Source organism: Fibrisoma montanum (assembly GCF_003583365.1).
Classification (GTDB): Bacteria; Bacteroidota; Bacteroidia; order Cytophagales; family Spirosomataceae; genus Fibrisoma; species Fibrisoma montanum.
In genome coordinates this window covers 288,357-519,042 of record NZ_QXED01000004.1, presented here as the reverse complement: position 1 = coordinate 519,042, position 230,686 = coordinate 288,357, and the positions used below count along the sequence as shown (strand labels likewise).

Here is a 230,686-nt window from a genome sequence, read left to right as displayed (position 1 = left end):
CGCCGGTAGGCGCCGGGCAGCCGAAAAACAGTTCCCGTCTGTCAGCCGATAAGATAGCTGACCTGAACGCTGCTGGTAACCAATCACAGCCCCTTACGGCGACCGTTTCCACACGCCGGGGAAATACGTACCAGGCAGTCACTGAAAACAGGGCTCGCCGGACCAGCCGCCGGTCGGCGGATGCGCTTGCTGGCCGGACCGTTCGCCCACAAATGCCCGAAACTCCGGCGTTCGGCAGCGGAATCCCGGAAAGCCAGGCCGGTGGTACCTTATCGACACCCGCAGCACCATCTCCCAGTGAGCGGTTCGCTCTGCCAATGGTCAATGCCCTGGCAATGCGGCCGATGCAGTGGCCGCAGCTGAAACTATCAACTGACCAGGTGGCACCCGTGGCCCACCCCACCGACGTACCTGAGGTGGCAACGACTCCTCAACAAAAGGGCCTGAGCATTCGGGCGGTCGTATCGCCAGATCTAAGCGGCATCGGTTTACGTAACTTCTCTAAACCCGGCACCAATGTAGGCCTGATGCTGGAGTACCGGTTTGCCCGGCGGTGGAGTGGACAGATCGGCGTGTTGCACAGCACCAAAATCTACCGCGCTAAGGGTGATGAATACGAGTGGCCGCCTTACAACATCTTTGGCCCTGCACCAGCAACCGTTGATGGACGGTGTAACATGCTCGACGTCCCGATTAACCTGCGGTACGATTTCATCATCCGTTCGCGGCCAGATGGCTTAACGACCCGGTGGTTTGTCAGTGGTGGCGCTACGTCGTATGTCATGCTGCGGGAAGATTACAAGTACAATTATTCAAACCCAAATAACCCGCACATCAAGTACCGCGATTGGAGCACGAAGACCGGCCCTTATGGATTCAGCCAGCTCAACATGTCGGCTGGGTATGAGCATCCGTTCAGTCGGCGGCTTTCGGGTCAGCTCGAACCATTTATAAAAGCTCCGTTACGGGGCGTCGGCGCGTACAGATACAATCTGCTCAGTACCGGCGCTTTTGTGTCCATCCGCTATCGTCTGTAATGATTTTGATCACATTACGCTTTAAACGATTAACCAATGTATATACACTAAAATGCAACACGATGAAAACCAAAACACAACCTGCCGAAGCTATTAAACGTAGTGAATTTTTGCGCAGCCTGGGACTGAGTAGCGCAGCCCTGATGTCGCTCTACTGCATGGGCACCTTAACATCCTGCTCCAGCGATGACAACGCTGATCCAACTCCGGGAGGCACCGGGGGCACCGGCAACAACGCGAAAGTGGATTTTACGCTTGACCTGACCACAACGGCCAATCAGAAATTGAAAACCGACGGCGGTTTCTTGTACCAGGGTGATGTCATCGTCGCCCGTGTTAAGGGAGGGAACTACGTGGCGCTGTCTAAAATCTGCACCCACCAGGGAACAACCATTGAATACCGGCTTGGCGATGATGATTTCTATTGTCCTAATCACGGCTCACAATTCAGATCGAACGGAACCGTCGAGCAGGGGCCGGCCAGCCAGACGCTCAAGGTATTTAAAACCGAACTGAGTACGGATGGCAATAGACTGCGCGTAACCGAATAATGCCTGCTAACCTATGAAGTGGGGGCGGCTCCTGGGTCGCCCCCTATTATCCCATGACACATCGACTGCTTACACTGGTTTTCATCATATTTCTTGGCATCGGACCTGTTCGGGCGCAAAACCCGGTCGTTACTCCGGATTCTGTCCGCACGGTTGCCGACACCACAGCCCCGGCCGCTTCTGACGCCGATGCGTTGCTGGCTGGTCTGACCGACTCAACCGAAGCGCAGCCTCTGCTGCCCCGTAAAATGATTTTTACCCAGCGGGCCTTCTGGGGCCCCAAAGGCCTGCTGCGGATTACCAACCTGGCTCCTTTATCGGCAGAAGGCCGCGCTAAGGAACTCAAAATCCGGCGGACAATGCTCGTAACGCACCAGATCGGCGGTTTTGTTACGCTGGCCGGCTTCGTTGCCCAGGGGTTTCTGGGATCCAGGCTGTACAATGCCAAAGGGGAAGACTACGTTCGGGTGAAGCGCCAGCACGAAAACATGGCTACGTTCATCAACATCTCGTACGGCACCACCCTGGCGCTGTCGCTGACGCCACCTCCACCGGCGGTTGGCTCACGAAAAGGCTTCAGTTCCATTAAACTACACAAATACCTGGCCATCGTTCACCTGACGGGCATGGTCGCGACGAATGTACTGGCCCGGGCCATCCAGACCAATTTCGAACTGAAGCCGTATCACCGGGCAGCTGCCTACACCACCTTTGGCACCTACGCAGCATCAATCATCGCTTTAACGTTGTGACCGTTATGAAACGATTTATGATTTTTAGCGGCCTGCTGGCCCTGATCGGCCTATCGGCATTCGTAGCGCCGATGACCAAACGAAAACTGGTGGCCGATAAGGCGCTGTCGACCGTTACGTATGCGGCCAAGCACCCACTCCACGACTGGGAAGGTATCAGTCGGGATGTCAACTGCGCGGTTATGTACAACGATGACTCAAAGCAGATTGAGAGCGTTGCGGTTTCCATTAAAGTAGCTTCGTTTGACAGCAAGAACAGCAACCGCGATTCGCACGCCCTGGAAGTACTCGACGGGTTAAAATACCCGAACGTTACCTTTGTGAGCACCGAACTGAAGCCCAGCGAAGACGGCACCCTGACGGCCCGGGGCAACCTGACTTTTCACGGCGTGACGCGCCCCGTTACGTTTCAGGCTACCCGCAAAGAGGAGAACGGCCGGCTGACCATTGAAGGCGGTTTTCCGGTTACGCTGAGCAGCCACAGCATTGAACGCCCGTCGCTGATGGGCCTGAAAGTAGACGATCAGATGACGCTCCGTTTCAGCGCCGTATTCAAACTCTGATCGCCTTTCACTCAATTTATTACGCTGTTGCTCAGCAGGGACGTATTTTCGTAGCCGTCCGATTAACGTATCCGGCAACGCATGATTTATCCAACCTTACCAGCCTGGCTGCAACCGCACCGCTTCACCTATACGCCTGGAGCCGTATCGCCGGAGCGCCTTGACGACTTACGTACCCGACTGGCGCAGTTTCGGGTAAACGATCCGGAGGTGTCTATCATCATACCGGCCTACAATGAGGAGGAAAGCATCCTGAACATGCTCTCGTCGCTGGGGAGCCAGCAAACCCGCTACCGGACTGAGTTGATCATTTCCAACAACAACTCCAAAGACCGAACGCAGGAACTGCTCGATGCCTGTGGTGTCCGTTCGCTGTTTGTGACAGACCAGGGCGCAGCTTTTGCGCGGCAGGCGGCTCTGTCGGCGGCTCGTGGCAAATACATTGTCAATGCCGATTCGGACTGCCTGTATCCACCCGGCTGGGTCGATGCCCTGGTTGATCCGTTACGCAACCAGGAAATTGCCTGTACCTACACTACGTATTCGTTTGTCCCAAGCGATATCAACTCGCGGGCGGCCCTGATCGTCCACGAAACAGCGGCCCGGCTTATGTTCTGGGTCCGTCGCCTGCGGGGTTACGAATGCGTCAACGTGATGGGTTTCAGCAGTGCCTTCCGGCGGGACGATGCCCTCAGCGTAGGGGGCTTTAATACGTCGTTCAAACGGGGCGTCGACATCGAAAGCGACGACGGCTGGATGGCGATGACGCTGCTCAAGAAAGGCCGGATTCAGCGGGTTACGTCGCCGGCAGGCCACGTCTGGAGCAGCGACCGCCTGCTCGCCCGCGACGGTGGCGTGCTGAAGGCAATGTATAAACGGGCGATGTTCGAGGTTCGGCGAATCGGCTGGTACCTGCGTCCCGCTGATGTAGAGCCTGTCTCAAAATAATCAGAAATAATTATCTGACTGATAGCTGACTACAAACAAATAAGCTCCGGGGGTTCTCCGGAGCTTATTTGTTTGCCTGCTAAATCAATTACCTTTATCCGACCATGTTCTTCCTTGAAACTACCCGCCTGCGATTAATTCCGCTGACGAGTCAGCATTTATCTTTATGGTTGCGAAGCCGTACGTTGCTCGAACGAATACTTGGCCTGACGCCGGAGCCGTACGATCTCGAACCTGAATATTACACCGAAGTTGTTGACGCCCTACAGAATTACTGGCTCCCGAACACAGAGCGGTATCCGAGCCAGTATATGTGGTTCACAAACTGGGAGATCGTCCCCAAAGATCAAAATAGATCAGTAGGCGGTATTGGGCTGGCGGGTTTGCCGAACGACGCCGGCGAAACCATGGTTGGCTACAGCCTGCTGCGCAAGTATCGGCGGCAGGGCTACGCCACGGAGGCCATGCAGGGACTGCTCAACTGGGCATTTGAAAACCCGAATCTGCAAACCGTTATCGCCGATACCCACATCGATAACCAGGCATCGCAGGGCGTTCTGATAAAAAACGGCTTCATCAAGATCCGAGAAATTGACGAGATCGTGCGGTGGCATCACCAGCGAATCTGAAAGCTGAACCTAAATCGTAAAAACGATTACGTAATTGCCCGGCGGGCCAGCAACGCGCTGATCAGAATCAGTACTGCCCCCAGCAGGTAAGGCGCTCCCGGGAAGTAAACAGGGGTTGTACGGGCTGTAAAATACGAGAACAGGTTCGTCATCATGACCGGTCCCACGATCGACGTAACGCTGACCAGGCTTGTTAAAGCCCCCTGCAGTTCGCCCTGCTCGTTGGACGGTACCTGCCCTGTAATGATTGACTGCAACGACGGCCCCGCCAGACCACCCAGCGCGTAGGGTACCATGAACAGGAACATCATCCAGCTCTGCGTGGCGAAGGCAAAACAGGTCAATCCAAGCGAATAGAACAACAGGCCAATCAGCAGCGCTTTTCGCTGACCTACCTTCGGCACGATAACGCGGCTTAGCCCGCCCTGCACAATCGCAAACGACAGGCCAATGGCACCCAGCGATAAACCGACCATCTGCTCGTTCCACTTAAATTTTTCCATGACGTAGAACGTCCACGTACCCTGAATGGCAAAGCCGGCCAGATAGATCAGCACGAGCGAGGCAACCAGCCCAATGATAACCGGATACCGGCGAAGCTGACGAAGTGAACCAACGGGATTGGCCCGACGCCAGTCGAACGGCCGTCGGTTTTCGGGAGCGAGTGATTCGGGCAGGATGAAAAAGCCGTACAGTACGTTCAGCATAGCCAGCCCGGCCGCTACAAAGAACGGCGTCCGCGGGCCGAATCGAGCCAGCAGCCCCCCCAGAATCGGCCCCAGAATGAACCCAACCCCAAACGCAGCCCCCACGAGTCCGAAGTTCTGCGCCCGCTTCTCGGGTTCGCTGACATCGGCAATATAGGCATTGGCGGTTGTGAAACTGGCTCCGGTAATGCCCGCAATCAGCCGCCCGACAAACAACCAGCCGATGGTTGGGGCAAACCCCTGAAACAGATAATCGACACTGAAGCCTAGCAGGGAGAAAAGCAGCACCGGCCGGCGCCCGTAGCGATCGCTGAGCCCACCCAGCACCGGCGAAAAAATGAACTGCATGATGGCATAGGAGAACGTCAGCCAGCCGCCGTAGCTGGCGGCTTCGCTCAGATTACCGTCGATCAGCTGTTCGATCAGTTTCGGGAAAACCGGGATTATGATACCCAGCCCCGTCACGTCGATCAGTAGCGTAATGAAAATGAAAGTGAGGGCGTGGTTCTTTTTTTTCATCAGGAGGAAAGGAAAAAAGGCGGAAGGGAGGAAAGAAGCAGGGTACCGTCGCCCTTTCTCCTCTCCTCCCTTCCGCCTTTTTTCCTTTTTAGGCGTACGTATTCAACATCACTGGCATCACCAGCATCAGGATGTCTTCGTTCTCTTCCTTATCGGCCGGAATGAGCAGGCCGGCCCGGTTCGGTGCTGATAATTCGAGCGAAATCATTCGGGCGCTCAGGTTGCTCAGCATCTCGGACATCAGCTTGGCGTTGAATCCAATCTCCATCGCATCACCGTCGTAGTCGCAGAGCAGTTTCTCGTTGGCTTCGTTCGAGTAATCGAGGTCTTCGGCCGAAATGGTCAGCGAGTTCGTTTTGAGCGACAGCCGGATCTGGTGCGTGGTCCGGTTGGCATAGATCATAATCCGCTTCAGCGAGTTGAGCAGGTCAGTCCGGCCAATGGTCATCACGTTCGGGTTGTTGGTCGGGATGGCGTTTTCGTAGTCCGGGAAGCGCTCGTCGATCAGGCGGCAGATGAGCTGCGTCGGTCCGAACGAGAACGAAGCATTCGCCTGGCTGAACTCGGCTTTTACCGGTACGTTTTCGGGCAGCGACGACTTCAGCAGCTGCAGGGCTTTGCGCGGAATGATCATCGACGTATTGGCCGACGAATTCAGGTCGGTGCGCCGGTAGCGAATCAGGCGGTGTCCATCCGTAGCGACGAACGTAGCGTTGTCGTCGCTGAGCTGCAGGTACACACCCGTCATCGCCGGACGCAGATCGTCGGTGCTTGTTGCAAAAACGGTGTTGTTGATGGCTCCCAGCAGGGCATCCGACGTCAGCTCAACGGCCAGGTTCTTGTTCACCGTCGGTAGCTTCGGGAAGTCAATCGGGTTTTCGCCGGAGAGTTTGTACCGACCGTTATCGGTCAGAATTTCGGTACCAAACGTATCGGTGTCGATATTGAACGTAACGGGTTGCTCGGGCAGGCTCCGCAGCGTATCCAGCAGCAGTTTGGCCGGGATCGCGATGGCCCCGTTATCCGACGACTCCACCGGGATCTGCGTGGTCATGGTCGTCTGCAGGTCCGAGGCCGTTACGGTCAGGGTACCGTCTTCCAGACGAAACAGGAAATTTTCAAGGATCGGCACGATCGGGTTTGTTGCCACGACGCCGTTGATGTTCTGAAGGTTTTTGAGTAGTACGGACGAGGAAACGATGAATTTCATGGGCCAATCGTTTAGTGCGGTTCGCAAAATGATATAAGAACAAAAGTAGCAAAAAAAGCCCGAAACCTTTCGGTGTTTACCTGTTGTTTCACGTTCAGTGTTTCAGGGGTCAGGCGTCAGATCGGGCGAGTGCCGCACACACTCATTTTAACCCGTAGATGCTCAAACCCTGGACGTTTAGAACGTATAGCTATGGAAACTGAATTAGTTAACCGGGTGGCCGCAAGTGGCCTCGTTACGCTTGATCTTGAAGACTATTACCACCCTGGCGAACGGGTTGTCTACGACCTGAAGGAGAATCTGTACATGGGGTTAATGCTGAAAGAAAAGGACTTTCGGGCGTTCCTGAAAGAACACGACTGGAGCCAGTACGCCGGAAAGAACGTAGCCATTACGTGTTCGGAAGATGCTATTGTTCCAACCTGGGCGTATATGCTGCTGACCCTTCAGCTTCAGCCCCACGCAAACACCATCGTGTTCGGCAGCCTCACCGACCTGGAGGAGAAACTGTACTTCGACGCGATTGCCCGGATCAATCCCGCCGATTACCGCGACGCCCGGGTTGTGGTGAAGGGGTGCAGCAAAGTTCCCGTTCCTACGGCCGCCTACGTTGAGCTAACCCGCGTACTACGTCCGGTGGTGCAGAGCCTGCTGTTCGGGGAGCCATGCAGTACAGTACCGTTGTACAAACGCCCGAAGCAAGCCTGACAGCAGCTTGATTGATACGCTTTTCTACCGACGCCTTCGTTCGCAGGGTTTTGTCGTGCCTCCGCAGCCGGGTCGTCGGAGCGGAAGCATGACAAAAAATAAACTATAGTTATTTCTTCGATCTGCCTAAGTCACTTTATTCGAATATTAATTTCTTCAGTAAGGCGCATCTCTATATTTGCCGGACCGCTTTGATCCCATCTCCACACTTGGTTTCGGGCCGGCACCACCGTACTACATTATGAGCTATTCAGTATCGGCGGGGTTGGCGAATCGATTCGCCCCTCGCCTGCTGGTGCTGTCAGCTGATCTGACCGTCACCGTGTTTGCGTACGTCTGCGCCTGGACGTTACGTTTCAATTTTACCGTCGATGCTGCCAACTGGCACACCTCCCACCTTGTCACCTTACTGCTTTGTCGGCTTCTGCTGTTCGTTCAGATTCGGCCGTTTCAGGGAATCATCCGGCATACCGGCGTTGAAGATGCGCAACTGATCACCAAAGCCGCTACGTTCAGCAGTTTGCTGGCCGGCTTCGGGTCGTACGCACTGAGCCGCTTTCTACAGGTATCATGGCCCTACATTCCGGCTTCCATTCTGGCAATTGAATACTTTATCAGCATGGTTCTGCTGATTGGTATCCGATTCTGCATCAAGTACTTGTACTATAGATTACTCGATAGCCCGCGGGGCGACTACCAGGAGGTACTGATCTACGGCGCGGGCGACCTCGGCACGCGCACAAAAGATATGCTCCTACGCGACCGCCGACGCCGGTACCGGATTCTGGGGTTTATTGATGACAATCCGACTAAAACCGGAAAAACGGTGCGGGGTGTCAAAGTATACAGCCCGCTTGAGGTGGTAGCGGTGTTTCTGCACGCGCCCCGCAAACCCCAGGTTATTCTGGCGATGGCAATGCTGTCCGGGCATCGCCGTCAGGAAATTGCCCGTTTTCTGCAACAGTACCAGCTTAGTAGTATTGTGGTGCCATCGGCGCAGGACTGGATGAGCGGAAAAAGCGGCCAACGCCAGCAGCCGGAGATTTCGGTTGAAGACCTCCTTGGCCGACCGGCTATCCGGCTGGATAGTACAGCCGTTACGATGCTGCTTCGCGACCGGACGATCCTGGTTACGGGGGCTGCGGGTTCAATTGGGAGCGAACTGGTCCGGCAGTTGCTGAACCACGAGCCCGCCCGGATTATTCTGGCCGACCAGGCCGAATCGGCACTTTACGATTTACTTTTCAGCTTGCGCCGGCTTCCTGACTCCCCTGGTGCTGATGTTGTCCTGACGACCCAGGTTGCCGATGTTACGGATGCCGATCGAATGCAGCAATTGTTTCAGCAGTATCTTCCCGAATACGTGTTTCACGCAGCTGCCTACAAGCACGTGCCGCTCATGGAAGAACACCCCTACGAAGCCGTGAAGGTGAACGTGCTGGGAACCAAAATTGTAGCTGATCTGGCCCAGTTGTACAAGGTTAAAAAGTTTGTACTCGTGTCGACCGACAAAGCCGTTAACCCGACCAACGTAATGGGGGCAACCAAGCGACTGGCCGAACTGTATCTGCAAAGCCTGAATGACCTTCCGCAGGCCAATGCCACGGGATCGTCAACGCGCTTTATCACCACGCGCTTCGGTAACGTACTGGGGTCGAGCGGATCGGTCGTACCGATTTTTAAGCAGCAGATTGACGCAGGCGGCCCGGTAACGGTGACCCACCCCGACATTATCCGGTACTTCATGACCATCCCGGAAGCCTGCCAGCTCGTGCTCGAAGCGGCTGCCATGGGTCAGGGCAACGAGGTATTCGTGTTTGATATGGGGCAACCCGTTCGCATCGCCGATCTGGCCCGCCAGATGATTCACCTCTCAGGCTACCGGGTAAACCAGGACATAGCGCTGGAGTTTACGGGCCTGCGTCCGGGAGAAAAACTATACGAAGAACTGTTGAATACGACCGAGTCGACGCTGCCGACCCACCACCCGAAGATTATGATCGCTCGCTTACAGACGCCGGATGCCTGTCCATTGCAACAGACCATCGGGCACCTGGAGCAGGCCCTTCAGTATGGCGATAACACGTTGCTGGTTAGTTTATTGAAAAAGGCCGTACCAGAATACATCAGCCATAATTCGCCGTATGCCACCCTGGACCGGACCGTTCGGCAGTCGCTGGACTAAGCGGTTCTACACCGTATCGACAGGCTCCGGTTCGGGTAACGCTTTAGGCCTGTCTGGAATGTAGTGCTTGAAGAAACTGCTGATTTTCATCTGGATAACCCCAAAAACCGCTTCTTTGAAAATACGGGTCGACATCTTGGAAACACCTTTGGTCCGGTCGGTGAAGATGATCGGCACCTCAACGATTTTGAAGCCGTACTTCCAGCACGTAAACTTCATCTCAATCTGGAAAGCGTACCCCACAAATTTAATGGGTCGCTGCAGAATCACGTCGAGCACTTCGCTGCGGTAACAGACAAATCCGGCGGTGGGGTCCATAACCGACATACCCGTAATGAACCGGACGTAAACGCCCGCAAAATACGACATCAAGACCCGGCCCATAGGCCAGTTTACAACATTGACGCCCTTGATGTACCGCGACCCAACGGCTACATCGGCCCCTTCGTTAGCACAGGCCTCGTAGAGCCGCACCAAGTCATTGGGGTTATGCGAGAAGTCGGCGTCCATCTCAAAGAGGTACTGGTATCCCCGGGCCAGTGCCCACTTAAAGCCATCGATGTAGGCCGTTCCGAGGCCGAGTTTGCCGCGCCGTTCGAGCAGATGCAGTTGCGTCCCAAACTCCTCCTGCAGATCACGGACGCGCTGGGCCGTACCATCCGGCGAACCATCGTCGACGATCAGCACATCGAACGACTTCGGTAAGCTGAACACCTTCCGAATGATAGCCTCGATGTTTTCGATTTCATTGTAGGTCGGGATAACTACCAGGCGTTCTTTCACGGCAATAGAGGAGGTTAGTAAACTAATGGAATTATTTATAGAACAGCAAAAGAGCCACTATTTGTACAATTTAATTATTAAAAATTGTTAATCAATGACTTATCCACTAATTGTGTCGCCATACCACGGCTCTTCTGTATACAATCGGACAGTGACAGGCCACCATGCCAGTTAGCACAGACAAGTAAGCCCTCCGGCGCGTATCGATTAACCTGCTGATTGACAGGAAGTATAGCCGCATCGTACTGCGGTATAGCCCGTTCCCAGCGGAAGATTGCCCGCCAACGTGGTTCTTCTAACCGGATACCGAAGCTTTCGGCCAGTTCCTGATGCACACGTTGAAAAATGATCTTGTCGGGCTGGCGGGCATTGTCGGGATTCTGTAGCCCACCCACAAACGTAGTGATCAGCACTTCATCGCCGGGGCACCGACCATCGAATACCGAACTGCTCCAGATGTGACCAGCGGCAAAACGCCCTTCAACTTTAGGGTTGAGTCCGCCAAATCCGTCCAGCGGGTGCTGCACATCGGCCCGGCGGTATGCCGAATGCACGGCGGTCATCGGGGGATACACAACCTGCTTCAGGTTCGCAGCAAAACCCGCATCAATCGGTTCGATAAGCCGCGCAGCCGCATTGGTATCAACCGCCAGCACGAGTTGATCGACGGTCGTTGAACCCGAAGCGCTCTCCACCTGCCAGCCCCTACCGGTGCGGCTGATGCTACTGACGGGATCATTGAGTAATAGATTGGTCAGTCTGTCGGCCAGCGCCCGGGGCAGCATCTGCATCCCCTCCCGAAAGCTGAACGACTGTCGGCGACCGGCAGCCCCCTGGTTTTTGATGAACCCGCGCAGCACCGAGCCATACTCCCGTTCGTATTGCAGCAGCATGGGGAAGGTTTCGGACACCAGCAGCCGTTCGGGATCGCCGGCGTAGATGCCAGCCACAAACGGCCCCAGTGCGTAGTCAACGATTTCGGCCGAAAACCGACGCCGGAAAAACTGCGCCAGGGTTTCGTCAGGTGGCGAGACCGTCCGGTTATTACGTTCACGCAGAACGGCCAGCTTCGTATGCAAGCTAAAAAAACCACCGAACAACAACGATAGCGGCCCGGTTGGCAGCTTACGGTACTGCCCAGCGCGAAAAATGTAACGGGCTTTGCTGACCGGCTTGCTGAACGTAATATCGGGGGTTAGGCCAAGTTCGTCAAGCCAGCGCAGCAGGTCATCATCACCCAGCAGGGAATTAGGACCGTACTCACGCAGGTAGTTGCCCTCCCGGCGCGACCGGATGTAGCCACCGGGCTCGGCCGAGGCTTCCCAGAGTTGATAGGCAATGCCGCGCCGTTGCAGCTCGTAGGCCAGGGTTAAGCCTGAAATACCGGCGCCAATAATACCGATAGTCATAGCCGGGTTTTAGATGTGGAATCAATCTTTTCCTTCAGATTGTCGACCACCTGTTTGTAGATAGCTTCCATCTTGTCCGGATGCGACGAGTAATAGACGTAGCTCCGGGTATAGGCCGATGTATCAACCTGGTATTTTTTCAGAATGCCCTTTTCGAGCCGGCGGTACACAATATTGGACGAATCGGTCGTAGTAATTCCCAGCCGGCCTACGCGGGCTTCGGCCAGGTGCACCTCGGTCAGGATTTCGGCCATGCGCTCCTGCGGAATCAGGTTTTTCGGCCGGGTATCCTCGGTGGTGCTGCATGCCTGCCCGATCCAAACGGCCAGCAAAAACACCCAAAAAAATCGGATGCGGGTCAACATAATCTGATGCATGGGTTTCTACGTTATTTTTGTACAAAATCCCGATCTGCAAAGTTCGGGATTGATTCGCACAATCTGACCGCTACGGCGCAACTTTGCCCTATGGATGAATTTCTGGCCCGTCTGCGTAACTTCGACATCCGCATCCGCAAGGCGGTCAATTCGCAGATGCGCGGTAGTTTTCGGTCGGTGTTTAAAGGAACGGGACTTGAATTTGCCGACCTGCGCACCTACCAGTACGGCGACGACGTGCGGGCTATCGACTGGAACGTATCGTCGAAAGGGCACGGTACGTTTGTGAAGGTGTTCCGCGAGGAAAAAGACCAGACCGTGTTTTTTGTCGTTGACGTCAGCGCATCGCAGCAGGTAGGGCCGTCGCACCGGGCCAAGCTGGACACCACCAAGGAGGTATGTGGTGTGCTGGCCATGTCGGCCATCCGCGAAGCCAGCCACGTTGGTATTTACTGTTTCTCCGATCAGAAAGAGCGGTATATCAAGCCGTCGAACAGCATGAAAACCGGCTATCAGCTCATCATGAGTCTGTTCAAGCTGCAACCGGAGTCGATCCGAACCAACCTGGCGGATGCAATCCTGTTTACGCTGAACGTACTGAAACGCCGGAGTGTCGTTATTCTGCTGTCGGATTTTATTGACCAGAGCTACGAGCACAACCTCAAAGCGCTGGCCAAAAAACACGATCTGGTTGTCATCCACCTGTATGATCAGCGCGAAGTGAACCTCCCGGAACTGGGTATCATTCCGGTGCATGACGTTGAAACCGGCCGGACAACCTGGATCAATACGTCGTCCCGGTCGTTCCGTGCTACCCTGCGCGACTCGTTTCGGCAGACGCAGAGCCGGCTCGAACGGCTGTGTAAGCAGTACAACGCCAACTACCTCGCGCTGGAATCGCAGGAGGATTTTGTGCCGAAGCTGATTGAGTTATTCCGTATTCGCCGGTATTGAGCCGGCTGTTTCGATGGTCTGTTGCCTAACCCTGAAACCGCGTTACGTATTGATTAGTATCCTTCGTATCCTGGCGCTGATTTGTCTGCTGACGCTCCCACTACGGGCGCAGGTAGCGCCTGCGGGGCGTTTTCTGTCGGACAGCATCCAGATCGGGCGACCGTTTCAGTACGCGCTGGTGTATCGCCATCAGCCGACGGAAGAAGTATTGTTTCCGGATACGGCCCTGCATTTCGCCCCCTACCAGGTTCGGCAGGTTACGATTTTCCCGACCACCACAACCGGGACAATCCCGGACATTGTCAGCCGCGACAGTGCCGTATACACGCTGATTTCGTTTGAGACTTCGCCCATCCAGCTCCTTCAGGTACCGATCCGGATTGTCAATGAAGCCGACTGTACGCTGATTATGACCCAGCCCGACACGGTTTTTCTCCGGACGTCGATCACGGCCAGTGCCGCCGATACGACCAGGGCCGTTTCAACAACGCTGGCGACGAACACCGACCTGATCCAGCTTCGACAGCAGTTCAATTACCCTGTTCTGATTGCTGTCGTAACGGGCCTGAGCATGCTGCTGGGGCTGCTATACCTACTATTTGGCCGCTGGATTTCGCGGAAAGTCCGGCTTTATCAACTTTACCTGAAGCAGGTACGTTTTCAGCGGGACTACAATCAGTTGATTCGCAACCTCAATGCCGAAACGGCAACTACGACCACCAGCCAGGCGGTATCGGTCTGGAAAGAATACCTTGGCCAATTGGAGGGCCAGTCGTTTGCTTCACTGACAACGACAGAGATTGCCGAGCGCATGGCCGACGAACGCGTTGTCGACGCTCTGCGCGAAGCGGATCGGGTGATTTACGGAGGTGCCTTTTCTGTTCAATCTCAACCCGCCCTCCGGCTGCTGCGCGACGTAGCCACGCAGACGTATCGTCGTAAGCGGGCGGCTCTGCTGGCCAACGCAGTCGACCAGCCCACGGATCGGCCAACGGATTCGTCGCCCCCCACCACATCAACGCAGCTCCCTGTCCCGTCGTAATATGGAACCCTGGTATTCACTCCACTGGTTCAGCCCGGAGCAGTGGCAACAATTTCGATTCGCTTATCCGCTTGCGCTCTACGCAATACCCTCGGTAGTGCTGCTGTTTGTGCTCCGGTATTATATCAACCGGCAGGCGCGGCAACGGCTAAATCTATCGCTGGGCAGTACGCGCACCAGCCAGCGGCCTACGTCAGGACTACCTGTAAGCCGCGAAGTGGCCGGCCGGTCGCTGACGGCCATGCTACGCTACCTGCTTCCTCTCAGCGTTTTTTTGGGGATCAGCCTAACCCTGATCGCTCTGGCCCGGCCCCAGATCGTGCGGCAGCAACGCGAAGAGCAGTCGAATGGGATTGACATCATGCTGGCCATCGACGTATCATCGTCCATGACCGAACGCGATCTGTTGCCCAACCGGCTGGCAGCCGCCCGGCAGGTTGCCCAGACCTTCGTAAACGGGCGGAAGAATGACCGGATCGGGCTGGTAGTTTTTGCCGGTGAAGCCTTTTCACTTTGCCCGCTTACAACCGACTACGCCCTGATCAAACAATACCTGAGTGAGTTGAACAGCAACATGATCACGACATCGGGAACGGCCATTGGCGACGCCCTGGCCCGCTGCATTAACCGGATGCGTGAGCCGCTCACCGTATCGGCCGATACAACCAGGTCCCAGACCGATTCAACGGATGCCAAACGAAGCAAGATTGTCATTCTGATCAGCGATGGCGACAATACGGCCGGGAATCTGGACCCCGTTACGGCCGCCCGGCTGGCCAAAGCGTTTGATATCCGACTGTATACCATTGCGGTAGGTCGGGCCGTACGTTCTAACAAAACGGCCGCTGCTACGATCGACGAAGGTATTTTGAAAACCATCGCTGATATTGGTGACGGTGGTTTTTATCGGGCTACAGATGTTGGGCGGCTCCGGGCTGTATTTACCCGCATCAACCGCCTGGAGAAAGCGCCTGTCCGGACGTACGTGTACGAGGATGTTCAGGATTATTACCGTATCTACCTGTACTGGGCCATTGCGTTTCTACTGGTTGCGTTGCTGCTGAAAAACACCATTTACGGCAATATTCTGGAAGATTGACACGTAGGGCCAACCCAAGGGAAACGTATTAACTACATGCTGAAGTCACATTACAATGCCGACGCCATCGAAGCGGGTTTAGACGAGGTCGGCCGGGGGTGTCTGGCCGGGCCGGTGGTAGCGGCTGCCGTAATACTTCCCCGCGACTACGTCCACCCAATCCTGAACGACTCCAAGCAGCTTAGTCGCAGTCAGCGGGAGACCCTGCGCCATGACATCGAGCGCGACGCCATCGCCTGGGCCGTGGCTGAGGTCTCGCACGAGGAAATCGACCGGATCAACATTTTAAAAGCCAGCTTCCTGGCCATGCACCGGGCCGTTGATGAGCTCACCGTACGTCCCGACCATCTGCTGGTCGACGGTAACCGCTTCGTACCGTATCCGATGATTCCGCATACCTGCATCATCAAAGGCGACGCACATTACCTCTCCATTGCCGCGGCTTCCGTACTGGCCAAGACGTACCGGGACGACCTGATGGAGCGGCTTGGGGTCGAGTTCCCGGCTTACGGCTGGGCGCAGAATGTCGGCTACCCAACCCCTCATCACAGGGACGCCATCCGCCAACACGGCCCGACAAAGTACCACCGCATGAGCTTTCGGCTGGTGTGAATTCGTTTGCGGTTTACGGAGGGCTGGCGCAGTCTGAAATTCTGGCGTCAGCCCTCCGTAAACCGCAAACCGTACTAAACCACCGTCGGTTGTCCAACCCGCTCCCTGAGCATACTTGTTGGCCGGAAACGCTCACCATACGTATCAGCCAGTCGGTCGCAGGTTTGCACGAACGTATCGATACCCACGAAATCGACAAACGACAAACCGCCACCCGTATAGGCCGGGAAGCCCCAGGCTAGGATTGAGCCGAGGTCAGCGTCCAGCCGCGTCCGTACGACGCCTTCTTCAAAACACCGAACCGCTTCGAGTGCCTGCCGATACAACAACCGGGTCTTTACTTCATCGAGAGACGGCTGTTGTTCCGCTATCGGGAACAGCTCGCTTAGTCCCGGCCAGAGTTGTTTGCTGCCCTCGGCCGGATAGTCGTAAAAACCCGCGTTTGCTTTCTTACCCAGGCGGCCCAGTTCAACTAATTTTTTGGCGGTCTGATAGCTGGTATCATCCTCACGCACAGCGCCGTCCTTCACGCCCTGACCCGAAATCTTATACACCAGATCGAGTGCCACTTCGTCGGTTACAGCCAGCGGGCCAACGGGCATACCGGCGGCTTTACCCGCGTTTTCGATCAACACCGGGTTCACGCCGTCGCGTAGTAGCTCCATGCCCTCGGCGGTGTAAGTCCCAAAGCAACGCGACGTATAGAACCCGCGCGAGTCGTTGACAACGATAGGCGTTTTCTTGATCTTACGAGTGTAGTCCATCGCCACGGCCAGTGCGTAGTCAGACGTTTGTTTGCCCATTATGATTTCCACCAGCATCATCTTATCAACGGGCGAGAAGAAGTGTATACCAATGAAGTTCCCCGGTTTGGCCGAAGCTTCGGCCAGGCCGCTGATGGGCAACGTAGACGTGTTGGACCCAAACACACCGTTCTCAGCCAGCATCGGTTCGGCCTCCCGTGTTACCTGTGCTTTCAACTCACGGTTTTCAAATACCGCTTCGATAATCAGGTCACAGCCGCGCAGATCCTCCGCCTGATCCGTCGCTTTGATCAGATGTAGTATCCCGGCTACTTTCAGTGGGTCGACTTTACCCCGGTCGACACCCTTTTTGAGCAGACTTCGCGAGTATTCCTTACCCTTCTCGGCAGCCTCAATGGATACGTCTTTCAGAACCACTTCGATACCCGCCAGCGCCGATACGTAGGCAATCCCCGAACCCATCATACCGGCTCCCAGAATACCTACTTTCCTTACGTCTGTTTTTGGTACGTCTTTCGGCCGGCTGGCTCCTTTGTTGGCCTCGTTCATGCCGAGAAACATCGTACGGATGAGATTCTGGGCTACTTTCGACCGAGCCACTTTAACAAAGTGCCGCGCTTCGATCACCAGCGCCCGGTCCATATTCACCTGTAAGCCTTCGTACACGCAGGCCATGATTTCGAGCGGAGCCGGGTAATTACCTTTGGTTTTATCCATCAGCATGGCCGTTCCGGCACTGAACACCTGGGCCCCGGTTACGCTCTGTACGTTGCCGCCTGGTACTTTGAAATTGTCCTTACCGACAATCTTACCGGTTTTGCGATCGATCTCATCCCACGGTTTTAGTGGCTTTGGCCGGGCGGACGTTCCGTTTGCCGCAATGTACGCCCGGGCTTTTTCCATCATCTCCTCACGACTGGCGGCTACGTCGTCGATCATACCCAGGGTCTTAGCCTCCTGAACGCTTACCTTCCGGCCTTCTACCAACAATGGAAGAGCCGCCTGCAAGCCCAGCATACGGGGTAACCGCTGCGTACCGCCCGCACCCGGCAGCAGACCCAGCGTTACCTCAACCAGCCCAATCTGCGTTTTTGGGTTCTCCAGAGCCACGCGGTAGTGGCACGCCAGGCAGATTTCGTACCCGCCACCCAGCGCCGTACCGTTGATAGCCGCGACGGTTGGCTTACCCGATGTTTCAATACCGCGGAACACCCGGTTAAGCTCGGCCGACACCTTCAGCATCTCACTCGGGTCTTTGTCGGCATTGCGCAGAATCATCTTCAGATCGGCTCCAACCACAAATTCCGGCTTGTCGGACGTAATGATAATGCCCGTTACCGATTCATCTGCGTACGCCCGCTGCAAAGCAGCTTCAAACGCCGGGATTGATTCGTCGTTCAGTACGTTCATCGGCGCGCTGGTCATCTGCCAGCTAACGATGGCTACGTTTTGGTCTACGGTGTAGTTAATCATCTTAATCTAGGCTATTGGAATCCGAACGGTGACCTTTCGATTGGCATGGATCGAATGGCCACTATCCGGCACCTAACGTCTGGTCTCTAGTTCACTCGTTCAAAAATCGTTGCGATACCCATGCCCCCTCCAATGCAAAGCGTTGAAAGGCCAAATTGCTTGTTGGAGCGCTCCAGCTCGTCAATCAACGTTGCTGAAATAACGGCGCCGGTTGCGCCCAGTGGATGCCCTAAAGCAATGGCTCCTCCATTGACGTTTAGTTTACTGTGATCGACACCGAACTCGTCCATGAACAGCAGCGGAACGGCGGCAAAGGCTTCATTTACTTCGAAGAGGTCAATATCACTGATCTGCATGCCGGCCCGTTTCAGTACTTTTCTGGTAGCCGGCAGCGGGCCCGTCAGCATGATGGTCGGCTCGGAACCGACAATGGCAAACGCTTTGATCCGGGCGCGGGGTTTTAAACCGGCCTGTTCGCCAAACGTACGACTACCGATCAGCACTCCGGCCGCGCCATCGACAATCTGCGACGAGTTTCCGGCATGATGAACGTGATTGATGCGGTCGTACTGAGCGTATTTAAGCAAGGCCAGCGCGTCCAGTCCCATCTGTCCCATTGCTTCAAAAGCAGGTTTGAGCTTACTCAGGCTTTCGGCCGTCGTGTCGGGCCGAACCCCTTCGTCGCGATCCAGCACCGTTACGCCGATTTCATCCTTTATGGGTACAAGCGTTTTATAAAAACGACCTTCCTGTTGCGAAACCGTAGCCCGGCGGTAGGATTCGGCCGCGAACCGATCAACATCCTGGCGGCTGTACCCGTATTTAGTCGCGATCAGATCAGCCGAAATGCCCTGCGGCACAATGTTATGCCGGGCCACAATCTGGGGATTCATGAACAATGCGCCCCCATCGGAACCCATCGGCACCCGCGACATGGATTCAACGCCCCCCGCCACAATCGCATCAACCTGTCCGGACATAACGTAGGCCGCAGCCATGTTGATCGCTTCCAGGCCGGACGAACAGAACCGGTTGAGTTGAACCCCCGCCACCGACTCAGCATACCCGGCTTCGAGCGCGGCTGTACGGGCAATGTCGGCCCCCTGCTCACCAATGGGCGTTACGCACCCCATGATTACGTCATCGACCAGTGCCGTGTCCAGTTCGTTTCGGTCGCGGAGTTCGCGCAGAACGCTGGTCAGCAATTGAATAGGCTGCACATCATGCAGCGATCCGTCACTTTTCCCCCGGCCTCGCGGGGTTCGAACGGCATCAAAAACGAAGGCTTCGGCCATAGTACTTTCTTGAAATTAGTATGCATGCATACGGTTTTCGCAAAAACAAAGGTAAAGCAATTGCCCTTGAAAGCGGAAATCTTGCCTTTATTTGCTAAGAAACTTACTTAAAACAAGAACTACCGACGGGCCGGGACGCTTATCCGGCTAAGGTCTTGAGCTTCAAACGGACGCTTTCGTCATCAGCATCGATCGACAGGCGCTTGTGGGGATTTGTAAAACCAGCGACGAGCTGAACCTTCGATTTAGCCAGGCCGAGCTGTTTAGCCAGAAACTCAACCAGGTAAGCATTGGCCTTGCCGTCCTGCGCGGGGGCTTTTAGTTTGACAACAAGAAGCCCGGCGTCATTGTAGAACAGCTGATCCACTTTGCTGCCGGGCTTCACGGTCAGGTGCACGATCATGCCGGCTGCTGCAATTGACCAGCCAGCACAGCGATGCCTTCTTCAAACGAATGCGGATCATACCCCAGCACCGACCGGGCCTTGTCGAGGATGAAACCCGTACGCGGTGGCCGACGGGCCGGCTGGGTAAAGGTCGACGCATCAGCTTGCGCAATCAAGGATTTGTCGAGGCCAAAGTAATCGGCGGTACGGATGGCCATTTCGTAGGGCGTCAGGACTTCTTTACCAGAAATATTGAAAATGCCCTCAGCCTCCTGATCGGCGATCAGGTAACAGCCCATAGCTAGGTCTTCGGCCAGCGTCGGGCTGCGCCACTGGTCGGTTACGACCTTAATGTTTTTACCTTCCTCGAGTGATTTTTTTACCCACAGGATGATGTTGCTCCGGCTCATGTCGTGGGCGATGCCGTATACCAGAACGGTACGGGCAATGCCCCACCGCAGCCCGGAGTGAATAACCACTTTTTCGGCCGCGTACTTGCTCCAGCCATAGAAACTGATCGGATTTCCTTCTGCGTCTTCGTCGTAAGGCCCGGCCGTACCGTCGAAAATAAAGTCGGTCGATACGTGCAGGAGGAACGCATTGGTTGCCCGGCAGGCTTCGACCAGGTATTCAACCGCCTGTACGTTCTGCGCCCAGCAGGCATCCTTCTGGCTCTCGCACTTATCCACATCGGTCATGGCCGCCGTGTGAATAACGACCTGCGGCTGCGCTTCGGCAATGACATCGATCACCTGCTGCCGGTCCGTGATGTCCATTGGCTGGTAGGTGTAGCCTTCCGAATACGGCAGGCGGTTGGCACCTCGTGCCGTCGCAATCAGTTCTGTGTTGGCCTGTTGCGTGAGCAGCCCAACCAATTTCTGGCCCAGCAGTCCGTTGGCACCGGTAAGCAGCATGCGTTTTTTCATAAGCGAAGCGAGTTGGAAGCAGTCGGCTTGTAGTTACCTGTCCGAGCTGTCTTTTAATAGTGATAGTTGTACTGTTTGGTAATTTTTTTCTTTTTTACCCACTGACCATCCATCATCATCCGGATGTCCTGCCGCGGCCGGTCGGTATCGTTGCGGGGCTGTCTGGCAATGCTGTCCACTACGGCTAATCCGTCGATAACCTCGCCAAAAACGGTGTAGTTACCGTCCAGATGAGGAGTGCCGCCAAGGGTTTTATACACTTGTTTCTGCGCATCGTTGGGCACCCGGCCACCCCGGGCGGTTGCCCGCTCGATCTGTTTCTGCAATTCATCGTCGGTCCATACCCGCCCCTGCACAATGTAGAACTGACAGCCGCTCGACGCCTTTTCGGGGTTGTTGTCGCGGGCAGCGGCCAGCGCTCCTTTTTTATGGAACAACGCCGGCACAAATTCCGCCGGTACCTTGTAGCCAACATCACCGTTGCCAAGCGGTTCGTCTGTTCTGGCCCGGCGCGACGCCGGATCTCCACCCTGAATCATGAATTGCTGGATGATCCGGTGAAACATCAGGCTATCGTAGAACTTGCGCTCAACCAGCTTGATAAAGTTCTCTTTGTGCTTTGGCGTCTGGTCGTACAGCACCAGCCGCATTGTCCCGTAGTCGGTTTTCAGAGTAACCAGATAATCCTTTTTCTTACGCGGCCGGCCGTCGCGGTTACCCGCAGAAGCCAGCCCGGGCAGCAACAGAACAAAAAGCAACAGAATACGCATGAGTGGGAATATACGCGGATACGGCCGCATTACAGTTCAATTCGGTTTTGAAAGACATCTTTTAGCCGCTGGTCGTGCGTAACAACGATCAGGCTGGCACCAATCTGTTCGGATTGTTCACGCAACAAACGGACTACGCGGTCTGTGTTCTCGTCGTCGAGGCTGGACGTAGGCTCGTCGGCCAGAATCACCTGCGGCTGATTCATAACCGCCCGGGCGATGCTGACCCGCTGTTGTTCACCCTGACTAAGCTGGTGCGTCTTTTTGGCCAGATGGTCGCCAAAACCCAGTTGAGCGGCCAGCTGCCGGGCGCGCTCCCTGTTCTGCGGCTGACCAGCCAGGTAGTTTGCCAGCAACAGATTATCCAGGACGGACAACGAACTGACAAAATGGGGCTTCTGGTAAACGATGCCCACGTGCTTAGCCCGGAAGGCAGCCGTTTGAGCCGGGCTGAGCTGAGTCAGATCCGTCTGATTGATGGTGACCGAACCGCTATTGGGTTTCAGCAACAGGGCCAGCAAATGCAGGAAGGTCGTTTTGCCCGTTCCCGACCGCCCCAGAATTAGCAGGGCTTCCCGGTCAGCGCAGCGAACGTCGGGAAACGCAAACCGCTTGACAGATGAGTATTGAAACGTAAGTTGATTGGTTGCCAGCATCGGAGTCAGGACTACTACCGACAAAAATAGACAAAAGTTGTAATTTCGCCGGTCAGTCGATGGTCGTAAGTCAGTGTATCACCTCATCCTGACAATTATTCCTCGACCGCCAACCGCTGCTCAATGACCAGACGAATTGCCATTTTTGCCTCCGGCTCCGGTTCAAACGCTGAAAAAATCGCGGAGCACCTTACCAACAGCACGGATGTTGAGATTACACTGATTCTCTCAAACAGCCCAAAAGCCGGGGTTATCGACCGCGCCCGGCGGCTTCATATTCCGGTGCTCCTGTTCGATCGAACTACGTTTTACGAAAGCAGCCGGGTGATCCGTTTGTTGCAGGAGCAACAGATCGACCTGATCGTACTGGCTGGTTTCATGTGGCTTATGCCATCGGAACTGGTTCAGGCATTTCCAAACCGCATTATTAACATTCATCCGGCTTTATTACCTAAATTCGGGGGAAAAGGTATGTACGGGCATTTTGTTCACGAAGCGGTCGTTGCCGCCGGCGAAACGGAGTCCGGCATTACGATCCACTACGTCAACGAGCGATACGACGAAGGGCAGGTTATTTTCCAGGCCCGCTGTCCGGTTACGCCGACGGATTCGCCCGAGGATGTAGCACGCAACGTGCAGAAACTGGAACATGAGCACTACCCGCGGGTTATTGCCGACCTGGTAGCTGCCCTGTAACCATCAACCGAAACCCATCAGGTCGATCAAACCATGAAAACAAGTACGAAATTAATTGTTGGTTTGTTGCTGAGCAGCGCTCTGGCGGGCTGCTTCCGGCCGATTGTTTACCTGCAGAATCGGCCAAACTACCCCGTCGATATTTTCTACACCAACGAACGGCCCGAACGGCCTTTTGTTCCGCTGCGGGAACTGGAGATCAAGAACGAAACCCCCGTTGTGGCTCAGCAGATGGTAAACCGACGCATGGTGAAACGGGGAAACAACATGCAGGAGAAGGAACTGCTACTGGCCCGAATGTCGCTACAGGCCAAAAACCTCGGCGCTGATGCGCTGGTCGATGTGCAATATAGCTACTATACGTCAATGACCGCCAACGGCTACGTACTGAAAGGGGTAGCCGCGAAGTACCGGGTTGAATACGAGCAGCAGTAGTTACTTGACTTCTTCGTAATCAACGTATTCGCCCCCTTTGAACGTTGTTCCGTCCGATTTTGGGGTTTTACTATCCACGCGAACATCACCTTCCCGGCGCTTGCCAAACGGCTGCTGTCGCTTCTGTTCCTTTACCAATTGCCGCCCTACCAGCAGATAGAACACAAACCGACGCACGGGTGGAACAAATGCAATAATCAGGAAAGCGATAAAGAGATATTTGATAAGCATGTTGGTGTCTCGTTACAAAACGATAACGTTTCGGGTCAGTGATTAGTTTGATCGAAGGTGATACTGGCGTATGAAGCGTACGCCAGTATCACCGACTGTTATAAACCATACAAGGCTTTAGCCGCTGGTTCATACTTATCGCCGGGCGACCATTGTGGCCGGTTCGGACGGTTGGCAATCAGACGGGCCGCGTGCGCATACGCCTGGCAGAACTTAAGCACGTACCCGTAGTCGAGCGATTCAGGGTTATCGATGGCCTGGTGATAATACTTCGCGATAGCCTCGTCGAAGCTTTTGAAACCCGGTGAGAATGTGGGGGCCGGAATACCCTTAATCGCGAAATTTACGTTGTCCGACCGATCGAACAACCCCTGTTCGGGAGCCGGCTCGGCAAACACCTCCAGACCAAAGGCCTTGGCTGCCGTTTCGATTTCGGTCTTGGCGCCTGTACGCTCCAGGCCAATAACCGACACAATCGTTGTATCGTTGTAGCCGGCCCCGTCGGTATTCAGGTTAAACACCGTCTGCTTCAACGGCACCAGCGGGTGTTCGGCATAATACCGGCTTCCCAGCAAGCCCACTTCTTCACCCGTCAGGGCCACAACGAGTACCGACCGTTTGGGGCGCTGCTCACTAAGTGATTTGGCGGCCGTTAACAACGCCACTGTTCCGAACGCATTGTCGCGGGCACCGTTGAAAATACTATCGGAAGGCGAATAGGACTGCCCACCTTGTTTGCCGACGCCGACGTGATCGAAATGGGCCGTCAGCAATACATACTCATCTTTCAGTTTAGGATCCGTTCCCTCAATCAGGCCCGCTACGTTCGCGGAGGTTACGCTCGTTCGGGTTCGGCCCGAGCTGCGAAGCGTTATGCGCTGACCCGGATCCTTCAGTTGCTTGTACTGGTTGTTAGCGTTGTTCACCCAGACATGCGACAGTCCGGCCCCGGCCCCACCGGCCGTTACGGGTATTGCCACCTGTTCGCGGTTGAAATACTGATTTACGAATCCCCAGGGAATTGATTCACTATACAGCTCGAGCAGGGCTGCGGCTCCCTTTTCGCTCGCCAGCTTCCGTTTCGTGTTCGATGCGTTGAATAGTTCACGTGGCCCCTTGGCATCGGGTGAGCCCCCCTGCGCCACCACAATCTTGCCCTTTACGTCCTGCCCTTTGTAGCCATCTTCGCCATCGGTCAGACCGTAGCCGACATACACCACCTCACCGGTTGCGTCAATCGGTCCGCCGGCCATCACCACCAGGTCTTTACCCAGTTCCAGCGTAGTGCTGCCAATCTGCAGCGTAGCCGAGCGAGCGGGTACAACCCGTTCGAGCTCAATCGTCTGAAGGTAGTTGCTCTGACCCGGAGCCGGTTTCAGGCCCAGTTCTCGGAACTGCTCGGCAAGGTAGCGGGCCGCAATCCAGTTGCCCGGCTCACCGGTTCGGCGGCCCTGCAATTCGTCGGAAGCCAGAAAGCGGGTATGTGCCTCCACTTCGGCACGTGTAATTGATGATTCAGGCAATTTGGCAACGGGGGCCATGGGGCGGGGTGGAGCCAGCCGACCCGGCTGCTTACCCGTGGGTTTAGATGTTGACTGGGCTGATGCCGCTGTCAGTACGAAGCCAGACAACAGCGTAGCCAGAGCGTATTTGAACATGATGATTGAATTTGAGGCAAATTTACAAAATTCGTTTCGTTCGCGTGAGTCGGACTTGCTGGCCATTCCAGTCGGTCCCAAAACAAACCGCCCGCTACCTATCTCCCGGCAGCGGGCGGCTTTGGCAGGCATACGGACTAGAGCCGAACGCCGTCATAGCGACTACAACACGTCTACCTTCATGACGTTGTCGTCGGAGACGCGGTCGATCAGCTTGTTGTAGGGGTCGATTCCCGCTTTCAATGGCTGGCCTTTCACCGTAAACTCAAGCGTATGTTCACCGGGTGTCAGCCAGTGCTTCTGTAGGTATACCGGTACCTTCCGGGTCTGGCCATTTTTATTCTTGGTGTCGGCGGTGAAAATACCGATCTCGATCAGGTCGCGGCCTTTACCCTTGCCGGATTCGTTTCCTTTCTTGTCGTAGTATAACTTTTTAGCCTCGACGGTCAGCTTCACGCGGTATTCATCCCCCTTCAGCTTAGTAGCCTCGGCTTTTCGGATGCGGTTTTCATAGAGCGTGATCTTCTCAAACGCATCCTCTACATAGTATTGCAACGAATCGGGTACGGCGGCTTTTATGGCCCCGTACCACTTGCCGGACGTAGGGAACGGCGGTTTTTGCAGGAACGCATTTTTGTTGGCAAAATCGCTGAATGCTTTGTTCAGTCGATCTTCGCCCATCATGTCCTGAAGGGCATACAACACCAGCGATCCTTTGTCGTACCAGACGTACGCCCGCGTATCGTTCTCGATCAGCGTTTCTTCAAATTTGTCCTCGCTGGCGCGGCCCGACAGGTAGCGGTCCAGGCAGTATTTCAGCCGGCTCTGCATGACATCTTCGCCGTATTTATGCTTCAGCACCATCAACGATGCATACTCGGCCATCGACTCCGAAATCTGGTTGGCACCCCGCGTAAAGCTCGGGCATACCTGGTGGCCCCACCATTGGTGCGCTACCTCATGCGCCGTTACGTAGTAGGCATAGTCGGTTTTGTCGGGATTTGAGAAATCGGCTACCCAACCGAAGCTTTCGGTGTACGGAACCGTATTGGGAAACGACTGCGCAAAACCCGCGTAGCGCGGAAATTCCAGAATCCGGATCTGTTTGTACTGATACGGCCGGAAGTTTTTGCCGTTGTACGCCACCGCATCCTTCACCGATTGACTGTACCGATCAATATTCCGGCTATGCGTCGGGTGGTGAAAAATTTCGATGTTCACCGTTTGTCCGTCCGGCGCTTTATACGTTTCCTTTTTAACCGCGTAGCGGGCCGAACTCACGTTGAAGAAGTAATCCATGAATCCTTCCTGTTTGTAGGCGTAGTATTTCCGGGGCCGACCGTCGGGGCCATTCTTCACCCACTCTTTCTGCAGATAGCCGGGCAGGATGGCAATCTGGTCGGGCTCGGTCGACACGGTGCCTTCAAACGTAATGAGATCGGCATCGTCGTTGAACAGCAGGTTGCTCAGGCCAAACGCATCCGTCTGTTTTGGCGCACTGTAGTCCTTCGTGGGTAAGCCGTACTTTTTCCGATACTTGTCCGAGTCCAGTTCGCCCTGACCACTGTAGCCGAATTTCGGGAACAGATCGCCGTCGTTCAGGAAGCTCCCGTTGTAGACAATCTCACGACTGAAACCAGCATTCTCGAAGCCCTGGTTTTCGGCCCGGGTCGACATGACCATGCGTACCGTATCGCCCGGCTGCAACGTCTTCGGTAGCTGGTAGATGTAATAGCGGAAGACCGTATCGTTGTGCACCAGTTTCGGCGTTGCTCCGTCGATGGTGATTGATTTAAGCTTGAAATGCGCTACCGAGCTCCCCACATTCAGGTGCAGCGAATCGATTGGCCGGGGCGACTTGTTCACCATCGTAAACGTACCCTGCGCTTCGACATAGCGCTCCGTCGGGAACAGGTCCACGTCCACCTTGACGTCGGTCACCTTGGGCTGCCAGATCCGTTCGTACTTTTTATACGTCTTTTCGTACTCGGCCTGGCGCTTGCGGCTTTCTTCCGGGGTTCGGTACGTATTCAATACACTGACGTTGCGGTAAATGTAGGCTCCCATGCCCAGCCAGCCCACCGTCAGGATGGTCAGGATCATGGCCGCGGGGGTGTTGAAGCGTTGCCGGGCCAGTTTCAACCGGGTTTTCAGGCTGCTCTCGGCTCCCCGGTTCCAGAGCAGATTACCGAACACCAGCAGAACCCCGCCGAGCAGTAGCCAATACAGGTTGAACGATGTGAGCGGATGCCAGAAATGCCCAAAGCCGTTCAGGTCCGAAATGCGGTAGCCGGGCGTATAGCTGTAAAACAACAGGTTATAATCCTTCTCGGCAAAGTTGCGCACCCCAAACAACACCATCCAGACAGCGATCGAGACGATATGCCCGGTGAATTTATTATTGACCAGAATATGGATGAAGAACGTCAACATGGCCAGTTGAACGTACTCCCACAACTCAATGCCGTACAGATCGGCGAAGTACATGCCGAACTCGTAGTTGAAATACCCCTTGAGAGTCTGGTTCACTACGCCACTGATCCAGACCAGGTTGACCAGCAGCAGGCAGACGCCCAGCAGTGCGATGAACTTTGAGCCGTAGCTGAGCCAGTTGGGCACTGGCAAAGCATCGGCGATGCTGTCGTAGCGCACGGCCTTATCGCGGTGTACGGCTTCGCCGGTGTAGAAGATCAGGATGATGTAAACGAATATGATGTAGTTAAAGTCTTTGACTTCGAGCATGTAATACGTCAGCGGCAGCGAAGGCGTCCCGAACGTGGGGAAGCCAAACCAGCCGTCGAAGAACAGGAACAGGAAGCCACAGAGCAGAATAGCCAGGAAATAGGGGTCCTTCACGATGTTCATGAACTCAACCCGCGACAGACTGACCATGTGCCGCAGGTACGCACCGGTCGAATATACCTTTTGTGCCACCGGCAGCTCACTGAGCGGCCTGGACGCTTTGGGCACCATATCTTCCTTGCTCTTCTTGCCCAGTTTAACGGCCAGGAACCGCTGAAAGTCGAACCGGAACAGAGTAAACAGCAGCACAAGCAACCCCAGCCCCGACCACAGCAGCCGGTTCCAGAGCAACGTACCGGTCAGCGGAACGGTTAGGGTGTTTTGCTCCGGTGGCGTCCAGTAGCGGGTTGCCTCCACCACGGTTCGGTTGGCAAATGGATCGAGCAGAGACGCCAGCTCCCGCTGTTCAATGTCCTGCACCAGGGCACTGGCAACCAGATACCCGATGAACAGAATGATGCTGCCAACATACGTCACAAATACGTTGCGCGTCAGGGCTACTAATCCGAAGAAAATGGAACCCAGATAGAACAGCGTCGGTACCACGATGGTCAGAAACGGCTGAAGGTAATGCCAGAGCACAAAAGGTCCGTAACGATCCGGATTGTCGGATAAACCCGCCACCGGCCCCAGCGCCGAGCCGACCGCAATACCGACGCAGGCACCAGACATCACAAACAGTAGGGTTATGAACGACCCGAGGTACCGACCCATCAGATAGCCCTTTTCACTGATTGGGTAGCTGAAAAAGTACGTTTTGGTGTTATGTTCGATGTCGCGGTAAACGGGTACGCCCATGATGGCAGACCCCAGCAACGTACCGAAGATGGCGATTACCGACAGAAAGTTAACGATGGCATAAGGTGAGTTAACGTTTGTTTTCTCCGACGCCGGCCCGTTGCCATAGACCGTCACCAGAGCCATCAGCAGAAACAAAAGCAGGAAGTAGCCATACGTCGCCGGCCGGCGGAAACGGTACTTCAACTCAAATTTGAAGATTTCGAGGAACATGAGAAAAGGGGAAAAAGGGAGGAAAGGAGGAAGGGGAGGAAAGGAAGGGGACAGAGAACTCCTTTGCGCCCTCTCGTCCCTTTCCTCCGCTATCTTCCTTTTAGATTAGACCGTTACGACGTCCATCCGTTCTGTGATTGCCGTAAAGTACACGTCTTCCAGGTCAGCTTCAACCGGATCGAACCCAACTGGTTGGGTATCTGAATAGACGTGAATCTGCGTTTTACCGGTTTTAAGCTGCGTTGAAATCACGCGGTAGTTGGTCCGGTAGGCAGGCAGCTCCGATTTCTCAATGAACCGCTTCCAGATCTTGCCCTGTACGTCCTCGACCAGATTGTTCGGATTACCCGTCGCGACTACCTCACCCAGGCAGATAATCGCCATGTCGGAGCATAGATTCGTTACGTCCTCAACGATGTGTGTTGACAGAATTACGATGGTATTCTCGCCAATTTCGGCCAGCAGGTTATGGAATCGGTTTCGTTCGGCAGGGTCCAGGCCCGCGGTTGGCTCATCGACGATGATGAGCCGGGGGTTGCCAATCAGCGCCTGCGCAATACCGAAGCGCTGCTTCATACCGCCCGAGAATGTGCCCAGGTTTTTGTTACGTACCTGATGCAGATTAACCTTCTGTAACAGCCCGGACACGATCTCTTTCCGCTCGCGGGCGTTGGCTAAGCCCTTCAGCGTAGCGATATGGTCCAGCATGGTTTCGGCCGTTACGCGCGGATAAACGCCGAACTCCTGCGGCAGGTACCCCAGCACCCGCCGAACGGCATCTTTCTGACGCAGTACGTCAATATCGCCTTCGGGCAGGCCAGTCAGTTGAATACTACCCGAGTCGGCCTCCTGCAGGGTAGCGATGGTTCGCATTAATGACGATTTACCGGCTCCGTTAGGCCCCAGCAGGCCAAACATTCCCTGCGGAATCGTCAGCGACACACCTTTTAAGGCATGCACGCCATTAGAGTAGGTTTTGGAAAGGTTACGGATTTCGAGCTGCATAGAATAGAAAGTGAGTAAGGAATTACTAGTCAATATGCTTAGAAATACCCAAAACAACCAACCGACTTACGTAAGCGGCTATTTGGGCGCTTTAAAAGGCAAAAGCCCCAGCGTAGCCAGGGCTTTTGATTACGATGGCGGAGGTAACACCAGTTATTTATCCAATACCACCGTTTCGCCGATCAGGTACGATCCGCTCTGCGTCGACAAACTGTACACGGTATCGACCGTACGTACTGCCGGCTCAGTCCGAACCGCTTTGTAGGCCACTACGGTTCGGGTCGCCGGTTCATAGCGGTACAGCACATCGCCGGCTTTGATCTCGCCGAAAGGCTTTCTGCCCGCAGCGGTCAGTACGGGGTGGTTGGCGGTTGCTTCGAGCAGCGTGGGGCTTGCCAGACGGCTGTTATTACCGGCCGTAATTTCCTGAACGGGCATGAGCCACACACCCGCAATGGCAAAAGCCCCCTTATGTTTGTTTACCTTCGTTACCCCGGTAGCAATTATCGAGTTACTGTTCGCATCGTAGCTCATCACCTGATCCTCCATCATTACGTCACTGATTGGCTTGGTCGAACCGTCAGCCAGCGTAACGGGCGCATCGGCAGCAAAGCAGAAGTTGTACTCTTCTTTCTTCTTGCTACCACCCTCTTCCGACTTGGCTCCACCGCCGGCCATCAGCATAGCCATTTCCCGCGACAGTACGAAGCCCAGCGCCGACATAAGGCCCGGCTCTTTCTCCCCAACGTATTTCAGATCGTCGATGTAGGCGTCCCACGCCTTCCGGTCGGCCGACGCACCCGGTATCACGAAGGGTTTTACTTCGTTGGTTTTCCCGTTCTGATAAATGGCCAGTAGCCCGAGTTCTTTGGTATCTTCCGCGGCAAACACCTTATAGAGGTAAATTTTGCGGGGTATGCCATCGCTGTAATTAAATACGTAGGCCGGGCGTTCTTCGTAGCGATCGAGAATGAAGCCCCCCGATTTGAAGTACGTATCCTTATCCAGATTAGCGATCTTGATCGCCTTTATGGTTTTCAACTGGTCCAGCGTCATGCTCCCCGGCGTAGCCTGCGCCCAAACACGCTGACTCAGGAACTGGGTCGCCATAACACAACACAGAAAAAAGAAGAATGAAAGCAGGTTGTTTTTCATACTGATTAGTCTGAGCCAAGCTCCGGCTTGGCCATGTCGTAGTGTTGATTGACCAAGCCGGAGCTTGGCCCGGATGGTTACTTCTTCGTGTACTCGCCAACCCGCGCATGGATAGCTTCGACAGCCCGCCGGGCCGATGTAAAGGCTCCGGCCATCCAGGCGGTTAAATAGGTGGTGTGCTCACCGGCCAGGTAGATGTTCCCGTCGGGTTCCAGCAACGACGGATAAAACTTCTTACGAGTCGCGTCGTCATACGTTGCCCAGCCGCCTTCGCTGTACGGTATGCGGTGCCACGCCAGAGAAAACGAATTGTCGAACTCGGTTGGGTATTGCGGATGGATCTTGCTTCCCTGAGTCAGGGCGAGTTTCTCACGTTCGGCAATTGGCAAAGCACCCACGGCTTCGGCCCGGCTGTAGAAATTATAGTACCCGATCAATACACCTTTACGGCCCAGAAACCCAAACGACGGATACCAGATCTGGTTAATGTCCAGGTTAGTGCGCGAAATGCCCCCATAAATGTGGTCATCTTCTTCCCAGAAACGCCGTTTGAACTGAAGCCCAATTTTACCAGTTTTGATATACGGCACAAAATCGGCCGCCCGCTTTACCGTTCCCGACAAATCAGACTCGATGTTTTTCAGCACGGGCAGCGGCAGCGTACACACGCAAAATTCGGCCGTCAGTTCGGTGGGTTTGCCATCTTTCTGATACACTACCCGAACGCCGTTCTCCGTCTTACGCAATTCGGTTACGGGGGCATTGAAAACAATCTTTCCCGTCAGTTTTTTCTCCAGCGCTTTGGGAATGGCGTCCATCCCGCCAACCGGCTGAAGCAGGGTTGTCTGCTGCTCGTACACGTAGTCGCCGACGTTGTAGAAAACCGGCTGCATAAAACCCGAACGTAACAGATCGGTCAGGCCATAGGGATCGGTCATCTCGCCGGGCATGGGTCCGGCACCCGGCTCAGCTTTGGCTTTATAGCCACGCCGGTTTGTTCCTTTGTACAGATGGGTTGTATTGAGGTCGCCCTCGTTCTTCAGAAAGTCGATTAGTTTTTCGACGTCTTCTTTGGTCAACTGCTGGTCGAGCGCCGACTGGTCGAGTGCCTTGGCCAGCAGTTCGCTGGTGTAGCCGCGCATGTCGTTGTGGTATTCCTTGATGCGCATCCGGCGGTTTGCCAGTTCGCCCGTACCACCGTCATTATACAGATAAGCCGCTTCGTTGGCGCCGTTGAAAATTTCGAGCGGAACCCCCAGCTCCCGGCAGTACTGCAGCGTTAGCTGGTGGTGATGCGGAATTCGGGCGGCTCCACCATTAAAATAAAGGCCGTCCTCAAACCGGCAGGTCTGCGCGTCGCTGCCTTTTTCGGTTTCCTTTGTTCCGCCACGTACCGTCCAGACCCGCCCCCCCGACCGGGACCGGGCTTCGAGTACAGTGCAGTCGTAGCCGAGCTTACCAAGTTCGTAGGCCGTAGCCATACCGGCCAGCCCCGCTCCCAGCACAACTACCCGGCGGGCTTTACCATCATCGCGCCGACCATTAGCCGGTAAATTGAAGGCAGATGCTGGAGCAGGCTGAAGAAAGCCCCAGGCAAGTAACGAAGCATAGCTGGCTCCGGTCGAATTGATAAAGTCTCGTCGCGTCATAGAAAAAAAGAGGGAGGAAAGGAGGGAAACATACGCTCGGTCCTTCTTCTCTTTACCTCCCTTCCTCTGTTACTTACCCTACCACTTTCTTGAATGTCTCTACAAAAGCAAGCATCTCGTCCATTGTTCCCACGCTGACACGGCAGAACGGCTGCCCGCCGAACTCACGCGTCTGTATGCCAATACCCTGCGAAAACATCTGATTTTCAAAGGTCTTGGTTTTCATCCGAATCGGGAACAGGATGAAGTTGGCGTACGAGGGAATGACTTCATAGCCAAGGTCAGCCAGGGCTTTGGTCGTGTAGGCGCGGGCTTTGTGGTTTTCCGTTCGGCAATGATTCTGCCAGTCGACGTCCTTATAGCTGGCAATGCCCGCCATGAGGGTAGTAATGCTAACTGCAAACTCGCCGTTCGTATACTGACGTAGCGCTTTGAGCGTATCAGGCTGTCCGATAGCGTAGCCCAGCCGAAGGCCCGCAAAGCCATGAATTTTAGAGAACGTACGGGTCAGAATGACGTTCTGCCCGTCGGCGACGAGCTTTCCGAGCTTCGGGCGGTCGGCCGGCTCCAGAAAATCGATATACGCTTCATCCATAAATATAGGCACTTTCGGCGCTACCTCACGGCAGAATGCTTCCAGTTCGGCCGGTGGCACGATCGTACCCGTTGGATTGTTCGGATTCACGATGTATACCATTTTAACATCAGGTGTTAGCTTCGACTTAATCGTAGCCAGATCATACTGATAGTTTTTGGTCATCGGTACGCTGACAATTTTAGCCCCGAACGCTTCGGCTCGTTCCAGCAAATCGTCATACGTCATAGCACTGGTCAGGATGGTACCGCCCCCTTTGGCGTAGTGAGCCGCAGCCGCCATCAGCAAGTCCGACGACCCGGGCGACATCATAATATTCGATGGTTTTACCCCCTCATTTTCAGCAATCGCCTGCTTCAGTTGAGCGAACTCCATCCAGGCGTACCGGTTACCCAGGTCAGCGGCTTTTACCAGCGCTTCGCGGGCACTGGGGGCAATTCCATGTGGATTCTCATTCGCGAAAAGCCGGGCCCGCAGTTTGGGTAAGTCCGGCGGCATACTGGCAAACTCATTGACAAACGTCGACTGAACGAAGCCGGTCGGCGCAGCGGCTTTAGTGAATTTCAGACCAGTGCTCAAACCAGCGGTTAGTAGACCACTAGCGCGAAGCCAGTCCCGGCGCGTATAAGTAGACATAGCAATAGTTTTAGGATTAATTCTTGATAAAATAAAAGTAAAGTAAAATTAGATACTCTATCAAGCAATGAGCTGTGAATCTACGAATTAGAAGCAAAAAATATATAGATGACTTTACACTTTAGTGCTAAAAAATTGCGCCCTAACTAATTTCTACAAAATTTTCATTGTATAATGTAACACGACACCAACTATATACATTTACAGACCTACTTACGGAACGGTAGTGGCACCGCCCGGTTCTAAATCGTCCGTCTTACCTTTTCCACCCAAACAGCGATCAAATTGAACTACTACAGGCTAGCTGGTAAGCCGGTATTGTCTCGACACCAGACTTGAATGTCATTTAGCTACACATGTACACACGTTCGTAACCAGTGTAGCAGTCTCTGGTATGGTACAAAGATTTATTAATCGGTGTTAGCCCGACTGTGAGCCCCTTCCTTAAAATTTGCGGTGTTTTACGAGTTATAGAAAACTAAGTTTTTACGAAGTGTAACTATTCTAAAAATCTGTTTTCAAAATTGTAATTTTTTAAAATAAATACTTTTCTAACGCATTACTGCATAAACAAATTGAGAATATAATATTTTTTATAAAAAGTATTAAATATTTATACCTGAGGTGTCATTAAAAAATTTTAATTCATTATGCTCAATAACATATTAAGAAGTATTCGTCTTGAAATTATAGCTATAATTCAAAATAAAACCACTTTAATCAAACAAGATTGATACTCTTTCAATCACTTTATAAAATTAAAACAGAGAGATTTTTTCATTAGAGAACATGCGCAGGTCACATAAAAAACTTGCTTAGAAGCGCCCTTTCTACCGACACTTTACATAGATACAAATTCTGCTATACATTTTATGATGTAACTGCACTCAGTTGTTAACACCGGATAGTTAGCAAGAAACGAGCCAGTTTACCGTCAACATCATTTAAAAAGTTTTATAAAAAGTCAGAGGTGATGAAAAAACAAGTATCAACGTGCATTTATTCACTTACCCTTATTGTATTAACGGTATTAAACAGCTGTACTTCGTCAAAGCAACTAACTTATTTTCAGCAGGGAGCTAATGACAAAGAAGACACAATCAATTTTGTAGACTCGTATATACCAACCATTAAGAAAGGCGATATTTTATCGATTCAGATCAGTTCGCTAAACCCCGAAGCATCGGCCTTCTTCAATCCTTATGCCAAAACTGTAGTCGATCAGAATAGTCTTGCAAATACGTTTAACCCTCTACCTACTATTACGGGTTATTTGGTTGGGCAGGATGGTAACATAAAATTACCCTTAATAGGTACACTAAAAGCAGTTGATTTAACAAATACTCAGTTGAGTGAATTAATTCAAAGCAGATTAAAAGATTATTTGCGGGAACCTACCGTTAATGTCCGCAATCAAAGTTTTCGGGTATCTGTATTAGGTGAAGTTTCCCGACCGGCTCTGTTTACCATTCCAAATGAACAAATCACCCTGCCGGAAGCACTGGGGCTGGCTGGTGATCTCACAATTTATGGCCGTCGGGACAACGTATTAATCATACGGGAAGAAAAAGGAAAACGCGTTTTTGCACGGCTTGATTTAACCAAACGAAATGCATTTCGGTCCCCTTATTATTCGCTTCACCCTAATGATATAGTATACGTAGAACCTGGTAAATCACGGATTGCCAGTGCTGACCGCGCCTTTCAGGTAATGCCGACTGTAGTTGGCATACTATCCGTAATAGCCATCATTGCCACTCGTCGATAATAGTAAGTATTCAAACGTGTTATGAACAACCAATTTCAACACTCGTACGTACCATACAAAATGATGGAGCCGGAAGAGCTGCGCGTGAGTGATCTGTTACCAAAATTTACCAGAAACTGGCCCTGGATATTGTTTTCGGTTTGTGTCTTTCTGGTTGCGGCTTATACGTATCTGGCCTACAAACAACCCGTTTATAAAATACAGGCAAGCTTACTGATTCAGGATGAAAAGAAAGGGAATGAACGTGATCAACCGCTAAAAGAGCTGGATGCGTACGTTCCTAAAAAAGTGGTCGAAAACGAAACGGAAATCCTTCGTTCGTACACCCTGATGAATCGTGTCGTCGATAAACTACATCTCGACGTACGATATTTTGAAAAAACAGCATTCGGCAAGCGGGAAATCTACAAAGCATCGCCCGTTGATGTATTCGTTGAGTTTGGTAAACCGGAACTGTATGAAGAGCCAATGCTCCTTACCTTTATTGATAGTAGTTCGGTTGAAATCAATGAACAGGTTTATCCACTCAATCAACGGATTAAAACACCGCAGGGTCGTTTTCTGATCAAAACACGCCGGTCTGTCGGCGATACAACCAACCAGGTGCTGGTACAGGCTATGAAGCGCCCGGCTGCGGTGAACGGCTACCTTAGAACACTTCAGGCAGAACCGACCAGCAAAGCTTCGACGGTCGTTGTACTGACCCTCGAAGATGCCGTGCCGGAAAAAGGCGAAGCTGTGCTCAATCAATTGATCGACGAATACAACCAGGCGGCTATCATCGATAAGAATAAAGTTGCGGCCAATACGCTACGTTTTATAGAAGACCGGCTGGCTATTTTGTCAGGCGAATTAACAACGGTTGAAAAAGAAGTTGAACGATACAAAGCAACGCAGGGCATAACCGATTTAAGCACCCAGGCGGCTTCGTTTCTGCAGGCCATCCAACAGAACGACGGGCTGCTGAACCAGGTAAATATTCAACTATCTGCTTTAAGCGATCTGCAACGCTACATCAATAACCGTTCGCTGGATCGTGGCGCTACCCCTGCGCTCGTTGGTCTGAACGATCCTGTCCTGTTCAGTCTGATCGAAAAGCTGACGCAACTGGATTTACAACGGAGTCAGCTGGCCCGTACTACGTCCGATCAGAATCCGCTGCTTCAGACAATTGACACGCAGATTAATTCGCTGAAAGGGAACATGGAGGACAACATCAGAACCATGAAGACAATGCTGATGAGTTCTCAACAACAATACCGTACTAAAAACGCACAACTTGAAAGTTCAATCCGGACGATTCCGCAGAAAGAAAGAACGTTATTAACCATTTCGCGGCAGCAGGCCATAAAGAATAATCTATACACGTACCTGCTTCAAAAGCGGGAAGAAACTGCAGTTTCACACGCATCATCGATTTCAGATAGCCGAACCATTGACGTAGCTCAAAGCACTGATGCCCCCATCAAACCAGTGCCTTTGATGATCTATGGTTTGTTTGGTTTTCTCGGCTTTATAATTCCAATTGGTCTAATTGGCAGCCGTGAATTAATCAACACCCGCGTGACGCGCCGGGTAGACGTTGAAAAGATTACGCAGGCTCCGATCATTGGCGAATTAACCCGCAAACAGGAGCCCGATTACTTAGTTGTCACGATGACAAATCAATCGCTGATCGCTGAGCAATTCCGCACATTACGCGCTAGTTTACCCGATATTCAATCGGATCGAAGCCAGGTTCTGTTGCTTACGTCGAGTATAAGCGGAGAAGGCAAATCGTTTATTTCTCTGAATCTTGGTGCTAGTCTAGCCCTGGTTGGCAAACCAACCGTAATTCTGGATATGGACCTCCGACGGCCACGTTTGCACAAGGAATTTAACTGGAGCAACACCACCGGAATAAGCAGCTACCTGACCGGAAAATGCACTGTTTATGATATTCTGAAACCAGTTCCCGGCCACGATAATCTGTTTATCATTCCGAGTGGCCCGCCACCAACCAACCCGTCCGAACTGCTTAGCGGGCAACCTCTAAAGCAACTGGTTGAACAGCTCCGCGAGCATTTTGATAATATCATTATTGATACGGCGCCAATTGGTTTAGTTTCAGATGCCCGCCTGGTAGCTCCTCTGGCTGATATCTCATTTTTTGTCGTCCGTCATGACGTTACGCCCAAAAATTATTTAAGACAAGTTGAGGCTTTATACCGGGAACAGCGGTTCAAGAAGTTGAATATAATTCTAAACGCGATCGATAAAGACGAGTCATACTACTACGCTAAAATGTATAGCTATACCAGCAGCTTATTAGGTAAGAAAAAATGGCTATCCTTTTCCTGATTCCTAAAAACTTGCTTTACGACTTAACCAATGATCACTTCATTAAACGTTGATGCCGTTCAATTAGAAACCAAGCGAAGGTCGCTTAATGCAAATCATTTTTATAGTAATACGTTAAAACGCATTTTCGATCTGCTCGTTTCCTTACTGGTGACCATCTTCGTTCTTAGCTGGTTTGTTCCTATACTTGGCGCCATCATTAAACTGACTTCGCCCGGGCCAATCATTTACGTCCAGTGGCGAACGGGCCGGAAAGGCCGCCCTTTCAAGTGCTACAAGATGCGGACAATGTATAACTCCGCAAAGAACACCACGTTCAGGCAGGCAACGTATAATGATATTCGGGTAACGACCGTTGGCCGTTGGCTCCGCCGGACCAACCTGGACGAAGTGCCTCAATTTTTCAACGTGCTGCTCGGACAGATGAGTCTCGTTGGCCCTCGTCCTCACGCCATACAGCACGATGCCGAATTTTGGACGGTATTGCCGGATTATCCCAGACGCTATGAAGTAATTCCTGGCATCACAGGGTTAGCGCAGGTACGTGGAGCACGCGGTGTAACGGATGATACCCTCAAAATGCAGCATCGGCTCCGGTACGACTTGCATTACATTAGAAAACGCTCGCTCCTACTCGATATTAAAATTTGCTGGTGGACAATCAAGCCTATGTTTATGGGTAATACAAACGCCTGGTAGAACATTTTACTCAGCAGTTAAGCCAACTGCTTCTAAAAAACCAAAAATAAGTTGAGCGTTTAACAGATTCTGATTCACATTATTTTTTATCATGGCTTTGAATAAGTCTACATACTGGAATCTATTTTATCAATATTCATCGGTTATATTAAGTATAATCAGTGGAATATTGATGGCTCCACTTTACTTACATTACATTGAAAGCTCAACGTATGCGTACTGGTTAGCCAGCGGAAATATATTGATCTGGATAACAATCATTGAACCAGGCGTAGGCATCACATTAGAACAAAAAGTGGCTTTCACAGCAGGCCAGAATAACAAAACTGAGCTTTCCAAGCTGATTACTTCAGGGCTGATTTTATGTTCAATCATTCTAGTTGCTTCTTTTTCCATTAGTTTACTAATCCAGCAATCTATTCCCGTCATTTTAGATTTAAAAAAATGGCCGCACACTTCCTTACTTCAGGAAGCATTTTTCTGGGCGTCGATTGGTTCCTCCCTGTCTTTATGTACTTACTCCCTTGTAGGTGTTAACCAAGGTTTACAACATACAGCTTATACAGGTTTAGTTTATCTGGTATCACAACTCGTCGGGATAGTCATATCAATCTATGGCCTTATCCAGGGGTGGGGTTTATTGAGTATTGGGTATAGCCGGGCTGTAACTGGTGTTCTGTATTTTGTCGGGAATGGCCTGATTTTTCTTTACGCGCTGCAAAAAGACACAATTCGACTAGAATACGATAAACACTATTTCAAAAGTTTTTATAAAATATTTTCATACACGTTTGCTAATAAAATGGGGATTACCATTGCAAATAATATTGATTTGATTGTTGTTTCAAGGTTTCTGGAGCCAAGCATCATTACACAATTAGAATTAAGTAGACGTCCTCAGAATATTTTCAGTGGTTTTGTAAACCGTACAACCTACGCCCTTTTACCTTCTATGTCACATAGCTTTGGCAAGGGAGATAGTAATTCTGTTAAGACGATTTACATACAATTCCTTAAAGGATTTATTTTTATATCACTTATTATATCATTTGGTTTTATAATTTTTAATGAAGCCCTTTTGAACTTTTGGGTAGGAGCCGAAAACTACATTGGCGATTTAGAAAACGTACTTATTGTACTATCAATCATTATCTCTTCGTACACGTACAGCAATTCGAATTTTTCGTTTTCAGCAGGAAATATTAAAGGTAACAGTAAAGTGGGCATCTACCGATCAATACTTTATCTGGTCCTTATTTTTCCTCTGACAATGTACTTTGGCGTGGTTGGTCTGCTGGCAGCATTGATTATCAGCTATTTAGCCACAGAGTTCTGGTACTATCAGCTCGACCTGGCCAGGGTGATCGGCCTTAAGCCGTCAGAAGTATGGCAGGTTGTTAAGCCCAATCTGACTCCTCTGCTACTTATGTCCTGCATGGCTTTTTATCTGCACAACTTACGCTACGAATCGCTCTTACAGGTAGTTTTCGTTGCCTTCTTATTCACGGTATTTGCAGTAGCCTGTTTTTATTTAACTGTTCCGGAGATACGTCTTCAGGTTTCGATCGCAATTCAGAAGTTTAAACGAAAAGCGATACCAGACCAGACTCTAAATCAATAAGTTGATGACAATGGCAAACCAGTTTATCCATTCTTACAACCCAGGAACAATTGAGCGCTCCTACTGGTCTACTACCCTGTTGCGTCTTGTTAAATACGGGTACGAAGGGGTTACAAAGTTGGTAACCAATCACGAGCAGGCTACCGATATGCCAGCCGGCAGATCTTATGACTTCGTTGGCCAGCGTGCTAATCATGCCATTGCCGCTTTATTGGCGAGTGATTCACCTTGCATGATAACGCGGTTTGGCGCTACTGAATTGAATTGCGTAGCGGCCCATTATATGACACGTTACAAGCGCTTCGATCTGGAAACGTTCCGGCGCTATCTGATGGATGAGATTAACGTTATCGGCTGGCGTAAAAGCATCGTGAATAACATGAGCGTCTGGTCTGGTTTCTTTCCTACAGACCAAAAACTACTCGAACGGTTTGCCGACGAAACTTTACAAAATTTATCAAAAATTGACATTCTGGTATCCTGGCTGAAAGAAGAGAAACACCTGGAGTCGCATCTGTCAACCACTAAACGTATTTCAATCGACGATTTTGAACCCTTCTTTTTTGATGAACCCTGGACTAAAGCTCTTGAAGGTAAAACGGTTTTAGTTATTCATCCCTTTGAAAACAGTATTCAATCACAGTACGAAAGAAGAGAACTCCTGTTTGATAACCCTGCTATTCTACCAAAATTTACATTAAAAACAATAAAAGCGGTCCAATCATTAGCCAACTCACAAACCGGTTTTGCTACGTGGTTTGATGCGCTTCAAAGTATGTATAAGCAGATAGATGAAACCGAATTTGATATTGCCTTGATTGGTGCCGGTGCTTATGGTATGCATCTGGCTGCCTACGTCAAGTCGAAAGAAAAAAAGGCAGTTCATATGGGTGGCGTATTACAAGTTTTATTTGGAATAAAAGGAGCCCGCTGGGACAATAAGCCCAAATATGCTTCTCTGCAAAATGACTATTGGATACGGCCGGCAAAAACAGAAACACCGACACAAAGTAATTTAGTTGAAGGCGGGTGTTACTGGTAGTCTATTCTTCCGTCTAATGGAATGTACGTATCTGCTTAGTTAAGTTTATAAAGTCAACGTGTTATTGTAGGTTATCCTATTACATATATGAAACAAAAAATTGGGAAAGCCTTATTTTTTATAATTCTGTTCGCAACAGAAGCGATGTGTTATGGAGGAGACGTAGAAAGTGTAATCGCTTATCAGATGAACAATATCCTTGCTGTGTTTGGCATTCCCTTCCTGTTTATTCTGGCTTTATATCGCTTTCCTGCTATTTACAACTTTGTTTTATACGCATTAATTATTGGCACTATCGGGCTTATTTTTGAATCGTTATATACATACAATCAAATCCTTTATTCACCATTTGTAGTAAAGCGTTTTTTTTACTGTGGTGTGGCATTGATTGCCTATTTTATTGCCGTAAAACTTTCTCCATTTCCGATCAAAACGGCGGTTTGGTTGATCTTCCTGTTTTTCTTTATTAATCAGATTATACTAGGCAAAATTTTTACGTATCGTCTCACCCCTGAAACTCGTACGCAGGAAGCATCCGAAGCCTTGTTCATGATCATTCCTTTCACTTATTTTTTTGTTCAGTACCTGACAAAGTATAAGTGGTCCGATTTGTTGAAAACCATCGCCGTATTTACTTATACCGTGTTGCTGATGCACCGATCGGTGATTGCTTCCATCACATTTTCAGCACTGCTCATTATTGGATTATCCGTATTAGGTAGAATACCTAACAGCCGCTTACAGATCCGGCGTAGTATTGGCACTATGCTACTCCTTTTCTTCCTGGCGGCACCGATCATAACGGCTATATCGCCCACCCGGGTACAGGCTTTCGTCGAAAATATTGGCGGAATTTTTACGCCGACAGAAGATGAAACGGGCAGTTGGCGCTATGAACAAACCTTGTATTACTGGAAGAAAATTGCGGAACGGCCGGTTTTTGGATGGCGCTACGAAGGCTATGAAGAAGGCGAGGTTATGGAGAATGACGGCTTTTCGGAGAAAGGTACGGTCATTCATTCGCAGTACATTGACCTGCTCTATAACTACGGCTTATTTGGCCTGATGCTTAATCTGATCATCATAGTCGCCACGTTATGGGCATTGTATAAGCGCCACCGCTACATGACCATCGATCAGCTTGTACTATTCAGCTACATAGCCGGAGCGTTGGTATTTGGCATTTCGTATCAGTTTCCTGTGTGTTACTGGAGCTTCGTCGGCCTTGGTATGTATCATGCGTTTGTCGCTACGCCTGCGCCTGATCCGTACGCAGAGCAGTTGGCACCGATGGATTTCTCTTACCCTCAGTTCGGACAGCATTATGATCAACATAGTCATACCCGTATTTAATCGTATAAAATACACCAGGCAGTGTCTGGAATGCCTTATGGCTCAGACCTACCGGAACTTTCGGATCATCGTTGTCGACGATGGGTCAACTGATGGCACTTCGGAGATGATTGAGCAGGATTTTCCGTCGGTGGTGCTCCTTCGTGGAAATGGTAATCTCTGGTGGACAGAGGGCACAAACTGGGGCGTCCGATACGCGCTTATGCACGAGATGAAAGGCGAAGACAACTTCGTCCTGACTCTCAACGACGATACAAAAGTGGAATCTGATTACCTGCAGACCCTGATCGATGCCTACGCACTTCATAAGCCCTGCCTGATCGGATCAGTTTGCGTAGACAGCGAAAATCCGGACAAACTCGAATTTGCCGGCACCGCTTTTGAACTATACACAGCCGGCGGTAAAAATTTAGCGGCTGATTATCACTACAGTTATCCGGAACTAAAGGCGAAAGCCGCCTGGTTAAGCTCCGATTCGCTTTCTGGTCGCGGGGCGTTGATTCCCTTGATCGTATTCAAAAAAATCGGTTTGTATGATGCGACCAATTACATCCATTACATGTCCGATATCGACTTTTCGGTTCGGGCCCGCAAAGCGGGTTTTCCGCTAGTCGTCAATACCAGCAGCCTGGTGTACGAATACGTAAATGAAACAGGCATTCAGACCGAGCGTCGAATTAGCTGGAAAGAGTTCATCAGTGGCTTTTCGTCTATCAAGTCGCCAACGTATCTGAAAGCCCGTTATCATTTTGCGAAGGCCCATTCAAAGACTAAGATCCTCTATTTCATTGCCGATATCTCCCGAATCAGCATCGGTTTTTTGCTGCGCAAGGTTGGACTAGTAAAAACCGTTTGAGGGAATGATGAAAGTTCTTCTATCAGCCTATGCCTGCGTACCGTATCAAGGCTCTGAACAATTGACCGGCTGGACGTATGCTTCGACCTTAAGCTTGAATGAGGTAGAAGTGCATTGTCTTACTCAGGGTGATGGAGAGACCGTTATTGAGCCAATTCTTGCAAATGGGTTATTTCCGAACCTGCGCGTCCATTACGTACGGGTGCCCCAATGGGTAGACCGGCTTTACTACAAAGGCCTGTTCGGTCTGTATTTTCATTACCTGTACTGGCAATGGCAGGCATACCGTACGGCCAGGCAGTTGAATAGCCGTGAACGATTCGATCTCGTGCATCACGTAACCTACGGCAGCATTCAGCTTGGTAGCTTCATGTATAAGCTAAACATTCCGTTCATTTTCGGACCAGTTGGTGGCGGGCAGGAAGCACCGGCTATTCTGAAAGACTATTTCGGCAAATACTGGCGACGCGAACAGCTCAGAGGCTTGGTCAGCAGGCTTTTGCAACGCTTGAATCCGGGGTTCTACTCATCGTTACGGCGGGCCTCCCGGGTTATTGTCACCAATAAAGACACTTACAAACTGGCTCAGCAATTTCGGCCGAAGAAGCCGATTGACTGGGTGTGGGACGCCGGTCTGGCTTCGTCATTTCTGCCCGATGAACCAGTCCGACGAACAAGCGGTAACGAGTTGAACTTGCTGTGGGTGGGTCGCTTATTACCCCGGAAAGCCCTTGAACTTACCATTCACGCATTCAGTAAAGTTAATCCAGCCTACCCAATCACCTTGACCATAGTGGGTGGTAGTGGTGAAATGAGCGACCATCTGACCGATTATTTAACCCGCTATCAGGTAGCGGATCGGGTTAAGCTGGCAGGTCAGGTTACCTTTCAGGAGGTTAGAAATTTTTACCGGGAAGCTGATGTCTTCGTCTTTACCAGTCTTCGAGATTCATGCCCGCACCAACTTCTGGAAGCCATGGCCTTCTCCCTGCCAATAATTACTCTTTCACTACATGGTCAGGACGAATTGGTTAATGATTCAAATGGAATCAAGGTTTCGATTCAGACGAAGGATCAAGTCGTCGATGAATTAGCTAAAGCAATTGAACGAATGTATACGCATCCGGCGGAACGACTTAAAATGGGCGAAGCTGCGTATCAATTTGCAAAACAGGAGGTATGGGATTTAAAAATAAAACGATTTATTGATGAATTCTACCCCGCAGCTTTATCGGCTACAAATTCAAAAAAAATGTATGCTAATGAAGCAAAATAACTCAATCAGGCTTGTTTTTTATCAGCTATATATTTGACCAGTTTACGCAACAATATTTTTTTTACCCGTACAAGATACCTGCCGAAATAGCAGGTATCTTTTTTATTAGTATAGCAATACAAATTCTCTATGTTCCGGATTGTGCATTTCCTTTAACATATTATATCAACTTATTTGATTTTAACAATTGACTATCTTCCTAACAATGGGTGAAACGCAAATTAAAATTATCAACTTCAGACAGACCGCTCAAAAATTTTTCAGTGGCATTCCAGTGCTCATTCATGTATTAAATCAGTTACCAGTACACTTACTCATTACCTTATTTACCCTAAAAAACTTCAAACCTATTTCTTTTTTATAGATACCATAAACAGTTACATAAGCCAATTTACACGTGGTTTATTGCCCGTTGATAGCCAGCAATACATCTTTAATTTTGACCATCTGGTTATCACTTATAATCTATTACAATTTTGGTTTCGCAACGTACTGTTAGCTCATATCAGAACCTGGTTCGTAATCGTGTTGTCAGTTTGAATTTAACGAGCGCGTCACACGAAACGTTAATCGATGGCATCATGATGAATGCAGCGCACCGCCGGTCCAGAACCGTGTGTTTTGCAAACGTTCACATGGTCGTAGAAGCTCATTTGCAGACTGATGTAGCAGAGGCTGTGAACAAGGCCGACTGGGCAATAACCGATGGGATGCCCCTTGTCTGGGCCATAAAAAGCTTATATGGCCTCAGCCAGGACCGTGTGGCGGGAATGGACATGATCATGAGTTTATTAGCCCGGGCAGAAAAAGATAATGTTTCAATTTTTTTCTACGGCTGCACACCTGATGTACTCCAACGGGTACGGCAGTTTTGTCAACAGAATTTTCCGGCTGTTAACATTGCGGGCACAATTTCCCCCCCCTTCCGAACGCTTACGGACCAGGAGGAAAAGGATGTAATTGACACTATTAATAATTCAGGCGCAGGCTTGGTTTTTGTCGCGCTTGGCTGCCCGAAACAAGAGCTTTGGATGGAGCAGATGAAACACCGGATTCACGCAGTCATGCTGGGAATCGGGGGCGCTTTACCCATGCTGATTGGCGAGAAGAAACGCGCGCCTAAATGGATCCAACGAATCGGATTCGAGTGGTTATTCAGGCTTGTACAGGAGCCGCGCCGATTATTTAAACGATACGCCGTTACTAATACCTTATTCGTGTATTTCTTCCTGAAGCAATTGATTCGTCAGCGCTGGTAAAATCCCGTTCAAATAAATATTAAGTTATGCCTGCTCCTATTGTACTATTTGGCTATAAACGTCCGGCTGAGTTAGCGCAGACAATACAGGCGCTACAACGCAACTACCTGGCCCCCGAAAGTGATTTATATGTCTTTGTTGATGCGCCAAAAAAATTTATTGATGAACTGAAAGTGAATCAGGTTCGGCAATTGGTTCAGGAAATTACCGGATTCAAATCGGTAAGCTATAGGTTTGCTGAATCAAATATTGGCTGCGCGGATTCAATTATTGGAGGAGTTTCAAAAGTACTTTCGGAGCACTCATCGGCTATCATTGTCGAAGATGACATCGTAACGTCGCCTAATTTTTTGGATTACATGAACCAGTGTCTGGCGAAATACGCAGCCGAACCTGGCGTCTTTTCAATTTCCGGCTATACATTTCCATTCCAGCGACCCGCCGATTATCCGGCTGATACGTACTTCATGCCGCGTCATAGTCCGTGGGGATGGGCCACCTGGGCTGACCGCTGGCATAGTGTTGATTGGTCCATCGCCGATTTCAGCCAGTTCATTTCCGAGCGGGAACAGCAGAAAGCCTTCATGCAGGGAGGGACGGATCTGGTTCGAATGCTGCGCCGGCAGATGGAAGGCGAAATTGATGCCTGGGACATTCGTTTTTGCTACAATCGGTTCAAAGCCAACGCCCTTACGGTTTATCCGACTATCTCGAAAGTACAAAACATTGGTTTCGGCAAAGAAGCAACGCATACGAACGTGTATAACCGCTACCGTACTATTCTCGATTCCGGCGAACGCAGAACGTTCCGGTTCCTCGACAACGTAGCAGTTACGGACTACTACCAACGCCAGACGTTACAGCGCTATAGCCTGGCAACCCGCATCTACAATCGACTGAAGACGTATGCAGGCATGCATTAACCCCTGCAACGCTCATCTTATACAAGTAATACCATGGTTCAGGAATACACCAATTCTGCCGTTTCGACCCCGACCAGCAAGTTATCAGCGAGCTATGCGCTTCGGGTAGCCGGCAAAGTCTGCAAGCTGATTGCTACATCCATTCATGTCCGTTATTCCAAAATCTATACATACATACTCTTCAAGGTGAATGGCGTTGTTTTTCAACGTGATTTTATCGCACGCGGCATTCCGGTCATTAATAATAACCTGAACGGCTACATCCGGATTGGCAATCGGTTTGTGATGCACTCCGGCCGCTACACACTTATTGGACGGCAGCAGCCCTGCATTTTTATGGTTAGTGAGGGAGCAAGACTAACGATTGGTAACAACGTGGGGATGAGCTGCACATCGATCGTCTGCACAAAGCAGGTCACCATCCGCGACAACGTACGTATCGGCAACAATACGGCTATCTACGACACCGATTTTCATAGTCTGGACCCGGCCATCCGCACTGCAGCCATTGAAGACGATGCCTTTACGAAAACAGCTCCTGTCGTACTTGAGGATAATGTTTTCATCGGGGCACATACTACCATTCTAAAAGGCGTCAGTATTGGACGAAACTCGATTGTTGGCGCAGGATCTCTGGTTAGTAAAAGTATTCCCCCCAATCAGATCTGGGCAGGTAATCCCGCCCGGTTTATCCGGCACATTACTGATCATGGAGAGCCAGCCTGACGCTGGTAGTCACTACCGTACCGTAACATCTGAATGCTCTGGCCGAACAGGAGCCTCCAGCTTCTGTTCAGCTACTTATTCTAAACCTCACTTTAACGCAGTACCCGCCAGTCGCATGAATAAACAATTGACCGCCTATGATTTAGCAAACTACATATCTTGTAAGGTCAAGGTTACGACCGATGAATATGGACCCGTCACTGCTTATCTATCAGGCGTTTATATCGATCCGGCGGATGTAAAAAAGAGCACAATTTTTATTACATTTGAATCACCCGTCGACGGCATGTGGAGCGATTGGGTGGAGACTCATCAGGTAATTCCGATTTTGATGCCGTTGAGCGCCCTAAGCGTACCAGACGGTCTGGCGTTAGTAGAGATCGTCTGTAACCGTTCGTTCAATCCCTCTACTACTATTTGTCACATCAGCATTGAGCGAACCAAAACGGCATCGGGTTATTACGACACGGGCGTTTTGATAACAGTAATTGACGTGCTTGATTATACCATCCGGCTGTTCATAGGTTTTGACCAGAATATGAGATGCCAGCGTGAGACGGAGGATTTTCCTATCGCTAATATGTTTGCGGTTTGGAACTACCTGACTCACCGGTGCTACGACGTTCAGGGCTGGATTCCCCAGCGTCTGGCCTATAGTGGTACTTACGTCTCAGAACAGGGTAACGACTGACCAACCCATCCTTGCTACTCAACGGACCTAAACTAGTCCTGGAAATATAAAAATCATGTATTTAGCCATGGTAGCTTTTTTACGCTATTTCTGTGTTTTTGCAATCTGGCTTAGCCTGCAGTACTGCCGCTCGCGGGAGGGCACTGCCGATGACCTTATTTCACCAAAACCGGGTCTGACATCGCTGGACACCATGACCATTGCCCAGGTTCGAGCGTTAAACTCCGGGCAGTTGCCGGGCGGTGTCTACGTTACCGATCCGGATAAAACAGGAATATTTTACCTGAACGAAGCGGATCGCACATCCGCCGATAACCTCGGAACAATCCTCGTCACGGCCAACGGTAAGCGCTATAAACGTAGCTATTCCGGGGCCGCCAATGCCGCCTGGTTTGGTGTAACCTCTACCAGCGACGATAACGCGCCGGCCCTGCAAACGGCCATCAACAGCGTACCGGAACTGTTAGTCGGTCCCGGCGAATACCTGATCGCCAGTACCATAAACATCCCCTCCCGGCGCCGAATCACCTTTGCCAAGAATGCGATCATTCAGGCCGGGGTAGTCTGGGAAGGCATGCTCCACGACGGAGGGCTGCATTTTCTGATTAGTGGTCAGACCGATATTATCATTGATGGCCTCCGGATCGACAAACCCCTGAGCGCGTTTCACAGTGGTGAAATCTGGAACGCTTCGCTGATTGAAATCATCAATTCGACGCAGATACGCATTCAGAACTCCGAGTTTATTTCAACCCACCCAATGGAAGCTATTGTGGTGCGGGGAGCCAGGTCAAAAAACGTTTTGCTTGAGAACAACTACTGCGAGGGTGCGGGTATTACCTATTCGGAAAACGGGGCCTCCAATGTCACCGTCCGTAATTGCCGAATCATTAATACCGTCAACAACGGTTTGTCGGGCATCGGAAACGCTTCAGGCGCCCCAGCAACTGGTTGCGTTGTAGAAAACAATGTGCTGGATAACATTGGCCGGATGGGCATTGAAGACTGGCGTAACATCTCGGGTACCATCATTCGGAACAACCTGATTTCTACAACCGGCGTTACGCTCGCGTTCAGAACGATAGGATTTGGAATTTCGGCAGTGGGCACAAAAACCCTGATTAGCGGCAATACAATCAACGACCCCAAGGATACCGGCATTGAGATAAACGGCTATGCGGGTAGTTTGTGCGAACAGAACACGGTTAATTTTGCGTCCTTCTCACTCCGTAACGGAAAAGGAATTGTTGCCAATTTTGCCGACGACAAACCAATTTTCACCACCCGGGAAGCAGCCCTCATCACCAGGAATACCGTCACGAACGGCCTGTATGGAATCTGGAGTTTCGGCTCGGCCTTTCTGGGTGTGACTATTTCACAAAATCAGATAATCAATCCGGTGCTCAAGGGCATCGATGTCGACTGTCTGAGTGCCGTCGCCGGCACCGTCAAAATAGCGGATAACAGCATTAAAATTTCGGTTCCGTCAGTAGGCAGGCAGTACGGTCCCCGCGTCGGTTTTTACGTACATGGCACTCGCTCAGGGGTCCAGACTGACATCAGCCAAAATAAGATTGAGTACTCAGGAAGTGCCAGCAACGGTGTCGTTTATGAAATTGGCTTCACGGCAGCGCTCGACAACGTAGTGATCCAGAAAAATTCTGTCTGGGCATCGGGGGTGCAGGCCAATGGCGCACCCGTTTTTGGGTTTGCCTCAAATGGGGCCACAAACAAGGGCCTGCGCTTCATTGACAATACAGTCGATGGTGCCGTCGTCAGCCTGGAAACGTACTCAAATCCCTTCGTTCAACCAGAGGTATCCAAATGGCAGACAACCCGCTAATGAGCGATTGCCTGCAGCAACTCCGGCCTGAGATGATAAAACGTAACCCTGGTCTGGTCTGATAACCCGGCCCAGGCCAGGGTGGCTTCGTAATTTGCCTCCAGGTGAAAACTCAATACAGTCCAGCTACGTAGCAGTTCGCCGGTTTGTCCCTCAATGATGTGCTCCCCGTCAAGCGTTGGCTGGTTTACCAGATCGTGTATGAGCCCCGTACCAACGGCTTTAGCCAGCGCTTCTTTACGGGTCCATAGTTGAAAAAAAAGCAGCCGGGGATCAGCACTCTCATGAACGTAGCGCTGCTCTTTGTCAGAAAAGCTATGGGCAAGCACCGCTTCGTAGCGAAACGACGGCCGGATTTGTTCAACATCCACTCCAACGGCCACGGGTGCCAAACTGATCAGCACCCAGTTGCCGGCATGGGACAGGTTAAACTGTACCTGATTAGTCCCTGACACATGCGGCTTCCCGTTGCCATCGATCCTGAACTGGACGGAAGCCGGTGATTGGTTCAGTAACCTGCCGAGCAGAAACCGCGACAGTACTTTGCCCAGTACGTATCGCTGCCGGTCTTCGGGCTGGTGAAACCGATTGGCGCGCTGGCGTTCATCGGGCGACAGCACATCATCGAACCGAGGAATTTGCGGGGTAAACTCTGCCACGGATGCCCGAAACACAAGCGGCTCGTTGTTCCACGGCCAATGGGGTGCATCCAGCCACTGTGTCGTGGCCAAGGCCCCGCAACGTATGTGAATCATGGACATAGTGCAGCTAAACTACAACGCTCAGCCCGGCTGTCAGCATTTGTCCAGCGCATCCTGCAACGTACGGGCAAACTCCTTATCGTACGGTGGCAGCAGCATCGTCAGGTGATTGCCCGACACATGATATAATTCGACGCCCTTCGTGGCAAACTTCTCCCAGCCCAGGTATTCAAACGCTTTCCCGAAATAGGGGCCAATATCCGCTTTGAAGAGGTGAATCGTGCCTTCGTACGGCTTCATCACATAGTTTCGATAGGCAACCTCGTGCTTTTCGTTGATCCGCTTCAGATTTTGCGCCAGACGTTCCGACGGCACTTCGGCAATGGGCGACACCGGTTCTGACCAGGATTTCAACAACTGCTGAAAATACTGCCATTGGTACGTAAACGTCTGCCAGGGCTGCCCAAGTAAGGATTTGACGATTGACTTGCTTTTAACTACCTGACGCATCAGCTTCTGCTTCAGCGTACGGCTCTCGAACAATTGGTAAACGCTCGACTGCGCATCGGTATCCATCATCCCGAGCAGCTTCACTTCCTTACCCATCCGCTTTAGCTGCCTTGCCATTTCGACGGCAATGTAGCCACCAAAGGAGTAGCCAACTATGGCATAGGGACCCGTTGGGTTCTGTGCCGTTATCTCGCTGACGTAGAACGCGGCAATAGCCTCCATACTATCCAGCGGTTCGTCATCGTCGTGCAGCCCAAACGCCTGCAGGCCAAACACCGGCTGCTCCGGGTCCATGTGCATCGCAAACGAATTGAAATTCAGCACGTGCAGCCCTCCGCCGTGTATCAAATACACCGGCATTTTACTGCCGGTAGGCTTGATCGGCACCAGCGATTTCCAGGTGGTTGCTTTTTTGTCGCTTCCCACGATTGCAGCCAGTTGCCGGATCGTCGGATGTTCAAACAACGTCGAGAGGGGTAACCGTTTGCCCGTTACCTCCTCAAGCCTGGTCATTACGTGTACGGCGGTCAACGAGTGGCCACCCAATTCAAAAAAATCATCCGTAACCCCGATGTCTTTAATTCCAATTTCCTCAGCCCAGATGGCTGTCATAAGCTTTTCAAGCTCAGAAACCGGCGCTGTAGACGGGGTTTCATTGGTATGCGCATGGGCGTTGGGTCTGGGGAGTGCCTTGCGGTCAATTTTACCGTTGAGCGTCATGGGCAGGGCCGTCATCTGCACATAATCGACGGGAATCATAAAACTGGGCAACGCTGCCCGCAGCGCATATTTCCATTTAACCAGTTCCAGATTAAAAGCATTCTCCGGCAACGGATGCTGCATAATCGCGTAAGCCGTCAAACGCTGGTCGTTGGGCCGGTCTTCGCGGGCAATCACTACGGCCTCTTTCACGCCCGGTTGAGCCAGCAGTATCTGTTCTATTTCGCCGGCTTCGATGCGGTACCCCCTGATTTTGATCTGATGATCCGTACGGCCCAGGCACTGAACTTCGCCTTCGTTTGTGATAAAGCCTAAATCACCCGTGCGATACAAAATTCCTTTGTACGAATCGATTGGGCTGTTAATGAACTTTTCAGCGGTGAGTTCGGGCCGGTTCAGATAGCCTTTCGCCACACCGGGGCCTCCGATGTAGATCTCGCCTACAGCACCGTCTGGTACGGCCCGCTGGTTCTCATCCAGTATAAAAATCTGGTAGTTGACGACTGGTTTACCAATGGTGATAACCGAATCACTTTCCCGGATTTGTTTTACGGTAGCGTAAATTGTCGTTTCGGTCGGGCCGTACAGATTCCAGAGCGACTCACACTTTCGAAGCAGTTTTTGAGCGAAGTCTATTGACAGTGGCTCTCCCGCGCTGAGCACTTTGACGGGTACAGCGTCCTCCCAACCGGAAGCCAGCATCATCTTCCAGGTAGTTGGCGTGGCCTGCATGATGGTAACGCCGTACTGTTTGACGAACTGTAGCAGCGCCCGGCCATCTTTGGCAATTTCGGCCCCAGCCAAAACGACCGTTGCACCTGCCAGCAAAGGCAGAAACAACTCAGGCACCGACATGTCGAACGAAATTGTTGATACGGCCAGCCAGTGATCACCGGGGCGCACCCCAAGATCAGTCTGAATCCCTCTTAGTACGTTAATCAGGCCGGAATGCCGGATCAGAACGCCTTTTGGCTTTCCGGTTGAGCCCGACGTATAAATGATGTACGACAGATCGTTGCCCCCAACGGCCACGTCCGGCTCATCAGTGGTATACGACGCCGATGCGTCAATGGCCGATTCAATCAACACTTCGGTGGACTGGCTTCTGATCATCCCGCGGTATTTTTTCGACGTAATGAAATGCCGGGAAGCCGCGTCAGAAAGCATGAACGTAAGGCGGTCGTGCGGGTAGTCGGGGTCCAGCGGCAGGTAAGCGGCTCCTGCTTTCATAACAGCCAGCAACGTAACGAGCAAATTGACCGATCGGTCCAGCGCTACCCCAACGATATCACCGGGTTTTACCCCGTTCTGAATCAGGTAGTGCGCCACCCGATTAGCCGTTTCGTTCAGTTCGCGGTAACTGACGGCCTGCCCGTTAAACACCAACGCCGGTTTTTCGGGATGAGTAGCCCCTGTCTGGGCAATGAGCTGGTGTAAAGTCTCATCGGCAGGGGTAACAACCGACTTTACGACAGGCTGACTGATAACGGGCTGGGTGTGCTGCAGGCTATCGGTAGAAAGAACAGTGCTGAGGGGCGTCTGTGGCGTTGATACGACCGCTTGCAGAAGGCTGTTAAACTCGGCCATCATGCGGTCGATCGTTTCATTCCTGAACAATTGCGTGTTGAACGACCATTCGAGCGTCAGGGCCCGTTTAGTATCCGTAGCGTTGACAAATAGGTCAAACGTTTCGAAGGCGCGGGGGTTACTGATCAGCTGATACTCAAGCCCGTAAAACGCGACCGCATCATCAAGACCAAGGTCAATATTGAACGTAACAGGCACAAGCGGCACCCGGGAAGCATCGCGGGGTAATTTGAGTTTTCTGAGCAGACTGCCGAACGTCAGTTGCTGGTGCTCATAGGCATCGTAGAAAGCCTCCCGGCGTTGCTGGAGGTAGTCGTGAAAACTAAGCGACAGGCTCGGGCGGCTTCTCAGCGGCAGCAGATTCACGCAGTGGCCCACCAGCCCGTAGTTGTCAGTAACCGCTTGTCCGGCAGTTGGTAAGCCGATGATGATATCGTCCTGACCCGTCAGCCGATGCAGCAGCACTTCAAAGGCCGCCATCAGCGTTACGACAAAGCTACAGCCGGCTTTCTGCCCTGTCTTTTTAATGGCTGCTACCAGTTCGTTGTCCAGATCATAGTCCTGCCGATGCCCTTTGAAGCTGCGAAGTGCTGGTCTCGCAAAGTCAGTCGGCAGTTTCAGAACGGGTACGTTTCCTTTGAACTGATCGAGCCAGAATGTCTCGATCTCAGTATATTCCCTGCTTTCGGTAAAACGTAGCTGCTCCTCGGCGTACTGACTGAAGTCAGGCGCTTCGGTCAGGGCAGGCATCTGATGCTGGGCAAATGCGGAATAGAGTGCGCTGATGTCCTGTAAAATCACCCCGATCGACCAGCCGTCGCATACAATATGATGGGCCGTCAGCACAAGGCAGTGTTCGGTGGGGGTTAGCTGAAAGAGACCAGCCTTGATAAGCGGCCCCTGCTGTAGGTTGAACAGATGCAGCGCATCGGCCTTTACGTAGTCGGCCAGTAGCTGCTCCTGTTCGGGTGCCGGGTGTTGGCTGATATCCTGATAAATCAGCGGTACGGATAACGACTTGTACACGCAGATAAACCGGCCATCGGCACTAAACCCGGACCGTAAGGCTTCGTGCCGCTGGACAAGCGCCGAGAAGGCTTGTTCCATAGCCACCCGGTTGAAGCTTCCTTTGAGCCGCAACGTAATGGATTCATTAAACGCTCGGTTGGCATCGTCGCCACCAACCAGACAGGATGTCCAGATCTCTACCTGAGGCTGGGTGGATGGCGCTACCCGAACAATTTCAGGTCCTGCGAAAGGATCGAAATCAACAGCTATAAATTCTAAGGCAGTAGAGTTAGCAATCATTCCCAACTAGTTTAATTCGATCTGAAGATAGTGACCAGGTTGATCCGGGTTAGGAACGAACCAGGCCGGATTTCCCTTTTTATCCATCCCTAACCGGGCACCCAGCACCGGGGGTACCGAAAAGCTATGGTGCGAAGGCCGCCGATCGGCTGGCTCCCCGGCGGGCGGAGTAGCTTTAAAGAACCCGGCTTCCACTAATTCGTTGACGCTCTCAATCATGGTTTGCCCAATCAGGCTGACGTCTTCGGGGGTATGCGCTTCCGTTATAAAACACGGGAAGCCATCCAGTATGTGAATACCCTTCTGGCGCATCAGCGTGAACAGCAATTCGCTGTAGGGTATCTCTTCCGTAAATTTCAGCTTCCAGAGCGACCCGAACTGGGCGACAAACATCGGGAGTTGGTACCGGGTAAAATGTGCATTGAGCATCCCCGCCAGGAACGTAGCCTTATCGGTCAGTCCTTTCTGCAGGGCCGGCCCTTTGGCTTTCATGTATTGTAGCGATGCCTGAGCCGCGGCCAGCGCCAACGGGTGCCGGACAAACGTACCGGCAAAATACGTAACCCCAACTTCGGGAACCGATGCATCGCCAAACTGCCAGTAGCCCCCGTCCAACGCATCCATGAACTCTTTCTTGCCCGATATGACGCCAATGGATAAACCGCCACCGACAACTTTCCCGTAGGAGGCCAGGTCGGCTTTGACACCGAACAGGGCCTGCGCTCCGCCGGGATGCATCCTGAACCCGGAAATAACCTCGTCGAAGATCAGGGCGATACCGCTTTCGGCCGTTACCGACCGGACCTGTTTCAGAAAATCGATGGGTACGAATTCGGGTCGGCGGCTTTGTACGGGTTCTACCAGAACGGCCGCAATATCATCGGCCCGTTCCCTGATGATGGCCAGACTCTCGGGCGTACCGTAGTCCAGAATCAGCATGTTCTGCACCGACTCAGGCATGATCCCCGAAGCCGCCGGGAACGACTTCAACTGTTTGGTACCCCGAACGATTACTTCGTCGACGATGCCATGGTATGAGCCCGAAAAAGCAACGATCAGCGACCGGCCCGTTACGGTACGGGCAATCCGCATAGCCCCGAGCACAGCCTCGGAACCGGTATTGCAGAGGGCCGTGCGGTCGAAGCCCGTGAATTCGCAGACCAGCTTACATACCTCGCCCGCGAGTTGGTGCTGCGGGCCGACTTCGAAGCCATGTTCAATCTGTTGATGAAGTGCTTCCCTGATGACGTCGGCCTGGTAGCCAAGCATGTTGGAGCCAAAGCCATTCAGTGCATCAATGTATTCATTCCCGTCGACGTCCCACAGGCGACTGCCTCTGGATTTGTTGACAACGATCGGATAGACAATTTCTTTGGTCAGAGGTTTGAAGCCCGACACAACCCGCGGGTCTGCCATGTGCGCCCGGTGCGTCTGTGTAAACGTCTTACTGCCCGCCGTCTTCTGCGTATACGCATCAATGAGCTGCTGCAGGAATGCCTGTTGCCGGTTCGTCAGTTCGGTAGCCTGCCGCTCAATCCGGGCCGTGGCCCCGAATGGTTTCTTCAGTTCGGCCACCTCTTCCGGGGTTAACTCGCTGCCGGTTTTGGCCGTCGATAGCTCCTCCGGTTTTTTCGAAAACTGCGGTACCGAAGCGGGTGCATGAACCGGAGCGGCTGGCACCGGTATCGGCATCGCCGGTTGCCCGCCCTGCAGGAGCGCTACCTGCTTAGCCAGAATCTGAAGCTGCTGAGCAATCAGTCCCAGCGCCGAATCGGTACCGTCAGGCAGCAAAACGGGAGGGGTCGTGTGCATAACCGGTGCGTGCATGGGCGCACTGGCTGGTACGGGAGCCGGAACCGGCTGTACCGGCTGCGCAATAGGCTGGGGTGCATACGTATCAGCCGGTAGTTCACGATCCAGGAAATCGGTCAGGAGGTTCAGTGTCGCATACTCTCCGTTGAGCTGACGGAACGTAATGGGCAGCTTAAATTCCTTTTTTAACGTAATGGCGATCTGGGTTAGCAGCAGCGAATCGAAGCCGATTTCCAGAAAACTCATATCGGGCGTAACGCCGTCGAGTTCAATGCCCGACGCGTTTTCCAGAATCTCCTTGACTTTCGTGATGAGTACATGTTTTCTCATGGGTTGCTCGGGTGGATAGGTATAGCTTGGCTCAATTGAATGTGTTTCCTGTATTTTGACTGTAAGGACCGGTTCAGGTATCGCGGGCGAAGCAATAGGCAGTGGATCAACCCAGCAACGCTTCCGGTCAAACGCATAGGTCGGTAACCTTACTTTATCCCGTTTCTGATCGGCGTAAAACGCGTTCCAGTCCGGCTCTATACCCTGAAGCCATAACTGACCGAGGGCTTTCAGTATCGATTGGTATTCACTCGTATAGGTCCGGCGTGGTTCCAGACTGGTCAGTACGTAATCCTGCCGGGCGCCTGCCTGCTGCCGGGCCAGCACGGTCGTAACATGGCCTGGGCCTACTTCCAGCAGCAATGGTTTCCGCTGCATCAGCGTCTGCAAAGCATCCGAGAACCGAACCGTTACGCGCAGGTGGTTGGCCCAGTAAGCCGGATCCGTTGCCTGTTCGGGGGTTAACCACGTGCCCGTTACCGTCGAGACGATCGGAGTCTGGGGTTTACGCAACGGTATTTGCCCGACAATGCCGGCAAATTCACTCACAATTGGCTCCATCATATCGGAATGGAACGCGTGGCTGGTTTGCAGCACCTGATTGGGAATTTCCAGCTTATCAAGCTGCATCGCAAACGTGGCGACGTCTTCATCCCGGCCCGCCACCACGCACAACGTGGGGCTGTTGACAGCGGCCATGCTCAGAGTACCCGGCATGATGGCGCTCACCTGTTCGGCCTCCATCCGTACCGACAACATGCTGCCCCGGGGCAATTGACTCACCAACCGGCCCCGGGTTGCAATCAAACGGAGCGCGTCCGCCAGCGTAAAGACACCGGCCAGGTGAGCTGCAACAAATTCACCGATGCTGTGTCCACAGTATATCGACGGCCGAATCCCCCAGCTTTCCCAAAGACGCGCCAAAGCATACTCGGTCACAAACAAAGCCGGCTGTGTATAGCGGGTATTTTTCAGCCGCTCTTCAGCCGCCGGACTATTTTCTTTCGGAAATATGACCTCGCGAATGTCTGTTTCCAGATACTCCTGCAGTAATGCGGCACATTCATCCACCGCCTGGCGATACGTTCGTTCGTTCAGGTACAGTTCGCGGCCCATCATAAGGTACTGCGACCCCTGCCCGGGAAACATGAACACAACTTCGTCGGGGGCCTCTTCCAGACGTTTAGCCGGCGTATGATCAGCCAGCAGCGTATCGATCAGCTCGCTGGTGGTGGCCGCTACCACAAACCGACGATGGGTAAAATCGGGGCGGGTGGTCTGTAAGGTGTAAGCCACGTCGGCCAGTTTTTGCTGTGTTTGCCGCCCCAGGTGATCGGCCAGTACGTACGCATACGCATCCTGGCTCGCTGCTGACCGGGCCGACCAGGTAATCAGTTCAAACGGTCGGCCGGGGCCTGATTCGGGGTTCGTGTTTGCGGCTTCTTCCAGCACAACGTGTACGTTCGTGCCACCGACCCCAAACGAACTAACCCCCGCCCGACGTACCGTTGCCGACTCCCAATCGGTCAGTTCCGTGTTGACGTAGAAGGGGCTGTCGGAGAAGTCTATCGATGGGTTGGGCCGGTCGTAGCCCAGCGAGGGCGGGATTTGCCGGTAATACAACGCAAGGGTAGCCTTGATAAAACCAGCCACGCCTGCTGCCTGCGTCAGGTGCCCGATGTTGCTCTTGATCGACCCCAGGGCGCAGTATTGCGTTTCGGCCTGGGGACCAAACGCCAGTTTCAAGCCCTCAATTTCGATCGGATCGCCCAGCGGGGTAGCCGTTCCGTGGGCTTCAACGTATTGGATAGTGGCCGGAGCCACGGCTGCGTCGTCAATTGCTTTCCGGATCGCCCCAGCCTGCCCTTCGGCATTGGGGGCCAGAAAACTACCTTTACCCCCTCCATCGTTGTTGACGCCTACCCCCTTGATAACTGCGAAGATTCGGTCACCGTCGCGCCGGGCAGCGTCGGCACTTTTCAGCAGCACCACCCCGGCTCCATCGCTGAACACCGTACCGGTTCCGGCCGCATCAAACGAGCGGGTGTGCCCGTCGCGGCTCATCATAGCGCCCTCCTGATACAGATGCCCGCTGTTCACGGGCGACGTAACACTGGCCCCCCCGGCCAGCGCCAGATCGCAGTGCCCCAGGCGAATGCTGTCGACCGCCTGCGTAATGGCCAGCAGCGAGGTGGAGCAGGCCGAATAGACACTCACCGCCGGCCCGGTCAGGTTTAGCTGGTAGGCCGTGCGGGAGGCAATGTAATCCTTTTCGTTCAGCGCCATCACCTGAAAATCGCCCAGCCGACCGACGAGTTCTCGATTTGGTAGGACGTTATGGATGTAGTACGTATTGTTTCCACATCCGGCATAAACGCCAACGTTGCCGTCGTACTGGCCGGGTAGATAGCCGGTCTGCTCCAGCACCTCCCAGGCTACTTCCAGAAAAATGCGTTGCTGCGGGTCCATCAGTTCGGCCACCCGGGGCGGTATGCCAAAGAAAGCCGCATCGAACTGATCCGCCTGCTCCAAAACACCCCGGGCGCTTACGTAGCTGGGGTCATTCCGAAGCGCAGTTGGCAGGCTTGGGTCAATATCGGCATCGGTAAAGAAGCGAACGGTTTCTTTCCCCTGGCTCAGCACCGACCACAGTTCGTCGATGGAGTTTGCCCCCGGGAACCGTCCGGCCATACCAATCACGGCCACATCCCGGTTCACCTGTCGCGGGCTGGATTTACCTGACTTCTTCGCCTTTTTTCCTTCTTTTTCCTGATCAAGAAAGCGACTCAGTGCTTTTATGGTGGGATTCTGAAACAACCGGGTAGCCGATATATCGATCCGGCATTCCTGCTTGAGCAACGCCACACACTGCACACTCAACAGCGACGTACCGCCCAGTTCGAAAAAATTATCAGTCAGGCCAACTTTGTCGAAGCCCAGCACCGAAGCCCAGATAGTGGCGATCTTTTTCTCGATAGCCGAAACCGGCGCTACGTAAGGAGTATTGAATGCCGACCGCTTGGATTCTGGTTTTGGCAGCAACTGACGGTTGACTTTCCCGTTGACGGACAGCGGGAGGCTGTCGAGTTTTGTCCATAAAGCCGGCACCATGTAAGCGGGTAGCCGACTGGTTAAAAACTTGATCAGGTCACTACGTTCGAGATTGGCCGTGCGGCTCACGTAATAAGCAGCCAGCCGTTTTTCCAGCATCTCATTATCGACCACACTCACGGCGCACTGAACGACATCCGGATGCTGGAGCAGTACGTTTTCAATCTCACCGAGTTCAATCCGATACCCCTGAATCTTCACCTGTTCGTCGATCCGGCCCAGGTATTCGATGTTGCCATCAGGAAGTCGGCGGCCGGCATCGCCCGATTTATACATTCTCGCGCCCGGCTGCCCCAGAAACGGATCGGACAGAAACCGCTCCCGAGTCAGTTCATCGCGGTTCAGATATCCCCGGGCGACCTGCACACCGCCGATGTAAATTTCACCCCGTTCGCCGTCCGCAACCGGCTGTCGGTTTTCGTCCAGAATGTAAATGGATACATTCGGCATCGGCTTACCAATCAACAAACCGTTCTGATAAACCGGTACATCAGCCGACGCTGCAAACGTGTACGTAATGCAACCTACAGTCGCTTCGGTGGGACCATATTCATTGATTAATTCAACCTCCACTCCGCTGTCGGCCAGGAATTGATAATGCCGCGGGTAAAGCGCTTCACCACCCACGACAAGTTTACGGGCCGCGAATTTCGCCTGCTCATTTTTTGCTTTTTCGAGCAGAAACAACTGGGCGGGTGTCAGTTTCAGAAAGTCATAAGGAGCCTGTTTTACAAACGCTTCATTATCAAAAGCATCGAGTGCTTTTGCCCGGTTTATCACCATGGTTTTTCCGGTAACCAGAGGCACAAATAAGGCCGTCAATGAAGCGTCGAAGGATAAGGTCAGGTGCGCGTACGAACTAGGTGTAGTTTCATTGGAAGCATACGCCTGAATGCTGTTTCGGATGTAGCTGGCAATTGATTGGTGTTCGATTAAAACCCCTTTTGGCTTCCCGGTCGAACCAGATGTATAAATCACATAAGCCAGATTAGCAGGGCCGACCTCAACACTGGTTATTGATGAAGCATTAGTATAAACAGCTGGTTGCTGGTAGTCAATAGTTAGAATTGAAACCAATGAATTTTCGCGACAAGCGAATTGAATGGCGGGGGAATAAACCGTATTTGTTAACAGAATTTTCGTAGCCGTATCCTGTGTAATAAATACGATTCGCTCGGCCGGATGTTGCGGATCGATTGGAACGAACGCGCAGCCCGCTTTTAAGATCGCTAATACTGCCGTTACCATTTCAACCGATTGGTCAAGACAGATGCCGATAATATCTTCTTTCTTTACGCCTTTCTGAATTAATATACCAGCCAGCTGCGACGACCGCTGATTCAGTTCGCTGAATGAGACCGTTCGGTCGCCATCAATGACAGCAATTGCATCGGGTGAGGACGACGCTTGCAGATCGAAAAGTTGATGAACAAGCAATTTCGTGGATATCTGTCCGCCAGGCGTGAAGTTTTGTATAAAATCGCTCATCAAAATCTATATTATCCGTATGGCTGCTTTATAAAAGAACAACCCCATTTCTTTAGACGAAATAAGGTGTCGGTCGTTATCTTATTTCAGTATTTAATTTATAAATGCCTTACCAATCGTAAAGAGTATCGGATTTATACGAGTATTTTAGTTACCTAACCTACTAAAGTCATAAACAATTTTATGTCAACTATCACGAGCATTAACGCTAACTCTCTCACTTGCCTGGCTCTTAAGTCTGATTGTATATGCTTCTTTTTGACGTACGCGATTTTCTTCCGTTAATGTCAGGCTTCTATTTCTCTGTGTTTATGTCTACTGGTTTTTGCTAACCAGCAGGTGAGCTAACGTTGACTTGTATCACCTTTCTTACTTTACTTTCCATATAACAACTGTCCATTTAGTACGGTCAATATCTAACTCACTGTTGGTTTATGGATCAGTGGCAGTAACATGTCAATATTTATTAAATATTTTTTACGATGGAAATTTAAGCGTTTTCATTTTTAACAGATTTCGACAGTTTTACACGAGTCTTTTGTCTATTCATTACCTTATATAGCATCTAGTTACGTGTCAAATTTAATATTATAGAAACATAAAATTGATTATTAACAATAATTTTTATAAATTTTCCTGCGTATCTATTCAAAGCACCGTATTAAAAGATGATTAAAAAAAAGTTAAAAAATTTACTATTTAAAGTAAAAATCATACGAAGACTTATAAAAATACCAGTTTTATATTTTTTATAGAAAGCTCTTTCTTAACGAATTAAACTAATCATTTAGTAAGAACTGACGAACATTTGTAACTCATACAAACAAAAAATAAAATAAATCAAAACTATGTACCTTATTCAAAAAGTAGATAATACTTCATTTGCTATTTACAAACTTTATTTACTTTCAAATCAAAACACACACTGATTGGCTCAGACATTTACAAAACTGTTTAAAATATAGAAAATAAAAGATGAGCAGGACTTGAGTTGTCGTTCAACCCACAAGGGAAAGTTTGTGATTCAAAAGGCTTTCTGCTTAGTTCTAAGTCCTTAATTCAACAACTCAATTCATATAACGAAGACTGATAGAAACTCGATTATACGGTAACCTTAAGCAGTTTATAGGAGCGAATACGAACATGTATTTACCGTAATTTTTACTTCCAATTATTATTTACACACTTATTAATCTAAACTTTCATCAGGGCATTTCATAAAAAAAAAGTTTTTGTTGTTACCTCCCTTCGTTCCTTTAGTCTAAACTTTAGACTTGCAAAAGACTGACTTAATTTCAGAAGTTCCAGATTTTGTTCATCGTAACGTAACTATTTTTAGTATTATGGGAGCAACTCCATTTCCGCGTATTACAGTTGCTGGTGTTTCGGTACCATCTGACTTGGACGTCAATGGATTCAAAGCTGGCTTCAACAAACAACGTGATGACAGTTTTCGCACTGATCGTATCGAAGCGGTACGGGCTTTGGTTCGTGAACATCTCGTTCCGATTAAAACTATTCAGCTTAACACGAATAGTTACCGGCTTAAAACCTGGATTGAAGACGCTTTGGGGTATAAATTATGCCAGGGTGAAGTGATTGTAGCCATGATTGGTGAAGGGTTCATATACGAACGAGATGGGGTAAACTGCTACTTCAACGTTTCGCAAAAGTCGATAAAGCAACTGCGCGCCTGTCGCCGTCGATACATATTTGAACAGCCTAAATCCCCCATGGTCGACACAGTTTACTACCGGCCGGCCACTCATCGGTACCTTTAACAACGTTCACATTTATTCTAATTTTATAATTCCCTGTATTTACTAACTTATTAAGTTTAGAATAGAAATTTATACAAGTAGTTCATAGTATTAATCCTTACGGTTAAACATTTGATTAACTTACACGCAGCATAAAGCGCCACGGCATTTATCATCTCTGATAAACGTCGTGGCGCTTCTAATTTGGTTGTTTATTTTACTTTGCTACAGCCTTACTTCTCGGCAGAACAGGCGCAATTCGCACTTACCGAAGGTTCGGTACCGGTAAAACCGGCAGGCTTTCATTACCATCTTCGCTTACCGACTGCACGGCGAAATAATAGTTATCTTTTGAGTACGGGAGTGTCATACCCAGTTTAGTTGTAAAGAATTTCTTTTGCCAGAATGGCCAGTGTGTTTCGCGCATAAGCACGTAGTAACCACGTACTTTACGGCCCGTCGCTGTTTTAGGAGCCTGCCAGTACAACGCGGTTGAGTTGGTTAGATTCCGTACGTCGATGGTAACTTTTTCGGGTACGGACGGTGATTTGGCCAGGTTCGCCAGGCAGGCCAGGTTAAGCGCCGTATTTTTTCGCAGGTAATCGAAGTCCATAAATTTGGCATAATCACCGAATTCGGTTCCATTTTGGACCCGTAAATCCTGATGCTGGTGATCATAGTTCTCGTTCATTTCGGTGAAACGAACGGCCGCCATGCCCCGCTGCACAAAGGGCGTATGATCGCCCCCGCGCAGGTACCGATCATTCCGGTAAATCATTACTACCTCCAGATTCTCAATGTAGCGTTCGCCAACTTCTTTCACGTAGCGGGCCAGTGTGCGGGCTTTACCGTCGTTTTCGTTGCCAAACTGCCGGATCTGGCCAATCCGCCCGGTGCTGTCTCTCAGCAAACTGGCGGGCAATCCCTCGCTGAACACCCGCAGCCGGGTATTATCGATGATTCTGGTCTCGTTGCTGTGGTTAGACCCCATGATATCGTTGTTCAGGACGGCATCAACGTTCCATTTTTCATTGATGGCGCGTTCGGCCAGGTGCTCGGCACCCAGCAGGCCCTGCTCTTCGCCGGTCAGAGTGACGAAGATGACCGTTGCCGGAAACTGCGCCTTGCTCATAACCCGGCAAAGTTCAATGACAGCGGCCGTTCCCGACCCGTCGTCGTTGGCACCCGGCGCATCGGACTCGCGGTTCATGACGTTGGTTACGCGGCTATCCATGTGCCCCTGAACGATGAAAACACGGTTGTCGTTGGGGTCAGTACCTTTCAGCGTCGCCATTACGTTGCCCATATCAGCGGGCTTGTCGATACGTCGGCCATCGGGCTGGAGCGTCCACGTATCCAGGGTGGCCGTCAGTCGCCCACCCGACTGCTTTGCGTATTGCTGAAACTTACCCAGAATCCACTGCCGGGCTGCGCCGATCCCTTTTTTCTTGTCAGTTGTGGTGCTGAGCGTGTGACGCGTACCGAAACTGACCAGTCCGTTGACGTGGGCCCGCAGGCTATCGGCTGATACCTGAGCCACCAGTTCAGCGATTTGGGGATCTCGCTCAATACTTACAGTCTGTCCGAAGGAATACGAAGTAAAAAGAATAGAAAAGAGAAGAATAATCGGTTTTTTCATGCTGCACATTGGTTAGGCAGGGCGAAGCTACGAAAAAAGCACAAGCCGGAGCCTGTGCTTTTTAAGCAACAAAGACGGAAAGCGTGTTTTGAGATACGAAGCGGTTGAGTAGGCTATCGGCTTAGATAAGCCGCCCCTGCAAACGCCAGCACCGACAGCACAAAGCCGACCATAAACACGGTATACGACCAGCGCAGCAGCTTGTACTTCCGGCCCAGCACTTTGCCGAGGTAATAAATATCGCGGGTCATGCTGGAATAGAGAAAATCAGCGTCATTCATCATGTGACGCATGCCCCACTCATAATCGTCAAGCTCCATTCGGTGAAAATTACCGAAGAACAGTAGGTTGGCCGTTTTATTCTCAATATCGGCCCGTGAGAATCGCCCGGTCGTTACGTTCGGGCGGGTTGCCAGTACGGCCAGTACCGTTGCCAGCACGCAGGTGATGGTCAGCAGCGCCGTCGGCAGCGTCAGCATGGGCCACTCCTCCAGCTTCCGTAGCAGAATACTCAGTACCAACGACACGACGATGGTGTTGATGGAAATCATGATGTTCGCTTTGGTATCAGCCATGGCGCTGAGCTGGAAGTGGTTCTGCGACGTCAGCCGAAACATAGTTTCAACCCCCCGCTCCGGCCGACGGCTTTTGCCTTTCTCTGCTTTCGGATCAACATCCGCCCGCTCGTCGGGCCAACCTATTTCGTCTTTGTCATCGTCTTTCTGTTCGGCGATCTGGCGCTGGAGCCTGGCCAGGTTAGCAACCTTACGTGGTTCGAATGTCTGACGGGCATAGGCCGTAAAATACTCATGATGCTCAATGAGCTCGGCTGTTTTTTTAAGCCATTTTTTCTTCCCTATTTTAACGCCGGTCTGCTTTAATTCTTTTCGAAGCATCTCGCTTCGTTCGGCAAAGTCACTGGCCGCCAGATGCCCCATGTCGGCATCGCAGAGTACGGCAGCCAGCCGGTCGCCCCGGGGGTTCTGCGGCATCCGGGTGGCCTCAATACAACGAACAACCTGCTCAATCCGGTCGGTCGGTACGCTATGTTCAATCAGGAACGGACGAGCCATGTCAACCCCGATAGCTTCGTGGTTATCGCAGCTTTTGCGGTAGCCAACATCGTGGAGCCAGGCCGCAATCAATACCGTTTCGCGGTCGGTATCCAACAGTCCTTCCTGAACGGCAATCTCATCGGCAAACTCCACCACCGCCTGCGTATGCGACAGGTTGTGGTAGGTATAATCCGGAGATATCTGCCCCAGAACCGATTCAGCATAGGCTCGTGTCTGGGACAGTAACGATGTTTCTTCCGCTATCATGCTGATTGTTTCGCTATACTTGTCTGAAAGTTATTACTTAACGTGCAAAAAGTAACTGTCTATATGCGTTTCTTTCTCATTCAGACTATTCTTACCAGTCTGATCGTCAGTTTGTTCTCCGGATGTAAGCAATCCCGCAAATCGTCGGGCGAAGCAACCGAATCAGCCAAAACCAGTGCACCCATTCCGTACGATCTCACAAAACCCGCTGAACGATACGATCTGACCGGTGATTTGACGGAAGTTTCCGGTCTTAGTTACTACAAACCCGGTCGGCTGGCATTAATTCAGGACGAACTGGCGGTGGTATTTATTTTTGACCTCAACCGGAAGCGCGTAGTTGATGAACAGATTTTCGGCCGAAAAGGTGACTATGAAGGCGTAGAGTTTGTCAACGGCGAATTATATACCCTCCGCAGCGACGGCGAAATCTATCATTTCACCCCGTCTGACGGCAGCATCAAGACGCTCGGGGGCGGAGGAGCCCAGGTACGGCACATAAAAATTGGACTGCCTGGCAAAAATGACGTAGAAGGCCTGGGCTACGACCCCAAACTAAAAGCCCTGCTGCTGGCGACGAAAGACGCGGCCGGTGGCTCAGATCGCCCTATTTATTACTATGGTCTTGAATACGGAACCATGTACAAAGGCCCCGTTCTTAAACAGGCCGACCTCAGGGCATTTGCCGGTGAAGGCGGTTCTGCCGGCGACGTAAAACCGTCGGGTATTGCTGTGCATCCCAAAACAGGCGAATACTACATACTGGCATCGGTTGGGCATCGGTTGATTGTTACGAAACCCAACGGCACGATTTTGTCGTCTGTGGGGTTAAATAAGCAATTGTTCCGCCAGCCGGAGGGCATTTGTTTTGCACCGGACGGAACGCTGTTCATTGCCAGCGAAGGAGGAAAAAACGAAAATGGATATCTGCTCCGGTTTACCGCCAGGTAACGGCCCGATATGCTCAGGCTCCCGGTACTACAGACACGCCAGCTTAGTTTCTTCTACCTCTGGTATCTATCCGTGACCTACGTTCGGTAGCTATGATCCGCCATTTACGTTTAATTATCTTTTTTATTGGCTGTTGCTTCAAGCTCGTACAGGCGCAGTCGCCTACCTACACCGTCTTTCTGCTGGGTGATGCGGGCGCACCCAAAGCCGGTGGCGATCCGGTGCTGACTACGCTGCGCACCCAATTGGCGGCCACGGGGCCGAACAGTTCGCTGATTTTGCTGGGGGATAACGTCTACCAGTTTGGTTTACCCGATGCCGATCAGCCCGGCCGGGATGAAGCTGAACGGCGGCTCCGCGACCAGCTTGATCTGCAGAAAGCGTTTAAAGGCCGGATGTTCGCCATTCCCGGCAACCACGACTGGGACAAAGGTCGGCGCGACGGCTGGCAGCGCATTCGAAACCAGCAGGATTTTGTTCGGCAATATACCGGCCGTGAAGACGTCTTTTTTCCGCACGACGGTTGCCCCGGCCCCGTGGAAATCTCCCTCTCCGACTCACTGACCCTGATCTTGGTCGATACGCAGTATTGGCTGTTTCCGTGGAACAAGCCGGGCGAAGAGTCGGATTGTGGCGCTAAAACCCTGCCCGATTTTCTGACCCAGCTGGACGATATGCTATACCGCAACCGGCACCGGCGGGTTGTTGTAGCCGGCCATCACCCCATGTACAGCCGGGGTGAGCACGGTGGGTATTTCACGCTCAAAGATCATCTGTTTCCCCTGACGGCATCACGAAAATGGCTGTACCTGCCGCTGCCGGTGATCGGGTCTATCTATCCGGTCTATCGTTCGGTGTTTGGCAACCTTCAGGACATTCCGAACCCGGTGTATAAAGAGATGCAAAATGGCATGGTAGCGGTTTTCAGCAAGTACCGCCACCTGATTTACGTTAACGGACACGATCATAACCTGCAACTGATTGGCCATGACAGCCTGCACTACCTCACCAGCGGCAGTGGTTCCAAGCACTCACACGTCAGCATGGGACGCGAATCGTTGTTTGCCGTTGAAAAACAGGGGTTTGCCAGACTGGATTTTGTGGCGGGCGATTCCGTCAGAATTTCCTTTTTTGCCCCCGAAGCAGGCAACCCAACGGGGCAGCTTCTATACAAAACGGCCATTCACCTGCGGCCCGTACTGCCTTCGGCCGGGCAGACTTCGGCTGGCCAGCTCCGCGACAGCGTACGTATTGTGCCGGGCAGTCATTACGCAGCCGGTCCGGGTCGGCAATTCTGGCTTGGCCGCAATTACCGGGCGGTCTGGGCGCAGCCTTACACCCTGCCTGTCATCGACATAAACGCGCGCGGCCTTACCCCAACCAAACGCGGAGGGGGTATGCAAACGCTTTCGTTGCAGCTTGTTGACAGAAACGAGCGTGAGTTTGCGCTCCGGTCCATCGAGAAATACCCGGCCAAAGCCATTCCGGCCGCCATCCGTAGCGGGGTGGTAAATGACATTGTACAGGACCAGATTTCGGCAGAACACCCGTTCGGAGCCCTGGCGGTGGCTCCACTGGCCGAAGCCGCCGGGCTACTGCATACGCACCCGCAGGTGGTCGTGACACCCAACGATACGTCGCTGGGCGAGTACCAGCGGTTGTTCGCCAATACGTTGATGTTGTTCGAAGAACGGGCCGATGGCAATTATAAAGGAACGGGCCTGTTTGGTAATACAACGAAAACCTACAGCACCGCCAAGCTGCTCGACAAACTTCAGGACGACAACGACAACCGGGTCAACCAGCGATCGGTTGTGCGCGCCCGGCTGTTCGATATGTGGATAGGCGACTGGGACCGCCACGACGACCAATGGCGCTGGGCCAGTTTCAAATCCGGTAAGGGTAGTACGTTCGAACCGATTCCCCGGGATCGCGACCAGGCATTCTTCGTCAACCAGGGCATCATACCGGCCATTGCTACCCGGCGGTGGCTGTTGCCCAAATTCCAGGGATTCGACTTTACCATCCGCGACGTACCGGGTCTGAATACCAACGCCCGTTTCTTCGACCGTACGTTCATGACCGAGCCCAACCGCGCCGACTGGCTCACCATAGCCGACTCGCTAAAGCAGGCGCTGACTGATTCGGTTATTGACCTCGCTATGGGGCAGCTTCCAGAGCCCGCCCGCTCGTTAAGTGCCCACGATATGGTGGCTAAATTGCGCCAGCGCCGAATGGACCTGGCCCGCTACGCCGATCAGCAGTACCGATTTCTGGCCAAAGCCGTTGACGTAGTCGGCAGCGACAAAGACGAACTATTCAACGTAACCCGCCGACCCGACGGACGGACGGACGTCGTGATGTTCAAGCTCACCGACGAAGGGCAGGCCGGCAAACAACTCTACAGCCGTACGTTCGACCCAACCGAAACCCAGGAAGTGCGGCTCTACGGTCTGGGGGGCGCCGACCGGTTTGTCGTACATGGCAATGCGCCCGCTGGCAGTCTGGTCCGCATCGTCGGTGGTAAAGGCGACGATGCTATTCTCGACAGTTCGTCGGTACGAGGCATGGTCCGTAAAACCCGCGTGTATGACCTGCGCAAAAACACGACTTTGACCGGAGGGCCGGAAACCCGCAGCCTGCTCTCCGACGACAAAGCCGTCAATACGTACGACCGGCTGGCGTTTAAATACAACCTGACCATGCCGCTGCTGTCGGTTCAGCTCAACCCCGACGACGGGCTGTTTATCGGCGGGGGGATTTTGCGACGAACCCAGGGATTCCGAAAAGAACCGTTTGCGCAGCAGCACCGCTTTACGGGTAACTACGCCTTTGCCACGAATGCCTATAACTTCCGCTACGACGGTACGTTTACGGATCTGATCGGCCGTACGGATCTGGTCATCAACGGGACTATTCAGGCCCCCAACTTTGTACAGAATTTCTTTGGGCTGGGCAACGAAACCGTATTTAACAAAGAGGAGCGGGGCGTTAATTACTACCGCGTTCGGTTCGAGAACTGGGGCCTGTCGACGCTGCTGCAGCATCGGGTCGGCAAAGCACGGTTCTTCTACGGTCCGGCCATCGAACGGGTTGAGCTGGAGGACGATCAGCCTAAATTCATTCAGGACTACGCCCAGTCCATTCCGGATGGGCAGCGGCTGTTCAGCTCCTTTCTATACGGTGGTTTGAAGGCAGGCTTTACGGTCGATACCCGGAACAATTCATTGCTGACTACGCGAGGGGTATTCTGGCGAACCCAGTTTACCGGCTACCGGGGCCTCAACGATCAATCCAGGTCGTTCACGCAGCTTCAGTCAGAGATCGCTTTTTACGGCAGTATCCGCCTGCCGTCTATTTTAACCATCGCGACCCGCTTTGGAACGAGCCTGAACCTCAGCGACCGGTATGAATTCTTCCAGGCCAGTACGCTCGGTGGGCTAACGAACCTGCGGGGCTTTCGGCGGACCCGCTTTTCGGGCGATCAGGCGTTCTACCACAACCTTGATCTTCGACTGCAACTGTTTACCATCAAGACGTACCTGTTTCCGGCCTATGCGGGTCTGGTCGCGTTCAACGACGTAGGGCGGGTCTGGTATACAGACGAAACCTCGCGGGTCTGGCACCACGGCTACGGTGGGGGTATCTGGCTGGCGCCTTACAACACGGCGGTTATTTCCGTGCTGTACGCCCTGTCGCGCGAGGATCGGATTCCCATGCTGCGGGTAGGATTTTTCTTTTAAGTTTAAAACTGACGTTTTTAGCTATACTTATTTTCAATCTTCGATTCCATGTTGAAACCCGAAACGCTGTCGTTCCTCGCCGATCTCAAAAACAACAATAACAAACCGTGGTTCGACGCGACCCGGCCAGCCTACGAGGCCGCCCGCGCCAACTTTCTGCACCTGGTTACGGTTGTCCTTGCCGGGTTGGAGCGCCTGGACCCCGCCATTGCCGAATCGAACCTGCAACCCAAATCCTGCATGTTTCGCATCAACCGCGACGTTCGGTTCTCCAAGGACAAATCCCCCTACAAAACTAATTTCGGAGCGTGGTTTAATGCCGGCGGCAAGCAGTCGCCCTCGGCCGGGTATTACCTGAACATCGAACCGGGCGGCTCATTTGTGGCCGGGGGGATGTACATGCCCGACGCGAAGGTGCTGACCACCCTTCGACAGGAGATCGATTATAACCTGGCTGATTTTGAAGCCTTACTGGCGCAACCGACCTTCAAAGCGTACTACGATGGTCTCGATCAGGACGGTGCCCTTCAACGCCCGCCCAAAGGCTACGACGCCGATAACCCGGCCATCAGTTACCTCAAACTGAAAAGTTTTACGGCTGCTCACAACCTGCCGGATTCGGCACTGACCAAACCGGACTTCCCTCAAAAGGTGCTGGGCGCGTTTGAAGGCCTGCAGCCACTGGTGCATTTTTTCAACCGGGCGCTGACGTAGCGATCACGACAGAGCGTACAACTCAATTTCCTCGTCGACTCCTTTCACAAAGGTCGGGCCGAGCACCCGCGCCGTTTCGGGCGGCTTGCTCAGCGCATCGAATACTTCGCGCGAGACGAGAAATTGCGTGTGGCACTCCTTATTAAGCTGTTCGATTCGGGCGGCCAGGATCACCACACTACCCGTTACGGAGTATTGCTGCCGGGTTTCGGTACCAATGTTGCCCACGACCGCATCGCCGACGTGAATGCCGATCCCGAGCGTAGTGGGTACCATGAGTTTCTCGGCGTTGGCCTGCTCAATCGCGTCCAGAATGGCGAATCCAGCCTGAACGGCCATCTCGGCAGGGTTTTGGGTTTCGACAGGAGCCCCGAAGGTGATCATGCAGCCATCGCCCAGAAACTGGTACACTACACCATGGTACTGCTCAACGATACGGATAATGATTCCGAAAAAGGCATTCTGATAGTCCATTACCTCCTCGGCCGTATGGCGGCTGGCGTAGCGGGTAAAATCCCGGATATCCAGAAACATGACCGCGACCTGCATGTGGCGGCTTTTGTAATTTCCCTGCTGTTCGAGCACCGCCCTGGCAATTTCGGGCGATACCTGCTGGCCAAAGAGCGCTACCGCTTTCTGCTCAGTTTCGGTGGCGCGGATGGTGTCGGTAATGCTCGATCGAATCTGCCGGGACACGTAGCCGGCCGCAACGCCCCCCAGCGCCAGCAATACACCCTTGATTACGTACAGGAATGGTGATGCTATAATAACCGTAAAGTCAGTGAGCATCATCGGCGCAGGTTCGGCAATGAACCAGCAGAGCAGTATGAATTCGAGCCCCGCAATAAATCCGGTATAGATCGATAGCCAGAAATTCAGCCGGAGCGTCGATAAGATGATAAAGAACATGTAGATGTACACCAGCGGGCTATGGGTAATCAGCAAAGGTTCGCTGAGGTGCCGCGAAACGACGTACATGATGAGCGTAATGGACGTAATCTCAAACGTAGCGTTACCAAACTTGAAGATGGTCGGCACGCTGATGTGCGTCTGCAACTGCGTTTTCAAAAACTGCCTGACGCCCAGCTCGTACAGACTCATACCGACGAAGTACAGCGCAATGCTTAACAGCGGCCGGTCGGGAAAACTAATGAGGTGCATCCGGTGCAGCACCGGGAGAAAAATCACCTGCAGCAGCGTAACGACCAGAAAAATGGCCGATAGTGCGGTGGCTCGCTGAACCTCCCGTTTCAGGCTTTCATCGGCAAAATGTTCCTGAAAATACGGTTCAATGATTGTGCTTGGAGCAGATAGGAACGGAAAGGTCATTTCATGAGGAAGGCGCTGTTTACGTTGACGTAACAATCCTCTGCTCTGATTGATTCACACGTTTCCTTATCTCTTTATCCGCAGGCGATGTGTTCTTTTAGAAACCATAGGCCACCCCAACTCCCACGGCCACCTGGCCATTCGGCATGGGTGCGGTCGACAAGCCAACCCGGGGCTGACGGAGCAGCTGGTTATACCGCGTGACGGCCTTGTTGACCTGGCCGTTACCAATGATCGTAAACGTCAGCGCAGCCGCAATGGAACCGCCGTACACGGTCCAGTAAGCGCCCTTCCGCCCGTTGTTGTTAACCAGCACATAAGCCAGCGTAGCCAGCGAGGTCAGGCGGCTGAGCGTTGTCCAGGTGCGAAAATTCCGGAAATGCCGGCTGACGGCGGGGTCGTCGATTTCGTAAAAAGGGACTTCCAGCGAAAAGGGCGACGAAAGCTTCTTGCCGCCATAATAGTACACACTGCCCAGGGCCGACGAACCAAGCGCCCGTTCGATGGGCAGCAGATGGGCTGGAATAGGCTGCGATCGGTAGTGAGACGTATCGTCCCGACGGCGCTGCGCCTGGGTAGTGATGGCTATGAACAGGAGAATGGTGAGCAGTAAAGCGTTTCGCATACCGAGTAAACGAATAAGCGCGCCGTTTTAGCAAGTTAATTTTATGTAAAAAGAGATGACAACCTATCAAAAGGCGCCATCTCTTGCTTGGACTACCGTTCAAGTTGACTTACTTCAACCTACTTCACTACCTTCAGCGTACCCTGCATCAGCGACGAGTGGCCGGGGAAGGTACAGACGTACTGATAATCGCCGGGCTCGGTTGGGGCTACGAAATAGATGCTCTCGGCGCTCTCGGGCTGGAGGATGTTCGTGTGGTACAGCACGTCGGCCGAGTTCGGTACGTAGTTCATTTTCGGGCCGTTGAGGTTCAGCCGCAGGGCTGCGTTCCCGACGGCGTTGGCCGTTCCCGGTTTCACAATGACGCAGTTGTGCAGCATGTCGTCGTTGTTGTTGAACACCAGTTTCACGCGGCTGCCGGCTTTCACCTCCAGCTTTTCGGTATCGAACTTCAGGCCCGGCTTCGTCCCGACCGTGATCGTCTGGTCGGGGCCGTTGGTCCAGTCGGTGGGCAGGTCGGTGATGCGCTTGGCGTTTTTAACCGCTGCTACGGCCGCCTTGCCTACTTTATTTTTGTTAACGGGGGGTTCGGGCTTTGTCGAGGCTGTCGCCATCATGGCGCTGTGGTCGTGTTTTGGGCGGGCCGCTACGTTCGCTTTGTCGCCGGGGGCAATGGCGTTGAGCGTGTAGTAGCCGGTTGGGTGCAACAACGCCAGATTTCCAGCTGCCGACCGTACGCCCTCGGCTTTCACTTCGTGGATGTAGCCTTCGCGCAGGACCGTATCGGCCACAATGCGGGCCGTCAGGCCATCGGCCGAGACAATTACCCCCCGAATCGGCACGGGCCGGGCGTCTTCGATGGGACTGCCGTAGGTCCTGTGGTATTTATACGTAAAGCTGTTCAGGCTGTACGAATCCGGATTTTCGGCCGTTTTGCGGTCGACGGGCAGGGTAAACTCCACATCGAAGCCATCGGGTTTCGAACGAATGGTTTTTATTTCGAACGGGGTCTTGCCGGTCCAGACCAGCCGCTGAATGCCGTACGGGTCTTTCCCGGTTGCCGACCAGCCCCGGCTGGTTTGTCCAACGAACATGGAGCCATCCTGCCCCCAGACGGTACGGATAATACCCGACTGGAAGCCCTCGCGGAAGGGGAAACAGGCCCCCTGCCATTCGCCGTTGACCTTCTCCAGGGCGACGCGCATGATTTTGCTGTGTCCCTGGTCGCCTACGAACAGTTGGCCGGAAAACGGACCAAACGCGCCATTCGTCGTATCTTCCTTAAAGTCAGACGTTGAAATGCCCATCAGCGTATGCGGAAACCACACGGCCGGCACTTTCAGGTTCTTGATCGTTTTGGCCACTTCGTGCATGGGTTTGCCCGTGCTCGGTACGTCTTCCGGCTTCAGCGCCAGCGGTGATCCGGGTTCGCTGCTCCAGCGGAGACCCGCCGGATTACCGGCAAAATCACCTTTTTCGAGGTGCGTCATCCGGCCCGAGCCGACCCAGTCGCCCTGGTTTTCGGTGTAGAAGATGCTCCCGTCGCGCAACACGCCGAAGCCCGCGGGCGAACGCAAACCCGTTGCCCAGGGTGTCATCTCGCCTTTGTCGTTCAGCTTCAGCATCCAGCCGCGCCACTTGGCCAGGCTGGCCCCGAAGCCGATCCAGTCGAGGTTCAGCGTGATGACCATGTCGCCATCGGGCAGCAGCACCGGGCCGTATGAGTATTCGTGGTAGTTCCCCGACAGCGGCCATTTGTAGAACGACCGGTATTCATCCGCTACGTCGTCGCCGTCATTGTCAACGAGCTTGGTAACCTCGCCCCGCTGCGTACAGAGAAAGTACCCTCTGCCATCGGGCCCGCCCGACCGGTACAGTAAGCCCAGCGGCTCGTGCAGTCCCGCAGCAAACCGCTTGAACGTTGGTACGCGGCTACCCTGCATGTAGGGATTACCGATGATCCAGACCTCACCCCGGCGCGTACAGGCCGCCAGCCGTCCATCGGGCATGGGAGCCAGTCCACCCACTTCCAGCTTGATGTCTTCCGGAATGGGCAACGTTACGATGCGGTAATAGTCCTCTTCCGTAGCCGGGCGTTGCGCAAACGCGGGCACGAACAGAAGAGCGGCAAGAAAAAAAGATAGGACTTGTTTCATGGCTATTCAGCGAACAGATGCCAGACCTGCTCAGGTAGGTTAGAACACAATTGAATACTGCACCGAGCCGGCGCCGTTTTTCAGGACAACGGGCAACAGCAACTCCTGCCTCCCGGCCACCTGACGTAGTTTCGCCTTTGCTTTCGGGTCAAACCGGACGTAATACCGCCGGTCGTTTATCGCGTACACCCCTTTTTCGACTTCTTCCAACGCCCCGGCCGCCAGACGGCAGTAGATGGTTCCCCGGGGTTCGCCTTTCAAAGCCAGCGTACGGACGAGGGCATTACCCTCCGGACGGATTGTTTCGGTTACGGTAGCCCCCGCCAGGCCGTACTCAACAGTCGGCATACCGTCTTTATCGACCATCAGACCCTTGTACTGAAGTGCGTTTTCATCGGCGCTATCGGGCCAGGCGGCATTTTCGTCGTTCAGCGTCATCAGCGCCGTCTGGGCGGGCAGGTGGACGGTGACTCCCAGCGGAGACAGCAGCTGCGGCTCGCCCCGCTCATACCACATCTCCGTGGCGTTGGCAAAATCGCCTTTCCAGACCTGCAACAGCGCCATCTGGTTCAGATCGAGCGTGTAGTGCATCCCGGCGGGCGTACCAACCGACAGGCTGTGGGTTCGTTTTTTTGTTTCGCCCGGCACCTGCACAAACGAGCGGATCAGCTCCGGCCGGGCTTTGGCCTGCACGCTGATGGCCCCCACCGGATCCGGTTCGGGCAGCGACGCCAGCGCGTGGAGGGGCTGCGGACGCGTACCGGCCTGCGAGACAAACAGGCCCAGTCCCGGCCGGAACCACGACCGGGAAAAATACACCTTAACATCGTGCGGACCGGCCGACAGAGTGACGTTGCCCGTACTCGACTGGCCCAGTTCCCGGTGGCTGACAGGAATCACCTCTTTGCCATCGACCCACAAAGCAGCTACCCCGCCCTGATTCAGGTCGAACTGGTACTCACCCGCCTGAAGCGCATTCAGTTTGCCGTTGAAAAGCAGCGTATACTGACGCGGCTGACCGTACGCAACTTCGTAGTTCAGCAGGGCCGTCGTGTCCTGTTTCAGCACTTTCTTCCGGGCAGCCTCCGCCGGATCCTGGATATACCCTCCTTCTACGATGGTATAACTCACAGGGCCGCTCCACCGGGCCACATCACGCGGCATCATGGTTCGGGAGCCTACATTTCGAACAGCTACGGTACCGTTCTTATCCATTAGGGTCACTGCGTTGGCGGTTCGGCCGCTCAGAATCTGCCCTTCGCGGACGGTAACGCCATTCAGAACCAGTTTTTCGAGGATGTCGTTTTCTTTTGGCCCACCCATCTTATACCACACCTCAACGGTCTGCCACAGTCCGGGCGCCTTCGACAGCCGGGGCAGATCGAGCGAATGCGCAAAACTGATCGGCTGACCACTCGGCAGGGTGAGCAACACATCCGAATTGGCCGTCATCAATACGTCGAAGCGCATCCGAAAATCGTCCGTAGGTTTAAGCAACGTCAGCGGCTCGCGGGTTCCTGTCAATATGGTCGTACCGGGCTGGGTTTTCAGAGAACCACTGCCGGGTCCTGCCGCTACGGCTCCCACCAGCTGCCAGCCGGCCGGACGGGTTAGCTGAGCCACGGGTGTTGCCGGCAAATCGGCCTGTGCCTGAGCGAACGTAACAGCCACGCTACTGAGCCATCCGGCCGCCAGGCTGCCCAGGAGCCATTTTCGGAATACTATCATAGGAATAGATACTGAGTTTAGTTAAAAAGCAGACACGGTTCGTTTTCTTTGAATTGTGTCCTAAAAAATCAAAAATAATGAATGCCCGCCGTTTATCGCACTCAGCGTAAACCTTTCGTCTGCTCAGCCAGTTAACCGGGCGTCAACTCGTACCATCAACCCATTCCCTGCCATGAAACTGATCCTGCTTGGCCTGACGGTAGCCGCTACGCTTTCTGTCTACAACGTCGATACACCCACGGCCGATCCGTCCGGCACGAAGACAACTGTACCGGCCCCTGACCCCAACAACGGCGGTTTGAAACTTGTCGGTGGCTTCAGCGCCCTCACCTTTGCCGATAACCTCGGCAAGGCCCGCCACATCGCCGTGGACCCGACCACCGGTACGGTTTTCGTTAAGCTCGGCGACCTCAAAAACGGCAAAGGCATCGTTCAGCTCCGCGACACCAACGGCGACGGTCGCGCTGACCAGACCGTTACGTTCGGCAACTACACCGGCACGGGCGCGGGGATTTACAACGGCTACCTCTACGCATCGGCCGACACGGCGGTGTTCCGGTATAAACTCACCAACGGCAAAGTACTGGCCGGGGCGAAAGGCGAACCGATCGTAACCGGCCTGACGCTGCAGCGCCAGCATGCGTCGAAGTCGTTTGCTATCTCGCCGGACGGCAAGCTATACGTCAATTTCGGTGCCCCCTCGAACGCCTGTCAGGAACAGGACCGCACGCAGGGCTCGAAAGGGCAGGACCCGTGCCCGCTGCTCGAAAACTATGGCGGCATCTGGGTCTTTGACGCCAACAAACTGAATCAGAGGCAGTCGGACGGGAAACGGTATGCAACGGGTATCCGGAATGCCGTTGCCCTGGACTGGAACACCGCCACCAACACCCTCTACGCCCTGCAGCACGGCCGCGACATGCTGGCGACACTGTACCCAAATCAGTATACCGACGAGCAAAGCGCCGAACTGCCATCGGAAGAGTTTCTGATGGTCAAAGAAGGGTCTGATTTTGGCTGGCCGTACTGCTACTACGACCACTTCCAGAAAAAGAAGGTGCTGGCGCCTGAATTTGGTGGCGACGGTAAAACGGAAGACCGCTGCGCCGGCAAAGACAAACCGATCATGGCTTTTCCCGGCCACTGGGCACCCAACGATCTGCTGTTCTACACGGGGGGTAGCGGGGGCCGGAACGCCTTTCCGGAGCGGTACAAGCATGGCGCGTTTGTGTGCTTCCATGGCTCCTGGAACCGGGCGCCCCTGAAACAGGGCGGCTATTTTGTCGCCTTCATTCCGTTCGGCCCGGACGGCCGCCCCTCCGGCGACTATGAGGTGTTTGCCGAGAATTTCGCGGGGGTGGCAGAACCGGGTAAGCCCGGCACCAGCGCCAACGCCGGAAAGCCGGATCTGGTCAGTCCGGGCGATGCGAAACACCGGCCGGTTGGTCTGGCGCAGGGACCCGATGGCTCGCTCTACATCACCGACTCCGTGAAGGGCACAGTCTGGCGCATTATGTACACCGGAAAGAAAAGCTGAAATACCCCAAACCCCTGGAGGGGCTTAGCGCTGCTTATCATGGACCCGTGAAATTAGCAGCGCTAAGCCCCTCCAGGGGTTTGGGGTGAAATGCAGTACCAGTGCAAAATCCATATAAACCCTCTACTACGAAGGTCGTTGTATTGTACGTTTACTGCACAGGCAACGGCGCCGTATCAACACGTTTGAAAACCGTTTTTCCCAAAGGTGTTTTCGTGGCACGCAGCACCTCTCCGCGCGGATTGGCCCGAAACGAGATGTGCACCCAGCCATCGAACTCCTGGATGATCTGGTCGAACGGTAGTTTCATGGCGCGGGCCCGCTGGAACAACTCCTCTACGCTGACCGCCGGATTCACGACTTCAATATCAGCCGCCTGGCCAAGCAGGTGCTGACTTTTTGTGGCTCCCCCTACCAGGCTATTTACCCGCGGGCATCGGTAGCCGCTGTTCACCCGAAGCGGCATGTTCAGTCCCATCCGGAGCGGCTCCAGTACGTTCTGGCAAAGAAGCTCAAGGTTCTTAATGATTTGATTACTTGGCTCAAACTGCTCGTTGAATTGAAAACGAACGGCCGTTTCGCTCGTCAGCAGCTCATGCAGCGTGAAATGAGCGGTTAGATTTCGGTTAGAAACTGGCATAGTTGTAAAAAGGGGAAAGGTTGATGGATGAATGTAGCTAATAAATTAATTACTAGTAAGTTACGAAGTCGTTAGTTAATCTATGAGTAAACTAAACTGTGTTTTATTTTCCGGTAGCCTCAATTTTAGTATGGCGGTATTCCCTTCCGTTGTAACTTGAGTTTGGTAGGCCCTCGCCATAGATAATGAGTCCTTATCGAACGACGCTATGCGGGTAATTTTCCTACCGCTACGGTCATGAACGACGTTACCCTCCTCTCCCGCTTACAATTCGCGTTTACGATTGCTTTCCACTACATCTACCCACCACTGACGATTGGCCTGGGTGTCTGTCTGGTTTTCATGGAAGGCATGTACCTTCGGACCAAAAACAAGGTATATGAAGATCTGACCCGGTTCTGGATCAAGATTTTCGCCCTGATATTCGGTATTGGCGTAGCAACCGGCATCGTCATGGAGTTTGAATTCGGCACCAACTGGGCCACCTACTCGCGCTACGTCGGCGATGTGTTCGGCAGTGCCCTGGCCGCCGAAGGCATTTTTGCCTTTGCCCTTGAATCGGGCTTCCTCGGGATTCTGCTGTTCGGCTGGAATCGGGTTAGTCCCCGGGTGCATTTCATCGCTACGGTACTGGTCGCGCTGGGTTCCATTTTCTCGGCCATCTGGATTGTCGTCGCCAATTCCTGGATGCAGACCCCGGCGGGTTTTCGCATTGAAGGCCACGACATGCAGGCCCGCGCGGTGATTACTGACTTCTGGGCGATGATCTTCAACCCTTCGTCGGTTGAGCGGCTGTCGCACGTACTGGTGGGCGCGTTTTCGTCGGGCGCGTTTCTGGTGCTGAGCGTCAGTGCGCTGTATATCCTCCGCGGTCAAAACCTCGAACACGCGCAGAAGGGCTTTAAAATCGGCTTGTGGGTAGCTACGTTTGCCGCACTGTTATCGCTGTTTACGGGCCATTCGGCAGCCAACGTAGTCGGTAAATACCAGCCGATCAAAATGGCTGCGATGGAAGGGCACTGGGATTCCATGGCCCCGGCCGATGCGTACGTTTTTGGTTGGGTTGATAAACAGAACGAGGTTACGCACGGCCTGAAAGTCCCCGGTGGCCTGTCGTTTCTGCTCCACTTCGACCCCAGCGCCAACGTACCGGGTCTGAAAAAATATCCGGTCAACGACCGCCCCGGTCCGGTCAACTTCGTGTTCCAGTCGTACCACATTATGGTGACGCTCGGGTTTGCGATGATCGGCCTGACGTTGCTGGCACTGTGGCTGCTGTATCGCAAGCGGCTCTACGAGCAGCGCTGGCTCATGTGGATTTTCGTGTTTTCGGTCCTGATGCCGCAGATTGCCAACCAGGTTGGCTGGTACTCCGCGGAGGTGGGTCGACAGCCCTGGGTGGTGTACGGCCTGCTCCGGACATCGGACGCCCTGTCGGAAGCCGTTCGGGCTGAGCAGGTGCTGGTTTCGCTGATTTTGTTTACGCTCGTGTATTTCGTCTTGTTTTTGCTCTTCATCTACCTGCTCAACAAGAAAATCCAGCACGGCATCGACACCGGCGGCACTACCGATCATTCGGGGCCGCTGTCTACCAAAAACCCAGACGTTTTTTCAACCGCGCGGTAATTAAATTATCGAATGATTGAGTGGTTGAATGATTGAATTAACGGATTGTCCTCGGTTCAATCATTCACCAACTCAATCATTCAACAACTCAATCATTCAACCCATGGAAACAGTACTTGGTCTTGACTTACCGACCTGGTGGTTTTTGCTGCTGGGCGCTCTGATAACGGGATACGGCATTCTGGACGGTTTTGATCTGGGAGCCGGTGCGCTGCATTTGTTCTTTCGCAAAGAGGAAAGTCGCCGGATTGTGCTCAACGCCATCGGGCCGGTCTGGGACGGCAACGTGGTCTGGCTGGTCATCTCGGCGGGCGTGTTGTTTTCGGCCTTTCCGATGGTGTACGGTACGTTGCTGTCGGCGTTTTACCTGCCGTTTATTCTGCTGCTGTTCGGCATCATTTTCCGGGCCATTTCGATTGAGTTTCGGAGCAAGGAGCCGATGAAGTGGTGGCGACGGCTGTGGGATTTCAGCTACTTTGCGTCCAGTACGTCTATCGCGCTGATTCTGGGGTTGATTCTGGGCAACATGGTACAGGGCATTCCGCTCGACAGCAACCACCGCTTTGTCGGTACGTTGCGGGGCTTTCTGAATCCGTACGCCATCCTGATCGCCCTCACTACCTTGTCGCTGTTCATGCTCCACGGGGCCATGTACCTGGCAATGAAGACCGAAAGCCGGCTTTATGCCAAACTGACCATCCTGATCAACTGGACCAGCAAGCTGTTTATCCTCTGCTTTATTGCTTCGGCGGTGGCCACGCTGATCTACGTTCCGCACATGGCCGCCATCTTCCGCGACCGCCCGTTTTGGTTCGTGGTTCCGATGGCGGCTCTGCTCATCGTCCTGAACATTCGGTACAGCATCGAGAAACGGCGGTATCTGCTGGGCTTCATTTCATCGGCCGTTACGACCTCGCTCATGCTGGTACTGGTCGCGCTGGGACTATATCCTAACCTGCTGTTTTCCAACATCGACCCCAACAACCACATCAGCATTTACGACGCAGCGTCGACGACTAAATCGCTGGGTATCATGCTGGGTTTTGCGTTCGTCGGTGTTCCGTTGGCGGCTGCCTACACCATCTTCTCGTTCTACACATTCCGCGGCAAGGTAAAGCTGGACGATAGCAGTAGTTATCTGTAATGGCTCGGTTTTATAAAGGATTATCCCTCAATCCAGACGTATGCGCTTTGGTACGCTTCTCCTGGTTTTACTGACCTGTCTGCTGACCGCTGCCACCCTTCGGGTGTTGCCAAGCGGTCAGCAACCGGCCCGCACCGTCGCCCAACGACCCAACATCGTTTTCATCCTGGCCGACGACCTCGGCTACATGGATCTGCGCTGCTACGGCAATCCGTACAACGAAACGCCGAATCTGGATTCGCTGGCCCGGCGGGGCATCCGGTTCACGCAGGCGTATTCGGCCTGTCCGGTCTGCTCCCCGTCGCGGGCCGCTATCCTGACGGGGAAGCACCCGGCCCGGCTTCACCTGACCAATTTCATCGGCGGGGAGCGCGTAGATACGACATCGTCGCTGCTGCCGGCCAACTGGCGTCGCTACCTGCCCGCTTCGGAAACAACGCTGGCCGAACTACTCAAGCAGCAGAGCTACGTAACGGGCATGGTCGGCAAATGGCACCTTGGGGCCGCTGGTGATTCGCTTACACCGACCGCTCAGGGTTTCGACTACGAACGGCAGATCAGCAAAAACGGACTGGATTACTACAATTATTCCATTGTCTCGAACAACAGGACCGTTTTTGAGGACACCGGTAAGGAGTATCTGACCGACAAGCTGACCGACTACGCCCTTGAGTTCATTGACCAGAATAAGGGGAAGCAACAGCCGCTTTTTCTGTACCTGGCGTATTCCGCCCCGCATATTCTGCTGATCCCCCGGGCCGATAAGCTGAGTAAGTTTCTGTACCGCTACCCGCGTTTCAACGGCCGGTACAATCCATCCTATGCGGCCATGCTGCTCAGTCTCGACGAGGGGGTTGGCCGGGTACTGCAAAAGCTAAACGACGCCGGCTTAGCCGACAATACGCTGGTTGTGTTCACCTCCGACAACGGCGGGCTCGGGATGCCCGAAGCAGGCCCGGCGCCAACGGATAATTCGCCCTTACGAAAGTGGAAAGGACACGTCTACGAAGGCGGTATCCGCGTACCGCTGATTATGGCGGGGTCCGGCATAACTGCCCAAAACGCCACCTGCGACCGCTACCTGACGGGCACGGACTTCGTACCGACGTTTATGGAGATGCTGCAAACGAACTGGAAGCCAACCGTACCGGACGGCAAAAGCTTTTACGCCCTGCTTGGCAACCCGGCCGCTGCCTTTCAGCGCGGACCTGTTTTCTGGCATTATCCACATTTCAGCAATCAGGCGAGTCGACCGTCGGCGGCCATTCGGGATGGCGACTATAAACTGGTTGAGCACTACGAAACCGGCAAAACTGAACTGTATAACCTCGGCAACGACCTGTCGGAGAGCACCGACCTGGCGCAGCAACAGCCTCAGAAAGCCAGGGAACTGCTCGGAAAACTAACGAAATGGCGTGCTGAGGTGCAAGCCAATATGCCGCGACCCAACCCGGCCTATGCGGTTAAGCGATAGCTGGTCAGCTACACTACAAAGGGCTACGCAATGGACAGTACAATCTTACCGAACTGCTCTGAGGTTGTCATTTTCCGGATAGCCTGATCAGCTTCGGCCAGGGGCAGTGCGTCGTCAATGACAGGACGAAGCTGATGCTGCTCGTAAAAGGTAAGCACAGCGGCAAATTCGTCGGGAGAACCCATCATGGTTCCGATAAGGGCCAGTTGCTTTGAATACAACGCATTGGGAACCAGCTCTGGTAGGTTTCCGCGGGTTGCGCCGAAGAAAACGATCCGTCCCCCAATTTTAGCCAACTTCACCAGGTCGGCAAAGCCATTGCCGGCCGCACTGTCGACGATGAGGTCAAAGCCGTTTCCGGAAGCGGCTTTCAACTGGTCGACCCAGTCAGCATCGTGGTAGTTAACTCCACCCCTGGCCCCGTACTGCTTAGCGCGTTCCAGCTTCTCAGCCGACCCGCTGGTGACGTATACATTCGCCCCGATCTGATTAGCTATCTGGAGCATAAACAACGCCACGCCACCGCCAATACCCGTCAGCAGTACATTTTGCCCGGGCTTCAGATTGCCCTGCGTGAATAAGGCACGGTAGCCGGTCAGGGCCGCCAGAGGCAAAGCCGCCGTTTCGGCAAACGATAAATACGTCGGTTTATCGTACACGTTCTCGGCCGGCACGACAATGTACTCGGCAAACGTACCTTGCGACGGAATTCCTAGAATCTGGAAGTCGGCGCTCTGAGCCAGCGGATTATCACCCCAATACAACGACGGCAAAATAACGACCTCCTTTCCAATCCGGTCGGGCGAAACGCCTTCGCCAACGGCCGTTATGATACCGGTGCCGTCGGAACCCGGTACGCTGGGCTGACGGGAGGCCCCTTGCTGGAGCCACCAGTCACGGCGGTTGAGGGCAGCGGCTTTCAATTGAACCTGTACCTGACCGGTTGCGGGCGTTGGGGTTGGAAGGTCAACAAGTTGCAGAGGTTTACCCTGCCCTTCCAGAACGATTGCTTTCATGATTCGTTGGGTGTTGATTGTATGACGCTGCAAAAGTAGCCGCGCCCCAACGAACCAAGCCGGTAGTATTTCAGGTTTGATAAGTAGTTTTTCAGGTACTTATTATGCTAACCGAGCGATTATACCAGCCGTTTGATATTCGCCTGATGGACGTTGTGGACTGGCACCAGCCTCCTCATCAGCACGCGTTCTTTGAGTTGCTGTACATTCAGGATGGTGTTGGACGTCAGTGCATCAACCAGAACAAGTTTGCGTACCGAAAAGGCAATCTGTTTCTGGTAACCCCAACAGACTGCCACTCGCTTGATGTTGACGCACCGACTCAGTTTGTCAGCATCCGGTTCACCGAGCAGTTTTTCCAGACCGTTGCGGGTGAGCGCCCCGACTGGTTCAGGAAGCTGGAATACGTATTGGCACAGCACGCTCACCAGCCTGATTGCTTGCTTCATAACGACTCTGACCGTTTGTTTGCGGGCCAGCTGATCAATGGACTGGTCCGGGAATACGTTAACAAAGGCCCCTTTTACGAAACGATCCTCCAGAACGGCCTGCAACTCCTGCTGAACATCGTGGCCCGCAACGTAGCGGAGAAAGGGCACATCGGCCTGCCCGGAAACATCGCTTCATCGTCGATGCTGAAAGACATGACGCTGTATATCCAGCAGCATATTCACGAACCGGACAAATTGCGGGCCGATCACCTGGCCGACCGCTTCAACCTGTCTCCCACCTACATCGGCGAATACTTCCGCAAGCATACGGGCGAGAGCCTACAGAGCTACATCATTCGATACAAACTGAAGCTGGTTGAAAATCGGCTGGAGTTCAGCGATCTCACAGTGTCGCAGATTGCGGATGAATTAGGCTTCACGGACGAAAGCCACCTCAGCAAGCTGTTCCGGAAATATTACTCGATCAGCCCCAAGATGTACCGGCAGCGGGCAACAGCCTTTCCGGCTTAATCCGGTTGCCGCTCTCCGCGCCGTAGCGCATTCACCAGATTATGCGCCCGGCGGGTTGGTTCGGGAATACGGTACCCCCCATTGCAGCGGAGAGTCAGGTCAATGGCCGTTTCCATGTCGATCAGGTGACCGGGCGATACGTAGACCGGATTGACTTTATCTTTGGTTCGCAGGGCCGCTCCAATGACTTCACGGTAATGCGTCATGGGCGACCAGCTGCCGCGCTCGGGAGCCGGTTCGTCGTACTTACCGACCAGCACCGACTTGGCGCAGCCAAAGGCCGGCCGGTCGATGAACAGGCCCATGTGCGAAGCAATCCCGATCCGGCGAGGGTGCGCAATGCCCTGTCCGTCGAACATGACCACATCCGGCTCGATCCTGAGTTTAGCCCACGCATCCAGCAGGGCTGGCCCCTCCCGGAACGACAGCAGCCCCGGTACGTACGGAAAGGTGGCTGAGCTGATAACGCCTACTTCGGCCACTACGTCGAGGGTGTCGAGTTGGAGCACCACGATGCCGGCGTAGACCGTTTCCTCAAACTTGTTGAACGAAATATCGCAGCCCGCGATGGTCTCGACCGGGCGGGTCAGCGGCTCAATACGGATCTCACTCCGCAGTTGCTGCTGCAGGGCGACAGCCTCGGCCGGGGTGAGCTGCCAGCTATGCAGGTTGTTGAATCTAGCCATGTAACGTCCTGGCCAGGCGCCTGCCTGACCCGTTGAGTTGAAATGCTAAGGCCAAGCTGGTGCTTGGCCAGGACAAAGTATTACTACAAACGCCGACCAGCGGGAAAAGTTAGGGAGGCAGTTTGCCCTTCACACAGTCAGCCCGCCGTTTGCACAAAACAATCGGGTTTATCCAGGATATTTTGTTTATTTTTGATAAGCAAATCGTCTATTGGTTGCTTATTGCATGACGTACGAGGTCTGGAACGTGCTGTTTCTGGGCATGGTCACCACCATGCTCCTGTTTAACGTGGTGCAATGGTTTTCGTATCGGGAGCGCATCTACGGGCTGTATACCGCCTATGTTCTGGTCTGGGTGGGTTATTTTCTGATTCGCGGTACCACCCTCGACGACAACCTGCCCACCAACGCCCGGCATTTTGTACGCATTGCCGGGCCCATGCTGGCATACTTCGTTTATTACGATTTCGCCAACATATTCATTGGTATCCGCGAACGGCTCCCCGGCCTGTTAAAGTTATTTCGGGTTAGCCAGGTGTTTCTGCTGGCTTACATCGGCCTGGAGATCTGGTTCTGTTTTTTATCGGACCATTGGCGCGAACCAATTCACGAAACCATTCATTCCGTTGTCCGCATCACCCTGGCGGTGGTAGCCTGGTACATTATTTTCAAAATTTTCCGGGTTAAGAGCTACGCATCCCGCTACTTTATTTCGGGCTCGGCCATGCTCGTACTGGGCGGACTGGCGGCTATGCTGCTGACCATCTTTGCCTCCGACGAATGGCGCGATATGACCGGTTTCTGGCACGCCCCGCTGACATACATGCAGATCGGTATTATTCTCGAACTGATGTTCTTCTCCCTGGGTCTGGCCCAGCGGCAGCGGCAGGTGATCATCAAAAAAGCCGTAATTGAGCAGGAACTGGCTCGCGAACGGGAAAAACGTCACCGCGAACAACTGGAAGCCGAACTGGCCGTACAGCGCCTGAAACAGGAGGTTTCGGAGGTGCAGATGCGGGTGTTACAGGCTCAGCTAAATCCGCACTTTCTGTTCAATTCGCTCAACTCCCTGTCGTCGCTGATCTCCGACGCACCGGACAAAGCCGAAGAATTTGTCGATGAACTGTCGAAGGTGTACCGCTACCTGCTGCGCACAAACGAACACGAACTGACCACGCTCGACACCGAAATTGACTTCATTCACTCGTACTATCACCTGCTGAAAACCCGCTACGGCCGGGGTATTGAGCTGGAGCTGTCGATCGACCGCAGGTACCAGAATCATAAGCTCCCCCCGCTGACCCTGCAACTGCTGGTCGAAAACGCGGTCAAGCACAACGTAGTGTCGGCAAGTCGTCCCTTAATGATTCGGATCCGGACCAACGCGCTCAGTACGTTAGTCGTTTCGAACAACCTCCAGCGCAAATCGCGGGATCGGGTCATTTCTACCAAAAAGGGCCTGCTGACCATCATGACCAAATACGAGCTGCTCCATCAGCCCGAAGTAGACATCCGCGAAACCGACGACGAATTTGAAGTAGTGGTTCCGCTCATTGGGCCGGATAACGGGCTGTGAGCGAAGGGGTCTGTCTGGGGTCTTCACGTACCGGCCGAAGCGGAGACATATACTGCCGACGAAGCCAGCTGCTCAGCCCATCCAACCCCGGAAACAACACGCGTTCGTTGATGTTGGCCTGATCGAGTTTATCGCGGATTTCCCACTTCAGTCCGGCCGGGATGATGATTTTCCGGTACATATCGTCGTGGCTATCCAGCCACTCATCCAGCGGCAGTTCGGGACTGGATACGACCGAAAACAGGGCGTACTGGTTCACGATCCGATCATCGATGGACGGTGGCTCGAAAAACAGCGCAAACTTTTCCTCCGACAATCGATCAAACTCCTCCAGCGACTGGATATCGTTCAGCAGTTCGACCGTAAACACGTCGGCTCCTTCCTGATGCAGGGTAGAGGTGAGCGATTCGGGCAGAAACTGATGTACTTTCTTATAGTTGATGCACCACACGGCCCCATCGCGATCAAATAAGATGGGATCGGACGTAACAAAATGCAGCGCCACCAACGGAGAGAACGTCCAGTCCATCAGTCGCGTCGGAAGGCCATGATGCTGGGCTACCGCCAGCCAGTGCCAGAACGAGTCATGTTCCAGTACGTCGCGGGTTGCGTATTTTTTGAAGTTACGAAGCAGGTGTCCCTCAAACTGGCTGCAACCGGGCCCGAGCCGCATCAGCGACGTCGTTAGCGTGTAGGTATCATCGGGCATGCCGCGGAACGCATACGGAGATCGAAACCGCTGAATATCAGCCATCCAGGACTCTTCGTACAAACAATTCATCAGTTCATTCCAGCTCGACACACAACTCTCCATACAATCAGCACTACGTTAGGGTCATTCGTTTGCCTACTAACTTAGTATGGTTTATGATTGTTGGGTAATTATGCTTACACATTACGTACCGGTGCCGGCTCCGGTTAGCCAGATTCTGAGAAACCAGACTACGTCTATCAATTTAGTTTAGACGTTTGGCAAACACCTGCTGACCTAATTTGTTGTCTGATAATTAGTTCAACGTTTCATCAAAGCTCCTTCTCATGAACCTGCGCGCTCGAAGAATGGATCGGTCCACTGGCTCAACTCCACCACTTGGCGTTATGGCCAGCTCGTCGGCCGTACATGGCTGGCTGTTAGTGCTTCGGCTGTTGGTAACTGGCTTTATGTTCACGCACGGCATTCCTAAGCTTACTAAAATTCTGAACGGCAACATGGCCTTCGGCGACCCGCTTGGCCTTGGTAGCGGCCTCTCGCTGGTCCTGGCAACTTCGGCCGAAGTAGGTTGTGCGTTTTTAGTCCTGCTTGGGCTTTATACCCGACTGGCTACACTGCCGATTATGTTTACTATGGTGGTGGCGGCTTTTATCGCCAATGCCGACAAGCCATTCGGTGACAGAGAATTACCGTTACTCTATTTGTTGATCTATACGACCCTGTTCTTTCTGGGCCCGGGCAAATACTCCATTGACGGGCGCCGGGTAAGCAACTGGCGGCTCTGATACGATCCGTCCGTTTCCTTACGTAGCCAAGTTGTCAACTGATTCAGGGTTGACGATTCGTCAGATCAGCCAACGCCTGCCTAATTACAGGATCATGGCTGGCCCGCAGGTCATCCTTACCGACGATTACTTTGACGTCGACGGGAACACCGCTGCCTTCGTAACACTTGTTTTGGGCGTCATGAAACCGTTTTTGGGGTACCGAATAGAACCAGCCATTGGGTAGTTGCATAAATCGAAAACTATCAAAACTGCCTTCGGTGTTTTCGCCGACTAACCGAACATTGGGTAAAGGGTGCATGATAAGCGCGAGGATGTCGCCCGCGCTCACGGTTCGATCATTGGTCAGCAAAGCGATTGGCAGCTTTGGAAACTGGTGTTTGCCTTTGGGTCGCAGGCGAAACGTAGTCAGTTTAACAAAGTCTGTATACCCACCACGTTTTCGTCGGCGATACCGATAGCAACCCACCCGCCCCTTGTCGACAAAGCGACCGGCTACCCCAAAAGCAAACCGGTCTCCGCCCCCCTGGTTGAAGCGTATGTCCAGTAGTACTCCCCTGACCGATCCGAAATAGGCTAAGATGCTATCCAGTTCCCTCAGTTTTGGGCCTGACCCTCTCTTGCCATACGTACAGGAGCTAATTCGTACATAGCCGTAATCCCCGGATCTGGCGTAATAAAACTCCCGGGTACTGTCCTCGTTGGTTCCTCCAATCGCGCGTAATGGTTCAAAACCCTGCTTCGCTAAGGTGGCATCGGTAGCCTGCCAGTACGTCTGAACGGAATCCTTGTTAAACTGAAACTGATTGGAATAAACCGAGGGCTTTCTGGGCCAGAACACCTTCGGTGGTTTTACATTACGGATCGCTAACCGAACATGAGCGTCATGCAACGGTCGGATCATCTCCGACAGAACCGTGAACAAGCGCTCTGGCGAGGTAGTACTGTCGACCAGCGGTGCATACCTGATGTACTGTTGCTGCCAATCGACCTGTTTCATATCGAAAGTTGGATACTTATCCTGGTAGCTTTGCCAGAAAGCTTTGAACGTTAAAACGGGGTCGTTGTCTGGCCGGCGCTGGGCGGTAGCCTGGTGAACCACTAAACCGTACAGCCAAACAAAAGCAACTAAGTAGCTTTTCATTAGAGGTTTAATTCAACTTCTTCCATTCGGTATCCTGGCCGTGTTCGCGCAGGGTGAACTTAACCACCTTGCCCGCTTCATTCCTTTCAAAGGTGAATCTCGTATTATACGTCCCAAAAAAGAACCTGTCTTCTCCACTCGCGTACAGCGGCAGTTCAGAAAATTGCGTTTTGCCCTTTCCTTGCGCATACAATCCGTCGTTCTTTAACACAAGATCAATCTTGTACTTATCGTTCAGCGCGTAGCTTCCAACGTATTGACTCAAGGCCTTCGTTTCAAGCTTCATATACTGGCGGGGTTGCCACAAATCATACGGCTCACCGAAAACAATACCCGAAATAGCAATCATCAAGGGCACCAGCGACTCGCCATAGTTACCGAAGTTATTAAGCAAAACAATCGTCAGGTCTTCTTTCGGGTAGTACACAAAGGTTGACATGAAGCCAGGATAACCGCCGTCGTGCCGAACATACTCTTTGCCGTTTGTTTTGTCGATAAACCAGCCGTAGCCATATTGATTTAGCCGTGGTGTAAAGGCCTGCTTCCACGACTTTGCCGAAAGCAATTGTTGGTTAGCCACGGCCCGCCCCCACTTGTACATATCGCTGGTTGTGCTGTAGATTGCCCCGGCCGAATACGCCACCGTTGAATCGTAATGTGGATAAGGCGAGAAGTAATCGGTGGTTAACGTATCGTACCCAAATGCTCTCGATTGTGCCGGAAGATTAATGAAATCAAAGCCGGACTGGGTCATACCGAGCGGCTGAAAGATCATGTCGCGCATGGCCTGCTCGTAGGATTTACCGGTCACTTTTTCAATAATCATACCCAGCAGAAAGTATGCGGAGTTGTTGTAGGCGTACTGTTTGCCGGGCCTAAACTCCAACGGCTTGTCCCAGAATAGCTCCAGCACACGCTGCTTCGGCACCGGATGGCAGACAATAGCCGAATCCCCTTCATCAATCATGTCGGTGTAGTTGAAAATGCCCGACGTATGCGTTAACAAATGATGCAGTTTGATCTTGTCGCCATTAGGATAGTCAGGAAAGTATTGGCTTAGGTTATCATCTACCGATAGTTTATCCTCCTCCTGTAACTTCAGAATTAACGCCGACGTAAACGACTTTGTAATCGACAGAATCGGAAAACGGGTACTGGTGTCATTGGGTGCTTTGGTTACGGCGTTGCGAACCCCATACGCCTTGTGCAGCAGCACTTTCCCTTTGTGCGCTACCAGGGCGACACCATTGAACCGGTAAGCTTGTTGAGCCGAAGTGAGATATTCGTCCAGTTTTTCGGCCGTGGTTCTGACTTGTTGGGCGTTGAGTGGAGAGGTTAGGATTTGAGCGAGCAGTGCGGTAGCCGCCCATAGTAATCTTTTCATGTTACGTTGTTTTTGGCTCAAAACAGGCCAGAAACAAGGCTCAAATCTGCTCAGATCCGGATTTGAGAGGTAATTTTCACCACCAACTCCCCTGAAGGGAGCTGCACTATCCGGGATCAGTAGCCCCCTTTAGGGAGTTGGGGGCAACTCCAGCATTCCGCGCAGTCCATCCAGATCCACCTTCTCCAAAAACTGGCTCATCATCGCCCGCTTGGCTACCATGTCAGGCGCGGTTTCGTAAGTCATTTGCAGGTGAATGAATTGAACCGCCGGGCGGGGCAGTTTGCTGCTTCCATACGCAAGATCGTGCGTTACGACGGGCCGGCTGTAGGGGAATGCCGCCTGCTCAGCAAACGTCCCTTGTCCGCGCTGGTTCATCATCAGTCCATAAGGCTCACCCAGCACCGCCTGTGTACTCCGCTCTGCGGGCGTCATAGCAGTCAGCATTGTTTCCAGACGGTCAATGTTTTCGCGCCATTCCCGGGCTGATGCCTCGCGCTTCTGACGACCACGCTCGACGCTTTGCCGGTTGCCGTTGATGTATTTCTGGCGTTCGGCCTCAGTCTTAAATTCAATCCTGGCGGCATAGGCTTCGCTTTCTTTCAGAGAGGCTTCCAGCACCTTCGTCGTTTCTTCGTTCTCTGCCAGCATGTTGCGTAACGTAGCCTGAAATAAGCGCACCACCTCCTCCCGACTAACGGCCCGAACCGGTAATCGCTGATCGGGCAGAATCAAAATGGATTCGCGCTTACGGTCACGATCATCAGGGTGAGTGCTGTAGACGGGGTAGCCTTTCAGCGTACCTACCTGCTTCGGCATGTAGTAGATCTCCTGGCCATTGGGCAGCTGGTAACCTACCTCCCTCATGAACTTGTACAGAAAATTGGCGTGCATCTCAATCCGGGTTCCCGTTTCGCCCGATACTTCCGGCTTGCCCCGGAAGCACCAGTAGTGGTGGAACATCACCCGCACGGTGTAGCGCAGGGGGCCGTTCGGCCGCTTTTCATACAGGCTGTGGTGATCGGTGTTGATGCTGGTTCCCTGGCGGGCTTCAAGGCCTCGCGGCTCCGGATACGCCTGCCGGATAAAGCTCAACAGCTTGTCTTGCCGGGCAGCAATCTGGGGCTGCATCGCCCTGGTAATGTTCTGCAGATCAGAACCCACCCACGAACTGCCGCGCCGTATCCACTGCGTCGGGCGCTGCTGAACGGTTGCTTCCGGACAGGACATATCCGGCTGGGCCAAAGCGACAGATACCGGGTAGCCAGCCAGCAAGCCAACACAAGCGACTAAATAAAGGAAAGCCGGCGCTGCCGGCTTCGCAGCAATACGTTTCAGCATCAGTTTCATAGCGGACAAACCCTCCCTTTTACCGGCAAAATAGCGTGCGCATCCTCCCTCAGCCAGGCATGCTTACCCCAACTGGTCGTTTGACTGACTGAACCGAGAAAAGTGCCATCTGGAATGACGTGTTTTAGTCCGGTCTGGCGTAGTCAGTAAGTTCCCTGCTATCAAGGGGAGGAAGCCTCATCATTTCTGGCTTTCCTTGCCGGTGGTCGGGCCGTTGCGAATCAATTCGAGCGCAAAATTCATGACCGTATCGATGCCGTCGATAGCTTCTTCAATCGTGGGTTGAACCGTGTAGTCGGGCAGCGTACCGCGCTGCAAAGGCCCACTTGTCCCCACCGCCATTTTGTACCGAACCAACGGAATGCTAACCCGTAGTTTGGTGTGAGGCAGCGTTAGCACCGCAAACTCCCCACTATGACCGCCCTGATACGCTCCACCTGTTTCCTGCCCAACGAACGTGGCCAGTTGGTTGGCGTGGGCAGCCGCTGTAAACTCAGCCGTGGTCGAAGCGCTCATGCCGTTCATCAGTACGTAGACTTGTCCCGAAAATCGCTCCGGCCTGGGTTGCTGTAGGGCCAGCCCCGGTTCATCTTTTGCTTTCAGGGAGAAGCGTCCATTACCCAGCGGTAGCAGGTATTTGGGCAGACTTTTCACAAACTTCTCGTCCAGATCCGTGTACTTCAGATATGGTATGGTGTTGGTTACCGTCGTTAACGAATCGTAATAGCGTGTAGGCTTATCAATCAGGTATGAGAATAGTTCGTATCCCAGTTTATCCCATCCGCCGGTGTTGTCGCGCAGGTTAATAATCAGATTTTTGGCCTTCTTATTCTGTAACTCACGAAAGAACTGCTGGTACAGTTTCGGGTCCTTTTTGTTATCGCCAAAGCCCCGAATCGTCAGCACGGCCGTTTGAGTATCCGTCCACTCCAACCGAACCGACTCCTTTTTCTGTAATGCCCTCCAACGGTCCCAAAGCACCTTATTAACCGGATTGGTTTGGGCATTTTTCAGCCAGTCGGATGCAGTAACAGCCGCTACGTTCTGCCGGACAAGCTCTCCTGTTCTGTACCGTCTCATCTCAACGACAAACGAGTCGGGTTGCTCAACCAGCAGGTAATAATACCCTCCGAAATTCTTGCTCAAAGCAGCTTCCCTACCGGCCTGGCTGTACCCGTCGACGAACAGATGCCGCTTTATCTGCTCTCGAATGCCTTCAATCGGTTTGCCATTAATAGAGATTACTTCGCTACCCGGAATGAGCAGCGTATCCTGGTGGCTCGTCGCATTGACGGTAATGTAGGTTTTTCCGTTGATGAATAGGATGTTATACGGCAACACCCGGATGGTTTGGTCCCATTTGGGCGGTGGAGCCAATTGCGTATGAGCGCACCGAACGGTCGCCAGCAGGGTTGCCAGTAACCGGTAATAGACACCCAGTGGCTTATCAGTCGCTAATTGCGCTGTTGTGTGATCAAACAACGAATCCAGCGCGTGTTTGGGCGTATAGCGATACAGACCCGGATGCGATTCCTCCAACGCCTTACGCAACAGGCTTACTTCTTCCTGATACTGGGCAGCGGGAAACGTTTTCGTTAACGAAAGGGGATCGGATTGAGCGATGGACGAATTCGTAATTCGTAGCAGTAAGCCAAGAGCGAGGTAAAGAATCGGGCGTTTCATACAATGATTTTTGCCCAAAGAACCGGCTCACGTTGCCCCAAATCTGCTCAAATCTAAACTTGAGCACTCTTTTTGACCGACACCGACGTTTGCTGCGCCAGATAAGCCGAGGGCGATACGCCCGTGAACTGCTTGAACGCCCGCTGGAAGGTAGCCTGGGAGTTGAAGCCGCACTCAAATCCAATGCCGGTAATAGTCAGATGACTGCTGGCCGAGTCGAGCAGCCGTTGTTTGACGGCTTCAATTCGGTACCCGTTGACGAAGGCGTTAAAACTTTTATCGAGGTGCTGATTCAATACGTGCGAAACCGTTTTCTGGTCAAGGTGCGTGTGGTGCATGAGCTTTTCCAGTGTCAGATCCGGGTCAGTGTATAACTGATCGACCTCCATCGCTTTTTTCAGCAGCCCAGCCGCTTTATCGACGGTTTCAGCCGGTAAGGTAGTCGTTGCTTTTTTGCGTTCGGTGAGTGCACTCAGCCGCGCGTGCAGATACCCCTTCAACCCGAACCAATAAATCAGCACCGCCATCGGCACGTAAATCAGATACCAGTTCATCTCGCCCATCCAGTCGGGCCGCAAACCAGGCAATACGTACGGGATCAGAAACAGGAGCCAAACAACCTGGAAGATTTGCAGACCTGTCAGAAACTGCCGCAGCCAGGCTAGTTTGAGCCGTTGCTGCACAACCTCCGGGCCTCTGCCTGCGGGTTGATACCGAATCAGTACGTTCCGGGCCAGCAGCACATAGACCGAGATGGACAGCCAGCGCGGGATGTCCACGTACATATCGTATTGATCGATGATGTCGCCCCAGCCTTTCAGATCAGAGCGGACAAATACGTGCGTAGCCAGACCGATGAGAAACGTCCAGCAGATCAGGGCGGGCACCCAGTCGAGCAGGACCGGCAGAAAATGCCAGCGTTCGTTCCGGCCAAGTCGAAAACCAGGTTCCAGCATCGACCGGACATAAAACCAGGTCAACGGCCCAATCGGCATGGCCATGATCACCGGCAGCAAGTCCATAACGAACCGAATCCGCGGATAAGCCTCGTAGAAGCCGCCTTCCAGCGCGACCATGTTCAGGCTCGCTATCGCAAACAAGCCGATGAGCACCGCCAGCAGTCGGTTAGGCAACTGCGGACTTGATCGGGTAAACCACAGCAACGACGCCAGGATAAACCCCTGCAAGGTACCGAGTAACAGAAGCAGGGCGAAGGGCGAAATAGTCATGTGGGTAAACTACCAAAACACTGGTAATTTACCCAATCATTTCTGGTTTCCCTTGCCGGTGGCCCGACCGCCCCGGCTACTGGCGCAAGGTCCTGACGTAAAACTCTCCGCTGATGGCCGGCCCCGATCTGGTGCAGTTATCATCCGCATCGATCAGGTTGCCGGAAATGGTGCCTTTCACGAATTTACCCGGCTCGTATTCCTCGAAGACAACCTGCCCGTTGGCGATCATGTCTTCGCCGTCGCAGTTGTCGTGGCCGCCATCGTACTGTTTACCACCGTTCGCGAACTCGAACGTAATCCGGCATTTTCCCGGCTCCCGGTCATCGCTAAACCGAAGGATGCTACCCGCCCGGGCATTGCTGAAGTCGATACTGAACAGTTCCGATGTATTACCACCGACGATGGCCGAATACTCCGGTTCCTCATCGTCCAGGTAAACACCCAGCGTATACAGACGCTCCTGACCAAGGAAATTTAGCTTGATGTAGCCAGGTCCGATGTACACCTCACGCGTCAGGATCAGTTTAGCCGGACTGTTTACAAAAGTCACTTCAACCGAAATGGTTACGGGATTCTGTTTCGGCGCCGATCGCGGAGCCGTGTAGATTGCCGAATGTTTGTCGGGCGTTAGTTGCCCATCGCCAATCAATGACCATTTCAGGCCGTCGTTGGCCTGACCACCGGTAGTTTTCGTCATCAGCGGCTCTTCGCCCTTACCGGTTAGCGAGGCTATCTGGATAAACGTCAGGGTCGTTGATTCACCGTAGTTCAAAAACCCCTTGTCAGCCCCTTCAGCAACCAGGTAAAACTCTTCGAACAGACTCCAGTCGCTGAAGTGATGCATCGGAACGGTAACCTGACGCTTCTGCGTGTCTATCTGCTTTCCCGGCACCGCGTACCAAATCCTGCTGCTGCGTTGATACGCAATGCCCAAACCAGCCGGAGCACTACCGACAACGTCAGCGTCGGTGTATTGAAAGGTCAGGGTAGCCGGCTTACTAAACTGGAGCCCGTCGGGGGAAAACCGATACGACTGCCCTACGCCGTTGGGTGTGTGGTTGGTGATGGGCAGAATCGAGATGGTAGTCGCCTGGCTGACGGCTCCGGCTGGCAGCGTAAGCTGAACCCGGCCGTCGGCCGTGGTCAACGTCCCCCCTTCAGGCCCGATTATTTTGCTGACGGCCGTACCGTCCGGCTGGCCTATTTCGGTCACATCGCCCGCTGGGAGGGGTTGTTCAGTGGTAGGCTTCGACGGATCAACTTCTGTCTGATCGGGTTTGCAGGCGTTCAGGCAGCCGAGGCACAGCCAGGCGGCCAACAGGTAATAACAACACTTAAACATGACTTTTCTGACGTATTGAGTGAATCACAGCTCAGCTTTACTGAGTTGTCACGGCAAAACTGGTTCATCCCGAAAGCCGATCCGAGGCCATACTGTATGATATGTCATAAAATAAATCAGAATTGACTAATTGCATTCATGACCTGTTAAAACGGGCATGCGGACTAACCGCTTCCTCAATACAGAATATAAAATGGAATTCATTGGGTGATTTTACACGTTGCCGGGTATTAAGCGGGTAGCTCATTCCAATTTGCTCATGATTTCGCCTTGTGAAAATCACTTCCTCCATCAGCTGAGGGCCGGTACGTCCTCCGCCTACGAGTTACTGTATACGGCTTATTTTCCCACCATTGCCCATCTGGTGAAGCAGAACAAGGGCAACGATCGGGATGCCGAAGACCTGTTTCAGGAAACGGTGATTGTGCTGCTGGAAAAGATCCGGCAACCCGATTTCGCGCTGACATCTTCCCTGAAAACGTACCTATATGCCATTGCCCGCAACCGTTGGCTGAAACGGCTACGGGACGAAAAGCTGGTCACAACCGATAACGAAACGTACCTGGCGACTTTGCAGGACGAGTCGACCTTACCCTCTACGGAATCATCGGATGACAACCCGGCCGAACAGGTTCATCAGTGGATGAACCAGATTACGGGCAACTGCCAGCGGGTGCTGACCTCCGTGTATTTTTCGGCCGAACCACTCGACTCGCTTATGCAGACGATGGGCTGGAAAAACCGCCATACGGCCAACAACCAAAAGTATAAGTGCATTCAGCAAATCAAGCGTATAGCGACGAACCAGAAAGGGGCCGCGTAGCAGTGTGGGGTATTGCATCAGTCTGGTTCAAAAATTACCGACGCCGTGGGTGATTATGCCGGGCGGCTGGAATTAACTCAGGCAGCACCTGAAGAGCATTGTCTGCGAACGCGTGCTGCCAACGTATTGAGTTAACCAACAAACCGACTAATCGCATGGCCTCTAAAACAATTGAAGCAACCGACGCCAATTTCAATGACCTGATCAGCTTCGACAAACCTGTGCTGGTTGATTTCACAGCCGAATGGTGCGGTCCGTGCCGCCTGATTGGCCCATCGGTGGAGCAATTAGCCGCCGAATATGACGGCCAGGCTTTGATCGCGAAAATGGACGTCGACCAAAACGCCCGCATCCCGGCTCAGTTTGGCATCCGCAGCGCACCAACCTTGCTGTTTTTCCGCAACGGCAAGCTGATTGACAAAGTTGTTGGGGCCGTTCCCAAAGCCGTACTGGAGCAGAAACTCCAGTCGGCAATGGTGTTGGCTTAATTTTCGGGGCCTGGCTCCGGCCTGGCCCCGAAAATCAACCCAGATACGGTCAGAAAATTGCCGGATTTCGTGTTAATTGGGTCGTTATACGCCAACGACCCTTTTCGCATTCTATGAAACTCATCTGGCTTTTCCTGTTACCCCTGCTCATCGGGCAATCGGCACATGCTCAAGCCGATAAGCCGTTAACCGTCCAGCTCAAACCACAAAAAAGTGGGTATCAGCTAATCGTCAACAATAAGCCCTATTTCATCAAAGGAGCCGTTGGCAGCGACTACCTGGAGAAACTAAAGCAGTACGGTGGGAACTCGATCCGGGCCAACAGCAGAAGCCTGGACAAAGCCCATGCCCTCGGCCTGACGGTATTGGTTAACCTGCCCGTACGGGCGGAGCGTGATGGCATGAACTACGACGATGCCGCAGCCGTACGACAACAGCACGACAAGGTGATGGAGATTGTCCGGCAGACGAAGGATCACCCGGCGGTGCTGATGTGGGCGCTGGGCAACGAGCTGGATTTTATTCAGGCCAATGTCAAAGACAAATACAACCTGAAAGTCTGGGACGCCGTCAACGCGCTGGCGCAGGAAATTCATTCGATTGACCCCAACCACCCCATCATGACGGTCGTCGGATCAATCAACGAGGAAAAAATCAGGGATCTGCTGACGAAGTGCCCCAATCTTGACCTGCTGGGTATCAATGAATACGGCGATCTGAACAAGATTCCGCAGTGGCTCCGGCAGTTCGGCTGGAAAAAACCCTACGCCGTGACGGAGTGGGGCCCGACCGGTTTCTGGCAGGTTCGTAAAACGCCCTGGAAAGCACCCGTCGAGGAAACCAGCAGTATGAAGGCTGACAAATACCACGAGCGCTACGACAGCGCGATTGCGGCCGACAAAGACCTGTGCATTGGTTCGTACGTCTTTCTCTGGCGGCAGCACCAGGAGCGTACGCATACGTGGTTCGGTATGTTCGACGAAAACGGCCTGGAAACGGAAGCTGTCGACGTCATGCACCACGCCTGGACGGGCGAGTGGCCCGCCAACCGGACCCCCCGGCTGGATTCGGTAAAAATTGGCAACCAGACTGCTTATGACGGGGTGTATCTGCAACCCGGCCAATCGTACCGGGCTGCGGTCTGGGTAACCGATCCAGAAGGCGACCCATTGCGGTACAACTGGGAAGTCCTGCCCGAAGGCACCCGTTTCCCGTACGGCGGCAACGGCGAAAAGCGCCCCCCTGCCCTGCCCGGCCTGATCGGTGCTGCCAGCAACCGCCAGATTTCGTTTCAGGCTCCGATCGAGGAAGGTCCCTACCGCCTGTTCGTCTATGCGTATGATGATAAAGGGCATTGGGCCACAGCGAACGTACCGTTTTATGTGAAGAAGTAACGCTGGCAGGGAAACGTACGTACCAGCCATAATCCGTTTCGTCAATTACATATTGCAAAAAAGTAGCACTGATCCACACTGATACTCACCGAGTCTCCGTATTTTCATGACAGCAACAGCTACTAATTCATTGTATGAAATCGCCTAAACCCATCAGCCGATCCGAATTTCTTAACCAGGTAGGCGTACTCGGAACGGCAGCCGCCTTAACCCGGCCGGTCCTCGCAAAGAGCCAGCCCATGGCCGAGTCTCCGCCCGTATTGCCCGACCGGAAGATCCGCCTGGCTGTCATTGGCTGTGGCAGCGTATCAAACATGTATCTGCCGCACCTGTCGAAATCGCCTTACGTGGAACTGGTCAGTACCTGCGACATTATCCCCGAACGGGCACAAAAAGCGGCTACTACATACAACATTCCGAATCATTACCCGCACATTGACCAACTGCTGGCCGGTGCTCCGTTCGACCTGCTCGTCAACCTGACCAATATGCAGGAACACGGCCGACTCAACAAACAGGCGCTGCTGGCCGGCAAGCATATCTGGAGCGAGAAACCCATGGCCAACAACTACCGCGAAGGCCGCGAGTTACTTGAACTGGCGCAAAAGAACAAACTACGTATCTGGGGGGCTCCGGCGGTGGTGATGAGCCCGCAGTTTGCGTTTATGGCCCGGGCCATAAAGGACGGTAAACTCGGCAACGTGTCGGCCGCTCATGCCCACTACGGCCATTTAGGACCAACCTGGTCGGCTTTCTTTTACGAGAAAGGCGGTGGAAGCCTGCCTGATCTGGGCGTTTATAACCTGGCGACACTAACCGGATTGCTGGGCCCCGCCCGGTCCATCGTTGCGATGACGAGCATTGTTACGCCCACCCGCAAAACCGACAATAAAGAGACGTTTCCGGTCGAAGCAGAAGATAACGCCATGGTGCTGATGGACCACGGCAACGGTATCCTCTCCCACGTACAATGCGGTTTTAATTATTTTGACCCATACGGCCACGAAGGAACAGGGCAGGAAAAACCGACGATCACCGTCTGGGGCACGCAGGGCAATCTGGCCCTGATCGGTTATGACTGGGCTCCTTTTGGCGTTGACCTGGCTACGGTCGCTGACGAAAAAGGCCAGCGCTACGTTACCGATCCATCCGACTACCGTTGGGAGATGGGCGCGTCCGTCATTGCCGAACACATGGCTTTAGGTAAAGAGCCGCTTATCCAGGCTGAGCACGCGCTCCACGTACTGGAAATCATCGAAGCCGCCCGTTCATCAGGGCAAACCGGCAGGCGGGTAAAACTTCAGTCGTCTTTTCGCTGGCCTTTGGTGTAACCGTCGTTCGCGCTGGTGACCGCGTTGCCAGGTAGACATTCTTTGTTGGACGCCCGCGCGAATCCACGTGTTTCGTAGGTTGGGCGTAGCCTTACTCCCGCAACGGCGGCTGATACACGCTCACTGCCCGAAGACCCGACAACGCCCGGCCGGATAATTCGACTACGTGCCCGCCATTGGCCACGCCCTGCACAATCGTCGTCGTTTGCTCGTCGGCCGCGCTGACCGTATCGCGGCACATCGATACCACCTGCCAGCGCAACGTATCGCCCGGCTTCAACCAGGCGAACTGCCTGAAATCGCCGGGGTTCTTCCGCCGGAACCAGTATTGCGGCTCAATCACGATCCGGCCCGACCGCGAGGTGAATTGCGTATCACTGCTCCCTTCGCCATCATGGCCCGTCTTCGAACCGCTCACCCGGAAGCCAACCTCCTGCCGAACGCTGTCAACGGCCGTGATGGTCAACGTCCAGTCCTCGGCCTGAGGCTGCCCTGCCAGTCGGACGGTGAGCGCCTGCCCGATATGGGTCAGGAAGAAACCATCGGGCTTACGACTCGGCCGGGTATGGTAGTAGCACCCTAGCGTAGCCGACGGTTTCTGGCCATCTACCAGCACGGAAGCACTACCCGTTGAGGAGTTCCACACCAGGTCAACCCGGTTACCAGTCAGCGGCAGACGCAGCCTGTCTTTACGGACAACAAAGTCTTTTCCGGTGGTCAGCACCCGCCCATCGTCTGTAGACGCTGGCCCAGTGGTCAGCGTTTCGAAATACCGCGCGATGATCTCCGCCATCAGGTAGTTCCCGTGGGCGTTCAGGTGAACATTGTCTTTCAGCAGCGACGAAGCCGACAACCCATTTTTAGCCAGATACGCCTTCCACGCCTTCCGGATGTCGATCAGCGCCAGTTGGTATTTATTGCACAGCGCCGGCAGCCACACCGCGCAATGGCGATCATGCCACGCTTCGTTCTGTCCCACGGCGATGTGGTCGGTCTGAACAGCCACTTCGGCCGTGGTTCGGCTGCGAATGGTCCGGATGATGACCTCGTAATCCTCTTCATTCCCGTAGTCGTGAAACAGAATCAAATCCGGGTAAAACGACACCACATCGTTATCGACCATGAGCTTCAGCCGTTCGGAGCTAAACCCACCAATCGCTTTATTGACCATAATCAGCCTGGCCTCCGGATACCGCTTCTCCAGAAAACGCTTAACTTGCTGCCACCACTCCTGCATACTGATCGACTGCCCATACACCAGCACCCGAACCTCCAGAGGCTGCGCCGACGTAGCGTTTGTCAAGCGATAGGCCGTGCGCGGTAGTCGGGTCATAAACCGGTCAGCGTCGGCAACCGGCGGAACAGGAAAATACGGCTGCGCAAACGCATATAGGGGCAACAGGAAGATCAGCAGGGCGCGAAGGAACGGCATATCTGGCAAGGATTTGATACGTTTAGTCGTAGGAACACACCATAAAGCTCAGACAAATCGTCTTACCGGCTGGCCTGCTCTATCTGGTTGAGCCATGCGCACAGGCTACGTGAAACAAATAGGCTCCACACAAAATTGACAATACAATATGAAAAAGCGAACGTTCCTGACGGCGCAGTGGCGCAAGCTCCTGATGCTGAATTACGAAGTTGATCCGGCCGTACTGAAACCGCACCTGCCACCGGCCACCGAACTGGACCTATGGGAGGGTAAAGCGCTGGTGAGCATGGTCGGCTTCCTGTTTCTGAACACACGCGTGCTAGGAATCAAGTGGCCGTGGCACGTTAACTTTGAGGAAGTCAATCTCCGGTTCTACGTTCGCCATTACGATGGTACGCAATGGAAACGCGGCACTGTTTTCATCAGTGAAATTGTTCCCAAACCGGCCATCGCATTGATCGCCAATACCCTCTACAACGAACATTACCGGGCCATGCCCATGCGGCATCAGGTTACGGCCCTGACCGATGGCCGACAACAGCTCCGCTTCGAGTGGCGGTCTAAAGGCCATTGGAATAAACTCGGCGCTACGGTCAGTAATGAGCTGCACGACCTGACTCCCGGCAGTGCCGAGGCCTTTATTTTTGAACATTACTGGGGCTACAACGCCCTTAACGAAACAACGACTCAGGAATACCAGGTCGAACATGTACCCTGGCAGATCGCGACGGTCAGCGATGCTTTTTTCGAGGCCGACGTAGCCAGTCTGTACGGTGACGCTTTCGTCCCGTACCTGACCGTAGCGCCGTATTCCGTCTTTTATGCCGAGGGGTCGAACGTATCGGTCCGGGTGGCCGGCAAGGTACGGCCCGTGCTGGAGACTGCGGCCCTGTGAATGCCCGAAAAATAGCCCCACTCCAGTCTGTTCAGGCAACCGGAGTGGGGCCAACAAACGGGCGTGTACGACCCTTTATGACTTTTTAGCGTTGTTCTTCGCCGTGGCTACCGTCTTTTTAACGGGTGCTGTCGACTTCCTGACCGGGGTGGCACCGGTAGTTTTTGTCATCGTGACGGGGTCCCAGTGCACCACTTTGTTGTCGAAATAGCTCTCGTTGCAGGCCAGTACCGGCGCTGCGGCCCGGAAACCAAACACCGGATCTTCGATCGTGCCCTGGCTGCCTTCCCGTACGTTTTTGAAGAAATCGCCGAAGTGTTTGGCGTGCGCATCATCGTCTTTCGGCGACTCAAAGCGAACCTCCTTAACCGGCTCGGCCATGCGACTTTCGGCCGGATACTGCGCATCGTACTGCCGCACAAACTCCTGCTGCACCTCCGGCGTGAACGTAAAGAAGCTGTCGTAATTACCGTAGCCGGGTGCCTGGGGTAACTTCTTCTTGGTCAGAATCAGATTATCTTCCGAGAACTCAATCTGGCCTTCGTTCCCAATGATGCGCGTTACGTTCTGGATTTTACCCGCATTGGCAAAATTCACCCGCAGCACCATCTGGAAGGCTTCGTGCTGGGCAGTTTTAGGGTAATCCATGATGCTCGTCATGACGTCGGGTACGTCGCGGCCATCTTTCCAGTAGGCCAGGTTGCCCGACGAGAAAATCCGGTTGGGTCCCAGCGAATTGGTTACGAAATGTACGCCCGTAATGAGGTGCACGAAGAGGTCGCCGGCTACACCCGTGCCGTAGTCTTTGTAGTTGCGCCAGCGGAAAAACCGCTTGGGATCGAACGCCCGCTTAGGCGCATCGCCCAGAAAGCGGTCCCAATCCAGCGTTTGCGTCGACGCATCGGGCGGAATGGAGTAGTTCCAGGCTCCAATGGCGTTGAAGCGGTCGTTGTTGGATTCAATATAGTTGATCGTGCCGATGTCGCCCGCCTGCACCATGCGCTTGGCTTCCTGAAAAGCCGCGCTGCTGATCCGCTGGCTACCGACCTGCATGGTCTTACGCGACTTTTTCCAGGCGTCGATAACCGCTTTGCCTTCGTTGATGTGATGCACCATCGGCTTTTCGCAGTACACGTTCTTACCGGCTTTCAGAGCCGCGATGGTGATGTGATCATGCCAGTGGTCGGGCGTCACGACGAGGACCGCGTCCACATCAGGGCGGGTCAGAATCTCGCGGAAATCGCGGGTTGTGAACAGATTTGGGTTGTTAAACGCCGTTTTCGCCGTATCGAGCCGACCCTGATACAGATCGGCTACTGCCACCAGTTCAACGTCAGGATTGCGCAGGGCGGCCCGGGTATCGTAGTTGCCCTGAATACCCATGCCGATGGTGGCAATGCGGATTTTGTCGTTCGGGCTAACCTTCATCAGATTCGGAATGTAATTGAAACCGAGCGGACGGGCCAGGCCCTGGGTTGCTACCAGCGCCGAAGCTGCCGACAGGCCTTTTATAAATTTGCGACGGGATGCTTGCATAAAACAAAGGTGATTAATCGTCCTGGGTGTAAAAGCCACGTATCGAGTAGATTTACCCTTGCTCATTATTTGTTCTTTGCAACCTCCTTAACCGCTTCATAATCACTAAAAACACGTAACCACTCATGTCGACCCGAGCCCTAATCTTACTTGTCGGGACAGGTATACTGACCCTGCTGCTGGCGGCAAAACCAATCCCATTCACCAATGATGCCGATTCAGCTCCCTCCCCCAAGGCTACGAAACGGTACCTCTACGTAGCGACTCCGGGCATTCGAAACTATCTGGAATACGGCGGACACGGTTTGCTGGTCTACGACATCAACAACCAGCACCGGCTGGTAAAGCGTATTCCGCTGGCGGGACTGGGTCCGGACGGCAAACCGCTGAATGTGAAAGGAATCGCGGTCAGTCTGGCTACGCAATGTGTTTATGTCAGCACGATCAATACGCTCCAATGCGTCGATCTGACTACGGAGAAACTGCGCTGGGAAAAACCGTACGAAGGCGGCTGCGACCGCATGGCCATCGCTCCGGACGGCAAAACCATCTATGTGCCGTCTTTTGAGAAAGAGCACTGGCACGTTGTGGACGCGGCTTCGGGCGATGTCCTCCGCAGGATTGTCACGAATTCGGGGGCGCACAATACCCTGTGTGGCCCCGATGGTTCACGAGCGTACCTCGCCGGACTTCGCTCGCCCAATATGACAGTGGTCGATACCCGTAGTCGTACTACGCGGCAGGTAGGGCCGTTCAGTGCCAGCATCCGCCCGTTTACGATAAACGGCCGCCAGACGCTGCTGTTCGTCAACGTCAATGATCTGCTGGGCTTTGAAGTAGGTGACATCACAAGCGGGCAGAAACTCCACCGGGTTGAAGTCAGTGGGTTTCAGAAGGGCCCGGTCAAACGGCACGGTTGCCCCAGCCACGGCATTGGCCTGACGCCGGATGAAAAGGAGGTATGGCTGGTCGATGCGTTTAATCAACGTATCCACATTTTCGATGCCGGCCTGATGCCACCGAAGCAACTGGAAAGCATTCCGGTACGGGATCAGCCCGGCTGGATAACCTTTAGCCGGGACGGCCGGTACGCCTATCCATCGACCGGCGAAGTGATTGACGTAAAAACGAGAAAAACACTGGCGACCCTACAGGATGAGAACGGGCAGCCGGTGCAAAGCGAGAAAATGGTAGAAATTCAGTTCGATGGCCCCAAGGCCATGCAGGCCGGCGATCAATTCGGTATCGGGCGAGTAACGGGCGAGGAGAAATAGTACGTTGAAGATGGTGTCACACCGGACACCATCTTCAACGACGAACTTAATTCTTATCAAACTGGATCGCTACCCACTGCCGGTCGGTCGGCATTTTGTGCGTTTCGTTCCAGACGAACATGGCCTGTTCCAGGGCGGCATTCAGGTTGCGCTGGGTTTGCCGACGGGTAATATTCAGCCGGCGGCTCATCGTTTCTTCGTAAATCAATTGCTGTTTGTCGTTGTAAAAACGAACGGTGCAGTGGCGGTCTTTGGGGTTCCATTCAACGACCCACGAACCCTCCCGGGCAATGATTGGAAATTTCCTGGCTGCAGGAGTTTGAGCTTGGCTTGTGAGCGAAACGGTTGCAAAAAAGGCGGCCAGTACGGCCAGGCGGAGGAAAGCATTCGGTTTCATGGCATTTGCGTTTTGGGTGCGTGTTGTATTTGTCGTTAACTGAATCAAAAGTAGAAACACAATCAACACTCCGCCGGCAATATCGCCCAACGTGGTTTGGCGACCGCCACATAGCTCTCCGTTGGCTATCAATGACTTTCAGCGCCTGAACAGGCTGTTCGGCGACGATCGGACGCCGTTTGTCGACAAACTGGCCGGTTTGTAGGTCAGCGTCTTTCGTTTGTCTATCTTCGGGTTAGTAATCAGCAGGTTTATGCAACTTCTGAACAAAGATTTTGTCTTCTCCAATCAACGGAAAGATTGGCTCCGCCGACACGGGCTGTTCTGGCTGACCTGGGCTCTGTTCTTTACGTTTACCTACGGCTTCATACCCGCCGGCCACCTGATTCGGATGGGGAATCCGTGGCCCAAAGCCTACGCATTGGGTTTCCTGATGTCGAGCATTGATTCGGTATTATTCATGCCGGCTCATATGCTCTTTACCTACGCCATTATCTACTGGATTATGCCCCGATACCTGTTCAGGGGCCTGTACGGATGGTCGATAATCACCCTGATAGTAGTTACCATTACTACGGCTGCGACTTCGGCTGCGTTAGCCGAATTTATTGTTGACCCACTCCGCTTATGTATTGGGGCGCCCCTTTCCCGCAACAACCTCATCAGCGGTCTCCTGGCCGGTATGCGTGGCGGCATAACCATTGGCGGGTTTGCCGCAGCCATCAAGCTGGTAAAAGTCTGGTACCAGAAGCAGGAAGCGTATCAGCAGATCGAACGCGAAAAGCTGAACGCTGAACTGCAATTGCTGAAATCGCAGGTGCACCCGCACTTTCTGTTCAATACGTTGAATAACCTCTATGCCCTGACGCTGCGAAAATCAGACCGGTCGCCGGCGGTCGTACTGAAGTTATCAGAACTGCTGAGCTACATGCTCTACGACTGCAACGCCCCGGAGGTGCCGGTCGAGAAAGAGATTACGTTCATGCGCAATTACATCGGGCTGGAGCAGCTACGCTACGGCGACCGGCTCGATATGTCCGTCACGATTTCGGGCGATTACCAGAACAAGCTGATTGCCCCGCTGCTGCTGGTGCCGTTTCTCGAAAATGCCTTCAAACATGGCACCAGTGAGCAACTGGAACAAGCCTGGATGCACCTCGACCTTTCGGTGCAGGGCACTACGTTAAAGTTCAAGCTGATCAACAGCCGGGAAACTACCGAACACGACGCAACCTACGTAGGCGGCATCGGGCTGCTGAACGTAAAAAAGCGCCTGCACCTGTTGTATCCCGACCGCCACGACTTGCGGATTACGGCCGAAGATGAGACCTTTATGGTGACGTTAACCCTGGAATTATATCCTGTCAGAACGCCTTTCCAGCCAGCCATCAGGCTGGCGGAAGCGGTATAAGTAATCAGTTTGCGGTTCGCTGGTTGTAATTCCCGGAGCTACTCTGACCAACAAACCACAACCTACAAACAGAAATAGTATGACCATACGCTGTCTTCTCGTCGACGATGAACCCCCTGCGCTGGAAGTGATCGAGTCGTACATCGACATGGTGGATGGCCTCGAAATCGTCGGCAAATGCCACAATGCCATTCAGGCGTTCAGTAAGCTCCAGGAAACCCAGGTGGATCTGATGTTTCTGGACATCAAGATGCCAAAACTGCTCGGAACGGATTTTCTGCGCAGCCTGCGTCAGCCTCCCAGGGTGATTTTTACGACCGCCTACCGCGACTACGCCCTGGATGGCTACGAACTGGATGTTGTTGATTACCTGCTCAAACCCATTTCGTTCGAGCGGTTTCTGCGGGCAGTTTCGAAAGTCATGAAGTCGGAGCCAATCCAGGTTGGCACCAGCCACACGGCCGCCATTGCCATTCCGCCCGTCGAGAAATCAACGACCGCCACAACGGCCAATACGTTTCTGTACTTCCGGGCCGACCGCAAGATGGTAAAGGTGTTCACCCGCGACATTCTCTACGTCGAAAGCCTGAAGGATTACGTCAAAATCATCACGACGAACGCCAAACCGCTGTTAGTCAAGCAAAGCATCAGTTCGCTGGAAGCCATGCTCCCGGACGCTGATTTTGTCCGTATCCACCGGTCCTATATCGTTGCCATCGACAAAATCACGGCCTACACCCCGACGCATGTGGACGTAGCGGGTCAGGAACTGCCGATTGGCCGCCTGCATCAGAAAGACGTCGGCCGGGTGCTGAAAGTGGGCATGGAGTGAGAAGGACGCTGATCGCTTTGGTGACATTACTGATGAACAGGCCCAGCAGGCGCTGATGTATGCTCAGTAGTTTTTTGCACTAACCCAGTCATACATTAACAAGTTAGTCAACCTCTTGCCTTAGTCTTATCCCTGCTATGCCCTCGCTTTCCCGCCGTCAATTCCTTACATCGTCTGCACTCGTGGTGGGCAGCGTTGTTATCCCTGCCGTATCCGCCTTTCAGTCAGGGTCGAAACCCCTGCGGCTGGGCGGCCCTATCTTTCTGAAAAGCGACGATCCGACTGAGCTGGCGCGGGAACACCGGCGGCTGCGCTACAGTGCCGCCTACGTACCGAAGGTCGACCTCAACGATACGACCAGACTGGCAGCCATTCAAAAAGCGTTCGCGGCTGAGAACGTGTTGATTGCGGAAGTAGGCGCCTGGGTAAATATGCTGGATCAGGATGCAGACAAACGCAAAAAGAACCTGGCCTACGTAACCGACCGGCTGGCCCTGGCCGAAGCCGTTGGTGCCCTGACGTGCGTAAACATTGCCGGATCCTACAATCCCATTAACTGGGACGGCCCCGATCCGCGGAATCTCGGCCAGGCGTTCTTCGACGCTACGGTCGAAAACTGCCGGAAAGTAATCGACGCCGTGAAACCCAAACGGGCCAAATTTGCCCTCGAAATGATGGGCTGGAGCCTGCCTGATGGCGCGGATTCATACCTGAAATTTATTAAAGCCATTGACCGCCCGGCCTTTGCCGCCCACATCGACGTAGCTAACATCATCAACTCGCCCGATCGGTTCTACAACAACACCGCTCTGATCAACGATACATTCCGCAAGCTGGGGCGCTGGGTGGTGTCTGTCCACGCCAAAGACATAGTCGGCAAAGACGGCCATTTCGCTGAAACCATGCCCGGACGCGGTGGCATGGACTACCTGACGTACCTGCGCAACGTGACGGCCTTACCCCGCGAAATTCCATTGATGCTGGAGCACCTGCGCACCCCCGAGGAGTATGATGAAGCGCGGCAATTCGTTATCAGAACAGCCGACCAGGCACGGATTCCGCTGGCTTAACTCCGGATTTTACTAAACATCTGCTTCATTTTACCGACCCACTGCGGCTCCTCCAGTTCATTACTCAGCAGGAAACTGTATGGATGCAGGGCCGGTATGTGTTCGCAGACGATCCGAATGATGGCAAACAGGGGCTCAAACAGAATCATGCCCGGAATTCCCCAGATCAGTTCCCCCGCCACGACGGCAATGATGGTGAAGATAGGACTCAGGTCCAGCTCGTTCCCCATCACGAGGGGTTCAATGATGTTGTTGTCGATAATCTGAGCGCCAACCAGAATCGCAATGGTCGGCAGCAGCATATCGGGGGAGCCGTTCAGGAAAGCCATGCCCAGCGGAAAGGTCGCGCCGATAAAAGCGCCTATGTACGGTATAAGCGTTGGAATGACCGCGATGATACTCGCCATAATCGCATTCTCAAGCCCCACAATGGATAAACCAATCGCGTAGAAGGCGGCCAGAAACAGCATCGAAATTAGCCGCCCGGTCAGGTACTGCGCCGATACCTCGGTAATCTTATCGAGTGAGTCGCGCATGTCCGACCGGTTTTCGGGGGCAGCGAGCTTCAGGAAGAAATCCCGGAATTTCTCGCGCTTCCACATCAGGAAAAACATGTAGAGCACCACCAGCACGAACGACGTCAGCAACCCGCCCAGTGCCCCGACGGCGGCCGTGATGGATTGCCCGGACGACGACGATAGTTTCGAAACCTGCGCCTTTAGGGAACTGATCTGTTCCTGGGCGGTGAGCCCAAATCGCTGATGCACCCATTCCTGGGCTCTGTGTAAAACGTCCTGTAGTTTGGGCTTGATCTGCGGCCAATCGTTTGAAAACGTAACGGCCTGCGCATAAATAACCCCGCAGAAACCCGCAATCAACACGAGCAGCAACAGGATACACAGTAACGTAGCACTAATGCGGCTTATTCCCCAGCGTTCGAGTCGATGGCTCACCGGCATAAACAACATCGACAGCACGATGGCAAACGCAAGCGGCACCAGAAACGGCCGGCCGAAATACAGAATGATAATGACTAAAACCCCAAATAGAAGGGCACCGTTAACCTGATAAATTGAAACTCGTTTATTCATACGTTGCAGTCACCTGATTCTGACAGGTCCACGCGTGGTCCTGGCGACCAGTAAAAGGCGCGTACAGGCGTGGTCAGGTTGGCAATAAACTACCAGCGGTGCAGTGTTACACCACAACATCCCGTTTATTTATTGACGGGAGCCGCCTTGATCCCGTTTGGTCAACCTACGGTGCTTTTCGGTACACTACCCGCTGCACATTATCCACCGAGTAGCTACTGACGCCGTTAGTAGGATTACTGAGTTTTTTGCCGGACGTAACCTCAAAAATCAGTTCACGGCCCCGAAGCTCGTACGTAGCGGTCAGTAGAATCCCATCTACTTCAAACACGCTGTAGAGTTTGTTGCCGAACTGGTAGTCCATCAGGAGCGTTCCTTCGCCTTCGTCGGTGATAAACACACCTTTGCTGGCATCGCTGACTCGTAAAGTATAGTCTTTGGTCATCGGCCGGGTAGCCGACTGGTACTCGGTTTTCCAGGTCAGGACGCCCGGCTGACTGGCTTTGGCAATAGTTAACCGAACCGGTACACTGTCGACCAGCGCTTTCTGCCGATAGATGTACATAGTGCCGGTCCACGTACCGTGCCATTGCTCCGGCAACTGAGCACGGGCCGGTTCAACGCGAAACAACCCTATGCTCAGTAACAAGACGATTAATAGGATGCGGTAATGACCTGAAACAATGCATTTTGAATGGCTCATGCCTTAAAGATGCATGCGCTACGCCTTACCGTGCAACTGCCGGTAGCGATTGATGCCAATTTCTTTCTTTTTGACCTCCTGCGCCGGTTCGGGTTGTACTCGACTGGTAAGCGTCGATACCTGCCGGGTAAGCGAATCAATCTGCTTTTGCAAAAGGGCCACCTGTTCGTGTAATGAATTGATCTGTGTATTCATTGGTATGTCTTTTGAAAGTTCTTCTCGTATAGGTTTCTTTCAGTAGGCCTTGTTTACTGGCAGGCAGTTTCCGCCAAATGGCGTAGCAGCCCGGACTAATCCGTCAAAAACAACCCGGTTTGCCGCAATAAACCCCAGGGCATATAACCGGGAAAAAGTACAAACGCTAACGACCGTAGCCTTAGCTTTATTTTTATGTTTATACGCTTGTGTCAATTCCATACTGTTCACAATTAGTTAACAATCAACTATCTGTATAATCAGCACACGGCTGTCATACTCAGCTATATAACCTATATAAGTAATGAAATAGTTTACCCCTTATAAGAAAAGTACAAATAGTACCCAATATTTATCAGTGAAAGAACAGATTGTACAAGCGATTCTTGTCTGAGTACAGCCGTTTTTTGGAGACAGGGCCGCTGATAAGCTGTATTTTAGAGCCTGTTTTACAACGGTTGCCGCGTTACAGGCATCTTAAGGGTAAGCAACCTCATACTGATTTATCAAAAACTATGAAAACATTGTTATTGCTGGCCGGCATGCTCACGGCCATCGTATCTGTGGCCAGTGCCCAGACGTCAACGGCGTCGACGGACACCCTGTCTACCCTGGTCGGCAAATGGACTGGAACGTACGACGGCGATGATTCAGGAAATTTTGAGTTGATCCTCAATCGCGAAAGCAACAAGCTAACCGGTCAGGTCGTCATGCTGCCGCTCGATGGCAATCGGTACCCGATCAATCTGAAATCGGCCAGCTGGCAGGATGGTAAGCTTTCTGCCAGCTACACAGACCCCAGCGCCGGCAACGATGTCAACTTTTCGGGTCAGCTGGCCGACCCCGGCATGAAAGGAACCTGGAAAGCGAATGGCGGTCAGGCATCCGGTACGTGGCAGCTCAGGCGGGCGGATAAATAAGAACGCCCTGCAAACCGACAGCCCGGCCTGATCTTATCGTCAGGCCGGGCTGCTGTGTTTTACTCCTCCCCTGGTTTATACGTCTTTTCAGCGTGTTGCCGGATGTCCTCAGGATAGAACCGAACCTCTTTAAACTGCCCGGCACAGTAGAGGGCGGCCTGGTCGGTAAAGTGCGGGGAGTCCGGCCGGCTTTTCTGCCCCCCCGTCACGACCGACCGTGCTTTTATTTTTGGACCAAATTCGACCACGGCCACGAAACTGTTGCCGACACTGCCGTAGCGTTTTTTGGTGCCGGGATACGTCCGGGCGCCGTAAGCCGCCAGCGATCCCCAGGCCGACGACGTGAACGCTACAGGAATACTGGGTTTTTGATCGTCAAACGTCTCGTCGATGTTTCCGGTCAGTCGCTGGAAACGGTTGACCGCACCCCAGGGTGTTTTCCAATTACCAAAGTCGCGGGTTAATTCGGTCAATACGTCGTTCAGCGCACTGATCTTCTCCGCAGCGGTGGTATTGTTGACCACGATGGCCGTGAAGCGCAGTTGATCGGGCCGTTGGCCGGCGGGTATCCGGTTGCGGGCCAGCCGTTGTATGCGTTCGCCCCAGTACGTAGCAACCGTCTGCGCAACGGAACCAACGCCGTAGCATCTGTTCCAGGTCCGCAGCGTATCGATGGCTTCGGTTACGGCCGGCGACACCGCGCCCGGATTAGCCGCAACCGTTTGATACGCCGATACCAGCGCTGGAATCAATTCCTCAAAAGCGGCCAGATACGGATCATTGGCCGCGGCAATCAGCGTATCGAGGGTGTATGCCGACCGGCGGCTCAGCACCCGAACGGCGTTGATGCCGCGGTAGTTTTCAGCATCCGGTGCCATGTAGGCCGGGTAGTTGCTTTTTGCCGGACTGCTGCTGCCCGACATGGTGAAAGGCGTCGAGTTGCAGTTCTGAATCCAGCCGCTGGCCGGGTTGAGTACCTGCACAATGTCGTTGACCGGATGCAGCCCTTTCCATTCCGTTCTGGGATTGCTGCCGTCGACGGGCTGGTTCCAGTTGAAGGTTGTATCGCGCCGGGGCATGAAATTGCCGTGCCAGTAGGCAATGTTGCCTTTCCGGTCGGCAAACACCGTATTGTTCGACGCGTTGCCGTTCAGTTTCATCACCTCCTTGTAGCTGGCGTAGTCGGTGGCCTTCGTGCGCAGGTACGACTGCGACAGCGCGTTCAGGCCGTCGTTCATCATCCGGACCGTGAGCCACTGGTCGCCCTGCTGACCGGCAACGGGGCCGTGGTGCGTGCGATAGATGGTAAACTCTTTGCGCAGGATCTTATCACCCTGTTTGTAAGGGAGCGAGACGGTTTGCGTCTGCACCGGCCGCCATTCGCTGCCGTATTTATAGTAGTACTTACCGTTCCGTTTTTCGATCGTTTCGAGGTATTCGTCCATTGAGTCGGCCTGGCTGGAAGTATGCATCCAGCCGCAGTTCTCGTTGAAGCCCTGGTAAATAAAGAACTGCCCCCACGTAACGGCCCCGTAGGCATTCAGACCGGCGTTGCTGATCATGTGCACCTCCGACCGAAAATAGAAGGACGTATGCGGATTGATGAGCAGCAGAGCGTTTTTGGTCGCGCTTCTGGATGGGGCAATGGCGAACCCATTGGACCCAACCGGCTCCCGATCTTGTTTAAAGACATCATGCTCAAGCCACGAAGTTGACCTGGTTTGAGTATAAAACCCTTTGAGCCGCTCGGCCGACACCGCACTGATGTTGCCGCCAATGCTCCCTTCGCTGAACATAAGCGGCATCCACGGCTGGAAGCGCGTCAGCAGCGCAGGCTTCACGTCCGGATGCGTAGCCAGGTAGTAGTTGGTGCCATCGGCAAACGCATCGAGCAGTTTCTTCATCCAGGCCGGGCTCTTTTTGTACTGTGCAATGGCCTGGGTCGAATCCATAAACAGCCGCGCCCGGAGGTCGTGGTACAGCGCCGATTCACCTTCCACTTCGGCCAGCCGACCGATGGCATCGATGTAGTTGGCTTCCACCCGGGCAAAGTCATCCTCGCACTGGGTGTAGAGCAAGCCAAACACCACGTCGGCATCGGTTTTGCCGTAGATGTGCGGCACCCCCCACGTATCGCGGATGATGGTAATCTGCCGGGCCTGCTGCCGCCAGCGGGCTACTTCGGCGGGATTGAACCGTTGCGCCACGGCACGATTGGCTGGCAGCCAGGCGAACAGGATAAGACAGAACAGGATCGTACGGGCAGGAAAATGCTTCATGGCATGTTAGCGGATCAATGAGTTGGTAGGTGTCGCGGCCAGACAGCCTACAAGATAAACAATAAGCCCCGATGGCAATACGTACCCACTACCCCAGCCCCGGCAAATAACCCCAGCCTACTTTGGCCAACCGTTGACTAAATCAACTCGCTGTGAGCCGGTTAGCTTTTACTTACTTTGGTTATGCAATACGTCTTTTTAGGTCTGCTTATTTTTTCGTCCGTCTGGGCAACGGCCCACTCGCTGCAGGAAACTCCTCAGCAGTCGCTGAATCAGTACGTAGCTTTCCTGAATCAGTCGACCGACGAGGTAACCAACCGCTTCCGGATGATTCAGACGTACGTTGAACAGGTGGAGCGCTACCGGGAAAAGCCCACGTTTCAGCTTCGACTCCCGTCATCCGGACCGCTGGAAGACTACTATTACAAAAAAGCGCTGGCGGCCGATGGCCTGACACCAGCCGAAAAGCAACGGCTAACCGCCGGCACACAGGCGCTCTGGCAACTGCTGACCAGTCTCGACGAAACCGGCAAAACCCTGGAAACCTACGTCCGGCTACAGGATTACCAGCGCGATACCCTCAAACAATCAGACGCCTTGCTTAGCCGGATGCAGACGCTGGCTACCCAGTTCAGCCAGGATAAAGATGCGCTTTTCAAGCAGATTCAGCGCGTTTACCGCCGGTATCAGCCATACTTGCCCGCCAATGCGTATTTGTTTACGGAGAAAGAAATGGACGACGTCCTTCAGAGTCAGAAGCAACTGTTCGATAGTTTAACCTTTTACATGAATGAAGAGGCAACCGCAGCGTGGCCCCTCAAAACGGTACAGAATAGCATTCTGACGGATGAAAAAACCCTGCTGGCCCTCGGAAAAGCAAAATCAGCGATTGAGTACCCGGCTTCGGACATGATCAACAGCTTTACATCCGCCCTGCAAACCCTGCAGGACTTGAAACGGCGGGCTGTTGACGACTACACCTTTGCTGCGCGGCAATCGGCCCGGCACGGCAATGCGTTTTATCTGTCTTTTCTGAACTACTATAACAACGATCTGCTCGCGGCCCGGCAGTCGTTTGTTCAGTATAGTACACCAGCGAAACATTTATTGAATCCGTCCAAACTAAGTCCGGTTTTTGCCCTTGAATCCCCCCGACAAACGACGCAGGCAACGGGCCGGACGCAGCCGTTCGCCGATGCAAAACCCATTGAGTTTACGATAAAACCGGCTGCGGCTCCCGAAGAACCGACTACGTTCCGGGCACTGACCAATTACGTCACGTTCATCAACGAAGCGCTCCGGCAACAGCACAAACTCCAGATGCTGCTGCGGAATTATCAATCGTCGGCCGAGTACTACCGGAACCCGCTCCGCACGCGGAAAGGGGGGCTGACGTATTCGCACGATGAATTCAAAATCCCCCTGTCCGAGCACCAGTTGCTGGTGAGCGAAAGCCGCTACGTCCCGCAGCCGTATCGGACGTCCATCAACGGTCAGGCGGAGGTGCTTCTCAACATGCTGAACGAGATGGACGGGCTGAGCATCGAACTGATCGCCTACACCACCGAAAATCAGTATTTGCTGGATGGTCTGCAGCGCTCCGATGCCATTCTGGATCGGTATATCGCCCTGTTCGATGCCTTCGACCAGAAAAAAGAACGGCTCTATCAGGATGTCCGGCGTATTCACGAAAGCTACCCGGTTGCCCGCCCAACCAGCTGGCACGTAGCCGGAAAAGCGTTGCTCCAGACCATCGACAACAACCACGACGTACTGTTTGGTATCAAGGCCTTCCTGAAAGGTGAAACCAGCCAGTTGCCGGCTACCGACAAATTAACAACCGACGCCCGGACGCTGATTCGCGACGAGTACCAGAACCTGAAAGGGCTCCAGCGGTACGGCCGCAGCAACGGCCTTTGTCCGTATTCGCCCTATGAAGACGTAGCCGAAAAATCGCTGCGGTTCGCCGAAAAATCCGGGCAGGTAAAGACGGCTGATTCGCGCACCAATCCGTTCGAATCCATCTATTACTTTTATAACAACGAGCTTATTTACGAGTATAACAAATTCAGCGAGCTGGCTAAAGCAGGGGTTTTGAAGGCCGTTAACCAACCGGATCTTTTCATCCTCCGCCGAAACTCCGTGCCGAAGCCAGCACAGCCGATCGCCGACAAACCGGAACCACCCGCTCAGCCACCGGTGGCCGTAGCCGTTCAGCAGGTGCCAGCTACCAGCGATGCACCCGCAAGGCTGGGCACCGGCGCCACCGACCCGGCCCCAGATAAGCCGGTGCTTCAGCATGATACGGTCTACGTCGATCGCACCCGCGTCGATACGGTTTTCATCGACCGGTCTGGTACGTCGACTACATCCGGTTCACTGGCGGGTTTTGCGCCTAACAACCTGGTGTTGCTGCTGGACGTATCGTCGTCGATGAATTCGCCGTTTAAGATGCCGCTGCTGAAACAATCCATCAAGTCGCTGCTGAAACTGCTGCGGCCCGAAGATCAGGTATCCGTTGTGGTCTATTCGGGGAAAGCGAAAGTGGCCCTGAAACCAACGCCGGGCAACAAAGCCGATGAAATTGCCCGGCTGATCGATGGCCTGCAGTCGGATGGGGACACCGACGGGGACGGAGGCATTCGGCTGGCTTATAAACTGGCGAATAAACACTATATCCGGGCGGGTAATAACCGAATTGTACTAGCCACCGACGGCGAATTTCCGATCAGCGACGACGTGTATCGATTAGTGGCAGAACAGGTGGGGCAGGATGTGTTTCTGACCGTCTTCACCTTCGGCCGTAACCAGATCAACAGCCAACAGCTTCGGCGCATGGCCTCAGCCGGCAAAGGCAACTACGTACACATCACGCCCGCCAACGCCCGCCAGCAGCTTGTTCTGGAAGCTCAGGCCAAGAAAGAATTATGATGCCGGAGGTCTATTAAGGTGAGTCACAGATAACCTCCTACCCTTCGATGGCAATGTTTGTCGTCCCGAAAAATGAGGGATCTCCGGGATGACAAACAAATTCATTATAACAAACTAACAATCAGTAGGCTATATTTTCTGCCAGTCATAACTCTCGCTAAAAGAATACCCGGCAATATGCCTGATACCTCCGCTAACTCGTATTATTGCGCCCGTGTGCCCGATCTGCCGGTTATTACGTTGCCTTCCTGCGGTGCGGGACAACAGCGACATGTACAAAGCCAACTTCCTTTTAGTCATTTTTTGCCTGCTGCCGTTTCTGGCTGCCGCCCAACAGGAACGACTCCGGGACGAGAATCAGATTGGGTGGTTCGTTTACAATGGCGATCACGCCCTTTCCCGCAAGTGGGAACTGCACACCGAATACCAATGGCGACGTGTGTACTGGATTTCGGAATGGCAGCAGTGGCTGGCCCGGCTAGGCGCGAATTACAGCGTCAACGATAAGATTACGGGCGGTTTCGGCTACACGACACTTGTTACGCATCCCTACGGCGATTATCCAATTGCCGACAAAGGGGTGCCTTACCCGGAGCACCGCATTTATGAAGACATTCAGATTGCCGATACCGTAGGGGTTGTGACGCTGGGGCATCGTTTCCGGCTCGAACAGCGCTGGATCAGTGATATAGCCCCGGATGGATCGCGCCGGATTGCTTCGTGGGAGTACCAGAATCGAATTCGCTACCAGATTGAAGCAACTTTACCGCTGCAAGGCCGGACGGTCAACAACCGGGAGTTTTTTGTGTCGTTCTTCGACGAGCTGTTTATCGGCTTCGGCCGAAACGTCGATTTGAACGTGTACAACCAGAACCGCATCTACGGCGGCATCGGTTATCAGTTCCGGGACAACCTGTCGGCAGAACTGGGCTATCTGAACCAGATTACGCAGCACGCCGACCCTGATCCCGTTTCGGGCAACCGGGTGTTTGAATACAACAACGGATTCCGGCTGAGCCTGAATTATAACCTTGATTTCAGGCGGTACTAGTAAATCCCCCAAACCCCTTCAGGGGCTTGGGGGATGAGATTACTTCGCAGCGGCCACGCGCCAGATCGTGTTTCCGGCATCGTCGGCCACCAGCATCGATCCATCGGGGAGCACCGTAACGCCCACGGGTCGGCCGTGTACTTCATCCCCTTCTCCATCGGCGATGAAGCCGGTCAGAAAATCTTCCGGCTTACCGGGCTGACCGTTTTCGAAAGGAACGAAAACAACCTTGTATCCGGAGAACTCCGACCGGTTCCAAGACCCGTGCTGCCCGATAAAAGCTCCGTTGTGATATTTCTGAGGGAAAGCGTCCTTATCGTAAAAAGCCAGGCCCAGCGACGCCGTGTGCGATCCCAGCGCTACATCCGGAACCACCGCCTTTTTAACCAGATCCGGACGTTCGCCTTTCCGGCGAGGGTCTACATTCTGACCAAAATACGAGTAGGGCCAGCCGTAGAATGCCCCTTCCTGCACACTGGTGAGGTAATCAGGCACCAGATTGTCGCCAAGTTCGTCGCGTTCGTTCACGGCCGTCCAGAGCTTATTAGTCCCCGGCTGCCAGTCGATTCCAACCGGATTGCGCAGCCCCGTAGCGTACAGACGTTCGCCGGAGCCATCCGGGTTCATCTCCCAGATAGCGGCCCGCTTCACTTCGTGTTCCATTCCGTTTTCACCGACGTTGCTGCCCGACCCAACCGATACGTAGATCTTGGAGCCGTCTTCGTTCGCCAGCAGATTCCGCGTCCAGTGGTTGTTGTAGCCACCCGCGGGCAAGTCTTTTATCTTCTCTCCTTTACCGGTGATCTTCGTCTGACCGGCTTTATAGGGGTAGCGCATAACAGCATCGGTGTTGGCTACGTAGAAGTAATCGCCAACGATCACCATTCCGAAGGGTTGATTTAACCCCGTCAGAAATACCTCGCGGAGTTCGGGTTTGCCGTCTTTGTTAGCATCCCGGAACAAGGTAATGCGGTTGGCGCTTTCACCCAGCCGCTGCGACTGGGCTTTTCCGCTTACCACGGCCGCGGCTTTTTTGACACCTTTCTGTTCCGTATTCGACTCGGCAACCAGAATGTCGCCGTTGGGCGCTACGTACATCCAGCGTGGGTTTACCAGATCACCGGCAAACTTCGTCACGGTAAAGCCGGCCGGGGTTTTTGGTGTTTGCCCTTCCGACCAGCCGATTACGTTGCTGAACTTTTTCGACGACTCTGTAGCGAAGGGAGCGGGGAGCTCCGGCGACGTACTGACGGTCTGCGTAGCCGCCCCTTCGGTTGTGGTCGTCTCGTCGGTATTCTTATCGTCTTTTTGACCACAGCCGTTGAGCAAACTGGCCAGGGCTACTGTTCCTGCCCAGAGTATTGTTGTGTTTTTCATCGTTGAGTTTAATCGTAGTAACACTAAAGCTCTTTAACGCCCTGAATAAAAGCATTGTTTTCGCAGCATAAATTCCATCTTGCTTATCTACGCTAATCATAAAATTTAATTTTTATTTTATATATAAGAAATTTATATATTTATGCAGTAAAGTTTCACTCAGCCATTAGCTCATGCTTACAAACTACCTGACGGTTTCACTACGTAACCTCTGGCGCAATAAGACCATAAGCGCAATTAGTATTGTTGGCTTGTCGGTTGGCTTAGCCAGCGGCTTTGTCTTATTCCTGCTCGTCAACTACATGTTCAGTTTCGACCGCTATCATCCGCATATGGATCGATCATACTGGATTGTTACGGATGTCAAACACGAGAGAACCATGGAAACCGATGCCGCCCCGCGACCACTGGCTGAGGTGTTGCGCCGGAAGTATGCGTTCGTAGAAAGCGCCGTTCGACTTGAAACGTTCTTTGGCCGAACAATCAGCGTCCCGGATGGCCGCGGCCGCTTTACCAAGAAGTTCAACGAAGCCAGAAACCTCTGTTATACTGAGGCTCAGTATTTTGACCTGTTTGGTGTTGAATGGGTAAGTGGAGACCCAAAGACAGCCCTGGCAGCGCCCAACACCATTGTGATAAGTGAGCGGTACGCTCAAAAATACTTTGACAACGCCCCTGCCATGGGTCGGACGTTGCGATTAGACAACCGCATTAATCTTACGGTGACCGGCGTCATCAAAAACCCACCGCCAAACACACAGCTTCGCTATGATGCGTTTGTTTCCTACGCAACAATTCCGGTGTTGGAAAGCAAACAAGCTTTAGATGACTGGCAGGGGCTGCAGGCCATGTGCTTTGTGCTATTACGTGACGGCGTACCCGCCCAACAGTTGAACAACGCCATACCGGGCATCCGTCGCACCTACTACTCGCCTAAAGATGCCGCCATTTTCGACTTTCATGTGCTGCCGCTCGAAGACCTGAATCACAAGCGGAGTGGTATGGCTCCCCGGCCTATCTTATACGCCTTGATTGCTGTAGGATTACTTCTGGTCATGGCCGCCTGCATCAACTTTATCAATCTGGCTACGGCTCAGGCGCTAAAACGCTCCAAAGAAGTTGGTGTTCGCAAAGCGGTTGGCAGTACGCGCTGGCAGTTGATCATGCAGTTTTTAACGGAAACGACTTTGCTGACGCTATCGGCTGTTGTCCTTGCGTTGCTACTAACCCAGCTTTGTATGCCTTTAGTGAACCAAACGCTGGCCGAGCAGGTCGAAAAGCTCAACCCCGCCATTTCTATTCTCGATCTGGCGAAACCCAAACCCATCCTCTGGTTCCTTGGCCTGATTACATCAGTGGTTTTACTGGCGGGCCTTTACCCGGCGTTTATTCAGGCCGGATTTAACCCTACGCTGGCGCTTAAGGGCAAACTTACCGCACACCAGATTGGCGGCCTTTCAATCCGCAGAGCGTTGATTGTTGTTCAGTTTACGCTTAGTCAGTTCTTTGTGCTAAGCATTCTGGTCATCATGACTCAGCTAAGACACATGCAGCAAATTGATTGGGGCTTTAAAAAAGAGTCAATTCTTGCGGTCTGGCTACCAAGAGATGGGTTAGCTCAACCCAACGTATTGCGTGATCGCTGGTTGCAGGTGGCTGGTGTGGAGCAGGTGGCCTTTTGCAGCGATCTCCCAGCTTCTCCCTACAATCGGCCAAGTCCGTTTAGCTACCACACGCATACGCAACCCGAGACCTTTGACACGCGGGTTCGGGCCGTCGATGAAAATTACGTACCAACGTTCAACCTACCGCTGGTAGCAGGTCGTAACGTCCGCGTGCAGGATACTACCAGCCGGGAAGTTCTGGTAAATGAAACGATGGTCAGGCGATTAGGTGTAGCGTCAGCGCAGGAGGTAATCGGCAAGCGGATGAACGTAAAAGACGCCGACCGGGTCATTGTGGGCGTAGTAAAGGATTTCCGCAATGGCGATACACGCGCTCCGGTTCTACCCATTACATTAATTCATGACCTTGCTCACTGTCAGATGGCTGCGCTGGCCATTACCCCGATGCACACGGAAACGGTTGGTAAAGCAGTTGAAGGCACCTGGAACGAGCTACTACCGGAAGACGTTTTTCGGTCAAGTTTTGTCAGTGATTTGATAAACAGCTTTTACGAAATGGAGCGACTCCTGGCTGGGTTAGTACAGGCGTTATCGATCATTGCGATTTTGATTGGCTGTCTAGGCTTATACGGGCTGGTTACGTTCATGGCCGAAAGCAAAACAAAGGAAATAGGCGTTCGTAAAATCCTGGGGGCGAATACATCGCAGCTCTTGTGGCTGTTTGGCCGGGAGTTTGGGAAATTGCTTGTCATAGGCTTTCTGATTGCAGCTCCGTTGGGCTCGTGGCTCATGAGCAGTTGGTTGCAAAGCTATACGTACCATATTAAGCTTGGTTGGTGGTTATTTGCCTCAACCATTGGGCTAACAGCCCTGACGACCTTGCTTACGGTAGCCCACCAGGCCCTTAAAGCCGCCGTTGCAAATCCCATTAATAGCTTACAAACCGATTAATACAGCTTCCGCTTCTTTCCAGATCATTTCAACCATATTAACTCATACCAACCCTTCAGCGCCCTCTTTTTCCCATGAAACTACTCATTACGTTACTTACCGTTGTTAGTCTATGCGCTTTCGGTCAGTCGTCCAACCGCTCGTCTGGACCTAAGAAAACCGAACTATTGTGGGACAACTACGGCGTTCCGCATATCTACGGCCGCACCGTCGACGAGATGTACTACGGGTTTGGGTATGCCCAGATGCACAACCACGCTAATCTGCTCCTGCGGTTGTATGGGCAGGCCCGCGGCAAGGCAGCGGAGTACTGGGGCAGTGAATACCTGGATTCGGATAAGATCGTGACCATGTTTAACGTACCCGAACGCGTGCAGAAGCAGTACGGCCAGCAGGACCTAGAATACCGTAACTGCCTGAACAGCTTCGTTAAAGGGATAAATGCCTACGCCAAAGCTCATCCCGAAGCCATCGGCGCTGAATTCAGACAGGTACTGCCCATAACCTCGCAGGATGTACTGGCTCACAGTCTTAGAGTGATTTGCCTGGAGTTTATTGGCGGAGGAGAAGCCGGCGCGGCCCGGGTAATGCCACCGGGCTCGAATGCGTATGCCATTGCACCGAGTAAGTCGGCATCCAAAAAAGCCATGCTGATGGCCAATCCGCACCTGCCGTGGGAAAACTTCTTTCTGTTCTTTGAAGCGCACCTCAATGCACCCGGTTTTATGGCCTACGGTGCTTCGCTTGTGGGGCAGCCTGTTCTCAACATTGCGTTCAACAATCACCTGGGCTGGACCCATACGGTCAACACCATCGACGCGGCCGACCGCTACCTGCTTACGTTGCAGGATGATGGATACGTACTGGATGGCGTTAAACAGCCGTTCGAGAAAAAGCCGATAACGTTCAAAATACGGCAACCCGATGGCCAGCTCAGGGAACAAACCATTACGTTTCGGTACAGCAAACATGGCCCCGTGATGGAGAGCAAAGACGGGAAACCGTACGCGTTTCGGTTCGCGGGGCTGGACAGTGCCTCGCCCGCGCAGCACCACTACATGGCCAAAGCTAAAAACTACCAGGAGTTTGAAACAGCGGTCAGGAAGCTGCAACTGCCGATGTTCAACATCATCTACGCCGATCAGGCGGGTAACATCCTGTATCTGTTCAACGGCAGCGTCCCTAAACGCTCCGAAGGCGACTGGCCATTCTGGCAGGGAGCGGTTGATGGTACGGCTTCCAAATACATCTGGACCGAAACCCACCCGTACCAGGATTTACCCAAAGTCTTCAACCCGCCGTCGGGGTTTGTGCAGAACGCCAACGATACCCCCTGGACCTGCACCTACCCGATTGCCCTTGACCCAAAGCAATTTGCACCGTACATGTCGCCGTTGATACCGCTCAGACTGCGCCCACAGCGATCGATCAATCTAATTAAAGACGACGCGTCCATTACGTTCGAGGAGTTAGTCGGCTACAAGCTCAATACGGGTATGGAAGCCGCGGACCGCTTCCTCGATGATTTGCTGGCGGCCGTTGAGAAGCATCCCGATACGCTGGCCGTGCAGGCAGTCACCGTTTTAAAAGGCTGGGATAAAGCCACCAATGTAGACAGCAAAGGAGCCGTTCTGTTTGCCGCCTGGTTCGATCAATTTAATCCGGGCATGACGGCTGTTCCCTGGGATCGGCAACACCCGGTCACTACGCCCGACGGATTGAAAAATCCGCAGCAAGCGGTTACCATGCTGGTGAAAGCCGCTCAGCAAGTGCGGCAGCGGTACGGCAGATTAGACGTTGCGTGGGGCGATGTAAACCGGTTTACCTTCAACGGGCAAGACTTTCCGGGCAACGGCGGCTCCGAACAATACGGCATTTACCGAACGATCTACTTTTCGCCGGAAGGTCGGGATGCCAAACAAAACAGAGCCGTTGCGGGCGACTCCTACGTAGCGGTAACCGAGTTCGGCGACAAGGTTCGTGCCCAGGTTTCGCTCAGCTATGGCAATGCCAGCCAGCCCGGCAACAAACACGTAGCCGATCAATTTAACCTGCTATCCGAGAAAAAGCTCCGTCCCGCTTTACTGGACAAACAGGACATTCTCAAGAATCTGGAAGAGAAAGAAGAACTGAGCATGGAATCGGGGCAGTAAAGGACAAGCTGCGGTGATCATTTTTTTATACATTTGGCTATGACCACATCGTGATCTGGCTTTTTATGGATGCAGCTATACAATCAGGGCTGGTAGTAAAAGCCCGCGTGGCTACCCAGTTAATTTTTCTGGTTTGCGGTCTGGGTATGTCCAGCTGGGCGCCGATGGTACCCCTGGCCAAAGACCGTTTAGCGTTGAACGATGCTAACCTGGGCCTGTTGCTGCTGCTATTGGGAGCGGGGGCCATGCTGATGATGCCCACTTCGGGTTGGCTGGTTAACCGGTTTGGCAGCCGCATCGTTATGGCCGGGGCCGCCCTGCTCATGGCGCTTGCCCTGCCCCTGCTGGTCATTCTTACCTCCCCTGTTGCCATGGCCATTACGTTGTTTCTGTTCGGTTCCAGCATCGGCACCATTGACGTGGCCATGAATGCCCACGGTGTGCAGGTGCAGAACCTCTACGGCCGCCCCATTATGTCGTCCTTACATGGTCTGTTTAGCGTGGGTGGCCTGCTGGGGTCGCTGGGGTTAGGCTTTTTGATGAAACTGGGACTGAACCCCGTCTTTGCCGCTGTCAGCATTGCCGCTTTGATGGTCATAATCACCCTGACTCAGTACACCTACTTGTTTCCCTTAGAAGTCGAGCAACGGGCGATGGCCCGCTTCTCAGCCGCCGATGAGCAGCCAACCGCAGCGAGCCGGCGATTCGACTGGTTAGACGGGCGCGTGCTGTTCTTAGGAGCAATGTGTTTTGCCGTTTTTTTGGCCGAAGGAGCTATTCTGGACTGGAGTGCTGTTTTTCTGCGGGAGACAAAAGGCGTGGAAGCAGCGTTTGCGGGAGTAGGTTATTCGGCCTTTTCGATTGCCATGGCGACGATGCGATTGGTAGGCGATAGTATCGTAGCTCGTTTGACGAGCAAAACCGTCGTTGTAGGGGGCAGTTTGCTGGGAGCAATCGGCCTGGGTATGGCCGTCTGGAGTCCCTGGGTAGCGGGGGTATTGGTCGGTTTTGTGCTGCTGGGCCTGGGCGCGGCTAATATTGTCCCTATCTTTTTCAGCGCGGCCGGCAGGTTACCGGGTATCTCACCGACCGTGAGTATCCCCGCCATCACAACGCTTGGCTATACGGGGATGCTGGCCGGCCCCGCTATGCTGGGTTTTATCGCCGATCATTTTTCCCTGAGCGTTGCTTTCGGTTTTCTGGGCCTGCTGCTGGTCGTGGTTGCCTTAAGTTATAGCGTGAACGGGAAAGCAGCTGACTAATGGCTCAGATAGGAGGCTACAACTCCGTATCCTGCTCAAACTCATTTCTTCACTGATCGTGGCGTTTCCCCGAAACGCCCCACCCGAAGCGCCTTGGATTATGTGAACGTGTCTTATTTACGGCAGTAAACGAAGACGCCCACTACGCATTTTGTGTTGGATAAGCTCCGGTTTGTATAGCGAGGACGCAGTACCATCGACCGACCTTTGTTGTGTTCTTTCATAAACGTTTTCTGCTGTATGAACACCATCAAACAAGTTGCCCTGGGTAGTCAGGGATTGCGGGTGTCGGTTGAAGGGCTTGGCTGCATGGGGATGTCGCCCGCTCCAATGGGCACAATTTACGGCCCGACCGATGATGCCGAGAGTATTGAAACCATTCACAGAGCCTCTGAACTCGGCGTCACCATGCTCGATACCGCCGATGTGTATGGCCCTTTTCACAACGAAGAGCTGATTGGCCGGGCCATTGCCGGCCGACGCGATCAGTTTGTGATCGCTACTAAATTTGGGTTTAATCTCGATGAGAACGGTACGTGGGATTTTCAGTTTAACGGCCGTCCCGACTACGTTCGTTTATCCATCGAAGGCTCGCTGCGTCGGCTCAAAACCGATTATATTGATCTATATTACCTGCACCGGCTCGATCCGAATACCCCGATTGAAGACACGGTAGGCGCTATGAGCCAACTGGTGGCAGAAGGCAAGGTTCGTTACATCGGTTTATCGGAAGTAGAGGCCGATACGCTCCGTCGGGGGCATGCGGTTCACCCCATCACGGCCCTCCAGACCGAATATTCGCTCTTCGACCGCAGTGTCGAAGAAACCGGTATGCTGCAGCTCTGCCGGGAGTTGGGGATTGGTTTTGTTGCCTACTCACCCCTGGGCAGGGGCTTTTTGTCGGGTGAAATCAAAAGCCCGGATGATTTCGCCCCGGATGATTCCCGTCGGTATTTTCCGCGGTACATGGGCGAAAACTTCTATAAAAATCTTGAGCTGGTCGACAAGCTGAAAAGCTGGGCCGCTACCAAAAACACGACGCCCGCCCAACTGGCTTTAGCCTGGGTGCTGGCTCAGGATGTGGTGTGCATTCCCGGCACGAAACGTCGGGCGTATCTGGAAGCGAACGTAGCGGCAGCGGCTCTAACGCTCACCCCCTCCGAACTGGCCGAGCTGGATGCGTTGATGCCGGTTGGCAGTACGGCAGGTGTGGCTTATCCATCCTTTAGTTAGAACAAGTTCGCAGGAATAACGGATGTATCTTTATCGTTCCTGCGAACGAATGGGTTATAGCACTATGAAAACAAAACCTGTTCCAGTTAAGGTGCTGGACACCGTAACCGAGTACACCCGGTTTTACGATCTGCCGGCCCCCCTTCACCCGTTGCTTACCGTGCTTGACTTAGGTTCTCTGCACCGGCAGCCGGTCGAAGCGATCCCTGCGACCATGCTGGCCCCGGTTGTGCAGCAGTTCTATATGGTTTCCCTCAAACAAGGCCTGGGCAGGGCAGCAATCCGGTACGGCCACCAGGCATATGATTTCAATGAGGGGGTCATGAGCTTTCTGGCACCCGGTCAGGGTTGCTGGCTGGCCAACGTAGCCAATGCCGATGAAGTAAGCGAAATATTTACGAACCTAACGGGCTGGACATTGCTGGTTCATCCTGACCTGCTGGCAAAATACCCACTGGGCCAGAAAATAACCCGGTATGGTTTCTTTTCCTATGACACGAATGAGGCTTTACACCTGTCAGCGGCCGAAGAAGTCACTCTGAACCAGCTGATAAGCACCATCCAGGCAGAAGCGGAACGACCGGTCGACGCCTTTAGCCAGGACGTACTGGTGGCTCAGATTGATTTGCTGCTTACGTATGCCGACCGGTTCTACCACCGTCAATTCCTGACCCGGCGTACCGCCGAAGTGAACCGGGAGGAGGACTCCCTGCTGACTCGCTTTGAGGCCCGACTGACGGGTTACTTTGCCCAGCAAGGGGAGCATCCGCTGCCCACCGTGCAGTCGCTGGCTAATGATCTGAACGTATCACCGGCTTACTTAAGTGATATGCTCCGATCGCAAACCGGTCAGAATACGCAGCAGCACATCCATAACGCCCTGATCGAAAAAGCCAAGCGACTGCTGATGGCCACCTCATTGTCAGTTAATGAAACGGCCTATCAGTTAGGATTTGAGTACCCGCACTATTTTAGTCGTTTGTTCAAGAAAAAAACGGGGTTGACGCCTGCCGAATTCCGAATGTTCATGCAGTAGCGGCACCGAAAGGCGACAGGCAATTACGTACCGGTCTGAACGTACACGACGACCAACCCGCAGGAACCCCAATTGCGGGACGCGGTGGCTGGAGCAAACGCTTGGTTATGGTAACCATGGCGGGTGAGCAGACCCGGCGCGAATTAATGGCCCGGCAATTTTTCCTACAATTCTGACTCTTTGCAGGGTGCGCGGGTTAAACGTCAGCCAGGTCCAGCCTTCAAATAACTCACCGGCGTCGTACCGGTCCAACGTTTAAACGCCCGCGTAAAGGCGCTCAACTCATTATAGCCAAGGATATAGGACACTTCCTTAACCGGGTACTTACCCGATTCCAGATAATGCACTGCCAACGATTTGCGGATCGAGTCGGCCAATTGCTGATACGTAACCCCTTCTTCCTGAAGCTTTCGCTGCAGACTACGGGCGCTGGTGTTAAAGTTGGCAGCTATGCCTTCCAGCGTCGGAATGCCCAGATACGCGTTGGCTAACAGATACGTGCAGATACGTTCTTTCAGCGGCTGGCGATCGTCAATAGCGTCGCGTACGGCGCTGGCCTTTTGCAGCAATACGCTTTGCAGTTCGTAGTTAGCCGTTACGATGGGCTCTTTCCAGTAGCGATCGTCGAACACCAGAGCGTATTCATCAGCCTTCTCAATCGGTTTACAACGTAGTATTCGCTCATATTCAGGGCGCTCAATCGAACCGTAAGGCAACACGACTCGCTGGGGCTTGATTCGGTCTAACACCAGGCCATCTACCTCGTGCATAACAAAGGCCAGCGATAAGTCGATCATGTGGCGAAACACAACCGGATATGCCTGCGCTTTGTCTGTATCCGGGAAAAAACGAACCGTAAAGCACTCATCACCCTGTTTGACAGCCATGCCAAATAAGTCGGTAACCAGATGCAGAAACTCGGCGGCCTGCGTCAAGGCTTCGCCAACCGTCCGGCTGTTCTGAACAATCTGGCCGACAATACCCAAAGCAGCCAATTGCATCGACTCACCTAAATGAAGCCCCAACAGCGGATCATTACTCAGGTGACTGGCATTCATCCAGAGGTCATTGACCTGCTTGGGCGTAATCGCCACGGTATCTCTCCGCCTGATTACTTCCCAATTCAGCCCCGACAGTTTACACAACCGCTCGGGTGATACGTCTTTCTGCACCGCATAGGCCAGCAAACTGTAGACAAATTGTAGCTGATACGCTTCCATGACCTTATTTTTTGAGCAAGGTAGTCCGAATACGTCGGCTGCACCAGGGGCTGGCGTAAAGTGGTAAATGATTGGCGTAAACGGGTAAGAAACAGGCACAGCGGCCAGAATACCTTTGTCACATCATCAAACACAGAGTAATCAGCCCCTTAAATGCCATGAAAACGCAACAAACCATCTATCCTGTCGCAGTCGTGACCATAGCCTTGTCACTCACGCTCAGCAGCCAAAGCCAGGCACAAACCGTCAGTGCGACTGCCTTATCAGCAACCAAGCCAACAACCATACATCAAGCAAAACCAAACAACATGGAAAACCAAGCCGCACAAACCGTCAAAACATTTTTAACCGCCGTTCAGAAAGGCGACCAAGCCACCCTGGGCGCGTTGATTCACCCAAACATCCGTTGGAATCAGCCCGGCAGCAACCGCTTCTCCGGCGCTAAACAGTCAAACATGGAAGTCTTCCAGATGGTCGGTGGCATGTACGAGGCATCGGCTAATACGTTACAACTAACCGACATCAAACAATTGACCATCAACGGCAACAAGGTAGCCTGCCTGATTCACTGGAAAGCCGTGCAGCCGGGTGGCGGTGTGCTGGATGTCGACAACATTGATGTGTACACAGTCGAGGACGGCAAAATTGTCGAAGCCATGATTTACTCGGAAAACGTGGCTCAGGAAGATGAATTCTGGGGTAAGTAATTGATGGCTCAACGAATCAAAATCACAGATAAAAATAACTCCTAACTAATAAACCTGACACTATGAATTCCTCAAACACCTTACGCAAAGCCTTATGGGCGAATGTAGCCTTCGCTGAAATAGGCGCTCTGGCAGCCTTCTTCCTAAATGATACGTTTGCTCCCATAAACGACATGACAGATGGGCAAGGCGTCATCTTCGGAATTGAATTGCTGATTTTATCTGGTCTGGCAGCTTATACAGCCTGGAAGCCTACTGTCAGGAAAGGCCTGGTGCAACTGATTATTGCGTTAAACACCCTGCTGCTAGCCTACTTCATTATTCGGCTGGAAGACCCGACTATATCAGCTGCCGGCATGGAATTGATTGCCGTCGACACGGCTGCCGTATTAGCCCTCATCATCGTTCAGGTAAGAAGCCTGCGAGCTTACAGCCAAGCCGGGAAACCAACGATGGTTTCATAAGCATACATTAAGTTTACATGGAAAATAACAGAGTCATTCTTGTTCGAATGACTCTGTTATTTTCCATGCCAGAACACCGTTCCTTTTGGTGTGATGTAAACCGTTTCCAGTCCACCAAACAGGCTGCCCGTTTCCATCCGGGCCAGGCCATTCCGAAAAATAGACGTAATGCCGGTATACCTGGTCGGAATCACTTCCCGACCCTGTTTGTCGATGAAGCCCCATTTACGACTTTCTTCGTTTTGTACGGCACACAGGCCATTCGCAAAAACACCCGCTGAGCGGTACTGCGGTACGTTGGCAACGGTTTTTCCGGTCTTGTCAATGACGCTCCACTGCCAGCGTTTTCGGTCGGCGCTTAACGTCGCGACCGTAGCCAGGCCTTCCCTAAACGAATGAGCATCTTCGTAGTTTGTTGGGGGTACAACCCATTCGCCTTTGCGGTTAATAAAGCCCATGAAACCGGTTTTCAGCGACCTGACCAAAGCCAACCCGTCTGTAAACGGCTCGACAAATGAAAATTCGGGCGGAAACGCAAATGTTCCGGTACGATCAATGTAGCCCGACGGGCCATCGTCATGCGTCAGGTACACGGCCGCGAGCCCTTCCTTAAAAGCGGACACGTAGCAAAGTCGCTCGAACTGCGGCTTAATGACCAGGTTTCCCAGCTTGTCGACAAAGCCGTTTTTGCCATTGCGCTTCACGCACGCCAACCCTTCGGAGAAGTAGCCTGCATCCTCGTACTGGCAGGGAATCACCAGCTTACCCTGCTTATCGATGAAGCCCCACATGTCATTTTTCCGCACGGCCGCAAGCCCTTCGCTGTAATCCAGAATGCGGTCATACGGCTGATCGGTAATCACGTTTCCGGCAGAGTCAATAACGCTGTACGTGCGGGAATAACCAGGTGTTTGAACGACTTGCTGCACCACCGCCCGGTTGTCGTAAAAATCAGCCGCGCTGGTATACATAGGCGGGATTACGAGGTGTTTGCGGCCGTTGATGTACCCCCACTTGTCCTTAACCGGAACTGGAAAAAGCGCGTCGGCCGGGATGATCGGCTGTTCGTCGGCTGATAGCGCCTGCCCGGTGTCCGTCCGCTGCCGAACAAACGTCCACGCGTAACGGAGCATCCATAGAAGCCCGATGGCCCCAATGACGTAAAGAATTTTCATTAGGTTGTTGTCTGGGTAGTGAACAGCGTATAACGAGCTGGTTATTAGCAGCAAATAAAAATAGTACAGTTGTCTCGTCCGCTACTGAGGCCCAGGTTTTGTACAAACGGTAAGAGAGATTTCACCCGAATTGTATGCATACCAGTCATTCATGGCCTCGATCGTCCGGGCTATATGGATACCCGGTGCGGACAAACGTACGATTTCGCACACTACTGTTCGCAAATGAACGTGCGTTGTCCGTTTCCGTACAAACTAAATTTGGCACGACAAAACACAATCATTGACAATCAGCAAGTTAACAGCTTTGGCACACTTGTTGGCATAGTAAGATCAAACAGTAAACAACCAAAATCTTAAACAGCCATGTTCAACTTCCTTTTACAAGCCAGCGCCTTAGTCGGTGCCAAAAGTATCCTCGGTGCCGTATTGCTCAGCGCGTCAACCCTGACCACAGAACCGGCCGAACCGAAAAAGCCAGCTTCATTCGGTGCCAGTGCTTACGTGAACAAAGAGAACAAGATTCAACTGTCGGTAGAGAAAGTGGTAGCCGAACCGGTTACTGTTGTTCTCCGCAACCAGAACAACCAGGTTCTCTTTACACAGCGGCTGGGCAAAAAGCAAAACAAGTTCTCGGTGAAGTTTGACATGAGCGAACTCCAGGACGGTGCGTACGAATTAGAAATCAGTTCAAGCGATGGCAGTATTCGTAAACAGGTTAGCCTGCAAACAAATACTGTCACCCTTGAGCAGCCGCGCCTGATTACAATGCAGTAAACAACAAAGCCATTACAGTAGGGGTTAACGAATGCCTCATAAAAAAGCCACTTCAACTCAATGAAGTGGCTTTTTTGTGCCCGTAGGGCTGAGTCAGCAGACCAATCAGTACGTCACCCGCTGAATGGTTCCGTTGGCCAAGCTGCTGATGTAATACGTATTGGCGGCCGTTGCTGCCTCGACAGACGTGGGCAGATTCAGCCCCTGCAACAACCCGTTGATCTGGCCGTTTTTCGACTGAAGCAGCCGACCCGTATTGGGCATCGGTCCCATCGCCCCGAACTGGGCTACCTGCAGCACGATAGGCCGCTGGTTAGCGCCGAGGGCAATATCAACCAGGCTGGTGAATCCGTCCTGATAGAGCGATACGTTACCCGCCAGATCGATCTGGTAGATCCGGGCTTTGTCGGCGGGGAATGGGAAGCCCAGCAGCGTTGTTACCAGGAATTTCTGACCGTCGAATACGATACCGGTCGGCACCGACTGAACAAACGGCGGCCCTACCATCGGCATCGTGGGATTGGGAATCCCCGGTACGGTTGCGAACACGCTCAACTGACCGGTTTTGCTTCGCTTGATAATAGCATTGGCACCGGCATCGGCGATGTACAGGTCGCCATCCGGACCGAATATCAGGTTATACAGATTCGAGTCCTGCGTGTCGGCGGCCCCAAAGTTATAGTCGAGCACGAACTGACCGATCGGTTCGCTGTCCAGTTGCGAGGCCATGAGCGGCTGATCGCCCGGTTTGAACGACGACACGTTGAGTTTGTACATTTTTTCATCGACACCGTGCAGGATATAGAGCATGCCATCCTTGTAAACCAGGTGGTTGAGCCCATCGGGTGTGTTCTCGGGGCTTACCGCTACGTTGAAACCGGTAACGACTGGATATTTCTGACCATCCGGCATGATCAGTGTTACTTTACCCGCAGCCACTTCAGTTACCCACAACCGCCCCTGGGGATCGGTTGCCACGCCGAGCGGAGCCGCCAGATTTGAGGCTACTTCCTGGACTTGCAGTTGGCTGGGATCACCCAGTTCACGGTGGTCCTGACAGCCGAATACGAACAGACACGTTAGCAACGTGCCGATGTTGAGTAAGTTGGTACGCATACGAAATGTGATGATAGTAGGGAGGTTTATTATGAATGAGGCCGCTGATTTACGGCCGTGAAAGTTAGATAAAGAAGTCTCCCTAGCTGGTAGCTTATGTAGTAAACGGTCAATAAATTCACTCGAAGGTATTTTCAGCCCGTTTAATTTTAAGATTTATTAACAATCAGCTCGTTACAAACCGTCGGTCGGGAAGCACAGCCCTGCTTACACGCCCCTCCAGCATCCATATTTAAGGCTGATTTTTTTGGATTATTCACCGCCTGTTTTCTTCGTTTTGTCCGAATTCGTGCGATTTGGCACCGGTTTGTTCAGAAACGAACACCGCCTGTCCGTTTCCGTACATTTTTCGAGGACTTACTCCAAGATAAATATCTTATAATCAATTAGTTAACTAGTATAAATAGCTATTGGCATGCTTGTTGGCATATAAAGGGAGAACAGTAAACAACTAAAAACATCATAAAAGCCATGTTCAACCTTCTCTTCCAAACCAGCGCATTAGCTGGTGCTAAAAGCCTGATTGCCGCGGTCCTCATTGGCTCAGCAACCTTAACTGCCGAGCCGACCGAACCCAAAAAACCGATGTCGTTCGACGCCACCGTGTACGTGAACAAAGAGAACAAAATTCACCTGGCCGTTCAGAAAGTAGCTGCGCAGCCGGTACAGGTTATCCTGCGCAACAAGCACCAGGACGTTCTCTACACGCACACGATCGGTAAGAAAGAAGAAAAAGCGGCCATCCGCTTCAACGTCAGCGACCTCGAAGATGGTCTGTATGAACTGGAAATCAAGTCAAACGATGGCAGCATCCGGCGACAGCTGAACATTGAAACGCCCGGCACAAAACCCTCACGTACGATTACGATGGAATAGGCAGACTGCCGCCCGCGAAAAGACTGTATAGGTTAGAAAACGTGTTGCAGAAAGCCACTTCTCTTTGAGGAGTGGCTTTTTTCGTGGACGCTAACACCGAACGTGTTAATAAACGATTTTGACCCGGATACGGTGAGGAGCCGGTTGACTACCCCCAAAATAAAGCCCTGTTTTGTAGGCAAACTTCTTATCGTGGGTGAACGGAATAGGCGTCCCGCCCAGTACCTGATACAACTTCCGGCTGTAGTCGACCTTGATGACCAGCCGGGTCGGTTCGTTGATTTTGGCTTCGGCAATTTTAAAATCAGTTCGTTTGCCTTCCACGTAAGCATACGCACCGAGATCGATCCGCTGCCGTTGCGGATTCCACCGCCAGCCTACCCGTACGCCGTCGATCTGATGCGGTGCCGCACCGAGATCCTGATCTTTTGACCCGACAAAGCCCAGACCAATCACTTTGTTCCAGTCCTGTTCGTCAACCGAACCGACGTCGTAGATGCACGTACTGTCGAAGGTGACCGTAGCCGACAGTTCCGTTGGCTCAATCAATACCCCCGTCTTCCGTTTGGGCAGGGGTTCATGGTCGCCGGCTTCAACAACGACCCATTCCGGCTCTGAAACGAACAAATCCGGGATGCAGGCGTTCATCGACACCAGAAAACAGAGCAGCGTAATGCGCAGGACAGAGCGTGTAGTAATCATAACGTGGTGATTGTAAAACAGAATAAGGCCAGTTACCTAACTCAAAACGAGCAACTTTGTCTGTTTTATTGTTCCGTTCGGTCAGATTGGCAAAGATCATAGGTAGAAACGGTTGTCGCAATCTTTTATAAACAATCCGTATTTAACGGTTCATACCCGCAATTAACATGTCTGATTCCATACTGACCCGCCGTCAATTAGTCACTACACTGGGTACAGCGGCTGGTGCTGCGCTCCTGCCAACAACCGCATCAGCTAACTCAACCGCTCCGCAGCCCGCTAAAACCGCAGCGTTTACCCACTGCCTGAACATGAGTACCATCCGGGGCCACAAACTGGGCTTCGTAAAGGAACTCGAAACCGCTTCCAAAGCCGGGTTTCGCTCGGTCGAAATCTGGGTCGATACGTTGCTGAATTACCTGAAAGAGGGCAAGACCCCCGCCGATGCCCGCAAACAAATCGGCGACCTGGGCATTACCGTCGAAAATGCCATTGGGTTTGCGCCCTGGATCATTGATAATGACGCGGACCGTGCCAAGGGGCTTGAGCAGATGAAGCGGGAGATGGACATACTGGCTCAGGTCGGCTGCAAACGGGTAGCGGCCCCACCCGTTGGGGCTCAAACGCCCAACAGCCCGCTCATCGACCTTCGTAAAGCGGCTGAACGGTACCGGGCCGTTCTGGACATCGGTACGCAAACGGGTGTTACGCCCCATCTGGAACTCTGGGGCTTTTCCCGCAACCTGAATCGCCTGAGCGACGTCATGTACGTTGCCGTTGAAAGCGGTCATCCGTCAGCGCGGCTGCTGCTGGACGTGTACCATCTCTTCAAAGGGGGCAGCAGTCTCGACAGCCTGCCGCTGGTTGGCAAACCGGCCATCGAAATATTTCACGTAAACGATTATCCGGCTAATCTACCGGCCGCTAACATCACCGACGCAGACCGGGTCTACACCGGCGACGGCGTCGCGCCGATCCGGCAGATTCTGCAGACCATCCGGAACCCGGACCGGCCCATCATCCTGTCGCTGGAAGTATTTAACAAGAACTACTATGCCCAGGACCCGCTGCAGGTCGCGCAGTCGGGCCTGGCCAAGATGAAGGCGGTTACGCAGGGCGTTTAGCGAAATCCCTACTGATTATCGATCCGACGGGGCCGATCGGACGTAGTGCCACCGGCCGTGTGCTCAGTGGTTTCCTGCGATTCCGGCTTGGCTCCGCCGGGTGCCGTACCGGTGCTGCCCGGCCGACGCGATTTGGTGTTCTGACTATAGTCGTCGCCCTCCGTGTTCGGGCTCACGGTGCTGGCCTGACTGGCCCCGGACCGTGAATTTTGTTGTGAGTTTCTCATGTGTTGATGATTACTTGTGACTACGTTGGCAAACGTGACCTGTTCCATGTATTCGGGGTGTTTGCCGTCGATACCCGTAGCGCAGTTACACTTGCAGCTAACCGATCGAGTAATTAGATTTAAGGAATTATCCTGTTTCGTTAAGATACCCGATAATCCGAAAAAATCCAACCTTTATCCGTACTCACAATGAAAAACCGATCTATCGTACTCGTCTTTATGCTAACCTTCTGTTTGGGAGCCTGTCGGGAAAAGGAGGTAGGGCCTGATCTGACCTCTCCGCTGACCGGCCAGTTCGGAGCCAGTTACCTGATTGTAAACCTAACAACGGGCGTTTCCAACAGTGGGCCTGGTACCAACTCCACGGTTGAGCTTCGCCGTAAAACGAACAACACCCTTTTGGTGACCGTCAAAATCAACGATCCGCAGATTCAAATCACCGATCAGTTTGAGGCTACCGTTACGCCCACCAGTGTCGAAAGAGATAACCTACGTATCCCCGGCCTGCGCAGCGTCTATGAAGCCACCTACAAGACCAGCGTCCGCAGTACAGGTAAAACCCAGATTAATAACTACGGTAAAAGCCTGATTAATCTGTATAACGACGGCAAAATTCGCGGGAGTTTTGGTTATGTCAACTCCGACAGCCTCATGATCAGTTTAGGAATTTAAGTGAAAACGTGGGCGGCTTGGTTTACACGTACCGGCTACTCATCCAGCAACGAATCGGTAGACGTACGGGGCTTTGTGCGCGCCACCGGTGTACTTCTTATCAATTCGTTCCAGTACGCCCAGGCTCAGCATTTTACGCTGAAACCCGGAGCGGTGAAGCTTCTCATTCAAAATAGTCTCGTATAAGCTCTGCAGCTCGGCCATAGTAAACGTATCGGGCAGCAACGAAGCCGCCCACTCGACCAGCTTCCGGTCCAGATTGATGCGCAGGGTCTCCAGGGCTTTCTGCACAATAGCCTGGTGGTCCTGCATGAGCGCAGGCAACCGGTTCAGATCATACCAGTCGCAGGAGTCCGACAGCGCATCGGGCCGTGGCACGGCTTTCGTAAAGTCAACGAGGGCGTAGTAACCCACCGATACAAACCGGCGCAATAGCCAGTGGTTGTCGGTGGGGGTCAGGCCATTGGCCCTCATGATCGATCGCATCGGCTCCGGGTCGTACCGGGCCTGATCGCCGAATACGTAAAATTGCTCCAGATAGATATCGCTTAACCCCGTTCGTTCGGCCAGCATCCGCCGGGCCGCAGCATTCAGGTCTTCATGCTCACGAATGAATCCCCCAGGCAGTGCAAACAGCCCCGTGTTGCGGTACTCCAGCAGGAGAATACGCAACTGGTTCTCGTGAAAACCGAAAATAACCGCATCCAGTGCCAGCCCCGGCAAATACCCCGCTCCATCCGGCCCGATCGCGTCCGGCGATTGATGACTCATACTTTTTGAACTAGGCCGGCAAGTAACATAAAAAATTGGCAATCTCATCTCAATCGCTTATTATTGTAACAAAATGTTACAATAGAAAAATCCGACTGCTTTTCAGACCAGTTAGGCCAGTAACTGGTCTGAAAAAATATTCATCACCTAAAACGTATGCGCATGAAAACTTTTTTAATTGCTTCACTTTTAACGGTTCAGGCCGGCCTGATAGCCGTTGCCCAGTCCGGGAAAGCCGGTTTTTCCAGCCAGGTACGTACCGCCAATGGCGTCCTGGAAGGTGTGAAGGAAGGGAGTGGCGTTTACGCCTTCAAAGGCATTCCGTTCGCGCAGCCGCCGGTTGGGGATCTGCGCTGGAAAGAACCCCAGCCCGTTCAGAACTGGCAGGGCGTTCGCAAAGCCGACAAGTTTGGTCCACGCGCCATGCAGCGCTCCCTTTTCGGCGACATGAACTTCCGCTCGAACGGCATGGGCGAAGATTGCCTGTATCTGAACGTATGGACCCCGGCCAAATCGACCAATGACCGCCTGCCGGTGCTGGTTTATTTTTACGGGGGTGGCTTTGTGGCCGGCGACGGGTCCGAACCGCGCTACGACGGGGAAAGCATGGCCCGCAAAGGCATCGTGGCCCTTACGGTGAACTACCGGCTCGGCCCGTTCGGCTTTATGGCCCACCCCGAACTGACCAAAGAATCTCCGCACAAGGCGTCGGGCAACTACGGTTTGCTCGACCAGAACGCGGCCCTGCGCTGGGTAAAAGAAAACATTGCGGCCTTTGGTGGCGACCCGAACAAAGTGACCATCGCCGGCGAATCGGCCGGATCGATATCGGTGAGCGCGCAGATGGCGTCTCCCCTGTCGAAAAACCTGATTGCCGGAGCCATTGGTGAAAGCGGTTCGCTGATGGGCACGCTGTCGCCAACACCACTGAGCAAAGCCGAGGAGATGGGGGTAAAATTTGCGGAGGCACTGGGCGCTAAGTCACTGGCCGAACTTCGGGCCATTTCGGCTGAGCAGGTACTCGAAGCTACGGCGAAACCCGGTGTATCCTGGTTTTCGACGACCATTGACGGCTATTTCCTGCCGAAACCCGCCACGCAGATTTTTACGGCCGGCGAACAGGCCAAGGTGCCGCTGATGGTTGGCTGGAATTCGGAAGAAATGACCTACCGCGCCGTACTCGGTCAGGAAGAGCCGACCAAAGAAAATTATGAAAAGGCCGTTCGGAAGCTGTATGGCGAGCAGGCCGATGAAGTGCTGAAGTTGTATGCCCCCGCTACCGACGCGGACGTACAGCAGGTGGCCACCGACCTGGCCGGCGACCGCTTTATTGGCTTCAGCACGTGGAAATGGGCGGATATGCACAGCCAGACGGGCGGAGGCAAGCCAGTTTACCGGTACTTCTACGCCCGGCCGCGCCCGGCCATGGTACCCGAAATGGGCAACGCATCGGCTGGCCTGGCGGGTGGTGTGGTGCGGAACAACGACCCGAACGCGATCAAAATGCCCCCGGCCAAGGGTGCCGTTCATTCGGCTGAGATTGAGTACGCGATGGGCAACCTGGCGACCAACAAGGTATACGCCTGGACACCCGAGGATTACAAAGTATCGGAGTTGATGCAGAATTACTTCGCCAACTTCATCAAAACCGGCAATCCGAACGGTCCTGGCCTGCCCAACTGGCCAGTTGCCGGGAAGGTTACCCCGGTTCAGTACATGCGCATCGACGTGAACTCGCAGGTCGAGAAAGAACAGCACCGCGACCGTTACCTGTTCCTGGACCAGCAGAACGCAAAAATGGATTAACACTCACTTTTCTAACCTGCAGAACGGCCCCGACTTACCAGTAGTCGGGGCTTTTGTATGTATTAAATTTATTAATGTACTCCTGACAGAAAAAATATGGAATTGATATACGTAAAACCAAGGTAGCTTGATAAGTGCTAAATGTCTCGGTTTTTTTCGCTATTTTACTGTTGATAATAATCAAACCATATCAGTCAGACAATGAATCAAATCGACCAACTTGGCATGGAATTTATTTTCGCCGAAATTCAAAAAGAAGGCCGCTTCTATACACACAAAGACAACATGGTTCGACCAGGCGTTAGCGAAGCACTCGACCAACTAAAAGCCTTTGGATTAATTGAAAAAACAGCAAAATTCTCTTACACGCTCACAGAAAAAGGATACAATGCAAAACGACTAGGAAGTTTTCAAAAATGGTTCGAGATTCAAGATAAGGAGCCAACACATGGGATCAATTTTTACGTATCAGGCAACCAAAATACATTTAATCAGAATGTGATGAATGGCAGTGATGCCAATCAAATACTTACACCATCAAACCAGCCGTCAACAGTAGAAAAGGCCAGTTGGTGGGCGGGTATTCTGAGTGCCATAAAAGCAATCTTTTTTTAACCCTAGTATATTGCAATTCACCTCCACTTCGCCCAGACAAACAATTAATCTTACAGCACAAAAGTTCTTATAATATGTAGTCCAAAGTGATTTAGTGTTACAACAGATTTTTAATTTTCGGCAAAGCGCTCGGAAAGCGTAACAGTTTAGTGTAATATGCGTTATTGCGACATAAATCTGTCTGACCATGAACCTGTTATTACTCTCCGCCATGCTTAACTGGACGGCCCCCATGCCGCAGGATACTGTTCAGAAACTGACGCATCCACACGACAACATGCCCATCTACAAAGACAGCGGGCGCTCCATCCGCATGCCTGGCCCGAAGTATTATTTCGAGATAACTCCCCGGTACAGGACGCAGCCCAGCAAAGGCGGCAACCAACCGGCCGATTCGACCAGAAAACGGAACTGGATTTCCTGATGTCTGCCCCAACAGTTCGGTTGCACGGTGGGTTGTCGGTGTACAACAAGCTCAACGCAGCCGGCTATGAACCAGAACCAATCATTTCCTGAACAGTATTTTCGGCGGATGGACGAGAGCGACGACGAGCGCTTCTACGACTATCCTCGCCTGGTTGTCCATATTGATGAAGCTGCCATTGCCGCCACTACCCGGCTTTACCGCGAGTTTCTGCCCGCCGACAGCGACGTACTGGATTTAATGAGTAGCTGGCGGAGCCATCTGCCCTCCGACGTACCGTACCGGCGCGTGGTCGGTCTGGGCATGAACGAGCTGGAAATGCGCGAAAATCCGCAGTTGACGGACTACGTCGTTCAGAACCTGAACAAAACCAGTCGCCTGCCGTTCGACGATGCGTCCTTCGATGGCTGCATCCTGACCGTATCGGTGCAGTACCTGACCCAACCGGTCGATGTTTTCGCGGAGGTGGGCCGTGTGCTTCGCCCCGGCGCTCCGTTTCTGACCGTTTTTTCTAACCGGATGTTTCCCACCAAAGCCATAGCAATCTGGCAATCGCTCGACGACCGGGGCCATGCGCAACTGGTTGAAAGCTATTACCAGTTAGCCGGGCGTTTTGAGGGCATTCAGTCGCTCGACCGCAGCCCGAAGGGTTCATACAGCGATCCGTTGTATGCCGTGGTTGGGTACCGGACCCACCAGCCGCTCACGTTCTGATCAGCGCCCGACGTAGCGGAGCACACGCTGCCACTTCTGGGGTTTGTAGGGAGTCGTCCGCACGACGGTACCGCTGTAGGGCGCTTCAACAAGCTGCTGACCACCAACGTAAATACCCACGTGCGACCACTTGCCGTTCCGGTGTTTTCGTACCAACAGGTCACCCGCCTGTGGCGCACCGGTTACCGGCCGAAAGTCCGGGCTGTTGACCAGATCGGCTACAGAATTACCTCCCCGCCAGCTGGCCCCAACGTCTTCGAACACGTAGCGAACCAGTCCGGAGCAATCCAGCGTACCCTGACCCGTTCGGCGGTTGTAAGCCGGAGCACCGTAGGGAACGCCGAGGTACCGATACGACTGGGCGGCCATGCGTTCGCCGAGGGCGCTACGTTCCGTAACGGCGGGGCGGGGCGTAACCAGCGGCAGCACAAACCGCAGCAGTGGATACACAAGTGTCGCTTTGATCCGGCTGATGTTGGCACCCGCCCGCTGGCCAGCCACCAGATACGCCAGCGGAGCCGTGGCCGGCCGGAAGTAGTGGTTGTGATCGACTTCGAGGTGGTTGCGATCAATAATGTGCTTCAGCAACGACTGAAGTTCGGCTTCGGTGGCAACCTGACCAAACCGCTGCGTCAGAACAGCTTTGTAGCGCTGGTAGAACGATTGTCCGGTTGGTTGCGCCGGGGCGTTGGTTGCCACCAGCCACAACAGCAGGCAAAGGAGTCGCTTCATGCGGACAGAACGCCCCCTTTTTAGTCTATGGTTCCAGTAGTAATTATATTTTAATGTAGCTGACCAGCCTTTATCGGCCCAAGCCGGTCAGTTTACGTACCACCTGAACGATGATTACCGGCACGACGCCGGCCGCAATGATCAGCTCCAGGGGCGCGGCCTGCATTGGCTGAATGGACAACACCTCGCGCAGGAACGGCACGTAGTACGTCAGGAACATGATCGCTATACAGGTCAGCAACGCCAGCCAGATGTAGCGGTTGCGGGTAATTTCATTTTTGAAAAAATTACCCTTACCCGAGTATAGATTGAATACGTGCATCAGTTGGGCGAACGACAAGGCGTAGAACGTAATGCTGTTGCCAACCCCTTCGCTCAGGCCTAACTGTCGCGTCCCAAACAGATAAACGCCCAGCACGGCAACCGTAATGACGAAGGCGTAGAACACAATCAATCCCCAGTCGTTGCGGCTCAGGATGGGCTGTTTGGGGTCGCGGGGCGGCTGCTTCATCAGTTCGCTGTTTTCGCGGCCGACACCCAGCGCCAGGGCCGGAAATACGTCGGTGATGATGTTGATGAACAGGATTTGCAGCGGGAGCAACGGCGTACCTACGTTCAGGAAACCGGCGAAGGTGACCACGAAGATCTCGCTCATGTTGCACGACAGCAGGAACAGAATGAACTTACGGATGTTCTCGAAAATGACCCGTCCCTGCCCAATGGCCGTCACGATCGACGTGAACGAATCGTCTTTCAGCACCATAGCCGCCGTTTCGGCCGCCACCTGCGTGCCACGCTGCCCCATCGCGATGCCAATGTCGGACTTCTTCAGGGCGGGCGCATCATTGACCCCGTCGCCGGTCATCCCGACAATATCGCCCTGCTGCTGGTACAGATCGATCATGTCCAGTTTCTGCGTCGGGCTGACCCGGGCAAACACCCGGCAGGCCATCAGTCGTTTTCGATCCTCCTCCGTGAGCTGATCGAGCGGTTTCAGGTCACGGCCGGTCAGCGCCATTTCTTCGCCGGGTTCGACCAGGTGCACCTGCCTGGCAATGGTCAGGGCGGTTGCGGGGTGGTCGCCCGTAACCATGATTACTTTGATACCAGCCTCGCGGCAGGATTCCAGCGCGGGCGTTACTTCGGTACGGGGAGGGTCCAGAAAACCGATCAGCCCTAGGTACGTCAGGTTATTATCGGCAAAATCGTCGCCGGGTTTTTCGTCGATTTCCCGGTACGCAAACGCCAGCGTCCGCAACCCATCGGCCGCCATTTTTTCCGAGATGTCACGCTGCTCCTGCTGAAGAGCCTCATCCATATCGGGGCAGCGATCCATGATTTCTTCCACGGCCCCTTTGACGGCCACAATGTAGCGGTCGTTGGTCTGGTGAAGCGTTCCCATCATGCGGGTATCGGAACTGAACGGTTTCTCGGCTTTGCGCGGATATTGCTCCCGGATGGTATCCGGGTCCTGACCAGCCGCGTACGCAAACTTGAGCAAGGCTACCTCCACGGGATCGCCTACTTCTTTGGTATCCGTATCGTGGGGATTGTAATCGGCGTTGTTGGCCAGAACCCCCGCCAGCACCAGCCGCTGGTACACGTCGCTTTCGGTAATCTGCGCATCGCCGTTTGTTACGTTCAGCGTCTGGTCGTCGGCTTGTACGTCCACATCGGCCCGGGCGTCCGGAAGCTGGATGGTATGCACTTCAATACGATTTTGCGTCAGCGTACCGGTTTTGTCCGTAAAGATGACGTTGGTCCCGCCCAGTGTTTCAACCGCCGACAGTCGCTTTACGATGACTTTCTTCTCGGCCAATTGCAGCATACCGTAGGCCAGGGCGATCGTAGCCACCACCGACATGCCTTCCGGGATGGCCGCAATGGCCAGCGCGATGGAGGTTTCGATCAGCTGCCGCACTTCTTCGCCCCGGATCAGGCCAACGATCAGAAACAAGCCCGCCAGCCCGACCGTTACCCAGATCAGCACTTTGGAGAGCGAATCGAGTTTTGCTTCCAGCGGGGTGGCCGTCCGCTCGGCCTGCTCCACCATCGTCGCAATTTTCCCCAGCTCGGTCTGCTGCCCGATACCCGTCACGACAGCCCGGCCGTTGCCGCCCGTTACGGCCGTTCCCTTGAACAGTCGGTTGTGCTGATCGCCCAGGGGGGCATCTTCGGCGGTAGGCGCAGTGGCTTTTTCGACCGGCAACGACTCCCCCGTCAGTGCCGATTCGTCAACCTGCAGTTGGTTAGCCTCCAGCAGGCTGGCATCGGCGGCTATGAGATCGCCCGCTTCGACCATCAGAATATCACCCAGCGTTACGTCTTCCGACGAAATTTCGTGGACACGGCCATCGCGCCAGACCCGCGCCGGATTGGTGTCCATTTTCCGCAGCGCGTCCATAGACTGGCTGGCATTGAACTCCAGTACGAATCCGGTGATGGCATTGATCAGGATGACGGCGATGATGGCCCACCCTTCAACGGTTTCGCCCAGGAGGAACGACACAATAGCCGCAGCCGCCAGAATCCAGACAATAACGCTGTTGAATTGCCGAATGGCGATGCTCAGAGCACTTTCGCGTTTGGCTTCCTCCAGCGCATTGGGCCCATATTGATCAAGCCGCCGGGTGGCTTCCTCGCCGGTCAGGCCGCTTTTGGGATTAACGGTCAACGCACTGACCAGTTGATCGGCCGGTAAAGTGTGTGGCAGTTCCGGTACGTTGAGAGGGGCAGTAGTAGAGGTCGGCATATAAAGAGGTAGTTACGTATTACAAAAGCAACCCGCCTGAAATAACTTTGTTCAGCGTCGGGCAGGCGAACGCTATCGTAGAGACCAGCTACCATGAGCTTATGACTGCTGCCGTTATTCCAACGTAGCGGAAGGGCAGAAACAGTCTATAGCCGGAAAACCAATCGATTCATGGACAGGGGTATACGTAATTCAACAATTTTTTCAGACGTTGTAGGGGGAAATGACTTGTCAACGGTCTTCTGGTCGTAATGCCGGTAGCCGGCTGTTCTTTCAGTGCCCTGATTCAGCGTTTCGGACCAGAAATAAGGCATTTGAGTAAAAGGCTGGCTATTGTATCAACGAACCCTATTAATTTAAGACAAAATTCAGGTCGTTTATAATTTTTCAGGTCATACAATTTTTACAAACGGGTATGGAATCAACGATCCCTTCCTCCTTTTCTCCCTCGGCTGAAGCTGTCCGGTCCCGCGCCATTGACTGGCGGCTGGGCATTCCCACGTACGTCTATGCTGTCGTGTTTGCGTCATTATGTATTGTCTGGGGGCTGCTCTGGGACATCATGTGGCACATCAGCATCGGCCGCGATGGGCTGTTTGCTCCTCCGCACCTGGTCATGTACGTCGGCGCTGTCGTATCCGGCCTGTTTTCGGGTTACCAGATCCTCAGCATGACCTTTCAAAAAAAACACCCCGAGCGGGCCGGTTCCGTTCGCTTCTGGGGTGTTTTCTACGGCTCGCTGGGCGCGCTTTATTGCGTGTGGGGTGCTATGGCCATGCTAACCTCGGCCCCTTTCGACGATTGGTGGCACAACACCTACGGACTGGATGTCCAGATTCTGACACCCCCGCATACGGTGCTGGTGCTGGGCATGATGATGGTGCAATTCGGAGCGATGATCGGGGTGCTGGCGCTGCAGAACCGCACCCGCAGCCAAACCCTGACCAACGACCTGGACCAGCGACGGGCCAGCCGCCTGAAACTGCTGTTCGGTATTGCCGCCGGCCTGCTGCTGACGGTCTTGTACGTTCTGCTGTCTGAAAACATGGGCAAGTGGCTGATGCACAACTCCCTCTGCTACACCACAGCCGCCATCGCCTTTCCGATCTACCTGCTGGCGGTTGGCCGGGCGTCGATGCTGAAGAACCCGATTACGATCATCACGGCCGTATACATGATCACGCTGCTGCTTCCCAACTGGATACTGCCTCTGTTTTCGGCTACACCCAAGCTTGGTCCGGTGTATAACCCCATCACGACGTATCAGGCGTTTTCGTTTCCGCTGCTGCTGATCGTACCGGCCTTTGCGCTGGACCAGCTCATGAAACGCTATAAAGGCAACGACTGGATACTGGCTGGTCTTGCCGCGGTTGTCTTCATGGTGCTGTTCCTGGCGGTTCAATGGCCGTTTGGGGAGTTCCTGCACACGTCGCCCTACGCCCGCAACTGGTTCTTCCTGTCGAACGCGTGGTCATACGACAGCCCTCCGGACTGGAAGTACCGCTACGAGTTCCACCCAGGTCTGCTGGAGCCAACGGCCGTATTCGCCAAAAACTTTGCGTTTGCCATCCTATACGCGGCCATCTCCGCCCGGATTGGCCTCTGGTGGGGCAACTGGATGAAACGGGTAGTGAGGTAAGGAAAAGGAGGCCAGACCGGAGCCCAATGGTCTGACGATACGTCAGACCGCCTGACTCAAACAAACGGGTCTGACGTACCGTCAGACCCGAACGCAAAAGAAACCAAACAACCATGAATCCAACCCGAATCTGGTCGCGAGGCAACAAACTCGTCTTCCTTTATTCATTCATTTACGCATTTGCCCTTTCGCTCATCAGCTACGCTCACGTGGGCAGCCCCGGTGTGCTGGTGCAGAAACAGGCCGGTAAGTACCGGGTGCTGATCAATGTGCAGCCACCGGACGTTGTGCCGGGAACCGCTAAGGTGACTGTATTTGTGGAGCAGGGACAGGTTAAAACCATTCAGGCCCGGCCGGTGTATTTCTGGACCGGCGACGAAGGGGCCCCTACGCATGATCAACTCAACGCGGTCTCATCCACGCAGTTTACCGGCGACGTCTGGTTCATGGAAAGTGGTTCCACGAGTGTTGAACTCCAGATCGACGGCCCCGACGGAAAAGCAACGGTGGTCGCGCCGGTGATGTCGGTAGCCACGGCCCAGCGAACCATGCCCGCCGAAACCGGTATTATCCTGTCGATACTGGGTTTGTTGCTGGTCGTACTGATGGTGACCATCATCGGAGCCAGTTCGGCCGATGGGACTCTCCAGCCCGGCCAGTCGGCCCCGCCCGTGTTCCGCCGGAAACGGATCGTCGGCATGAGCATCGGCGCAGTACTGCTGGTGCTGCTGCTGGCCGGTGGACGAACCTGGTGGGACAGTTGGGCCGATGAATATCAGACCGATCAGCTCTACCGCCGACTTCCTGTCAACTCCGTTGTAAAACCCGAGAACGGCCAGCTTGCTCTTACGATTCAGGTCGACACGACCGGCTTTGCGCAGAACCGTCGGTGGCGTCGGCCGCTGAGTTTTATCGTGCCCGACCACGGGAAGCTGATGCACGTTTTTCTGGTCAGAACGCCCGGTCTGGACGCCTTTGCGCACCTCCATCCCGACCGACGTGATACGTTGCGGTATGAGTCGAAATTGCCGGCGCTGCCCGGTGGGCGGTACCTGCTCTACGCCGATGTCGTGTACCGGTCGGGTTATGCCGAAACGCTGACGGATACGGTCGAGGTGCCTTTCGTCAAGCTATCGGCCGAACAGGCAGCCGCCCGCACGCCAACGGATGCCGACGATAGCTGGCTGGTTACCGAACCGATGGGGGTCAAATCGAACGCCATCGGCAAGCTGCACCTCGACGATGACATGGTGAGTTGCGGCAAGCCAAGTGCCAGTGCCAGACTGGACGACGGGTCCACTATGGTCTGGACCGACAAACCCAGCCCAATTCTGGAAGTCGGCAAGCCCTATATGCTCAAATTTGCCGTTGCCGACGAGCAGGGCAAAGCCGCCAAACTGGAACCGTATCTGGGCATGAGCGGTCACGCAGCCATTGTGCGCTCCGATGGTACGGTCTACATTCACCTGCACCCGGTCGGTACGTATTCCATGGCGGCCGAAGAGTCGATGGTCAGCCGCATTGCTGATACAGCCCGGACGGTGAAACTCCCCGACCCTAAACTCTTCCGAGACAGTATTGATGCGTACGTAGCGAAGCTCAGGAATTTACCGGAAGCCGAAAAGAACAAGCTGATCATGGCCGCCATGCCCACGATGAACCACACCATGACCGTCAACAACATGGTTGAGTTTCCGTATGCGTTCCCACGGGCGGGCCACTACCGCATCTGGATTCAGGTCAAGCGCAACGGCCGCGTACTGACGGGCGTGTTTGATACGCAGGTGAAAGAGAGTTTGCTGTAATGCTCTTTACTCGTCTGTAAAGTGTCTGACGTACGTCTGACTCGATAGCAAAAGCAAGTTGGCAAAACGCGTATATAAAACTGCTCACATGGGCAGTTTTATATACGGACGCAGGTAGGTACTTACTTAAACCTGACGCTTTACTGAACCGCAAACTCCGCGTCGCTAATGCCTTTGTTAACTTCTACTGAATTCAATTTCAATGAAATAGTCATGCTCTGCGACACAATGTTCGTGCTAAATGGAATTTTCACCCCGTTCACCTCTTTGTAGTCGGTAAACTTGGTGGTTCTAGCTCCATCTGTATCAAACATGCCAATGTTCTGCACTTTCAGTCCGGTTTCGGCATCATAGTAATCTGTCCACAATGGACTACCGTCTGCGAATGTGCTGGTTACTTTATACGTATCGCGACCATCAATCTGTTCCTTGCCCTCAACCGTTGACTTGATGCCTTCTGCTTTGTACGACAGCTCCGGAAATAATCCATAGGCCATGATCGAACGTTTGGCAATTGGCCCATTCACAGGAACCGTCCCCTGCGGACTAACCGCTATCATGCGGGTACCATCGGTTGCAGTTTTGTAAATAAGCTGGCCCTTGTCATCGGTTGTGATCTGTAATGACTTAGCCGGGGCTTTTTGCTTAGTCGTAAGTTGCAAAGGAATGTCATTAACCTGCAGTGTTAACTGAGAGGTCACGTCTTTGACCTTCATCAGGGCTTTTTTACCGCCGATGGCCGTAAGGTACTTGTTGATGACTTCGTCGGCCGTGGGCAGGGTCTGGGCGGTAGCCGATCCGAGAAGAACAGGTAAGAGGAGCAGGGTAAGAAATAGCTTTTTCATAGGGGTGATAGTTACGGGATGGATAGGTTTACTGCACGTTGAACTCAGTGTCGCTGACGCCTTTGTTGATCTGGACCGAGTTTAGTTGGGTCTTGGACACACCGCCACCGTTTTCCTGGTACATCGAAACAAACGGGATCTTTACGCCATCGACCGCCCTGTAATCGCTAGGCTTAAGCGTGGCGGTACGGTTCTGGTCCCACTTGATAATCGTCTGTACTTTCAGGCCGGTTGCCACGTCGTAATAGTTGGTACAAAAAGGGGTACCATCAGCAAACGTACTGGTGACTTTATAAGCCTCCTGACCGTCGATCGGCTCCTTACCCTCAAGCGTCGATTTGATGCTTTCTGCTTTGTACACCAGCTCTGGGCAAAACCGGTTATACATCAGGGAAAGTCGGGTATTCTGTTCACTTTGGCGGTTGGTACCCTGCTGGGTAACATCGACCGCGCTGGTCCCATCTGTCACAAATTTGTAAAGAAGCTGGCCATTGTCGCCCGTAATCAGCGTCATTGCCTTAGCCGGTGCTTTACGCTTTAACGAGATTTTTATCAGGGCATTATCGTACTGTAACGAGCCCTCAGACGTCACGTCTTTGACCTTCATCAGGGCTTTTTTACCGCCGATGGCCGCAAGGTATTTGTCAATGACTTCGTCGGCTGTGGGCATGGTCTGGGCGGTGGCCAGCAGGCAGAAAGCCGGAAGAATGAGGAGGGTGAGTGCAAGCTTTTTCATAGTGAAGTTTTTTATATAGGAAAAAGTTAAAAGGTAGAAGCGGAAAGCTTGCGTTAACCTATGTAACTTCGGATTGACAGCAAAGAAAACCCACCCGGACAAATACCCGGACAATTATTAGTTGCCTGATAGACAGCGAGCAGCATCGTCTTACTCTACTAATATGGCTGAGTAGAACTAGTAGAGAGAACGCCGTTTCACATACCCGGGAATCAAACGTCGGCGAAGGCTTCGCCCAGATCGGCCCCTTCGGGCAAGTTGGTTTTCTTACGGATCCGGTAGCGGGTTTTGACAATGGTATCCGCCGAAATGCCCAGCATATCGGCCATTTCTCTGGTCGACAGTGCCAGACGGCTCAGGCAGATGATACGCGTTTCGGCAGGCGTGAGCAGGGTGTATTTCTGGCGCAGGCGGAGCAGGTAATTCGGGTACACCTGCTCAAAGAGTTCACGAAAGCGCTCCCAGTCGGCCTCGGTCAGGATCGCCAGTTCCATCAACTCAGCGATGTGGGGCAGGTTTTCGTCGGTTGCCGATTTGGCAGTTGCTTCCCGTAGCTGTTGTAATTGAGCAAGCTGCTCGGTTCGAGTTCGTGCTTCCTGTGTAATAAACGCTAATTGTTGTTCTGCCTCACGTCGGCGTTTGCGTTGATAACTCAGATAAACTGATGATATAAGTAAAACCAGCACCAACCCCGTTATCGACGCATTGCGCAGCCATACGGCGTAATCGCGGTCGGCGTCAATCTGATTCAGTTTGGATCGGTAAGCTTCGGCTTCGAGTTTTTCCTGCTTCTGATGAAAGATGCTGGCATCGTCGTTCTTGCGTTGTTTCTCCTCCAGTCGGTTAGCCAGTTGAGTGTAGTAAAGGGCTTTCTGTAAATCACCCCGGTGCTGGTAAACCTCACCCAGGCCCGTGAAGAGCGGGATGATATCCAGACTATCCGTTTGGTCAACAAACGCACGTACTGAGTCATACAGCGCCATTGATCGTAACAAAGCCGGATAAGCTTTATCGTATTGTTTAAGCTTTAAGTAAATCTCTGACAGCGGCACCATTGCATTGAATTCAGACTGCCGGTCGTTACCGCGCCGAACAGCTTCAATAGCTTTTTTCAGATAAGGAATGGCGGCTGCGTGTTTCCCCTGTCTGCTCAATACAACGCCGAGATTACCGTAGCTAACGGAAGAGTGAACCGACGAGCCATACGAAAGACCAAAGGTGTATGCTTTCTGATACCAGTAAGCCGCTTCCTTTAACTTGCCTAAACGCAGATGGCAAGAACCTAAATCGTTCAGGAACTGCCACTTGTAATAGTTGTAGCCGTAAGGATGCCCCTCTTTGGTATCCAGTTGAGGGTGAGCCCATTGGTTTCCTAATGCCGCTACCCGTCTGGCTAAATCATACTCCTGAATCTTGAAGAAATACATACTCATCCACCAGATGTGATGAATAATGTCATAAGTAGCTCCGTGGTACTGGTGAATAACTGATAAGGGTAAATTTTGCAGTAAAGACATCCCCCGAATGGCCCCGTCGTAAACCAGTATCCGGCGCGTGCGCTCGTCCATTTTGCCCGGATGCTCAATGATAACTTTGCACCATGCCAGCCAGCATATACCTTCTTCTGCCAGGAGGTTGTGCTGATGAGCATACGTCCGGATTGACACCAGAGAGTCAATAACTCCCTGTGCCTGTTTTCTGACGTAGAGATCGACGAACTGCTGATTACGACACCAGAAGACCCGCATAAGTGTGGCCGCTCTGGGGCCTTTGGCCTCGGCTTTCATAAAGTTATATTCCGCCAGCATGGCTGGTCGTTTGGCGGGCCGCTGTATCGAATCGTAAAAGTCAAACCAGTGTTTGGTCAGATAAGCATCAGCATAAGTGAATTGCTCTCCATCAGACAATTGCTGAAAATGGACTCGATTTATTGGTGCAGAGAGGAGTTGTGCCCTAAAAAGCAGGAGCGCAACGATACACAATTGAACATTCATCAAGGGTAGGATAGATCATTTGTCAACAAAACCGCTGATAAATTTACACAACACAGCAATACACTGCGGCTATCCCGATGTTAAATTTTTTAAGTATTTTTACTTATACAATTCAGGTCCGATATATCGGATTTGTAGGTTTGAAAGTCAGCTAAGCACCTGCCATACAGCAGCGGTCAGGTAGGCGTCCCTAGCAACGGGTTTTATACATTTGAAAAGTCTCACTGCCCCTCATCGGCCCGGCGGTCAGCCCGGATCTCCGGGATCGTATCGGAGTCGATCAGCCCGATCGAGGCTGCATGTTCGGCGGCTGCTACGGTGTCGGGCACCAGCAGCATGGGTACCCGAGCCGCTTCGGCCGTGCGGATCAGTTCGCGAACGGCTTCGTCGCGCCGATCCTCCTGAGATACGTCGCGAATATAGATGGCCAGAATACGGCCTGGATTTTCCCGCAGTACCTGCGAATAAATTTCGGGGTCCTGCTGGCCGCTGTCGCCGATGAGTACAAACGGCAACTGTGGGTTCACGTCCATGACCTTTCGGATCATGCCGAGCTTATGATCATGGTGCGAGCTTTTAATGAACTGAGTTTTGCTGAGGCCCAGATCACGCAGAAGAATGGGGCCCTTTGGTATCCCCTGAATGCGAAAGAAATCGACCAGCAGATCGTAGAGGTTCCACGGGCTGCTCGACACGAAGTATATCGGGTTAAACAGCGTCGTAACCGGCCCACTCTGCAGCGCCCGGTAAAATGCCGCAACACCCCCGAATGGCAACCGCGTGTAGGCATTGCCCAGGAATGTCAGTCTGGCCGTTTGCAGCAGGCTGGTGGCTTCTGTCACCAGCACCGTATCGTCGATGTCGGAGATGATCCCAAACTGGCTGAACGTCGGCGAAATCATCAGGTAGCCATCCTTGATAACCGGGTCGCCGTTTGGCTGCACTACGTCCGGCAGCTCATACCGTACCGGAAACCAGGCCCGGCCGGGCAGCAGATCGTTGGGCGGGTTGATGGTCAGTTCGAAGTACCCTTCCTCGTCCGAAACGGTCGTGTGCGTCTGCCCAAAGGCCTGTATGCGTACCGTCACGCCCGGTACCTCATCACTCTCGAAGCGCTGGTACGTAGCCAGCAGATTCTGCCAGAACGTATCGTTGTCGCTCGGGGTGCTCAGATCCCGTTGCCGCAGTACGCGCCCTTTGAGCCACACGGCCGTCGGGCTGCCGAAGCCCCGGTAATACACGATCTGATACGGTTTGTGGGCATCAAGCCGACCAAACAACCGGTTTTTGAGCCGATCAAAGTGTGCCTCTGCGCCAACGGCTGTAGTCTGAAGAAGTTCTTTCCAGTTCATCGAACGTACTTAGCGTAATCCTCCCATTCGTCAATATCCGATAACTCGGCCAGCCGCTCAAAAGTTAGATTATGCGCCTGTAGCGCCTGTTCGGTCAGGTCGCGAAGACCGGGTTCGCTCCAGGGTTTATCTTCGAACAGCAACGGATGTAACTGTTTCATACCCAGCAGGTAATACCCGCCGTCGGTGGCGGGCCCAATGACCACATCAGCCCGCGACAGCGCCTGAAATGCCTGCTGAATATGATCCGGAGTAATATCAAGACAGTCGCTGCCGATAATTACCACCCGCTCGGCGCCGGCGGCAAACTGTTCCTGAAACGCATTGTGCATGCGCTGACCCAGATCCCTGCCGGTTTGCAACCGCTTTTCGTAGCCATTCCAGCCATCGTTGGAGTTAACGAAATCGCCGTAGTAAACCACCCGGTTATAAGGCAGCATGCGGGTAAGCTGCTGTGTGTACTGAAGGAGATGCCGGTAAACCTCAACGGCCTTGTCGTTACCAACCGAACGGGCAATTCGGGTTTTGACATTGCCGGGAATCGGGTTTTTAACGAAGATCATCAGGTGATTTTCTGCCATACGGTGGTTTGTCGGTAACTTGCGAAAAAATTGACGTTGCGGGCCGGACATCAGCCGTCAGACTTTTCCATGGCGGCAAGTCCAATGATTGATGTCCGGTACGCCAACGTCGTCAATAGAAATCTATGAGCAAGCAAATTGTTTACACCGATCAGGCGCCTGCCCCAATCGGCCCCTACAGTCAGGCCGTTAAGATTGATGTTCGTAACACCAGCTCGATGGTATTCGTATCGGGCCAGGTAGCCATTGACCTGGCTCCGCAGGGCGACATTCAGGCCGAAACCCGGAAGGTTATGGAAAACATCGGGGCCATTCTGAAGGAAGCCGGTTTGGACTACAGCCACATTGTCAAAAGCAGCATCTTTGTCAAAGACATGAACAACTTCGCGGCTATCAACGAGGTGTACGGCACGTTCTTCACCGCCGAACCGCCCGCCCGCGAAACGGTTGAAGTGGCCCGCCTGCCCAAAGACGTAAACGTTGAAATTTCGGTTATAGCTATTCAATAAAATGAATGGAGGAGGGAGGAAAGGAAGAAAGGAGAAAGGGTCCTGCCAAAGTCCTTCCTCCTTTCCTCCCTTTCTCCTTTCCTCCCTTTCTCCTCCTAATCATGTCCCAACAAGTACGCGTTCGTTTCGCTCCCAGTCCAACGGGTCCGCTGCACATCGGCGGGGTGCGAACCGCTCTGTATAATTATCTGTTCGCCCGCAAAATGGGTGGCAAAATGCTGCTGCGCATTGAAGATACTGACCAGAACCGGTTCGTACCGGGTGCTGAAGAGTACATTCTGGAATCCCTGCGGTGGGTCGGCATTGAGATTGACGAAGGCCAGGGCATTGGGGGGCCACACGCGCCCTACCGGCAGTCGGAGCGCAAAGACATTTACCGCGTTGAAGCCGAACGACTGGTAGCCGAAGGCAAGGCGTACTATGCCTTCGATACGGCCGACGAACTGGATGCCATGCGCAAGCGGCTCGAAGCCGCCAACGCTCCGGCCGCGCAGTACAATGCCATCACGCGGATGCAGATGAAAAACTCGCTGACGCTGAAACCCGAGGACGTAAAGGCCCGCATCGATGCCGGCGATCCGTACGTGATCCGGCTGAAAACCCCGCGTAAGGAAGAAGTCCGGCTCAACGACCTGATCCGCGGCTGGGTCAATGTCCATTCCTCAGCCATCGACGACAAGGTGCTGCTCAAATCCGACGGGCTGCCGACGTATCACCTGGCCAACGTAGTAGACGACCACATCATGGGCATTACGCACGTGATCCGGGGCGAAGAATGGCTGCCCTCTGCCCCACTCCACGTGCTGCTGTACCGCTACCTCGGCTGGGAAAGCACCATGCCGCAGTTTGCGCACCTGCCCCTGCTGCTGAAGCCGGAAGGCAACGGCAAGCTCAGCAAGCGCGACGCTGACCTGGGCGGTTTCCCGATTTTCCCGCTGCAATGGACCGATCCGTTCAGCGGTACCGTCGCCCGGGGCTTCCGCGAAGACGGCTACCTGCCCGAAGCCGTCGTCAATTTTCTGGCCTTGCTGGGCTGGAATCCCGGCACTGAGCAGGAACTGTTTACGATGGCCGAACTGATCAGTTCGTTCGACATTGCGCAGATCCACAAAGCCGGAGCGCGATTCGACATTGAAAAAGCGAAGTGGTTCAACCACCAGTACATCCGCCAGCGCCCCAACGAAGAACTGGCCCCCGCCGTGCAGCAGCAGGCCGAAGCCAACGGACTGACCTGTTCGGCCGACAAGGCGATTAAAATTGCCGGGCTGCTTAAGGAACGCGTCAACTTTGCCCACGAGCTTTTCACGGAAGCCCGCACGATCTTCTACACCCCCGAAGTCTACGACGAAACGATTGCAGCCGCCAAATGGAATGCGGACGCCGTTCGGGCGGTAACCGTATTCCGCGATGCGCTCCAGTCGTTCGACGGCGAGTTCATGGCCGATACGATCAAGCACACCCTGTCTGATACGTTACAGCAGGCAGGCATCAAGCAGGGCAAGATCATGCAGGCTATGCGACTGGCCCTGACCGGCTCCGGTACGGGTCCCGACCTGATGCTGACGATGGAAATCATTGGTAAAGACGAAGTGATCAAGCGATTAGAACAAGCGTTGGAAACATTGAAAACACCTGCTAGTTAACGTAGTAAAGTTTACGCAAACCCGACGAATCCATGGCGAAGAAAAAAACCAACCCCAGCGAAGACGAAAAGCCCCGGGTACATAAAGAGCTCGAAGGGTTCGACATACAGATCAATTCATTCGGCGAAATCACGACGAGTTTTGATATCGACAAGATCAATCAGTTTCTTAACAAAACGGTCGATGACAAAAAGCTCCGTCACCGCGACGACCTGAAGGCGCTCAAAGGTGAAACGGAAGATGAAGAACCGAAGAATGCGGCAAACGGTGAGGACGACGAGGAACATCTCTTCGACGAAACCGACGACGATCTTCCCGACGATATTAACACGCGGTAAGCTGCCACAGCGACACGGATTGTGCAGCCGGCTGGCAACGGCCTGTTCGCCTTATCCGTTTATCTGTCCAATCTGTATACTCGGCGGCCACCCATGTAGGCCCGACCAGCCCAGCGTCCGGTCGGGCTTTTTTTACGCCGTTTGTACGATAAAACCGGGTCAATGTAAGGCGGACTTTGTAGTTTTCGGCTACATTTCTGTTCTGTAAACCGAAACCTCTATGTATTCACACGAGATTGATTACAAAATCATTGGCGAAGACATCCAGATTGTTGAGATTGAACTGGACCCCAACGAAACCGTAATCGCGGAAGCCGGTGCCATGCTGTTCATGGAAGACGGCATCCAGTTTGAAACCAAAATGGGCGATGGCTCCCAGCCAAATCAGGGCTTCATGGGCAAGCTGCTCCAGGCCGGCTCCCGGCTTATCACGGGCGAATCGCTGTTTATGACCCACTTCACCAACCGGGGCGTTGGCAAACGGAAAGTGGCGTTTGCGGCTCCTTATCCCGGTACGGTCCTGCCTGTAAATCTGGCCAACATCTACGGCAATTCACTCATCGTCCAGAAAGACGCATTCCTGTGTGCTGCCCTTGGCACACGCCTGAGCATTCATTTCAACCAGCGGCTGGGTGCCGGCTTTTTTGGTGGAGAAGGCTTCATTCTGCAAAAGCTGCAGGGGGATGGCCTCAGCTTCATCCACGCCGGCGGGGTAGTGATCGAACGCCAGCTGAATAACGAAGTGCTGCGGGTCGATACGGGCTGCGTGGTTGCCTTTGAGCCGCAGGTCAACTTTGACATTCAGCGGTCGGGCGGTCTGAAAAGCATGATTTTCGGGGGCGAAGGGCTGTTCGTGGCTACGTTGAGCGGAACCGGTAAAGTCTGGATTCAATCGATGCCAATCTCGAAACTCATTCAGCGACTCAATCCGGCCGGTGCCCAGGCTAACAAGGAAGGCGGCTCCGTGTTGGGCGGATTAGGAAACTTGTTTGAGGATTAAATTGTCTATTCTATGATTATTGCTTCGGCCATACGATCATGGAAGTTATTTGCATAAACGACAATTTTCCGGCACCGGTGCTGGCTTTCTACGCTGAGTTTGGCGTGCAGACACCCAAGAAAGACCAGCTCTATACGGTTCGTCAGGTAAAGCGCCACACCAACGGCGAAACGGGCGTCCTGCTCAATGAAATTCAGAATCCCGAAGTGCCGGTACGCCATCCGGTGCTGGGTGAAGTATGGTTTGAACCGACGTTCAACATCAACCGCTTTGCTACGCTGCTGGGTCAGCCTGTCCGGCAGGAGGAGCTGGAAGAAGTCAATTCCTGAGTCGGATTATCTGCATACCGGGCGTCAGATGTTAGCGGTCAGACCCGGTACAGCCTTCGAAAAGCCCGGCACGAAACAGCCGGGCTTTTCGTTTATACATCGGTGTTAATTCGTGTAATCTGTGGTAAAATACATTCTGATCCTGTGTGCCGGTATGCTGCTGGCGGCTTGTGGTAACCGTTCTGACAACTACGTACCTAAACCCAAAGGCTACCCACGTATTGATTTGCCGAAACCGGCGTATACCCCTCTGGCGCCCACGCATCCCTATCAGTTTGAATACAACAAAGTTGCCCGCATTCTGCCCGACAGCTTTGCCCGCTCGGAGCCGCACTGGATTTTTATCAATTACCCGTCCTTCAACGCCAGCGTCCAACTGACGTACAAGCCCGTACGGAACGATCCCCAGCGGCTCAAAGCCATGCTGGAAGACGCGTACAAACTGGCCGGCCGCCACAACATCAAGGCGTATGAGATCAAGGAGCAGGTTGTGAAACTGCCATCGGGCCAATGGGCCAATCTGATTTCCCTGTCGGGCGAAGTACCGAGCCAGTTTCAGTTTATCACCACCGATACCACTACCCACTTTCTCCGCGGAGCGCTGTATTTCAACACGGCTACCGAGAACGATTCGCTGGCACCGGTTATCGACTACATCAAAAACGACATGGTCCACATGCTGAAGACCCTGACATGGCGGCAGGAGTAACTCAGGTTACAGGTGTACGAGGTAGTCCGTGAGTTTTTTCCACTGCATTTTCTGAAAAAATAACCAGCCCCCTTCGGCGATCAACGTATTGGCGACGGCCCGATCTCCGGCTTCGCCCCCCTGATTGTTGATGCTTTCGTTCTGACCGATCTCGTACGCAACGAGCCGGTTATCTGTCTGCTGGACCCGGAACGTACTGCGGGCTTCTTCGCCGAAGAAATGCTCGATTTCGCCTTGTACCGATTCGTCATTTTCGGCCGGGTCAGCGCAGGGCTTAACGGTAAACTCCGCCAGTTTTTCTTCCGACCTGCGGTCAATCACCTTTACCCAGTTTTCGGGCGTCGGGCCGGGAATATCAATCCGAATGAAATCGCCTACCTCCGCGCTACCCGTTTTTGGCCGACCAGCCGAATCATAGAGTCGAAACTCAGAATTAATACCGGGTAAATTGGTCCAGGCATTCACGTCGAACAATTTATCCACTGACCGGGCAAAAGCTTTGGAGGCCGCAGAAACATCCGGAAACGTGTGGTCGCTGGAGAAGCATTTATCCTTGGTTTCGTTTCCCATGAGTACGTCCAGCTCATGTTTGACTTCACTTATTATCTTCTTGATTTTCATAGCTTTGAGTGCATTTAATAGCCGTATGATCAGGTCGGCTGCGTTTCTGAACTACGTCTGTGCCGCTACGTTGGCAACGAAATGAACATGCCCCGACCCGCTTTTTTTATGCTAACCAGCCTGACCGGTAACTGTTCTTTATCAGTAACGGATTGGTAGATTCCGGGCGTTATGGTTTAAACATTTTTCGACTTCGCCCGTAATCAGTAGGTAGACACTAGCACGTTGAAGCCGATGGAGAAGCTATCTTCTGAAATTCCGCCGGGCTGGGATTACAATCCTTCAACATGGGGGCAGCGACTACCACTAGTTGCCGTTGCGGTGATTGGGTTAGGCATTTCGCTCTACCTGGGTTTGTATCAGCTGCGAGTGATATCTTCCGTCTGGGACCCGTTTTTTGGCCCGGCCTCCAGCCAGAAAGTACTTAATTCCCCGCTTTCCCGCGTTCTGCCCATTCCGGATGCCTTACTGGGCGCAATTGCCTACGGTGTGGATGCGCTTACCGGTGTTTTTGGCCGAACCGGCCGGTGGAAAACCCTGCCCTGGCTCGTGGTGTTGTTCGGTATTGCAGTCGGGCCCCTGGGGACCGTCAGCGTACTGCTGGTAATTGCCCAGCCGGTTCTTGAAAACGCCTGGTGTACGATGTGCCTGGCTTCGGCGGCCATATCGATTGCTATGATCGGCCCGGCCATGGACGAAGTTCTGGCGAGTCTGCAATTTCTGCAGCGCGTTAAACGAAACGGTCAGTCGGTCTGGAAAGCGTTCTGGGGCGATAAGGCCATTACAGCAACTGTACGGTAATTATGCTACCACGAATCCTCAACGCGCTCCTGGGGCTCTGGCTGATTGTTTCCCCGGCCGTTTTGCAGGTCGATACGAACATCGCCGACAACGCCCACATCGTAGGGCCAATTATTGTGACTGTGTCCGTAATCGCCATCAGCGATTCGGTCCGGAACGTTCGGCTGGTCAACACGTTGTGCGGTGGCTGGCTGCTCATTGCTCCTTGGGTAATGGGATACAATAACCTACCGGCGACTATCAACGACCTCGTGGTGGGTTCACTGACAATCGGGCTGTCGCTCGTCAGGGGCCACGTCGGTCACCAGTTCGGCGGGGGCTGGCGGTCGCTGTTCCAGGACGATCCGGACCACTCTCGTCAGGCCAGCCAGCGGTAAATCATCAACTAACGGATGTACTCATCCCAGGCACCGTAAGTTTCCGTCTGAGGGCCACGCGGTATAGCCAGCAGGGCCACCAATCCGCCAACGAACAGGTCGTTCAGGCTAAGCGCGGTAGTGGCATTTCCTGTGAACCACACGCCAGCGGCTACGGCCAGTCCAAGCAGTACGTTCAGCCACCGGCCGATTCGCAGCACTTCGCCCATGGCAATCACGGCTACGACCACAATCAGGGCGCCACAGAGGTGATTCAGGTTGGCAGCAGAACTTTGGGTTTCGGCCCCGAAAACTACCGGCGATGCCATCAGCCAGATACCCAGCAGCATGGACACCGTCAGCGTCCACGGAAAACTCATGCCCCAGATCGACGCCCGGAACACCGGCCCCCTCTGTTTTGGAAAGGATAGCATAGTCGGCGACCGTTCGTCCATATCGCCTTCGTCTATACCACCCCCTTTCCAGAACACCTTCCAGAATCCTTCGCCTTTTCGGGTGGCTCGTTTCATGTACTGAACCATGGCAATCACCTCATCTACTTCCAGGGGAATCATGGGCAGCATGATAACGGCCGCCAGGATGCAGAACGTACACCAGTAACCGACGATCAGCGGCTGGGAAATAACCAGGACGATATGAACCAGCCCGAGTGGTATGACCAGGAGCCCGAAAAAGGTCACCATCCAGGGCATAGTCCGCCAGCGCGACGAACTACCCATCCAGCCCATCAGGAATTCGAACGTATACGCCAGTGACCCCAGCCCGGCGTCAGAAACGGGCAGCGAATGCGACATAGTCGAATTTAATACCCGTTCCGTACCATCGCCGAAAAACGGGTCCCAGGCGTTGTCGATGTAACCCAGTTGAAACGCAGCAATGTAGCGGGATACCATCCAGCCCATCAGCCCCGTAACGATCATGATCCAGCGCTGCGGCCAGCTGGACGGATTATAGCTCCAGCCCGGTGGCGTATCGGGGCCCATTTCCATGTACATGATCATGTTGGGCATACCGGGAATGAGAATGGTAAGACCAATGACCAACGCTCCTGCCAGGGTATCGTTTAGATAGGCAGCGGCCGAGGGGGACCAGAAAATCAGGGGAGCTATGCTCAGCCAGACGCCCACAAAGCAGCAGATCCAGACACTGACGGGCCGGTTGGGAGTCAGCGATCGATACCCAAATATGATAAGCAATGCGCCACTAATGATGTCGCTCCAGGTAAGCACCTGTACCCGTTTTTCCAGCGACAGCCACACCGGACGCCCTCCGCTGGGCAGCACCGCTCCTTTGCCGTAGTCGAACGTCAACGGCGAGAGTAGCACCCAAACCCCCAGAATGATCACCAGCCAGTAGATCCATAAGGTTTGCTGCTGGTGCATGGTCAGCATATCCCGACGCTGATCGGGTTTCATTCCGTGTCCGGACGGCTGTGCATGGTCTTCCTGCTGGTCCTTCCCCTTCTGCATCGGCCGGGTTACTCCGCGGTTACCCATATTCATCTCCATAGCGACTGGCCATTGTAGGTTCTAATCCATGTACATTACCAACTTGTCCTATAGATTTATGTTTTCTAATGTTCCATCCAGTAAATCAACGATCACCGTTCGTCCTGTCAGCTCAAACCCTTTTTCAATCAGATCGTTTATTCTAGTAAATCGCTCGGCTGATTAGCAGATCTACATTTGGAAGCAGCAGAACGTATGGTGCGGAGCAGTTCCTTTCTTTACTCGCTGGCTCAGGCTGGCCATGCTGCCGGTAAAGGCGTTCTTTTCGGTCTGGTCTCACCATTTACCCGTTAACTCTCAACGTACTCGCATGAATCAACAGGAAGTAGTTGTCGTGACTGGCGCATCAGCCGGTCTGGGCCGGTCGATTGCCCACGAATTTGCCCGATACGGTGCCCGTGTTGCCCTGATTGCCCGGGACCAGGAACGGCTCGAAGCCGCCAGAAAGGAAGTAGAAGATCTGGGAGGCCAGGCGCTGGTTTTCCCCGCCGACGTAGCGGATGCAGACCGGCTCGACGCTATTGCCGCCGAAATAGAAGAAACCTGGGGACCAATCGACGTATGGGTGAACAACGCCATGGTCAGTGTGCTCAGTCCCGTCAATGAGATGCAGCCGGATGAGTATAAGCGCGTGACGGAGGTGACGTATCTCGGTCAGGTATACGGCACGCTGGCGGCCCTGAAACGAATGCGGCCACGCGATAAGGGCACCATTGTGCTGGTCGGCTCGGCACTGGCCTACCGGGGTATTCCGCTCCAGTCGGCCTATTGCGCGGCCAAACACGCTGTGCAGGGGTTTTACGACTCCCTGCGCACGGAAATCATCCACGATAAAAGCAACGTCGGGGTGACGATGGTACAGCTTCCGGCGATGAATACCCCGCAGTTTGACTGGATGCGCAGCCGGATGCCGAACAAGTCGCGCCCGATGGGCAAAATCTACCAGCCCGAAGTAGCCGCCCGCACAATCTATTACGCAGCCCACCACCCGAACCGGGAGTTTAAAGTTGGCTATACGGCCGTAGAAGCCATCCTAGGCAATAAACTAGCGCCTATGGTTGGCGACTGGGTACTGGCCCGCAATGGCTACCAGGGGCAGCAGACCGACGAACCCGAAACCCCCGGCCGCCCGGACAACCTGTACGACACGGTAAAAGGTGAGTACGGCGCTCGCGGTCGGTTCGACGACCAGTCGTACGATGTCAGCGCCGTTGGCTGGCTGGGCCGGCACCAAGCTGTTCCCATTGCGGCCTCGGTAGTAGCCGGAGTAGTGCTGGGCGCTTTGCTGATGAAACGGTAAGCGCCTGCCCTTGCCGGCTACACCGGTCAGACCGCTACGTCTGAATTACCCCGACGTTGAACGGCCGCGTGATTGGCGCGTGGTTGGCAGCAGCTATTCCTTCCGAAAGAACCTGGCGCGTTGCCAGCGGATCAATGACGGCATCGACCCAAAGCCGGGCGGCAGCGTAATACGGCGACAACTGAGCGTTGTACTGATCCGTGATTTTCTGCAACAACGCCTGTTCCTGCTCGGGCGTCAGGGGCTGACCTTTGGCTTTCATGGTCGCGACCTGAATCTGAAGCAGGGTTTTGGCCGCCGATGAGCCACTCATCACCGCCATCTGGGCGGTTGGCCACGATACGATCAGACGAGGATCGTAGGCTTTGCCGCACATGGCATAATTACCGGCTCCGTAGGAGTTGCCGACTACCACCGTAAACTTCGGGACGACCGAATTAGCCATGGCATTCACCATCTTGGCCCCGTCTTTAATGATGCCACCCTGCTCGGCCCGACTCCCGACCATGAAGCCGGTTACGTCCTGCAAAAACACCAGTGGTACGCGCTTTTGATTGCAGTTCATGATGAACCGGGCCGCTTTGTCGGCGGCATCGCCGTAGATCACCCCGCCCATCTGCATCTCAGTTGGCTGACCGGTACGTCCCTTCGCTTTCACTACTTTGCGCTGGTTGGCCACAACACCCACCGCCCACCCATCGATCCGGGCGTATCCACACAACAGCGACTGGCCGTAGTCGGGTTTATACGCGTCGAACTCAGACCGATCCACCAGCCGATGTATGATCTCCAGCATATCGTAGGGTTTGACCCGGTCAACTGGCAGGAGTTGGTATATATCGTCCGGATTTTTGGTGGGTAAAGCCGGTTCACCCCGGTCGAAACCGGCTGTTTCGCGGTGACCGAGCTTATCAAAGATGCGCTTGATGGCATCCAGACAGCTTTTATCATCCGGATACTTGTTGTCTGTTACGCCTGAAATTTCGGTATGGGTAGTAGCGCCCCCCAGTGTTTCGGCATCCACATCCTCACCAATGGATGCCTTGACCAGATAAGGCCCGGCCAGGAAAATGGAACCGGTTCCTTCCACAATCAGGGCTTCGTCGGACATGATCGGCAGGTAAGCGCCACCGGCTACGCAACTGCCCATAATGGCTGCAACCTGCAAAATTCCCATCGACGACAGCATGGCATTGTTCCGGAACGTCCGCCCGAAGTGTTCTTTATCGGCAAATACCTCATCCTGAAGCGGCAGGTACACCCCCGCGCTGTCGACCAGGTAAATGATGGGCAGGTGATTCTCCATGGCGATTTCCTGCGCCCGGAGGTTCTTCTTGGCGGTGATGGGAAACCAGGCACCGGCCTTTACGGTTGCGTCGTTAGCCACGATCACACACTGCCGACCCGATACGTAGCCAATGCCCGTTACGACGCCCCCGGATGGGCAACCACCGTGCTCGGTATACATCCCGTCGCCGGCAAAGAGCCCAACTTCCACGAATGGTTTGCCGGAATCCGTCAGGTAGTCGATGCGTTCGCGGGCCGTCAGCTTGCCTTTGCGGTGCTGATCTTCAATCTTTTTAGGGCCGCCCCCAAGCTGCGTTTCAGTGGTCCGGCGGTTCAGTTCGTCAAGTAGGGCCTGTAGTGGCTGATTCGTCGTTGTGGTCATGGGTTTGTTGATGGTAATGACTGGTGTTTACACAAGCGGGCGACTTTTGTCGCCCGCTTGTGTAAACCAGATTATATCAATTCTTTACTGCTGGCGACTCGTATCGCTGGCCGCACCAGGCGATTGCGTGGCTGTTATAGTAACGGACTCCGGCTCGCTGGGTTTGTTTTTTTCTTTACGACCAAACAGCGAGAAATGTACGTACCGCTTTGGGTTCTGGCGTAAATCAGTCAGCAGCCGCTCCAGACTAGCCGTTGTGTTATTAACGTTTCGGTACAGGGCTTCGTCGGAAGTAAGTTTACCGAGCGAGCCTTTCCCCTGATCAATATCGGCCAGTATCTGCTGAAGGTTACCGACGGCCTGATTCACACTGGCGAGCGTCTGACGCAACTGCAATCCACGTAACGAATCGACGATGTTGTCGGCTTTGGCGAGGATAGGCTTCAGCTGCTGTTCGGTTTCTACCAGCGAGGCCGACAGTCGATTCACGTTGCCGAGCGTTTCTTTCAGCCCGGCCCGGTTTTCGGCAATGGTGAGATCGAGCGTACCGACGGCCGCGTTGGCGCTCCGTAACGTTTGGTTCAGCACGGCCCCCGTCTGATCAAACTGGGCCACCACCCGATTCAACTGCAGCGTCAGCGAGTCGACGTTGTTCAGAACAGGCAGGGTTTTCTCCCGGATCAGTGAGGTTAATCCGGTTTCTTTCACCGCAACCAGACGCCCGCCCTCGTTGAGCAGGGGCGTTCCCGGCTGAATCTCCAGCTGAATGAGTTTACCGCCCAGCAGGCCATCGTCAGACAGGACCGCTTTTGATCCCTGCGACACCCGAATCTTCTTATTCAGTTCGAGTGTAACCAGCAATTTGTTACCCTGATCCTGTAGAATGTCGATTCGGCCAACGCGGCCGACCGACAGACCGTTGATGCGAACCGGGTTGGAAACCGCCAGACCGTCGATATTATCGTAAACAACTTCGTAGCGATTCGATGACGAAAAGAAGTCAGAGCCTTTAAGAAAATTGAATCCGAAGTAGAACATCAGCAGAGCAACGGCTGCCAGCAAACCTACTTTTACTTCCTGAGAAAATTTCATGCGTGTGAGAATGAACGACCTACCAGGCCGCGCCAACTTTACTGGCCTAACGTATAACCAACATACGGGGGCATTTGTGCCGTAAAGTTGGTCAATTTGCTTATTGGTTGGTATCAGTAATTAGGTAAACGGTCCGGAAAACAACCGATTTGGTAACCTACCCTACCTGCTTTATCCTCAGTCCGGGCGCAAGCTGCAAGCCCGGATAACCACCTAATTCGCCGATTCCAGTTCTTCCTTGTACTGCTGAAAAGCCAGGAAAATCGCGTTGGCAATTTCGGACTGTCCGTCTTCCGACATCAGAAACAGCTCTTCGGTCGGATTGGTCAGGTAGCCGGTTTCAATCAGGACACTGGGCATGGTCGTACGCCATAACACCAGAAATCCGGCCTGCTTCACACCCCGACTGGTCCGGTCGGCATTACGGCGGAAGCTACGTTCAACTTTCTCGGCAAAATTGATGCTGCTGCCCATGAACGCATGCTGGTAGTTAGCCAGCATGATGTGCGCGAGCGGTGAGTTCGGGTTGAAGCCCTTATAGGTCTGCTGGTAGTTTTCTTCCTTCAGAATAACCGCGTTTTCGCGCTTCGCTACGTCGAGGTTGCCCTCCGTTTTGTGCAGACCCATCGTGTAGGTCTCGGTACCATAGACCCGGCTGGACGATGGACTGGCGTTGCAATGAATGGAAATAAACAGATCGGCCCGGTTGCGGTTGGCAATGGCCGACCGCTCGCTCAACTCAATGAACCGATCCGACGCCCGGGTGTAAATTACCCGCATGTTGGGCATTTCGGCTTTGATCCGGCGGCCAAGCGCCAGGGCAATTTTCAGCACCACCCGCGATTCGCGCGTCCGCCGACCGATGCAGCCGGGGTCTTTGCCGCCATGACCGGCGTCAAGAACGACCGTCCGGATCTGATTGGGCGCACTTTCGGTCTGATGGGCCGCCGTTGTGTCCTGCGGCAACTGCTGAACCGGCTCGAGGGTCAGGGCCAGCAGCGGAAACATACCCAATACGATGGTTGTCACTTTTCCGAGACCCGAACTTTTAATATGATCGCCCATCGATTTAATAATTTTTAACAGCCTAAATCGTTCCAAAGCGATAGGGAGATAAACGGTTCGTAATACCTTTGTAAGCCTGAGGTTTTTGGGCCGTTCAGGCAAATGTAATTTTTTTGATACAACTGAAAAAAGCATACTTTATTTTACGGCCCCATTGCTTTGGGGCTTTTAGCTGCCTCATCTGGATTCTGTTGGCGCTCAGCGCACTGGGGCAGAGTACACCGGCTCAACAGCCCGGGAAAGGCGGCATTCCGCCCGCTACGGTACCGTCGCAGCGCGTTCCGGCTTCGCCAGCCAACTCGGCTATAAGCCCCGTTACGCCCCCCACTTCACAAACAACAACGCCAAATCAGCCCGGTCGGTTACGTCCGGGTCTGGTTACGCCCAATATTGTACGACCCGAAAGCCGCGATACGACCAGCCTCCAGGTGGCAGCCGCTGATTCGGCAATAGCCGATTCGGCCTCAGCCGACGCGGCCTTTCGCACGACGGTCCAGTATACGTCGAAGGATTCGACCATCTATTCAGCCGACGGCCAGACCGTTGAGCTTTTCGGCGATGCGCAGGTCACCTACGGCGACATTTCGCTGAAAGCCGAGTACATTCGGCTGAACTATCTGACCAACGAGGTCTACGCCAAAGGCCGCTACGATTCGACAACCCAGAAGTACATCGGACGACCTATTTTTCAGGACGGAGCCGATAAGTACGACACTAAAGAGATCCGCTACAATTTTAAGACCAAAAAGGGTAAGATTCAGGGAGTTATTACCCAACAGGGCGAGGGCAACATCCGTGGTCAGAACGTGAAGAAAGACGCCGACGAAAACCTGTACATCGGCAAGGCTATCTACACGACCTGTAACCTGGCCACGCCCCACTTCCATATTAACGCCAGCAAGCTTAAAGTTATTCACAATAAGCAGGTCGTAGCCGGACCATTTAATCTGGTGGTCAATCAGATTCCACTGCCCATTGGCTTACCATTTGGCTTTTTCCCGTTCCCGAAAAAGAAAGAAATCGGCGTATCCGGAATTCTCGTGCCGCAGTACGGCGAGGAACCGAATGGCCGGGGTTACTACCTGCGCGACGGTGGCTATTACTGGGCGGTCAACGAAAACCTGGGCATTCAGTTTCGGGGGCAGATTTACTCGCGGGGTAGCTGGGGACTCGGTGTTTCGTCGGCCTACAACAAGCGCTACCGGTATAGTGGCGGCATTGATCTGCGTTTCAACCGCAACCGCACCGGCGACCCGGTTGATGTGACTCCTGCCCGGAATGACTTCGCTGTGACGTGGTCGCACTCGCCGGTGCCGCGCGGTCGGGGTACGTTTTCGGCCAACGTCAATGTCACCAGCAACAGCTTCAATCAGTTCAATGCCTATAACACCCAACAATACACCTCCAACGTAGCGGGCTCATCCGTACAGTACAGCCGCACATTCGGGCAGTACGCCCGGGCCGGGGCTAACGTACGCGTTAACCAGCAGTTTGGGCAGATTAACCGGATAACAAACGTACGGGAGAATGGCAAAACCGACGTATCGACGGATTTCAACTTTGGGCTAAACCAGATTGCGCCGTTTGCCCTACGGGGTGGTTCGGGCCGCTGGTATGAAAGTTTCCGTGTTGGCCTGGATATCAGCGGCTCGATGGGTATCAGCAACACCATTCGGACGCAGGTTGACACAACTGGCCTGGGCTTTCCGGTGATTACCGACCTACAGCCAGTTAGTGCCATAACGCGCATTATTGATAGTACCAACCGGGCCAATGCCGCTCGTGAGGGACGTACCATAGCTGATCCGAATCTGGTTGATTTTGACTTTCAAAATTTACAGCGCATCTGGGAAAACCGGCAAGTTCAGGCTCGTTACAGTATTCCTGTTGCGTTGCCTAATTTTAAAATTCTCCGATACATCAACTTAACGCCAGGTTTCTCGTTGCAGGGCGATATCTACACGAAGAAGCTCAATTATGTATACGTAGCGGATAGTAATGCCGTGCGGGTTGACACAAGTCGAGGGGTTTTTCCGTCGTATAACTTTTCCACCAACCTCAGTATGAACACGCGCTTTTACGGCACGTACTTCATCCGGGGCAAGCGCGTTGAAGCGATTCGACATACCGTAGCGCCCTCTATCTCGTTCAGCTACGTACCGGACTTTACGAATCCAGTGTTTGGTCAGTTCGTCAGACTGGATAGTGTTGGCAGCTTACGGGGGCTACCTGAGTACCGCCGGACGCTCTCCGTGTTCCGGGGCTTGGGTGGTAGTGGCGGTAGTGCCAGCAGCACGGCGTCGGCGTTTATTTCTTTCGGTATCGTCAACCAGCTGGAGATGAAGGTGCGAACGCGCAGCGACTCGGCCGGGCAGGAGTTCAAGAAGATTTCGATTTTCGATAACCTGAGCATCACGGGCAGCTACAACTTCCTGGCGCCCGATTATAAATTCTCGCCGATTGCCGTTAGTGCGAACACGCAAATTTTAAAGAATGTCAGCTTTAACTTCTCGTCGACGTTTGATCCGTACGCCACCCGGGCGTATGGCGGAACGCCCGTTTATGGCCTGCCCGTGGCCGCTACCGGCATAACCCCTTACCCGCCAATTAGTTATTCGCCGTTTATTCTTAATCCGCTCAGCTACGATAATCAGCAGTACATTCGGGTTCCAAACCGCTTCGCTTTCCAGGAGGGGCAGGGCCTGTTACGCCTGACCAACCTGCAGGCCTATATCAGTACTCGTCTGGCTCCCAAGCAAGCCGACCAGCCTAAGCAAAGCAACGGGGCGTCTGCCGCGACCATGCGGGCGATCAATACCAACCCGGAGCTGTACGTTGATTTCAACATCCCCTGGTCGATCAACGTCAGCTACACGTTCAGCTACACGCGCCTGACCCCCGAACTTAGCCAGGTAGTGCAGGCACTAACACTAACCGGCGACCTGAGCCTGACGCCCAAGTGGAAAATAACCGTTAATACAGGCTATGATTTTCAATTCAAGCGGCCAACGCTAACTACTATCGGTATCACGCGCGACCTGCACTGCTGGGATATGTCGTTTAACTGGACACCCTACGCGGGCAGCAACCAACGCGCCGGCAACTACTCATTCGACCTGCGGGCCCGGTCATCAATCCTGCAGGAGCTGAAGCTGAGCCGTCGTCGGAGCTTCTACGACTACGGCGGTTTCTACGGTCGGTAATGGCAGGGGCTTGGGGCTAAGGGCGTGGGGCTCGGGATAGTAGTTACCCCCTGCCCTTAGCCCCAAGCCCCTGCCCTTTCACGGCGTGAAAACGACCCGGGTTGTGTTGTTTGACTTCGAGTTAAAGTAGTCGTAACCGCGTTGTCCTTCTTCCAGCGGCATCTTGTACGTCAGCAGATCGGAGGTGTCTACCTGACCGTTGGCTACGTAGTCGAGCAAGCGCGGAATGTACTTCTGAGCGTGCATCTGCCCCATCTTGAACGTCAGGCCCTTGTTCATGGCCGCGCCCATCGGTATTGAATCGACAAAGCCACCGTAGACACCGATTATGGAAATCGTACCGCCCTTCCGGCAGGCTTTGATCGCTTCGCGCAGAACGATGGGCCGGTCGTTTTCGAGCCGTACCCACTGCTTGGCTTTATCGTAGTAGTACTGCGGACTGCTGCTGACGGCCTCCATCCCGACAGCATCAATGCAGCGGTCGGGGCCGCGGCCACCGGTCATCTCCTTCAACGCTTCCTGGATGTCAATTTCGTCAATGCTCAGCACCTCGGCGTTGCTGTTGTTTTTGGCCTGTTCAAGCAGGTGTTTATGGCGATCCATAGCAATCACGCGCTCAGCGCCCAGCAGGTAAGCACTGCGAATGGCCATCTGCCCGACAGCCCCGCAGCCCCAGACCGCCACCGTATCGCCCGGCCGGATGTCGGCCATATCAGCGCCCATGAATCCCGTCGGGAAAGCATCAGAGCAGAACACCGCCGACTCATCTTTCACCCCCTCCGGAATCAGGAAACAACCGCGGTCGGCAAATGGTACGCGGATGTATTCGGCATGACTGCCGGCGTATCCGCCAAACGCGTGCGAATACCCAAAAATACCCGCGGGTGAATAGCCATAAAGCGGCTCAACCATGTAGGCGTTCGGGTTCGAGTTGTCGCAAAGTGACCACGATTGCGACTGGCAGTAGCTGCATTCGCCACAGCCAATGATCGAGCCGACTACCACGCGGTCGCCCCGACGTAGCTTTTTCACGTCCGGCCCAATCTCCACGACCTCGCCGATGAATTCATGGCCAATGATGTCGCCTTCCTGCATGGTCGGTACGTAGCCATTGAGCAGATGCAGGTCGGAGCCACATACCGACGACATGATGACCCGTAAGATAATGTCCTGCGGGTTTACGATTTCAGGATCGGGTACCCGCTCAACCCGTAGATCGTTGCGGCCGTTATAACACAATGCTCTCATCGGTGATCGAGGGTTTAGTTTGACTTTGAGGGGTATCCTGTTGGGGCGTGGTCTGCGTATTCTGGATTGGCTGCCGCAACGCGGGGTTGATCGTTTCCGGCTTCCGGCCCGAGGGCCCTTCATTCGTCGGAATTTCGCCGGTTTCCATCAGCCGCTTGAACCGCCGGATGTCTTCTTTAACCATCTGTTTGAAAGCCGGATTAAGCAGCTTCAACACGGCCTCGCCCACGATCCCCTGCGGTGGACGATACTTGATGGTCGCGTGTACTTCGGTGCCGCGGTTACCGGGCGCGTCCACAAAACGGACCTCGCCTGAGTTGTCGATGGTAGCCCCCGGAACCGACCGCCAGACCAGCCGGCTGTTTTCTTCTTCCTCAACGATGTCGGCATCCCATTCCACTTTCGGTAACGCTTTGGCCGCTATGTTCTCGCTGTCGAGCCGCGCAACCCAGTGCGACCGGCGTTCGTCAGTCTGCTTCACGTCTTCCAGATGCCGCATGAACTGCGGCAGGTTTTCCAGCTTCCGCCAGAACTGATACACCTCCTCGCGGGGTTTGTTGATCGTAACGGACTTGGAAATTTCCAGTACGTTGGTTTCGGTTTTATCGTCGGACGTATCGCGGCCCAGAGCGTCGTTGATCGGGCAATACCCGGAAGCGCCCCGCAAGGCTAATGTCGCGCCGAGCGCCGTCAGCAGAACTCCGCCGATACCGCCCCGGCGTATACCGATATTGGCTACCAGCAACCCGGCACCCACCGATAGCCAGCGTTCATTCTGACCGACATTAATCTTACTTGATCCGCTCGGAATCGGGTCGACGGGTGCGATGTCCAGCACGCCGGCCTGCGCTAAATTTGCGGTTCTTGCCATAATGATTGAGGTTTACGTTGTTTGATGACTTCCTGTCGTAAAAGAAAAAAGCGCAAGCCGAATGACCCGCGCTACTCTATATGCAAACTTAGCTACTACACGAATGTTGCGATTTATGATTGAATGGAGTCTCTTGGCCGGCATCGCGGGCAGCGGCTGCGATTAATTGACCGACAATTCGTTTTTTTGCCTTCCGGCTACCAACTTACCCGGCTCGTTCGTTTATAGTCCAGTATGAGATCTGCTTTGTTACGCACCGGCCTGATCGTGGCCGTTCTGGTGATTATCAATATTCTTTCGGCATTCGTATTCTTTCGGGTTGACCTCACCGAAGAAAAACGCTACACGCTGTCAACGGCCACCCGCAACCTGCTGGAAGGTCTGGACGACGATGTTCATGTCAACGTATACCTGACGGGTGAATTACCAGCCGGCTTCAAACGACTGGAAAACGCAGTCCGCGAAACCCTCGATGAGTTTCAGGCCCGGGCAGGTAAGAACGTAACGTATCGCTTCATTGATCCGGATGGCATTACCGAAACCGACGCGAAAAACAAGTTGATTGACCGGCTCCAGCAGCAGGGTCTGTTGCCTACCAACGTGATCAACAACGAAGGAGGAAAGCGGGTCGAAAAGCTGATTTTTCCGGGAGCACTGGTGTCGTACAAAGGGAAAGAAACGGCCGTTCTGCTGTTGAAAGGCAACAAAGCCAGTTCGCCCCAGGAGCAACTGAACCAGTCGTACGAAGGCGTTGAATTCCAGCTGGCAGCGGCCATTCGGAAGCTGACCCAGACGGAAGGAAATCGCCGACGCGTCGGGCTGGTTGCGCACACGAACGTACCGCCTTCGCGCTTCTCCGACCTGCTGGCATCGGTGCAGGAGAACTACGACCTGTTTTTCGTCGACATGACCAAACCGGGGCCTATTGCGGGTCTTGATCTGATTCTGGTACCCAAACCCGACCAGCCTTTCTCCGACGATGAAGTGTTCAAGATGGATCAGTTCGTGGTCAACGGCGGTCGGGCGCTGTTTTTTGTAGATGGACAGCGGGTCGATAGCGTCGGGGCTGATGGTACGTTTGCTCAACCGCTGAACCTGAACCTCGATGACCTGTTTTTTCGCTGGGGCGTTCGGGTCAACCGCGACGTAGTGAAGGATTTGCGGTGTGCCTCTATCCCGCTCAATGTCGGGAACCTGGGCGATAAACCCAACGTCCAGTTGCTCCCCTGGCGGTTTTATCCGATCATCAACAATTTCGGCAACTCGCGCAACCCGATTGTCCGCAACCTCGATCTGGTCTGGGCGCGTTTCACCAGTACGCTGGATACCGTACGTTCGCCGGGTATTCAGAAGACGCCGTTGCTGCTCACCTCGCCGTACACCAAGGTTTTGCAGGCACCGGCCGTCGTTGCGTATAACGAAGCCCGCCAGCAACCCGACCCAAGCACCTACGACGGTGGCGTTCGCATCATCGGTTGCCTGATGGAAGGTCGGTTTCGATCACTGTTCGCGAACCGCATCCTCCCCGGCGACCCCCGCGCCAGTGGTTTCAAGCCGGAAGGGGCTGCGTCGCGGGTGATGGTTTGTTCTGACGGTGATCTGGTTGTTAACGACGTTGACTACAAACGGAATGCGCCACTGCCCCTCGGCTACGACCGTTTCACGCGCACGACGTTTGCCAACAAAGACTTTACGCTGAACGCCATCGATTACCTGATCGACCCGGACGGAGTAATAGCGGCCCGGAACCGGACCGTTACGCTGCGGCCCCTGGACACCATCCGCCTGAAGAGTGAACGGACGACCTGGCAGCTCCTGAACCTGCTTGGCCCGCTGGTGCTGGTTGGTCTTGTCGGCGTAGTGTGGCAGTTCATACGCAGACGGCAATACGCCCGGTAGCGGTCCCGGCATGGATGACTGGCAGAACGTAGCCTAAGCGCCGTAGACGTATCCTGCTAATTGTAAAAACGTTTAAACTATGGCCTCAGCATAGTAGGTACGTCCTGAGTTTATGGCTTCAGGACCGCACTACGGTGATTGCGTTGTGTAATTACTACCGACGGGTCGCCCGTAACGCGCTGGAAATAACTGCCAACATTTATTGGAAAATGTGGCCCTGTCTCACTGCACCATAAACTTCTCCAGCCATTGCGCCACTGTAGCGCTCGTCAGGTTGAAGATCAGATTAGGGAAAAGGCCAAGAACCAGCGCCAGGATTCCCAGCGGAATGAGCAGGAGTCTTTCCCGGGCGGTCAGGTCGGTCAGCACTGACACACCGGTCTGGGTACTCGTTTCGTGCCGCGACCAGAACGACCCGAAGAACATTCGCTGCAGCGTCCAGAGGAAGTAGGCGGCTGCCAGCACAATGCCCAGTGTCGAAACCGCCGTATACCAGCCCGGCAGCCAGAGCGACTGAAAACTGCCCATCAGGGTGAACAGTTCGCCCACAAAACCAGAGAAGCCCGGCAGACCGAGCGATCCAAAAAACGCAATGGCCGTTAACGTAGTGTACTGAGGCATAGGCTGCATTAACCCCCGGTACGAGTCAATCCGCCGGTCGTGGGTCCGGTCATACACCACGCCCGCAATCAGGAACAGCATCGCCGACAGCACCCCGTGGCTCACCATCTGGTAAATCGCACCGTTGATGCCTTCGGCCGTTAGGGAAGCTACGCCCAGCAAGACGAATCCCATGTGCGACACCGACGAGTACGCAATCATTTTCTTTACGTCGTACTGCGCCAGGGCATTCAGCCCACCGTACACAATCGACAATGTACCCAGCCCGGCCAGCGTCCGGGCGAACTCGGCACCGCCATCCGGAAACAGTCCCCACGCAATACGCAGAAACCCGTAGCCACCGATCTTGAGCAGTACGCCCGCCAGCACAACCGACACGGGTGTTGGCGCTTCAACGTGGGCGTCCGGCAGCCAGGTATGCAGTGGAACAATAGGCAGCTTGATAGCAAAGCCAATAAACACCGCCCAAAAGGCCAGGAGCCGGGCCGGAAGCCCCAGTACGATGGTTTCGCCGGTCAGGCTCAGGAAAGCATTGGGCAGGTAATTCCCACCGTCGGCCAGGTATCGCATGTCAAACGTATGCACTACCACGGCCGGATTTAATTGATAATCGCGGAGTTGAATCTGTATCAGGCGTACTACGTCGGCCGTTGCCTCCGAAGAATCATTTATGAGGCCAACCGCTACGGCCGTGCTGATCGGATCGATTACCGACAGGTACAATCCAATCATGACCAACAGAATCAGCAGCGACCCCAGCAGCGTATACAGGAAGAACTTGATAGACGCGTATTCGCGCCGGGGACCGCCCCAGAGCCCGATGAGGAAATACATCGGCAGGAGCATGAACTCAAAAAACAGGAAGAACAGAAAGAAATCCAGCGCGACAAAGCACCCCATAACCGTGCCCGTCAGGAGCAGATACAACGCAAAATAGGCTTTCTGCCGGTGGTCGATGGTCCAGGACGAAATAACGCCCGCCAGCAGGACGACCGCCGACAGCACCACCAGCGGCAGGCTGATTCCATCTACACCGACGACGTAGTCGATTGAGGCCACCCCCAGATTACCCAGCGGTACGGTTATCCAGTCGGTCTGTTCGAGCAGCTGATAGCCCACCTGCTTTGTATCGAATCCAACGTAGGCGAAGCCGCTCAGTATCAGTTCAAGAATAGCCACTCCGAGGGCTATCCATTTGAACAGCGCAGCCCGCTGATCGGGCAGCAGAGCAACCAGCAACGATCCGGCGATGGGTATGAAAATAAGTAACGTTAGCACCATAGATATAAGCGGGCCTGAACCCGCAATTAACGCACGAAGTGGACATAAAGCCACTTTACAGGAGCCACCACAACATTAATAGCAACCCCACAACGGCCGCCGTAATGTACGACTGTATGCGGCCGTTCTGAACCGAACGCGTCAGCCGGCCCAGCCGACCAGCTACCCAGGCTGCACCGTTGACAATGCCATCGACACCCCACCGATCCAGCACGTTAGTCAGGTGCGCCGTAACAACCGAACCAATGCCCAGTCCATTGACCGCCCCGTCAACTACGCGTTGGTCGGCCCGGTATAACAGCGAGGCCAGTTGTCGAACCGGTTTGATGACAACAACCTGATACAGCGTATCCAGGAACCCGTATTCGACCGACAGCCGGACGTAGCTGCGGGTCATGGCGCCGGCGTTGCTGTCGTGGTTGCGCAGCCGGTAGCCAACGTAACCGCCCATCGCCACCAGGGCGATGGAGACAGGTGCCAGCCAGCTTATCTCGGGCAGTTCAGTCGCCGGGGGAAATTGATTGAAAAACCAGCCGTCCTGGGCGTGAAAGGGGTTAAGCGAGAACCAGAAGCCAACCGACAGCAGGGCCAGCAAGCCAACGGGTATGCGCATCAGCGCATCGGGTTCGTGGACCTGCTGGAGAGGCAGCTCGTCGTTCCGGTACGGGCCAAAAAACACCAGCTGCCACTGCCGAACCATATACAGAGCCGTCAACCCTGACGAAAAGAGCAACAGCACCGGGATGGCGTGCGGCAAACCGGCTTCCTGTGCGTCAGCCCACTGAAACGCCCCGGCTATAATCACTTCCTTGGATAAAAATCCGGATAATAAAGGCAGGCCGGCCAACGCAGCCGCACAGACCGTGTAGGCCACGAACGTAACGGGCAACGCTTTTCGGAGACCGCCCATGAGCCGCATATCCTGCGTTTCTACGCCATGAATGACGGCGCCGACACTCAAAAATAAGCCGGCTTTGAAGAACGCGTGGGTCAGCAGGTGAAACAAAGCGCCCGTCGGATTCCCCGTTCCTACCCCAGCCACCATCAGGCCCAGTTGCGAAACGGTTGAGAACGCCAGCACCTTCTTGATATCATGCTGAAAAACGGCGGAGTACCCACCCCATACAGCCGTAATGGTACCCACCAGTGCTATGATGCTCAGCGCATCCGGCGACAAGATCGGGTAGATACGTAGTAGCAGGAAGATACCCGCAGCCACCATCGTAGCCGCATGAAGCAACGCTGATACAGGCGTTGGCCCCTCCATCGCATCCGGGAGCCAGGTCAGCAGCGGAAACTGCGCCGACTTGCCCACGCAGCCCATGAACAGACACAGCCCAACGACCGTAGGCAAAACCGAAGCCCCCTCAGCCGGCAACTCAGTGGAATTGGTATAGAAATTCACCAGGAAGATACCGATCAGGAAGCCAACGTCGCCGATCCGGTTCATCAGAAATGCTTTTTTAGCCGCCCGAACCGCCGATGGGCGCTCCGTATAAAAGCCGATGAGCAGGTACGACGCGAGCCCTACCAGTTCCCAGAATGCGTACATGATGATTAAATCACCAGCCAGTACGATGCCCAGCATGGCCCCGACAAACAATTGCAGATACGCAAAATAGCGGGGTAGTTTTGGCTCGTCGTGCAGGTACGAAATCGAATAGAGTTGCACCAGCAAAGCTACGCCATGCACAAGTATCAGCATGAGCCCGGTCAGCGCATCGAGCCGGAAGCCTACGTTAACTGTACTATTCTGAAAGGATACCCAATTGGTTTGCAACGCAACAGGCTGCACCGGCAAGGAGTAGGCCAGTAGACTTGAAGCAACCAGGCCCAGGCCCGTCAGCAGCACGGCCATACGACCAGCCGAGCGGTGCCCGGCCTCCAGCAGGCTCAGGAAACCGGCGAAGGGCATAAGCAGAATCGCAGCCGTCAGCAAAGGAAGAATGGGTGGTACGTCGTCGGGCATTCGCAGCAATCGATTTGGCCGCAAATATCCCGAATCTGCCGCCTTTAACCAAACTCGTGTTTTGGCCACTTAGTAGCCTGTCAGTACGCCGTCTTCCCTTATCGCCTGCCCGTTGTGTCGGCAGCAGCATGTCGGAATCAGCGGCAAAGGCTTAGGTAGGTGGCGGCCACTTAATAAACGCCCTCCGTCTTCAGCCAGCCCGTTACGCTTAATCGCTCCCGACCGGCTGGCCGAACTTCGTGTTCAAGACGCCCGCTTTCAAAACACACCAACCGCCCTCCAATCGGCTGAATCGTGACTTCCTGTTCGGTCTCGCCGGGTTGAGTAGCCGGCAGAAACAACGCCAGTTGCCCCCCGTCGCTTTCCTGCCAGTTATCATTCAGGTAGCAGATTACCGACAGCTTCCGACGGGAATCGCTGCGAAACTGATCGAGGTGGCGTTTGTAGAACGTACCGGGTGGATACACCGCGTAATGAAATTCGGAATCCCGCAGCCCTAAATAGCAGGTTTGGTTCATGTACTCCATAAACTGATCGACCCGAGCCAGAAACGTTGTTTCTTCCTGTGTAGCCGTTTCGTTCTCAAGCCACAGGATTTCGTCACCCCGAATCTGTTTTTCCACCGCGACCTGCTGATTACCGATACCAGCCGCCCGGAACTGGCCCTGTGCCCGTCGTTCGTGCAGGCGGGAAGCCAGAGCTGCCACCTCATCGGCCGTTAGAAAATTATCAACGATGCCAAAACCCTGGTTCAGGATTCCGTCGATGATGGGCTCAAAACGCTCGTCCATGCCGTTATTGTTTCAATTCGTTCAGCTCATCCAGCTGAGCCGTCCGGAAATGCCGGTACACTTGCAGCACAATCGCCAGCGCCACCGCCGATTCAGCAGCCGCTACTACCATCACGAATAACGCCAGCATTTGCCCCTGCAGACGATCGGGGTCGTGCCGGCTAAACGCCACGAGATTAAGATTTACGGCATTAAGCATCAATTCAATGCCCATCAGCACCATAATTACATGACGCTTGAGCAGCACAACGGCCAGTCCGATGCTGAACAGGGCGGCTCCGACAATAAGAAACAACTGACTAGGTACGGTTTCCATGTTTGGTAGATGGGTTCGAACGCGGGGAGGCCAGGTACGTTGCTCCCACCAGAGCCGCGAGTAATAGTATGCCAACAAGCTCAAACGGCACAATGTATTCGGTCATCAGTTGCTTACCAATCGTGTCGACCGTTGTCCGCCAGACTGGGCTGGGCTGATTCATGATCGCAAAATTGGTTCGCGTCAACAGGGTGTACAAGGCCAGAAACAAAGGCATCGCTACCAACAGTACACCCACCCAGTTTCGGTTCAAGGTCAGAATCCGGTTGGGCTGCTGGCTATCCGTAGCGGCCTGGGGCTCCCGTTTGTGCGTAAGCATGACCCCAAAGATGACCAGCACCAGCACCCCGCCCACGTAGATCATGATCTGCGCAATGGCCAGAAAATCGGCACCCGCCAGCACAAACAAAGCGGCTACGCCCAGCAGGGTCAACAACAGAAAAAAGGCGGCATACAATACGTTTCGGGTCAATAACATAGCTATTGCACCGCCGATGGTCAGGGCTGCAAAGCCGTAGAATGCAAGTAGAGCCACAGATTTCGCAGATTAGACAGATTTCTCCTGGGTTGTTTCGCCGGCATCATCAGCCGTTTCGTTCGGTTTTGGCTTCATCGTTGGCCGGAACCCCGGTTTCGGTTTGGCAGGTTCGGCGGCCGTCGGTTGAGGAACGTCGGCCGGTTTGTCAGAAGCCGATTCAATCGGCTCAGTTGTAGCCGGTTGAGCGGGTTTCATCGTCGGCCGGAACGCCGGACGTGGTTTGGGTGGTTCGGGAGCAACCGCTTCGGCATCGGCCTTCGGCGAATCAGCCGGGGTGTTTTCAGCTGTTGGAGCGGCTGGTTTCATCGTCGGCCGAAACGCTGGTCGCGGTTTGGGCGCATCGGCTCCCGGTGCATCCGGAGCCGGTTGCTGCACTTCCCCGCGCTCAACCGCTTCCTGACGAGCTTCCAGGGCAATCTGTCCAGCTTCGTCGGGTGTCGCATCTGTGACCGGATGCGCTAACGCAGACCCAACCGAATTACGTTTTTCAATCGGCTTTTTCAACTCCTTATCTTCCGAATTTCCCGGGGCCACTGATTTAGCCGCCGGGGGCTTCATAGTGGGGCGGAAGGCCGGTTTTGGAGCGGCCGGCTGTGCGGCTGGACCTTCCGTTTGCGGCTGGTCTGCAGGAGCTATTTCTGCGGGTTTCTGCTCGTCGGTTGCCTCTGTCTTTGCGGTTGGCTTCTGCGTTGGTTTGAACACCGGCCGTTTAGGAGCCGGTGGCGTCGTTGCCGGCTCTACCGAAGCCTTTTGCTGGGGTTCAGATGGTACGTCCGTTTCGGCGGGTGATGAAGCCGCGGGTTTGGCGGTAGGCCGGAAAACGGGCCGTTTGGCCGCCGGAGCTACTTCGGCCGACTGGGCAACAGGCGCTTTCTGCGCTTTCAGTTCTTCTTTCTCCCGGACGAACTGTTCGTAGAGCGCCCGCTTTTCATCGGCCTGCTCAGGCGTCAGATCCGCGAAATGGTAGGTAAGCTTTCCGAGTTCAAACTCACTGTAATCGAAAGTTTTCTCCATCGTTAGGCACTCGGTGGGGCACACAACCGTACAGAGCCCACAATAACAGCACTTGGCCATGTCGATGTCGAACTTGGCCGCATACAGACGAATGGGTGAACCGTCGGATGCCCGGCCTACCTCCTCAGTCGCTTTGATGGCATCGATCGTGATGCAATCAACGGGGCATACTTTGGCGCATTTATCGCAGACGATACAATCATCGATCTCGTTGTTGAGCCGGTAGCGACCATTGTCCGGGATGGGCAGTTGTTCATGCGGGTACTGCAACGTAACGAGACCGTTCTGCTGCTCAAAATAATTGTCGCTGGCCACACCGACGGGTTTCCGACGCTGGGTAGAATTACGTAAATGCTGCAGTGTCAGGCTGAGTCCCTTTAGTGTTGTCCGGATGCCATCCTGTATGTCCTGAAAGTAGCTCATCAGTTAAATTGAAACCGCAAATCGGACCGCCGAAGCGAACGCCAAGTATAGCACAAAGTACGCAAAGATTTTTCTCTGCGTACTTTGCTTTTCCCGCCGTCCGCTTCGGCGATCCGATTTGCGGTTAGAAACTCCTGTTCCGTTAATATAATTCCGGGAATCGCGCTGGTTCGGCTTCGTTCATCAGCGCATAAACGGTTTCAATGACATCATCTACGTTCGGCTTCGAGAAATAATCGCCATCCGAGCCGTAGGGCGGCCGGTGTGCTTTAGCCGTCAGCGTGCGCGGAACCGAATCAAGGTACTGGTACGCTTTCTGCACCTCTACTACTTCCTGCATCATATACGCCGTTGCGCCACCCGGTACGTCTTCGTCGGCAAACAACACCCGGTTCGTTTTCTTGATGGATTCAACAATTGAATGATGCACGTCGAATGGCAGTAGGGTCTGCACGTCAATGACCTCCACACTGATACCCATATCGGCTAACTGAGCCGCTGCCTCCATCACGATTCGGCACATCGATCCGTAGGTGACCAGCGTTACGTCGGTTCCTTCGCGAAGCACCTCAGGAACGCCGAGCGGCAGGCAGAATTCATCCAGGTTGTCGGGAAGCCGCTCTTTAAGCCGGTAGCCATTCAGGCACTCAATCAGCAGCGCCGGATCGTCGCCCTTAATTAATGTGTTGTAAAAACCGGCTGCCTGGGTCATGTTGCGGGGCACCAGTACGTGCATTCCCCGCAGGGTGCTCAGCATGGCACCCATCGGCGATCCGGAATGCCAGATACCCTCCAGCCGATGGCCACGCGTCCGAACGATCAGCGGAGCCTTTTGCCCGCCTTTGGTACGGTATTGCAGCGTCGCTAGGTCGTCCGTCAAGGTAGCCAGCGCGTAAAATATGTAATCGAAGTACTGAATCTCCACAATTGGGCGCAGCCCCCGCATAGCCAGGCCGATGCCCTGACCGATGATGGTAGTTTCACGAATTCCGGTGTCCGTAATACGTTCTTCTCCATATTTCTCCTGCAAACCCGCGAAGCCCTGGTTTACATCACCGATCCGGCCAACGTCTTCGCCCAGCGCCACCACCCGCGGATCGCGGGTAAAGAGCGCATCAAAGTAGTGCTGCATAAGTACGTAGCCGTCAACCATGGGTCCGCTTTCCGGATAGTGGGCCGGTACCCCTTCGATCAGCATCGGCGACTCAGGTGACTGGCTGTACAAATGCGAGCTGAACCGATCTTCGTTTTCGGGCTTTGTGCGGATAAGCCAGTTCCGGAGCCCTTCTCTGGTTTTACTCGTATCATTTCGCAGCAGGCGCAGGGCCTTGCGAACGGCTGCTACGTCGTCACGGCGCAGCGGATTGACGATCCGGCGAAGCTCCTCCCGAATGGCCATCAGTTCAGCCGATTTCGGATGATTCCGGGCGGCCTGCTGCAACAAATCAACGACTTCATTATGATCGTTCTGCATCGACCCCTGAAACGCGTTCCAGGCATCAACCCGGGCTTGCCGGGCAGTTTGTTTTGCTTCGGCTTCGATGGCATCCAGCTCGTCGCTGGTTGCAAAACCGTTTTCCAGAATCCACAGCCGGAACATGCGGTTGCAATCGTGTTCAACCTCCCACGACAGCCGCTCTGTCGACTTATACCGTTCGTGCGAACCAGAGGTTGAGTGCCCCTGAGGCTGGGTCAGTTCCTGCACATGGACCAGCACCGGTACGTGCTGCTCACGACAGAGTCGGGCGGCATGTTGGTACGTTTCGAGGAGTGCTATATAATCCCAGCCCTTGACCGTAAAGATTTCAAACCCTTTCTCGTCGATAGCATCCCGTTGGAAACCGGCCATCGCTTTCGAAATACTCCCCTTAGTGGTCTGGTACTCGACCGGAACGGAGATACCATACCCATCGTCCCAGACCGACATTAGCAGCGGGACCTGCAGCACCCCGGCTGCGTTCATGGTTTCCCAGAACATCCCCTGCGACGTAGATGCATCGCCGATGGTACCGAATACGACTTCGTTGCCATGCCTAGAGAAACTGGTCAGGTCACTCAGCCCTGGGTTGTGCCGGAACAGCCGCGATGCATAAGCCAGCCCGAGCGAACGCGGAAGCTGGCCTGCCGTGGGGGCAATATCGCAGACGGAATTGAAGAATTCGGTTTGATTACGCCACAGTCCGTTTTCATCGAGCCAACGGGTGGCAAAGTGGCCGTTCATAGATCGGCCCGCCGTATTAGGGTCGCGCGTGACATCGGTATCGGCATATAACTGCGCAAAGAATTCAGTCCAGCGCAGTTCACCCAGCGCAGCCACGAAGGTCTGATCGCGGTAGTAGCCCGAGCGGAAGTCGCCCCGTCGGAAAGCGCTGGCGGCAGCTAGCTGCGCCAGTTCTTTGCCGTCGCCGAAGATACCAAACTTGGCACGCCCACCCATTACGTCTCTCCGGCCCAGCAAACTGACCTGTCGACTTTCGCAGGCTAAGCGGTAGTCGGATAGGATTTTTTCGCGGGAGAGAATATCAGTCGAGCGGAGTTGTTCGTTTGCTATCACAGCGCTGCTATTGATTGAAAGCGTTCAACATGTCTGTTCATTGATGAAGTCGCTGGACCTGGAAATTCGGATCGAGCGAAAGTAAAAATAATATAAAACAACTCAGCTTTCAAAAAAACGATTTTTTACGTTTCTTTGTTAAGCGGACAACAGCCAACAACTATTTGGCTAAATCTTTGCTTGAGTTTGTGTTTATAAGGTGGTCCATTAAACAACCAAACCATAATTTTCTCCAGTCCAATGAAAAAGATTTTTTCACTATTTGTAGCTTTATTTGTGTTTGTTGCAGTTGGCTACGCGCAGAAAGGGGTTATGAAGTTTGCCAAAGAAACGCACGACTTTGGCAAAGTGGAGCAAGGCAAGCCAGTTACCTATGTGTTTGAATTCAAGAACATGGGTAGCGACCCGATCATCATCAACGACGCTACGGCCTCTTGTGGTTGCACCAAACCAAGCTGGACTCGCGAGCCGGTTCTGCCAGGCAAAACGGGTTCTGTATCAGCTACTTATAACGCACTTGCATCTGGTCCGTTCAATAAGTCAGTAACGGTAACCAGCAACGCGGAAGGCGGTCAGATTACACTTTTCCTGAAAGGTGAGGTTGTAGCGCAGAAAGACGCCCAGACGGCTGCTTCGCCCGCTGCTTCTCCGGCCGACAAAGGAAAAGACAAGAAAAAAGGTACCAAGACTTCACGGTAATGCGCTGAAGGGTTAATTGATAGTACCCAAAAGGCATCTGGTTGTTTACCGGATGCCTTTTTTAATGCCTATCCCAATCGTCAGTCTTTCTGACCAACATAAACAGCCGGCGTCCGCTCCTGTAAAACAGCTTTTTTGCCGCTTCAGTCTTTGTATATTTGACCTGTCTTCTGACATAAGCGACTATGACTCCGCCACCCCGCCGGTAACTTCCCGGCTCTTTCCGTACCGGTTGTTATCTACGGCCTTTTCCTTACCTTTTATTGCGATATAACAGTCACCTGACTGTAGTTGGGACTATCGCGCACCGTATCATAAACACACAAAACCATGTTTCTTCTCATCATCGGCGTACTGGCGTTGTTCGCCGGGTTCGCAATTAATACGCCGGCGCTGGCGTTTTCGCGGTATTCACGCCCGATTAAACTGATTGGCGTCATTCTGATTGTTCTAGGGTTTCTAACGGCCAGCGTCCGACAGATCGACGCCGGTCGCGTTGGGGTTATTTCACTCTTTGGTAATGTCAGTGACCGCACACTGAATTCAGGCCTGAACCTGGTAAATCCATTGGCCACCGTAACGGAGTTTGACATCAAAACGCAGAATTACACGATGTCGGCATCCAATGATGAAGGCCAGAAGATTGGCGACGATGCAATCCGGGTACTCACCGCCGACGGGCTGGAGGTAGTCATTGACCTGACGGTGCTGTACCGGATGATTCCGGCCGATGCTCCTAAAATCTTCAGCGAAATTGGCACGGACTATACCGATAAGATTGTCCGGCCCATTACCCGCACCCGCATTCGTGACAATGCCGTTTATTACGACGCGGTAGCCTTGTATTCAACGCGTCGTGATGAGTTTCAAAGTCGGATTTACAAAACAATCGACACTGATTTCAGAAAGCGGGGATTGCTGCTGGAACAGTTACTGATCCGCAACATCAATCTGCCTAATTCGGTAAAACAAACGATCGAATCAAAGATCAATGCTGAGCAGGAGGCCCAGAAGATGCAGTTTGTATTACAGAAGGAACGGCAGGAGGCCGAACGGAAGCGGGTTGAAGCACAGGGTATTGCCGACTATCAGAAAATTCTGTCCACCGGCTTGTCGGACCGGCAGCTGCAGTACGAACAAATTAAGGCTCAACGGGAACTGGCTGCGTCTCCCAACGCCAAGATTGTAATTATGGGAGGGCGGAGTAATACGCCTTTGATCCTGAACGAGAAGTAGGCAAGCGCATAGATAAACCGGGACGGCTGTTTGAGCCGTCCCGGTTTATTATTTTACAGTCTTACCAGCAATTACGTTGTTAGTGAGCCAGGCCTGACACGTTGTCGGCCACGTACTGAGCGAACCGAACTTATCCGTTCGCAGTCCGTATCCGTGCCCGCCGGTTGGGTAAAGGTGCATTTCGGCCGGAATTCCGTTTCTCAGTAAGGCCAGGTAATAATTAATGCTATTGTCGACCGGAACCGCCTTATCGTCCATGGAATGCACCAGAAATGTCGGTGGTGCCAGGTTTGTGACCTGTTGTTCGTTCGAGTAGTACGCGATCATATCGGGTGATTTTGTAAGCTTACCGAGCAGTCTATCCCGCGAGCCGGTATGCGCTTTATCACCGAACGTGATGACGGGGTAAAGCAGAATGGCAAAATTAGGTTTTGCCTGTTCGCTGGCCTGCGGCCCCCGAAAGTAATGCGTGGATAAGGTCGATGCCAGGTGTCCTCCCGCCGAGAAACCCATAACGCCAATCTTGTTGGGATCAACCCCGTAGCGGGCGGCATTTTGCCGGATCAGTTTCATTCCCTGCATGGCATCCATCAGCGGTACCTCGTGAGGGTTAGTCATCACCGTCGAATCGGGTAAGCGGTACTTCAGCACGAACGCCGTAACACCCATTGTATTAAACCACCGGGCTACATCCTCGCCCTCATGGCTGGCCGCCAGAATCGAGTAGCCGCCCCCCGGACAAATCATTACGGCCGCGCCTGTAGCTTTGTCTTTAGGTGCCGGATACGCTGTTAGTGTGGGGACCGTTACGTTGCTGATGCGGAGAATACCATCGGTCGTAACAGACTTTTCGGTGAGATTTACGCCTGCAACTGCGTTCGGAATGGCGTTGTCGGGCCAGAGCTTAATAACTTCCTGCGACATGGCGGGGCAAGCGAACACAGCGCTTAACAGGAGTGTAGAGAGGATTCGACGCATACGAACGATGAGCAGCGGGTAACACGTTATGGAATACGACTGATTTACGTCAAAAGTCCGGCTCAAACGTAACTCTACTCATATTTCCACTTCGCCATCTTCGTCCGTGCCTGCTTCAGTCGGGTTCGAATGAGTCTGCAGCACATCAATCAGTTCCTTGACGCGATACACGGACTTGTTGTACCGATTGGAAAGCAGAATAATTACGTACTCGTCTTTTGGGCTAAACCAGAACATAGTATTATAGCCTTTCCACCAGCCTGAGTGATAAATAGCCTCGGGTTGATTCATTTCATTGACGAACATCCGAAACCCGTATCCGTAGTTCTTAGTCCCTTTTTTCTCAAAGCTACGGGGTACGAAAGCCTCGGCCAGGGTCTTTCGTTGCAGGACACAATCGCCATTCAGCGCCCGGTACCAGCGAAACAGATCGCCCGTGGTCGAATAAATGCCTTTGTCGCCTACTACATCATCGTAATAATCCTTGGGCAGTCGCCGATTCCACTGATACCCCGCAGTGCGGTGCATATTAATAGAATCACTGTGAGTGGTAGCAACAAACGTGTTGTGCATACCCAGCGGCTCGAAGATATTTTTCCGAATAAATGCCTCGTAGCTTTTTCCAGTTGCCTTTTCGATGATAGACGCTAGCACCATATAATTGGTGTTGCTGTAGCTAAAATGTCGGCCCGGTACGTTGTAGCGCTTGGGCGTTGGCTTTACCGTTGCAAACCAGTGCATAATAGTGGCATTGGTCGGGTATGGCTTTTCACGTTTATAAAAATTCACCTTCATGCTGTCGTCAAAAGCATAGGCGTAATTAGGCAATCCACTGCGATGACAGAGCAGATCACGAATCGTAATGCCGTGATACGGGAAATCAGGGTAAAAACGCTGGATGGTGTCCTCAAAGCTGAGCTTACCGGCCTCAATCAGCTTAAGCACCCCGACAGCCGTAAACGTTTTTGATAAGGAGGCCAGTTGAAACTTGGAGTCTTCAACCAATGAGTCGCGCTCATGACGCTCAAAGTGGGCATACCCAAAGCACTTTTTATAGAGGACAAGGCCTTTTTGGGCAACCAGTACGTTGCCATTGAAACCGGCTCGTACTTTCTGCTCAATAACCTGAGCAATCTTCCGGGTTTTCTCGTCGGCTCCAATCTCGGTCCGGATGGCCTGTTGTTCGGCGGCTGACAGCACCTGATCGCCCGCACAGTTACGAAGCGCGTCGGCTGAGCGCTTCAGTTGTTTCTGATCACCCTGCCCACAGGATGTAACTACACTTAGCACGAATAAACCGGCTATCAAACGACGCATACTTAACATTCGCACCATCCCTTCGCTACAAATCCCCTTTACTATACCAACTAACTAACGCAAAAATAAGCATTGCCTTATGCGTGTCAACTCGCTTCCTGAAAATTTGCACACAAATTATAGAAACGCCTTTTTGGTTAAGGCCAGCGATAAGTTGGCGTAGTCGGTGCGGGGGCCGGACGGGACCGGTTAGGGGTTGGCCGATTGGGTGTGCCGAAGAAACCCGTCTTACGTAGGCCGAGGTAGAAGCCAGCGCTATTCGGTAGCAACTCTCCGCTATCCAGTGCCACCGAACCGTTGACCACCATACCACCCAGCAGATTGACTGGCAACGAGGCCGTCAGCATGCCTGAGAACTGTCTTGGGCTGGTTGGAAACGGAACGTTGTAGGTGCCATAGTTTGTGCCGAAAGAAAGGCGGGCTGTAATATCCAACTTGTTGAGCACCAGGGCACTCGCTGCAAAATGGCCAACACTGACACGATTGTTGGCAATACCGGCACCATGTCGAGGTAATGACCGGGAGGTTTCAGTATCAGGCGTTAAAAAGGGAGTACCAACAGTACGGCCAAAATAAGTCCAGCCGTCCAGAAACTGGCTATGGTTAAAATAATCATCTTTACCCCGTTGCAGTTCATCCTCGATTACGAATTTGTCGCCCCCCTGGTTTGCGGTGTAGAGGTACTCGAAGGTAATCTGACGGAGGAAGAACGCTGTTTCATCAGGGTTACGCCGATTTTTAATGCGAAGGCCATTTAAGCCGTCAGCAATGTTGATCCAATAGAACAACGAGCCGTCATCATAAAGTGATTGGCGGTATAGCATCACATTCCAGGCTCCAAGGTTGGCATCAACACCAACATCAATAGAGCCAAGGTGATTACCAATCCGGTTCCACTCAAACGATGAGATCGTTTTATCGCCCGGATTACCCCGAATGCCGAAGACCAACATCCAATAATTTTTTAAACTTGTTGGCAACTGACCATTCAATGATGCATTCGGACTGATGAAGGATGATTCCCCGCCCCACATTACCTGATGATTGAATCCAGCATAAAATCGGAACGGCCAGGTTGGCTTACCAAGCCGACCATAAAAATATTTCTGGTGAAGGTAAGAGCCTTTGACTAACCGGCCGGAATTTTCAAACCATCCGTGTGCATACGCCCCCATTACAGAGACAATTCCTTTAGTGAACGGTATGGGGGTAAATACAGGAATGCCGATCTGAATTTTGGGAAACGGCAAGGCATTACCTGACCAGGCATAACCGCCTGTGGTTAGTAATGTATCAACCAGGCCAACGATTTCGCGTCGACGACCACCATAAATTTCAAAGGCCCCAAACCTCCCTTTGACATACGCTTCAGGTAACAAAAACTGGCTATTGTAATTACTCCCTGCGTTGGCTATTACATCAACGCCGTATCCCCAGTCTAATTTGGGTCGAAAGCCGGTGCTATCTCGCTGTACATAATCAGAGCGGATACCTGCGTTCAACCGGAAAAAAGGAGTCCGGAGCGGCACTGTACCGTATTGATTAGCCCGCAACCAAAACGGCGTTTGGTCAGACGCAGACATACCTCCCGCTTCAGCGTGGTATTCGATTAGCTTTTGCCCAAACACCGCCGTGGTTGTAACCAGAAGTACGGCAAGGCTGCATTGCAAACGGAAGATTAAACTGCTCATAAGTGCCTTACACGTTACCTGATTGAACGTGTCCTGAACGTATTACTTACCGCGCCCCTGCACCATGACCCGGACGGTCTGAGCGATAATCCACATGTCGAGTAAGAACGAACGACGCTGCGGATACAATAAATCATACCGCAAACGCTGTACCATTTCTTCTACATTAGCAGCGTATCCAAATTTGATTTGGCCAATGGAGGTAATTCCGGGTTTTACTTTGAGCAGATTACGGTACTCTGGGGCAATTTCTACAATCTGATCAATGAAATACTGCCGCTCTGGCCGAGGTCCAACCACCGACATATCGCCGATGAGCACGTTGTAAAATTGGGGCAGCTCATCCAGGCGGGTCTGACGCATAAATTGTCCCCAAGGTGTAATTCGGCTGTCGTACTGTCCTTTGGACAGGAGAGGCACGGTCTTCTCGGAGTTTATATACATACTCCGAAACTTGTAAATTGTAAATGGTTTGCCCTCCCGTCCAACTCGCTCCTGCGCATACAATACCGGACCCCGTGAAGTAATCCGGGTAATAAGCGCCATCAGCAGGAACACCGGTGAGCCAAAAATCAAAACGCTCAGGGAAAAAACAACATCGAATGATCGCTTGAAAATGTTCACCCGAAAGTCGGCCAGCATCTGTGACGACAGATTCAGGACAGGCAGGAAATCGTGGTATTCAACCGACGCGCCTTTGGCCAGGAATCCTCGGAAATCAACCAGCAGCTTCACCTGAAAATCAACATCTTCGGCATCATCGACAATACTTTTTAAGCGGCTGTTGTCAATGTAGGGCAAGCAACAGTAAACGCAGTCAATATTGTTTTGACGAACGTACTCCCGAAGCTGATCATAGTTACCCCGGAGCAGGTGCTGATTATCTGGACCCGGCTGATCGAAGTAGCCAAAAAAATGGAAGCCCATTTCCGGATGCGCTTCATAAAATCGGTTAATCATAGTGGCCAGTTTGCCATAGCCCACGATAACGTATCGCCGGTTATTATATCCTCTGGCTCGATACTCGCGCAAAAAAATTAAGCCACCAATACGAATTACGGACCCAAGTCCCAAAAACAGAAAATACGTAATCAGCAGGTGTTCGCGAGAGTAGTAATATCCCTTGACAATGACCCAAAACACGGATACGATGGCTACGTGTATCGCCGTCATCAACATCAGTTTCTGAATCAGATGATACGCTTTAAATAATTGTCGGGGAAAGGTATACGGTTTTAACAGCAGAATGTCCGCCAGCCAAACCAGGTTAAATACAGCCCAGAGCATAGCATAAGGGGGCTCTGCTACGGCATCTAATGATCGAAACTTAATCCAGTACGCCCCCACAAAAGCCGCATTCAGACTCAGAAAGTCGAAGAATACATGAAGCGGAAAAAGTAGTATGGAATACCGGTGTCTCATACTTATTGGCATTATTAATTGACAACTGGCTATTTATAACAGCCAGAACGCCGACGCTAAGATAGACGGTTAAAGCCGACGGCTTAACTTAAAATTATCCTACGGCTTAACCTATTTCAGAGCACTTAATAAAAGGCAATGCCTTAAAAATTAAGTTTTTATACTCATGGTCTTAGTAGGCTTCAGTAGAAAAAACTTTACGAAGTCCCAAATATACACCCACGCCGTTAGTATACAATGGACCTGAATCCGTTGCTAAAGACCCTGTCAATTGCATACCTCCTAACAAGGATAAGGGTACTACCAGGTTAGCAAAACCAGAAAACTGGTTCCGCACAGGTAGATACGGTTGATCGTAGGTTCCCAGATTTGTGCTGTAGGACAATTTTAGCTGATAAGTTATACGACCATCCAAAATGGGCCATCTGATGTCGGGCAAACTTCCTGCCATACCCGCATGCAGGACGCGCACACGGTTGTTAGCGGTGAATGTTCCGAAGGGATATTCGCCGTTTGGACCCAGGGCTGGGGGAATAAACGGCGTTCCAATCGTGTGCTGTCGGTACGCCCACCCATCCCGGTATTGCTGATGATTGAAATAATTATCCTTTCCTTGACGATACGGATCGCCCCATACAAAAAGCGGTCCACCTTGGCTGGTCGTATTTAAAAATTCTATAATAAAGTCCCGGACAAGCGCATCCGGGTTATTTCGGCGAATACGCAAGCCATTCAAACCATCCGCGATGTTGATCAGATAAAACAGTGAACCATCTTCGTAAATGTTCTGCCGGTAAAAAAACAGTGTGTGTTTAACCAGATCTATTTCCAGCCCCACATCCAGTGTGCCAAGGTGATTGCCAACCCGATTCGTTATTTCAAACGTTGTGTAGGCACTGGAATCTGTTCGGCTGAAACGATCACCAACTACAACATAATAGTAGTCAATCAGACTGGACGGCAATCGTCCATCGTCCCGTACAAGACCTGTCCCCTTTAGATAGTCTGTACGTCCCCCCCAAATAACCTGATGATTAAAGCCACCATACACCCGGACTACATCCTTTGGCCGGCCAAGCCGCACATAAAATGTTTTTTGATGAAGCATGGTGTTCCGCACGAAACCTGTTCCACCAAGGAATCCATGGGCGTAGGTCCCCTGAATAGCTACCCAGCCTTTGGTAAAACCAATTGGGGTGAACGTTGGGATGGACAGTTGAATTTTAGGAATGGGTATGGCATTGCCCGACCAGGCATATGACCCGGTCGATAAAGTCGAGTCGGCCAGACCGAACTTCTCCCGTCGACGGCCTACATAGGCTTCGAATATACCTTTCCGTACTTTAATATAGGCCTCAGGCAATAACACCTGCCGCTCATAAGGTAACGGCTCCTGAGTGAGATTTCCGACTACGTTAAGACCATAACCAATATCAAACTTGCGTTTGTCGAGGGTTGAATCGTAATTGGCATAGGCACCAAGCCGCAGTGTAAATGCCGGTGAGTTGTATGGTACAATACCATACTGGTTGGACCGCAACCAGAAAGGTGTTTTGTAAGAACTCGAAAAATAAGCGCCGGTTTCAACCTCATACGTACCCGGAGCGCGTAAACCCTGAGCGACTGATATGGCACTGGTCAGCCAGGTCATTACCAGTAGTCCTGTATAGTACGATGCAAAACGGGTTGCTATGCAATTGACCTTTGCTACCATTCGGGCGGGATTGGTGTTTAATGAGTACGTCAAACGACACTATTTTATTGCCATTTGATCAGGCTGATAGTGTTGCTGATACGTACTGCGAACGAAGCTGCGAATCTGCTCAATAAAATACGTTTCATCAAACTGCTCGGCGTGTTGACGGATAAACGTTGTGTCGAAGCGGTGCTGAATGCGCTCAAACTGCTCAATGGCGTTGATTAAACTATCGACCGTCTGTTCCTCAAAAAACAGAGCAGTTGCCTTTGCGGGATCGTCAGTCACCGGTATCTGCGTCGTTAGTACCCCGCCAGCCCCAAAAGCAATGACTGGACGCCCAGCTGCATTTGCCTCCAGGGGCGTAATACCATAATCTTCGTGTTGAGGAAAAATAAACGCCCGGCAGTTCGCATACACTTCAGCGATTTCCTGAGCTGAAAGCCCACTTTTAAACGTAACGTTGCTGCTGGCCCGAGCTTTAATCTCATCAGCCTGTAAACCTTTACCAACTACCACCAGCGGGTATCCTAGCCTGTTAAACGCATCAATGACAAGGTCTACCTTCTTGTAATACTCCAATCGGGAAACCACCAGGTAATACGGCTTTGGAGCATCGGATACAAAAAAGTTATGGGCGTTAACTGGCGGATTGATGATCTTAAGCGGTTTTTTCAATTGGTATGCACTGCGCAGACGGTCGGCTGTTTCCTCGGTCATCGCTACAAAGTGATCAGGCCGTTGAGCCGCTTTAAAATCGATGGCACGCAGCCTGCTGAGAACCAAATCGAACACTTTTTTGACAAACCAGCCGGATTCGGCGTATTGAGCGTATGATTCGGGATTCCATGCTAACCGGAATGGCGTGAAGCTGTAGCTAATTACCAGAGCGTGCGGACTCACTTTCACGTATTTGGCACAGTGGGTTCCCGACATCAACACAACATCATATTCGGTCAGATCATGTGACTTCATAGCCATTACCCCTAGCGGATAAAATAGCTTCTTCATCACATCGTCGGTTTTAGCGATGTTCTGTAACCACGTTGTTCGAATATCGCACTCTTTGAATTCAGGGAAGGTTAATTGCGGCTGGTAGCACTGTGTATAAATAGGAGCTTCGGGAAAAGCCTTGTGAAAACAGAGGGCGACCTGCTCGCCACCGGCCCGACACATCAATCCATCCTGCACAATTGCTAGTTTCATACCTGCTTTCTCCGTCAGTTTAACGTTGGTTATTACTCACTGCTTTGTTCTTTAACAATAGTCTTACGCCAATGACTCAATTAAATTCGTAAAAGCGACAGCCGAATCATTCCAGTTATATTGTCTATACTGCTGATCGCCTGCTGATACTAATCGGCTGCGCAACGTCGAATCTGTAGCAACAGCACGCAGACCGTCGGCAATGTTTCGTGTATCCATCGGATCAACGTACTGAACAGCGTCACCACAGATTTCAGGGATGCTCGTTACGTGCGAGGCCACGACTGGACAGCCACAGGCCATTGCTTCGAGCGGTGGGAAACCAAACCCTTCGTATAGCGATGGAAAAGCGAATAAATGTGCCATACTGTATAATACCGGCAAATCAGCCGTTTCAACGTAGCCAGTGAAGTGTACTCGGCGAGCCAACGCTGTATTTGACTCAATCCGATGGAACAGACTACTATCAGCCGTGATGAATCCTTCCTTCTTTCCTACTATTAGCAGATCAAGGCTGTCAATTTCATCGATCAGCATGGCGAAAGCCTCCACCAGACTGCTCAGGTTCTTATTTGGCTTTACATTGCCAACAAACAGTACATATCGGTCGGGCAGTTGATATCGCTCCTTCACACTACGTTGCTGCTCCGTATCAGTTATTGGTCGAAACAGGTTCTGATCAATACCCAGATGAATCACCCGTATTTTTTCGGCCGTTGCTCCCGTCAGTTCAATAATTTCCTTTTTTGAGTAGTCCGATATAGTCGATACCAGATTGGGCTTACGAACGGCTGCATTGGCCACCACTTTGGCATACACTTTCTGAGCCGCACTGAGTGTATGGTAATAAGCCAGGTGAAATACGTCCGGAACCGTTGCCAGGTGGCGCCGAGCCCGAACAGGTAGTAGCGGAATATTATAATGGGGCGACCAGAACACATCGCAGGACGGTACCATCAACGGTAACCGAAGTTGCTCCTGTACTGAGTATATTGGAAAATCAGCTTCTATAAATTGCCAGTTTGTATATTCTCCAAAATGCTTGTCCAAGTCAGGCCGACGGCCCAACAAAGTTACGTCATATTTAGCTGAAGCCAGTATGTGCCGGATGTACTGACGAATGTAAACTCCTATTCCAGAGTTGTTTATCATTCGAACATCGGCGCAAAATCGAAGCATCACTTACAGGTTAAAATTGAATACCTTTTGTATACAGGGCCAGTAGCAGAAACGCCAGAAAATTAACCGGAAACATATACAGAAAGGGCAGGAATAAACTAGTCACGAAGAACAGAATAAACATCAACCGCTGCAGGCTCTTTGGTTTAAACAGAAAGAAGCGAACAAATACAACGAGTGCCGCCACCGTAAACGGAACTGAAAACGGAAAGTAATTTACGTTCATGCTCAGAAACCATGTTTCATGGAACACGATTGGCTGCAGCAAAGGTATCGGGTAAAAGTCCATATAGAACGATGAGTGCTGCTCAATAGACTCCCGTTTAGCTTCGTAAATTTGAACGGCATACTCCAGATTATACGCAACACCCAGCGCAAATAGCACAAGCAGACCAATAAATAGGACGACCCTCAACAACCGGTTTGTGGGCGTATTCAGAAACCAATACGAAACCAGCGTTATCAGCAACAGATAACCATTGAGCGACACAGTTAGGAGTACGTTGACAATGTGGAATCCAGCAAGTACATACTGTTTTTTAAATAAAGCGTACCCAAGCATCAAAACGCTGATAATGGCAAATGTATTAGGATCGTCCCACAACCCGCCGAAGCGCATTAAAATACCTTCATAGGCATGAAAAGGAATTCGCCGAAAGAGCAGGTATCCCAGGATAACATACAGGTTTGAAGCAATCAGCAGATATTGCGTGATGTTTAACATCCGGTCGATTTGGTCAGCGACTGGATATAATTCGTCTTTAGCTATAAATCCGATGGGCAGTACCAGTAACGCAAAAACGACGTATTCCAGCTCTTCTGTAGATACCTTTCCAAACAACAGGACTGATCCAACGTTAATGAGCAGAATTAGACCTATCAACGCATATACTGCTAATAATTTAGCCGGAATACGGCGGGTGAACCGGCTGTTTATATAAATCACACTCAATACGCCAGCCACCAGAATATACTTTCCAACCTGCCAGACAAATGGGGTCTGCTGATAGCCTTCTTTGCCAAGTGCCCCATTGCTGTAGTATAACAGATAACGATGGAAGTTATAGCCGATAGACAGTAAAAATAGCAGATACCACATTGCCCGATTAATGGCTGCCGGACGGAGTAGAGTAAGCGAAATTGTCATTCAGAACCTGTTAATGCCAACGCCAATGTTTTACTATACGTACGAAAGCATTCACTAACAGGATTACTCAACCGATTCCGGTTGTGATTTCGGATCGGCTGACATCTGCCAGTTGATATACCTGTTTTCGTTGTAGAACGCTATTTTCCCGTTCACTTCATCAATTAAAAAGGTCTGATTTTCAGGCCGGACGAACCGCTGTGCAAATTTACACAACAAGGCATACCGGTTAATCCCCAACAAACTCTTCAATACACGGGCCAATCTTTGAATGTAGAGCAGCTTTTGCTCGAACCCGGCATAAGTTTCTTCGTTAACTTTCCCCGCTGCCCCCGATGATTTTTCAATCAGGCTGTTGCGCTTCAGCATCTGGTAAAATCCCGCCTGATCATTCACATCAAACGGTCGACTAAAGCTGTATCCCGACTCAAGCAACCGCCGAAACAGTCGCCGGTGAAAATGGGTTATCTCGCTTCCGTTTTCAAATGTCGCATAAGAGTAAACTCCTTTACTTCCAGACTCGCTCATCTTTTCATCAGCTAACCGCCCGGCATAATGATCACCCACCGGAAAGAGGTCCGAAAATTTTTGGATATACTTTGGTCTGAACTGCTCAGGATTCGCGGCTTCTTTAAAATGAAAATTTGAGAAGTGAAAGAACACCAACGGCATCAGCCCAGAACCGTCAATCCGGTTCGAGACCCAAAACTGGCCATTGTGCACTTCAATGCGCCGTTCATGCCAATTCCAGATAGCCATGTTATAACCAAGCCCCCGCTCGATATGCAAATCTTCAACTAACGAGGGTATGAAATCCATCCATTTTTGGTCGGTGTGCAACCCATCGATTTTGTCGGCATAACACTGATCCGTCAGTCGGACTTTCCACCAATCGATCACCCGCCGACCATTTTCTGAATTTGCCACTGCGCAAAATCCGAAGTTGAATATTCCTACGTGCATCAGCATCCCCTCGGGTACCAATCCGGTATACTGCGTTTGCAGCGTACAGATGTGGGGCGTTACTACCATTGAGGAAGTATTGAGCTGGTTAAAGATTTCGTCCAGACTAGCAAAAACGTAGATGTCCGGATCAAAATAAATAACCTTCTCATACCCCTGTCGGAGGAAGTAATCGAACGCATATGGTTTAAGTGCTGTACAGAATTCTGTTACATTGTATTTAAAAGCCATTTGCTCCAGCAAGACATGGTCGGTATCTCCAATGCCTAGCTCGGTGGCTGGAATAGTTGGATATCGCTGTTCACTGAATTGCAGAATCCCATCCTCGCGGTCGGCAACGATAACGAAAAAGGGCACGTCCGGATGTTGATTTTTCACCGAGTTTCCCAAGGCATTAGCCATGGGGAGGTAGTTCTTGGCGACGATTGAAAAGACAGCTTTGCGCATAGAACCTAAATTGGCAGTCAAATATATAGTTTTTTCACATGAATTCGCCCACCTTTCACGGTAAAGTACAAAAACGCCCTTCGTTAACCCACTCATACTTATCGTACGGGATGAGTCAGCGAAGGGCGTTTAATACAATAACTTTAGGTATTTCAACCTTTTATTGCCGTTGAAATTCCGCTTACCGGCGCGTTTTCGACACGGCAGCCAGCCGTTTAATCTGCTGCTTCATTTGTTTATTCTCCCTCTGCAACTGAATCACGTACAGCGTTAACTCCTCTAGTTTTTCCAGCAGTTTGGCATCCATTCGAGCCATATCAACGCCCTCACTGACTACTTCCTGCGCGGAAGGCACACCTGGCAAATGCTTGTGCTGTCTGATGTATTGCTCTACTTCAGAAAGGGGTCTTAAGGCATAACCTTCATCAAACACATAGTCGGACCATTCGGAAGTATTTTTAACGGCTACCTTCACCTTTTCGGTCAGTATCCCTTTTGATACGAACAGGTTATAATCAGCCGAAGTTTTAACAATGCCTGAACCAATAATGACATTTCCTCCATTAACAGCCTGCACAAACTGGCCATTTCGTTGCCATAAGGCTTCGCTAACCGATTCATCGGCGGCTAACCGGCTACCAGCAACATAATTGGCCAGAATAACATCTCCCTGAGCGTTGACAGTCAGAAATTTACTCGCATTAACCGTAGCGGTCGTTGCTGAGGTCAGGTTGCCTAACCGTAGGCCACTGGTTCCCGCTGTGTTGCTGACTATGTGCAGTTTGTTGGCTGGAGCTGTTACACCGATTCCGACGTTAGCGCCATCGCCCAATACCAGCGAGTTAGCGGCTGTCACTTTAGCGTTAGCTCCGATAGCGGTTGCATTACTCAACCCAAAAGCGGCTGCATCGGCCCGGAAACCTATAAAAGTATTGGTGATACCAGCCTGATTTCCCCGGCCTGACTCAAAACCAATCGCTACGTTGTTGTCGCCATTCACGTTCGTTCCGTTACCAGCATTGGCACCGATGTAAATATTAAACGAACCCCCGGTATTCCCCCCTCCGGCATTGTCTCCTAAAAAATAGTTACCAGTTCCGCTGACGTTGGATAAACCAGCATTAGTGCCCATCATATAGTTAGAGGAACCAGTTGTATTATTAGCCCCAGTCTGTACACCGATGAATGTATTGAACTGTCCGGTGGTATTTTTTCGCCCCGCTAAATACCCGATAAAGGTATTAGCCGTTCCAGACGTACTGTAGCCAGTCTGATACCCGATAAAGGTATTTTGAGCGCCCGATTGATTACTGTAGCCGGCTTTAGAGCCGATCATTACATTGCCGGTTGTGTTTGTATTGGCTCCGGCGCTATCTCCGACCAGCACGTTGTAGTTGCCCGACTGCAGCCGCAGACCTGCTGAAAAGCCAAGTGTTGCGTTGCCGACACCATTAATATTGTTCTGACCGGCTAATCCTCCAACAAAGGTATTCGTGCGGCCACTGGTTGTTGCACTTCCGGCCGATTGCCCAAGAAAGGTATTGTTTGAGCCAGTGGTATTTGACCCAGCCGACGTCCCTACGAACGTATTGCTTGTTCCGGTACTGTTAGTATAACCAGCCTGACGGCCAATGAATACGTTATCGGAACCAGTCGTGGTATTGAAACCTGCTTGATTGCCAATAAAGGCATTGTTATTTCCGTCTGTGTTGTTATAGCCCGCCGACGCCCCAATGAAGGCATTGTTATTTCCGGTACGGTTGTTCAGCCCAGAGTAAGACCCAATAAATGCGTTTGTGCTGCCAGTTGTATTGTTGAACCCTGCCTGTGTGCCAATAAACGCATTGTCGGTGCCGCTACTGTTGCCGTATCCTGCCTGATTGCCGATAAAGGCGTTGTTATTACCCGTTGTGCTGTTGTTTCCAGCCTGCGTACCGATAAAGGCATTGCCCGTGCCGACCGTGTTGTTATTGCCGGCCGACGCGCCGATAAATGTATTGCCTCCTCCGGAAGTGTTACGGTAACCAGCCTGCGTACCGATAGCTACGTTATTGATACCGCTTGTATTGGAATAACCGGCTGATGTACCAATAAAGGCATTGTTATTTCCAGTCGTATTATTGAAACCGGAATAAGTACCCAGAAAGGTATTGCTGTTGCCGGTCGTGTTATTAAAGCCAGCCCAGTACCCCAGCATCGCGTTCTCAATGCCCGTCGTATTTCGAAAACCCACCTGATTACCAAGTAAGGTATTGAAGTTTCCTTCGGTATTGCTGAACCCTGCCTGACCACCAACAAATACGTTACTGTTCCCGATTGTGTTTTGAATACCTGCTTTGGAACCAATAAATACGTTGCCGTTCTGTACATTGCTGTACCCGGCACTGTCGCCAATCGCGACGTTACTATTACTAACCGTGTTGTTGAAACCTGCCCAAGGGCCAATAAACACGTTCAGATTACCGGTTTGATTTTTGGCACCTGCGTTTGGACCAAAAAATCCGTTAAAGCTGCCACCTATGTTGGCTCCACCCGCGCCGAGTCCAAAAAACGCGTTAGAACCACCCGTCTGATTAGCTGCACCAGCTCCACTTCCAAAAAAGCTGTTCGATGAACCTATCGTATTAGCAACGCCCGCAGCCTTTCCAAAGAAGGCATTTGAGTTACCAGCCGTATTGGCCTTTCCAGCTTCATTACCTACAAACGTATTGTTGATGCCGGTAACTCCCGTGTTACCGGCATCAACCCCAACAAATGTATTAGCCGTTCCGGGAGTTGCCGATGCCGGACTGCTTACAACCAAATTAAACTGCGCCCGGATCGCCGATCCAGGCAGTACCATAAGTGTACAAATAGTTAGAAGAGTAGCATGTTTGGGCATAGTAGCTGTGTGCGTTGAACTTGTTATAAATCTTTCAACATTAGTCACTTTCGTTTGGCAGAACAATGCTTTAACGACCTTTTAATAACAGCAAAAGGCCAGCCTCAACTGAGACTGGCCTTTTGTACTCCTTTGTTGTTACAGAACAATATGTTTAGCCATTCGATTAAATCAGTGGCCGACACAAACTTATTTTTTCAATAAACGGATCAGCTTCCGCTCACGATCAGTTTGAATCTGATACAAATACACGCCAGTTGGCAGGTCACGACCTTCGATTTTTGTTTGGTGCTTACCCGCGGCCTGAATCTCCCCCGTGGCAACCGAGCGCACAACCCTACCCTGACCATCAGTTAGAGTTTGGGACACTTTACTAGCCGAGGGCAATACGTATTGAACATCTGCCACGTCTTCGAATGGATTTGGATAAGCAGAGACTGTTAGCACAACTTCGTTTTCAGCTGGGCGCGATACCACGTTTTCAACGGTCGCCTGAAATACAGCGCCTGCCTGGGCCGTAAAGCCCGGTCGCAGGGTGACTGATTTACCGGCCGCATAGAAGGCTGCCGCACCTGATTGAACAACGTTGTGAGCGGCCAGATGGTCAACCGCTTTGGCTTCGTTTAACGAACCTGCCGTTACAGCACGGCTAATCTCCTGCTGAACGGGATACTCCTGGCCAACCGCCACCGAAGCTGCTGCCAGAATCAAAACCGAAGGAAGTAGTATGTGTTTCATTAGTTAATGAGCGCGATGGGGCCTGAGTTGGTTTAATCGTTGTTCAATCTTACTATTTTTTTCTTTTAGTTGCTTGTTTTCTTTACGCAACGTGCCGAGTTCTTTCTTCATGTCGATCATGTAGAGAGTTAACTCCTCTATTTTCTCCAGCAGTTTGGCATCCATCTGCCCTACATCCACCCCCTGACGGACTACCTCCTCGGCCGAGGGAACACCGGGTAGGTGCTGATGCTGGTTTACGTACTGCTCAACCTCATCCAGCGGGCGCAGCCGGTAGCCTTGCTCAAACACCTTGTCGCTCCACTCATTGGTGTTCCTGATAGCCACCTTGACCTTCTCCGTCAGGATACCATCTTCTACGTACAGCTTATAGCCGGCAGGCTTACTAGTAATCCGGTTTCCGATTACAACGCTGCTGCCTGACGCATTCTCTAGCTGCTGACCATTTAACCGCCATAGCGACTCTACCGCAGCCTCGCGGGCTCCCCCCGGAAGCCCGGATAAAATGACGTTGCCGACGCCATCAACAGTTAAAAATTTAGAAGCTGTTCCTGTTGGTGCATTTCCCGAAGTAAGATTTTCGAGCCGCAGACCAGATTGTCCACCGGCTCCGCTCGTCACCTGCAAACGACTGGTAGGGGCGGTTGTACCAATGCCAACATTGGCTCCATTGCCAAGAACTACAGCGTTTGATACGGTTACGCGTGCATTGGCACCAATTGCCGTGGCATTTGTTAGTCCACCGGCTCCGGCATCGGCCCGAAAGCCCAGGAATGTATTGGTTGATCCACTCTGATTGGCTCGACCTGATTCGAAACCAATGGACAAGTTATTGCTGCCATTTACGTTTGGGCCGTTTCCAGCGTTTGCGCCAATGTAAATGTTAAAGCCTCCGGTGCTGTTACCCCCGCCGGCGTTGTCACCCAGAAAATAGTTGCCTGTTCCGCTGGTGTTAAATGCCCCCGCGTTTGTTCCAAGAAAATAGTTTGACGAACCAGTTGTATTGTTCAGTCCGGTCTGCACACCAATGAAGGTATTGAACTGGCCGGTTGTATTGTTCTGACCAGCGTTGAAACCAATAAACGTATTGGCAGAAGCTGTATTCCTAAAGCCGGCCTGACTGCCGACGAACGTATTTTGAGTAGCCGTTGTATTGGCCCACCCAGCGTACCAGCCCATAAAAGTGTTATTCGAACCGCTGGTATTATTGTTCCCGGCACTATAACCTACAAATGCATTGTAATTTGCGTTGTTATTCGTGCCGGCAAACGACCCCAAAAATGCGTTTTCTCGTCCAGTGGTGTTATACGTACCAGCGGAGTGACCAATAAATGTATTTTCAGATCCGGTCGTATTCCTATTCCCCGAAAATACGCCAATGAACGTGTTGTATTCAGCAGTCGTGTTGAATACCCCCGCTTCATAACCAAAGAAACTATTGTAACTTCCTGTTGTATTTGCTCCCCCTGCGTTTGCTCCAAAAAATGCATTTAACGAGCCGCTTCTGTTTTCTTGCCCTGCTCCTATCCCAAAAAATGCGTTGTTATTGCCGTTTGTGTTGTAGGTGCCGGCAGAACGACCAAAAAATGAATTGTTTCCACCCGTTGTGTTGGCATTACCAGCAAAAGTCCCTACAAACACATTGTTAGCCCCAGCATTGTTGGCCGTTCCGGCACCAAATCCCACGAACGTATTGTACGTAGCGGTGGTGGCAGCCTCTCCTGCGCTTTTCCCGACAAAGACGTTTCCCGAACCCGTCTGGCCATTATTTCCCGCCTGAACACCAATTAGAACATTATCTGATCCGGGTCCTGACTGACCAGTACGTACTACCGTGTTGTTCTGTCCCAGAAGAACATGGTTTGTTAGCAGCAATGAAATCGACAAAGCGCCATACTTAATAAATGTGTTCATGCTTACAGATTTTAATTTAATAGCTGATCGAGCATGTGAATTACATTGATTAAACGGTATTTGTTTAGTGACTTTTGAGATAATTATTTTATGTCCATATAGTAAAGGGGGTCACTCAGGCTAAACCTGGGTGACCCCCTTTTCAAGTCGAACGTAACCGTTGCGCCTATTTCTGCTGCAAGCGACGAATTTCCTGCCTGATCTCCAGGTTTTCCTTTTCCAGTCGTTCACTGCGTTGCTGCAATTGCTGATTTTGCTTTTTAAGATCAATCATGTACAATGTCAGTTCCTCAATTTTTTCGAGCAGCTTGGCATCCATTTTGCCCACATCTACCCCTTGCTTAACTACCTCTTCAGCGGACGGAACACCCGGTAGATGCTGATGCTGATCAACATATTGCTCTACTTCCTCCAGCGTACGTAGCTGATAGCCCTTTTCGAATACCTTATCGCTCCACTCGCTGGTGTTCCTGATCGCTACTTTCACCTTCTCGGTCAGAATACCCTTTGATACGAACAGATTATAATCCGACGGGGTTTTACTCACCCCACTACCAATAATGACAGCGTTGTCTTCTTTGCTCGTCAGAAAGCGACCGTTCAGCTGCCACAGGCTTTCGGCCCCGGCGGCTATTCGACCACTGCTGGTAGTACTGCCCAGGATAACGTTACCCGAGCCGTCGACAGTCAGAAACTTAGTCTGATTTGTAGCGTTTGCCGGAGAAGCGCTGGTCAGATTTTCAAGGCGCACACCCGATTGATTGGCCACTCCGGTTGTAATATGGAGACGAGTTGAAGGAGCTGAGTTACCAATACCAACGTTGGCGGCATTACCCAGCACAACGGCATTAGATACGTTCACACGGGCGTTATTACCGATTGCCGTTGCATTCTGTAGCCCAGCGGCTCCGGCATCGGCCCGGAAGCCCAGGAAGGTGTTGTTAATGCCCGCTACATTAGCCCGACCAGCTTCAAAGCCAATAGCCAGATTATTGTCACCGTTGACATTTTGACCGTTGCCGGCATTAGCGCCAATATAAATGTTATACGAACCGCCTGTATTACCCCCGCCGGCGTTATCGCCAAGAAAGTAGTTACCTGAGCCCGTAATGTTGCTTAAACCCGAATTTGTCCCAAAGAAGTAATTGGAATTACCAGTTGTATTACGCAGACCTGCCTGAACGCCCAAAAAGGTGTTGAATTGGCCGGTTGTATTGTTGGCACCCGCCCGAAAACCGAAGAATGAGTTGGCCGTTGCGGATGTTGAGTTCTGCCCTGCCTGCGTTCCGACGAATGTATTCTGGTTTCCGGTTGTGACCGACGACCCCGTTAATGAGCCAATGAATACGTTACCGCTTGCCGTCGTGTTGCCGCCCCCAGCATCCGCTCCAATGAATGTATTGTCGGCACCCGAACTGTTACTGTAGCCTGCCCCCGAACCCAAAAATACATTATGATGTCCACTACCGTTAAAATAGCCGGATCGATAACCACCAAAAAAGTTGTCGTACCCATCAAGGTTGTTGAATCCGGCACCATTTCCCAGAAAAGCGTTGTTGCTGCCTGTTGTGTTATTGGCGCCCGATTCATACCCGAAGAAGCTATTGTAGTTACCAGACGAATTTTTCCTGCCAGCCAGCCCACCAGCAAACGAATTTTGCGCACCGGCCATGTTTTGTTCACCCGCTCCCTTGCCGAGAATCAGGTTGCCGTTGCCACTCATGTTCTGGTTGCCGGCACCTACCCCTATTAGTGTGTTATCGGATCCACCAGTAGAAGTCGACGTTGGCGCTGTAATAGCAACGTTGGTCTGCCCTGATTGGGCGAGCGCCGAAAATGCAGTTAAACAACTGAATGCCAATAGGCCTACGGGTAATACCTGCTTCATATAATGACAGTTTCTAGGTTATACAGTGGGGAAAATGGTGTTGATAAGTCTACTTTATCATTGAAAACATGAGCTAAAGATGCCACTATTTTTGGTATAAGTTACCGTTTACGAAATAATGCGCAAAAATTTAATCTTAAAAGCCTGTAAACGACGATATAGTGGTAAATGATTTTTCAAATCAATAAACTGACTAAGCGTCTTCTGATCGGTAGATTTTAGCTGTCGGCTGTAAAGCCCAGCAAACTGCTCGGCTTGTTTTACTTCAGGGAGCAAAAACTGAGCCGCCTGCACACTATCCTGGAGAAAAGTTTTCAGCCGCTTCAGGCGGGTTGACAACGTAATTTTATCATTCGTAGTGACGTTGGTCGTATGTTGACGGTAAAGTATCGTTGGTGTTTCTACATAGGTACACCGACCCACTCCATAAGCCACACAAGTTATCCAGAAGTCATGCATAAGCACGTCATCGGGCATGCGGGCTACTTCTTCGGCCATCGGCCGGTTGATGACCATTGTACAACCTGTCACAAAGTTGCCATAAAGCAGTGAAGCAAACGTCTCCTTCTGTGGCATCAGTTTGCGGTGTTGCCAGTACGAATCAGCAATTCGGTTCAGATGCTGATCTACGACTACCAGATCGGTAAAGACCATGGCTGGCCAGGGACCATCGATTTCTCTAAGCTTCTCGATCGAACGGGCTATTTTGTCGGGTAACCAGACATCGTCCTGATCGCAGAACGCTACGTAATCACCCTTACAACCAGCCACAGCCCGCTTGAAATTAGCGACTACACCCACCGATTGATCATTGACATGGATAGTCAGCGGCAGATTGTGCTGATACTGATGCAGAATGGATACAGTCTGATCCTGAGACCCATCATCGTGTATGACAACCTCATCCGGACGGACTGTCTGCCGCTCTAATGAATCGAGCAGCTCAGGCAAAAAAGCGCTTCCGTTATAGGTAGCGAGTGCAATCGATACGGTAGTTAGGGCGTTTGTTGGTCTACTCACGGATTTTTTCAAGCGGTTAACTTACCTAATCGCCCACGTTTGTAGTCCTGATACGCTTTAAGCAGAAAGCGTAGTCGTTGGAGCTTATTGCTGTCGAAGAAAACGACGTTTATCAGGTCTGTAACCATAGCCCGGTAGAAGAATCGCCGAATTGATACCGGCAAAAACTCCTCGTACATTTTCATTACATACAAGCTGTTCCGCGCTTTGTAATACATGCGCTGCGGACTGTGCGAAATCCATTTCCTCACCCTCGCTCCCAGCACAGAAGCTTCCTTAAACATACCGAGTCGATGGATCAGCGGCAGGTAATTCAGTTCAATAACTCTATAGTGGTTGGCCTTGAGCCTAAAGCAATATTCATGGTCGACCCAGTCGATGAAAAGTGACTCCATAAATGGCCCACAGGCAGCATATGCCCGAAGATTGAGCAAATTTCCAGATGTTATAGTGAACCAAACATCCTGCGCAGTATACTGCACCTGATCGGGAAGCGACTGAGCGCCGACGATGCCAATGGTATCTGGTCCTTGTTGACTAACATACGTCAGCATGGCATCAACCATCCCGGGTGGAACGCGGGTATCGTCATCCATAGTCAACAGATAGGTGTAGCCTAAAGTTAATGCTGCTTCTGCCGCCCGATTTAAGGCGTACGCCACACCTGGATTGCCTTCATTCGAAATATAAGTCAACGACTTAAATTGCGTAAGTGCAGCGATAACCTCCGGAATCGGAGCATCGGAGTTATCAACAACAATCAGGTGATCTACCTGGTCAGCATAAGACCGGATATTTTCGATAACGTCAGTACTGGAGTTGTAGAGAATTACTGATCCTGCCACAATCCGCTTATCCAGTTCGTTTGAAGAAAGCCGTTGCGTTGAGCTCTCAGTTAGTCTCTGTCCGCTTGTTAACCCGGACGCACTGGGACGCTCCAGAGAAGTGTGTTGCATAACTGTCTGTTCAGAAACCGTTCAGGTCAGGAAACCAGTGAAAACTGTTTCAGCTTAAATTCAATTGTAGCATGCAAAGCCAGCGTAACGACTAACTGCACGACAACCATACTGACTGCAGCGCCTACGGCACCCATGAAATAAACGAGCAGCGGACAGACAATCAGGTTTAACACGGCTGATCCGTTGAAAATGGCCGCGTAATACTTTTTATAATTATAGGCCAGCAACGTCTGATACGCGGGGATATTTAAACAAACGATCAGCGGAACAACACTAACAATACGCAGAATCCGGACAGTTTCAGCCTGAATGTTGCCTGTTATGACCTGCACTATTGGTTCGGCCAGCACATAAAGTAATACACTCACAACACTGATTGCGCCAATAAACGGGAAACAGACTTTCCAGATAAATCGCCGGAACTGCTGGTGCGACGTTTGGGCCAGCCGGCATACAGATGGATAAATAGCCTGTGAAAACAAACCCATGACGGTCCAGAGAACCAGAATAATCTTTTCGGCAATGCTATAATACCCAATAGCAATATTTGATACGAAAAAGCCGAGCACAAGCACGTTCACGTTATTTGTCAGTACTACCGACAAACTCGACGAAAAAATATGCCAGCCGTCCTGCAACTGCTCCCAAACCGATTGTAGGGTAGGAAACCGGAATTGCAATTGATAGCGAAGTAGGGCCACCCGTATGCTATATATCCCTGAAATGACATTTGCTATACCGTAAAGGGCCAATACGTATACATAATCCTGGGGCTCACGTACTACGGCAAAGAGCAATATAAGGAGTGCTATCTTGGCCACCAGATTCATGTACGTAATATACTTCATCTGCTCCATCCCCTGAAAAAACCAGACAGGCATCAGGACATTACCCAGTACATAAAGCATACCAAGCAGATACGTAAACGACTCCTCTCTGAACCGGGTCACAAAGCCGCATAAACTTGCCATCAATAGCACGCTGAGCAGCAGCAGTAAAAACTTAGTCGTCATCACCGACGAAAACAGCCGTGACAATTCTTTGCGGTTTTCGTGGTGCAAGGCAACCAGACGCGTTGCCGACAGATTGAAACCGTAGTCGGCAAACGTGATAAAATACATCAGGATGGTAAGTCCGTATGAAATCACCCCAAACTTTTCCGGCCCAATCACGCGCACCAGATACGGGAACGTGATAACGGGGATGATAAAGTTGGTAGCCTGGACCAGGCCCAAGGCAATAAAGTTTTTCAACAGAGAAGAGTCCTGCCGAAAAAACGTTCGAACTTGATGAGCACTAATCATTCGCCACATTAACAATTTTCCGACACCCTGCCCCATTAGGGGGCAAATTGGGGCGTTTCGGCCAACTGATATTCTACCATCAGCCGGGCAACATCTTCCATCTTGTGTTGAGCTGTCCAGCCCAGCTTTTGACGGGCTCTTGCCGGATTGGCATAGCCTTCGGCAATATCGGTTGGTCGGAAAAATGAAGAATCGGTTTTAACGTGTTCCTCCCAGTTCAATCCAACGCAGTCGAAAACAACCTGAATGAAGTCTTTAAGCTTACAGGTATGTCCAGTTGCGATCACGTAATCGTCGGGCTGCGACTGTTGCAGCATCTGCCACATAGCCTCTACGTAGTCGGGAGCCCAACCCCAGTCACGAGCAATATCGATGTTGCCCAGCGTCAGTTTTTCCTGGCTTCCCTGGGCAATTCGGCAGGCTGCGGCTACAATCTTCCGGGTTACAAAACGTTCAGGCCGCAGGGGCGATTCGTGATTGAACAGAATACCAGTACTAGCATACAATTGATAGGCTTCGCGGTAGTTAGCAACCTGCCAGAATGCCGCAGCCTTGGCAACACCGTATGGGCTGCGGGGGCGAAACGGTGTCAGTTCATCAGCCGCGTCTTTCCCTGTGTCGCCAAAACATTCGCTGGAGCCAGCATTATACAGCTTGATCGGCAGGTCACTGAATCGAATAGCTTCGAGTAAATTCAGTGTCCCAACGCTAATACTTTCAAGCGTTTCGACCGGCTGTTCAAATGATAACCCTACCGAGCTCTGACCGGCCAGATTGTATACTTCATACGGCTTAATCTTGATGAGTGTTTGTAATACACTCCGAAAGTCATTGATATTGACGGATACGACCTGAACATCTTTACGGATCCCGAGCTTGTCGAGGTTACGAAAACCTGACATCTGTGCATCGCGGGAACCACCATAAACGTGGTACCCCTTATTTAGCAGTAACTTGGCCAGGTAAGCGCCGTCCTGCCCCGACACTCCACAGATTAACGCTTTTTTCATGCGATACGGTTGGACTTGGTGAAAATGAATCGGCGTACAAAGTAAATAGAAAGCCCCAACACAGCACCAAATATGGCAAATCCTATACTAATAATTGTACGCTTGGGTCCGCTCTTATGAAGCGGTACCCGTGGCGGATCAAGCGTTTGAAATACTGGGGCTTCTTCCTGCACCTTAATGCGGGCTTGTTCCAGCTGTTTTGACAGGTCGTTGTATACACTCTGCGCCAGCAGATAATCGGCCTGCAACCGCTGCTCCTCTATCTTAGCTGTGTTCAGATAATTGCTCCGGTTACGGTCACGATAAGCTGCCAGTGCGTATTCGGCGTTTTGGTAGCGACGGCGAGCATTACGTACCTGCTGCTCCAAAAAACGCACCTGATTCCGGGCTTTTCCGGTTCGGTATTCGGTTACATACTTGGTCAGATACTCCTGTGTCAGCCGGGCCACCGTACCGGCCACGACCGGGTCGCCCATCGTTGCCGAAATAGTCATGATACCATTCTTCTTATCTACATTAGTCGACACGCTACCAATCACGGCACTGGTTAGCCCTTCCTGCTCAGGTGTCATTGCCAGTACTGACGTACGGTTTTGCTGAATTCCGGCTTTGGGTGCCGGCGTTGGTTCGGAAGGGAATATGCCGCTGATCGCTGCATTGATTTTTCCCATAACTGTCTGTTGCCCCTGCCACGAGAAATACTGCTGCAGTGTCATGGTTCTACTCGTTTCCGGTACGTATACCGGCTGCTTGAGCATGTGCATCGCAAACGGTATACTCGCAAGTACATCTGGATAAAGATCAGGCCGAATCGCATCAGCTCCTGCTCCTGCTGGGTTCAAGTTAATACCAGCTAACCCAGCTAATGATTGAAGGTTACCTACACCGCTGGTGTTTCCCCCCTGTGCTTCGGGCATCACCCGAATAGAAGCCGTAAATCGGTCAGGCTGCACCAGTGCATAAACCATTCCAATCAAAAACATACCGACGGTCCAGATCAATACCGTGCGCCGGCTATCTTTCAGGAACTGGATAATATCACTCAGACGGATTTCAAACTCGTCTTCAGTAGTCACTTTTGGCTTTTGTCGCTCTATTACGGACATGACGTCTCCTTATTGTCTGTTCATCAGGTTGATTAACACAGTCGCAGTTGTTGCAGCCAGAGTTGTAATTACTGAGAATATACCGATACGTTCGGTAGCCGACAAACGAGTTTGATCGAGTGGCTGAAAAGGAACAATAATTGTTGAGCCCGGTTCGACCTCAGGCCGAATCTTTATGAATAAAAACCGGTGCGTACGGTCTTTACGGCCGTTCGGGTATACAACGTAGGCTTTTTTCTGGCGGGCATTATCCGTGAACCCACCAGTCTGAGCAATGTAATCCTCGAATCTGAAATTCGACTTATAACTTACTGCCGACGGATTAAGCACTGCCCCCTGAATCTGAATTACTTCCGAACGCCGTGGTACGAAAAGCGTATCACCGTCTTTGAGCAATAAGTTTTCCTCCGCACCGGGATCATCAAAGATCTTGCGAAGATCATTACCTACCAATTCGCCCCCTCTCCGATACTGAGCTCCTGGCAGATAAGCTTCCGGTTTGATTCCCCCGGCCCGTCGAATTAGATCAATGATACGTTCATTGCGGCTGGCAATGGCGTAATTCCCGGGGTGCTTCACTTCACCATACACGTACACTTCTCGCTGCGCTTCGTAGTTGGGCAATGACCGGACGTACACAATATCGAACGGTTGCAACATAAACGTATTGGCCTCGTTCTTCTGGGCGTCGGGTGAGGTGCTTAAGGCTAGATCACGATTTGCTACCAGTTGAAATGTCTGGACACTGTTTTTGGAAACCCCCGCCGAATCGCTGACGATCCGTCGGGCGACTTCGAGATTGTTAGAACTGGCTCCTTCTCTGAATCCCCCCGCCAAAGCAATCAGGTCGGCCACACTCATGTTGTTGATAAAGTTGAACGTGTCGGGCCGATTGACAGCTCCCTGAATCAGTACATAGTAGTTTTCCCGCAGTCCCCTAATTGATTGGATAACGATACTATCCTGCCGCATCAACGGAATATCCTGAGTTTCGCCCTTCATCAATAAGCCCAGGTCAAAGGTCAGATTTTCGCGTTCCAGTTCGTTTCGTTCCCGGAATATATTAGCACGGTTTAGAAAAGCGTCGTTGCGCAATCCCTCAGCCCGTTTGATCAGCTCGCGAACGGTACCCATGGTTGGTTCGAGTGCGTAATCACCAGGCCGCATCACCGCCCCGACGATCTGGACTCGGTTTTCGTATCGATTTAAGATTTTACCAATTGTATAGCGGTCTCCAGGCTCCGGCACAAAAGTGGCGATCTGATCTTCCGTTACGTTAATAATCCGGCGTTCACGCGGAGTATTCCGGCGTAACGTTATGGCGGCCCGGTACGCTTCATCCGAAAATCCTCCCGCAAATGTCAGTATATCTTTCAGTGTTTCGCCGGGCAAAACTTCAAAAATGGCAGGCCGGCGTACCTCACCCGCCATTTCAACCCGCGTATTGTAATCCGCCACCCGAATCACATCATCATCCTGAAGCCGGATGTTGTCTTTCCGGTCACCCCGCAGGATAAAGTCGTAAAGATCAATGGTACGTACTACTCGGTTTCCGCGAATGATGCTGATGCGCCGAAATGAACCCGTTTCCGGATTAGGGCCACCGGCCAGATACAAGGCGTTGAAGGCGGTTCCGAGTGATGAGATTGTATACGTACCTGGCCTAACGACTTCGCCCACCAGCGTAACCCGAATACTACGAATGTTTGTCAATGTAACATTGGCGTATGTTCCGCTACCAGGCGTACCTAATCCTTGGTACCCCGCTTTGCGTAGTCGCTCGATAATCCGCCGTTCGGCCTCTTCAATAGTCAGGCCACTTACCAGAATAGGGGGCACGTTTGGGACTTTAACGGCTCCCTCCGGGCTAACTTTCAATCGGAAGTTGTCAGATGCCGCGCCTGAAATATCAATCGTAATCTCATCGTCAGGACCAACTACATAATTGCGCGGAGTCGCAATTCGCAGATTAGGTTCAAACGATAAATTAGCGTTTTCAAAAAGTGATGCTCCAAATACGACCGGGCGCCGGGTTGTATCACGACGTAGTAGGCGCAGGGAATCAATCGTCCGACGCGACAAATTTCCGGGCAGGGAACGACCAATACTGGTATCAACAACGGCTCTTCCGCCCCCTCGATTCGCCTGCGAACGAATCTCGGTAATACGCCGACGCATTCTGGTAATATCGTCCAGCGTATATCCCTGCGACATGGCCGCCTGCTCAATCTGCTCTTCGCTCAAACCACTGGCCTGCGCCCGGCGGTAAAATTCAACAACCTGCTCGTCGCTTAACTGATCGACCCGGGTTGCGGGCCGCTGAGCCATTGTTTCCTTAACGCCGGCCAGCAACAGTACGACTAAAACGAAGCATAAATGGCGGATAACTGAATGGTAGTGTGACAATTTGTCCTTAGTACGCATGCATGATGGCCATTGGGCCAAAATTTGATTTGCAAAAGTAATGGATTACTCCTAAAACGCCGAGTCCGGTTAGTAAGGTACAAATCCACAGCGATTCTCCTTGTTGTAGTACGGTTATAATGAACTAAATTTGTAGAAAAATACGGTCGATCAACTGGCCACTTATCGAAGCGAGCCATTGATAACATAACTCGCCAGTTGATTGACTCATTGATTGACCAACAGAAAACATGATCAATTTCATAGCCAAGCTCTTCGGCACGAAATCGCAGCGGGATATCAAAGAACTGCTCCCCTACGTCGAGAAAGTCAATGCCGAATTTGCCCGGTTGAAAGACCTTTCCAACGACGAACTCCGGCAGGCGTCGGCCGAACTGAAAGCCCGCATTGCCGACGAGTTGCAGGACATTGATAACCAGCTGGCCGATCTGACCCAGCAGGCCGGTAGTCCTGACGTCGACGTTAACCAGAAAGAGCGGCTCTTCAACCAGATTGACAAGCTCGAAGCCGATCGCAACACTGAACTGGAACGCGTTCTGCTCGACATCCTTCCTCAGGCCTTCGCGATTGTTAAAGAGACGGCTCGGCGGTTTGCCGGCAACGAGTACCTGACGGTAACGGCCACGCCATTCGATCAGGAGTTAGCGGCTCGCAAAAAGAACGTTGTCATTGAGGGGGATCAGGCCCATTGGGCCAACACCTGGGAAGCGGCCGGTTCTCCCATTAAATGGGATATGGTCCATTACGACGTGCAGATTATCGGGGGCGTCGTGCTCCACCAGGGTAAGATTGCTGAGATGGCAACGGGTGAAGGTAAAACCCTCGTGGCAACCTTTCCGGCTTTCCTGAACGGCCTAGCCGGACGTGGTGTGCACATCGTGACGGTGAACGACTACCTGGCCAAGCGTGACTCCGAGTGGATGGGACCGCTGTTTGAGTTCCACGGCCTGCGCGTCGACTGCATCGACAAGCATCAGCCTAATTCCGATGCCCGCAAACAGGCGTATCTGGCCCACATTACGTACGGCACCAACAACGAATTTGGTTTCGACTACCTCCGCGATAACATGGCCCGCGAAACGGGCGAACTGGTGCAGCGTAAGCACCACTTCGCGATGGTCGACGAAGTTGACTCCGTTCTGATCGACGATGCCCGGACTCCACTGATCATTTCGGGACCGGTGCCGCGTGGTGATGAGCAGGATTATATTGAACTGAAGCCTCGGGTGTCGCGGGTGGTTGAAGCCCAGCGCAAACTGGTATACGATTACCTGAACGATGCCAAGAAGAAAATTGCGGCCGGCGACGAAAAAGAAGGAGGTCTCTCGTTATTCCGGGCGTACCGGGGTTTACCCAAGCACAAGCCCCTCATCAAGTTCCTGAGTGAAACCGGGAACAAGGCTCTGCTGCAGAAAACCGAATCAATTTATCTGGCCGAGAACCAGAAGCTGATGCCCGAAGCCGACGCTCCGCTTTACTTTACGATCGACGAGCGACACAACAGCGTTGAACTGACTGAGAAAGGCATTGACTTTATCACGGGCTCGGGCGAAGATCCAAACTTCTTTATCCTGCCTGACCTGTCGGTCGATCTGAACGCGGTTGATAAGGATCAGGCGTTTTCGGAGCAGGAAAAAATTCTTCATAAAGAAGCCATCATCCGCGACTACGCCGTTAAGACGCAGCGTATCAATACGGTAAACCAGCTCCTGAAAGCCTACTGTCTGTTCGAACGTGATACGGAGTACGTCATCATGGACGGTAAAGTGAAGATTGTCGACGAGCAAACGGGCCGGATTATGGAAGGCCGCCGGTGGTCGGATGGTCTGCACCAGGCTGTAGAAGCCAAAGAAGGCGTGAAAGTAGAGGATGCTACGCAGACGTACGCCACCGTTACGCTCCAGAACTACTTCCGGATGTACCACAAACGGGCTGGTATGACCGGTACAGCCGAAACGGAGGCTTCTGAATTCTGGCAGATTTACAAGATGGACGTAGTCGTTATTCCAACGAACCGACCCATTAGTCGTCAGGACGAGGAAGATAAAGTGTACCGCTCAGTACGGGAGAAATACAACGCCGTTGTTGACGAAATCAATACCCTGGTCGAGAAAGGCCGGCCGGTGCTGGTGGGTACGACCTCGGTTGAAAACTCTGAACTGCTCAGCCGCCTGCTGACATTACGGAAAATCCAGCACCAGGTTCTGAACGCCAAGTATCACCAGCGTGAAGCCGAAATTGTAGCCACTGCTGGTCTGCCCGGTACGGTTACAATTGCGACGAACATGGCTGGCCGTGGTACGGACATTAAGCTGACGCCCGAATCGCGGGCTGCGGGCGGTCTGGCCATCATCGGTACGGAGCGCCACGAATCGCGCCGGGTTGACCGCCAGCTGCGGGGTCGTTCGGGGCGTCAGGGCGACCCCGGTACGTCGCAGTTCTTCGTTTCGTTGGAAGATAGCCTGATGCGGTTGTTCGGTTCAGACCGGATTGCAAAGGTGATGGACCGGATGGGCCTCGAAGAAGGAGAAGTGATTCAGCACTCGATGATTACGAAGTCGATCGAACGGGCGCAGAAGAAAGTGGAGGAAAACAACTTCGGTATCCGGAAACGGCTGCTCGAATACGACGACGTGATGAACTACCAGCGTGAGGCTATCTACAAACGCCGTCGAAACGCGCTGTTCGGAGATCGTCTGCCGCTCGACATCGCCAATACGATGTACGACGTAGTGGAAGATGTTGTCACAAACACCGAAGGTAATTACGATGAAGTGCAGCTTCAGCTGCTGACAGCTATTGGTCTGGCTCCGTCGCTTACGGCTGATGAGTTTGCCAAACTGAAAAAACAGGATCAGGTAAGGCGGCTCTACGAGGAGGCTGAACAGCAGTATCAGGCCAAAAACCAGGCTATTGCTGAGAAAGCACTGCCGGTTCTTCAGCAGGTGCTCGCAGAGCAGGGACATATCATCAAGAATATCGTGGTACCGTTCTCGGATGGTATCCACGAACTGACCGTCGTAACGGATCTGCGCGAAGCCGTCGAAACCGGTGGCCGGGCGCTCGTTACGGAAATGGAGAAAGCCATTACGCTGGCCGTGATCGACCAGGAGTGGAAAGAACACCTGCGCGAAATGGACGACCTGAAGCAGTCGGTGCAGAACGCCGTTTTTGAGCAGAAGGATCCGCTGCTGGTTTATAAGTTTGAGTCGGTAGAGCTGTTCAAACGCTTCCTGACCAAGGTCAACTTCGATACGATCAGCTTCCTGGCCAAAGCCGACATTCCGGCGCAGGAACCGCAGGAGGTGCAGCAGGAAATCCGGCAGGCACCCGCCCAGCATCGCCAGCAGCAGGCGAACGCATCGCGCCCTGAACTGCATACCAATAAAGAAGATTTTGACGACGACCACCTGGCAACCGGCCCCGAAGAGTACGCCCGCCGAATGGCCGAGAATAACGCAATAGGCGCCGGTGCACCCCCTATGCCGCCACGTCAGCCGGTGCGGGTAGTGAAGCTGGACCGTAACGCCCGCGTGAACGTTCAGTACACCGACGGGTCGGTGAAACGGGATGTGAAGTTCAAGACCGTTGAGAACGACGTAGCGAGTGGAAAAGCTATGCTGATCGAATAAGGTTGGACTGGGGCCGTAAGGCCTCGCCACTCGAATTGGTAAATTACCCTCCGATTGCATCTTGAACAGATACAATCGGAGGGTTTAATTTTATGAGAAAACTGAGCGCAATCGGCATAAAAAATTGTTAAACCAATACGTTTGTTTACGCCTTATAATTACTCAGGAATAGCTGCTGAATGAACCGCCTGACTGGTTTCTGTTTATTATTTGTTTTGTTGGAGTTGATGGCTTTTTTGCCGGCCTCAACGCCTATTCGCCTGCGTCCTGAACCGCTTCCATTTACTCCTAAGGAATTTTACATCGCGGCCGTAACTGATCAGCGGACGAACCGGGGGCCAATTGCCCGTCTGGCTTTAACCGCGGGCTCGCCAATGGAAGCCATCGATCTGGAGGGTGGCGTTACGACCGCAATCCAGCAGTTTATTAACCAGAGCCTGAAGCAGGACCGAAAGCTTCGGCCGTTGGCCATGCGTGTCACGGAATGCCGTCTGACAGAAACGGCTGCCGGCAACCGCGTAGAAGGTAAATTCACCTTTGGGGTCGCTTTTGACCTGCTCGGTAAAAATGACTTTGGCGATGCCACAACTACCCGCCTGACCGAATACCGAAGTAGTGCTAATTACACCCGCCCGATCAGCCAGACGACGGTGATTGAGCCAACTATCCGTCAGGCTATTATAGCTTCCCTACGTAATATAAATGAGTATATGAAACGCCAGGCCGGCCAAAACGAAAAGCTGGCTACCGGCATAACCGTTAACTTCAAAGAAGATACCCGGATAACAACCGATGATACCGTATTCTATAACCCGGATCGCCCGTTGACGTGGGACGACTTTCGGGCTGTTCCACGCAAAGGCAGCCACTACGCAGCCGAAGTGTTTACCAGTTTCGCTTATGACGGAAACAGTACCGTTACGAATGGCGTAATCACCCTTAATCTGACGCTCAAGGCGTATATGCTCAAGGAATCGTCGTGGGTTCATGATGTGGCACGTACCGCCTATACCCTTAACCACGAACAGCGACATTTTGACATCACAAAGATTATTGTGGAGCGATTCAAACGCAGGATCCAGCCCGACAGTCTTTCGATCGACGATTACAACAGCATTGTGCAATATCAGTTTATAGAAGCCTTTCGCGATATGAACCGGATGCAGAAGCAGTACGACGAGGAGACTCGCCACGGGCAGGACCCGCTGGCCCAGGAGCGCTGGAACCTGAAGATTGACGCAGAACTACGTACCTTTGGTGTAAAAAAATAGACTGGCCGCGCCGGCCGGACTACCCGCATGCATTTAACCGAATACATTGACCATACCAACCTGAAGCCCACAGCTACGGAAACCGACATCCGGCAGTTGTGCGCCGACGCGTATGAGTACCAGTTCCGGACGGTTTGCGTCCCGCCTTCCTACGTATTATACGCCGGCGATCTGCTCGCCGAAACGCCCGTAAAAGTCTGCACCGTTATTGGCTTCCCGCTTGGCTACAACAGTCTGCCGATCAAAGTTACTGAAGCCGAGAAGGCACTCGAAGACGGCGCAACTGAACTGGATATGGTGATGAATCTGACCCGATTCAAATCCATGGCCTACCTGAGCGTTCGGGGGGAAATCAGTACGCTGGCAGGACTCGCCCAAAGCCGGGGTGCCCTGTTGAAGGTTATTCTCGAAACGGCATATCTCGACGAAAACGAGATCCGGATTGCCTGCGATCTGTGTGTAGAGGCTGCGCCTGATTTTGTAAAAACGTCGACCGGTTTTGCCCCCACGGGTGCCTTGATCGATCAGGTGCGGCTCATTCGCTCGCTGCTCCCCGAATCCATCCAGGTGAAAGCGTCGGGCGGCATCAAGACCTATGAGCAGGCTATGGCGTTCGTTGAGGCCGGGGCAACACGATTGGGCACCTCGTCGGGCGTGGCTATTGTGCAGGGGGCTTCATGAAAAAAATCCGGGTACTGCACGTCAGTACGGCCCATCCGGCGAGTGACCCGCGAATCGTGTTCAAACAATGCCGGACACTCAGCGATGTATACGATGTAGCGTGTGTACTTCCACAGGCCGACCCAGCGCTGGCAGCAGGCATTCGATTCATACGTGTACCGTACTTCAGGCGGGTGATCTGGCGAGTGCTGCTGACGAGTCCGCTGATTGTACTTCGCTGCATCTGGCTGCGACCCAGGGTCGTTCATGTATATGTACCGGAATTCATTCCGTTTGCCTTCGTATTCCGGCTGGCGGGTGCGCAGGTTGTCTACGAAGTGCAGGAAAACCTCTTCAAAAAGCTGCATCTTAAAGCTATAAATCGAGGTTACTGGCTCGAACAGCTCTTCGGCTTTTTCGACCGACTGGCGCGCCGGTATTTTTTTCTTCTCTTCACCGAACACCGCTATCTGGATACGTATACCGACCTGAAGAAACCGCATACCGTTATTTACAATTACCCGCTGCTGCCGTTTCTGGAGCCGTTTCGCCGGCCGTATCAGCCCAATATGACCTGTCCCGAATTTTTCTACATTGGCTTGCTGAGCTTTGAGCGGGCGTTCGATACGCTGATTGAGAGCCTGGCTTTGCTGAAACAGAAACAACCAGACTTCCGGGTGCATTTGTTCGGCCGTCGTACCTTTACTGAGGCTGATTTGATCAGGCTGCCAGGCTATGCTGATGTCCAGAGCAATCTGATCTTTCATGGCTATGCTGATCAGCGTACGGCTTTTCCAGTAGCAGCCGGAGCAACGGCTGGTCTTGCCCTGCTGAAACCCATTGGCGACTACCCGGACTCGTATACGACCAAGATGTTTGAATATATGGCGCTGGGCCTGCCGGTCGTTACGTCCGACTTCCCGCTGTACCGCGACGTTGTGGAACGGAATAACTGTGGATTGTGTGTATCCCCTACTGATCCGGAACAGATTACCAATGCCTTAACGTTTTTACTCAAACACCCCAAGGAGGCTGAGGCCATGGGACAGCGTGGGCGTAGCGCCGTCGAAACTGACTATAACTGGAACAGCGAAGCGAAGAAGTTACTGGCTTTCTACCGACTTATTCTCAGTAACTAGTTCAAAACAGTATGGATTTGTGGCTGTTGTTATACATAGACACCTCCTTATAGAACTATATAAATACCTTATGGTATTGTTCTAATGTTCAATACTACCCCATCACGGTAAAAGTTAACTTTCGGCAAAAATCCGGTTTAGCCGGATTATAGCCTAATTAATTGGCATAATGTATATCCATTCAGTAAGTCACTACCTACCAACGGAGGTGGTCGGCAATGAACATTTCACTCAGCTCAACGGGCTTTCAAACGAGTGGATTATCGAGCGAACCGGTATTGAGAAGCGACGTAAAGCTGCCTCCGGCGAAAATACAAATACGATGGCGGTCGAAGTCACCAGACGTTTACAGGATAAAACGGACTTATCGACTGTCGATCTGATTGTAGGTGCTACGTACACCCCCTACGATACCATTGTTTCGCTCGCTCATGAGGTTCAGCACCACCTTGGTATAGCCGATATTCCAGTCGTTTCCGTCTCGACAGCCTGCTCATCCCTGCTCAATGCTATCGAAGTAGCTGAAGGCTATTTTGCGCTCAACAAAGCCACCCGGGCGCTGGTGATCGTTTCGGAACACAATACGGCCTATAACAACGAACAGGACAAAGTATCGGGGCATCTTTGGGGCGATGGAGCCGCTGCGCTCCTGATCACCAAAGAACGCCAGAGCGAGGGCGATCTGGCCATTAAAGGTTTATTGACGGGCGGAGCAGCGCATACCCCCAAGGCCACCACGGGCGTAATGATGAAACCCATGGACGGGGGCGTTACGATGCCGCACGGTCGGGATGTGTTCATTAACGCCTGCCAGTACATGCCCAAAGCCACTCAGCAAATTCTGGATCGCTGCGGTATGACTCTGGCCGATGTCGATTATGTGCTGCCTCACCAGGCAAATCTTCGGATTTCGCGGAACGTAATGAACACGCTCGGCCTTCCGGAATCCAAACTGATTTCTAACATTGAGCGGCTGGGCAACACGGGCTGCGCCGGCTGTGCCATAGCCCTGTCTGAGCAGTGGGATACGTTCCAGAAAGGCCAGCGTATCGTCATAACGGTTTTTGGCGGTGGATACTCCTACGGCGCTATGCTGGTTGAAGTATAGTTGAAAAGAGGAGTAGAGCAGGAAGGGGAGGAAAGGAAAAAGGGGAATGGCAACCCTCTTTCCTTTCCTCCCCTTCCTGCTCTACTCCTTCTATTGCGCTTCTCCGCGCCAGGTATTGTTCTTCGAATTAATGTCCGGCAGTTTTTCGTCCGGATCGACCACTACCGTCCGGAGCGGAGCGGTTGTGTTGGCCCGGAACGTCCAGGTACCACCCCGCTGCCATATCTCCACCGGCAGATCCACCCGGGTTTTCTTCCCGGTTGTTTCCGTCAATTCAACGGTGGCGGGCATCGCCATTTTTTCGAGGTTTTCGATGGTAATGAATGAGCCTTTCTCGGCCCGGCCATCCACGTACTTCACATCTTTCACCCCCTGGTCAAACCGCCAGGTTTCGTAGAAATAGCCGCGCCAGAACCAGCCCAAATCCTCACCGGCGGCATCCTCGATGGTCCGGAAGAAGTCATACGGTGTCGGGTGTTTGAAAGCCCAGCGGTCAACATACGTTTTGAAGGCAAAGTCGAAGCGTTTAGGCCCGAGTACTACGTCCCGCAGCAGTTTCAGACCCATGCCCGGCTTGTAATAGGCCAGAATACCCAGCGCACGGCTTTGCTGCACGTCCGGCGTTGACATGATCGGTTCAGTCGGCTGAAACAGAGCCGGTGCAATGTCGTGCATTGTGCCCCGCTCCCGGTTGTATTCACCATTGTTGAAATTTGCCGTCGACAGCGTGTTGATGAACGTATTAAATCCTTCGTCCATCCAGGCAAACTTACGCTCGTTGTTACCCACGATCATGGGGAACCAGTTATGACCAAACTCGTGGTCGGTTACGCCCCAGAGCGCGTCTTTTTTATCCTTGTGATCACAGAACACGATACCCGGGTATTCCATGCCGCCCACAATACCCGCTACGTTGGTCGCCACCGGATACGTATATTCGAGTAAATACTTTGAATAAAATTCAATGCACCCTTTTACATACTCCGTCGAACGGCCCCATGAATCGGGCGTGGCGCTTTCGGCCGGATAAACCGACTGAGCCAGCGCCGTTTTTCCGCTCGGCAGGTTCATTCGGGCGGCATCCCACACAAATGCCCGTGAGGTGGCCCAGGCTACGTCGCGGGTGTTCTGGCAGCGGAACCGCCACGTCAGCGTACCGGAGCGTTTGGGCCGTGTATCGGGATTTGTAACTTCATCCTTTCCACGGATAATTACCGTTTTATCGCTGTTCCGGGCCTGTCCCAGGCGCTTTATCTGCTCGGACGTCAGTACGTCGTTCGGGTTCAGCAGTTCGCCGGAGCCGACCACGATATGATCCCAGGGCACCGTAACGGCGTATTCGAAATCACCGTATTCGAGGTAAAACTCACCCGCACCCAGATAAGGCAGTACGTTCCAGCCTTCTACATCGTCATATACGGCCATTCGCGGGTACCACTGCGCAATTTCGTAGATGATACCGTCCCGGCGCTTCAGTTGCCCCATCCGGTCGGAGCCGTATTCAGGTATTTTGAACGAATAAGCCAATCGAACCTTCACGCCGTCGCCGTTCGGCTTCACCGGCTCAGCCAGCCGTATCTGCATCCGGGTATCCGTGATGGTGTAATCAGCCGGCACAAATTTATTTTTCCCCTGCTCCACCGATACGTTTGTGATGGTCATACCACCGGCAAAGCCCAGATTTCCGAAACGCCCGCCCGTAACAGGCGTCGTTTTGGAGGCCCGCGACGTATCACTGAAGGCGTTCTGATCCAGTTGCAGCCATAGGAACGGCAGGGTTTCGGGGGAGTTGTTTTTATAGGTGATCGTTACCTCACCGGCTATGGTGCTTTTCTGATCGTCCAGCGTTACGTTGATCTGGTAGTCAGCGCGATTCTGCCAGTAGCGCGGGCCCGGTGAACCGCTGCCCGTGCGGTAATCGTTGCCCGGCTGCATGTTGAACAGCGGGTGGAATAACTCACGCGGATCGTACTTCGACGTAGCGCTGTTGCTACGGTTTACGTCCGATATGGTTCCAATTGGTGATGAAGGCGTGTTTTGGGCGTGCGATGCCAGGCTTATGCTCAACAATCCGGCCCACAGTGCAATTTTTCTCATGTAATAGGTCGAAAAAACAAATACTTATACAAATAACGGGATATTGTAGCAAACTGTGACAGGCTTTACAGAAGCGGCTTTAAATCGACACCGTGGTGTACCAGCAAAAAGATGAACAGCCCCAGCCACAAAATATCCACAAAATGCCAATACAACGTAACGAGCCTGATTTTTAATTGATTGGGGGGGTTAACGCTGTATACGAACGAGTCAATGTACGGGCGCCGACGCCAGGCCTCCACCAACACAATGACCAGATAGATAAGGCCAATCAGAATATGGAGCAGATGCAAGCCTGAAATCATGTAGACAAATCCGGCTGCCGGGTTCCCCTGCATATCTACCCCCGCCAGTACCATCTGCCGCCAGCCCCACCCCTGCAACAGAATGAATAGTGTTCCCAGAATCAGGGTGGTGGTCATGTAGGACCGATAGTTGTCGAATCGCTCCTGCCGAAACGCCCGGTTTGCGTTGTTCAGGGTCAGACTGCTCAGTGCAATGGCAATGGTACTGAGCAGAAATACGTTCGGTAGCTTTACATTGGCCCAGTTCGGCCCCGAACTCCGGATAACATAAGCCGCCAGTAGGACTGTGAATAGCATCACGCTACCGGCAATGCCCAGCCAGACCATGAATCGGAACGGCTCCCGCCGTTTCGTGAAAAAGTTGCTCATTGGTTAATGTGTACGGTGTCAAGTACGAAACTTACTTATTCGTTCTGGTCAAAGGCTCTGGGCAGTACCGACGACCAAACTACGTAAGCCGCAAACCATCAATACAATCAAAGCTTTCCCTGCCAAACGTTATAACGACCTAAATGGTTTGAGACGGTGACCGGGGCCTGAAAAATTCCGTACACGGTTGAACCGGAACCACTCATGCTGGCATACACGGCCCCTATATCATACAGTTGGTGCTTAATATCGGCCAGCACGGGATAGACCGGAAACAGGCTGTCTTCAAAGTCGTTATGCACCGAATCGCGCCAGGTTTCGATAGGAGCCTGGAGCTGTTCAGACAAGGGCGTTTCCGGCAGACGCGGCCGAACTCCGGCATATGCTTCAGCCGTCGAGATAGCCAGATTCGGGTACACCAGCAGAATGGTATACCCACTCAGATCGAGACTGACTTCCTGAAAGACATCCCCTTTCTCGACACAATACATCGGCTTGTTTTCAATGAAGAAAGCACAGTCACTCCCCAGCCGACGGGCGTAGTCCTGCAACTGCGCTACGGTCAGTCCCAGGGCAAAACGCTCATTTAAAAGCTTTAAAGCAAAAGCTGCGTCGGATGAGCCGCCACCCAGGCCCGCTCCAATCGGTACAATTTTGTGCAGATGCATTTGAACAGGCGGCAACTCAAAATCGGCTTTAAGGAGTTGATACGCCCGCACACATAGGTTTTTTGTCGGATCGCCGGGGATAGCAAGCCCGCTGTCAGTAAAGCTAAACTCGCTGGCCGGAATCAGCTCCAGTACATCGCTCCAGCCAACCGGATAAAAACAGGATTGCAGATTATGAAAGCCATCCGGTCGTTTTTCGGTAATTCTCAGGCCAATATTGATTTTGCAGGTTGGGAACGTAAGCATTTCGTCAGCTCAATACGAGCGCAAAGGTACAATTTCAGGCGGCTTGACTGGTGATTTATTGAGACTTAACGTTCAAACACACCCATATCACTTATCTGGTTTGAACGCCAGCGTTTATTAACTTTAAACGGACAACGTTTTAAAAAAGACCTACTTCCGCACCAACATGAAGACAATACGTTTCGGACTACTCACTCTGCTCGTCTCGTTTCAGGTTCTTCGCGGTTACGGTCAGGAGCGGTTTGTAACGGGTAACCCCGCTTTAGCCTATTGGCAGCTCGGCAATAAAGCAGAAACTGTGATTGTACTTCACGGAGGCCCTGCGGTCCAGCATGAATACTTGCGCCCCGAATTTGATGCCCTGAGCAAAGTGGCGCGTGTAGTCTTTTATGACCAGCGTGGCTGTGGAAAGAGCCAGCGGGCGGCAAGTTATTTGTGGCAGGATCACATCAATGATCTGAAACGTATCATTGAGCATGTCGCCAAAAATAAGAAGGTATTTCTGGCCGGTTCGTCGTGGGGTAGTACACTGGCCATGATTTATGCATACAAACACCCCGAAGACGTCAAAGGCTTGATTCTAAATGGTACATATCGCTGGGAAGGAGTTGAAGGTACCTATCAGCGTAAACTCAAATACGCTACTTATCCATCTCATCAGTTACAGTTATATGAGCAGCAAATTGTAAATCAAGTAAACGAAGAAGGTCAGCTCACAGAGAATGTAACCCATATTTTCAAATCTATTGAAAACGTGGGTGGAACGGTCAAGGAGGAAACACGAGAAAGCTTCATCACTGCTCCCCGAATCGACAGCCTGCGAAACGTGACGGTCCCCGTATTGATTTTTAATGGAAGCCGGGATTGTGGTATCGATCAGGGGCACATATATGCGGCATTATTTCCCAACGCCGAACTGTACACGATCAATGGTGCCTGCCACGATCCCTGGTTCAGCAACCTAGAGTTGTTTTTTACTATTTGCGAAGATTTTATTCGATACACCAGTCAGAAGTGAAGCGCGCCAGGATCCAGTTTGTGCAACTGACCTTCGCTACTACTGTATTAGTATAAGTATTATTAATAAACTAAGTCCTCAAAGGGCCTGATCAACTTTTTGAAGCTGTAAGATTACTCTCGTTACAGACTGGTCAAGTTCAGCGGCTGATGATCGCTGGATACCTACCTCAGTGATTCCTATTACTTCATAAGCCCCGTTTGTTGTGTCAATAATATGCCCTATCTCTGGTATGTAGTCTGTTGGCAAGTTAATGGGCGTAACTTGTTCTTTTGTTTCCTGGTTCACCGCCTTATATACTGTTTTCATAAACGTTTTTCTATTAGTCTGTACAACAAAAAGCCTGGTACCTCTACTGTATGAAGCAGCAGTACCGGGCTTTGATCATTCTTAAAATTACGTTATCCCTGCAGGTTATTCGATGTTAGCTTGGCACCAAGATACTCACGGTTCAGGCGGGCAATGTGATCGAGTGAAATCGATTTCGGGCACTCAACCGAACAGGCTCCGGTAAACGAGCAGGCACCAAAGCCCTCTGCATCCATTTGAGCCACCATCCGCTCGGCCCGCATCGTCCGCTCAGCCTGACCCTGCGGCAATACCGCAAAGTGCGACACCTTGGCTGCTACGTACAGCATAGCCGACGCGTTTTTACATGCCGCCACGCAGGCACCGCACGCAATGCACTGAGCCGCATCCATGGCCGTATCGGCTATTTCGCGCGGAACAGGAATTTCGTTGGCATCAGGAGCGGAGCCCGTGTTCACCGAGATGTAGCCACCTGCCTGCGCCACCCGGTCAAAGGCCGTACGGTCAACCATCAGGTCTTTGATAACCGGAAACGCCCGCGCGCGCCAGGGCTCAACGATGATCGTATCGCCGTCGTTGAACGAGCGCATGTGCAGCTGGCAGGTCGTCGATCCGGTTTGCGGACCGTGTGCCCGGCCATTGATGTACATGCTGCATGAACCACAGATACCCTCACGGCAGTCGTGGTCGAACGCAATGATTTCTTCGCCTTTCTTGGTCAATTCTCCGTTCAGCACGTCGAACATTTCCAGAAAAGACATATCCGGCGAAATATTGTCCAGTTGATATTCAACCAGCTTACCCGGTGTATTGCTGTTTTTCTGTCTCCAGACTTTCAGTGTAATCTTCATAGTATCGATGGGCTTTCGGCTTACGGTTCTCAGTTCACAGCAATTGATCTGTCGAGCTGAGAACCGTAAGCCCAGAACCTATTTATAACTGCGCTGGGTCAGTTTCACGTTCTCGAACACCAGCTCTTCCTTATGTAAAACTTCGGGTTTATTATCGCCCGTATATTCCCAGGCTGCGACGTAGGTGAAGTTGGCGTCGTCGCGCAGTGCTTCACCTTCTTCCGTCTGGTACTCCTCACGGAAGTGACCACCGCAGGACTCTTCGCGGTGCAGCGCATCATCCACCATCAGTTCGCCCAGTTCAAGGAAATCGGCTACCCGACCGGCGTGTTCGAGCGACTGGTTCATCTCTTCATTGGTGCCCAGTACCCGTACGTTCTGCCAGAACTCAGCCCGAAGGTCCTGAATCATTTTCTTGGCTTTCTTCAGACCTTCGGCATTCCGCGACATGCCGCAGTAATCCCACATGATGTGGCCCAGGGCCTTGTGGTATTCATCGACTGTCTTGCTTCCTTTGATCGACAACAGGCGGTTGTTCATGTCATGAACCCGCTGTTCAGCTTCTTTGAACGCCGGGTGATCAACAGCTACTTTATCGCCCGGTCCGATCGTTGCCAGATAATCGCCGACCGTATACGGGATAACAAAATAACCATCAGCCAGTCCCTGCATCAGGGCTGATGCACCCAGACGGTTGGCCCCGTGGTCCGAGAAATTGGCCTCACCCAGTGCATATAACCCGGGGACGGAAGTCATCAGGTTGTAATCAACCCACAAGCCGCCCATGGTGTAGTGAACCGCCGGGTAGATCATCATAGGCGTTTCGTACGGATTATCACCAACAATTTTCTCGTACATCTCGAACAGGTTGCCATACTTGGCTTCGATCGTTTTCCGACCGTCGCGCTTGATAGCATCCGCGAAATCCAGATACACCGCCAGACCCGTTGGCGCTACCCCGCGTCCTTCGTCGCAGACGTACTTCGCATTCCGGGAAGCTACGTCGCGCGGAACCAGGTTACCGAATGAAGGATACCGGCGCTCCAGGAAGTAATCACGGGCGTCTTCCGGAATATCGTTCGCCTTCATCTGCCCCTTACGAATCTTCTCAGCGTCCTGCTGATTCTTCGGAACCCATACCCGTCCGTCGTTACGCAGCGACTCCGACATCAAGGTCAGTTTCGACTGGTAATCGCCCTTCACCGGAATACAGGTCGGGTGAATCTGCGTATAGCAGGGGTTACTAAAATAAGCTCCTTTCTTGTGCGCCCGCCATGCCGCCGTTACGTTGGAGTTCATGGCGTTCGTCGACAGGTAGAAGACGTTACCGTAACCACCGGTGCAGAGCAGAACAGCGTGGGCTGAATGCGACTCAATTGCACCCGTCAGTAAGTTACGCGTAACGATACCGCGAGCCTTGCCATCCACAACGATTACGTCCAGCATCTCGGTCCGGGTAATCAGTTTCACTTTACCGTTGGCCACCTGCCGGCTCAGGGCGTGATAGGCACCCAGCAGCAGTTGCTGACCGGTCTGACCGCGGGCGTAGAACGTACGGGATACCTGCGCCCCACCGAATGACCGGTTGGCCAGCAGACCGCCGTACTCGCGAGCGAAGGGAACGCCCTGCGCAACGCACTGGTCAATAATGTTGACACTCACCTCAGCCAGCCGATACACGTTCCCCTCGCGAGCCCGGTAGTCGCCACCCTTAATGGTGTCGTAGAACAGGCGGAATACGCTGTCGCCGTCGTTCTGGTAGTTCTTAGCCGCGTTAATTCCACCCTGGGCTGCAATGGAGTGTGCCCGGCGCGCACTGTCGTGAAACGTGAACGCTTTTACGTTGTAGCCCAGTTCAGCCAGCGACGCAGCCGCAGATGCACCCGCCAGCCCTGTGCCAACTACAATGATATCATATTTACGTTTGTTGGCCGGGTTAACCAGCTTCAAACCGAATTTGTGCCGCGACCACTTCTCGGCCAACGGTCCTTCAGGAATCTTTGAATCCAGTTCCATATTTCTTAATGATTGACTTGGTGAATGATGAAATGCCTGACTGTAACGTTACGGGGTATCTGCCTGCAGGCTTTCATCACTCAATCATTATATAATCCCGTGAACTTGCAAAAACA

184 protein-coding genes (2 of these 184 only partly in view) are annotated in these 230,686 nt (G+C 52.8%); 86 read left to right on the top strand and 98 right to left on the bottom strand.

Annotation, left to right across the window (positions count from 1 at the left end):
• The 6 genes from DYU11_RS16100 to DYU11_RS16075 all read left to right on the top strand — a co-directional run.
• Window positions 1–1,037, top strand: partial view of a porin family protein gene (locus DYU11_RS16100; protein WP_147367951.1) — the 3' portion only. It extends 451 nt beyond the left edge of the window; the window shows 1,037 of its 1,488 coding nt (coding positions 452–1,488); its start codon lies beyond the left edge, outside the window; the stop codon is at window positions 1,035–1,037.
• Window positions 1,038–1,099: 62 nt separating this feature from the next.
• Window positions 1,100–1,588: a QcrA and Rieske domain-containing protein gene (locus DYU11_RS16095; RefSeq protein ID WP_119668718.1), complete on the top strand. Its 489-nt coding sequence runs from the start codon at window positions 1,100–1,102 to the stop codon at window positions 1,586–1,588.
• 53 nt (window positions 1,589–1,641) lie between these two features.
• Window positions 1,642–2,340, top strand: coding sequence for a hypothetical protein (locus DYU11_RS16090; protein WP_119668717.1), 699 nt, complete (start codon window positions 1,642–1,644; stop codon window positions 2,338–2,340).
• Window positions 2,341–2,345: 5 nt separating this feature from the next.
• Entirely contained in the window at window positions 2,346–2,903 is a 558-nt protein-coding gene (locus DYU11_RS16085; RefSeq protein WP_119668716.1) for a YceI family protein, read from the top strand.
• Between the two features lie 81 nt (window positions 2,904–2,984).
• Complete coding sequence (locus tag DYU11_RS16080; protein ID WP_119668715.1) at window positions 2,985–3,851, top strand: glycosyltransferase family 2 protein; 867 nt, start codon at window positions 2,985–2,987, stop codon at window positions 3,849–3,851.
• 104 nt (window positions 3,852–3,955) lie between these two features.
• Window positions 3,956–4,480, top strand: a complete 525-nt coding sequence (locus DYU11_RS16075) for a GNAT family N-acetyltransferase (protein WP_119668714.1) — start codon at window positions 3,956–3,958, stop codon at window positions 4,478–4,480.
• A gap of 26 nt (window positions 4,481–4,506) precedes the next feature.
• Here the strand turns inward: DYU11_RS16075 and DYU11_RS16070 are convergent, their stop codons facing one another.
• Window positions 4,507–5,706, bottom strand: a complete 1,200-nt coding sequence (locus DYU11_RS16070) for a TCR/Tet family MFS transporter (RefSeq protein ID WP_119668713.1) — start codon at window positions 5,704–5,706, stop codon at window positions 4,507–4,509.
• A gap of 88 nt (window positions 5,707–5,794) precedes the next feature.
• A complete protein-coding gene (gene dnaN / locus DYU11_RS16065; RefSeq protein WP_119668712.1) occupies window positions 5,795–6,916 on the bottom strand; it encodes a DNA polymerase III subunit beta in 1,122 nt (373 codons plus the stop codon).
• A gap of 192 nt (window positions 6,917–7,108) precedes the next feature.
• On the opposite strand from dnaN, the gene DYU11_RS16060 reads away from it, so the two are divergent.
• The gene (locus DYU11_RS16060) at window positions 7,109–7,624 is read left to right on the top strand and encodes a DUF2480 family protein (protein ID WP_119668711.1); all 516 of its coding nucleotides are present in this window, start codon (window positions 7,109–7,111) and stop codon (window positions 7,622–7,624) included.
• A 241-nt stretch (window positions 7,625–7,865) separates the two neighbouring features.
• Window positions 7,866–9,809: a polysaccharide biosynthesis protein gene (locus tag DYU11_RS16055; protein WP_119668710.1), complete on the top strand. Its 1,944-nt coding sequence runs from the start codon at window positions 7,866–7,868 to the stop codon at window positions 9,807–9,809.
• Window positions 9,810–9,815: 6 nt separating this feature from the next.
• Here the strand turns inward: DYU11_RS16055 and DYU11_RS16050 are convergent, their stop codons facing one another.
• The 3 genes from DYU11_RS16050 to DYU11_RS16040 all read right to left on the bottom strand — a co-directional run bounded on the left by DYU11_RS16050 (window position 9,816) and on the right by DYU11_RS16040 (window position 12,378).
• Window positions 9,816–10,592: a polyprenol monophosphomannose synthase gene (locus tag DYU11_RS16050; protein ID WP_119668709.1), complete on the bottom strand. Its 777-nt coding sequence runs from the start codon at window positions 10,590–10,592 to the stop codon at window positions 9,816–9,818.
• Between the two features lie 77 nt (window positions 10,593–10,669).
• Window positions 10,670–12,001, bottom strand: coding sequence for a protoporphyrinogen oxidase (hemG, locus tag DYU11_RS16045; protein ID WP_119668708.1), 1,332 nt, complete (start codon window positions 11,999–12,001; stop codon window positions 10,670–10,672).
• The gene (locus tag DYU11_RS16040) at window positions 11,998–12,378 is read right to left on the bottom strand and encodes a DUF4296 domain-containing protein (protein WP_119668707.1); all 381 of its coding nucleotides are present in this window, start codon (window positions 12,376–12,378) and stop codon (window positions 11,998–12,000) included. Before DYU11_RS16040 ends, hemG begins: the two co-directional genes overlap by 4 nt.
• Before the next feature lie 90 nt (window positions 12,379–12,468).
• On the opposite strand from DYU11_RS16040, the gene DYU11_RS16035 reads away from it, so the two are divergent.
• The 4 genes from DYU11_RS16035 to rnhB are packed head-to-tail and all read left to right on the top strand — an operon-like array spanning window position 12,469 to window position 16,085.
• Complete coding sequence (locus tag DYU11_RS16035) at window positions 12,469–13,332, top strand: DUF58 domain-containing protein (protein ID WP_119668706.1); 864 nt, start codon at window positions 12,469–12,471, stop codon at window positions 13,330–13,332.
• A 49-nt stretch (window positions 13,333–13,381) separates the two neighbouring features.
• The gene (locus tag DYU11_RS16030; RefSeq protein ID WP_229365866.1) at window positions 13,382–14,374 is read left to right on the top strand and encodes a hypothetical protein; all 993 of its coding nucleotides are present in this window, start codon (window positions 13,382–13,384) and stop codon (window positions 14,372–14,374) included.
• 1 nt (window position 14,375) lies between these two features.
• Entirely contained in the window at window positions 14,376–15,473 is a 1,098-nt protein-coding gene (locus tag DYU11_RS16025; RefSeq protein ID WP_119668704.1) for a VWA domain-containing protein, read from the top strand.
• Window positions 15,474–15,509: 36 nt separating this feature from the next.
• Window positions 15,510–16,085, top strand: coding sequence for a ribonuclease HII (gene rnhB, locus DYU11_RS16020; RefSeq protein ID WP_119668703.1), 576 nt, complete (start codon window positions 15,510–15,512; stop codon window positions 16,083–16,085).
• 74 nt (window positions 16,086–16,159) lie between these two features.
• Here the strand turns inward: rnhB and DYU11_RS16015 are convergent, their stop codons facing one another.
• From DYU11_RS16015 to DYU11_RS15990, 6 genes are all read right to left on the bottom strand, one after another.
• The gene (locus DYU11_RS16015; RefSeq protein WP_119668702.1) at window positions 16,160–18,322 is read right to left on the bottom strand and encodes a 3-hydroxyacyl-CoA dehydrogenase NAD-binding domain-containing protein; all 2,163 of its coding nucleotides are present in this window, start codon (window positions 18,320–18,322) and stop codon (window positions 16,160–16,162) included.
• A gap of 86 nt (window positions 18,323–18,408) precedes the next feature.
• Window positions 18,409–19,617: an acetyl-CoA C-acetyltransferase gene (locus tag DYU11_RS16010; protein ID WP_119668701.1), complete on the bottom strand. Its 1,209-nt coding sequence runs from the start codon at window positions 19,615–19,617 to the stop codon at window positions 18,409–18,411.
• 139 nt (window positions 19,618–19,756) lie between these two features.
• On the bottom strand, window positions 19,757–20,020 hold the full coding sequence (locus DYU11_RS16005; RefSeq protein ID WP_119668700.1) for a DUF167 domain-containing protein: 264 nt from the start codon (window positions 20,018–20,020) through the stop codon (window positions 19,757–19,759).
• The gene (locus DYU11_RS16000) at window positions 20,017–20,928 is read right to left on the bottom strand and encodes an SDR family oxidoreductase (protein WP_119668699.1); all 912 of its coding nucleotides are present in this window, start codon (window positions 20,926–20,928) and stop codon (window positions 20,017–20,019) included. The genes DYU11_RS16005 and DYU11_RS16000 overlap by 4 nt, the downstream gene beginning before the upstream one ends.
• Window positions 20,929–20,981: 53 nt before the next feature.
• Complete coding sequence (locus DYU11_RS15995; protein WP_119668893.1) at window positions 20,982–21,698, bottom strand: peptidylprolyl isomerase; 717 nt, start codon at window positions 21,696–21,698, stop codon at window positions 20,982–20,984.
• A 29-nt stretch (window positions 21,699–21,727) separates the two neighbouring features.
• Window positions 21,728–22,354: an ABC transporter ATP-binding protein gene (locus DYU11_RS15990; RefSeq protein ID WP_119668892.1), complete on the bottom strand. Its 627-nt coding sequence runs from the start codon at window positions 22,352–22,354 to the stop codon at window positions 21,728–21,730.
• A 123-nt stretch (window positions 22,355–22,477) separates the two neighbouring features.
• Here DYU11_RS15990 and purN point away from each other — a divergent pair, with 123 nt between their 5' ends.
• Together purN and DYU11_RS15980 are read left to right on the top strand one after the other, a co-directional pair.
• The gene (purN, locus tag DYU11_RS15985; RefSeq protein WP_119668698.1) at window positions 22,478–23,050 is read left to right on the top strand and encodes a phosphoribosylglycinamide formyltransferase; all 573 of its coding nucleotides are present in this window, start codon (window positions 22,478–22,480) and stop codon (window positions 23,048–23,050) included.
• Between the two features lie 33 nt (window positions 23,051–23,083).
• Window positions 23,084–23,485 (top strand): hypothetical protein, encoded by a 402-nt coding sequence (locus DYU11_RS15980; RefSeq protein WP_119668697.1) that lies wholly within the window; start codon window positions 23,084–23,086, stop codon window positions 23,483–23,485.
• Here the strand turns inward: DYU11_RS15980 and DYU11_RS15975 are convergent, their stop codons facing one another.
• The 7 genes from DYU11_RS15975 to DYU11_RS15945 form a co-directional block, all read right to left on the bottom strand.
• Window positions 23,486–23,716 (bottom strand): DUF4834 domain-containing protein, encoded by a 231-nt coding sequence (locus DYU11_RS15975; protein WP_119668696.1) that lies wholly within the window; start codon window positions 23,714–23,716, stop codon window positions 23,486–23,488.
• A gap of 98 nt (window positions 23,717–23,814) precedes the next feature.
• On the bottom strand, window positions 23,815–25,374 hold the full coding sequence (locus tag DYU11_RS15970; RefSeq protein ID WP_119668695.1) for a M28 family peptidase: 1,560 nt from the start codon (window positions 25,372–25,374) through the stop codon (window positions 23,815–23,817).
• Between the two features lie 162 nt (window positions 25,375–25,536).
• Window positions 25,537–29,187 carry an ABC transporter permease/M1 family aminopeptidase gene (locus DYU11_RS15965; RefSeq protein WP_119668694.1) on the bottom strand — a complete coding sequence of 1,217 codons (3,651 nt, stop codon included), beginning with the start codon at window positions 29,185–29,187 and terminating at the stop codon, window positions 25,537–25,539.
• A 105-nt stretch (window positions 29,188–29,292) separates the two neighbouring features.
• Window positions 29,293–30,192 (bottom strand): ABC transporter ATP-binding protein, encoded by a 900-nt coding sequence (locus tag DYU11_RS15960; RefSeq protein ID WP_119668693.1) that lies wholly within the window; start codon window positions 30,190–30,192, stop codon window positions 29,293–29,295.
• A gap of 153 nt (window positions 30,193–30,345) precedes the next feature.
• Complete coding sequence (locus tag DYU11_RS15955; RefSeq protein WP_119668692.1) at window positions 30,346–31,347, bottom strand: Hint domain-containing protein; 1,002 nt, start codon at window positions 31,345–31,347, stop codon at window positions 30,346–30,348.
• Window positions 31,348–31,424: 77 nt separating this feature from the next.
• A complete protein-coding gene (locus DYU11_RS15950) occupies window positions 31,425–32,996 on the bottom strand; it encodes a flavin monoamine oxidase family protein (RefSeq protein ID WP_119668691.1) in 1,572 nt (523 codons plus the stop codon).
• Window positions 32,997–33,069: 73 nt separating this feature from the next.
• Complete coding sequence (locus tag DYU11_RS15945; RefSeq protein WP_119668690.1) at window positions 33,070–34,227, bottom strand: pyridoxal phosphate-dependent aminotransferase; 1,158 nt, start codon at window positions 34,225–34,227, stop codon at window positions 33,070–33,072.
• A gap of 973 nt (window positions 34,228–35,200) precedes the next feature.
• On the opposite strand from DYU11_RS15945, the gene DYU11_RS15940 reads away from it, so the two are divergent.
• From DYU11_RS15940 to DYU11_RS15880, 13 genes are all read left to right on the top strand, one after another.
• The gene (locus tag DYU11_RS15940; RefSeq protein WP_119668689.1) at window positions 35,201–35,995 is read left to right on the top strand and encodes a polysaccharide biosynthesis/export family protein; all 795 of its coding nucleotides are present in this window, start codon (window positions 35,201–35,203) and stop codon (window positions 35,993–35,995) included.
• A 21-nt stretch (window positions 35,996–36,016) separates the two neighbouring features.
• On the top strand, window positions 36,017–38,335 hold the full coding sequence (locus tag DYU11_RS15935; protein ID WP_119668688.1) for a GumC family protein: 2,319 nt from the start codon (window positions 36,017–36,019) through the stop codon (window positions 38,333–38,335).
• A gap of 30 nt (window positions 38,336–38,365) precedes the next feature.
• Complete coding sequence (locus tag DYU11_RS15930; protein ID WP_119668687.1) at window positions 38,366–39,034, top strand: sugar transferase; 669 nt, start codon at window positions 38,366–38,368, stop codon at window positions 39,032–39,034.
• Window positions 39,035–39,206: 172 nt separating this feature from the next.
• Entirely contained in the window at window positions 39,207–40,655 is a 1,449-nt protein-coding gene (locus tag DYU11_RS15925; RefSeq protein ID WP_147367950.1) for a lipopolysaccharide biosynthesis protein, read from the top strand.
• Between the two features lie 10 nt (window positions 40,656–40,665).
• Window positions 40,666–41,697 (top strand): hypothetical protein, encoded by a 1,032-nt coding sequence (locus DYU11_RS15920; RefSeq protein WP_119668685.1) that lies wholly within the window; start codon window positions 40,666–40,668, stop codon window positions 41,695–41,697.
• A gap of 87 nt (window positions 41,698–41,784) precedes the next feature.
• Window positions 41,785–43,050 (top strand): O-antigen ligase family protein, encoded by a 1,266-nt coding sequence (locus DYU11_RS15915; RefSeq protein WP_119668684.1) that lies wholly within the window; start codon window positions 41,785–41,787, stop codon window positions 43,048–43,050.
• A 37-nt stretch (window positions 43,051–43,087) separates the two neighbouring features.
• On the top strand, window positions 43,088–43,906 hold the full coding sequence (locus DYU11_RS15910) for a glycosyltransferase family 2 protein (RefSeq protein WP_374755991.1): 819 nt from the start codon (window positions 43,088–43,090) through the stop codon (window positions 43,904–43,906).
• Between the two features lie 4 nt (window positions 43,907–43,910).
• Window positions 43,911–45,182, top strand: coding sequence for a glycosyltransferase family 4 protein (locus DYU11_RS15905; protein WP_229365865.1), 1,272 nt, complete (start codon window positions 43,911–43,913; stop codon window positions 45,180–45,182).
• 476 nt (window positions 45,183–45,658) lie between these two features.
• On the top strand, window positions 45,659–46,441 hold the full coding sequence (locus DYU11_RS15900; RefSeq protein ID WP_510186202.1) for a WecB/TagA/CpsF family glycosyltransferase: 783 nt from the start codon (window positions 45,659–45,661) through the stop codon (window positions 46,439–46,441).
• A 26-nt stretch (window positions 46,442–46,467) separates the two neighbouring features.
• Complete coding sequence (locus tag DYU11_RS15895) at window positions 46,468–47,364, top strand: glycosyltransferase (protein ID WP_119668681.1); 897 nt, start codon at window positions 46,468–46,470, stop codon at window positions 47,362–47,364.
• Window positions 47,365–47,397: 33 nt separating this feature from the next.
• Complete coding sequence (locus tag DYU11_RS15890; protein WP_119668680.1) at window positions 47,398–48,090, top strand: acyltransferase; 693 nt, start codon at window positions 47,398–47,400, stop codon at window positions 48,088–48,090.
• 115 nt (window positions 48,091–48,205) lie between these two features.
• Window positions 48,206–48,781, top strand: coding sequence for a hypothetical protein (locus DYU11_RS15885; protein ID WP_119668679.1), 576 nt, complete (start codon window positions 48,206–48,208; stop codon window positions 48,779–48,781).
• Between the two features lie 67 nt (window positions 48,782–48,848).
• Window positions 48,849–50,624 (top strand): right-handed parallel beta-helix repeat-containing protein, encoded by a 1,776-nt coding sequence (locus tag DYU11_RS15880; protein WP_158600296.1) that lies wholly within the window; start codon window positions 48,849–48,851, stop codon window positions 50,622–50,624.
• Here DYU11_RS15880 and DYU11_RS15875 read toward each other — a convergent pair.
• Genes DYU11_RS15875 through DYU11_RS15865 form a run of 3 tightly spaced genes read right to left on the bottom strand, consistent with a single transcriptional unit; the run spans window position 50,621 to window position 62,140 of the window.
• Window positions 50,621–51,379, bottom strand: coding sequence for a 4'-phosphopantetheinyl transferase family protein (locus DYU11_RS15875; RefSeq protein ID WP_158600295.1), 759 nt, complete (start codon window positions 51,377–51,379; stop codon window positions 50,621–50,623). The genes DYU11_RS15880 and DYU11_RS15875 overlap by 4 nt on opposite strands.
• Window positions 51,380–51,418: 39 nt before the next feature.
• Complete coding sequence (locus DYU11_RS15870) at window positions 51,419–55,450, bottom strand: non-ribosomal peptide synthetase (protein WP_119668676.1); 4,032 nt, start codon at window positions 55,448–55,450, stop codon at window positions 51,419–51,421.
• Between the two features lie 6 nt (window positions 55,451–55,456).
• On the bottom strand, window positions 55,457–62,140 hold the full coding sequence (locus DYU11_RS15865; protein ID WP_310589478.1) for a polyketide synthase: 6,684 nt from the start codon (window positions 62,138–62,140) through the stop codon (window positions 55,457–55,459).
• A 1,325-nt stretch (window positions 62,141–63,465) separates the two neighbouring features.
• On the opposite strand from DYU11_RS15865, the gene DYU11_RS15860 reads away from it, so the two are divergent.
• A complete protein-coding gene (locus DYU11_RS15860) occupies window positions 63,466–63,972 on the top strand; it encodes a hypothetical protein (protein ID WP_147367949.1) in 507 nt (168 codons plus the stop codon).
• 244 nt (window positions 63,973–64,216) lie between these two features.
• Here DYU11_RS15860 and DYU11_RS15855 read toward each other — a convergent pair whose 3' ends face one another.
• Together DYU11_RS15855 and DYU11_RS15850 are read right to left on the bottom strand one after the other, a co-directional pair.
• Window positions 64,217–65,590, bottom strand: coding sequence for a M28 family metallopeptidase (locus DYU11_RS15855; RefSeq protein WP_119668673.1), 1,374 nt, complete (start codon window positions 65,588–65,590; stop codon window positions 64,217–64,219).
• Window positions 65,591–65,703: 113 nt separating this feature from the next.
• A complete protein-coding gene (locus tag DYU11_RS15850; RefSeq protein WP_119668672.1) occupies window positions 65,704–66,912 on the bottom strand; it encodes a Pycsar system effector family protein in 1,209 nt (402 codons plus the stop codon).
• A gap of 63 nt (window positions 66,913–66,975) precedes the next feature.
• On the opposite strand from DYU11_RS15850, the gene DYU11_RS15845 reads away from it, so the two are divergent.
• The 3 genes from DYU11_RS15845 (at window position 66,976) to DYU11_RS15835 (ending at window position 72,320) form a co-directional block, all read left to right on the top strand.
• Window positions 66,976–67,863, top strand: a complete 888-nt coding sequence (locus DYU11_RS15845; RefSeq protein ID WP_119668671.1) for an SdiA-regulated domain-containing protein — start codon at window positions 66,976–66,978, stop codon at window positions 67,861–67,863.
• Window positions 67,864–67,955: 92 nt separating this feature from the next.
• Entirely contained in the window at window positions 67,956–71,606 is a 3,651-nt protein-coding gene (locus DYU11_RS15840) for a BamA/TamA family outer membrane protein (protein WP_119668670.1), read from the top strand.
• Window positions 71,607–71,654: 48 nt separating this feature from the next.
• Window positions 71,655–72,320, top strand: coding sequence for a DUF2461 domain-containing protein (locus tag DYU11_RS15835; RefSeq protein ID WP_119668669.1), 666 nt, complete (start codon window positions 71,655–71,657; stop codon window positions 72,318–72,320).
• 3 nt (window positions 72,321–72,323) lie between these two features.
• Here DYU11_RS15835 and DYU11_RS15830 read toward each other — a convergent pair whose 3' ends face one another.
• The 4 genes from DYU11_RS15830 to DYU11_RS15815 all read right to left on the bottom strand — a co-directional run bounded on the left by DYU11_RS15830 (window position 72,324) and on the right by DYU11_RS15815 (window position 78,158).
• A complete protein-coding gene (locus DYU11_RS15830) occupies window positions 72,324–73,649 on the bottom strand; it encodes an adenylate/guanylate cyclase domain-containing protein (protein ID WP_119668668.1) in 1,326 nt (441 codons plus the stop codon).
• Window positions 73,650–73,746: 97 nt separating this feature from the next.
• Window positions 73,747–74,274: a hypothetical protein gene (locus DYU11_RS15825; protein WP_119668667.1), complete on the bottom strand. Its 528-nt coding sequence runs from the start codon at window positions 74,272–74,274 to the stop codon at window positions 73,747–73,749.
• A gap of 119 nt (window positions 74,275–74,393) precedes the next feature.
• Window positions 74,394–76,430, bottom strand: coding sequence for a plastocyanin/azurin family copper-binding protein (locus DYU11_RS15820; RefSeq protein ID WP_119668666.1), 2,037 nt, complete (start codon window positions 76,428–76,430; stop codon window positions 74,394–74,396).
• Between the two features lie 39 nt (window positions 76,431–76,469).
• Window positions 76,470–78,158, bottom strand: coding sequence for a PA14 domain-containing protein (locus DYU11_RS15815; RefSeq protein WP_119668665.1), 1,689 nt, complete (start codon window positions 78,156–78,158; stop codon window positions 76,470–76,472).
• A gap of 172 nt (window positions 78,159–78,330) precedes the next feature.
• On the opposite strand from DYU11_RS15815, the gene DYU11_RS15810 reads away from it, so the two are divergent.
• Window positions 78,331–79,695 (top strand): PQQ-dependent sugar dehydrogenase, encoded by a 1,365-nt coding sequence (locus tag DYU11_RS15810; protein WP_119668664.1) that lies wholly within the window; start codon window positions 78,331–78,333, stop codon window positions 79,693–79,695.
• 151 nt (window positions 79,696–79,846) lie between these two features.
• On the opposite strand, the gene DYU11_RS15805 is transcribed toward DYU11_RS15810, so the two are convergent.
• On the bottom strand, window positions 79,847–80,335 hold the full coding sequence (locus DYU11_RS15805; RefSeq protein ID WP_119668663.1) for a D-Ala-D-Ala carboxypeptidase family metallohydrolase: 489 nt from the start codon (window positions 80,333–80,335) through the stop codon (window positions 79,847–79,849).
• 237 nt (window positions 80,336–80,572) lie between these two features.
• On the opposite strand from DYU11_RS15805, the gene DYU11_RS15800 reads away from it, so the two are divergent.
• The 3 genes from DYU11_RS15800 to DYU11_RS15790 all read left to right on the top strand — a co-directional run bounded on the left by DYU11_RS15800 (window position 80,573) and on the right by DYU11_RS15790 (window position 84,579).
• Window positions 80,573–81,961: a cytochrome ubiquinol oxidase subunit I gene (locus DYU11_RS15800; RefSeq protein WP_119668662.1), complete on the top strand. Its 1,389-nt coding sequence runs from the start codon at window positions 80,573–80,575 to the stop codon at window positions 81,959–81,961.
• A 103-nt stretch (window positions 81,962–82,064) separates the two neighbouring features.
• Window positions 82,065–83,105 (top strand): cytochrome d ubiquinol oxidase subunit II, encoded by a 1,041-nt coding sequence (gene cydB / locus DYU11_RS15795; protein ID WP_119668661.1) that lies wholly within the window; start codon window positions 82,065–82,067, stop codon window positions 83,103–83,105.
• A 40-nt stretch (window positions 83,106–83,145) separates the two neighbouring features.
• Window positions 83,146–84,579: a sulfatase gene (locus DYU11_RS15790; protein ID WP_119668660.1), complete on the top strand. Its 1,434-nt coding sequence runs from the start codon at window positions 83,146–83,148 to the stop codon at window positions 84,577–84,579.
• A gap of 23 nt (window positions 84,580–84,602) precedes the next feature.
• On the opposite strand, the gene DYU11_RS15785 is transcribed toward DYU11_RS15790, so the two are convergent.
• Window positions 84,603–85,595, bottom strand: a complete 993-nt coding sequence (locus DYU11_RS15785) for a quinone oxidoreductase family protein (protein WP_119668659.1) — start codon at window positions 85,593–85,595, stop codon at window positions 84,603–84,605.
• Window positions 85,596–85,699: 104 nt separating this feature from the next.
• Here DYU11_RS15785 and DYU11_RS15780 point away from each other — a divergent pair, with 104 nt between their 5' ends.
• A complete protein-coding gene (locus DYU11_RS15780; RefSeq protein WP_119668658.1) occupies window positions 85,700–86,557 on the top strand; it encodes a helix-turn-helix domain-containing protein in 858 nt (285 codons plus the stop codon).
• Here the strand turns inward: DYU11_RS15780 and nfi are convergent.
• Entirely contained in the window at window positions 86,554–87,243 is a 690-nt protein-coding gene (nfi, locus tag DYU11_RS15775; RefSeq protein ID WP_119668657.1) for a deoxyribonuclease V, read from the bottom strand. The two genes, DYU11_RS15780 and nfi, sit on opposite strands and share 4 nt — an antisense overlap.
• A gap of 226 nt (window positions 87,244–87,469) precedes the next feature.
• Between nfi and DYU11_RS15770 the strand changes: the two genes are divergently transcribed.
• Window positions 87,470–88,819, top strand: coding sequence for a sensor histidine kinase (locus DYU11_RS15770; RefSeq protein ID WP_119668656.1), 1,350 nt, complete (start codon window positions 87,470–87,472; stop codon window positions 88,817–88,819).
• Here DYU11_RS15770 and DYU11_RS15765 read toward each other — a convergent pair.
• Window positions 88,794–89,633 carry an FRG domain-containing protein gene (locus DYU11_RS15765; protein WP_119668655.1) on the bottom strand — a complete coding sequence of 280 codons (840 nt, stop codon included), beginning with the start codon at window positions 89,631–89,633 and terminating at the stop codon, window positions 88,794–88,796. The genes DYU11_RS15770 and DYU11_RS15765 overlap by 26 nt on opposite strands.
• 245 nt (window positions 89,634–89,878) lie before the next feature.
• Here DYU11_RS15765 and DYU11_RS15760 point away from each other — a divergent pair, with 245 nt between their 5' ends.
• Entirely contained in the window at window positions 89,879–90,316 is a 438-nt protein-coding gene (locus DYU11_RS15760) for a DoxX family protein (protein WP_119668654.1), read from the top strand.
• 43 nt (window positions 90,317–90,359) lie between these two features.
• Here DYU11_RS15760 and DYU11_RS15755 read toward each other — a convergent pair whose 3' ends face one another.
• From DYU11_RS15755 to DYU11_RS15730, 6 genes are all read right to left on the bottom strand, one after another.
• Window positions 90,360–91,460, bottom strand: coding sequence for a S41 family peptidase (locus tag DYU11_RS15755; protein WP_119668653.1), 1,101 nt, complete (start codon window positions 91,458–91,460; stop codon window positions 90,360–90,362).
• A gap of 7 nt (window positions 91,461–91,467) precedes the next feature.
• Window positions 91,468–92,844, bottom strand: coding sequence for a serine hydrolase (locus DYU11_RS15750; RefSeq protein ID WP_119668652.1), 1,377 nt, complete (start codon window positions 92,842–92,844; stop codon window positions 91,468–91,470).
• A 129-nt stretch (window positions 92,845–92,973) separates the two neighbouring features.
• On the bottom strand, window positions 92,974–94,185 hold the full coding sequence (locus DYU11_RS15745) for a hypothetical protein (protein ID WP_147367948.1): 1,212 nt from the start codon (window positions 94,183–94,185) through the stop codon (window positions 92,974–92,976).
• Between the two features lie 189 nt (window positions 94,186–94,374).
• Window positions 94,375–95,877, bottom strand: coding sequence for a S41 family peptidase (locus tag DYU11_RS15740; RefSeq protein ID WP_119668650.1), 1,503 nt, complete (start codon window positions 95,875–95,877; stop codon window positions 94,375–94,377).
• A 53-nt stretch (window positions 95,878–95,930) separates the two neighbouring features.
• Window positions 95,931–97,106, bottom strand: a complete 1,176-nt coding sequence (locus tag DYU11_RS15735) for a helix-turn-helix domain-containing protein (RefSeq protein ID WP_119668649.1) — start codon at window positions 97,104–97,106, stop codon at window positions 95,931–95,933.
• A gap of 76 nt (window positions 97,107–97,182) precedes the next feature.
• On the bottom strand, window positions 97,183–98,451 hold the full coding sequence (locus DYU11_RS15730) for a hypothetical protein (protein WP_119668648.1): 1,269 nt from the start codon (window positions 98,449–98,451) through the stop codon (window positions 97,183–97,185).
• Window positions 98,452–98,710: 259 nt separating this feature from the next.
• Between DYU11_RS15730 and DYU11_RS15725 the strand changes: the two genes are divergently transcribed.
• The 4 genes from DYU11_RS15725 to DYU11_RS15710 all read left to right on the top strand — a co-directional run bounded on the left by DYU11_RS15725 (window position 98,711) and on the right by DYU11_RS15710 (window position 102,487).
• Window positions 98,711–99,274, top strand: coding sequence for an RNA polymerase sigma factor (locus DYU11_RS15725; protein WP_119668647.1), 564 nt, complete (start codon window positions 98,711–98,713; stop codon window positions 99,272–99,274).
• A gap of 155 nt (window positions 99,275–99,429) precedes the next feature.
• Window positions 99,430–99,762: a thioredoxin gene (gene trxA, locus DYU11_RS15720; RefSeq protein WP_119668646.1), complete on the top strand. Its 333-nt coding sequence runs from the start codon at window positions 99,430–99,432 to the stop codon at window positions 99,760–99,762.
• Between the two features lie 113 nt (window positions 99,763–99,875).
• Complete coding sequence (locus DYU11_RS15715) at window positions 99,876–101,156, top strand: glycoside hydrolase family 2 TIM barrel-domain containing protein (protein WP_119668645.1); 1,281 nt, start codon at window positions 99,876–99,878, stop codon at window positions 101,154–101,156.
• A 134-nt stretch (window positions 101,157–101,290) separates the two neighbouring features.
• Window positions 101,291–102,487, top strand: a complete 1,197-nt coding sequence (locus DYU11_RS15710; protein WP_119668644.1) for a Gfo/Idh/MocA family protein — start codon at window positions 101,291–101,293, stop codon at window positions 102,485–102,487.
• Between the two features lie 91 nt (window positions 102,488–102,578).
• Here DYU11_RS15710 and DYU11_RS15705 read toward each other — a convergent pair whose 3' ends face one another.
• Window positions 102,579–103,919, bottom strand: coding sequence for an SGNH/GDSL hydrolase family protein (locus DYU11_RS15705; protein WP_119668643.1), 1,341 nt, complete (start codon window positions 103,917–103,919; stop codon window positions 102,579–102,581).
• Between the two features lie 148 nt (window positions 103,920–104,067).
• Between DYU11_RS15705 and DYU11_RS15700 the strand changes: the two genes are divergently transcribed.
• Window positions 104,068–104,814, top strand: a complete 747-nt coding sequence (locus DYU11_RS15700; protein ID WP_119668642.1) for a YqjF family protein — start codon at window positions 104,068–104,070, stop codon at window positions 104,812–104,814.
• 75 nt (window positions 104,815–104,889) lie between these two features.
• On the opposite strand, the gene DYU11_RS15695 is transcribed toward DYU11_RS15700, so the two are convergent.
• Window positions 104,890–106,350, bottom strand: coding sequence for a Gfo/Idh/MocA family protein (locus DYU11_RS15695; RefSeq protein ID WP_119668641.1), 1,461 nt, complete (start codon window positions 106,348–106,350; stop codon window positions 104,890–104,892).
• A 125-nt stretch (window positions 106,351–106,475) separates the two neighbouring features.
• Here DYU11_RS15695 and DYU11_RS15690 point away from each other — a divergent pair, with 125 nt between their 5' ends.
• Window positions 106,476–107,624: a YncE family protein gene (locus tag DYU11_RS15690; RefSeq protein WP_119668640.1), complete on the top strand. Its 1,149-nt coding sequence runs from the start codon at window positions 106,476–106,478 to the stop codon at window positions 107,622–107,624.
• Between the two features lie 46 nt (window positions 107,625–107,670).
• Here DYU11_RS15690 and DYU11_RS15685 read toward each other — a convergent pair whose 3' ends face one another.
• Window positions 107,671–108,021, bottom strand: a complete 351-nt coding sequence (locus DYU11_RS15685; protein WP_147367947.1) for a hypothetical protein — start codon at window positions 108,019–108,021, stop codon at window positions 107,671–107,673.
• Window positions 108,022–108,274: 253 nt separating this feature from the next.
• On the opposite strand from DYU11_RS15685, the gene DYU11_RS15680 reads away from it, so the two are divergent.
• The 3 genes from DYU11_RS15680 to DYU11_RS15670 all read left to right on the top strand — a co-directional run bounded on the left by DYU11_RS15680 (window position 108,275) and on the right by DYU11_RS15670 (window position 111,334).
• Complete coding sequence (locus DYU11_RS15680; RefSeq protein ID WP_119668638.1) at window positions 108,275–109,432, top strand: sensor histidine kinase; 1,158 nt, start codon at window positions 108,275–108,277, stop codon at window positions 109,430–109,432.
• Between the two features lie 79 nt (window positions 109,433–109,511).
• Window positions 109,512–110,264 carry a LytR/AlgR family response regulator transcription factor gene (locus DYU11_RS15675; RefSeq protein WP_119668637.1) on the top strand — a complete coding sequence of 251 codons (753 nt, stop codon included), beginning with the start codon at window positions 109,512–109,514 and terminating at the stop codon, window positions 110,262–110,264.
• A 137-nt stretch (window positions 110,265–110,401) separates the two neighbouring features.
• A complete protein-coding gene (locus tag DYU11_RS15670; protein ID WP_119668636.1) occupies window positions 110,402–111,334 on the top strand; it encodes a sugar phosphate isomerase/epimerase family protein in 933 nt (310 codons plus the stop codon).
• Here DYU11_RS15670 and DYU11_RS15665 read toward each other — a convergent pair.
• From DYU11_RS15665 to DYU11_RS33235, 3 genes are all read right to left on the bottom strand, one after another.
• Entirely contained in the window at window positions 111,331–112,425 is a 1,095-nt protein-coding gene (locus tag DYU11_RS15665; protein ID WP_119668635.1) for an AI-2E family transporter, read from the bottom strand. The genes DYU11_RS15670 and DYU11_RS15665 overlap by 4 nt on opposite strands.
• 166 nt (window positions 112,426–112,591) lie before the next feature.
• Window positions 112,592–113,128: a hypothetical protein gene (locus DYU11_RS15660; protein WP_119668634.1), complete on the bottom strand. Its 537-nt coding sequence runs from the start codon at window positions 113,126–113,128 to the stop codon at window positions 112,592–112,594.
• Window positions 113,129–113,146: 18 nt separating this feature from the next.
• Window positions 113,147–113,323: a hypothetical protein gene (locus DYU11_RS33235; protein WP_158600294.1), complete on the bottom strand. Its 177-nt coding sequence runs from the start codon at window positions 113,321–113,323 to the stop codon at window positions 113,147–113,149.
• Between the two features lie 515 nt (window positions 113,324–113,838).
• Between DYU11_RS33235 and DYU11_RS15650 the strand changes: the two genes are divergently transcribed.
• The gene (locus DYU11_RS15650; protein ID WP_119668632.1) at window positions 113,839–114,243 is read left to right on the top strand and encodes a hypothetical protein; all 405 of its coding nucleotides are present in this window, start codon (window positions 113,839–113,841) and stop codon (window positions 114,241–114,243) included.
• 59 nt (window positions 114,244–114,302) lie between these two features.
• Here DYU11_RS15650 and DYU11_RS15645 read toward each other — a convergent pair whose 3' ends face one another.
• Window positions 114,303–116,522 (bottom strand): penicillin acylase family protein, encoded by a 2,220-nt coding sequence (locus DYU11_RS15645; RefSeq protein WP_119668631.1) that lies wholly within the window; start codon window positions 116,520–116,522, stop codon window positions 114,303–114,305.
• A 183-nt stretch (window positions 116,523–116,705) separates the two neighbouring features.
• Here DYU11_RS15645 and DYU11_RS15640 point away from each other — a divergent pair, with 183 nt between their 5' ends.
• Both DYU11_RS15640 and DYU11_RS15635 read left to right on the top strand, forming a co-directional pair.
• Window positions 116,706–119,453: a vWA domain-containing protein gene (locus DYU11_RS15640; RefSeq protein WP_119668630.1), complete on the top strand. Its 2,748-nt coding sequence runs from the start codon at window positions 116,706–116,708 to the stop codon at window positions 119,451–119,453.
• Window positions 119,454–119,706: 253 nt separating this feature from the next.
• Complete coding sequence (locus DYU11_RS15635; RefSeq protein WP_229365861.1) at window positions 119,707–120,504, top strand: DUF2490 domain-containing protein; 798 nt, start codon at window positions 119,707–119,709, stop codon at window positions 120,502–120,504.
• Window positions 120,505–120,543: 39 nt separating this feature from the next.
• Here the strand turns inward: DYU11_RS15635 and DYU11_RS15630 are convergent, their stop codons facing one another.
• Window positions 120,544–121,881 (bottom strand): PQQ-dependent sugar dehydrogenase, encoded by a 1,338-nt coding sequence (locus DYU11_RS15630; RefSeq protein ID WP_119668628.1) that lies wholly within the window; start codon window positions 121,879–121,881, stop codon window positions 120,544–120,546.
• A 173-nt stretch (window positions 121,882–122,054) separates the two neighbouring features.
• Here DYU11_RS15630 and DYU11_RS15625 point away from each other — a divergent pair, with 173 nt between their 5' ends.
• From DYU11_RS15625 to DYU11_RS15605, 5 genes are all read left to right on the top strand, one after another.
• Window positions 122,055–124,457: an ABC transporter permease gene (locus DYU11_RS15625; protein ID WP_119668627.1), complete on the top strand. Its 2,403-nt coding sequence runs from the start codon at window positions 122,055–122,057 to the stop codon at window positions 124,455–124,457.
• Window positions 124,458–124,531: 74 nt separating this feature from the next.
• Entirely contained in the window at window positions 124,532–126,610 is a 2,079-nt protein-coding gene (locus DYU11_RS15620; RefSeq protein WP_119668626.1) for an acylase, read from the top strand.
• A 65-nt stretch (window positions 126,611–126,675) separates the two neighbouring features.
• Entirely contained in the window at window positions 126,676–127,872 is a 1,197-nt protein-coding gene (locus DYU11_RS15615; protein ID WP_119668625.1) for an MFS transporter, read from the top strand.
• A 240-nt stretch (window positions 127,873–128,112) separates the two neighbouring features.
• The gene (locus DYU11_RS15610) at window positions 128,113–129,105 is read left to right on the top strand and encodes an aldo/keto reductase (RefSeq protein WP_119668624.1); all 993 of its coding nucleotides are present in this window, start codon (window positions 128,113–128,115) and stop codon (window positions 129,103–129,105) included.
• Window positions 129,106–129,169: 64 nt separating this feature from the next.
• Entirely contained in the window at window positions 129,170–130,141 is a 972-nt protein-coding gene (locus tag DYU11_RS15605) for a helix-turn-helix domain-containing protein (protein ID WP_229365859.1), read from the top strand.
• A gap of 203 nt (window positions 130,142–130,344) precedes the next feature.
• On the opposite strand, the gene DYU11_RS15600 is transcribed toward DYU11_RS15605, so the two are convergent.
• Window positions 130,345–131,361, bottom strand: a complete 1,017-nt coding sequence (locus DYU11_RS15600; protein WP_119668622.1) for an AraC family transcriptional regulator — start codon at window positions 131,359–131,361, stop codon at window positions 130,345–130,347.
• Window positions 131,362–131,519: 158 nt separating this feature from the next.
• Between DYU11_RS15600 and DYU11_RS15595 the strand changes: the two genes are divergently transcribed.
• Window positions 131,520–132,068 carry a nuclear transport factor 2 family protein gene (locus DYU11_RS15595; RefSeq protein ID WP_119668621.1) on the top strand — a complete coding sequence of 183 codons (549 nt, stop codon included), beginning with the start codon at window positions 131,520–131,522 and terminating at the stop codon, window positions 132,066–132,068.
• Between the two features lie 62 nt (window positions 132,069–132,130).
• Window positions 132,131–132,532, top strand: coding sequence for a hypothetical protein (locus tag DYU11_RS15590; protein WP_119668620.1), 402 nt, complete (start codon window positions 132,131–132,133; stop codon window positions 132,530–132,532).
• Between the two features lie 56 nt (window positions 132,533–132,588).
• On the opposite strand, the gene DYU11_RS15585 is transcribed toward DYU11_RS15590, so the two are convergent.
• Window positions 132,589–133,707 (bottom strand): WG repeat-containing protein, encoded by a 1,119-nt coding sequence (locus DYU11_RS15585; protein WP_119668619.1) that lies wholly within the window; start codon window positions 133,705–133,707, stop codon window positions 132,589–132,591.
• A gap of 366 nt (window positions 133,708–134,073) precedes the next feature.
• Here DYU11_RS15585 and DYU11_RS15580 point away from each other — a divergent pair, with 366 nt between their 5' ends.
• Window positions 134,074–134,484, top strand: coding sequence for a T9SS type A sorting domain-containing protein (locus DYU11_RS15580; RefSeq protein ID WP_119668618.1), 411 nt, complete (start codon window positions 134,074–134,076; stop codon window positions 134,482–134,484).
• 105 nt (window positions 134,485–134,589) lie between these two features.
• On the opposite strand, the gene DYU11_RS15575 is transcribed toward DYU11_RS15580, so the two are convergent.
• Window positions 134,590–135,600, bottom strand: coding sequence for a ScyD/ScyE family protein (locus tag DYU11_RS15575; RefSeq protein WP_119668617.1), 1,011 nt, complete (start codon window positions 135,598–135,600; stop codon window positions 134,590–134,592).
• 471 nt (window positions 135,601–136,071) lie between these two features.
• Between DYU11_RS15575 and DYU11_RS15570 the strand changes: the two genes are divergently transcribed.
• The gene (locus DYU11_RS15570; protein WP_119668616.1) at window positions 136,072–136,476 is read left to right on the top strand and encodes a DUF3244 domain-containing protein; all 405 of its coding nucleotides are present in this window, start codon (window positions 136,072–136,074) and stop codon (window positions 136,474–136,476) included.
• A gap of 105 nt (window positions 136,477–136,581) precedes the next feature.
• Here DYU11_RS15570 and DYU11_RS15565 read toward each other — a convergent pair whose 3' ends face one another.
• Entirely contained in the window at window positions 136,582–137,178 is a 597-nt protein-coding gene (locus DYU11_RS15565) for a hypothetical protein (protein WP_119668615.1), read from the bottom strand.
• 167 nt (window positions 137,179–137,345) lie between these two features.
• Between DYU11_RS15565 and DYU11_RS15560 the strand changes: the two genes are divergently transcribed.
• Entirely contained in the window at window positions 137,346–138,302 is a 957-nt protein-coding gene (locus tag DYU11_RS15560) for a sugar phosphate isomerase/epimerase family protein (protein WP_119668614.1), read from the top strand.
• A gap of 8 nt (window positions 138,303–138,310) precedes the next feature.
• Here the strand turns inward: DYU11_RS15560 and DYU11_RS15555 are convergent, their stop codons facing one another.
• On the bottom strand, window positions 138,311–138,529 hold the full coding sequence (locus DYU11_RS15555; RefSeq protein ID WP_147367946.1) for a hypothetical protein: 219 nt from the start codon (window positions 138,527–138,529) through the stop codon (window positions 138,311–138,313).
• A gap of 189 nt (window positions 138,530–138,718) precedes the next feature.
• Between DYU11_RS15555 and DYU11_RS15550 the strand changes: the two genes are divergently transcribed.
• Window positions 138,719–139,201: a hypothetical protein gene (locus tag DYU11_RS15550; RefSeq protein ID WP_119668612.1), complete on the top strand. Its 483-nt coding sequence runs from the start codon at window positions 138,719–138,721 to the stop codon at window positions 139,199–139,201.
• A gap of 39 nt (window positions 139,202–139,240) precedes the next feature.
• Here the strand turns inward: DYU11_RS15550 and DYU11_RS15545 are convergent, their stop codons facing one another.
• A complete protein-coding gene (locus DYU11_RS15545) occupies window positions 139,241–139,972 on the bottom strand; it encodes an NUDIX hydrolase (protein WP_119668611.1) in 732 nt (243 codons plus the stop codon).
• 156 nt (window positions 139,973–140,128) lie between these two features.
• Between DYU11_RS15545 and DYU11_RS15540 the strand changes: the two genes are divergently transcribed.
• From DYU11_RS15540 to DYU11_RS15525, 4 genes are all read left to right on the top strand, one after another.
• Window positions 140,129–141,778, top strand: a complete 1,650-nt coding sequence (locus DYU11_RS15540) for a carboxylesterase/lipase family protein (protein WP_119668610.1) — start codon at window positions 140,129–140,131, stop codon at window positions 141,776–141,778.
• Between the two features lie 201 nt (window positions 141,779–141,979).
• A complete protein-coding gene (locus DYU11_RS15535; RefSeq protein ID WP_119668609.1) occupies window positions 141,980–142,393 on the top strand; it encodes a hypothetical protein in 414 nt (137 codons plus the stop codon).
• Between the two features lie 187 nt (window positions 142,394–142,580).
• Window positions 142,581–142,817, top strand: a complete 237-nt coding sequence (locus DYU11_RS33230; RefSeq protein ID WP_158600293.1) for a hypothetical protein — start codon at window positions 142,581–142,583, stop codon at window positions 142,815–142,817.
• A gap of 66 nt (window positions 142,818–142,883) precedes the next feature.
• Window positions 142,884–143,531, top strand: a complete 648-nt coding sequence (locus DYU11_RS15525) for a methyltransferase domain-containing protein (protein WP_229365858.1) — start codon at window positions 142,884–142,886, stop codon at window positions 143,529–143,531.
• On the opposite strand, the gene DYU11_RS15520 is transcribed toward DYU11_RS15525, so the two are convergent.
• Both DYU11_RS15520 and DYU11_RS15515 read right to left on the bottom strand, forming a co-directional pair.
• On the bottom strand, window positions 143,532–144,263 hold the full coding sequence (locus DYU11_RS15520; RefSeq protein ID WP_119668606.1) for a C40 family peptidase: 732 nt from the start codon (window positions 144,261–144,263) through the stop codon (window positions 143,532–143,534).
• A 70-nt stretch (window positions 144,264–144,333) separates the two neighbouring features.
• Complete coding sequence (locus tag DYU11_RS15515) at window positions 144,334–147,015, bottom strand: cation-translocating P-type ATPase (protein ID WP_119668605.1); 2,682 nt, start codon at window positions 147,013–147,015, stop codon at window positions 144,334–144,336.
• 415 nt (window positions 147,016–147,430) lie between these two features.
• Between DYU11_RS15515 and DYU11_RS15510 the strand changes: the two genes are divergently transcribed.
• Window positions 147,431–148,654 carry a hypothetical protein gene (locus DYU11_RS15510; RefSeq protein ID WP_119668604.1) on the top strand — a complete coding sequence of 408 codons (1,224 nt, stop codon included), beginning with the start codon at window positions 147,431–147,433 and terminating at the stop codon, window positions 148,652–148,654.
• A gap of 113 nt (window positions 148,655–148,767) precedes the next feature.
• Window positions 148,768–150,459 carry a DUF8832 domain-containing protein gene (locus DYU11_RS15505; protein WP_119668603.1) on the top strand — a complete coding sequence of 564 codons (1,692 nt, stop codon included), beginning with the start codon at window positions 148,768–148,770 and terminating at the stop codon, window positions 150,457–150,459.
• Between the two features lie 140 nt (window positions 150,460–150,599).
• Here DYU11_RS15505 and DYU11_RS15500 read toward each other — a convergent pair whose 3' ends face one another.
• From DYU11_RS15500 to DYU11_RS15480, 5 genes are all read right to left on the bottom strand, one after another.
• The gene (locus DYU11_RS15500) at window positions 150,600–151,304 is read right to left on the bottom strand and encodes a LolA-like protein (RefSeq protein ID WP_119668602.1); all 705 of its coding nucleotides are present in this window, start codon (window positions 151,302–151,304) and stop codon (window positions 150,600–150,602) included.
• Between the two features lie 28 nt (window positions 151,305–151,332).
• Complete coding sequence (locus tag DYU11_RS15495; protein WP_119668601.1) at window positions 151,333–152,040, bottom strand: hypothetical protein; 708 nt, start codon at window positions 152,038–152,040, stop codon at window positions 151,333–151,335.
• A gap of 212 nt (window positions 152,041–152,252) precedes the next feature.
• Window positions 152,253–153,827: a tetratricopeptide repeat protein gene (locus DYU11_RS15490; RefSeq protein WP_158600292.1), complete on the bottom strand. Its 1,575-nt coding sequence runs from the start codon at window positions 153,825–153,827 to the stop codon at window positions 152,253–152,255.
• A 428-nt stretch (window positions 153,828–154,255) separates the two neighbouring features.
• A complete protein-coding gene (locus DYU11_RS15485) occupies window positions 154,256–155,386 on the bottom strand; it encodes an App1 family protein phosphatidate phosphatase (protein ID WP_119668599.1) in 1,131 nt (376 codons plus the stop codon).
• A complete protein-coding gene (locus DYU11_RS15480) occupies window positions 155,383–155,967 on the bottom strand; it encodes a TIGR04282 family arsenosugar biosynthesis glycosyltransferase (RefSeq protein ID WP_119668598.1) in 585 nt (194 codons plus the stop codon). Before DYU11_RS15480 ends, DYU11_RS15485 begins: the two co-directional genes overlap by 4 nt.
• Window positions 155,968–156,092: 125 nt before the next feature.
• Here DYU11_RS15480 and DYU11_RS15475 point away from each other — a divergent pair, with 125 nt between their 5' ends.
• From DYU11_RS15475 to gldD, 6 genes are all read left to right on the top strand, one after another.
• Window positions 156,093–156,476, top strand: a complete 384-nt coding sequence (locus DYU11_RS15475) for a Rid family detoxifying hydrolase (protein ID WP_119668597.1) — start codon at window positions 156,093–156,095, stop codon at window positions 156,474–156,476.
• A gap of 101 nt (window positions 156,477–156,577) precedes the next feature.
• On the top strand, window positions 156,578–158,119 hold the full coding sequence (gene gltX, locus DYU11_RS15470) for a glutamate--tRNA ligase (protein ID WP_199736729.1): 1,542 nt from the start codon (window positions 156,578–156,580) through the stop codon (window positions 158,117–158,119).
• A 32-nt stretch (window positions 158,120–158,151) separates the two neighbouring features.
• A complete protein-coding gene (locus tag DYU11_RS15465) occupies window positions 158,152–158,457 on the top strand; it encodes a hypothetical protein (RefSeq protein WP_119668596.1) in 306 nt (101 codons plus the stop codon).
• 220 nt (window positions 158,458–158,677) lie between these two features.
• Entirely contained in the window at window positions 158,678–159,457 is a 780-nt protein-coding gene (locus DYU11_RS15460) for a TIGR00266 family protein (RefSeq protein ID WP_119668595.1), read from the top strand.
• A 38-nt stretch (window positions 159,458–159,495) separates the two neighbouring features.
• Window positions 159,496–159,786 carry a hypothetical protein gene (locus tag DYU11_RS15455; protein WP_119668594.1) on the top strand — a complete coding sequence of 97 codons (291 nt, stop codon included), beginning with the start codon at window positions 159,496–159,498 and terminating at the stop codon, window positions 159,784–159,786.
• A 121-nt stretch (window positions 159,787–159,907) separates the two neighbouring features.
• On the top strand, window positions 159,908–160,495 hold the full coding sequence (gene gldD, locus DYU11_RS15450; RefSeq protein ID WP_119668593.1) for a gliding motility lipoprotein GldD: 588 nt from the start codon (window positions 159,908–159,910) through the stop codon (window positions 160,493–160,495).
• Window positions 160,496–160,501: 6 nt separating this feature from the next.
• On the opposite strand, the gene DYU11_RS15445 is transcribed toward gldD, so the two are convergent.
• Entirely contained in the window at window positions 160,502–161,116 is a 615-nt protein-coding gene (locus DYU11_RS15445; protein WP_119668592.1) for a hypothetical protein, read from the bottom strand.
• A 234-nt stretch (window positions 161,117–161,350) separates the two neighbouring features.
• Between DYU11_RS15445 and DYU11_RS15440 the strand changes: the two genes are divergently transcribed.
• Together DYU11_RS15440 and DYU11_RS15435 are read left to right on the top strand one after the other, a co-directional pair.
• Window positions 161,351–161,917: a vitamin K epoxide reductase family protein gene (locus DYU11_RS15440; RefSeq protein ID WP_199736728.1), complete on the top strand. Its 567-nt coding sequence runs from the start codon at window positions 161,351–161,353 to the stop codon at window positions 161,915–161,917.
• 2 nt (window positions 161,918–161,919) lie between these two features.
• Window positions 161,920–162,294: an SPW repeat domain-containing protein gene (locus DYU11_RS15435; RefSeq protein ID WP_119668590.1), complete on the top strand. Its 375-nt coding sequence runs from the start codon at window positions 161,920–161,922 to the stop codon at window positions 162,292–162,294.
• A gap of 8 nt (window positions 162,295–162,302) precedes the next feature.
• On the opposite strand, the gene DYU11_RS15430 is transcribed toward DYU11_RS15435, so the two are convergent.
• A complete protein-coding gene (locus tag DYU11_RS15430; protein WP_119668589.1) occupies window positions 162,303–163,802 on the bottom strand; it encodes a vitamin K epoxide reductase family protein in 1,500 nt (499 codons plus the stop codon).
• Window positions 163,803–164,112: 310 nt separating this feature from the next.
• On the opposite strand from DYU11_RS15430, the gene DYU11_RS15425 reads away from it, so the two are divergent.
• The gene (locus tag DYU11_RS15425) at window positions 164,113–165,102 is read left to right on the top strand and encodes an SDR family oxidoreductase (protein ID WP_119668588.1); all 990 of its coding nucleotides are present in this window, start codon (window positions 164,113–164,115) and stop codon (window positions 165,100–165,102) included.
• Window positions 165,103–165,136: 34 nt separating this feature from the next.
• Here DYU11_RS15425 and DYU11_RS15420 read toward each other — a convergent pair whose 3' ends face one another.
• From DYU11_RS15420 to DYU11_RS15410, 3 genes are all read right to left on the bottom strand, one after another.
• Window positions 165,137–166,771, bottom strand: coding sequence for an acyl-CoA carboxylase subunit beta (locus DYU11_RS15420; RefSeq protein WP_119668587.1), 1,635 nt, complete (start codon window positions 166,769–166,771; stop codon window positions 165,137–165,139).
• An 84-nt stretch (window positions 166,772–166,855) separates the two neighbouring features.
• On the bottom strand, window positions 166,856–167,863 hold the full coding sequence (locus tag DYU11_RS15415) for an MlaD family protein (protein ID WP_119668586.1): 1,008 nt from the start codon (window positions 167,861–167,863) through the stop codon (window positions 166,856–166,858).
• A 213-nt stretch (window positions 167,864–168,076) separates the two neighbouring features.
• A complete protein-coding gene (locus DYU11_RS15410; RefSeq protein ID WP_119668888.1) occupies window positions 168,077–168,892 on the bottom strand; it encodes an N-acetylmuramoyl-L-alanine amidase family protein in 816 nt (271 codons plus the stop codon).
• Window positions 168,893–169,044: 152 nt separating this feature from the next.
• On the opposite strand from DYU11_RS15410, the gene DYU11_RS15405 reads away from it, so the two are divergent.
• Window positions 169,045–172,131 carry a putative LPS assembly protein LptD gene (locus DYU11_RS15405; protein WP_119668889.1) on the top strand — a complete coding sequence of 1,029 codons (3,087 nt, stop codon included), beginning with the start codon at window positions 169,045–169,047 and terminating at the stop codon, window positions 172,129–172,131.
• A gap of 78 nt (window positions 172,132–172,209) precedes the next feature.
• Here the strand turns inward: DYU11_RS15405 and DYU11_RS15400 are convergent, their stop codons facing one another.
• A complete protein-coding gene (locus tag DYU11_RS15400; protein WP_119668585.1) occupies window positions 172,210–173,379 on the bottom strand; it encodes a zinc-dependent alcohol dehydrogenase in 1,170 nt (389 codons plus the stop codon).
• Entirely contained in the window at window positions 173,360–174,250 is an 891-nt protein-coding gene (locus tag DYU11_RS15395; protein WP_119668584.1) for an SRPBCC family protein, read from the bottom strand. Before DYU11_RS15395 ends, DYU11_RS15400 begins: the two co-directional genes overlap by 20 nt.
• 234 nt (window positions 174,251–174,484) lie before the next feature.
• On the opposite strand from DYU11_RS15395, the gene gldG reads away from it, so the two are divergent.
• Window positions 174,485–176,149: a gliding motility-associated ABC transporter substrate-binding protein GldG gene (gldG, locus tag DYU11_RS15390; RefSeq protein ID WP_119668583.1), complete on the top strand. Its 1,665-nt coding sequence runs from the start codon at window positions 174,485–174,487 to the stop codon at window positions 176,147–176,149.
• A gap of 222 nt (window positions 176,150–176,371) precedes the next feature.
• Here gldG and DYU11_RS15385 read toward each other — a convergent pair whose 3' ends face one another.
• The 7 genes from DYU11_RS15385 to DYU11_RS15355 form a co-directional block, all read right to left on the bottom strand.
• Window positions 176,372–178,051, bottom strand: a complete 1,680-nt coding sequence (locus DYU11_RS15385) for a complex I subunit 4 family protein (protein WP_119668582.1) — start codon at window positions 178,049–178,051, stop codon at window positions 176,372–176,374.
• Window positions 178,052–178,106: 55 nt separating this feature from the next.
• A complete protein-coding gene (locus tag DYU11_RS15380) occupies window positions 178,107–180,020 on the bottom strand; it encodes an NADH-quinone oxidoreductase subunit 5 family protein (protein WP_119668581.1) in 1,914 nt (637 codons plus the stop codon).
• A 170-nt stretch (window positions 180,021–180,190) separates the two neighbouring features.
• Entirely contained in the window at window positions 180,191–180,811 is a 621-nt protein-coding gene (locus DYU11_RS15375; protein ID WP_119668580.1) for a 2OG-Fe(II) oxygenase, read from the bottom strand.
• A gap of 4 nt (window positions 180,812–180,815) precedes the next feature.
• Window positions 180,816–181,127, bottom strand: a complete 312-nt coding sequence (gene nuoK / locus DYU11_RS15370) for an NADH-quinone oxidoreductase subunit NuoK (protein ID WP_119668579.1) — start codon at window positions 181,125–181,127, stop codon at window positions 180,816–180,818.
• Window positions 181,111–181,662 (bottom strand): NADH-quinone oxidoreductase subunit J family protein, encoded by a 552-nt coding sequence (locus tag DYU11_RS15365; RefSeq protein ID WP_119668578.1) that lies wholly within the window; start codon window positions 181,660–181,662, stop codon window positions 181,111–181,113. The genes nuoK and DYU11_RS15365 overlap by 17 nt, the downstream gene beginning before the upstream one ends.
• A gap of 12 nt (window positions 181,663–181,674) precedes the next feature.
• Window positions 181,675–183,102, bottom strand: coding sequence for a 4Fe-4S dicluster domain-containing protein (locus tag DYU11_RS15360; protein WP_119668577.1), 1,428 nt, complete (start codon window positions 183,100–183,102; stop codon window positions 181,675–181,677).
• A gap of 142 nt (window positions 183,103–183,244) precedes the next feature.
• Window positions 183,245–185,656: an alpha-ketoacid dehydrogenase subunit alpha/beta gene (locus DYU11_RS15355; RefSeq protein WP_119668576.1), complete on the bottom strand. Its 2,412-nt coding sequence runs from the start codon at window positions 185,654–185,656 to the stop codon at window positions 183,245–183,247.
• 240 nt (window positions 185,657–185,896) lie between these two features.
• On the opposite strand from DYU11_RS15355, the gene DYU11_RS15350 reads away from it, so the two are divergent.
• The gene (locus DYU11_RS15350) at window positions 185,897–186,355 is read left to right on the top strand and encodes a DUF1573 domain-containing protein (protein WP_119668575.1); all 459 of its coding nucleotides are present in this window, start codon (window positions 185,897–185,899) and stop codon (window positions 186,353–186,355) included.
• A gap of 330 nt (window positions 186,356–186,685) precedes the next feature.
• Window positions 186,686–187,591, top strand: a complete 906-nt coding sequence (locus DYU11_RS15345) for a prohibitin family protein (protein WP_119668574.1) — start codon at window positions 186,686–186,688, stop codon at window positions 187,589–187,591.
• Window positions 187,592–187,639: 48 nt separating this feature from the next.
• Here DYU11_RS15345 and DYU11_RS15340 read toward each other — a convergent pair whose 3' ends face one another.
• The 19 genes from DYU11_RS15340 to DYU11_RS15250 form a co-directional block, all read right to left on the bottom strand.
• Complete coding sequence (locus DYU11_RS15340) at window positions 187,640–188,569, bottom strand: alpha/beta hydrolase (protein WP_119668573.1); 930 nt, start codon at window positions 188,567–188,569, stop codon at window positions 187,640–187,642.
• A 78-nt stretch (window positions 188,570–188,647) separates the two neighbouring features.
• Entirely contained in the window at window positions 188,648–189,886 is a 1,239-nt protein-coding gene (locus tag DYU11_RS15335; RefSeq protein ID WP_119668572.1) for a serine hydrolase domain-containing protein, read from the bottom strand.
• A gap of 137 nt (window positions 189,887–190,023) precedes the next feature.
• Window positions 190,024–191,577: a capsule assembly Wzi family protein gene (locus DYU11_RS15330; protein WP_119668571.1), complete on the bottom strand. Its 1,554-nt coding sequence runs from the start codon at window positions 191,575–191,577 to the stop codon at window positions 190,024–190,026.
• 42 nt (window positions 191,578–191,619) lie between these two features.
• Window positions 191,620–192,999 carry a sugar transferase gene (locus DYU11_RS15325; RefSeq protein WP_119668570.1) on the bottom strand — a complete coding sequence of 460 codons (1,380 nt, stop codon included), beginning with the start codon at window positions 192,997–192,999 and terminating at the stop codon, window positions 191,620–191,622.
• 172 nt (window positions 193,000–193,171) lie between these two features.
• The gene (locus DYU11_RS15320; protein ID WP_119668569.1) at window positions 193,172–194,650 is read right to left on the bottom strand and encodes a capsule assembly Wzi family protein; all 1,479 of its coding nucleotides are present in this window, start codon (window positions 194,648–194,650) and stop codon (window positions 193,172–193,174) included.
• A gap of 102 nt (window positions 194,651–194,752) precedes the next feature.
• A complete protein-coding gene (locus DYU11_RS15315; protein WP_229365856.1) occupies window positions 194,753–195,901 on the bottom strand; it encodes a glycosyltransferase in 1,149 nt (382 codons plus the stop codon).
• A gap of 63 nt (window positions 195,902–195,964) precedes the next feature.
• Window positions 195,965–197,053 carry a glycosyltransferase family 4 protein gene (locus DYU11_RS15310; RefSeq protein ID WP_229365854.1) on the bottom strand — a complete coding sequence of 363 codons (1,089 nt, stop codon included), beginning with the start codon at window positions 197,051–197,053 and terminating at the stop codon, window positions 195,965–195,967.
• 37 nt (window positions 197,054–197,090) lie between these two features.
• Window positions 197,091–198,227, bottom strand: coding sequence for a hypothetical protein (locus DYU11_RS15305; RefSeq protein WP_147367945.1), 1,137 nt, complete (start codon window positions 198,225–198,227; stop codon window positions 197,091–197,093).
• Window positions 198,228–198,290: 63 nt separating this feature from the next.
• Window positions 198,291–199,637 (bottom strand): glycosyltransferase family protein, encoded by a 1,347-nt coding sequence (locus DYU11_RS15300; RefSeq protein ID WP_119668566.1) that lies wholly within the window; start codon window positions 199,635–199,637, stop codon window positions 198,291–198,293.
• Window positions 199,638–199,818: 181 nt separating this feature from the next.
• Window positions 199,819–202,479 carry a beta strand repeat-containing protein gene (locus DYU11_RS33660; protein ID WP_229365851.1) on the bottom strand — a complete coding sequence of 887 codons (2,661 nt, stop codon included), beginning with the start codon at window positions 202,477–202,479 and terminating at the stop codon, window positions 199,819–199,821.
• Window positions 202,480–202,707: 228 nt separating this feature from the next.
• Window positions 202,708–203,256, bottom strand: a complete 549-nt coding sequence (locus tag DYU11_RS15290) for a T9SS type A sorting domain-containing protein (RefSeq protein ID WP_119668565.1) — start codon at window positions 203,254–203,256, stop codon at window positions 202,708–202,710.
• Between the two features lie 3 nt (window positions 203,257–203,259).
• Window positions 203,260–205,170, bottom strand: a complete 1,911-nt coding sequence (locus DYU11_RS15285) for a cell division protein ZapB (RefSeq protein ID WP_229365850.1) — start codon at window positions 205,168–205,170, stop codon at window positions 203,260–203,262.
• 166 nt (window positions 205,171–205,336) lie between these two features.
• Window positions 205,337–207,058, bottom strand: coding sequence for a beta strand repeat-containing protein (locus DYU11_RS15280; RefSeq protein ID WP_229365849.1), 1,722 nt, complete (start codon window positions 207,056–207,058; stop codon window positions 205,337–205,339).
• A gap of 108 nt (window positions 207,059–207,166) precedes the next feature.
• Window positions 207,167–208,078: a glycosyltransferase family 2 protein gene (locus tag DYU11_RS15275; RefSeq protein WP_158600291.1), complete on the bottom strand. Its 912-nt coding sequence runs from the start codon at window positions 208,076–208,078 to the stop codon at window positions 207,167–207,169.
• Between the two features lie 8 nt (window positions 208,079–208,086).
• Complete coding sequence (locus DYU11_RS15270) at window positions 208,087–209,034, bottom strand: glycosyltransferase (protein ID WP_119668562.1); 948 nt, start codon at window positions 209,032–209,034, stop codon at window positions 208,087–208,089.
• A gap of 26 nt (window positions 209,035–209,060) precedes the next feature.
• Entirely contained in the window at window positions 209,061–210,290 is a 1,230-nt protein-coding gene (locus DYU11_RS15265; protein ID WP_158600290.1) for a flippase, read from the bottom strand.
• Window positions 210,291–210,376: 86 nt separating this feature from the next.
• Window positions 210,377–211,351: a GDP-mannose 4,6-dehydratase gene (locus DYU11_RS15260; RefSeq protein WP_119668560.1), complete on the bottom strand. Its 975-nt coding sequence runs from the start codon at window positions 211,349–211,351 to the stop codon at window positions 210,377–210,379.
• Window positions 211,348–212,457 (bottom strand): Wzz/FepE/Etk N-terminal domain-containing protein, encoded by a 1,110-nt coding sequence (locus tag DYU11_RS15255; protein WP_119668559.1) that lies wholly within the window; start codon window positions 212,455–212,457, stop codon window positions 211,348–211,350. Before DYU11_RS15255 ends, DYU11_RS15260 begins: the two co-directional genes overlap by 4 nt.
• 9 nt (window positions 212,458–212,466) lie before the next feature.
• Window positions 212,467–214,881: an SLBB domain-containing protein gene (locus DYU11_RS15250; protein WP_119668558.1), complete on the bottom strand. Its 2,415-nt coding sequence runs from the start codon at window positions 214,879–214,881 to the stop codon at window positions 212,467–212,469.
• Between the two features lie 230 nt (window positions 214,882–215,111).
• Between DYU11_RS15250 and secA the strand changes: the two genes are divergently transcribed.
• The 5 genes from secA (at window position 215,112) to DYU11_RS15225 (ending at window position 222,691) form a co-directional block, all read left to right on the top strand.
• Window positions 215,112–218,513 carry a preprotein translocase subunit SecA gene (gene secA, locus DYU11_RS15245; RefSeq protein WP_119668557.1) on the top strand — a complete coding sequence of 1,134 codons (3,402 nt, stop codon included), beginning with the start codon at window positions 215,112–215,114 and terminating at the stop codon, window positions 218,511–218,513.
• Between the two features lie 179 nt (window positions 218,514–218,692).
• Window positions 218,693–219,784 carry a hypothetical protein gene (locus tag DYU11_RS15240; protein ID WP_119668556.1) on the top strand — a complete coding sequence of 364 codons (1,092 nt, stop codon included), beginning with the start codon at window positions 218,693–218,695 and terminating at the stop codon, window positions 219,782–219,784.
• 27 nt (window positions 219,785–219,811) lie between these two features.
• Window positions 219,812–220,465 carry a deoxyribose-phosphate aldolase gene (deoC, locus tag DYU11_RS15235; protein ID WP_119668555.1) on the top strand — a complete coding sequence of 218 codons (654 nt, stop codon included), beginning with the start codon at window positions 219,812–219,814 and terminating at the stop codon, window positions 220,463–220,465.
• Window positions 220,462–221,583: a glycosyltransferase gene (locus tag DYU11_RS15230; RefSeq protein ID WP_119668554.1), complete on the top strand. Its 1,122-nt coding sequence runs from the start codon at window positions 220,462–220,464 to the stop codon at window positions 221,581–221,583. The genes deoC and DYU11_RS15230 overlap by 4 nt, the downstream gene beginning before the upstream one ends.
• 169 nt (window positions 221,584–221,752) lie before the next feature.
• Window positions 221,753–222,691: a 3-oxoacyl-ACP synthase III family protein gene (locus DYU11_RS15225; RefSeq protein ID WP_119668553.1), complete on the top strand. Its 939-nt coding sequence runs from the start codon at window positions 221,753–221,755 to the stop codon at window positions 222,689–222,691.
• 90 nt (window positions 222,692–222,781) lie between these two features.
• Here DYU11_RS15225 and DYU11_RS15220 read toward each other — a convergent pair whose 3' ends face one another.
• The 3 genes from DYU11_RS15220 to ispE all read right to left on the bottom strand — a co-directional run bounded on the left by DYU11_RS15220 (window position 222,782) and on the right by ispE (window position 226,376).
• Window positions 222,782–224,788, bottom strand: coding sequence for a M1 family metallopeptidase (locus DYU11_RS15220; RefSeq protein WP_119668552.1), 2,007 nt, complete (start codon window positions 224,786–224,788; stop codon window positions 222,782–222,784).
• Between the two features lie 65 nt (window positions 224,789–224,853).
• Window positions 224,854–225,462: a cytochrome c oxidase subunit 3 gene (locus DYU11_RS15215; protein WP_119668551.1), complete on the bottom strand. Its 609-nt coding sequence runs from the start codon at window positions 225,460–225,462 to the stop codon at window positions 224,854–224,856.
• A 107-nt stretch (window positions 225,463–225,569) separates the two neighbouring features.
• Window positions 225,570–226,376: a 4-(cytidine 5'-diphospho)-2-C-methyl-D-erythritol kinase gene (gene ispE / locus DYU11_RS15210; RefSeq protein ID WP_119668550.1), complete on the bottom strand. Its 807-nt coding sequence runs from the start codon at window positions 226,374–226,376 to the stop codon at window positions 225,570–225,572.
• A gap of 166 nt (window positions 226,377–226,542) precedes the next feature.
• On the opposite strand from ispE, the gene DYU11_RS15205 reads away from it, so the two are divergent.
• Window positions 226,543–227,394 (top strand): alpha/beta fold hydrolase, encoded by an 852-nt coding sequence (locus DYU11_RS15205; RefSeq protein ID WP_119668549.1) that lies wholly within the window; start codon window positions 226,543–226,545, stop codon window positions 227,392–227,394.
• 78 nt (window positions 227,395–227,472) lie between these two features.
• Here the strand turns inward: DYU11_RS15205 and DYU11_RS15200 are convergent, their stop codons facing one another.
• The 4 genes from DYU11_RS15200 to DYU11_RS15185 all read right to left on the bottom strand — a co-directional run.
• Window positions 227,473–227,703 (bottom strand): hypothetical protein, encoded by a 231-nt coding sequence (locus DYU11_RS15200; protein WP_119668548.1) that lies wholly within the window; start codon window positions 227,701–227,703, stop codon window positions 227,473–227,475.
• A gap of 92 nt (window positions 227,704–227,795) precedes the next feature.
• Window positions 227,796–228,554 carry a succinate dehydrogenase/fumarate reductase iron-sulfur subunit gene (locus DYU11_RS15195; RefSeq protein WP_119668547.1) on the bottom strand — a complete coding sequence of 253 codons (759 nt, stop codon included), beginning with the start codon at window positions 228,552–228,554 and terminating at the stop codon, window positions 227,796–227,798.
• 78 nt (window positions 228,555–228,632) lie between these two features.
• Window positions 228,633–230,570 (bottom strand): fumarate reductase/succinate dehydrogenase flavoprotein subunit, encoded by a 1,938-nt coding sequence (locus DYU11_RS15190; RefSeq protein ID WP_119668546.1) that lies wholly within the window; start codon window positions 230,568–230,570, stop codon window positions 228,633–228,635.
• Window positions 230,571–230,657: 87 nt separating this feature from the next.
• Window positions 230,658–230,686: the 3' end of a succinate dehydrogenase cytochrome b subunit gene (locus DYU11_RS15185; protein ID WP_119668545.1), read on the bottom strand. The gene runs 667 nt beyond the window's last position; the window shows 29 of its 696 coding nt (coding positions 668–696); its start codon lies off the right edge, out of view; it ends in the stop codon at window positions 230,658–230,660.

Coding starts and splice junctions, on each gene's coding strand:
- DYU11_RS16095 (WP_119668718.1), top strand. CDS start 1,100: ATGAAAACCAAAACACAACCTGCCGAAGCTATTAAACGTAGTGAATTT.
- DYU11_RS16090 (WP_119668717.1), top strand. CDS start 1,642: ATGACACATCGACTGCTTACACTGGTTTTCATCATATTTCTTGGCATC.
- DYU11_RS16085 (WP_119668716.1), top strand. CDS start 2,346: ATGAAACGATTTATGATTTTTAGCGGCCTGCTGGCCCTGATCGGCCTA.
- DYU11_RS16080 (WP_119668715.1), top strand. CDS start 2,985: ATGATTTATCCAACCTTACCAGCCTGGCTGCAACCGCACCGCTTCACC.
- DYU11_RS16075 (WP_119668714.1), top strand. CDS start 3,956: ATGTTCTTCCTTGAAACTACCCGCCTGCGATTAATTCCGCTGACGAGT.
- DYU11_RS16070 (WP_119668713.1), bottom strand. CDS start 5,706: ATGAAAAAAAAGAACCACGCCCTCACTTTCATTTTCATTACGCTACTG.
- dnaN (WP_119668712.1), bottom strand. CDS start 6,916: ATGAAATTCATCGTTTCCTCGTCCGTACTACTCAAAAACCTTCAGAAC.
- DYU11_RS16060 (WP_119668711.1), top strand. CDS start 7,109: ATGGAAACTGAATTAGTTAACCGGGTGGCCGCAAGTGGCCTCGTTACG.
- DYU11_RS16055 (WP_119668710.1), top strand. CDS start 7,866: ATGAGCTATTCAGTATCGGCGGGGTTGGCGAATCGATTCGCCCCTCGC.
- hemG (WP_119668708.1), bottom strand. CDS start 12,001: ATGACTATCGGTATTATTGGCGCCGGTATTTCAGGCTTAACCCTGGCC.
- DYU11_RS16040 (WP_119668707.1), bottom strand. CDS start 12,378: ATGCATCAGATTATGTTGACCCGCATCCGATTTTTTTGGGTGTTTTTG.
- DYU11_RS16035 (WP_119668706.1), top strand. CDS start 12,469: ATGGATGAATTTCTGGCCCGTCTGCGTAACTTCGACATCCGCATCCGC.
- DYU11_RS16025 (WP_119668704.1), top strand. CDS start 14,376: ATGGAACCCTGGTATTCACTCCACTGGTTCAGCCCGGAGCAGTGGCAA.
- rnhB (WP_119668703.1), top strand. CDS start 15,510: ATGCTGAAGTCACATTACAATGCCGACGCCATCGAAGCGGGTTTAGAC.
- DYU11_RS16015 (WP_119668702.1), bottom strand. CDS start 18,322: ATGATTAACTACACCGTAGACCAAAACGTAGCCATCGTTAGCTGGCAG.
- DYU11_RS16010 (WP_119668701.1), bottom strand. CDS start 19,617: ATGGCCGAAGCCTTCGTTTTTGATGCCGTTCGAACCCCGCGAGGCCGG.
- DYU11_RS16005 (WP_119668700.1), bottom strand. CDS start 20,020: ATGATCGTGCACCTGACCGTGAAGCCCGGCAGCAAAGTGGATCAGCTG.
- DYU11_RS16000 (WP_119668699.1), bottom strand. CDS start 20,928: ATGAAAAAACGCATGCTGCTTACCGGTGCCAACGGACTGCTGGGCCAG.
- DYU11_RS15995 (WP_119668893.1), bottom strand. CDS start 21,698: ATGCGTATTCTGTTGCTTTTTGTTCTGTTGCTGCCCGGGCTGGCTTCT.
- DYU11_RS15990 (WP_119668892.1), bottom strand. CDS start 22,354: ATGCTGGCAACCAATCAACTTACGTTTCAATACTCATCTGTCAAGCGG.
- purN (WP_119668698.1), top strand. CDS start 22,478: ATGACCAGACGAATTGCCATTTTTGCCTCCGGCTCCGGTTCAAACGCT.
- DYU11_RS15980 (WP_119668697.1), top strand. CDS start 23,084: ATGAAAACAAGTACGAAATTAATTGTTGGTTTGTTGCTGAGCAGCGCT.
- DYU11_RS15975 (WP_119668696.1), bottom strand. CDS start 23,716: ATGCTTATCAAATATCTCTTTATCGCTTTCCTGATTATTGCATTTGTT.
- DYU11_RS15970 (WP_119668695.1), bottom strand. CDS start 25,374: ATGTTCAAATACGCTCTGGCTACGCTGTTGTCTGGCTTCGTACTGACA.
- DYU11_RS15965 (WP_119668694.1), bottom strand. CDS start 29,187: ATGTTCCTCGAAATCTTCAAATTTGAGTTGAAGTACCGTTTCCGCCGG.
- DYU11_RS15960 (WP_119668693.1), bottom strand. CDS start 30,192: ATGCAGCTCGAAATCCGTAACCTTTCCAAAACCTACTCTAATGGCGTG.
- DYU11_RS15955 (WP_119668692.1), bottom strand. CDS start 31,347: ATGAAAAACAACCTGCTTTCATTCTTCTTTTTTCTGTGTTGTGTTATG.
- DYU11_RS15950 (WP_119668691.1), bottom strand. CDS start 32,996: ATGACGCGACGAGACTTTATCAATTCGACCGGAGCCAGCTATGCTTCG.
- DYU11_RS15945 (WP_119668690.1), bottom strand. CDS start 34,227: ATGTCTACTTATACGCGCCGGGACTGGCTTCGCGCTAGTGGTCTACTA.
- DYU11_RS15940 (WP_119668689.1), top strand. CDS start 35,201: ATGAAAAAACAAGTATCAACGTGCATTTATTCACTTACCCTTATTGTA.
- DYU11_RS15935 (WP_119668688.1), top strand. CDS start 36,017: ATGAACAACCAATTTCAACACTCGTACGTACCATACAAAATGATGGAG.
- DYU11_RS15930 (WP_119668687.1), top strand. CDS start 38,366: ATGATCACTTCATTAAACGTTGATGCCGTTCAATTAGAAACCAAGCGA.
- DYU11_RS15925 (WP_147367950.1), top strand. CDS start 39,207: ATGGCTCCACTTTACTTACATTACATTGAAAGCTCAACGTATGCGTAC.
- DYU11_RS15920 (WP_119668685.1), top strand. CDS start 40,666: ATGGCAAACCAGTTTATCCATTCTTACAACCCAGGAACAATTGAGCGC.
- DYU11_RS15915 (WP_119668684.1), top strand. CDS start 41,785: ATGAAACAAAAAATTGGGAAAGCCTTATTTTTTATAATTCTGTTCGCA.
- DYU11_RS15910 (WP_374755991.1), top strand. CDS start 43,088: ATGGCTCAGACCTACCGGAACTTTCGGATCATCGTTGTCGACGATGGG.
- DYU11_RS15905 (WP_229365865.1), top strand. CDS start 43,911: ATGATGAAAGTTCTTCTATCAGCCTATGCCTGCGTACCGTATCAAGGC.
- DYU11_RS15895 (WP_119668681.1), top strand. CDS start 46,468: ATGCCTGCTCCTATTGTACTATTTGGCTATAAACGTCCGGCTGAGTTA.
- DYU11_RS15890 (WP_119668680.1), top strand. CDS start 47,398: ATGGTTCAGGAATACACCAATTCTGCCGTTTCGACCCCGACCAGCAAG.
- DYU11_RS15885 (WP_119668679.1), top strand. CDS start 48,206: ATGAATAAACAATTGACCGCCTATGATTTAGCAAACTACATATCTTGT.
- DYU11_RS15880 (WP_158600296.1), top strand. CDS start 48,849: ATGGTAGCTTTTTTACGCTATTTCTGTGTTTTTGCAATCTGGCTTAGC.
- DYU11_RS15875 (WP_158600295.1), bottom strand. CDS start 51,379: ATGATTCACATACGTTGCGGGGCCTTGGCCACGACACAGTGGCTGGAT.
- DYU11_RS15870 (WP_119668676.1), bottom strand. CDS start 55,450: ATGATTGCTAACTCTACTGCCTTAGAATTTATAGCTGTTGATTTCGAT.
- DYU11_RS15855 (WP_119668673.1), bottom strand. CDS start 65,590: ATGAAAAAACCGATTATTCTTCTCTTTTCTATTCTTTTTACTTCGTAT.
- DYU11_RS15850 (WP_119668672.1), bottom strand. CDS start 66,912: ATGATAGCGGAAGAAACATCGTTACTGTCCCAGACACGAGCCTATGCT.
- DYU11_RS15845 (WP_119668671.1), top strand. CDS start 66,976: ATGCGTTTCTTTCTCATTCAGACTATTCTTACCAGTCTGATCGTCAGT.
- DYU11_RS15840 (WP_119668670.1), top strand. CDS start 67,956: ATGATCCGCCATTTACGTTTAATTATCTTTTTTATTGGCTGTTGCTTC.
- DYU11_RS15835 (WP_119668669.1), top strand. CDS start 71,655: ATGTTGAAACCCGAAACGCTGTCGTTCCTCGCCGATCTCAAAAACAAC.
- DYU11_RS15830 (WP_119668668.1), bottom strand. CDS start 73,649: ATGACCTTTCCGTTCCTATCTGCTCCAAGCACAATCATTGAACCGTAT.
- DYU11_RS15825 (WP_119668667.1), bottom strand. CDS start 74,274: ATGCGAAACGCTTTACTGCTCACCATTCTCCTGTTCATAGCCATCACT.
- DYU11_RS15820 (WP_119668666.1), bottom strand. CDS start 76,430: ATGAAACAAGTCCTATCTTTTTTTCTTGCCGCTCTTCTGTTCGTGCCC.
- DYU11_RS15815 (WP_119668665.1), bottom strand. CDS start 78,158: ATGATAGTATTCCGAAAATGGCTCCTGGGCAGCCTGGCGGCCGGATGG.
- DYU11_RS15810 (WP_119668664.1), top strand. CDS start 78,331: ATGAAACTGATCCTGCTTGGCCTGACGGTAGCCGCTACGCTTTCTGTC.
- DYU11_RS15805 (WP_119668663.1), bottom strand. CDS start 80,335: ATGCCAGTTTCTAACCGAAATCTAACCGCTCATTTCACGCTGCATGAG.
- DYU11_RS15800 (WP_119668662.1), top strand. CDS start 80,573: ATGAACGACGTTACCCTCCTCTCCCGCTTACAATTCGCGTTTACGATT.
- cydB (WP_119668661.1), top strand. CDS start 82,065: ATGGAAACAGTACTTGGTCTTGACTTACCGACCTGGTGGTTTTTGCTG.
- DYU11_RS15790 (WP_119668660.1), top strand. CDS start 83,146: ATGCGCTTTGGTACGCTTCTCCTGGTTTTACTGACCTGTCTGCTGACC.
- DYU11_RS15785 (WP_119668659.1), bottom strand. CDS start 85,595: ATGAAAGCAATCGTTCTGGAAGGGCAGGGTAAACCTCTGCAACTTGTT.
- DYU11_RS15780 (WP_119668658.1), top strand. CDS start 85,700: ATGCTAACCGAGCGATTATACCAGCCGTTTGATATTCGCCTGATGGAC.
- nfi (WP_119668657.1), bottom strand. CDS start 87,243: ATGGCTAGATTCAACAACCTGCATAGCTGGCAGCTCACCCCGGCCGAG.
- DYU11_RS15770 (WP_119668656.1), top strand. CDS start 87,470: ATGACGTACGAGGTCTGGAACGTGCTGTTTCTGGGCATGGTCACCACC.
- DYU11_RS15765 (WP_119668655.1), bottom strand. CDS start 89,633: ATGGAGAGTTGTGTGTCGAGCTGGAATGAACTGATGAATTGTTTGTAC.
- DYU11_RS15760 (WP_119668654.1), top strand. CDS start 89,879: ATGGATCGGTCCACTGGCTCAACTCCACCACTTGGCGTTATGGCCAGC.
- DYU11_RS15755 (WP_119668653.1), bottom strand. CDS start 91,460: ATGAAAAGCTACTTAGTTGCTTTTGTTTGGCTGTACGGTTTAGTGGTT.
- DYU11_RS15750 (WP_119668652.1), bottom strand. CDS start 92,844: ATGAAAAGATTACTATGGGCGGCTACCGCACTGCTCGCTCAAATCCTA.
- DYU11_RS15745 (WP_147367948.1), bottom strand. CDS start 94,185: ATGCTGAAACGTATTGCTGCGAAGCCGGCAGCGCCGGCTTTCCTTTAT.
- DYU11_RS15740 (WP_119668650.1), bottom strand. CDS start 95,877: ATGAAACGCCCGATTCTTTACCTCGCTCTTGGCTTACTGCTACGAATT.
- DYU11_RS15735 (WP_119668649.1), bottom strand. CDS start 97,106: ATGACTATTTCGCCCTTCGCCCTGCTTCTGTTACTCGGTACCTTGCAG.
- DYU11_RS15730 (WP_119668648.1), bottom strand. CDS start 98,451: ATGTTTAAGTGTTGTTATTACCTGTTGGCCGCCTGGCTGTGCCTCGGC.
- DYU11_RS15725 (WP_119668647.1), top strand. CDS start 98,711: ATGATTTCGCCTTGTGAAAATCACTTCCTCCATCAGCTGAGGGCCGGT.
- trxA (WP_119668646.1), top strand. CDS start 99,430: ATGGCCTCTAAAACAATTGAAGCAACCGACGCCAATTTCAATGACCTG.
- DYU11_RS15715 (WP_119668645.1), top strand. CDS start 99,876: ATGAAACTCATCTGGCTTTTCCTGTTACCCCTGCTCATCGGGCAATCG.
- DYU11_RS15710 (WP_119668644.1), top strand. CDS start 101,291: ATGAAATCGCCTAAACCCATCAGCCGATCCGAATTTCTTAACCAGGTA.
- DYU11_RS15705 (WP_119668643.1), bottom strand. CDS start 103,919: ATGCCGTTCCTTCGCGCCCTGCTGATCTTCCTGTTGCCCCTATATGCG.
- DYU11_RS15700 (WP_119668642.1), top strand. CDS start 104,068: ATGAAAAAGCGAACGTTCCTGACGGCGCAGTGGCGCAAGCTCCTGATG.
- DYU11_RS15695 (WP_119668641.1), bottom strand. CDS start 106,350: ATGCAAGCATCCCGTCGCAAATTTATAAAAGGCCTGTCGGCAGCTTCG.
- DYU11_RS15690 (WP_119668640.1), top strand. CDS start 106,476: ATGTCGACCCGAGCCCTAATCTTACTTGTCGGGACAGGTATACTGACC.
- DYU11_RS15685 (WP_147367947.1), bottom strand. CDS start 108,021: ATGAAACCGAATGCTTTCCTCCGCCTGGCCGTACTGGCCGCCTTTTTT.
- DYU11_RS15680 (WP_119668638.1), top strand. CDS start 108,275: ATGCAACTTCTGAACAAAGATTTTGTCTTCTCCAATCAACGGAAAGAT.
- DYU11_RS15675 (WP_119668637.1), top strand. CDS start 109,512: ATGACCATACGCTGTCTTCTCGTCGACGATGAACCCCCTGCGCTGGAA.
- DYU11_RS15670 (WP_119668636.1), top strand. CDS start 110,402: ATGCCCTCGCTTTCCCGCCGTCAATTCCTTACATCGTCTGCACTCGTG.
- DYU11_RS15665 (WP_119668635.1), bottom strand. CDS start 112,425: ATGAATAAACGAGTTTCAATTTATCAGGTTAACGGTGCCCTTCTATTT.
- DYU11_RS15660 (WP_119668634.1), bottom strand. CDS start 113,128: ATGAGCCATTCAAAATGCATTGTTTCAGGTCATTACCGCATCCTATTA.
- DYU11_RS33235 (WP_158600294.1), bottom strand. CDS start 113,323: ATGAATACACAGATCAATTCATTACACGAACAGGTGGCCCTTTTGCAA.
- DYU11_RS15650 (WP_119668632.1), top strand. CDS start 113,839: ATGAAAACATTGTTATTGCTGGCCGGCATGCTCACGGCCATCGTATCT.
- DYU11_RS15645 (WP_119668631.1), bottom strand. CDS start 116,522: ATGAAGCATTTTCCTGCCCGTACGATCCTGTTCTGTCTTATCCTGTTC.
- DYU11_RS15640 (WP_119668630.1), top strand. CDS start 116,706: ATGCAATACGTCTTTTTAGGTCTGCTTATTTTTTCGTCCGTCTGGGCA.
- DYU11_RS15630 (WP_119668628.1), bottom strand. CDS start 121,881: ATGAAAAACACAACAATACTCTGGGCAGGAACAGTAGCCCTGGCCAGT.
- DYU11_RS15625 (WP_119668627.1), top strand. CDS start 122,055: ATGCTTACAAACTACCTGACGGTTTCACTACGTAACCTCTGGCGCAAT.
- DYU11_RS15620 (WP_119668626.1), top strand. CDS start 124,532: ATGAAACTACTCATTACGTTACTTACCGTTGTTAGTCTATGCGCTTTC.
- DYU11_RS15615 (WP_119668625.1), top strand. CDS start 126,676: ATGGATGCAGCTATACAATCAGGGCTGGTAGTAAAAGCCCGCGTGGCT.
- DYU11_RS15610 (WP_119668624.1), top strand. CDS start 128,113: ATGAACACCATCAAACAAGTTGCCCTGGGTAGTCAGGGATTGCGGGTG.
- DYU11_RS15605 (WP_229365859.1), top strand. CDS start 129,170: ATGAAAACAAAACCTGTTCCAGTTAAGGTGCTGGACACCGTAACCGAG.
- DYU11_RS15600 (WP_119668622.1), bottom strand. CDS start 131,361: ATGGAAGCGTATCAGCTACAATTTGTCTACAGTTTGCTGGCCTATGCG.
- DYU11_RS15595 (WP_119668621.1), top strand. CDS start 131,520: ATGAAAACGCAACAAACCATCTATCCTGTCGCAGTCGTGACCATAGCC.
- DYU11_RS15590 (WP_119668620.1), top strand. CDS start 132,131: ATGAATTCCTCAAACACCTTACGCAAAGCCTTATGGGCGAATGTAGCC.
- DYU11_RS15585 (WP_119668619.1), bottom strand. CDS start 133,707: ATGAAAATTCTTTACGTCATTGGGGCCATCGGGCTTCTATGGATGCTC.
- DYU11_RS15580 (WP_119668618.1), top strand. CDS start 134,074: ATGTTCAACTTCCTTTTACAAGCCAGCGCCTTAGTCGGTGCCAAAAGT.
- DYU11_RS15575 (WP_119668617.1), bottom strand. CDS start 135,600: ATGCGTACCAACTTACTCAACATCGGCACGTTGCTAACGTGTCTGTTC.
- DYU11_RS15570 (WP_119668616.1), top strand. CDS start 136,072: ATGTTCAACCTTCTCTTCCAAACCAGCGCATTAGCTGGTGCTAAAAGC.
- DYU11_RS15565 (WP_119668615.1), bottom strand. CDS start 137,178: ATGATTACTACACGCTCTGTCCTGCGCATTACGCTGCTCTGTTTTCTG.
- DYU11_RS15560 (WP_119668614.1), top strand. CDS start 137,346: ATGTCTGATTCCATACTGACCCGCCGTCAATTAGTCACTACACTGGGT.
- DYU11_RS15555 (WP_147367946.1), bottom strand. CDS start 138,529: ATGAGAAACTCACAACAAAATTCACGGTCCGGGGCCAGTCAGGCCAGC.
- DYU11_RS15550 (WP_119668612.1), top strand. CDS start 138,719: ATGAAAAACCGATCTATCGTACTCGTCTTTATGCTAACCTTCTGTTTG.
- DYU11_RS15545 (WP_119668611.1), bottom strand. CDS start 139,972: ATGAGTCATCAATCGCCGGACGCGATCGGGCCGGATGGAGCGGGGTAT.
- DYU11_RS15540 (WP_119668610.1), top strand. CDS start 140,129: ATGCGCATGAAAACTTTTTTAATTGCTTCACTTTTAACGGTTCAGGCC.
- DYU11_RS15535 (WP_119668609.1), top strand. CDS start 141,980: ATGAATCAAATCGACCAACTTGGCATGGAATTTATTTTCGCCGAAATT.
- DYU11_RS33230 (WP_158600293.1), top strand. CDS start 142,581: ATGAACCTGTTATTACTCTCCGCCATGCTTAACTGGACGGCCCCCATG.
- DYU11_RS15525 (WP_229365858.1), top strand. CDS start 142,884: ATGAACCAGAACCAATCATTTCCTGAACAGTATTTTCGGCGGATGGAC.
- DYU11_RS15520 (WP_119668606.1), bottom strand. CDS start 144,263: ATGAAGCGACTCCTTTGCCTGCTGTTGTGGCTGGTGGCAACCAACGCC.
- DYU11_RS15515 (WP_119668605.1), bottom strand. CDS start 147,015: ATGCCGACCTCTACTACTGCCCCTCTCAACGTACCGGAACTGCCACAC.
- DYU11_RS15510 (WP_119668604.1), top strand. CDS start 147,431: ATGGAATCAACGATCCCTTCCTCCTTTTCTCCCTCGGCTGAAGCTGTC.
- DYU11_RS15505 (WP_119668603.1), top strand. CDS start 148,768: ATGAATCCAACCCGAATCTGGTCGCGAGGCAACAAACTCGTCTTCCTT.
- DYU11_RS15500 (WP_119668602.1), bottom strand. CDS start 151,304: ATGAAAAAGCTATTTCTTACCCTGCTCCTCTTACCTGTTCTTCTCGGA.
- DYU11_RS15495 (WP_119668601.1), bottom strand. CDS start 152,040: ATGAAAAAGCTTGCACTCACCCTCCTCATTCTTCCGGCTTTCTGCCTG.
- DYU11_RS15490 (WP_158600292.1), bottom strand. CDS start 153,827: ATGAAAGCCGAGGCCAAAGGCCCCAGAGCGGCCACACTTATGCGGGTC.
- DYU11_RS15485 (WP_119668599.1), bottom strand. CDS start 155,386: ATGAACTGGAAAGAACTTCTTCAGACTACAGCCGTTGGCGCAGAGGCA.
- DYU11_RS15480 (WP_119668598.1), bottom strand. CDS start 155,967: ATGGCAGAAAATCACCTGATGATCTTCGTTAAAAACCCGATTCCCGGC.
- DYU11_RS15475 (WP_119668597.1), top strand. CDS start 156,093: ATGAGCAAGCAAATTGTTTACACCGATCAGGCGCCTGCCCCAATCGGC.
- gltX (WP_199736729.1), top strand. CDS start 156,578: ATGTCCCAACAAGTACGCGTTCGTTTCGCTCCCAGTCCAACGGGTCCG.
- DYU11_RS15465 (WP_119668596.1), top strand. CDS start 158,152: ATGGCGAAGAAAAAAACCAACCCCAGCGAAGACGAAAAGCCCCGGGTA.
- DYU11_RS15460 (WP_119668595.1), top strand. CDS start 158,678: ATGTATTCACACGAGATTGATTACAAAATCATTGGCGAAGACATCCAG.
- DYU11_RS15455 (WP_119668594.1), top strand. CDS start 159,496: ATGGAAGTTATTTGCATAAACGACAATTTTCCGGCACCGGTGCTGGCT.
- DYU11_RS15445 (WP_119668592.1), bottom strand. CDS start 161,116: ATGAAAATCAAGAAGATAATAAGTGAAGTCAAACATGAGCTGGACGTA.
- DYU11_RS15440 (WP_199736728.1), top strand. CDS start 161,351: ATGGAGAAGCTATCTTCTGAAATTCCGCCGGGCTGGGATTACAATCCT.
- DYU11_RS15435 (WP_119668590.1), top strand. CDS start 161,920: ATGCTACCACGAATCCTCAACGCGCTCCTGGGGCTCTGGCTGATTGTT.
- DYU11_RS15430 (WP_119668589.1), bottom strand. CDS start 163,802: ATGGAGATGAATATGGGTAACCGCGGAGTAACCCGGCCGATGCAGAAG.
- DYU11_RS15425 (WP_119668588.1), top strand. CDS start 164,113: ATGAATCAACAGGAAGTAGTTGTCGTGACTGGCGCATCAGCCGGTCTG.
- DYU11_RS15420 (WP_119668587.1), bottom strand. CDS start 166,771: ATGACCACAACGACGAATCAGCCACTACAGGCCCTACTTGACGAACTG.
- DYU11_RS15415 (WP_119668586.1), bottom strand. CDS start 167,863: ATGAAATTTTCTCAGGAAGTAAAAGTAGGTTTGCTGGCAGCCGTTGCT.
- DYU11_RS15400 (WP_119668585.1), bottom strand. CDS start 173,379: ATGAGAGCATTGTGTTATAACGGCCGCAACGATCTACGGGTTGAGCGG.
- DYU11_RS15395 (WP_119668584.1), bottom strand. CDS start 174,250: ATGGCAAGAACCGCAAATTTAGCGCAGGCCGGCGTGCTGGACATCGCA.
- gldG (WP_119668583.1), top strand. CDS start 174,485: ATGAGATCTGCTTTGTTACGCACCGGCCTGATCGTGGCCGTTCTGGTG.
- DYU11_RS15385 (WP_119668582.1), bottom strand. CDS start 178,051: ATGGTGCTAACGTTACTTATTTTCATACCCATCGCCGGATCGTTGCTG.
- DYU11_RS15380 (WP_119668581.1), bottom strand. CDS start 180,020: ATGCCCGACGACGTACCACCCATTCTTCCTTTGCTGACGGCTGCGATT.
- DYU11_RS15375 (WP_119668580.1), bottom strand. CDS start 180,811: ATGGACGAGCGTTTTGAGCCCATCATCGACGGAATCCTGAACCAGGGT.
- nuoK (WP_119668579.1), bottom strand. CDS start 181,127: ATGGAAACCGTACCTAGTCAGTTGTTTCTTATTGTCGGAGCCGCCCTG.
- DYU11_RS15360 (WP_119668577.1), bottom strand. CDS start 183,102: ATGAGCTACTTTCAGGACATACAGGATGGCATCCGGACAACACTAAAG.
- DYU11_RS15350 (WP_119668575.1), top strand. CDS start 185,897: ATGAAAAAGATTTTTTCACTATTTGTAGCTTTATTTGTGTTTGTTGCA.
- DYU11_RS15345 (WP_119668574.1), top strand. CDS start 186,686: ATGTTTCTTCTCATCATCGGCGTACTGGCGTTGTTCGCCGGGTTCGCA.
- DYU11_RS15340 (WP_119668573.1), bottom strand. CDS start 188,569: ATGCGTCGAATCCTCTCTACACTCCTGTTAAGCGCTGTGTTCGCTTGC.
- DYU11_RS15335 (WP_119668572.1), bottom strand. CDS start 189,886: ATGCGTCGTTTGATAGCCGGTTTATTCGTGCTAAGTGTAGTTACATCC.
- DYU11_RS15330 (WP_119668571.1), bottom strand. CDS start 191,577: ATGAGCAGTTTAATCTTCCGTTTGCAATGCAGCCTTGCCGTACTTCTG.
- DYU11_RS15325 (WP_119668570.1), bottom strand. CDS start 192,999: ATGAGACACCGGTATTCCATACTACTTTTTCCGCTTCATGTATTCTTC.
- DYU11_RS15320 (WP_119668569.1), bottom strand. CDS start 194,650: ATGACCTGGCTGACCAGTGCCATATCAGTCGCTCAGGGTTTACGCGCT.
- DYU11_RS15315 (WP_229365856.1), bottom strand. CDS start 195,901: ATGAAACTAGCAATTGTGCAGGATGGATTGATGTGTCGGGCCGGTGGC.
- DYU11_RS15310 (WP_229365854.1), bottom strand. CDS start 197,053: ATGATAAACAACTCTGGAATAGGAGTTTACATTCGTCAGTACATCCGG.
- DYU11_RS15305 (WP_147367945.1), bottom strand. CDS start 198,227: ATGACAATTTCGCTTACTCTACTCCGTCCGGCAGCCATTAATCGGGCA.
- DYU11_RS15300 (WP_119668566.1), bottom strand. CDS start 199,637: ATGCGCAAAGCTGTCTTTTCAATCGTCGCCAAGAACTACCTCCCCATG.
- DYU11_RS33660 (WP_229365851.1), bottom strand. CDS start 202,479: ATGGTACTGCCTGGATCGGCGATCCGGGCGCAGTTTAATTTGGTTGTA.
- DYU11_RS15290 (WP_119668565.1), bottom strand. CDS start 203,256: ATGAAACACATACTACTTCCTTCGGTTTTGATTCTGGCAGCAGCTTCG.
- DYU11_RS15285 (WP_229365850.1), bottom strand. CDS start 205,170: ATGAACACATTTATTAAGTATGGCGCTTTGTCGATTTCATTGCTGCTA.
- DYU11_RS15280 (WP_229365849.1), bottom strand. CDS start 207,058: ATGAAGCAGGTATTACCCGTAGGCCTATTGGCATTCAGTTGTTTAACT.
- DYU11_RS15270 (WP_119668562.1), bottom strand. CDS start 209,034: ATGCAACACACTTCTCTGGAGCGTCCCAGTGCGTCCGGGTTAACAAGC.
- DYU11_RS15260 (WP_119668560.1), bottom strand. CDS start 211,351: ATGAAAAAAGCGTTAATCTGTGGAGTGTCGGGGCAGGACGGCGCTTAC.
- DYU11_RS15255 (WP_119668559.1), bottom strand. CDS start 212,457: ATGTCCGTAATAGAGCGACAAAAGCCAAAAGTGACTACTGAAGACGAG.
- DYU11_RS15250 (WP_119668558.1), bottom strand. CDS start 214,881: ATGCGTACTAAGGACAAATTGTCACACTACCATTCAGTTATCCGCCAT.
- secA (WP_119668557.1), top strand. CDS start 215,112: ATGATCAATTTCATAGCCAAGCTCTTCGGCACGAAATCGCAGCGGGAT.
- DYU11_RS15240 (WP_119668556.1), top strand. CDS start 218,693: ATGAACCGCCTGACTGGTTTCTGTTTATTATTTGTTTTGTTGGAGTTG.
- deoC (WP_119668555.1), top strand. CDS start 219,812: ATGCATTTAACCGAATACATTGACCATACCAACCTGAAGCCCACAGCT.
- DYU11_RS15230 (WP_119668554.1), top strand. CDS start 220,462: ATGAAAAAAATCCGGGTACTGCACGTCAGTACGGCCCATCCGGCGAGT.
- DYU11_RS15225 (WP_119668553.1), top strand. CDS start 221,753: ATGTATATCCATTCAGTAAGTCACTACCTACCAACGGAGGTGGTCGGC.
- DYU11_RS15220 (WP_119668552.1), bottom strand. CDS start 224,788: ATGAGAAAAATTGCACTGTGGGCCGGATTGTTGAGCATAAGCCTGGCA.
- DYU11_RS15215 (WP_119668551.1), bottom strand. CDS start 225,462: ATGAGCAACTTTTTCACGAAACGGCGGGAGCCGTTCCGATTCATGGTC.
- ispE (WP_119668550.1), bottom strand. CDS start 226,376: ATGCTTACGTTCCCAACCTGCAAAATCAATATTGGCCTGAGAATTACC.
- DYU11_RS15205 (WP_119668549.1), top strand. CDS start 226,543: ATGAAGACAATACGTTTCGGACTACTCACTCTGCTCGTCTCGTTTCAG.
- DYU11_RS15200 (WP_119668548.1), bottom strand. CDS start 227,703: ATGAAAACAGTATATAAGGCGGTGAACCAGGAAACAAAAGAACAAGTT.
- DYU11_RS15195 (WP_119668547.1), bottom strand. CDS start 228,554: ATGAAGATTACACTGAAAGTCTGGAGACAGAAAAACAGCAATACACCG.
- DYU11_RS15190 (WP_119668546.1), bottom strand. CDS start 230,570: ATGGAACTGGATTCAAAGATTCCTGAAGGACCGTTGGCCGAGAAGTGG.